This window comes from Corticibacter populi (assembly GCF_004217315.1).
Taxonomy (GTDB): domain Bacteria; phylum Pseudomonadota; class Gammaproteobacteria; order Burkholderiales; family Burkholderiaceae_C; genus Lampropedia; species Lampropedia populi.
This window is the reverse complement of the sequence record NZ_SGWR01000003.1, coordinates 115344-342552: the sequence shown is the minus strand read 5'-3', so window position 1 is coordinate 342552 and position 227209 is coordinate 115344. Positions and strand designations below refer to the sequence as shown.

The window sequence follows — 227209 nt, the reverse complement described above, 5'->3', positions numbered from 1 at the left end:
TTACCCATGGCGGATTTCCAACAATGAAATCGAAAGCCCCAAAATTTTCCAAACGCACGGTCTCAAGTACCGAGAGACGCTGTAACTCTTGATCTTCAGTGCAGCCACCGTCAGCAAACCATGCATGAAGTGGGGTGTGCACGTCACTCCATTGATGGCCGTCAAAATGCGCAATCGCTGTGCCCTCCTCAAAAATGCTTGATTTGCTAGCGTGTTCGGTAGCGCATTGGACTCGAAAGAGACCCATTAGGAGAGTTCTTTCGGATAGCGGAAGACCTGCAGAAATCTTCTCCGAGATGAATCCCTCATCTACGAAAACTGAATCAGCCCATACGACATTCTCTTTATCGGAAACTCCACCCCTGAGCAATCCGCAAATTGCAGCATGCAGATATCTCGAGATGACATAAGATCCGAGGTTTTTTTCAATTCCGTAAATCCGATCTGCAAAGGCATTGCCAAGCATTTCTTTCGAACTATCACTGCATTCAATGATCCGAAGCCCCTCTGCTAACAGCGCGGAGAAAAAAGCCCCCAATCCGCAATTTGGCTCGAGCAGTGTTTTCTCCGAAGATGTAAAGACCTCATGAGCTGCGACATTATTAATTACGTACTTACACAAATCTGGCGGCGACAAATAGGCGCCAAGCGTATGGCGAATGGACTTTGGAATTAGCGTATGGTAAATATTTCTTAGAGGGTCATTTGAAAGCAGATTAAGAAGTTCATCTTGATCGACTTTCAGTAATTCTTTTTTCAGTTCGGAAGAGGCCTCTAAAGTAGAGGTCAAGGGCTCAGACTCCCACCACTCAAAGATCCGCGACGCTGCATTTGAAGCAATACCAGACTTAACTGCCGAACAACATAGCTCTTTCGCGATAAAAACTATCGCCGTTTCGACAATAAATATAAATTGGTATGGATCAGCTTCACTCCTGGTGCCAAGTACGCCTTCAAATGCATCCATCGCCACTTCTTTCTTGCGCCCGATCTCACCATTACTGGCAATCCAATATTTTTTCCAAGCCTGGAAACTTCTGAGTCTTGATGTGCTTTTCTCTTTTTGCAACTCCTCGCAGAACGCTTTGATGCCTGCAAGAAGCACCTGTTCTAGGCGCGGGGACGAGTTCGCAATAAGAGTGCATGCACTACGTTTCGATGTGTTTATTTTGTGTTTCATTGATAAATTCTCTGTACTGACGGCGTTGTATGAGGCTACTTCTTCTTGCTGTTAGCAAGGGAATCTTTGCTGCCCATATTAGTGCGCGTGTCAGGGGTGTGGCTTTCCGGGGGGGCCGTCACTTCGGTCAACGATATGCAAGGATCGTCAGCTTTGTTACCCGATAGATAAACCTGTGCGTTTCGCAAAAACCATTCCTTCAAAGTGGACCCATCGCGAACCAGTGCTGCGTACAGTTCACGCTTCACATCTGGGTCAACCTCGATGACGATTCTTCCGCTGCTGCCAATGCTCATGGTGGGGGGTGCCGTGACAATGTAATGTGATGAATGTTACATTACATCAATTGGTGCCGGAGGCCAAGGTCAATCTGGGCTTCTGCCAATGATGGAGGCGGATGACTGGCGGTTGGGAGTCACATCGTCCGGTGCTTTCTGCTAATGAACGTCATTGAGGGTGCTATGGCTCGCTATTCAGAACACGACACAAGCAAGATCTACCAAGGAGCTGACACCTTCCGAGCTAACTGCCTTCTACGCGACAGCACATTGCTCTTAGAAGACGCATCCATCTGGCGCCCGGACATCTTGGATCGCATCCGCACTGCATTCGTCGCTACCCCCGACGAGGGCGCCCGTTCCTTCATCGCCAAGTTGAGCTACCGGCTCAGTCGAGCCAGCAGGGAGGCCTTCACCTTCTGTGCACCAAGGGCTATCTGACGGTGATCGCCAAAGTCCGTCAAGCTCCCGAATGGATCAGCAGCGGCGCGGTCATCACCGGTGGCCTGGACCTGCTCGGCCTGAGACTCCCCGTTCAGACGATCGGTGGCACTCTGCTCGATGGCGTCACCACTGTGACCCCATCGGTTCGCTACTTGGCATTTCGGGCGTGGTTGATTCATCGGTACGGACAAAGTGGCCGGGCTGATAGCTGGCAGACTTTCATCGAGTTCGCTGCGCGGATCGAATCAGCGCTGGTCCTCGGAAACCTCATCGAAGATCCGTCGATCGGCGGCTTGATCGGGTCCGATCAGGCACTCGAACGTATCGCGCTTGGTGAGTCCCACGTCCAGATATCCAGCTTAGTGAAATCGCCAGCCTCCACGATCTACACAGGCCCATCCGACCAGCTCGGCATCAGCAAGAGCAGGGACAACGCCGTACCTGCGCTTGTCATGGAGCGCGGTCTCCCGCTCGCCAAGGCAGTGGATCAACGACTGACCACAGTACCTTTCATCGAGCGCCTGATTCGTGAGGATGACCTCGGTGCGGCGTCGATTGACGACTTGCGCGAGCTCGGTAGCAACGTGAGGATCGATCGGATTCCCGATGACGAGAGGGAGCTTCTACTCGCCGCGATCATGCCGTCCGACCCCCGGCCGACGGAGCGGAACCGAATCAGGACCTACGCAGCACTGCTCGCGCTTGCAACCCAACAGAAGTCGGCACCGAGCGAGGCGAAATTCTTCGACGTAGCGTGCTCTCCAGGGCGTTTCGGCGAGCCGCTCATTGATCAGGTTGCGGATGGCTGGGCGACCTACTGCGTGCGGGACTCCATTGCGGTCACTCAGGAGGGAGTACTCGCAGCAGTGATTGGCGAAGTCCTAGGGCAACCTGATGGAGGGCTCTCTGGTGTGGACCGAGACATGGTGATCGAGGCCCTCATGGAGCGCGTCGAAGAGCATGATTCCGCGCTCCGTGACCTGAACCTCGTCGCGCCTGGGGAGTCCGTGGCGGATCTGACATTCAGGGCGCTGGAAGAACGGCTGCGCTCGCGCCTGTTCGTCGTCGACGCTATGCCCGGGATTGTGAGATGGTCCGACAGTCTCATCGAACCGTTGCTGTACCGGCGTGCGCTGAAGTCTGGCGCTGGTGCCCTGTCACTTGCGGTCGTCGCGTGGGTTATGGCGAGCCTGCGAGTTGGCGATGCCGTGCGGGAGGACAAGCAGGAGTACCGCAGTCTGTCACACCAGGGGCGGCGCCGACTGGGAATGCGCGAGGTCGTGCTCCCGGAGCTGGAGCGATTCCGCCGAGAAGATCGTTCCCTGCGCGATGTTGCGGCGGAAATGGCATTGCGTACAGTTCAACAGCATCTGCAGATCACGTGGTCCCGCCTGCAGGTCGACCTGAGACGCGATGTCGCGTTGCTGACTGCTGAAGGAAACAAGTGGTTCGCTCGCCGCAAAGGTTTCGTTGCCGGACGCACTGCGTCCCGCATCCAGCAAGCGCTCGGGTGGCTCCACCAGCTCAAGCTGATTGACACGAACGGGATCACCGCGGACGGTGAGATCGTTCTGGAGCGCGCACTGACCACCTTGGCTGAAGGGGATGCAACATGAATCCCCGCCTGTTTTGCCGTGAGCGCGCGTATCACAAGGCGCTACTGCTGACCTATTCGTTCGATCCGATCTTCTTCGAGCAGGTCGTTCTTCCCGATCTCTGGGCCGGTCGTTCCAGCGACATCCTCGTTCTTGGCGATAGAGGTGAGATCGACAACTCCGTCCAGTCCGCTGTCGGGCAGCTTTGGTGTCTCGGTAAGCAGTACCTCCTCGCTGGCGCTGATGTTGCCGGGGCATTTCACCCGAAGGTCTTCGTGCGGCTGGGGCCAAAGGACGGGATCGTCATGGTCGGCAGCGGGAACGTCACGAGTTCCGGGTGGGGCGGAAACCAGGAACTGGGTGCGGCGTGGATGGTTGGGCCAAGCCACATCGACAAGGGTGGGTGGCTGCACCCCTTCCTCGACGACGTGCTGACGTGGGGCCAGGGAGATCTGGAGCGCGATGCCGTTCGTCGGTTCAAAGATGTCCCGTGGCTGAGTTTGACCCCGGCCGACGACAGCGGAACCATTCCCATATTGCGCAGCCGGGGAACAAGATCTCTCGCCACAGAACTGGCTCGGCGCTGGTCGGGCCGACGATTCGATGAAGTGAAGATCCTCACCGGTTCGACTGACGAGTCTGGTGCGTTCTTGCGCTGGGCGCATGCGACGTTCGGCGTCACCCGCGCCACCATCGCTCTGACCCCCACATCCGCAAGTTTCGTGACTGAAAGGCTGACCGACCTGCCGCTGGAGCTTCACGTGATCGCGGCACCATCGGACCGTCCGCTGCACGCCAAGTTCTACTGGTTCGAAGGCGCTGACGGCCCTGCGGCGGTGATGGGTTCAGCGAACTGTTCCGCCGCCGCATGGCTCCTCGCGCCAGAGAGTGCCGGCAACGTCGAATCCATCGTTGTTTACGACCAGCCAGACGCTCAAGACTTCGAATCCGTGCTAGGGTTGTTTGCAGTGCCAGGACAGGCGCCGCACGAAATCCTGGTTCCGCGCCCCGTCCGCGACCAGGCGCCTGCGGCCCACCAGCCATCGTTCGGCCTCAGAAGTCTGCAGTGGGACAAGGCATCGCGGTGCATGGTCGCCGAGGTCGTCCCGGCGCCGGACCCTGGCGCGCAGGTTGACCTCCGGCTTGGCGAGCGAGTGCTGCCGATGGGACGTCTGCACGGGCCAAGGGCACTCTGGATGTGCGAGATCACCGAAGGGTTGGATGCAGCGACCCTGTTTGCTTCAGTCATCGTGACCATGGGGTCCGACTCCTGGTCGACCACCTGTCGGTGGGTCGACGACCTCGCCGCCCTTGAACACGCCAGTCACGCGGCAAGGCTCCTGGAGCCGTTCAAGGCGTTGGACCGAAGCACAAGTTCGGCCGAGCAGCGTCAGATGCTCGATGAACTGCAGGAAGTAGCCCAGACCCTCTTCAACGACCCGGCATCTTTCCGGGATCCTGGTTTCGGCGGGGTTGATCGCAAGAAGAACGATGCACCTGCGGAGCCTGTCAATCCGGACGACTTGATCGTTCACCTCGATGAGTCGCGTGAGGGCTTGTCCCACCTCGCGTCTGCGCAGCCAGGATCGTTGTCACTGACGGGGATTCTGCGTCTGCTGTTCGAGGCTGAGACGGAGGAAGGTCGAACGCCCGCTGCCGCTGGGGACGAGGACATCGACGAAGGGCAGATGCCGGATACACCGCCCCCGCCGAAGTCGACTGACCAGAAAGATCAGGCTAGCGCCGTCACGGACGGCGCAGTCATCGAAGCGCGATTCCGTGAGCGGCTGGCGACTCAGATCAACACATTCTTGACGGAAATGGCGGCGACTGCGTTCGCGGGGCGCTGCACTGCGACGCAGATGGTGCAAGCAGTCTCTTTCCCGTTGGCGGTTGCATTGCGTGGTCGTCGCAAGGGTTGGGTCCCCGAGGAACTCGCTGAGAGATGGGCTCTTGAGGTCTTTTCCATCCTGTTCCGGGGCCAGGGGCCGGGGTCCGTCGGTTTGCTGCGTGCTGTTGAAGCACGCTACGTCCAGAACGGACAGAGGGACACCTTTGACGACGTGGTCGGTGACGGAACGCTGTGGCTAGTCTTGGTCGCTACGCTGGGAGGTACAAGCTGGCACGGCGTCGGCACCGACATCGACATCGACATCGACAAGGCTGTAGCCCTTCGGGAAGTGTTCGCCGCGCCACAGTTGCTTGCATCGGCGACGTCTGGCCGCATAACCGGCCTGCTCGGTAAGATCCGCATCGAGGATGCCAAGGCGTATGTGGCCGATGTCGCCCCGGCAGTGAACCGGCTCTTGGGTGAGATCGAGAACACACTGCGGCCGGTGTGGGAGTCGGAGATGCGCGACCAAGGAGCGCGCGCGATCACCCACAAGCAGGGCGACCTACTCTGGCGGGACAAAGTGGGGTGGGCGGTTTGCCTTGAGGAAACGAAGCATCGAGCAGGGCAGTCGATAAAAGTTCGCTTCAAGGGCGTCGAGAAGGCCGTTATGGCGGGCTTCTATGTCAACGTTTCTGAGGTTTGCAGCCGTCACGCCGTGTTGACTCAACTCCTCGTGGAATTGAAACGCACGGTGACGGCGGCGGCGACCGCAGGCAAGTGGCAGCAATGAGATGTCGTGCGCAAGTTGACGTCGACCTTCAAGTCACCAAAACCGTCCGGAAGTGGCGATCTGAGCTTTCAGCCCGCGCTTCCAGCTCTCATGCCTTTTGGCCAAATCGTCGAATCCACGCCCTCAAGGCCCATGCATTACTATCTGGTTCTGAAAGCGAACGCGGGTTCGGTTCCCCCCGGCTCCACCACTTTTACTTCCAAGGCCGTCCGCTGGCTTCCAGCAGACGGCCTTTTTCATTGGAAAGTCAGTGGTTTATCTTCCATGAACGTCCGCTGGCTTCCGCTTGCATCCACGGCAAAGGGGGTACAAATGGGGGTACAAGTCTCCTTTTTAGGTGCCCCCGCCACTTGTATCTCCACCCGTGGAGTTGTACTCCGTGCTGGCCGATGCCCATTGCCGCAATGCCTCCTGCCTATGCCTGCCAGTCAGCCCTGCAGGCTCCAAACATTGGTTCATGAAGTACCACGCCGATGGCAAGGAAAAACAGTTGGCGTTGGGCCGCTATCCGCAAGTCGGCCTGACTGCGGCGTGCAAGGCGCGGGACGCGGCCAAGCTCCTGCTGGCCTAAGGCACCGCCCTTCCAGGCCCGCAAGGTGCAACGCCTCACAGCCAGCAACCCGGCCGGTGACACCTTCAAGGTCGTGGCCTTGGAGTGGTACGGCAAACAGCAGGCCGAGTGGAGCGCCACCCACGCCGAACGCTCCATGCGCCAGTTCGAGCGTGACCTTTTCCCTTGGTTCGGAGAGCGCTGCCCAATAAATAAGGCCAACCGCACCCGGTCGGCTTTTCCGTACTCTGCGATGCATTGCGAGGAACCGGGTGATCCCTTGCATTGAACCGATCGAGGTCCTGCTGATCGAATGCGCTACCATCTGTCCAGGCAAGGTGGCACGGGCACTGGCGACGACATGGCGGAGGGCATCCGCCCAACACAAGAGGACACACGCATGAGCCAACGGATTCGCGCAGGCGAGCAAGAGTTCTATCCAGGTCAACGCGGCCGCACCAGCCGCAATCGCTGGCTGGCCGCACTGGTGCTGCTGATTGTGCTGGCGGGACTGGCAGGATGGTGGCTCTGGCAACATCCCCAGGCGCTGTCGCGCCTGACTGGCGCAGCGCAGCAAGGCCCTGCCGCCGAACTGGTGCCGGCAGCCACTGGCACGGCGCCAGAGGATGCGGCGGCGACAGAGGCGTCTCCCGCCGATTTCCTGGCGGTCGAGCCGCAGGAGCCCCAGAACCCGATCGAGGTCGAGCCCGAACAGGCCGTGCAATTGCCGCCGCTGGAGCAGTCGGACAGTGCGGTGGCGCAAACCTTCTCCGGCTGGCTGGGCCAGGACAAGACCTATGCCTTCATCCAGAACGAGCAATTCATCCGTCGTTTCGTGGCCACGGTCGACAACCTGCCACGCGAGCGCGCACCGGCGCGCCTGTGGCCAGTCAATCCGACGCACCCGCGCTTCATGGTCGAGGGAGGCAGTGGCAGTGATATGCACATTGCCGCTGGAAACAACGCGCGCTATCAACCGGTGGTGCAGTTGGTCCAGAGCGTGGATGCGGCCCAGGCCGCGAGCTACTACAAGCAGTACTACCCCCTGTTCCAACAGGCCTACGAAGACCTGGGCTATCCGGGCCAGTATTTCAATGATCGACTGATTGCGGTGATCGACCATTTGCTGCAGGCCCCGGAGCCCATTGCGCCCAATGTGCGGCAGGTCGAAATCCGTGGCGAGGCGGCCACAACCGCCGAGCAGCCCTGGCAACACTATGAGTTCGAGGACCCGAAGCTGCAGGCTCTGTCGGCGGGTCAAAAGATGCTGGTACGCATGGGCCCAGACAATGCCCATGTGCTCAAGGCACAACTGCGCGCCTTCCGCAGCCAGATCGCCGCAGGCAACGCACCTGCGCAGTAGGCGCACAACAGCAATCAGGCTGTGCCAAGGTGTGGCGTCCTCGCTCAGCCACGCGGATGGTGTTCGGCGTGCAGGTTCTTGAGGCGCTCGCGCGCAACATGGGTGTAGATGGTGGTGGTGGAGATGTCGGCATGCCCAAGCAGCATCTGCACTGCGCGCAGATCGGCACCATGGTTGAGCAAGTGCGTGGCAAACGCGTGGCGCAGCGTATGCGGTGACAGCGGCTGGTGGATGCCGGCCTGCTGGGCATGCTTCTTGACCAGCACCCAGAACATGACGCGGCTCATGCCATGGCCTCGCGCGGTGACGAAGCAGTCGTCAGTGAGCTGGCCCGAGAGGATGGCTGCGCGTGCCTCGGCCAAGTAACGCGCCAGCCACTGCTGGGCCACCGCGCCAAACGGCACCAGCCGCTCCTTGCTGCCCTTGCCAGTGACACGCAGCACCCCGTCGGTGAGCTGGATCTGGTAGCTCTTGAGCGTCACCAGTTCGCTCACGCGCAGGCCGCTGGCATACATCAGCTCCAGCATGGCACGGTCGCGCAGGCCCAGCGGCGTACCGGTGTCGGGCGCTGCCAGCAGCGCCTCGACCTGCGCTTCGCTGAGCACCTTGGGCACGCGCATGGCCTGCCGGGCGGCATCCATGCGCGCGGTCGGGTCCTCCAAGCAAATGCCTTCGCGGTGGGCCCAGCGATAAAAGCGCTTGAAGACCGTCAGGCGGCGGTTGGCCGTGCTGGCGCGAGTAGTGGCGTGGCGCGCGCCAAAATAGGCATGCAGTTCGGTCTCGCCAGCCTGCTCCAGGCCCATGCACGGCTGCTGATCCAGCCAATGGGCCAGCATTTCGAGGTCCTTGCGATAGGCTTGCAGCGTGTTGCGCGCCAGCCCTTCATGCAACCACAGGCTGTCGATGAAACGGTCAAGCAATTCCTGGTTCCGGGCGGCGTGGGACATGGATTCCTGAAAGCGGCAAAAAGGGCCGGACAGCACCACTGCCGTCCGGCCCCGATCATACGGAAATCCCTGCTGCGGGTTTCCGCGCTGCTCACTCGAGTGTCAGACCCTGCTTCTTGACCACGTCGGAATAGACCTCGTACTCGTCCTTGATCTGCTTGGCGAATTCACCGGGGTCATTGGCGATGATGATGGAGCCGGTGTCCTCGATGCGCTTGCGCACGGCCTCGTCCTGCACCGCTTTCTTTACGGCCGCGTTGACCTTTTGCACGATCTCGTCGGGCAGGTCCTTGGGGCCGAGGATGCCGTAATAGGCCATGCGGTTGACCGGCTCCTGGCCCAGTTCCTTGAAAGTGGGCACGTCCGGCAGTGCCGCCACGCGCTCGGGTGCGGCCACGGCCAGCGCCTTGAGGCGGCCGCTGGTGATGAAGGGCAGCGCCGATGGCAGGTTGTCGAAGATGATGGGTACCTGTCCGGCCACCGCGTCATTGAGCGCGGGGCCAGCGCCACGATAGGCAATGTGCTCCATCTTCAGGCCCGCAAGGCTCTTGAGCAGTTCGGTCTGCAGGTGGCCAATGCCGCCGGTGCCCGAAGATGCATAGGAATACTTGTCCGGATGGGCCCCGACTTCCTTGACGAAGGCTTCATAGTCCTGCGCGACAAAACCCGGATGCACGGCCAGCACATTCGGCGTGGCAGCGATGTTGATGATGGGGGTGAAATCCGTCAGCGGGTTGTAGGCGATCTTTGGATTGATGGCCGGGTTGGAGGCCGTGGTCGACACGGTTGCCACGCTGAGGATGTAGCCATCGGGCGCGGCGCGGGCCGCCTCGGTGGCGCCGATGACACCGCCGCCGCCGCCTTTGTTCTCAACCACCACGGACTGGCCCAGTTCGCGTCCCAGTGGCTCGGCGATGGCACGCGCGATGATGTCGGTGGTGCCGCCAGCGGCGAAGGGTACCAGCAGGCGGATCGGCTTGTTCGGGTAGTTCGCCTGGGCGGTGGCGGTGGCGGCGGAGAAGCCCAGGGCCAGGGTGGCGGCCAGAGCTAGACAGGTGCGACGCGTCAGGTGCATGTCGGGTTCCTCACACAAAAAGATGGTTTCGAGAAGCTCCGTTTCTATTCGAACGACAGCCCCAGCAAAAGCGGGATTACCCTTGATGCTGCAGGTGCACAAAGCGCTGGCACGCTGACCACAGTGCCTGCGTACCGACGGCGCGACCGAGGCCGGCAGAATCGGTGACCAGATCAGGTCCGGGACGGGACGCCGACACCGCACACGCACTCCTACAATGGCCCACGACAAACCTGGCGCGCAGGGGGACGGTGTAGCCCCCCCCCCTGCAAGTGCCCGCGCAAGAACCACTGACCAAGGAGACAACATGAGAATTCAAGACAACGCATTCATCGTCACCGGCGGCGCATCCGGCCTGGGTGAAGGCACGGCCCGCATGCTGGCCGGGCAAGGCGGCAAGGTGGTGATTGCCGATTTGCAGGAAGACCGTGGCCAGGCCGTGGCCGGCGAGATCGGCGGCGTGTTCGTGCGCACCGATGTGTGCTCCGAGGCCGATGGTCAGGAGGCGGTGGCTGCGGCGCAGCGGCTGGGCAAGCTCGCCGGGCTGGTCAACTGTGCAGGCGTCGCGCCGGCGCAAAAAACCGTGGGCAAGCAGGGCCCGCATGCGCTGGCGCTTTTCAGCAAGGTCGTCCAGATCAACCTGATCGGCAGCTTCAACATGATCCGCCTGGCCGCAGCAGCCATGGCGGACAACGCGCCAGAGGAAACGGGCGAGCGCGGCGTGCTGATTTCGACGGCAAGCGTGGCCGCCTACGATGGCCAGATCGGCCAGGCTGCCTACGCCGCGTCCAAGGGCGGCGTGGTGGGCATGACGCTGCCGATTGCGCGCGATCTGGCGCGCGATGGCATCCGCAACATGACCATTGCACCGGGCATCTTCGGCACGCCGATGCTGTTCGGCATGCCGCAGGACGTGCAGGATGCGCTGGCAGCCAGCGTCCCCTTCCCCAGCCGGCTTGGCACGCCGGAGGACTATGCCCGGCTGGTGCGCCATGTCCTGGAGAACGACATGCTCAATGGGGAAGTGATCCGGCTTGACGGCGCCATCCGCCTCGCACCGAGGTGAGCGCGCAAAAGAACGAGCCCCAAAGCGCGCCGATGAAACGCGCAGACGAACGTGCAAAGAAACGCGCAATAGGCAGCCGGGTAGGCCCGGTCATCAGTGTGCAGGCGGTTTGCGGTAGGATATGCGCTTTCAACACACGATCTGTTACCTGCCTGGCCGCCCTCGCCTGCGGTCCCGCATGCCTTATGGAACCTCCCAGTTGCTCCTGTTCCGCCCGGTTCGGCACGCCGCGCGCGTCTGAAACCACCTTTTCACGCCATCCCCATGCGGGTCGGGGAGGCTGACCATGGAAATCCTGCTCCTGCTGGGCCTGATCGTACTCAACGGCATTTTTGCGATGTCGGAGATCGCGCTGGTCACCGCCCGCCGGGCCCGCCTGCAAAGCCTCGCGGACGAAGGTGACAAGGCCGCCGCCACGGCCCTGCAGCTGGGCGAGGACCCGACCAAGTTCCTCTCCACCATCCAGATCGGCATCACCTCCATCGGCCTGCTCAACGGCATCGTCGGCGAGGCGGTGCTGGCCGCGCCACTGGCGACCTGGCTGCAGTCGCTGGGCGTGCCCGAGCGCACTGCCAGCATCAGCTCGACGGTGGTGGTCGTCATTGCCGTGACCTATGTCTCGATCGTCATCGGCGAACTGGTGCCCAAGCGCCTGGGCCAGATCACGCCCGAGCCGGTCGCCCGGCTGGTGGCGCGCCCCATCGCGCTGCTGGCCACCATCACGCGCCCCTTCGTCTGGTTGCTGTCGTTCTCGACCAAGGCCATTCTCAATCTGCTGGGCTCGCGCCAGAGTGGCGAGTCGAGCGTGACGGCCGAGGAAATCCACGCCATGCTGAACGAGGGCTCGCAGGCCGGGGTGATCGACCAGAGCGAACACCAGATCATGCGCAATGTGTTCCGGCTCGACGACCGTGAGGTCGGCTCGCTGATGACGCCGCGCACCGACGTGATCTACGTGGATCTGCAGCGCAGCGATGCGGAGAACCTGCGCGAGATGATCGAATCCGGCCACACACGATTTCCGGTCTGCAACGGCGGGCTGGGGCAGATTCTCGGCTACGTGCATGCCAAGCAGGTACTCTCGCGCGTGGCGCGCGGCGAGCCGGCGGACTTTGCCCGCGACCTGCACACCAGCCTGTATGTGCCCGAAACCCTCACCGGCATGGCCTTGCTGGCGCAGTTTCGCGCCAACAGCCTGCAGATGGCCTTTGTCGTCGACGAGTACGGCGAGATGGAGGGCGTGGTCACCCTGCAGGATGTGATGGAGGCCTTGACCGGCGAGTTCGCCAGCCGCAACGCCGACGATGCCTGGGCACGCCCGCAGGGCAACGGCAGCTGGCTGCTCGATGGCGCCATCCCCACGGTGGAGCTCAAGGACCAGCTGAACCTGCACGCCGTGCCCGAGGAGGAGCGCGGCCTCTACCACACGCTCAGCGGCATGTTCATGCTGATGCTCGAGCGCATTCCACAAGTGGGCGACCACGTCGAGTGGGAAGGCTGGCGCTTCGAGGTGGTCGAGATGGATGGCAAGATGGTCGAACGCGTGATGGCCACGCCCCTGCCCCCGGCCAGCCCCGCACCGGCCGAGGATGCCGCTGCCTGAAGCGCGATTCAGACCATTCCCCGATGAACGACAATGCCGACAAGGAAGAGCCGCAGGACATCCTGCGCGTGGCAACCTACAACATCCACAAGGGTGTGCAAGGGCTGGGGCCGCTCAGCCGCCTGGAGATCGGCAACCTGGGCCTGGCCATCGAGCAACTCGATGCCGACATCGTCTGCCTGCAGGAGGTGCGCAAGCTCAACCTGCGCGAGCAGAACCGCTTTGCCAACTGGCCTACGCTGCCACAGGCCGACTACCTGGCACCGGAAGGCTACAACGCCGTCTACTACACCAATGCCATCACCAAGTGGGGCGAACACGGCAATGCGCTGCTGACCCGCTGGCCGGTCGAGCAGTCGCGCCAGCAGGACATCTCCGACCACAAGCTCGAACAGCGCGGCATTCTGTACGCCCAGTTGCGCGTGGCCGGCCACTGCGTGCATGTGCTGGTGGTGCACCTGGGGCTGATCCACATCAGTCGCCTGCGCCAGGTGGCAATGATCCGCGAATTCGTCCAGACCGAGATCCCGCAGAACGAGGCGGTGGTCGTGGCCGGTGACTTCAATGACTGGGGCGACCAGACCGGCCTGCTGCTGCGCGAGAGCGGCTTCGCTGAGTTCGACAAGGAGCGCGCCTTCACCTATCCGTCCATGCTGCCGGTAGTGCAGCTCGACCGCATCTTCGTGCGCGGGCTGGTACCTCGCACGGTCTTCGTGCCGCGCGGGCGCATCTGGTGGCGCATGTCCGACCACCTGCCGCTGGTGGCCGAGTTCAGCTTCTCCGCAACGGCCTGAACCCTTCTCTGTCACAGCAGACGCCCCCGGAGCGGCTGCGGGTTTAGCTGCCATTGCACGGCTGCGGTCGCCCGCGCCAGCAGATCTGCCTCGCCTTCATGGGGACTTCACCACGAATGCCCTGCCGCGTCGCGGCGTCGCCATGCCTATACGCCACCGATGCTCGATGAGCACATCGGCATCCGCCAATACCCGCACTCTTGATACAGCTCAACACACACTGTTGCGACCTTCCCTACAGTGAATACGCACCTTGGTCACATCGGGTGAACTCGAATGAACGGGGTGCTTCGAAGGCCACGCCGGGCCCCGGGTCCGCGACTCCTGAAAGAACCACGATGAAAAATACACGACACCCCTCATCCCCCCTGCTGCAGGTCAGCAAACTCGGCATTGCCAGCCTGCTTTGCCTGGCGGGCGCCGCCATGGCCCAGTCCGACGAACCCCTGCAGCCGATCGAGCCGGCCAAGGTAACGAACCAGGCGCTGGTGGACCTGGGCGCCAAGCTGTTCTTCGATCCGCGGCTGTCCCGCTCGGGCTTCATCTCCTGCAACTCCTGCCACAACCTCAGCATGGGTGGCTCGGACAACCTGAAAAGCTCGATCGGCGACCGCTGGCAACAGGGCCCGATCAACTCGCCCACCGTGCTCAACTCCAGCCTGAACCTGGCGCAGTTCTGGGACGGCCGTGCCGCGGACCTGCGCGCGCAGGCAGGCGGCCCGATCGCCAACCCGATGGAAATGGCTTTCAGCCATGAGCTGGCAGTGGACATGCTGCAGTCGATCCCCGGCTACGTCAACGAGTTCAAGGCCGTCTTCGGCGACGACAAGCTGAGCATCGATGAGGTGACCACCGCCATCGCCGCATTCGAGGAAACCCTGGTGACCCCGAACTCGCGTTTCGACAAGTGGCTCAAGGGCGACAAGAAGGCCATCACCGAAGATGAACTCAAGGGCTACCAGCTCTTCAAGGAAAGTGGCTGCATCGCTTGCCACAACGGCCCGAACGTCGGCGGCAACTCCTTCCAGCGCATGGGCCTGATCGAGCCGTACCAGACCGACAACCCCGCCGAAGGCCGCTTTGCCGTCACCGGCGACGATGCCGACCGCTTCAACTTCAAGGTGCCGACGCTGCGCAACGTGGAACTGACCTACCCGTACTTCCACGACGGCGCGGCCGACACCCTCAGCCAGGCCGTCGACACCATGGGACGCCTGCAGTTGGGCAAGAAGTTCACCGAAGAAGAAAACGGGCTGATCGTCGGCTTCCTCAAGACCCTGACCGGCGACCAACCTTCCTTCGTGCTGCCGCAACTGCCTCCATCGAGCGACAAGACGGTGCGTCCGAACCCGTTCAACTGAGCGGAGCACCGGCATCGGCAGCCCATCTGGCTGCCGGCTCACCGGCAGATCGCTGGAGAGCACGAAAAAACCGGCTGCCATGCCGGTTTTTTCATGGCAGCCGCAAAAGGCCTCCGGGCCTCAGCGCAGTTCGCGCAGCGCGACCTCGTGGGTGAGTTGCAGGAACACGTCGAGAATGAAGAAATGGTCCTCGAAGAAGCGCTCGGGCATGGTGCCAATCTGCTGGATCGGCACCCAGGCGGCGGATTGGGCGTCGTCCCCTCCCTGCACAGGCGGCAGCGCCACATGGCCCAGGTCGAAATGGAACGCGTGGGTGATGGTGCGGCCGCGCTGGCTGCGATCGGGGTGGTCGAACACCCGCACGGTGCGGAATGCGCTTTTCCACTCCGCCTCGCTCAGGCCGATGGCGGTTTCTTCCATTAGCTCGCGCAGGCAGGACTGCCACAGCGTGTCGCGCGGCTCCAGAAAGCCGCCAGGCAGCGCCAGCAGGCCTTTGCCGGGCGCGCGGCCGCGCTCGATCAGCAGCACATGGCCCTGGCACTGCACCAGGGCATCGACGGTAACGAACATCGGCGTGAAAGGCGCCGAGGCCCAGGACTGGCGGTAGTCGCGCAGCATCTGCCACTCCTGGCGCAGGCTGGCGAACTCGGTGCTGTGGCGCCAGGCCAGCAGCCAGTCGCGCACGGCCGGCGGCACATGTTCGTGCAGCACGGCCTGCAGGTGCGGATCGTGGTCATCCGCCGCGGCAAAACAGGCTTCGCGCACCAGCGTGGCGTCGGTATCGCTCTGGCGCGGGAAGTTGAGCAGCTGCCAGTCGGGAAACTGTGCCAGATAGGCACTGCTGTCGTCCTTGAAATGGCCGACCAGCGCCACCTGCGGCGCCGGGCCTGCAGAAGCCGCAGCGCCGCCGCCCCGGACGGAATCCAGCAACAGCCGCACGCCATTGCGCACCGCCTGCACCCAACGCGCTTCGTCGTAGAAGTCGCGCATCGGCAGGTACAGCACGCGCTGGCGATCGGCCGGCGCGAGCGCTGCCTCGATCATGGCGCGACGCTCCTGCCAGGTGAAGGGGTTCTTGGGCATGCGCGACTGGTGGGCCGAGCCCAGCACCACCACCACGCGCGAGGCCGCGTCCAGGGCATGGCGCAGCATGGCCATGTGGCCACGGTGCGGCGGTTGGAAACGGCCGATGAAAACCGCTGCGTCGAAATCAGCCATGGCGGAGGCTCCTGGTTCTCACGGCCGGACGTCGAAAACCTTGCGCAGGTAATCGAGGAAGGTCTGGTCATCGCACAGCAGCTTGCCGGGCGAATCGGACAGCTTGGCCACCGGCTGGCCATTGGCGCTGGTGAGCTTCATCACGATGGACAGCGGCTCCAGCCCCATGTCGTTGGTCAGCTGCGTGCCAATGCCGAAGCCGCATTGCGTGCGGTCGGCAAAGTGGTGGTAGATGCGCAGCGCCTCGCGGATATCGAGGCCGTCGGAGAACACCATGCGCTTGGTGTGCGCATCGATGCGCAGCCGCGCGTAATGCGCCAGCGCCTTCTCGCCCCAGGCGATCGGATCGCCCGAATCATGGCGCAGGCCATCGAACAGCTTGGCAAAGTACAGGTCGAAGTCGCGCAGGAACGCATCCATGCCCACCGTATCGGTCAGCGCGATGCCCAGGTCGCCCCGGTACTCCTGCACCCAGCTCTCCAGCGCCGCCTTCTGGAAGTTGCGCAGCTGCACCACACCCAGCGCCTGGTAGGTCTGGAAGTATTCGTGCGCCATGGTGCCGATGGGCACGATGTCCAGATCCTTGGCCAGCAACACGTTGGAGGTGCCCTTGAACCACTGCGGCGTCTCCTCCACGAAGGTCTTGACGACGTGCTTTTGCCACGGACCCGAGAAGCGCCGCCGCACCCCGAAGTCGAACAGCTCGAACGGGTGGCGCAGCGCCGCCTCCTTGCCCAGGGTCTTGAGCTCCTCGACCTTGCCTTCCAGGCGCCGCTGGCCCTCGGCCAGCGCGGCGCGGCTGTCGAACTGGCGGAAATACAGCTCGTTGACGATGGCCAGCACGAAGATCTCGAACGCCATCACATGCACCTGCGGCCCCACCGCATTGATGTGCAGCTCGTCGCCCTCCACGCTGGTCTGGATGAAGCGACGCTGGAACTGGAAGATGCGCAGGAAGTCGACGAAGTCCGACTTGATGAAGCGCAGCTTGCCAAGGAATTGCAGTTCAGGCTCGCTGAAGCGCAACTGACACAGATGATCGAGTTCGCGGTCGACGGCCTCGACCAGACTGCTGAGCGGCAACTCAGGCTTCTTGCGGCACACGAAGCGGTACTCGGCCTGCACCTGGGGGTGGCGGTGCAGCATCGCCTGCCACATGGTGAACTTGTAGAGATCGGTATCGAGCAGGCTGGTGATGATGGGCTGGGCCATGGATGTCTCTCTGTGCGGGCTGCACCGGTGGCGCAACCCGCGCCCACCGAGGCGCAGCCGCTGCCATTGGTTGCGCCCGTAGTGTAGCCGCGCCAGGCATCATCGCGTTGCCCGTTGGCTGCTGGCCCCACCAAGAATGCGAGTGTTTCTCAATTTATGATCATCCATTCGTTCAGCGCCCCCACTGCCAGCCTCTGCGAGCAGCACCACCAGTGGGTTCCATTCGGAACCGACGATGGGGGCTCCTCGCATCATGTGGTCAATCCATGGGCAGCACCCCGGGGGGACATGGATAGTCGCGATTGAAGATCTCGCGCAGAAACCCGATCACGGTCTTCACCCTGCGCATGTATTGAAGATCACGGTGCACCGATAGCCACAACGTGCGCTTGGTTTGAATTTCCTGCTCCAGCACGCGCACCAGCCCATACAACTGCTCGGCGCGAGCGAATTCAGGCAGCATGACCAGACCCGCCCCGGAGGCCGCCGCAAACATTTGCGACAGCATGCTGGTGGACTGGAAAACCACCTGCGGCTCGGCGATGGTCTCCTGCAGCCACCGCACCGTATCCAGCTGCACCAGGTCGTCAATGTAGGAAACGAAGGCATGGGATGACAGGGCCTCCAGACTCCTGGGCGTGCCCTTTTGCGCCAGGTAGGCCGGGGCCGCGTACAGATGCAGACGGAACTCGCCGACGGGCATGACCTCCAGGCCGCGCGCCTCGAGCGGGAAGAATGTGATGAGCAGATCCGCTTCACGCCGGTTGACATGAACCATGTTCGACGAGGTCACCAGCTCGATCAGCAATTGAGGGTGCCGTCTGCGCAGCTCGGTGAACTGGCCCGAGAGATACAGCGTGGAAATCCCCTCCATGGATGCCAGCCGGACCTTGCCGGTCGGCAAGGCCGGATCCTCCATATCCTCGGCCAAGGCCAGCATGCCACGCTCCATTTCGCGCACATGCTCCAGCAACTGGACACCTCTGGCCGTCGGTCTCGCTCCCTGGTGATCGCGCTCCAGCAAGGCTTCACCAAGGCGGTATTCAAGCTGGGCGATGCGGCGGCTGACGGTGGAGTCGTCCAGCCCCAGTTGCCGCGCCGCAGCAGACAGCGTACGGTTGCGGCCAACTTCCAGAAACACCCGAAGGTCGTCCCAACTGATGCGTTTGAAATCCATGCCATATTCCTACACAGCCCGGCCCAGAACCGGACCTGTTCCGGCTCGCGGCAAGCAAGAATGATGCCCTTTGGGAGAAATGCGCGGCTCCAGAACCTGTTCAAAGTCTCTGTATGGATCCGCATGGCAACGCCATGCCCTGTGGGTTGCGGCTGAAATGCTGCGTCTGCGGCGTTGCAAAGCCTCGCCGGGCCACCAGCCCGGCTGCGTTTTGCGCCTTGCAGCCACAACCTTTCAACCACAACGGCTCTCATGCCAAGACTTTGAACAAGTTCTCACAGATGCTGCAGCAGCCTGCCCGGTGCATCAGCCGGCCGCATCTCGACAAGGTCGGTCATGGCGTCGGGGCCTTCCGCGGAAAACGCGTCGCCGACGAAGGTGGCTGGCACGGTGCGACGCCGGTCGATTTTCAGATCGAACACGTCGAAACGGTTGTAGTAGCCGACGATGTCGTGAAACTGCTTGGGCTCGATGCAGGCATCGAGATCGAACGTGGCATAGGCAATGCCTTCCTCCAACTGAAGGATGTCGCCCACACTTTCGCCTGTCGGAGAAAGGAACTGGGTCGCCGCCTGGGGGGTGTTCTCGATCACTTCGCAGGTATCGGCGTCCGCCCGCTCCAGCAACATGTTCTTCGTGGCGCGGTCCAGGAACCCTGCGCACAGGATGCCAAAGGCTTTGGCTTCAAAGGAATGACCACCCGCACGAATGCGGTTGGCTTCCACGTTGTTGAAGTTGTTGGCCCCGGGCTTGCGCGTCGGCCAGATGGGGGGCCAGGCGGAGACGTGGATCTGCTCGCCCTGGGCCGCCAGCGCATAACGAGCCAGCGGGTTGGTATTCTCGCCGCAAATGAGTGCACCGATCCGGCCAATGCGCGTATCCGCCACGTGCAGGCCATGCCCGTCGCCGGGGGCCCAGACCATCTTTTCATAGAACGTGGGAACGAGCTTGCGATGGTGGTTGAGCAACCTGCCATCATCGCCAATCAGCACATTGGAGTTCCAGATACACCCCAGGCTGGCGGGGGTGGACTCACTGAATCCCAGCGAGACGAATACCCCATGGTGTCTGGCCGCGGCCTTGATTTCCGCCAGTTCAGGGCCATCGATTCGAAGGCTGTTGGCCACCATGCGCTTGAACCATTCGTGGTTGTATATGGGCGCCCACAGCGCTGCCCAGATGGGAAAACCGGGGATGAACGACTCGGGAAACACCACCATTTCCGCACCATGGCGCGCGGCCTCGGCGATGAGGCTGAGGGCTTTCTGCACACTGGCACGCTTGTCCAGGTGGACCGAGGCGGCATGGGCGGCGGCGACTTTGACGGTAGGCAATGACATGATGGGACGGATGAAGAAAGGAAGGGGAACTGCGGCATGCACTGCCGCAAGCGGAGGGAGACGGCGCGATCCGTGCCGGTAGGTACGCAGCTACAGGGCGATGCGATCGAAAAACGGCAGCAAGCCCGTTGCACAGTGGCAGTTGATGTACTCGAAATGCTGTCCTTCCCTGGGCAGCACAAACACCTCATGCCATGTCCGCAATTGGTTCTGCGCGCCATATTTCTGGTAGCGGGCGATGGCTGCATCGAATATGACCTTGTGCGAGGCATGGCCCTCAGCCCATCGCTCCAGGTCGCCAAGGCTGAGAAAGTAGGCCAGCGCATGCGTCTCCGGCTGCAATTGGCCAGTGGCATCTTCGGTGCGCTGAAAGCGCAGCGAACAGCAGCCGCTCTCGGACGGATGGCTGCGCAGATAGTCCATGCCCTGCGCCAGAGGGTCCCGCAGCTTCTGCTCGTAGTCGGCCTGCTGCTCGGCATCGCAGCGCCCCCAGTAGCTGGCCGAGCGGATCATGGCCAGATTGTGTGGAGGCACGACCAGGTAGCGGCGCCGGGCCTCGACCGGGCGTGCCGGAGGAAGGGCCGCCGCACCGTCCAGCGGATCGATGGCCGCCAACGCGATGCGGTCGCGCATGGCACCGAAGTAACCGCTGTAGGTCGCCGGGTCGACAGGCAGCGCCTTGCTCAAGGCCGCAGGGTAGTCGGACCAGTAGAGCGTCTCCAGCCGCTCCAGGGGAACGGTCAGCATCTCGCGCCAGTAACCCGCATCGGCATTCTCCCGTTCGGCCTGGCTCCACCAGCCGCCCAGTTCCGGCGAGTGGCACCAGGCCATGAAGGCGGCCGAGTCCGTCCAGTACGCGGCGGTGACCCGGTTGAGCGCGCCCGCATCATCCTGGTAGCTGGCGTGGTCCACCGAGATGGGGGCATGCGGCCCGCCGAAGGCCTGCTGTCGCCAGGTGTCATAAGCAGCGTCGGCAGCAAACGTCCCGCCGCCGGAGGCTGCGGGAATCTGCACAGCAAAGAATCCGACATGCAGCGCGGTACACCCCGAGGGGAATCGGGCCGACCAGCGTTGCACGGCCGGTGTGAAGCCTTCGGGCTTGCGGCGCGGGAACAGCCGTGGAAGTTCGACATTCATGCTTGCTCCTTGTTCTTTCGAAAACCGCTCACTCTCACTGGTTCTTGTCGCCAAAATACGCCTCACTGACTTCCGGGCTCTGGCGCAAACGCTCACTGGAGCCTTCCATCACCACCCGCCCTTGCGAAATCACATAGCCATATTGCGAAACTGCCAGGGTTTGCTTGACGTTCTGCTCGACGAGCAGGATCGTGCATTCGTCATCCCCCAGTTGCCGGATCAGCTTGAAGTTCTCCTTCACGAAGAGCGGCGACAGCCCCAGCGACGGCTCATCGATGACCAGCAGCCGGGGGCTGCTCATGAGGCCGCGGCCGATCGAGAGCATCGAACGCTCCCCGCCAGAGAGGGTGCCCGCGAACTGGTCGCGGCGCTCGGCCAGCCGGGGAAACAGCGCGAGCACCCGGTCCAGCCGCGCCGCAATCTTGCTGCGCGAGCGCTCCAGATATGCGCCTATCAGCAGGTTGTCGATCACCGACATGCGCGGGAATACGCGATTGCCTTCGGGAATGCTGGCCAGCCCCTGCGCCACCACACGATGCGTCTCCCAGCCCGTGATGTCCTGTCCGAGGAAACGCACACGCCCCCCACGGATGGGAATCAGGCCGAAGATCGCCTTGATCAAGGTACTCTTGCCCACCCCATTGGCGCCCAGCAGGCAGGTGATGGCACCCGCCTCGGCTTGCACGGAGATGCCGTTGAGCACATCGGCGTTGCCATAGCCCGCCACCAGGTCTTCCACCATCAGAAGAGATTCACCCATGCTCATGCATCCTCTCCCAGATACGCCTCTAGCACTTGCGGGTCGGCAATGACCTCGCGGTAGCTGCCTTCACAGATCTTCTTGCCGAAGTTCAACACCACGCAGCGTTGACTGACCCGTTCAATGACCTGCATTTCATGCTCGATCAGGATGATGGACAGGTCGGGGTTCTGCCGCTGGAAACTCGTGACGTCGTCCATCAGGCTGAAGGTCTCCTCGTGCGTCATGCCCGCCGACGGCTCGTCGAGCAACAACAGCCTGGGCTCGCCCAGCAGCGCGCGGCACAGCTCGATGCGGCGGCGGTCGATCATATTGAACGCGCCGGCGGGATCGAACAAGTGATCGGCAATGTAGGGATTGAAGCGCGCGCACAGGTCGCGTGCCGCACCGATGAATGAGGTGATGGAGTGCTGCGCGGCCTTGCGGGCGAACAGGTTGTGCAGCAAACCGTTGTTGAGCCGGTTGTGCGCGCCTATGAGCAAATTGTCAAAGACCGACAGTTCCAGCAGCAGACGGCAGCGCTGAAAGCTGCGCGCAATCCCGGCGCGGTTGATCTCCGCAGGGGGTTTACCGAACAAATCCGTCCCGCCAAACCGGATGGTCCCGGCAGCAGGTTTGTAGAGCCCGGTCACGACGTTGAAGAAGGTTGTCTTGCCTGAACCGTTCGGCCCGAGCAGGCCCACCACATCACCGGGATGCACCTCCAGGCTGAATGAATCAAGTGCCACCAAACCACCAAAACGCATCGTCACGTCTTGGCAGGACAAGGCCGGTTGCGTCTGCCTCATTGCACACCTCCCGTCACTGAAAAATCACGCATGCGGCGCGGCACCAGGCCTTTGGGCCGGAACAGCAGGACGGCCACCACCGAAACCGAGAAAATCAGGATCCGGTACTCCTGCAGCGATTGCAGCTTCTCGGGCACCAGCACCACCAGCGCGGCCGCCAGCAGCGCCCCCCAGGTGTTGCCGATACCACCGAGGATGACGATGGAAATCAACAGCAGTGATTGCTCGAAGGTCGCGCCGGACGGGCTGACGAAACTGGTGAGGCCCGCGTACACCGCGCCGGCGATGCCGATCAGGAAGTTGCCCAACAGGAAGGCCGTGACCTTCCAGCGCTGCAAGTCGATGCCGAAGGAGGAACTGACCAGTTCATCGTTGCGCACGGCATCGAAACTGACCCCGATGGCCGACCATTCCACCGCGTGGGCCAGCAACGACGCCAGCATGAACACCACCAGAGCCAGCAAGGCGTAGGCAAAGTAGAAGGAAACCTCGCGGCCGGCAATCTCGAAGCCGCTCCCCATGTCCCAGCCCAGAATGTGCAGCGGCCCCAGTTGCAGACCCTGCGCCCCTCCCAGGTGCTCATTGACCTGCAGGAACGAGCTGCAGAGGATGCCGAAGGCAATGGTCACCAGCGCGGAGTAGTAGCCACGCGTTCTGAGCACGGGCAGCAGCAGCACGGCGCCGATGCCCGCAGTCACCGCGCCAGCCACCAGAATGGCCAGCACGTGCGGCACGCCCGTATGCTGGGTCAGCACCGCCATCGTGTAGCCGCCGCAGGCGAAAAAGGCGGCGCCCGCAAAATTGGCGATGCCGGCAAAACCCGTCTGGATGTTGATGCCCGCGCACGCTGCGGCAAACAACAGCACGGTGGCCACCATCAGCAACGCATAGTGCTCCGAATGAAAGAGCAGCAGCAGCACGGCGGCAGCACCCGCAAAGATGGCGCGCGCAATCCGCGGCCGGTGATCGGCAAATGCGCCGGCCTTGCCCAGCACACCCTGGCGCTGTCCGCCCCACCACAGCACCGCAGCCAATGCCAGTGTGGCTGCCAGAGCCAGTTCGGACTCGAACAGCAGAACGAGCGCAATGACGACCGTCCCCGTGGCAACAATCAAGGCGAAGGGCCAAGGCGACGACGAATGCACTGACTGTTCCGCTGGAGGAAGCCCCTCGGCGGCGGCACTCCCGGCCGTCTTCCCGGCATCTGGAGAGATACGGACTTTCTGGCTCATACACGCTCCTGGAAACGCTCGCGCAACAGGCCGGTAGGCCGGATGGCGATGATGAAGATCATCATGGTGAAGGCGAAGACATCCTTGTAGGCGCTGGGAATGGGCAGCGCGACGGTGGCAAAGGTCTGCAGACCGGCAAACAGGAACCCTCCGATCACCGCTCCCAGCAGGCTGCCCAGCCCGCCCACCACTGCGCAGCAAAAGCCGATCACGCCGAGCATCACGCCCATGTTGTAGATCACCTGCCGGTAGTACAGCCCCGACATGATCCCGGCCAGCGCCCCCAGGCTGGAGCCGAGCACGAAAGTCAGGATCACCACGCGCTTGAAGTTGATGCCCATGAAACGGGCGGTCTCCTCATCCTGCGCCACACCGCGCACGGCCAGGCCCAGACGCGTGTGGTTGAGCAGGAAGTAGGTGCCCGCGATCGCCGCGGCTCCGACAACCAGCATGATGATGCTGCTCATGCGAATGCTCGCACCGGCCAAGCCGATGAGCCTGTCCGGCAGCACCATGGGGAAAGGATTGGGGTTGGAGCCGCCCGGCACGAACAGGCGCAGCGCCTCGCGAATGGCGGTGCCGGTCATCAACGTGATGAGCAGCACATTGATATGCGGAGCCTGCCGCAGCGGCAAGACCAGGTAGCGCCCGATCAGCGCCCCTGCCGCGCCAGTCGCAATGACCGCCAGCCCGACCATGGCAAGGACCAGACCCAGGCCCGACGCTCCCGCTGCCGTGGCCAGCAGAATGCCGGCCAGGCCGGCATAACCGCCGAGTGTCAGCACATCCCCATGTGCAAACTGCACGACGTCCACGACGCCGAAATACAGCGAGAAGCCCACGGCAACGATCGAATAGATCAGGCCCAACATCAGGAAGTTGACCAGGTACTGGAAGGCGAATGAGAGTTCCATGTCGTATTTGCTCCGGGTATTGGGCCTCGGGATCGCCCAAGCGCATCGTTATTGCGGACCCTTGCCATACTTGCTGTCGACCCAGTAGACCCACTTGCCGTCCTGCACCACGTACTGGTGGGCACTGGTGATGTTCTGGCGATGCTCATCGAAATTGATGGTGCCCACCAGGCTCTCGTAGTCGCGCGTGGCATTGAGCGCATCGCGCACCTTCGCGCGGTTGGGGCCAACCTTCTCGATGGCATCGATCAGCAGCTTGGTCGCGCTATAGGCAAAGGGGCCGTAGGCATCGGGCTCTTCCTTGAAGCCCGCGGCACCGTAAGCGGCCAGAAACTCCTTGCCATGGGCATATTTCTCGATCGGTGCGCCGTTGTGGAAGGAGACCACGCCTTCCGCCACGGCCGGCCCCAACCCAGCGATGAAGCCTTCATTGAGGATGCCCGAGACACCAATGAAGGGCGTGGAGATGCCGATGCGCTCGAGCTGGGCCTTGATGGCCACGCCTTGCGGCGTCAGGCCGCCAAACCAGATCACGTCAGGATTGCCCCGCTGGGCGGCCGTGAGTTCGGCGGAGAAATCCTGCTGGCTCACATCGACCCCATAGGAGCCGGTGACGGTGATGTCCGGATACTGCTGGAGCGCATCGGTGAAATGCACTCCCTGTCCCTTGCCATAGTCCGTGGTGTCATAAATCATGGCCACCCGCTTGAAACCCGCCTTGTGAACATATTCGGCAGCCATCTTGCCTTCATTGATCATCGTGCCATTGACGCGATGGACTTCCTTGTAATTGTTGCCGTAGGTGATTTCGGGCAACACGGCCCCCCAGATCACCAATGGCAGGCCGAAGCGGTGGAAGGTATCCACGGTCACAATCGCCACCGCCGAGCAGTAATGACCGACTGCGCCGACGATCGAGCGGTCCGTGGCAGCCCTCGTGACAACTTGAACACCAACAGCAGGCTTGCATTCATCATCAAGCTTGACCAGCTCCACCTGGTACTTCCCGGCGGGATCGGCGTTGTATTGATCGACCGCAAGCTGTGCCGAATTGCGCCCTCCCAGCCCAGTGGAGGAGACACCACCGGTGAGCGGGCCGATGAAGGCGATTTTGACGGCGTCCTTCGCCTGGCCTGTCAATGGCGTCACCAAAACAGTGGCCACCGAGATAATGGAAACCATCTTTTTCCAGGCATTTAATTGGCGCATCAAAATTCTCCAGAAATATGAATGTGGCACTGAATCAACCAGCCGGGATACTACATATACCCAAATGGATTTCAGCAATCCAACCCTGCAGCCAAAATATATAAAGCAGGGGCGTGATCGGATTATCTGTGAAGAGACCAATCCAACAAACAACTTTCAAAGGGAAATTCCGCAATGGGCCTTGCAGTCACGCATGACCCAGGATGGGGATTTTCTTGATTGATTCACCATATCGGTGCAGCCATATTCCATTTCATGGATTCCACGCAATGAATCGGTGCATGCCATAGAAACACCATAAAAAATGCGCGCCCCCGCTCGGCTGGAGCAGCCGGGCAGCGCCAGGGATACCCGACCGTGCTTCGTCATCGGCGCGGTGAACGTGAGTGCCTTCAGGTGTCCCCTGAACCGCTGGGCGCGATCTGTGGCTCATCTTTCACACGGCCGAGGGACGGGACATCAGAACCGGGCTCGACCACCAGCGCATGGGCAGGTCAAAGCGCACAACAGAGCCCGTTTGCACTCGTCGAGATCAGGTGTCACTCGGGACCGGCCTCATCCGGACTGGCGTATGCCGTTGTAGTCCACGCCGCAAGGCAATGCGATGGCCGGATTGGTGACCAGGGTGACGACGCAGGTCAGGCCCGGCCAGCGGTAGTAGTTGCGCGTCTTGCGGCCATTGATCTGTTCCAGATACAGCTGCGTCCACGGGAATGGCGAGACCGGAGTGGTCGGCGCAACGATGATGTCGACCTCGCCGAACAGGCGCCGGAAGCGCCGGAGGAGCCGTCCGCGCTCAGCGCCGGGTTGAACGCATTGCCGATGGCGCCGCAGACCGGATTGTGGCTGATGGCGCCAGCGCCCATCTCCGGCACGTCGGTCTTGCCCGGCACGATGGCGCCAGCACTGCGCAAACGTGCCACCAGCGTGGTTTCGCTGCTCAATGGCATGCAGCCGTCGTCCGCCTGGCTCTTGCATGAATTGACCGCGATGACGCCATTCGCCCCGGGTCGGTAATCAGGGCATCGTCTCCATTTTTTATGGTGCCGTGCGGGGAAAATGGCACGGCCAGCAGGTGTTACACCGGTTGCTGCAACCAGCGCAGCAAAGCCGCCCGGGTCTTGAATTCATCGGCGCTGCGCGCCGGTATGTCGGGGTAGCGGCGGTTCCACATCGTCGCCAGGCTCTGGCCGGGGCCGATCTCCAGCACCGCCGTGGGCTGGCGCTCGCGCACCTGCTCCATGCAGTCCTGCCATTGCACGGTCTGCACGACCTGCCGCGCCAGCGCGCGGCGCGCGGCCTCGGCGCTCCAGACCACTTCGCCGGTATTGCAAGGCCAGGGCAGTTGCGGCGCCTGTAGCGGGCGGCGCGCCAGTTCGGCTTCGAACTGCTGCGCCGCCGCCTCCATCCAGGGGGTGTGCGAGGCGGTGCGCACGGCCAGCGGCGTGCAATGCGCGCCCTGCCCTTCGGCCTGGGTGTGCAATTGGCCCAATTGCGGTCGCGGGCCGGCGCAGACGGCGTTGTCCGGCCCGTTGCGGATGGCCAGCGCGGTGCCGGTGACTTGGCACAGCCGCTCCAGCCGCGCCAGCGCCAGGCCGCTGACGGCCAGCATGGCGAAATCCTGCCCGGCTGCGGCCGCATCCATCGCTTCGGCACGCCGCTGTGCCAGCGCCAACGCAGTAGCCGCATCGAACATGCCGGCGACGCTGCAGGCCGCCAGTTCGCCCACGCTGTAGCCAGCCACCACCACGGGCCGTGGCAGTGCCGCGCCGGCCGAGAGTTGCGCCCACGCCGCCAGCGCGGTGGCCGTCAGCACCAATTGAGCATGCGCATTGGCGCTGGCCCATGCGGGCGACTGTAGCGCGAGGCGCCAATCGGCCACGCCGAGTTGCTGCTGCATCTGGCGCAGCAACGGGTCCTCGGCACGCAGCCACGGCAGCATCTGCGGATGCTGCATGCCTTGGCCGGAGAACAACAACGCCAGCGCCATCGCCGCTACCTTGTCGCGGGTGCGCCTTGCAGGCGCGCCAGCCAGCAGGTGGCCGACAAGGCATCGGCGGTGCCGCCCGGCGACAGCCGCCGCGCCACAAAGCTGCGGTGGATGGCGCCGGCGCGCCGCCAGCCCGCGGCGGTGGCGGCGCCATCCTGTTGCAGAAAGTCGCGCGCTGCGGCACGGGCGAAGGCCAAGCCTGCCAGGCCGCCACGGTGCACCAGATTGCTGTCGTCCAGCACCGCCAGCAGGCTGAAGAAGCTGTGCAGTTGCGTCTGGCGCGGGCTCAGCCCCCGCAGGCGCGCATGCTGCCAGGCGGGCCAGCCGGCTTCAAACACGGCCGGAAAGGCCAGCGCTGCTTCTTGCATGGCGCCGCGCAGGCCGTAGCGCTGCACCGCAATGCCACCCGGCAGCGTGGAAGGCTGGCGCGCGCGCTGCGCCAACGCCGCGCCCCAATGCGTTTGCAGCGCAGCGCGGATGGCCGGCGGCGTGGGCGACGCGCCGGTGGCAACCACGCTGCCGGCCGCCGCACACAACAGGCCCAGCATGAAGATCGCGCCGCGATGCGTGTTGATGCCGCCGGTGGCACGCAGCATGCGCTGCTCGGCCGCGATGCCGCAGGCCTGCAACTGTGCGAATGGCACTTGCTGCGCGCCGAGTTCGGTGATCTCGACGAAGTAATGGCGCAGCGCGAACAGGCTGCGCATGAAGGTGTGGGCGTCCATGTCGTCATGGCTGCCGCTGTCCTCGAACGACACCAGCCCCGGCTTGGGCGCCAGCGCCAGCTCGTCGTGCAGGGCCAGCGTGGCGGCGCGGCCAATCTCAGCGCAGCGCCAGGGCCGCACGGAGGGCGCCACTGGCCATGCAACCTCGTTGTAGCGGCTTTTGCTGCTGTTGCTGTTGCTGCGCATGTCAAGCCCCCTGCGGGTTGATCAGGGGCGTGGCGGTCGGCCACCACGGTTGGCTGTGCAATTGCACGCCATCGATGCGTTTGACCAGCATGGCCTGCGCCTGGCCGTTGCGCCAACGCTGCCATTCACGCCATGGCACCGCGCCATGGTCTGGCCCTGCCAGTTCCCCATCCAGACGCGGCATGCCCTGGGCTTCGCCAGGCCACGCGCTCAGGCAGGCCACGACACGGTCGGCCTGCTCGGCATCGCGCACCGGCAGCAGCACGTCCACATCGGACGTCGGCCGCACGTATGCCAGCTTGCTCAACCACTGCCAGCCAAAGCTGCCGTACACGCGCGCCTCACAGCCTTCGCGCCGCAACGCCGCAGTCAGCGCCTGCCAGGCCTGGCGGCAGGCTGGGGGCATCAAGTCGGCCACTGCCGCCATGGTCGGGAAGTCGCCACATGCGCGGATGCCCGCTGGCTCAACGGCGATGCTCAAACGCCCACGGCCCCACTGCTGCGGCATTGCCAGGCCCAGATGGATGCGCTGGGGCCCCGCAGCAGCCGCCCGGCCGACTTCTGGTTGACGCGCCACCACCAGCGGCAACCGCTGGCGGTGCCAGTGCGACAGGCAGGCCTGGGCTGGCTCATCCCACGGCGTTGCCGCCAGCGTGTTGGCCCAGGCCGCCTGCGTCAACCAGGCCAGGCGATGGCGCTGCAAGGGCGAAGCGGCCTGCATCACGGCGCCTGCAACACCTGCGCGATCACGTCGGCAGCCAACCGCCTCCCACCGCGGGCAGCGCCATCGGCGGCGCGGACATCGCGCACCGGCGTGTCGGCCAGTGCGGCGCGCAAGGTTGGCGCCAGGGCGCCTGCGGCGTCGGCGCGCCAAAGGCTGCGCACACCGCCCATGGCAACGTAGTTGTCCACACCGGGCGCGAACACCGGGTTGGCTTGCGCCAACTGCTCCAACATGGCTTCGGGCAGCTTGGTCACGCGCGCCATCGCAGGGATGCGCATGACGCGGATTTCCGCCTCCGGCAGTGCGTAGCAGGCATCGGCGATCAACCCCGAAGTGATGAAACCGCCCGACAGCGCCTGGTCATACACCAGCCCCAGCACGCGGTGGCCCTGGCGGCGCGCCAGATCGATGGCCATGCCAAGATGCGCCATCGCGCGGTTGATGCCCAGCAGTTCATCGCGGCGGCGCAACTGCTGGCCTTGCGTGTCGATCAGCAGCAGGATCGGCCGGCCCGGCTGCTGCGCAATGGTGTCGAGCACCACGCGCGCCTGCTGCAGCGCCAACTGCACGCCAATCGGCGCATGCCCGGTGGTGCCCAGCACGGTGATGGGCTGACCATCGAGCTGGCCGGTGCCGTGCAAAAACAGGCCGTTCTGCCGGATCGCATGGTCGGCGCCAAACAGCGCCTGGGCAACGTCTTGCCAATTCATGCCTGCCCCCCTTGTGGCCGCAGCTGCTTGGCCTGCGCCACCTCCAACGCCCCAATGTCCGCCGCACGCGCCACGCCCAGGCGTCGCCACAAGGTGGTGGCTTCGTCGGCCTCTTGCTGCGCCCATTCTTCCGGCGTGATCAATGCCAGACGCTGCTGCAGCAAGGCGTGCTCCGCCTCCAGCCCGGCCAGCGCCACCGGCCCGCGCGCGGGCTGGCGCATGCCGGCAATCGCCGCGGTGCGAAACGCCTCGATGCGGTCGTCCACCAGATCGTCGCAATCGCCGGTGAGCCAGCGGTGCTTGCCGCCACTGGTGCGCCAGACCAGCGCCCGATCACGAGAGTCAAACTCGTCCACGCCATGCGAGGCCTCGATCACCTCCGGCCCCGACATCGCCAGCCGCCCCACGTCGCTCATCACGATGTGGTTGGCACAGCGCGCGACGATGCCCATGCCGCCAAAACAGCCGTTCTTGCCGCCAATCAGCACCACCACCGGAATGCCGGCGTTGCGCACGTCCAGCAGCGCCCGCATCACCTCCGAAACCGCGATCAGCCCGGCATTGGCCTCGTGCAGCCGCACGCCGCCCGATTCGGCCAGCAGCACCACCGCCGCCGGCTTATCGCGCAGCGCACGCTGCAGCAGACCGACCAGCTTGGCACCGTGCACCTCGCCGACGCCGCCGCCCATGAACTCGCCCTCTTGCGCGGCGACGAACACCGCCGCGCCATCGAGCCGCGCCTGGCCGATCACCACGCCATCGTCGAACGACGAAGGCACACCCAATTGCGCCAGGTGTGGGCTGGACAGGCGCGCCGCCGGCGGCAGCCATTCCTGGAAGCTGCCGGCATCGAACAGCGCCTGCACACGCTGACGCGCGGTGGATTCGAGGTAGCTGCTCATCGGGCTGGCTCCTGGCTGGCGCGCAGCTCGGCCACGGCCTGGTCCAGCCGCAGGCTGACCACCGCTGGCGTGGCGCCCATGTCGTTGATGGCGAAGCGCACGCCGGCCAGCGGGTGGCGCTGGTGAAAATCACGCGCCACGGCCTGCCAGATCGGCCCGAAGCCACGCGCCGAGGTGCTGACCTCGATGGCGCAGACGCTGCCGCTGGCGGGCTCGGCCAGCACTTCCAGGTTGCCGGAGCCGACCACGCCGACCAGCACCGGCGCGAAATCACCGGCGGGCACGGTGCCGTCGAAGGTATAGGCCAGGGTTTCCAGGCCGGGAGGGATATCGCTCATGTCTTGCCAACTCCTTCAGGACTTATGCAAACAAGGATGTGCAGCGGTGGCTTGCAACGGCAAAACACGTTCGCTGCGCCGGATTTGCGTAAGTCGTTTTCTTCATTGCCGGGCCGCTCACCAATTGCGAAAACGCGCCGGCGGCTGGTACAGCCCGCCCGAGGCGCGCACCAGCTCGCGCATGCTGCGTGCGGCCAGCAGATTGCGCGTGGCCGCGCGCGGGTCGATGCCCAGATCCTGCGGGCGGCGGATCACGCCGCGGTCGCGCAGGTTCTCGACCATGCGGCGGTCGCGCCCCAGGCCCACCTGCGTGTAGCCGGCCACGCCGCGAATCGCCTGCTCGCGCTCCTCGTCGCTGCGGCACAGCAGCAGGTTGGCGATGCCTTCTTCCGTGAGGATGTGGGTCACGTCGTCGCCATAGACCATGATCGGCGGCAATTGCATGCCGGTCTGCTCCTGCAGCGTCCAGGCATCCAGCCGCTCGACGAAGGCCGGCTCCATGTGCTCACGAAAGGTCTCGACCATCTGCACCACGAGCTTCTGCCCGCGCGGCGTGCCGGCCGCACCGCCGCGCCCTTGCCGCGCCTCGCGCCCGGCCTTGAGCCAGGCCGCGCTGGCGTGGCGCCGCCCGCGCGCGTCGGCGCCCATGTTGGGCGCGCCGCCAAAACCGGCAATGCGCCCCAGCGTGGCGGTGGAACTGTTGCCATCCAGGTCGATCTGCAGCGTCGAGCCGATGAACAAATCGCAGGCGTAATGCCCGGCCGCCTGGCAGAACGCACGGTTGCTGCGCAGGCTGCCGTCCGGCCCGGTGAAAAACACGTCGGAGCGCGCGCGAATGTAATCCTCCATGCCCAGCTCGGAGCCGAACGAGTGCACGGACTGCACCCACCCGGCCTCGATCGCCGGAATCAGCGCCGGGTGCGGATTGAGCGCCCAATGCTGGCAAATCTTGCCTTTCAGCCCCAGCGCCTCGCCATACGTGGGCAGCAGCAGTTCGATCGCCGCCGTGTCAAAACCGATGCCGTGGTTGAGGCGCTGCACGCCGTACTCGGCATAAATGCCCTTGATCGCCATCATGGCCATCAGCACCTGGATCTCGCTGATCTGCGCCGGATCGCGCGTGAACAGCGGCTCGATGAAGTGCGGGCGCGTCGCCGGCACCACGAAGCTGACCCAATCGGCCGGAATGTCCACGCGCGGCAGCGTGGTGGTGGCGCCATCGACCAGCTCGTTGACCTGCGCGATCACGATGCCGCCGGAGAACGCCGTGGCCTCGACGATGGCCGGCGTGTCTTCGGTGTTCGGGCCGGTGTAGAGGTTGCCCTCGGCATCCGCCGCCTGCGCGGCAATCAGCGCGACGTTCGGCGTCAGGTCCACGAAGTAGCGCGCGAACAGCTCCAGATAGGTGTGGATGGCGCCGATGTTGAGCCGCCCGGCCGACGCCAGCCGCGCCAGCCGCGCGCCCTGCGGGCCGGAGAAGCTGAAGTCCAGCCGGTTGGCGATGCCCTTCTCGAACACATCGAGATGCTGCGGCAGCGCCAGCACCGACTGCACCATGTGCAAATCGTGCACCCTGGCCGGATCGACCGCCACCAGCGCATCGGCCAGAAAGTCGGCCTGCTTCTGGTTGTTGCCTTCCAAGCAAACCCGATCGCCCGGCTGCAACACCGCCTCCAGCAACGCCTTGGCCGCCTCCGCGGCGACGCACTTGCCGCGCAGTTGCGGGCCCAGCGCCGCAGCCGCACGGCTCAGGCGTTGCTGGCGCGCCTGTGCGCGGGTATTCCAATCTCGGTCTTGCATAGGCTTGGCCACCATTCTTTTTACGCAACCCTTTGTCTGCATCTGCGCCGCACGATAGCGGCGGCATGGCATCGGAATCAATGAAGCGCCTGGCGTATCTTTTACGGTCGCCGTAACAATCGCGGGTTAATACCGAGATGCCTGAGATGCGCCGCGCTGGCCGCGGCTGCTGCGTGCAACGCTTGCACCATGGCGACAAATCCTTTGACGCGCCTGGAAGCGGGCACGATGATGGCATCCCCTTGCCGGTGCCCAGTCACCGCGCCCGGCTTCATCGCTTGAAAAAGATTGCACGCCATGTACACCCTGTTTTTCGCCCCCGGCACCTGCTCGCTGGCCAGCCATATCGCGCTGGAAGAATCGGGCCTGCCATTCACCGCGCAGCGCGTGGATTTCGCCAAGAACGAGCAACGCTCGCCGGCGTTCTTGCAGCTCAACCCGAAAGGCCGCGTGCCGGCGCTGCGCACGCCCGACGGCATCCTGACGGAGACGCTCGCCATCCTCGCCTTCATCGCCCAGACGGCCCCCGAGCGCCAGCTTGCGCCGCTGGATCCGCCGTTCGCCTTTGCGCAGATGCAGGCGTTCAATACCTTCCTCGCAGCCACCGTGCACGTGGCGCACGCGCATGGCCGGCGCGGCAGCCGCTGGGCCGACGCGCCGGCCTCGCTGGCAGACATGAAAGCCAAAGTGCCGCACACCATGGGCGAGAACTTCGCGCTGATCGAGCACGGCATGCTGCAAGGCCCGTGGGTGCTGGGCGAGCGCTACTCGGTGGCCGATCCGTACCTGTTCACCATGGCTGGCTGGCTGGAGAGCGATGGCGTGGAGATCGCCCGCTTTCCCAAGGTGCACGACCATTTCCGCCGCATGCATGAGCGGCCCGCCGTGCAGCGCGCATTGGCCACCGAGCAAGCTTCAGCCACAGCCGCGCTCATGCCGAAGACTATGAACACGGTCTGAGCGACGGGCCCAGGCTACGGCACACGGCCAACAGGCTGAGGACGTTGGGATCGCGCTCGCGGGCCTTGAGAAACACCAGGCCGACCTGGTGCGGCACGCGATAGCGCGGCGCCAGCGGCAGCCACTGGATCGGCTCGGACGAAGCATCCCGCGCGCGCGTCGGCAGCAACGCACAGCCGATGCCGCCTTTGACAAGGTTCATCAGCGAGAAGATGTCGCTGGTGCGCATGGCGATCTGCGGCGCGAAGCCGGCACGGCGAAACGCCTCCTGCACGTTCTTGCCGGTGGCGAAGTCCTCCCCCAGCGTGATGAACTTCTCAGCGGCGTACTGCTGCAACTCCAGCGGACCGTCCCCCCGAACACGCCACTGCGGCGGCGCGGCAAACACCAGTTCATCCTCGAACATCGGCAGCGTTTCGAGATTCTGCAACTGCTCCGGCAGCACGATCAGCACGGCATCGAGGCTGTTGCGGTGCAGCCGGTCGAGCAGCCGGTCGTTGGCGTCGAGCACCAGCTCCGTCTGCAGGTCGGGCTTGCGCGCGCGCAGCTCCGCCACCAGACGCGGCACCAGCCTGAGCGTGAGGGAATACAACGAGCCGATGCGCAACTGGTCGGATGAGTAACCGCCCGCCTCGCGCACGGCCCGAACGCCCTGCGCCATGCCGTCCAACACCTCGCGCGCCACGTCTGCCAGCACCTGGGCCGACTCCAGCGGCACCAAGTTGCGCCCCTCATGGCGAAACAGCGCGCAGCGCGTGCCCTCCTCCAGACTCTTGAGCGCACGGTGCACGCTGACTGCGCTGGTGCCCAGTTGCTCGCCGGCACGCGCCAGATTGCCCGTCTCCAGGAAGGCGAGCAAGGCTTCGAGCTTGCGAAAGGTGATCTGTTCGTCGATGCGGTGGCTCATGGCGGCATCGTAACGGGCGAAAGACCCTGGCGGCGGCTGCGCCGCAACCGCCGCGCCGCGCCGCTTATTCGACCTCAATCTGCGCGCGTTGGGCGACGTCGCGGAACCTGGTGATCTCTGCTTCAGTGCGCTGGCGAAAGGCCGCCTCGTCGAGAAACACCGGCAACAACGCGCCTTGATCCAGCGTGCTGCGGACTTTCTCCGATGCCAGCGCGGTACGCAGCGCATCGCTGAGCCTGGCGCGCACCGGGGCCGGCGTGCCGGCGGGCAGCGCCACGGCGTACCAGCCACTGAAGGTGGCGTCGGCCAGACCGCTTTCGGCCACGGTCGGCACGTCCGGCAACTGCGGCACGCGCTCGGCGCTGAACACAGCCAACGCCCGCAGTTTGCCCGCCTGGATGTGCGGCAACGACGAGGACAGGGTATCGAAGGCCATGCCGATCTCGCCGCCCATCACGCCCATCACTGCTTGTGCACTGCCCCGGTAGGGCACGGCCGAGAGCTTGATGTTGGCGGTGAGCGCAAACATCTCCCCCAGCAGGTGTGGCGCCGAGCCGGGGCCGAAGGTGGCGTACTGCAGCCCCGCCTTGTCAGCGGCTGCGGCGGTGAGCAGATCCTGCAAGGTCGCGTAGGGAGAGTCGGGCCGCACCACCAGCACCATGGGCGCGTCAGCCACCACCGCCAGCAGGTCGAAATCCTTCAGCGGATCGTAGGGCACGTCGTTGCGCAGCGCCGGCACCACGGTGTAGGTGGAAGAGCCCGAGACCAGCAGCGTGTAGCCATCGGCTGGCGCACGCGCCACGGCGTTGGCGCCGATCATGGTGCTGGCACCGGGTCGGTTGTCCACCACCACCGACTGGCCGAGTTGCGCGTGCAGGCGCTCGGCCAGCACCCGCGCCACCAGGTCGGTGGCGCCACCAGGGCCGAACGGCACCACGATTTTCAACGCCTTGTCAGGATAGCCATCGGCCAGGACCGGGCCGGTGCCCAGGCCCAGCCCCAGCGGCGCGGCCGCAAGAAGTTGCAAAAGAGCACGACGCTGCATGAAAGATCCTTGAGAGGTTGAGAGCGCCGCCATTCTAGGAAGCGTGCGGCACCAGCCACAATTGCCGATTCGTGAGCTGCTTGTTGCCACTCCGGCAATGCTGACATGGCAACAGGCAGCGCACGGCCTCACTCCAGCACGATGTTGGCCTGCGCGGCCACTTTCTTGAAAGTGCCGATTTCCTGCTCGACCCGCGTCTTGAACGGTGCTTCGGGCAGAAACACCGGCAGCATGGCAGCCTTGTCCAGCGCCTGGCGCACCGGGTCGGAAGCCATGGCCTTTTCCAGCGCCCTGCTCAGCCGCTGGCGCACCTCGGGAGGCGTACCTTTTGGCAGGGCAATCGCGATCCAGCCGCTGAACGTGGCATCGGGCAAGCCCAACTCGGCCATGGTGGGCACATCCGGCAGTTGTGCCACGCGCCGCGGACCGAACGACGCCAGCGCGCGCAAGTGGCCGGACTGGATGCGCGGCAGCGTCGCCGCCAGCGTGTCCGGGGCGATGTCCACCTCACTGCCCATCACGCCCAGCACCGCCTGCGCACTGCCGCGGTACGGTACCGGCGAGAGTTCGACGTCGGCCACCATCGAGAAGATTTCACCCATGAGGTGGGTCACCGAGCCCGTGCCGTAAGTGGCATAAGTCAACTTGCCCGGTTCGCTGCGCGCGCGCTCCAGCACTTGCGGAGCCGACTGGATGGGACCGGCAGCGTTCGTCACCAGCACCATCGGCAGATCGGCGACCACCCCCAATAGATCGAAATCCCGCAGCGTGTCGTAAGGCAAACTGCGGCTCAGCGCCGGCAGCACCGTGTAGGTCGATGAGCCCGACAGCAGCAGCGTGTAGCCATCCGGCTCGGCCCGCGCCACCACGTTGGCGCCGATGATGGTGCTGGCGCCGGGCCGGTTCTCGACGATCACCGCCTGCCCCAGATCGGCCGACAGCGGCTCGGAAAGCACGCGGGCCACCATGTCGTTGGCGCCACCGGGGCCGAACGGCACGATGATGCGCACCGGCTTGACGGGGTAATCGCCGGCCAGCGCCGGCGCCTGCAGCAGCGCGATGCCGCACAGCGCGCCCAGCAACAGTTTTTTGCCTGTGTTCATGGCGTTGTCTCCTTGCATGTTGTGATTCTTCAAGCACCGGCGAACTGCCGGTACGCGGAAAATTCTGGGAGCCCCCGTGAGTGGCCACAAGCACAGATTCGAGAAGCGCCACTTGCCGTATCGGCAAAGCGGGCAGCCATTGCCGATACGGCAAGCAACCGCTGCCATTTCGATGCTTGTCAGCAACGCTGTCCGGAGCTTAGATTGAGCGCGCGCAGCCTGCCAGATCGTCCATGCAGGCGGCAAAATGCCAACCCCTTTCTCCTTCCCGTCCACCATGACCAGAACCCACGCCATCGCTCAGGCAGCCGCGCATTTCGATCGCGGCGATTTCTTTCGCACGCTGCAGACTTTGGTGGCCTGCCCGACCGAATGCCAGGAGCCCAGCCGCAGCGCATCCCTGCACGACTACCTGACCGAGCAGTTGGCGCCGCGGCTGCAGGCGCTGGGCTTCGAGTGCCAGATACTGCCCAACCCCATCGCCGAGGCGCCGCCATTCATGGTGGCGCGCCGCATCGAGGCCGATGCCGCGTTCACGGTGCTGGGCTACGGCCACGGCGACGTGGTGCTCGGCCACGCCGGCCAGTGGCGCGAGAACCGCTCGCCCTGGGAGCTGCAGGCCGATGGCGACCGCTGGTACGGCCGCGGCGCCGCCGACAACAAGGGCCAGCACGTCATCAACCTGACGGCGTTGGCCGAAGTCATCGCCGCCCGCCAAGGGCGCCTCGGCTACAACGTCACATGGATCTTCGAGATGGGCGAAGAGATCGGCTCACCCGGCCTCAACGCCTTCTGCGCCCGGCATGCCGAATTGCTGCGTGCCGACCTGTTCCTCGCCTCGGACGGGCCGCGCCTGGGAGCCACCAAACCCACCGTGTTCCTGGGCTCGCGCGGGGGCTTCACCTTCGAGCTGCGCCTGGACCTGCGCGAGGGCGCTCACCATTCTGGCAACTGGGGCGGACTGCTGCGCAACCCGGCCTGGCGGCTGGCGCATGCGCTGGCCAGCCTGGTCGACGCACACGGCCGCATTCTGGTGCCGGGCCTGCTGCCGCGTGAGTTGCCAGCCAACGTGCGCGCCGCGCTGCGCGACGTGCAGGTCGCCAGCGACCCGGGCGATCCGGCCATTGACCCCGACTGGGGCGAGCCGGGCCTGACGCCAGCCGAGCAGGTGTTCGGCTGGAACACGCTGGAAATCCTGGCCTTCACCGCCGGCAATCCCGAGGCGCCGGTCAACGCCATCCCGGGCAGTGCCCGCGCCATGTGCCAGATCCGCTTCGTCGTCGGCAGCGACGACGACCACTTCCTGCAGCACATCCGCGCGCATCTGGATGCGCACGGCTTCGACGACGTGCAGGTGGCGCAAAGCGGCGAGCTGTTCCGCGCCACCCGGCTCGATCCGGACAGCCCCTGGGTGCGGCTGGCACTGCAATCGCTGGCCCAGACCACCGGCAAATCGCCCACGCTGCTGCCCAACCTGGGCGGCAGCCTGCCCAACGACGTGTTCTCCGAGACGCTGGGCCTGCCCACCGTCTGGGTGCCGCATTCCTACCCCGCCTGCTCGCAACACGCGCCCAACGAACACCTGCTGGGCAGCGTGGCGCGCGAAGGCCTGCAGATCATGGCCGGGCTGTACTGGGACCTGGCCGAGCAAGGCGGCGCCATTGCGCAGGCGGTGCGCCAGCAACACGACGCCGAAGTGCTGGCGAAGTAGGGCCAAAGGCACGGCAGTCGCGCTGCAGCCCGGCGGGCAGCAGTACATTACCGCCCGTCTCAAACCTTCAGGATCAAAAACACCATGTGTGGAGCCGAACTCAAGCCCCTGCCCAAAGGGGCGCAACGCGTGGCCGACTGGCTGCAGCAGCGCGGCCATGCGCACCTGCCGGTGCTGCTGCAGGATTCAACCCGCACCGCGCAGGAGGCTGCCGATACGCTGGGCGTGCAGGTCGGGCAAGTGGCCAAGAGCATCATCTTCCGCCGCCTGCCCGATGAGGTGGCGGTGCTGGTGGTGGCCGCCGGCGACCACCGCGTCGATGCGGCCAAGGTGCAGGCGCTGGTGTGTGGCCAGGGGCAGGAACTGGCGCGTGCCGATGCCGCGTTCGTGAAGGCGCAGACCGGCTTTTCGATCGGTGGCGTGGCGCCGGTGGCGCACGCCCGGGCGGTGGTGGCGTTGATCGACCAGGACCTTGCCCGCTTCGACACCATCTGGGCCGCCGCCGGCCATCCGCATGCGATGTTCCAGCTCACGCCGGCGCAATTGCAGGCGTTGATGCAGGCGCCACAGGCCGACATCGCCGCCGATTGAGGCGGGCGGGCACACCCCGCCGCGCCGAAGGCGGCTTAGAACCTGTTCATGGTCTCTGCGTGAGGCGTGTGAAGAGTGGATCGGGATGGGCTGCAAGGCGCAAACCGCAGCGATACCGGGTGGTATCGCGAGGATTTGCAACGCGGCAGAGCGCCCGAGACCACCTTCACACGACCACGACAGAGATCATGAACAGGTTCTTATACCGCCGCAGCCAGCACGGCGTCGCGCCGGATGTCCGGGATGCCCAGCCCCGGCTCGGGCGTGAGGGCCGAATCGAGCAGCATGCGGGTGTACGGATGGGCCGGCCGGTCGAAGATCTGCGCGCGCTCGCCCTGCTCGACGATGCGGCCTTGCACCATCACGGCAACGCGGTCGACCAGGTGTTCGACCACGCCAAGGTCGTGGCTGATGAACAGGTAGCTCAGGCCCAGCTCGGCCTTCAGGTCCATCAGCAGGTTGAGGATTTGCGCCTGCACCGAGACGTCCAGCGCCGAGGTCGGCTCGTCGCAGATCAGGATGTCGGGCTGCAGGATCAGCGCGCGCGCAATCGCCACGCGTTGGCGCTGGCCGCCCGAGAGCTGGCCGGGATACTGGCTGAGCGTGCGCTGCGGCATGCCGACGCGATCGAGCATCTCGCGCACCACGCTGCGCTGCGAGGCGGCATCGCCCACGCCGTGCAGGCGCAGCGGCAGGCCGACGATGCGCTCGATGGTGTGGCGCGGGTTCAGCGATGAGTACGGATCCTGGAAGATCGGCTGGATGTGGCGCGCGTTGGCGTGGCGCTGGCGCGGATCGACCTCCTTGCCGTGGATCAGCACGTTGCCGGAGCTGGGTTCGAGCAGGCCCAGCAGCATCTTGGCCAACGTGCTCTTGCCGCAGCCAGATTCGCCCACCAGCCCCAGCGTCTCGCCACGGCGCAAGCGCAGCGAGACGTGGTTGACGGCCAGGATTTCTCCGGGTGTCTTGAACAGGCCGCGCTTGAGTTTGAAGCTGCGGGTGAGGTCGCACAGTTCCAGCACGATGGGTGCGTCGGTGTCGCTATCGAGGTCGCGGGAAGGGGTAATAGAAGTCGTCATGCAGGCTCTCCACAAGGTTCAGGCGACGGCCTTGAGGCCAGCTTGTTCGATGGCACGGCTGCAGCGCACGCTGTGCGCCACGGCACCGGGCAGCGGCAGCAACTCGGGCGCGGTCGCGGCGCAGCCGCTGCTGTTGGCGTGGGCGCAGCGGTTGGCAAAGGCACAGCCCTGCACACCGCCGATCAGGCTGGGCACCACGCCGGGGATGGCCTGCAGCCGGCTGCCCGGCGCAGTGCGCCCGCGCACCGGAATGCAGCCGAGCAGGCCGCGCGTGTAGGGATGGCTGGGCTGCTCGTAGAGCGCACGCACCGGCGCGGTCTCGACCACCTGGCCGGCGTACATCACGGCCACCCGATCGGCGATGCGCGCGACCACGCCCAGATCGTGGGTGATGAAGACCACGGCGGTGCCGAACTCCTGCTGCAGCTCGCGCAGCAGCCGCAGGATCTGCGCCTGGATGGTCACGTCCAGCGCGGTGGTGGGCTCATCGGCGATGATCAGCGCGGGCTCGCACATCAGCGCCATGGCAATCATCACGCGCTGGCGCAGCCCGCCCGAGAGCTGGTGCGGATACTGCCGCAGCCGGTCGGCGGCCATCGGCACGCCGGCGCGTTCGAGCAGGTAGACGGCACGCTCGCGCGCCTGGGCACGGCTGACCTTGCGGTGCGCCAGCATGGCCTCGCAGAGCTGGTCGCCCAGCGTGAACGAGGGGTTGAGCGAGGTCATCGGCTCCTGGAAGATCATCGACATGCGCGCGCCGCGCACCCGCGTGAGCTGGCGCTCGGACAGCACCAGCAGGTTCTCGCCGCAGAATTCCATGCGCTCGGCGGTGCGCTTGGCTTTGGCGGGCAGCAGGCCCATCAGCGCCAGCGAGGTCATGGACTTGCCGCAGCCCGATTCGCCCACCAGGCACAGCATTTCGCCGCGCTGCACCTGCAGGTCGATGCCGCGCACCGCCTGCAGTTCGCCGCGCGGCGTGGGCAGCGCCACGCGCAGGTTTTTCACGTCGAGGATGGTTTGGCTCGTGGTTTGGCTCATGCTTGTACTCCTGTCGATTGCGGCCATCAGCTGCGGCCGTCGGGGGTTGCGAGATCGCGGATGCCATCGCCCACCAGGTTGATGGCCAGCACCAGCACCGCCAGTACCACGCCGGGGATCAGGATCACCCACGGCTGGAAGAACATGTAGGCCTTGCCTTCGGCGACCATCAGGCCCCACGACGGCGTGGGCGGCTGCACGCCCAGGCCGAGGAAGGACAGCGTGGCTTCGAGCAGGATGGCGTGCGCCATCTCCAGCGTCGCCACCACGGTGAGCGCGCCCATGATGTTGGGCAGCAGCTCGCGCAGCAGGATGTAGGGCGTGGAGGCGCCCAGCGTCTTGGCCGAGGCGATGAACTCGGCATCGCGCAACTGCTGCGTGACCGAGCGCGTGACGATGGCGAAGCGGTCCCACAGCAGCAGGCCCAGCAGCACGATCACCACCGTCACCGAGCCGCCCACCAGCGAGGCCATGGCCAGCGCCACCAGCACCACCGGCATCGCCAGGCGCGTGGTGATGAGGTAGCTCACCACCGCATCGACCCGGCCACCGTAGTAGCCGGCCAGCACGCCCATGGTGGTGCCGATCAGGCCCGAGATGCAGGCCACCGACAAGCCGATCAGCAGCGATACGCGGGCGCCGAACAGCAGGCGGCTGAGGTAGTCGCGCCCGAGGTTGTCGGTGCCCAGCACGTGCTCCCAGCTGCCTTTGGCGTTCCACACCGGCGGGATCAACCGCCGCGTGACGTCTTGCGCGTAGGGATCGTGCGGAGCCAGCCAGGGCGCCAGCAGCGCCGCGATGGCGATCACCGCCAGCACCAGCGCGCCCAGGATGAAGCCGCGGTGGCCCAGCATGCGCCGCAGGATGCGGCGCCATGGACCTGGCTCGGCCGCGGTCGTCAAGGCGCTGGCGACGGCGGGAGCAAGTGGGGTGGTCGTTGTCATGGAGGATTCCTCAGCGGGTACGGATGCGCGGATCGAGCAAGGCGTTGAGCACGTCGGCCAGGAAGGTCAGGGCGATGTAGAAGACGGCGATGATCAGCACCACCGCCTGCACCACGGGGTAGTCGTTGCGGGCAATCGAATCCCAGGCGAGCTGGCCCAGGCCCTGCAGCGAGTAGACCGACTCGATCACCACCGAGCCGCCGAGCATGAAGCCCAGCTCCACCGCCGCCAGCGCCACCACCGGGATGATGGCGTTGCGCAGCGCGTGCTTGAAGACCACGCGCGGGCGGCTCAGGCCCTTGGCGCGGGCGGTGCGGATGTAATCCGAGCCCAGCACGTCGAGCATGCCCGCGCGCGTCAGCCGCATGATCGATGGCATGGCGTAGTAGCCCAGCGCCACCGCCGGCAGCACGAAGTGCAGCCAGGTGGCGTTGCCGGCCACCGGCAGCCACTTGAGCGTGACCGAGAAGATCACGATCAGCGTCAGCGCGAACCAGAAGTTGGGCATGGCCTGGCCGATCACCGCCACGCCCAGCGCGCTGCGGTCGATCCAGGTATCGCGCCAGACGGCGGCGGCCACGCCCAGCGGAATCGCCACCAGCAGCGCCAGCGCGAGCGCCACCGTACCGAGCTTGAGGGTAATCGGCAGGCGCTCGGCGATCAGCTCCATCACCGGGTTGGGGAAGTAGTACGACTGGCCGAAATCCAGCCGCAACGCCGACCAGAACCAACTGCCGAACTGCTCGATGACGGGCCGGTCCAGCCCGTGCTGCACGCGGATCGCCTCGATGTCGGCGGCGCTGGACTCCGGCCCCGCAATCGCCGCGGCCAGGTCGCCCGAGAGATGCAACAGCATGAAGCTGACCACCGCCACCGTCAGCACCACACTCAGCGCCACCAGCAGGCGGCGAAACACATAGATCAGCATGGCATGGCCCTCCTGCAGACCATCATTTCCAGCTGGAGAGGAAGAAGCGCGGCAGCTCGTCGGGGAAAGCCTCGAACTGCAGATCGGACGTGAAGGCGTAGTTCACCGAGTAGCTGAACAGCGGCGCCCACATCGCCTCGGCGCTGATGCGGTCCAGCGCCTGGGCATACTTCTGCTTGCGCACCTCGGGCTCGATGGCGGTGTTGCCGGCCTGCACCAGCTCGATCACCTGCGGATCCTTGGCGGTGTCGTCCGGGCCGCCGGTGAAGTAGTTGCCGACGAAAGCCGAGGCATCGTTGACCGAGTACGAGCCCCAGGCCTGGAAGGTCATCGCCGCGCGGCCGGAGGCCGCCTCGGCCCGCATCGCCGGGTACTGCACGAAGTGCAAGCGGGCGCGGATGCCGGCCTTGCGCAAATCGCCAATCATGGCCTCGGCGTACTCGCGCTCACGGTAGGCCCACAAGTCGGTCTCGAAGCCGTCGGGGTAGCCGGCCTCGGCCAGCAGCGCCTTGGCCTTGGCCGGGTCGTACGCATATTGCGTCACGCCTGCCGTCTCGCACCCGAACTGGGTGCGAAAGCACGGCGCATGCACCACCTGGCTGCCGCCGCGCACCAGATTGGCGGCAATCGCCTCGCGGTTGATGGCATGGTTGACGGCCTGGCGCACACGCACGTCCTTGAACGGCGCGCTGGCCGGCGACTCACCATGGTTGTTGAGCGTCAGAAAACCCACGCGCATGGTCTCGTCGCTCAGCACCGCAAGCTGCGGCATCGCCCCCATCGCATCGGCCTGGTCGGCCGGCACGCGCCAGATCCAGTCGACCTCGCCGGTCATCAGTTGCGCCGCACGCGCCTCCGGATCGCGGATCACCTTGAACACCACCTTGCCGATGGCCGGCTGGCCCTTGGCACTGGCGGCAAAGTAGCCGTCGAACTTCTCCATCGTCACGCCCTGCCCTGGCTGCACCGCGGTGATGCGGTATGGCCCGGTGCCCACCGGCGCCTTGCTGAAGCCCTCCAGACCGACCTTCTCGACGTAGGCGGCGGGGAAGATCGGCGTCGGACCGGCCAGGTACTCCAGCGCGGCCGGGAACGGGGCCTTCAGCACGATGCGCACCTGCGTGTTGCCGAGCTTCTCGACGTGGTCGATCCAGCCGGTGTTCTGGCGCGTGGTGATCTTTGCATCCGGGCCGGTGACGACGTTGAAGGTGTAGACCACGTCGTCGGCACCGAAGGCATCGCCGTTGTGGAAGGTCACACCGTCGCGCAGGTCCAGCACCAACGCGGTGGGCGACTCCCACTCCCACTTCGTGGCCAGTTGCGGCTTGTACTCGCCGCTGTGCGGATCGCGGTAGATCAGCGTGTCCCAGGCCATGTGCGAGAGGATCACGCCCTCGCGCATGTTGTTGTGGTAGGGGCTGATGTTCTCGACCTCGCTGTCGGAGGCATAGACCAATGTGTCATTGGCCTTGCCAGCCCACACCGAGGCAGTCGTGCACAAGCCCAGTGCCAGTGCTGCACCCAAACGGCGCACCCAAAGAGGAGTTGCTTGCTTCATATCGGACCTTTCATCACGTGACGCATGGAGATGCCGTCACCGACGCAAGACAAATGCCACAAACCATTGCCAAAACATATTGTTTTAATACCAATTCATTCTCATAATGGCAATGCAAACAACCCCTCCAGCCCCTCGCCATGCCAGACCACCGCCCCCCCGCCCTGCTCTCGCGCTACCTGCAGGACACCTCGATGCGCTACTTCCTGGAGGTGGTGCGCACCGGCTCCATCGCCGAGGCCTCGCAGCGCCTGAACGTGGCCGGCTCGGCCATCAGCCGCCACATCACGCAGCTCGAAGAGCGCCTGAATGTGAGCCTGTTCGAGCGCCGTCCGCGCGGCATGGTGCTCAGCGCCGCCGGCGAGCTGCTGGCCAACTACGCCATCAAGCTCGCGCACGACAGCGAGCGCGTGGCGCACGACATCCAGGCCCTGCAGGGGCTGCAGCGCGGCCGGGTGCGCGTGGCCACCTCCGAAGGCTTCGGCATGGAGTTCCTGCCGCAGTTGATCGCCACCTTCCAGCAAGGCAACCCAGGCGTGCAGTTCAACCTGGACGTGCTGGCGCCGGCGGAGGTGTCCCGGCGCGTGCTCCAGAGCGATGCCGACATCGGCCTGACGTTCACGCTCTCGGTGGAGAAGGACATCTGTGTCGAGCTGGTACGTCCGGCGCCGATCTACGCGGTGATGCGCAAGGGCCATCCGCTCGCGGCACAAAAGCGCATCAGCGTCTCGCAGATGGCGGCCTGGCCGCTGGCCCTGCCCGCGCCTGACACCACGGTGCGCCAGTTGTTCGACATCGTCTGCAGCCGCAAGCGCGTGGCCATCAGCCCGGCACTGACCAGCAACTACATCACCGGCCTGTTCGGGTTCCTGCGCGACCACGATGGCGTCACCATCGCCAGCCAGATCTCGATCCGCAACCAGGTGGCGCGTGGCGAACTCGCTGCCGTGGCGCTGCGTGACCAGGGTTTTGCCATGCGCAACCTGGAAGTGCAGACCCTGGCCGGCCGCGAGCTGCCGCGCGCGGCACAGGCGTTTCTCAAGGATCTGATCGGCGAGCTATCGAACGAAACGCTCAGCCTACCTTGAGGCGCTGCGGGCTCTTGATATGCAGGGCATCGGCCCAGCGGCGGCGATAGCCAGATCCATCAACGCAACATGGCAGCCTGAGGTGCGATGAGCCGCTGCCGGGCATCTTCGTACTGCTGCACAAGGCGCTGAATCAATACGGCTGCAGGCACCACGCCTTTGATCACACCAATGCCCTGGCCACACCCCCAGATATCGCGCCAGGCCTTGCTGCCATCGCGCGTACTGAAATCCATTTTGCTGGGGTCGCTGGCCGGCAGGGCATCGGGATCCATGCCGGCGTTGCGGATGCTGCCCTTGAGATAGTTGCCGTGCACGCCAGTGTAGAAATTGCTGTAGACGATGTCGTCAGAGGTGCTCGCCAGGAGCATGGCCTTATAGGCGTCGACCGCCCTTGCCTCATGCGTGGCGATGAAGGCCGAACCGATGTAGGCAAAATCGGCGCCCATGGCCTGCGCTGCCAGTATCGCGCTGCCGGTGGCAATGGCGCCCGACAACGCCAGTGGTCCGTCGAACCATTCCCGGATTTCCTGCAGCAACGCAAACGGGCTTTTCACACTGGCGTGTCCGCCCGCACCCGCAGCCACGGCGATCAAGCCGTCGGCGCCCTTCTCCATCGCCTTGTGGGCAAAGGCGTTGTTGACCACGTCGTGCATGACCACCCCACCCCAGGCGTGCACGGCGTGGTTGACGTCTTCGCGCGCACCCAGGCTGGTGATGACGATGGGCACCCGGTACTTGGCGCACAGCGCCATGTCCTGTTCCAAGCGGCTATTGCTTTTGTGCACGATCTGGTTGATGGCGAAAGGGGCCGTAGGACGGGTGGGATGGGCGCGGTCGTGCGCAGCCAAAGCCTCGGTAATCTCGGCCAGCCACTCGTCCAACTGCGCCGTTGGTCTGGCGTTGAGTGCAGGCATGGCGCCGACGACGCCGGCCGTGCACTGGGCAACGACCAACTTGGGCGTGCTGACGATGAACATTGGCGAGCCTATGATCGGCAATGGCATCCGCGCCAATGCGCCGGGAAATCTGTGCATGGTTAATCTCCTTGATACTCGAGTTGTTCCGTGTGGATCGGCCAGCACGGGTGAGCCATGAAAGCGTCAATCGGTGGCACTTACCCCACCGCAAAACACTTCAGCGCGGCCTCCTGGAAGCCCGGCACCGCTGGATTGGCCATTTCGGGCACGAGCAGCGCCAAGCCGATGTCGGCCGCCGGCGCGATGTCGTGGATCGCCCGGTACGCCACGCCCGGATTCGGGCTGTTCTGCATGATCGATGGCACCAGGGCCACGCCCAAGCCACTCTCGACCAGGGAGAGTACGGTCTGCACCTGGGTGGCCTCCTGGGCAATGCGGGGCAGGAAACCCGCCTGCTGGCACGCCAGCATGGCCATGGCCTGCAAGCCGGCGGCATCGCCGCGGGTGTAGAACACGAATGGCTCGCCAGCCAGCATGTCCATGCGGAGCTCGGCATGGGCCGTCAGCGCGTTTCCCAGCGGCACTGCAGCCACGAAGCGCTCCGTGAGCAGCGGCTTCAACCGGACCTGGGCAGAGGCCATCAGGGGTGTGCGCACCAAGCCTACGTCGAGCTCTCCACGCTCGACTCGGTCGGCGATCTGCACCGAGGTCGCCTCCTTCAACACCAGTTGGACCGCCGGGAAATCGGCACGGAACTGCCGAACGATCCGCTGCAGCACGCCATGGGTGGTCGAGCCGACAAAACCGATGCGCAGGCACCCGCCCGTACCTGCCGCAGTCGCTTGCACCGTCGCAATCAACTGGCTGTTGTGGAACAACAAACGGCGCGCTTCCACCAAGGCCGCCTGGCCCGCAACGGTGAGCGTGACACCCCCTGCGCCACCGCGCTCGAACAATCTGACGCCCAGATCGGACTCCAGCTTCTGGATCGACACCGTCAGAGGCGGCTGCGCCATATGCAAACGCTCCGCCGCACGCCGGAAATTCAGCGTTTGCGCCAGCACCATGAACTGGCGTATGCGCTTCATGTCCAGTATCGGCCCGCTGTATGGAGACTCTCCCAGATCGGTCTGCTTCATACGAGGGCTTCAGCGGTCGAAGTTGGGCGCGCGCTTTTCGAGGAACGCGGCGACGGCTTCGGCGTGCTCTGGCGTCTTGTGGGCCAGGGCCTGGAATGCCGCCGACATTTCCAGCAAGGTGTCCAGGCGCGTATGCATGGCTTCGCGCATCAGGCGTTTGGTCATCCGCATCGCTTGCGGTGGATGCGCGGTGATGCGCGCCGCCAACTCCTGCGCCGCCGCCATGAGCTGATCGTGCGGCACGACACGCGAGACCAGTCCCCATTCCAGCGCGCGCTGCGCATCGATGATCTCGGCGGTGAAGGTCAGTTCGGCAGCACGCGCCATGCCGATCACGCGCGGCAGCAGCCAGGCTCCACCATCGCCGGGGATGATGCCCAGCTTCACGAAACTCTCGGCAAAGCGAGCCTGCTCCGACGCGATGCGCAGATCGCACATGCACGCCAAGTCAAGACCCGCGCCGATGGCCGGCCCATTGACCGCCGCAATCACCGGAACCTCCAGGTTGAACAGAGCCAGCGGCAAACGCTGGATGCCATCGCGGTAGTCCTGCCGAATGCGCAGCGGCTCGACACGCGGATCGGCCTGTGCCTGCATGGCCCGGATGTCGCCGCCGGCAGAAAACACCGTCCCGGCCCCCGTCAGGATGACTGCCCGCACACTCGCGTCATGCTGGATGCGCTCGATCGCTGCGACGAACTCTTGCACCGCACTGTTGCCGGTCAATGGATTGCGCCGCTCGGGCTGATCCATCGTCAGAGTAACTACATGGCCCGTCTGCTGATAGCGCAGGAAGTCGTTCATACTGCTCTCCTATGGTTAATACCGATACACAATCAGTATTATTTAATTATTCATTGATATCTTCTTTTATGTTCGACTTTAAGTTTATTCTTTATTTTCAACCATGTCGATACTAAAAATATATCAAAAATAATAAAAATAATATTGGATGTATTCTGAAAGCGGGCATAGCATCTAGGGAAGGTCTGCAAAACCCTATCGGTAAGCGCGGGCCGCGCTGGTGGATGCAGCGCGCGGCGGTTTTTGTGGTCAATAGCGATGCGCCGCCAGAGCGGATTCGCGCGGCGATATGGGTTTTGCAGACCTTCCCTAGACATCAAAAAACAAGGAGACAAGCATGAGCGCCACCACGCTCGGGCATTTGAAGGTGCTCGACCTCACCCGCATCCTGGCCGGCCCGTGGGCGACCCAGAATCTCGCCGATCTGGGCGCGGAGGTCATCAAGGTCGAGCGTCCTGGCGCGGGAGACGACACGCGCGCCTGGGGCCCGCCCTTCCTGGTCGATCGCGATGGCAGGGAAACGCCCGATTCCTCCTACTTCCTCTCGGCCAACCGCGGCAAGAAGTCGATCACCGTCGACCTCGCGCACCCCGAAGGCCAGGCACTCATCCGCGAGCTGGCCAGGCAAGCGGACGTGGTGGTCGAGAACTACAAGGTCGGCACCCTGGCGCGCTACGGGCTGGATTACGCCAGCCTGAGCGCCATCAACCCCCGCCTGGTGTACTGCTCGATCACCGGCTTCGGCCAGGATGGCCCCTACGCGATGCTGCCCGGCTACGACTTCGTGTTCCAGGGCATGGGGGGCCTCATGAGCATCACCGGCCAGCCCGAAGGCGCGGCCGGCGACGAGCCCATGAAAGTCGGCATCGCCATCAGCGACCTGCTGACGGGCATGTACGCCACCTCGGCGATTCTGGCGGCGCTGGAGCACCGCCATGTCAGCGGCGAGGGCCAGCACATCGACCTCTCGCTGCTCGACTGCATGGTCAGCATCAGCTCGTACCAGGCCATCAACTACTTTCTCTCCGGCAAAGTGCCGCGCCGCATGGGCAATGCGCACTCCAACATGGTCCCCTACCAGGTCTTTCGCTGCAAGGAAGGCGATGTGATCGTGGCGGTCGGCAACGACGGCCAGTTCCGCGCCCTTTGCAAGCTGATTGGCCGGGAAGATCTTGCGACCGACGCGCGCTACCACACGCCCGGCCAGCGCAATCGCAACCGCGACACCCTGATCCCGGCCATCGCCGAGGCGCTGCTGCTGCGTCCGATGCAGGAATGGGTGGATCTGATGGAAGCGGCCAACGTGCCCTGCGGCCCCATCTACAACATGCAGCAGGTGTTCGAGGACCCGCAGGTGGCCCATCGCGGCATGCGCTTGTCGCTGCCGCACGGCGCCGGCACGCACGCCCCCGCAGTGGCCAGCCCGATCCGGCTGTCCAAAACGCCGATCCAGTACGGCCACTCCGCCCCCGTGCTGGGAGAGCACACGGACCAGGTGCTGAGCGATGCCATCGGGATATCACCTGAGCGAATCGCACTATTGCGCGAACAAGGCGTCATCTGAACGCAGGTTTCATCCACAAGAACTCGACAAGGAGACATACACATATGCAACGCAAAACCTTCATTCGCGGTGCCCTGGCATTGGCCGCAGTGCCGCTAGTGGGCACGCGCGCCATGGCGCAGGCAAAAGGCGGCACCATCCGCTTCATCGTGCCCTACCCGCCCGGTGGTGCGGGCGACCAGGTCACCCGCCTGGTGGCCCATGAAGCCAGCTCGGTGCTGGGCCAGCCCATCGTCATCGAGAACCGGGGCGGCGCCGCCGGCATGATCGCGGCGCAGGCCGTGCTGCAAGCCGAACCGGATGGCGCCACCTTCTATGTCGGGGCCAACGCCCCGCTGGTGATCAACCAGGCCATCTACAGCAAGATGGCCTACGACCCCGCCAAAGACTTCGTGCCGGTCGCCGGCATGGGCCGCGCCTCGCTGCTGCTGGTCGCTCGCAACAGCCTGGGAGTGCACAATCTGGAGGAACTGGTCGAAGCCGCCAAAAAGGCCCCCAATCCGCTGAGCATGGGATCGGCCAGCAGCGGCAACATCACCCACCTGGCAGGGGAATACGCCGCCAGCCAGTTGGGGTTCAAGGTTTCGCACATTCCCTTTCCGGGCAGCGCCCCGGCCATCACGGCGATGCTGGGCGACCACATCGACATCATGTTCGATGCCTTACCGTCGTGCATCCAACATGCCCGCGCGGGCCGCATCACACCCATCGCCATCCTGGACAAGCAGCGCTTTCCCCTGCTGCCCGACGTGCCCAGCATGCAGGAACTGGGCCATCCCGAGCTGGATGCCGCCGCGTGGTTTGGCGTAGCGGCGCGCACCGGCACGCCCCAGCCGGCGATTGACGGTTTGAACCAGGCCATCAACGCAGCATTGAAAAAGCCCGAGCTGGTCGAGAAGCTGAGAAACATCGGCGCGCTGCCGATGCCTGGCTCGCCGGAACAGTTTGCGCAATTCATCGCGGCCGAACGCCGCCAATGGATGCCGCTGGCCCAATCGCTGGGTGTGAAGGCGGACTGAGCCATGACAGACCAGCACCCCCAACACAGCTTCGACTCGATCGCCGCACTGAAAGCGTTCGTCGGCCAGCCCCCTGTAGTCGGCGCCGCCATCCTGGTCGATCAGGCCACCATCGATACATTTGCGTCGGTCACCCACGACCAGCAATGGATCCACGTCGACCCCGCACGCGCCGCGGTGGAGTCGCCCTTCAAGACCACCATCGCGCATGGCTTGCTCACGCTGTCGCTGATCACTGGCTGGTACCACCGGCTGTTCGCGTTCCCGGGTCGCAAGCTGGCACTCAACTACGGCTTCGACAAGGTGCGCTTCACCTCGCCGGTGCCCAGCGGCAGCGCACTGGTCGGCAGCTTTCAACTGGTGCGGGTCGAGGACATCCGCGACAACGAGGCCCGCTGCACCTGGCACGTCGAAGTGCGCGCCGAGGGCGCCGAGCGTCCGGCCATGGTGGCCGAGTGGCTGATGCAACTGCGCTACTGAACCGACGGCCCGAAAGGAATTCCCATGCCCGTACTGGAACTCACCCGCAGCGGCCCGACCGCCGTATTGACCATGAACCGGCCGCATGCGCGCAACGCGCTCGACCTGGAGTTGCGCCAGGCTTTCGCCGAGTGCCTGCCGCAGGTGCGCGACGACCCGGCCATCCGTGCCGTGGTGCTCACCGGCGCCGGCGGCCATTTCTGCGCCGGCGGCGACATCCGCGCCATGGGCGGTGGCCAGGGCAACACCGACGTGTTCGAGGGCCGCAGCCGCATCCGCGCCATGCACCGCTGGTTCGATGAACTGGTCGATCTGGAAAAGCCCGTCATCGCCGCGGTCGACGGCGTCGCCTATGGCGCCGGCCTGTCGCTGGCGCTGGCGGCCGACATCGTGCTGGCCACGCCGCGCACCAGTTTCTGCGCGGTGTTTGCCCGCATCGGCTACGTGCCGGACCTGGGCGGCATGTACCTGCTGCCCCGCGCGGTCGGGCTGGCGCGCGCCAAGGAGCTGGCGTTCTCGGCCCGCGTCGTCGATGCGCACGAGGCCCAGGCGCTGGGCATCGTGCAGCAGGTGGTCAGCGAGGGCACGGTGCTGGATGCGGCCGTGGCCCTGGCCGCACGCTTCGAGCATGCCCCGGCAGGCGCGCTGGGCATCGTCAAATCGGTGATGAACCACGCGTTCGAATCGGACCGGCGCAGCGTCTACCAGCAGGAGGCACTGGCGCAATCGCTGTGCCGCGAGAGCGCCTTCCACCAGGAGGCCGCGCGGCGTTTTCTCGGCAAGCAGCCGCCCTTGTACCAATGGCCCCAGGAGCAAGCATGACGACCGCCACCAAGCCCCCTGCCGAGCTGCAGCCGCAGCAGGAATACTTTGCCCATCTGGCCCAGGGCCGGTTCATGCTCCAGCGTTCGCGCAGCACTGGCGAGTATGTGTTCTACCCGCGCGTGGCGGCGCCGCGCAGCGGCGCGCGCGACCTCGAATGGGTGGCCGCCAGCGGCCGTGGCACGGTGTATGCCACGACCGTGATGCGCGTGCGCCCGCCCGCCTCGCCCTACAACGTCTGCCTGGTGCAGCTGGAGGAAGGCCCGCGCATGATGAGCCGGGTCGAAGGCCTGGCGCCCGAAGCGGTGGCCGTGGGCCTGCCGGTGCGCGCCCGCGTCGCCCTGGATGAAGACCAGCAGCCCGTGGTGGTGTTCGACCCTGCCACACAGGAGGGCCAATGACCCAGGAACGCTTTCCCCGCGGCCGCACAGCCATCGTATCGTCGGCCACCTACGGCATCGGCGAGGCGCCGGGCCGCTCATCCCTCGACTTGGCCGCCTCGGCCAGCCTGCGCGCACTCGACGCCATCGACCTGTCGCCAGCGGACGTCGATGGCCTTTTCATCAGCCTGCCGGACGACTACCTCTCCGGTCTGAGCTTCACCGAATACCTGGGCATCGCGCCCCGGCTGACGGACAACAACCGCACCGGCGGCTCCTCGTTCCAGACCTACGCCATCCATGCCGCGCTGGCGCTGGACGCGGGCCTGTGCGACGTGGCGCTGATCGCCTACGGCAGCAACCAGCGCAGCGCCGCCGGCAAGCTGGTCAGCGCGCTCAAGCCCTCGCCCTATGAGGCGCCGTACAAGCTCGCGCGCCCGGTGGGCGGCTATGCGCTGGCGGCATCGCGCTACATAGCGCAGTACGGCTTGAAGAAAGAACAGCTCGGCGCCGTTGCGCTGGCCGCGCGCGCCTGGGCCCGCAAGAATCCGGAAGCCTTCATGCGCGATCCGCTCACCATGGAGGACTATCTGACGGCGCGCATGGTCGCCGACCCCTTCTCGGTGCGGGACTGCTGCCTGGTCACCGATGGCGCGGCGGCCGTGGTGATGGTGCGGGCCGAGCGTGCCAAAGACTTGTGCGCGCAGCCAGCCTACCTGCTCGGCGGCGCGGCGGCCACCTGGCACAAGGACATCACCAACATGCCGGACCTCACCGTCACCGCCGCCTCGCTCAGCGGACCACGCGCGATGGCGCAGGCTGGCGTGACGCCGGCCGACATCGACATCGTCGAGCTGTACGACGCCTTCACGCTCAACACCATTTTGTTCCTCGAAGACCTGGGCTTTTGCGCCAAGGGCGAAGGTGGCGCCTTCGTCGAGCACGGCCGCATCGGGCCGGGCGGCGCGCTGGCGGTCAACACCAACGGCGGTGGGCTCTCCTGCGTGCATCCCGGCATGTACGGGCTGTTCACGATGGTGGAAGCGGCGCAGCAACTGGCCGGCACGGCCGGCGCGCGGCAGGTGCCGGGCGCCCGCCTGGCCTTGGCCCATGGCAATGGCGGGGAACTCTCCAGCCAGGCCACGCTGGTGCTGGGCAGCGCGGAAACCCTTTAAACCTGGCTGGATCCATTCAGAAGCATACGGAGCAGACACCATGCAAGATGCCGCTTTTTCATTGGCAAACAAACAAGTCATCGTCACGGGCGCGGGCCAGGGCATCGGCCGCGCCATCGCCACCAGCGTCGTCGCGCTGGGCGGCAAGGTCGTCGCCGTCGACCTCAACGACGCGGCACTGGCCGCGCTGCAGGGCGAACTGGGGCCGGCGCAATGTGCCATCGTTGCCGGCAGTGTCGCCGACGCCGCAGTCGCCGAACAGGCCGTGGCGGCCGGCGTGCAGGCCTTTGGCGGCGTCAACGGCCTGGTCAACAACGCCGGTGTCACGCGCACCGCGATGATCGACAAGATGACGCAGCAGGACTGGCAACTGGTCATCGACGTGCACCTCTCGGGCTCGTTCTACTTCCTTCAGGCGCTGGGCCGCCACCTGCTGGCGCGCGCCAAGGGCGGGGAAGCCATTGCCGGGGCCATCGTCAACATCTCATCCGACGCGGGCCGGCGCGGCACCATCGGGCAGATCAACTATGGCGCCGCCAAGGCCGGCGTGCTGGGACTGACGATGTGTGCCGCGCGGGAATGGGCCAGGTACAACATCCGCGTCAACACCATCGGCTTCGGCGTCGTCGAGACGCCGATGACCGAAACCATCCGGGGCGAGAAATTCCGCGACACCTACCTGCAGCAAATCCCGCTGGGGCGCTGGGGGGACGCGGCAGAAGTCGCACGCCCGGTTTGCTTCCTGCTCTCCGATGCGGCGTCCTACGTCACCGGCCAGCACCTCTCGGCCAACGGCGGCTACACCATCGGCGTATGAGCATGGCCACCTTGCTCGACCACTTCGAGCCGGCAGCGCTGCCGGCACACGCCAGGGCCTTCCGGGCCGAGGTGCGCGCGTTCCTCGCGCAGCGCATGCCGGCCTTGCCGGCCGAGCGCCGCGCACGCTCCTGGCTGGGCTTCGACGCCGACTTCAGCCGCCAGCTTGCCGCGCGCGGTTGGGTCGGTGTGACCTTGCCGCGCCAGTATGGCGGCGCCGAACTGGATGCCTTCTCCCGCTTCGTCCTGGTTGAGGAACTGTTGTGTGCTGGCGCCCCCGTCTCCGCGCACTGGATTGCCGACCGGCAAAGCGGGCCGCTGATCCACAAGTTCGGCAACGAGGCACAGCGCAGCTTTTACCTGCCGCGCATCTGCCGGAGTGAGGCGTTCTTCTGCATCGGCATGAGCGAGCCCAACGCCGGTTCCGACCTTGCCAGCGTGGGCACGCGCGCAACACGCGGCGAGAGCGGCGGCTGGCGCTTGAACGGGCGCAAGATCTGGACCACCAATGCGCAGCACTGCCACTACATGATCGCGCTGGTGCGCAGCTGCGGCACGCCGGCAGACCGGCAGCAAGGACTGTCGCAGTTCATCGTCGACCTCTCTGCCCCGGGCGTCACGGTGCGCCCAATCACCGACCTGGCCGGCGACGCGCACTTTTCCGAAGTGTTCTTCGACGACGTGCACCTGGAGGATGCCGCGCTGATCGGGCAGGAAGGCAGCGGCTGGGCCCAGGTCACGGCCGAACTGGCGTTCGAGCGCAGCGGGCCCGAACGCATCTACTCCAGCATCGTGCTGCTCGACCGCTGGCTCGCCTGGCTGCGCGCGCAAGGCGATCGCCGGCATGCCGAACTGGTGGGCCGGCTCGCCACCCACCTGGCGGCACTGCGTGGCCTGTCGATCTCGGTGACAGCGCGTCTGGCGGCAGGCGAGAGCCCGGTCGTCGAAGCCGCCCTGGTCAAGGAGCTTGGCACCACGTTCGAGCAAGACATCGCCACCTCGATCGAAGCCGCGCTTGGCACAGATCCGGGCGCAGCAATCGACGGCGAGCTGCTGCGCACTTGCGCCTACGTCAACCAGATCTGCCCGACCTACTCGCTGCGCGGCGGCACGCGCGAAATCCTGCGCGGTGTGATCGCGCGGGGGCTCGGCCTGCGCTAAACAAGGATTTGCTCATGTTCACCGATGCATTCGAGACCTTCTTGCGTGGCCACTGCACGCCCGCAGACGTACGCGCCATCGAGGCAGGGGCGTCGCACCAACCACTATGGGAGGCGCTGTCGGGCTCCGGCTTCCTGGAGCTCATGGCCGCGGAGGAAGCGGGCGGCGCCTGGCTGGATCTGGCCGGCGTGCTGCCGATGCTGTCTGCGCTGGGCTACCACAGCGTGCCGTTGCCGGCCGGCCAGGCCATCGCCCTGCGCAGCCTGCTGCCATCGGAATGGGAGGTTCCTGATGGCCTGCCCACATTTGCGCCAGCGGCCTTGGTCCAAACCGATGGCAGCCTCCTCGCACCGCGCGTACCTTTTGGCCTGCTCGCCGAGCAGGTGCTGGCGCAGTGGGACGGCGTGCTGTGGTTGCTCGATGCGCAGGCGGCCCAGCGCCGCTCCTGCGGCATTGCGCATGATGCGAGCGCCGACCTGCAGTGGGACGCCGCGCACCTGCCACGCCATGCCCGGCGCGTGGCGGACTGCTGCGGCGCATCCACGCTGGTGGCGTGGGGCGCGGCGTTGCACGCAGCGTTGCTGGCAGGCGCCCTGACGCGGAGTTTCGAACTCACGCTGCAATATGGCAACGAGCGATCCCAGTTCGGGCGCTCCATTGGCAAATTCCAGGCCATCCAGCATCAACTGGCCGTCATGGCGGAACACGTTGCCGCCGCGCGCATGGCCGTGGCCTGTGCCTTCCCCGCGCATCAGCGGGTGCCCGCACTGCTGCCCGCCGCGATGGCCAAGGCGCGCTGCAGTGAAGCGGCCGGGCTGGTGGCCTCGATCGCGCACGCGGTGCACGGGGCCATCGGCATCACCGAGGAATACGATCTGCAACTGAGCACCCGGCGCCTGCATGCGTGGCGGCTCGCCCACGGCGCGGAAACCCACTGGCACGGCGTCGTGGGAGCCGCCTTGCTGGAGCAGGCAGACACTACAGTCGCCGACTTCGTACGGGAACTGCAGGAAGCGTAGCGCGCTGCCACAACCCTTCGCGCTCAGATTGGCAACCGTGTGGTCGAGAGCACCTGGCGCAGGCCGATGAAGGTGCGGATCTGGCGCACGCCGGGCAGGTAGAGCAGTTGCTCGGCGTGCAAGCGGTTGAAGCTTTCGTTGTCCTTGGTGCGCAGCAGCATGACGTAGTCGAATTCGCCGGTGACGACGTGGCATTCCATGCAGCCGGAGACCTTCTGCACGGCGCTTTCGAAGTCCTCGAAGGTTTCGGGGGTGGAGCGGTCCAGCACCACGCCGATCATCACCAGCATGCCCATGTCCAGCGCCTGCGGCTCCAGCAGCGCCACCACCTGGCGGATCAGCCCGGCCTTCTTCAAGCGTTCGACCCGGCGCAGGCAGGCCGGCGGGCTCAGATGCACCTTCTCGGCCAGGGCCTGGTTGGAGACCGAGGCGTCGGCCTGCAGCAGCCGCAGGATATGGCGATCGGTGCGGTCCAGATCGGACAGAGTGAGTGAAGCGGCTCGTTCATTCTTCATGTGAAATATTATTAGTCATTTCTTCAATTAAGAGAAATATATATCGATAAATTACGCATGAAATTATCATTTTCACAATAAAAATCAATTATTTTAGAAATTACATTTCTCTGCATTTTCTCTACCATTGGCAGGACTTTCCTCCCCTTCACCCCACTTGGAGTCCGACCATGAACCTGCAGAAATTCCCCCGCTATCCCCTGACCTTCGGCCCCACCCCGATCCAGCCGCTCAAGCGCCTCTCGGCCCATCTGGGCGGCAAGGTCGAGCTGTACGCCAAGCGCGAGGATTGCAACTCCGGCCTGGCCTTTGGCGGCAACAAGACCCGCAAGATGGAGTACCTGATCCCCGAAGCCATCGAAGGCGGCTACGACACGCTGGTGTCGATCGGCGGCATCCAGTCCAACCAGACCCGCCAGGTCGCCGCAGTGGCGGCGCACCTGGGCATGAAGTGCGTGCTGGTGCAGGAGAACTGGGTGAACTACTCGGATGCGGTGTACGACCGCGTCGGCAACATCGAGATGAGCCGCATCATGGGCGCCGACGTGCGACTGGATGCCGCGGGCTTCGACATCGGCATCCGCCCCAGCTGGGAACAGGCGATGGAAGACGTGCGCAAGGCCGGCGGCAAGCCGTTCCCGATTCCGGCCGGTTGCTCGGAGCATCCGAAGGGCGGCCTGGGCTTCGTCGGCTTCGCCGAGGAAGTGCGCCAGCAAGAGGCCGAGCTGGGCTTCCAGTTCGACTACATCGTGGTCTGCTCGGTCACGGGCAGCACGCACGCCGGCATGGTGGTGGGTTTTGCCGCCGATGGCCGCGCCAACAAGGTGATCGGCATCGATGCCTCGGCCAAGCCGGAGGCGACCCGCGCCCAGGTGCTGCGCATCGCGCAGAACACCGCCAAGCTGGTGGAGCTGGGCCGTGACATCACCGAGGACGACATCGTGCTCGACACCCGCTTTGGCGGCCCCGAGTATGGCCTGCCCAACGAAGGCACGCTCGAAGCCATCCGCCTGTGCGCGCGCCAGGAGGCGATGCTGACCGACCCGGTGTACGAGGGCAAATCCATGCACGGCATGATCGAGAAGGTGCGCCTGGGCGAGTTTCCCGAAGGCTCCAAGGTGCTCTACGCCCACCTGGGCGGCGTGCCGGCGCTCAACGCCTACAGCTTCCTGTTCCGCAACGGCTGACGCCCCCCGCAGGCCGTGGCGCGGCCCGGCCTGCCTTCTCCCCGCCCCTACGGAGACACGCCATGGATACCCCACAACGTTTCGGTGCCTATCTCGATGAACGCCAGCACCGCGCGCCCGATCCTGCCGAGCTGCAGGAGTGGCGCGACGCCCTGGACGGCCTGCTGGAGGCCTGGGGTGCCGGCGCCGGCGCGCAGCAGGCCTGCGCCGTGCTCGATACGTTGCTGGCGCACGCGCGCCGGCGCGGCATCGACTGGCATGCCGATGCCGTCACGCCCTATCTGAACACCGTGCCGCTGGCGCAGCAGCGCGAGTACCCGGGCGACACGGACATCGAAAAGCGCCTCTCGGCCATCCTGCGCTGGAACGCACTGGCGATGGTGGTGCGCGCCAACGCACAATACGGCGAGCTGGGCGGGCACATCGCCAGCTACGCCTCGGCGGCCGACCTGTTCGAGACCGGCTTCCAGCATTTCTTCAAAGGGCCGGAGGCCGAGCCCGGCGCCGACCTGGTGTACTTCCAGCCGCACTCCGCGCCCGGTGTCTACGCCCGTGCCTTCCTGGAGGGGCGGCTGTCGGAGGATTCCATCGCCCATTACCGCCAGGAGCTGTCGGCCCAGCAACGCGGCGTGCAAGGCCTCAGCTCCTACCCGCATCCGTGGCTGATGCCCGATTTCTGGCAGTTCCCGACCGGCTCCATGGGCATCGGCCCGATCAACGCGATCTACCAGGCCCGCTTCATGCGCTACCTAGAGCACCGCGGCCTGCTGCAGACGGCCGGGCGGCGCGTCTGGGGCTTCTTCGGCGATGGCGAGATGGATGAGCCCGAATCCATCGCCGCGCTGACGCTGGCCGCGCGCGAGGGGCTGGACAACTGCACCTTCGTCATCAACTGCAACCTGCAGCGCCTCGATGGCCCTGTGCGCGGCAACGGCCGCATCGTCGACGAGCTGGAATCGCTGTTCGCCGGCGCGGGCTGGAACGTCATCAAATGCCTGTGGGGCTCGGAATGGGATGCGCTACTGGCGCGCGACCACACGCACACCATCGCCCGCACCTTTGCGCAGACCGTCGATGGCGAGTTCCAGACCCTCTCGGCCAACGACGGCGCCTTCAACCGCAGCCACTTCTTCAGCAAGACGCCCGAGCTGCAAGCGCTGGTGGCGCACCTCTCCGACGCCGAGATCGACCAGTTGCGCCGCGGCGGACACGATCCGGTGAAGATCCATGCCGCCTTCCTGCGCGCCACGCAAACGCAGGGCCGCCCCAGCGTGGTGCTGGCCAAGACCATGAAGGGCTACGGCATGGGCAGCATCGGCCAGGGCCGCATGACCACGCACCAGCAGAAGAAACTCGGCCGCGAGGACCTGCTGGCCTTCCGCGACCGCTTCCGGCTGCCCATCAGCGATGCACAGGTCGAGCGCGCCGAGTTCTACAAGCCCGCCGCCGACAGCCCCGAGATGCAATACCTGCACGCGCGCCGCCGGCAGCTTGGCGGCTGCCTGCCGCAGCGCCGCGCCAGCGCGCCGCCGGTCGCGGTACCCACGCTGGCGCAAAGCGGCGGCTTCGCCATCGATGCCGACGGCAAGGCCATGAGCACCACCATGGCCTTCGTGCGCCAGCTCGGCAACCTGCTCAAGGATGCGCAACTGGGCCCGCGCATCGTGCCCATCGTCGCCGACGAGGCGCGCACCTTCGGCATGGCCAACCTGTTCCGCCAGGTCGGCATCTACGCGCCGTTCGGCCAGCTCTACCTGCCCGAGGACGCCGGCTCCATCCTCGCCTACCGCGAGATCAAGGACGGCCAGATCCTGGAGGAAGGCATCTCCGAGGCCGGCGCCATCTCGTCATGGACGGCCGCGGCCACCAGCTACTCCACGCATGGCCTGGCGATGCTGCCGTTCTACATCTACTACAGCATGTTCGGCTTCCAGCGCATCGGCGACCTGATCTGGGCCGCGGCCGACCAGCGCGCGCGGGGCTTTCTGATCGGCGCCACTTCCGGGCGCACCACGCTGGGCGGCGAAGGCCTGCAGCACCAGGACGGCACCAGCCACCTCGCGGCATCGACCATCGAGAACTGCCGCGCCTACGATCCGGCCTTTGCCGGCGAGCTGGCCGTCATCATCGACCACGGCGCGCGGCGCATGATGGAGGCGCAGGAAGACGCCTTCTACTACATCACCGTGACCAACGAGAACGTCGAGAACCCCAGCCTGCCGGACGACGTGCACGAGGACGTGCTGCGCGGCATGTACCGCTTCCGTACCGGGCGGCAAGACGCGGCGCAACAGGTGCAGTTGCTCGGCAGCGGCGCCATCATGGGCGAAGTGCTCAAGGCCGCCGCCATCCTCGAAGCCGAGCACGGCATCGGCGCCACGGTGTGGAGCGTGACCAGCTACACCGAACTGGCGCGCGAAGGCCAGCGCTGCGAGCGCGCCTGGCGCCACGGCGAGCGCGATGCGGTCGGCAGCTGGTTCGAGCAGCGCCTGGCCGATACCAACGGCCCCATCATCGCCGCCACCGACTACGTGCGCGCCCTGCCCGACATGGTGCGGGCCTACATCCCCAGCGGGCGGCCATACCTCACGCTGGGCACCGACGGCTTTGGCCGCAGCGACTCGCGCGCGGCATTGCGCCGCCACTTCGAGGTGGACGCCGCCGCCATCGTCCAGGCTGCCTTGCGCACGCTGGCGCAGGCCCGGTCACGGCAGCGCGAGCAGGAGGGCGATGCCTTGTCGGCATGGGCATCGCTGGCCACTGACTGATAACCTGTGCACGATCTTTTTCATGGGTCACGTTGTCCCGAAGGGCGGGAGGTCAAAAACGCACCGGGCGGCGTTGTCAGCCATGCGCAGGCGGCCAGTCTGCGCCTGCTACGGGCATCTTGCCCCCTGCATTCTTGACCTCCCGCCGTGAACCACGAAAAGATGGCGGACAGGTTCCGAGGAGCCGCAGGACGGCGTCACTCCGGCAGAATCCCGGCGGACCGAACGGTTTGGCCCCAGGCTTCGTAATCGGCCCTGACGCGCTCGCCAAAGGCCTGCGGGCCCTGGAAGTCGGCAGCAGCCCCCTGCTCCGTCGCGCTTTGCACGAAGGCGGGCTCGGCCGTCACTTCTTCGATGGCACCCACCAACCGGTCGATCACCGGCTGGGGCGTACCCTTGGGCGCGAACACGCCGAACCAGGAAGTGGCATTGACGCCAGGGTAACCAGCCTCGGCGGTGGTGGGCACCTCGGGGAAGCTGCTCAGCCGCGTGGCACCAGTCACCGCCAGCACGCGCAGGCGGCCGGACTGCACGTGCGGCACGAAAGGCGGCGCAGTGCCGAAGGTCAGATCGACCTGGCTACCCAGCAGGTCCTGCAGTGCCGGGCCGGTGCCCCGATAGGGCACGTGCACCATCTGGATGCCGGCCTGCTGTTCGAGCTGCACGCCGGTGACGTGCTGCAGCGAGCCGTTGCCGGACGACGCGTAGTTGAGCTGGCCCGGGTGCGCCTTGGCGTAGGCGATCAGTTCATCAAGCGTGTTCACCGGCAAGTCGCCGCGCACCACCACGATCTGGGGTGCCGACAGCACATTGGCCACCGGGATGAAATCCGCCTGCTGCCATTGCGGCTCCTTGGTGACGTGCGGGGAAATGACATGGAAGCCCGAATACTGCATCAGCAGCGTATAGCCATCGGCACTGGCACGGCGCACGATGTTGGCGGCGATGGCGCCATTGCCGCCGGCCTTGTTGTCCACCACGATGGACTGGCCAAGCCGCTGGCCCAGCGGTTGCGAGAGCATGCGGCCGGCCAGGTCGGTGGTGCCGCCGGCAGATGCCGGCACCACCAGGGTGACGGCGCGGTTCGGCCAGGTCTGCGGGGCCTGGGCCTGGGCCAGGCTGGCAGCGCCCAGGGCTGCGGCCAGCGCGACAGCGGCAAGGAATTGCTTGCGGGTGATGGATTTCATGGTTTGTCTCCTCGTTGGGTTGAAATTATTGCGGTCACTTCTCCAGGGCGCGCTGGCGGATCTCGGCCAGGTCCGCCGGCGGCGGGTGGGTTTTCCAGCGCGGTCCGGCCTTGACGAGCTGGCCTGGCATGTCGTGGCCGATCAGCGCCGGCAGGCGCGCAGCGGCATCGAGCAACGCCTGCAGGTCGATGCCCGTGTCGTAGCCCATCAGCTGCAGCGCGTGCACGACTTCCTCTGTGCAGACGTTGCCGCTGGCGCCCGGCGCATAGGGGCAGCCGCCCAGGCCGCCGAGCGCGGCGTCGAAATGGCGCACGCCGGCATCGAGGCCGGCCAGGATGTTGGCCAGCCCCATGCCGCGGGTGTTGTGGAAGTGCAGCGTGAAATCGATCTCCGGCCAACGCCGGCGCGCCTCGCTCGCCATGCCGTGAACCTGCGATGGGTAGGCCATGCCGGTGGTGTCGCACAGGCTGATGCCGACGACGCCGAGGTCGGCGAAGCGCTGCACCCAGTCGAACACCTGCCCGGGCGACACATCGCCCTCCATCGGGCAGCCGAAGCAGCACGAGAGCGAGACGCTGACGCTGACGGCCCCGCCCACCGTATCGATCACCTGCCGCAAGCCGGCGAAGGATTGCTCCCGCAGCATGCGCAGGTTGGCCAGGTTGTGGGTTTCGGTGACCGACATCACCAGGTTCAGTTCGTCGGCACCCGCCGCGATGGCACGCTCGGCCCCCCGGACATTGGGCACCAGCGCGCTGTAGGTGCAGCCCGGCGCCTTGGTGATGCCGCGAAACACTTCTTCGGCATCCCGCAGCGACGGAATGGCCTTGGGCGAGACGAAGGCCGTGACCTCGATCTTCCGGAGCCCCGCGGCCGAAAGCGCGTCGACCAGCGCGATCTTCTCGGCGGTGGGCACGAAGGCTTGCTCGATCTGCAGGCCGTCGCGCATGCCGACTTCCTGCACCCGCACCCGCCGGCTCTGGCCGTGCCAGACATCCGCGGCACGCGAGGCGGCGCCGGAATCGGCCTTGTTGCTGATGGTGGCGTGGAGCGGGCTCATTGCACCACCCCCTTCTGCCGCAGCGCGGCCAGTTGCTCGGCGCTCACGCCGATCTCGCGCAGCACGGCCTCGGTGTCGTCGCCCAGGCCGGGTGCGCTGGAGCGGATGCCGCCGGGCGTGCCCGAGAGCTTGGGCACGATGCCTGGCACGGTGATTTCATAGCCATCGCGCGTGGTCTGCGTCAGCAGCATGTCGCGGGCCTGGTAGTGCGGGTCCTCGGCGATGTCTCGGGCGGTGTAGACCTTGCCGGCCGGCACGCGCGCGGCGGCCAGCGCCTGCAGCACTTCGGCCACCGGGCGCTGCTGCGTCCATGCGGCAACGGCCGCGTCGATCTCGGCCACGCGCGCCACGCGCCCGGCGTTGTTGGCCAGCGCCGCATCGTTGCCCAGATCGCCGCGCCCGATGGCCTCCATCAGGCGCTTGAAAATGCTGTCGCCATTGCCAGCCACCAGCACCCAGCCGTCGGTGCAGGGATAGGCGTTTGACGGAGCAATGCCCGGCAGCGCGCTGCCAGCGGCGTCGCGCACGGCGCCGAACACGCTGTACTCCGGAATCAGGCTTTCCATGCAGTTGAACACCGCCTCGTGCAGCGCCACGTCGATCACCTGGCCCGGCCCGCCACTGACCTTGCGGTGGTAGAGCGCCAGCAGCACGCCAATGGTGCCGTGCAGCGCCGCCAGCGTATCGCCGATCGAGATGCCGCAGCGCACCGGCACGCGGCCTGGCTCGCCCGTCAGATGGCGCAGCCCGCCCATGGATTCGCCGATCACGCCAAAGCCCGGCAGGTCGCGGTACGGCCCGGTCTGCCCATAGCCGGAGATGCGCAGCATCACCAGGCCAGGGTTGATGGCATGCAACTGTTCGGGCGACATGCCCCAGCCCTCAAGCGTGCCGGGGCGGAAGTTCTCGATCAGCACGTCGGCCTCAGCGATCAGGCTGCGGGCGATGTCCTGCCCCTCGGGGCTGCGCAGGTCCAGCGCAATCGAGCGCTTGTTGCGCGACTGCACCTGCCACCACACAGAAGTGCCATCCTTGACCATGCGCCAGTTGCGCAGCGGATCGCCCGCGCCAGGCGGCTCGATCTTGACGACATCGGCGCCGAAATCCCCCAGCGTCTTGCCGCAGAACGGCCCGGCAATCAATTGCCCCATCTCCACCACCCGCACACCGGCGAGCACGCCCGAATCGACGATCTGGTCCAGCATCGTTGCGTCTCCTTTGGCGCTGATCATCGAACCATCGGCAGGCGTTGCAAAGCGCTATTGCGTCAGCTTGCCATCGCAATCCGGCATGGCAACTCTACAATGCAGGGTTAACCCATATATAAGCATCAGCCGATTTTTCTTCAATCAACGCATTTCGCGATGAAGATAGACCCGATTTCCCTGCGCCTGTTCGTCGCCGCCATGGAAGAAAAGACCATTGCCGCAGCCGCCGCGCGGCAATGCATTGCCGCCTCCGCGGCCAGCCGCCGGCTCGCCGAACTGGAGCAGCAGCTCGACGTAACCTTGTTCACCCGCAGCAACAAGGGCATGGCACCAGCGCCCGCAGCCTACGCACTGCTGAACCTGGCGCGCACCGTGCTCAATGATCTGGACAGCATCGGCGCGCAGATGCTCTCCTGGGGCAGCGGCATGCTGGGTCAGGTGCGCGTGGCCGCCAACATATCGGCCATCACCCAGTTCCTGCCGGCCGACCTGAAGAGCTTTCTGACGCACTACCCCGGCGTGCAGATCCAGCTCGACGAGCAGATCAGCTCCCAGGTGGCGCAGTCGGTGCTCTCCAACACGGCCGACCTGGGCATCCTCAACGAAGGCCAGTATGGCGACGGGCTGCAGTTCATCTCCTACCGCGAGGACGAGCTGGTGCTGGTGACACCGCAAGGCCATCCCCTCACCGAACAGGCCTCGGTGCGGATGACCGACGCGCTGCCCTACGACTTCGTCGGCGCGCACCTGGGCAGCGCCATCAACAACCAGCTCATCGTCGCGGCGGCGCTGGCCAAGGCGCCGCTGCGCATGCGCATCCACGTCACCAGCTTCGATGCCATGTGCCTGATGGTCTCGGCCGGGCTGGGCATCGGCGTGCTGCCGGCCGGCTCGGCGCGGCTCTACACCCGGGCGCTCGGACTCACCACCCGCCCGCTGGCCGAGCCATGGGCGCGGCGGCGTTTGGTGATCGCGGTGCGGGGCGATGCCTCGCGCTCCAGCGCAACCCAGTTGCTGATCCGGCACCTGACAGGCGCCGCATGACCGGCACCTGCCGGCTCAGCCGCTGCCCACCGCCTGCCGCAGGGCCGACAGCATCGCGGCCACGGCGATGCGGTTGGTGCTGCCTTGCCGCCAGTACATCGAGACGGTGCCAAAGCCCGACATCTTCAGCGGCACGATGCGCATGCCGCCGAGTTGGGAGAAGCGCACGGCGGCGCGGTGCGAGGCCAGGCCGATCATGTCGCTGCTGTTGATCAGCGTGAGGTTCAGCGTCACCGAGTTCGATTCGATGTGGCCGCGCGGCAGCACCTGCCCGGCAGCGGCCAGCGCGTTCTCCAGCGTGTTGCGGATCGGCGTGCCCTTGGGCCAGACCAGCCAGCGGTACTGCATGAGGTCCGGCCAGTCGAGGGCATCGCGTGCGAACAGCGGATGCTGCGGGCGGGCCACGAGATGGATGGGCTCCATGTAGAGCGTTTCCGAGACGGTCACCGCCTCCTGCAGCTCCGGCGCGGTGCGGCCGACCACGACGTCCAGCTCGCCCGTGGCGAGTTGCTGCATCAGCACGTTCATGGTGCTTTCCATCAGCCGGATGCGGGTCTGCGGCAGGCGTTCGAGCAGATGCAGCACCGCCCCCGGCACCAGATCGGAGGCTGAAGCCCCGGAGGTGCCCAGCACCACCAGGCCGTGGCCGCCTTCACGCAGGGCCTGCATGTCGTCGCGGGCGCTGTCCAGGTGGGCGTTGATGCGGCGCGCATGCGCGATCAGCGCCTCGCCGTGCGGCGTTGGCCGCAGGCCCCGCGCATGGCGCTCGAACAGTTGCAGGCCCATGTCTTCTTCCAGCTCCTTGAGCCACTTGGACAGGGCCGGCTGGGTGGTGTTCAACGCCAGCGCGGATTGGCTCATGTTGCCGGTATGGGCCAGGCTGAGCAGCATTTGCAGGTTGCGCAGCCGCAGGCGGTCGGTCCAGTCCATCGGTCGTACTCGTGAAGAGGTGAAAGGTATATGGATAAAGATATGCCTAATAACAAAAGACCATTTTACGTGGGCAGACCGCGTGCAAATAATCCAGACAAACCAGCAGATTTGCCGGCCATGACGTGAGAGAAGTCCGGCGGGCCATAAACCAAATGGTATAGGAGACACGCATGAGCACCACCGTTGCAGCCACCACGCAGGCCGAGCGCCAGGCCTATTACGAGCGCATCGCGGCGCAGCGGCTGACGCCGCTGTGGGAGTCGCTGCACAGCCTGGTGCCAGCCCAGCCCCGGCCCAAGGCCGTCGCCGCGCTGTGGCGCTACGACGAGGTGCGGCCGCTGGTCATGCAGGCCGGCGCCATCATCAGCGCCGAGGAAGCCGTGCGGCGGGTGCTGATTCTGGAAAACCCCGGCCTGCCGGGCCGCTCCAGCATCACCTCCACGCTGTATGCCGGCCTGCAGCTGATCCTGCCCGGCGAGGTCGCGCCCAGCCACCGCCACACCCAGTCGGCGCTGCGCTTCATCGTCGAGGGCAGCGGCGCCTACACCGCCGTCAACGGCGAGCGCACCACCATGCACCCGGGCGATTTCATCATCACGCCGTCGTGGACCTGGCACGACCACGGCAACCCCATCGAGGCCGAAGGCGGCGAGCCGGTGGTCTGGCTCGATGGGCTGGACATTCCGCTGCTGGTACACCTGGATGGCGGCTTTGCCGAGAACTATCCCGAGGCCGAGCAACCCGTCACCCGCCCCGAAGGCAGCAGCTTCGCGCGCTTCGGCCACAACATGGTGCCGGTGCGGCACCAGGTCACCGATCCGACCTCGCCGATCTTCAGCTATCCGTACAGCCGCAGCCGCGAGGCGCTGGAGAAGCTCTCCCGCCACGGCGACATCGACGCCTGGGATGGCGTCAAGCTGCGCTACGTCAACCCGGCCACCGGCGGCTGGCCGATGCCGACGATGGCCACCTTCATGCAGTTGCTGCCCGCCGGGTTCGAGGGGCGCAGCTACCGGCAGACCGATGCCACCGTCTTCAGCGTGGTCGAAGGCCGTGGCACCGCCCACATCGGCGAGACCGCCTTCGCCTTCGGCCCGCGCGACACCTTCGTCGTGCCATCGTGGCAGCCGTTGCGCCTCTCGGCCGATGCGGACGCCGTGCTGTTCAGCTACTCCGACCGGCCGGTGCAGGCCGCGTTGAACCTGTTGCGCGAAGAGCGCCTTTGAACGTGTCGTTGAACGCGCTGTTGAACGCGCCTTGAAGCACTGCGGGCGTTTGGCGCTGCTGCGAACGATGGCCGGCCCGATGCACCTTGCCCTGCCCACGCTTGCGTCCCTCCATTTCACATCCATCACAGGAGCCACCATGTCCTTCGTCTTTCCGCCTCCCGCCCCAGTGGCCATTCCCGTTGCCGGCAGCGATGCCCAGTTTGCCGTGCGGCGCGTCTACTGCGTGGGCCGCAACTACGCCGCCCACGCCCGCGAGATGGGGTTCGACCCCGACCGCGAGCCGCCGTTCTTCTTCTGCAAGCCCGCCGACGCGGTAATCCCCGTCGCAGATGGCCAAACGCTGGAGCTGGCCTACCCGGCCAACACCAGCAACTACCACTATGAGGCCGAGTTGGTGGTGGCCATTGGCCAGGGCGGCAGCGACATTGCGGTGGAGCAGGCGCTGCAACATGTCTGGGGCTATGCCGTCGGCCTGGACATGACCCGCCGCGACCTGCAGATGAAGATGCGCGAGATGGGCCGCCCGTGGGAGATCGGCAAGGCGTTCGACGCCTCCGCCCCGATTGCACCGCTGCACTTGGCCAGCGCGGTGGGCCACTTCAGCGATGCCGCCATCTGGCTGAGCGTCAACGGCCAGGACCGCCAGCGCAGCAACGTCTCGCACCTGATCTGGTCGGTGGCCGAGACCATCGCCGACCTCTCGCGCTACTTCCGCCTGGAGCCGGGCGACCTGATCTTCACCGGCACGCCCGAGGGCGTGGGCGCGGTGCAGGCCGGCGACCTGATGGTGGCCGGCGTGGAGCGCCTGGGCGAGCTGCGCGTGCGCGTGGTGTGATGCGGGAGCGCGGCGTGCAGCTTTACAGCTTCTTCAACAGCTCGACCTCCTACCGCGTGCGCATCGCGCTGGCCCTCAAGGGGCTGGCGGTGGATTACCACGGCGTCAACATCCGCATCGGCGAACATCGCGCCGACGATTATGTGCAGGGCATCAATCCCTCGGCATCGGTGCCGGCGCTGGTCGATGGCGATTTCCGCCTGGGGCAGTCGCTGGCCATCATCGATTACCTGGACCAGCTCCAGCCCGCGCCGCGCCTGATTCCGCAGGAGCCGCAGGCGCGCGCCCGCGTACTGGAGCTGAGCCATGCGATTGCCTGCGACATGCACCCGGTCAACAACCTGCGCGTGCTGAAGTACCTGCAGGACGTACTTGGCGCCAGCGCCGCGCAGAAGAGCGCCTGGTATGCGCACTGGATCGCCGAAGGCTTCGCCGCGGTCGAGCGCCTGCTCGAACAGCACGGGCATGGCCCCTGGTGCTTTGGCGAGGCGCCCACGCTAGCCGACGTCTGCCTGGTGCCGCAGGTGGCCAATGCCTTGCGCATGGGCTGCGAGCTGAGCGCCTACCGCCGCGTCATGGCCGTGTATGTGCACGCTGATGCCCATCCAGCCTTCATTGCGGCGCAGCCGACGCGCCAGACCGACTTTCAAGCTTGAGCCAGTGATCCGAGAACGATAGACGCATGACTGCGCAAAAGGAGACTCCCATGAACAACCCATCCCCATCTGCACCTACTGCCATCGTCGTCGGTGGTGGCATCGGCGGCCTGGCAACAGCCCTGGCGTTGTCACGCCAACGCATCCAGGTTGATTTGCTGGAGCAGGCCGCCACCATTGGCGAGATCGGTGCGGGCATCCAACTCGGCGCGAACGCCTTTGCCGCCCTGGATGCGCTGGGCGTGGGCGATGCGGCACGCAGCCGCGCCGTCTTCACCGAGCACCTGACCATGATGGATGCGGTGGACGCCAGGCCCGTGGCGCGGGTGGAAACCGGCGAGACCTACCGCCGCCGCTTTGGTAACCCGTATGGCGTGATCCACCGCGCCGACATCCACCTTTCCATCCTGGAGGCGGTGCAGGCCAATCCGCTGATTCGCTTCCACACCTCGAAGACGGTGGTGGATGTGGTGCAGGACGGCAGGACCGCCACTGTGATCGACCAGCAGGGCGAGCGCTTCACGGCAGATGCCGTGATCGGCTGCGATGGTGTCAAGTCGGCCGTGCGTGCCAAGTTGTTGGGCGATGAAGCCCGCGTCACCGGGCATGTGGTTTATCGCGCTGTAGTGGATGTGGAGAACATGCCGGCCGACCTGCAAATGAATGCGCCGGTGGTCTGGGCCGGCCCGCATTGCCACCTGGTGCACTACCCGCTGCGCGGCGGCCGGCAATACAACCTCGTGGTGACTTTCCACAGCCGGGCGCAGGAGGAATGGGGTGTCAAGGACGGCAGCAAGGAAGAAGTGCTGAGCTATTTTGAAGGCATCCACCCGCTGCCGCACCAGATGCTGGACCGCCCGACCTCATGGAAGCGCTGGGCCACCGCCGACCGCGACCCGGTCGAGCAGTGGAGCTTCGGCCGCGTCACCCTGCTGGGCGATGCGGCGCACCCGATGACGCAATACCTGGCACAAGGCGCTTGCCAGGCGCTTGAAGACGCTGTCACCCTGGGAGAGGCGATTGGTCGCACCGACGGCGATTTCGAAGCGGCCTTTGGCCTTTACGAACAGGCGCGCATTCCCCGCACCGCACGCGTGCTGTGGTCGGCCCGCGAGATGGGGCGCCTCTACCACGCCAAAGGCGTGGAGCGGCAGGTGCGCAACGCCTTGTGGGTCGGACGCACGCAAGAGCAGTTCTACGACGCCTTGCAATGGCTGCACGGCTGGCATGCCGGCGACTGCCTGGCTGCGCCAGGCCGCTGAGCCACGCGTTGGTGGATCCGTACCGGGCACGCATCCTGGTCAAGCACAGACAACTACGGCAACAAGGAGACAAACCATGCCTTTTCCTTCCCATCGTTTGACGAAATGGACGGGCCGCTTGCTGCATGCGGTGGCTTTCACCGCCGCATGCACCACCGCGGGCCTGAGCCATGCGCAGACCCTGCGCATGGGCCACGTCACCGCCCCGACCCACGTCTGGAGCCAGGTGGCCGATCGCATCGGCAGCAACCTTGCCGAAGCCACCGGCGGCAAGACCAAGGTCGCCAACAACCCGCTGGCCAAGCTCGGGAACGAGGCGCAGATGATCAACCTGCTGCAGTCCGGCGCCATGCCGCTGGGCATCCTCACGGCCGGCGCGCTGTCTAACCGCGAGGAGTCGTTTCTCGCCTGGTCGCTGCCCTACACCTTCACCGACGTGGCCCACGCCACCAGGGCCACGCAGACGCCCGCGGCGCAAACCATGCTCGAGCGGCTCGAACCGCACGGCATGGTCGGCCTAGGCTATGCCATGGCGGGCATGCGCCACGTCCTCTCCGCCACCGAGATCCGCACCGCGACTGACCTGGCCAACCAGAAGATCCGCTCCTTCCCCAGTCCCATCTACAACGACTGGTGGACCGCCAACCATGCCGCGCCCACCGCCATGCCGCTCTCGGAGGTGGCGCCCTCGCTGACCACCAAGCTGCTCGATGCGGTGGACGTCGATCTGGACGCGCTGGTGAGCATGAAGTACCACCAGCAGGCACCTTATCTGAGCCTGACCAACCATATGGCCTTTCCGTCGGTGATCGTGGTCTCCAAGCGGCACTGGGACAGGCTGAGCGAGGCCGAGCGCGCCACGCTGCGGGCTGCGGTGGAGGAGGCCCAGGCGTGGGGGTTTGAGCAGGCCATTGCCGCCGAGGCGCGCAACCTGGCCACCGCCAAGGCCGATGGCGCGCAAATCAGCACGCCCGATCTGGCCAGCTTCGAGCAGGTGGCCGCGCCGGTGCGCAGCAAGTACATCACACGCAATGCCCTCATCGGTGCGTTCCACCAGCAGGCCACGGCGCTGAAGTAACGCACGCCGACCAACGGCTGCCATCCGCCGTCCGCCAACCCACGGAGATTGCCATGTCCGCACTGTCTGCCATCCACGCCATCGACCGGGCGCTGGCATTTGTCGAGCGCTGCTTGCTGGTGGCCATTGCCGCCGGCATGACCGGCCTGATGATGCTGCAGGTCATCCTGCGGTATTTTTTCAACGCGCCGCTGTTCTGGGCGGAGGAAGTGTCCGTGCAGTTGCTGGTGTTCATGACGCTGTTCGGCATCTCGCTGCTGATCCACCACGGCCAACTGGTCAACATCAACTTCCTGCCGCAAATGCTGGGCCGGCGCGGCCAACTGGCGCTGAACCTGCTCAGCGCCCTCGCCATGCTGGCCATCCTGCTGCTGTTGGCCTGGCTGGGCTGGCAGTGGGTGGCGCGCGCCGACGTTCGGCTGGAAATGGGCGCGACCACGCAGTTGCCGCGCTGGTACAACTACAGCGCGCTGCCGCTGGCGGCCGCGGCCATGTGCTGGCACCAGTTCGCGGCAATGCTACGGCTGCTGCCAAGCCGCCCGCAGGAGGCACGCGCATGCTGACGCTCGCACTCTTTTTCGCGGCGCTGCTGGCGGGCATGCCGATCTTCGGCGCGCTGCTGCTGGCCAGCGTGGTCTTCATGGCCACGCACGATCTGGCCATGCTCTACGACTCCATCCCCATCCAGCTCTACGGCTCGCTGGAGATCAACAGCCTGCTGGCGATCCCGCTGTTTTTGCTGGTCGGCGAAGTCATGAACCGCGGCGGCCTGACGCAGCGCCTGATCGCCGTGGCCGAACTGCTGGTCGGGCGCATCAAGGGCGGCATGGCCTACGCCAATCTGCTGACCAATGCGATGGCCGCCTCCATCCTCGGTTCGGCCGTCGCGCAGATCGGCGTGATGAGCAAGGTGATGATTCCGGCGATGGAAAAAAGCGGCTACGACCGCGCCTTCTCGGGCGCCGTGACGGTCAGCGCCGGCCTGCTCGGGCCGATCTTTCCGCCGTCCATGCTGATGATCATCTACGGCGTGGTGGCGGTGCAGCCGATTGCGCCGCTGTTCATCGCCGGCATCCTGCCGGGCCTGCTGATCGTCGCCGCGCTGGGCCTGGTGATCCTGCTCTACGGCTTGCTGGGCACGCGCCTGCCCGCCGGCACGCGCGCGCCGCGTGCGGCGGGCGAGTCCGCGAAAGTGCTGCTGGCGGGCATCCTGCCGGGCGTCATCCCGGTGGTGGTGATCGTCGGCATCATGGCCGGAGTCATGACGCCCACCGAATCTGGCGCGGTGGCGGCGCTGCTGGCATTGGCGCTGGGCGTGGGCTACCGGGAAATCCGGCTGCGCGACCTGCCGTCGATCCTCGCCGCCGTGGCCTTGTCCACCGCGACCATCACCAGCCTGATCGCCTCGGCGGCGGTGCTGAGCTGGGTGCTGGCGTTCGAGGGCATTCCTGACTTGATGGTGGCCTTCATCGCCGGGCTGACCGACTCTCCATTCCTGTTCATGCTGCTGGCCGTGCTGCTGATGCTGCTGCTGGGCATGTTCCTCGAAAGCATCGCGGTGCTGATCGTGCTGGTGCCCATCCTGATGCCGGTGGTGCAGACGCTGGGCATCGATCCCATCCAGTTCGGTGTGGTCTGCACCATCGCCACCGTGATGGGGCTGGTCACACCGCCGGTCGGGCCGGGCCTGTTCATCGCGATGAACCAGGCGCATATCGGCATGTGGCCGCTGTTTCGCGCCACCACGCCCTTTTTGCTGGCCGTGCTCGCGGTGCTGGTGCTGATCTGCGCCGTGCCGGCGATCTCCACCTGGCTACCGGGCCTGAATGGCTGAGACCGGGGCAGGCGCTACAGCGCTTCCAGCAAGGCCAGCGCCGCGCGGTATTCCTGCATGCGGGCGTGGTCCTCGGGTTGCGCAGCGGGGATGCGCGAGAGATCCATGTTGTCGAGGATGTCGGCGCGCTTGACGGCGCGGGCAATCGGGTTTTGCGCCGCGCGGCGGGTGGCGCTCAGGCGCGATTCCGTCTCTGGGCGGGTGAGGATCTCCACCGCCTCGACGACTTCCGCGGGGATGCCGGCGGCCAGCAGGTCGGCGCGCGTCAGCGCGGTCTGCTCCAGCGTGTCGTGCAGCACGGCGGCCATGCGCTGCTCGGGCGTGGCCGGCTTTTGCAGGCCGGCCATCACCCGCAGCGGGTGCAGGATGTAGGGCGAGCCATCGTCGTCGCGCTGGCCGGCGTGTGCCTGCACGGCCATCACGATGGCGCGCTCCAGCGGGTCCGGATTTCCGCCGTTCATGGCTGCTCCTGTGCATCCTGCGGGCGTGTCACACCCATGCCACGCTCACGTTCATGTTCATGTTCATGTTCACGCATGCGCCAGCGTGGCCATGTCGATCACGAAGCGGTACTTCACATCGCTGCGCAGCATGCGCTCGTAGGCGGTGTTGATGGCATCCATGGCGATGACTTCCACATCGGCAGTGATGCCGTGCGCGGCGCAGAAGTCGAGCATGTCCTGCGTTTCGGCGATACTGCCGATCAGCGAGCCGGCCAGACGCTTGCGCCGTGCCGTCAGGTGGATGGCGCGGATGGGCGGCTGGTTTTCGGGGGGAATGCCCAGCAGCACCAGTGTGCCATCGCGCCGCAGCAGCGACAGCAGCGGATTGAGGTCGTGTTCGGCCGAGACGGTGTCGAGGATGAAGTCGAAACCCTCAGCCTGCGCCTTCATCTGCGCCTTGTCGGTGGAGACCACCACCGCACTGGCGCCCAGGCGCCGGGCGTCGGCCGCCTTGCCCGGCGAGGTGGTGATGAGCGCGACCTCCGCGCCCAGCGCGCTGGCGAGCTTGACGGCCATGTGCCCCAACCCGCCCAGCCCGACCACGCCCACCCGCATGCCGGGGCCGACCTGCCACTCGCGCAGCGGCGACCAGGTGGTAACGCCGGCGCACAGCAGCGGCGCCGCGCCAGCCAGGTCGAGCCCCGGCGGGATGCGCAGCACATAGGCCTCGTCCACCACCATGGCACTCGCATAGCCGCCGCGCGTGATCTGCCCGGTCTTGGGGTTGAGGCTGTCGTACGTCCACACCAGCGATCGGCAGTACTGCTGCAGCCCGGCCTGGCAGTCGCGGCAGACGCGGCATGAATCGGCCATGCAGCCCACCCCGACCACATCGCCAATGCGGTGGCGTGTGACATTGGCCCCCGCCTCGACCACCCGGCCGATCACCTCATGGCCCGGCACGATGGGATAGGTGGTGGCGCCCCAGTCATTGCGCGCCGCATGCAGGTCCGAGTGGCAGACGCCGCAGTAAAGCACCTCCAGCCGCACGTCGTGATCACCCAGCGCAGGAGCCTCGAACGCAAAGGGAGCCAGCGCGGCATCGGCTGCCTCGGCGGCATAGGCATGGGTGCGGCTCATGGGATCGAACTCCTGTGGGGGAAAGAAGGTGTCATTCTGAAAGAACGCGCCGCGGCGGTGGTCGTTGTTCGTATCAGTCAGTATCGCCGCGGTGCTGCAACTGGTCTTCCTGCTGCTCGGCACGGGCACGCAGGCCGCGCTGCACCCACTGGAACAGCTCGCGATAGGCCTTGCCCTTGCGCGGCGCAAGCCCTTGCGAGACTTCGGCGCTACTGGGGCCGGGCGCATCCCTGCGGGCCTGCCGGATCAGTGTGCGCAGCTGCTGCACATCGTCGCCTGGCTGCTCGACCAGCCACGCGGTCAGCGCCTCGTCATCGGCCAGCAGGCGCTCGCGCCACTGCTCGGCCATATGCAGGGCCTGCTTTTCCTCGGCACTGCCATTGCGCTGGATCTCCAGTGCAGCGCGGATATCGGCAATCGCGGCCTCGTCGAGGCGGCGCATCAGCTTGCCCACATACTGCATCTGGCGGCGGCGGCCCTCGAAATTGCTGATGCGGCGCGCTTCCGCCAGCGCCCCCACCAGCGTCTCGGGCAGTTCGAGCTTGGTGAAGAGATCCCGGCGCAGCGTCAGCAACTCTTCACCCAGCGCCTGCAGTTCCTCGCTCTCGCGCTTCTTGTCGGTCTTGCTGATGTCGGTGCCCTTGAGCTCGACCTTGAGCTGCTGGTCGAGCTCGCTGCCTGCGGCCACGAAGTGGCCCTTGACGTAATAACCTTTGGTGGATTTTCTTGGCATGGTGTGGTGATGGAAACAGGCGCTGCGGCAGCGGCGGCGCGGGGGCCGCCTACGCGGGGCCGACCATCCAAGTATCATAGCGGCCATCATGAAACAAGCGACACAATCCCCCTCCGCACCCCGCACCGCCAAGGCCCGCAAAACCGCCGCAGCCCAGCCTGCCCCGAGCGGTTTTGCCTACACCCGCGAGCAGTTCGAGGCGCTAGCCGATCTGGCCCTGGCGCGCGCGCACCAGATCGGCGCCAGCGACGCGGCGGTGGAAGTCTCCGAAGGCAGCGGCCTCTCGGTGAGCGTGCGCAAGGGCTCGCTCGAGACCGTCGAGCGCAACCGGGACAAATCGCTGGGTATCACGGTCTATGTCGGACAGCGCCGCGGCAATGCCAGCACCTCCGACTTCTCGGAAGCGGCCATCACCCAGACCGTGCAGGCGGCCTACGACATCGCCCGCTATACCGCCGAAGACCCGCAGGCCGGCCTGGCCGACAGCGCCGACATCGCGCCGCCCGAGACGCATTACGACCTCGACCTCTTCCATCCCTGGTCCATCGACAGCGAAGCCGCCGCGGCGCTCGCGCTGCGCTGCGAGGGCGCCGCCTTTGCCACCAGCCGCCGCATCACCAACAGCGAAGGCGCCGGCGTCTCGGCCCAGCAAAGCCAGTTCTTCGCCGCGCACACCAACGGCTTTCGCGGCGGCTATGCCAGCTCGCGCCACAGCATCTCCGTCGCGCCCATTGCCGGCACCGGCGCCAGCATGCAGCGCGACTCGTGGTACAGCTCGATGCGCGACGCCGAGCGCCTGGCCACGCCGGAGACCGTGGGCCGCTATGCCGCCGAACGCGCGCTCAGCCGCCTGGGTGGACGCCGCATCAGCACCCGCCAGTGCCCGGTGCTGTTCGAATCGACCCTGGCCGCCGGCCTGCTCGGCGCCTACGTGCAGGCCACCAGCGGCGGCGCACTCTACCGCAACAGCAGCTTCCTGCAGGATTCACTCGACCAGAAACTCTTCCCCGTACACATCGAAATCGAGGAAAACCCCTTCATCCTCGGTGGCAAGGGCAGTTCCCCGTTCGACGCCGAAGGCGTGCGCGTGGCCCCGCGCATGGTGGTGCGCGATGGCCGCGTGCAGGGCTACTTCCTCAGCAGCTACACCGCCCGCAAGCTCGGCATGAAGACCACCGGCAACGCCGGCGGCTCGCACAACCTGACGCTGCAATCGAAACACACCCAGGCCGGCGACGACCTGCCGGCCATGCTGCGCAAGCTCGGTACCGGCCTATTCGTCATCGAGCTGATGGGACAAGGCGTCAACTATGTCACCGGCGACTACTCGCGCGGCGCCAGCGGCTTCTGGGTTGAAAACGGTGAGATCGCCTATCCGGTCGAGGAAATCACCATCGCCGGCAACCTCAAGGACATGTTCCTGGGCATCGAGGCCATTGGCGCTGACGTCTACAACTACGGCGCCAAGTCCACCGGCTCGGTGCTGGTCAATCGCATGACAGTGGCGGGTGGGTGAGCCAGCCTCTCCCTTGCAAAGGAATTCACGCTCTCGAGCGCGCCTGCACGCATGACCGGCTGCACACAGGATCGGTTTTATTCATCTCTTGGTTCTGGCTTGAGCTGCCTGTGCGGCAGGTCACGCCGCACACAAGCTCAAACTCGGGCAGCGGCTTTTCTGAGCTGCCTATGCGGCAGGTCACATCCACAGCGCTTCCGGCCTGAATCTCGAACTTTTCTGAGCTGCCTGTGCGGCAGGTCACTCCGGACATCAGCGGCGGTACTTGTCCTTCATTTTCTGAGCTGCCTGTGCGGCAGGTCACCCGAACGCTTTAAGACGCCCTGGGAGCTTGAATTTCTGAGCTGCCTGTGCGGCAGGTCACGCCGGCACCATGCTCTACCAGCGCTGGGACGATTTCTGAGCTGCCTGTGCGGCAGGTCACCGTTATCCGGGAACTTGGTCACCGCGCCACCGTTTCTGAGCTGCCTGTGCGGCAGGTCACTTTCGGGCCCAGGGCCGCTGGTATGTGTTGCATTTCTGAGCTGCCTGTGCGGCAGGTCACACATAATTAATCATTTGTGTCAGTGGAAAAAATTTCTGAGCTGCCTGTGCGGCAGGTCACCCAGCGGCAGTCATGACGGGAATGGCGACGATTTTCTGAGCTGCCTGTGCGGCAGGTCACTGGAGCATCTGCTCACAGTCGAATGGCCTGATTTTCTGAGCTGCCTGTGCGGCAGGTCACCTCACTTGGGTGCGCAGGCCACGCCGATTGCGTTTCTGAGCTGCCTGTGCGGCAGGTCACGAAGTTAAGTTCCGGCTGATCGCCGAGCGCCATTTCTGAGCTGCCTGTGCGGCAGGTCACCCTGCGCCTGCTGGCGTGGGCTTTCACTGCTGTTTCTGAGCTGCCTGTGCGGCAGGTCACGTTGCTGCATGTGAGTCCGACTGCACGGCGTATTTCTGAGCTGCCTGTGCGGCAGGTCACAGACGGATATTGGCGGCTCTGTGGATTTGGTTTTTCTGAGCTGCCTGTGCGGCAGGTCACGTTGTAGTCGCCAGAGAATGCGACCTCGGCTATTTCTGAGCTGCCTGTGCGGCAGGTCACAAGATTCTAAATCTCCCAATGCATTGATTTTTAAAGAACAAGTTCAAAAAACAGAGCGAACACCCAAAATTTTGGATGTTCGCTAAGCAATTGATTTTTCTAGGCGCTTAGATGGCACCAGAAAAAAGGGTCAAAACCACGCAATGGTGGCGGTGGCGCTCAATCCGTAGGCATTGAATGTGCCGTGTACCGGAGCGGATACCGGTTCACTCAACGCCAGAAACAGCTGAAACGGCTGACCGGTACTGCTGCTGCGCAGGTGCACGAACGGCAAATCGGGCTGGCGTTCCACGCTATCGGGAATCGCTGTGGCCGCTTGCTCGGCGGTTTCGCCTTTGCGTTTGATGCGGCGGCGGCGCAGGCGCTCTGCACTGGTCTTGAACTGGCGGCGTGTAAGGTGCCGCTGCTCAGCTTCCGCAGGCACTGCGGCAATGCCGGTCAGTTGCGTGTGGTCGCGCATGCCGCGCAGCCAGTCGCTGGCGATCAGCGTTTGCAGAGAGGTCTCCGGCCCGAGCAGGCGCAGCACTTGCCCCAAACTGCGCGGCTGCAATTGGTATTGCGGAAAGGCGATGGCAATGTCGTTGGTGCCTTGCGCCGCCAATGCGCGGTGCAGTTTGGCCACCAAAGCGCTGAGCAAGTGTGTGGGGCTGAACTCCGGGTCTGGCAGCAGTTGGATATCGATGTAATGCGTGGTCATGGCAATGGCCCTGCTTTCCAGCATCAATTGCCGGCATCGCCAAACACGCCGCCACGGATGAGCACGGCCACCACAAAGTGCTGCTGTTCCAGCGCGGGCACTTTGTCTTTCAGAATCCAGTCATCCAGCAGGTTGTAGAAGTCCTGCTTTTGCTTCGGCTGCCGGTACGCCTTGCCTTGCGTGGTGACGGAGCCGTAGGGTTCCACCGCAATGGGGCCCAGCTCGCCTGCGCCTTCGTACCAGTCGTCCACGGTGCGAATGGCGTTGCCGAGTTTTTGCGAGTGGATCGCGGCAACATCGTTGACGTGATAAAGCGTTTTGCTTTTGTCGCCACGGCCACGCTCCAGAATCAACTCTTGCGAGGGGAATACCTCTTGCCCTGCCCCGGCGCGCACATAAGCGGTAATTTGCAACAGCACATGCTCATCACCTGCCAAGCCTTTGGCAATGAGTGCAGCCAATGCGTCACGGTCCGCGGCGGCGCTGCCTGCTTCAAAGTTGCGCAAGCCCAGCGCTAGTGCGTCAAAACGCCAGCTTTGCGCGGCCTTGCCCTGTTCGATTTTGGCGATGTCGATGCGCACTTGCTCCGCGCCTTGGCGGTTGCGCCACAGAAAGCGCCCATTGGCCAGGTTGTGTGCGTAGCGCTTGGCCAGCTCGCCAAAACCATTGGCCTGCACATAGCCGTCGACGGTGGCCTTGAGCTTGGCCTGGTAGTCGGCGTTGTTGCAGGCCGACGGCGTGCCGGTGCCCGGCAACACGCGCAGGGTGAAGCTGACTTTGAGCGTGTCGGCATCGGCAGGAAGGGTGGCAACGTCCACCGTTTGCAGGTTGGGATTTTCAATCGCCGCATCCAGTTTGGCTGGATCCTGGTCTTTGGTTTTGAGTCGATTGGAGATGGTGCCGCGCACAGACTTGGGGCGCAGTGCAACCGGCAGCCATGGTGCGGATTGCCCGATGGCGTCCCAGTTGCCGGAGTGCAAGAGCGCGTCAGAAGGATCGAGCTTGCGTTCGAATGCGAGGACGGAAGCGGTTTTCAAAGACATGGTGGTTCCTTTCGGTTCGAGATTCAAAATTCAATGCGATGCAGCGGTCGCCGCGTTGGTCAGAGAAGATTCAGATTCGCCGTTGTCATCAGGCGCATGCGCCGTTTCTGGTGCGTCTGGCTCAGGCTCTGGCGGCACATAACTGCTGCGGGCGCGATACAGGCCGCGTTCAGGCTGGCTGTCTGCCCACCACAGCAGATCGCTGATGTTGTCCATGCGGTGCGGGCTGACCCACTGGCCAACGGAGTACAGGCTCTCCACAAAGCGCAGCGGCGTTTCGCCATCGCGTGCGTTGGCCACCTGGCCGGGTTCGTACAGCTCGGACAGCGCGCCGTACCCCACCGGAATGGGCACCAACCAGCCAGCGTCCTTGGGGCGATCATGTGACCAGACGATTTTGGTTTTGCCATCCGCCAGCGGTTTCTCGTGGCTGCGCCAGTTGAAGCGCGCCAAATCCAGCCAGGCATCCAAGGTTGTGGCGTTTGCATCCTGCGCTTGCAATTGCGTCAAGCGCTGCGCCAGCAAATCATCGCGGCCCACCAGCGCAAATCCCGGCAACAGGCGGCGGCGCAGCAGCCGGAACTGCTCGGCGCGTTTCTGCGCATCGGCATCCATCAAGATCAACGATGGCGTGATGAACTGCCCTGGCTGCGGCTTGTGGTGGATGACCGAACCGCCTGCAATGCGCATGGTGCTGAGCAGGTCGCGAATCTTCCACGCCAATGCCTGGCGCACAGCAAGATCAGCGCCGAGCGGATTCTCTGCGGCGTCTTCCGCCACGCCGACCTGAAACACCAGCGAGATGTCCAGGTGAATGCGGCCTTCTTCGACGATGGCGGCGGTGCTGCCGTCCTTGTCGACCGGGTTGCGCGTCAGGCGGAAGGTTTTGACAAAGCCATCGCTCACCTGCTCCTCATGCCAGTGGCAAACCACCCCGACTTTTTCGAAAAACAGGGAATCGATGCCGGCATCCACCAGCTTGCGCTCCAGCGCCCATTGCAAACCCAAAAACGCCGTGATGGAAGGAAAGCCATGCGTGAGTGGGCTGGAAATCGCATTGGCGTTTTGAACGCGCACATGCGGGAGCACCAGCAACCCCTTGTTCGTCAATGCATGCAAAGCCTGTGTCATGGTGCAGTTCCTTTGCGGCTGGGGATGGTGTGCGGCGCGGCATTGGCGGTGCGCGCATCGTGCAGGGCTTGGGCCCAGCCGTCTTCGCTCTCATCGAGCAACAGCTCTTTCTTCCACTGGCGATGCTCGGCTTCGCCCACCGGCAACTTGCCTGCCAGTTGGCCGTTGAGCCAGTTGCCGAAACGATGGCCAATTTGGGCGGGCCAGTCCATGGCTTGCCACAGCGTGTTGAAGTCCGCATCCTTTTCAGCCCGTTGCGGGTTAAGCCAGAGTTGCTCCGCAGATACCAGCTTGCAACGCGTGTCGGCCGACCACGTTGCGCCATAGGCTTGCGCCCAATCGCTCTGAAGTTCAGCGCCCATCAGCACCAGCTCATCAATCAGCGCGGCCACGTAGCCATCGACCCGATTGCGGGTGTCGGCATTCGCGGGCGGGTCCGTCAACAAGAAATCCAGAAAGGCCTTGATGCCGGGCTTGACGCCATCACGGTGCAGCAGCACTTCGTCAATCACGGAGCAAATGCCCCAGGGCTCACGCACACGGCTGCGCCAGCTTGGCGGCAAGGATGCCAACAGGTAGTTGTTGCCGCCGCGCTCGCTATTGAGCTGCGAAATATTCTGTGGCTTGGTGCCACCCAGCTTTTGCACCGCCAGCTGTGGGTAGTCACGGAACACCCCCTCGTGCCCCTTGCTTTCGCGCCTGGCAGAGCGCGCCTCTTTGTTCGCTTCGCCAAAACGCACGTCTTGCACATCCTGGTACACGGCATGAGCCAGCGAGGTGGCGTACAGCGGTGCCAGCAAGTGGTAGTCCTCGTTGGCGCTGGCATCGCTGCCAACCATCCAGTAAAGTTGTTTAGCGCGCGGGTGACTGCTGACGTTAGCGCTTCGCTCTTGAGTCAGGCTGATGAATGCATCACGCCACGATCTTGCTTTCGTCAGATCATCGCTGAGAGCATGGAGCGTCGCATCATCACCATTCAACAACAACTCGAGCAAGCTTTCGCCATCGACGTCGATTTTTAGAAACTTGTAGACATCGAGCGCTGCAGCGTTGCCAACTACATCACTTGCAAACTTCTCGCCAAGAGAATGACTGCCTACCAATGCATGCTCTGGCAACTGAGCAGGTGGTTTGTAGAGATTGGTGCCGCGCGCATCCGGATGAATAGGCTTGAGCGAATGGGTCACAGCCTGAATCTGCTTGACGCGTCGGGCAGCGTCTTCCAGCCAAACCGCTGGCTGAAACTGTTCCTTCAGATCAAAGCATTTGGGATCATCGTCAGCAAGCTTGTCAATTTTGTCTTGCAGACGATCATGTAGAAACGTATGGATTGCGCTACGAACGCTGCGAGTTTGTCCCGTAGACATGGGGATTCCTTCCTTTCCGAGAATTGGAAAACTGTAGAATCCCAGAGCGGCGCTGTTGCGGCTCTGGGATGGGGAGTCAATTACCTCCGACGTTTACGTTTTCGACGCATGACGTACCTCCTTTCTGATTTAGCGGTTAGTTGGAGTCCTCTCTTGCAGCTTTGCCGAAGAGCCCATACAGGATTGCCGTCCTGTATGGGCTCGAATTTTATGCAGCACCACCGAAGAAGTCAACATCCAGTAATTATTGAATCTGTTTCGCAAATGAAAATCCTCTAGAAGTCTAGTATAGCGCAGGCTCAACCGAGTATTCATTCCTTTCGTAAAATGCGGTCTTGCCGCACAGGCAGCTCAGAAAAGTAAGTACTGGATCTGATTCGCAATGTGACCTGCCGTACAGGCAGTTTGAGAGACTAGATTGGGGCGCGAACTGTCTACTTAGTGGTAGCAAACCCCAGCGCCGGATGCCATCGCCAGCCTTGCGTACTCACGCGCAAACTGGCGGTTGCATAGCGTTTGGCAAAGTCGTGGACAGGCATCTCCATCGCTTCGGCCTGTGCCTGCATGGCTTGCCAGAAGTCGGCATGTCCATCACCATGCCCCCACGGTGCAATGCCGGGACCGTTGACGGCGCTGTCGGCAATGCGCTGTAGCAATGCGCCATCGACCAGCACATAGAGCTGTTCCCACTTTTTCTCGCCCTCTGCCACGCGGTAGAGCAGGTAGCCGTCCTCGTCCTCATTGGGGCGCAGCACCAGGTCGACGTACTCGGCGTTGTCTTGCCTGAAAACCTGGCTTTGCTGCATCGCGGCGGTGAGCTGAACCGTTGGCCAATGCCAGAAGGTGCTGGCGTTGAACTCGGCAGGTGGCGCGGGCAGGCTCGTGCTGGATGTGGCTATTGGCGCGGGGGCTGCGGCGGATCGGCTTTTGCGCCGGTGGCCTGTCGCAGTGTGGGGCGCTGGCGGCAGCATCTGCTTTTCCATGCGGGTGTGTTCCAGATCCACCAGGCTACCGCTGGTGCTGCGCTGCTCGGCTGGGCGCGGCAAGATGCGGGGTGTGGCGTCCACCACCAAGCGTCGGCGGGCATCGAGCAGGTGCGAGAGCAGCGCCTGCAGTTGGTGCGGCTTGAGGGGGAAGTCCAGACTCTCGAAGCCCGGGCGACAGAATGCCGGTTTGCCCGGCTGCTCGAAATGGCGCAGATTGCTGTCGCAAATCAGGATGTTGGGTGCCGCTACGGGCTTGCCGGTGCGGTGGCGCAGCACGCGGCCTGCCAGTTGGATGAGCGAACGCATGGACGATGGCTCCACCACGGCCCAGTCGTAATCGTGGTCGCGGCCCACCTCTGTCACAGGGCTGCCCAGGACGATGAAGAGTTGATCGGCTTCATCATGTGCATCGATGGCCTGGCGGATTTCGGCGATCTCGAACACGGCATTTTCCTGGCGGCGGTTCAGCGCTGCATCCAGGCGTTGTTCAATTGCCGAGCGTGCGAACAGCGGGAACTGTGAGTGGTACACGCACAGATGCACACACACACCTTGCGGCGCGCCCAGCGCAAACAGCGCCAAAGCCACTTCAACCAACGGCGCGATATTGGCCATGCGAATCAGCCCGAAGCTGATGCGCTTGGTGGTGGCTGGGTCGATGCTGTGGTGGTCGCGGTGCAGTGCCAGGGCAGCACCCTGCAGCAGTTGGGCAAAGCTGTGGTGGCGCTGCTGTTGCGTGAGCCGCTGGAAATCCGTTGGCATGGCCAGGAGTTGTGCCCATTTGCGCGGGTTGGCTTGTGCATCGGCGGCCAGCTTGGCGCTGCGCTTGGCCACGAAAGGCGCATGCGCCGCTGCAAAGCTGCTGGCATCGGCACACTCGGCGTGGTGCTGGTGGAACTCGTCCACCCACAGGCAGGCAATGCGTGGCGCTTCGAGTGGGCGGGCGCTCCGGTTGTGCTGGTAGCTTTTCCGCCCGGCGCAGTAAGCCTGGAACAAGCCTTCGACCAGCGCAGGCGGCAAAGTGGCCGATGACAGCAACACGCGCGCACCCAACAAGCCGGCCCAATGCACCAGCCGGGTCAGGGCGGGCAAATCGGCGATGTCGAAGTCATCAGGCTCATCGAGCACCAGATCGCCACTCATCAGGCGCAGCATCGGCGCAATCTGCTTGCCGCCGCGCAGGCTTTCAGTGGCAGGCGTCAGGTGATCGACGGTGCAGACCAGCAGGGGCGCGGCCAGCAGCTTGCGCGCCGCGCCGTCATGCCCCAGGTGGTGCAACAGCGGGTGCTGGTCGTTGCCTTCGAACACCACGTGGCTGCTTTCATCCAGCAGGCCTTGGCTGGAGGCGGAGCCAGTCTTTTCAGCCTGCGCTTCGTAATATGCAAACAGCTCACGACTGGCCGCACCGCCAACTTGAATGGCCAGTTCATCATCGCCCAGGCCCAGGTCTTGTTGAAAGCTGCGGCCGGTTTGCAGGGTCAGCGTGCGCAGGCCCATGGCGAACGCACAGCGCAAGCCGTGCTGCGGGTTTGCCAGCGCGTTCATGATGCGCGCGTTGCCCAAGGTTTTGCCGCAGCCCGTCGATGCCATGTTGACGATGAATGCGCCATGTTCTGCGGCATGGTCGCGCACGCTGACGGCCAGATCAGCCGCCTTGTCTTGCCAGCGAAAGCGGGCGTTTTCACTGCGTTTCTTGAGGCCACGGTGGCTGCGCAAATGCGCCAGTTGGCGGCTGAAGCTTGGCAAGGCGTGCACCAGTTGGCTGGCGTGGTGCTCCACGCCCAGCAGGTGTTCATCCAGCCGTTGCAGGCGTTGGCCGGTCTTGCGGTCGGTGTTGGCGAACAACGGGTAGTTTTTCTCTCCTGCTACACGCAGTGCGGTGTCAGCCAGGCCGGAGTAGTAATGGTCGGCCAGCATCAACGCCAGGCGCGAGAGTTGCATCACATAAGGGTTGTTCAAACACTGCAATTGCGGTGCATGTTGTTCCTTGGCATTCACAGTGTCTGATGGGCTGGCGGTATCGCGAGTCGCTTGGCGCAATAAGGCTTGCGCAGCGCGCGCAGCACGCCCGCGCCAGGCTTCGGTGCTGACCGGCAGTCCTTTGGAGAAGCGCCAGTAGGCGGCCACAGCGGCGGCATCGCGCGCATGAAACGGCTCGTTCCAGTCCGCATTCACACGCTGTAGCAACCGGAGCAGGTCGGCGGGGTTCACGCTGAGTTTTCGGCCGTGGTAGAGCGGCTTGCTCGTGTCCACCATTTCGGTTGCGCTATACGGCACGGCGGGTAAGCGGTGGTGCGTCAGGATCAGCCAAGCCACGGCTTGCGCCAGCGGCGGCAGCACGGCAAACGGGTTCTTTTCGGCGGTGATGTGGCCGTCCTGCCCATCGCGCAGCAAGTACGCATCGCCCATCCATTGCTGCAGCCAGGCTTCGGTATGCTCGACTGCTTTTGCATTGGCCAAAGCCTGGAGCCACGCGTCGTCACCGTCCAAGCCACAAGACGTGACAAAAGCCTGAAAAATACGCACGGACGCCCACTCGTGGCGGTACAGATTTTTCTCTTTCAACGCACCATTCAAACGGCTTTGAAAGGCATCGCTGGCTTTGCCCAAATCGTGCATCAAGGCGGCCAACGCGGTGAGCTGCTGGATCAGCCGCAGGCTGTGCCAGGTATTTTCATCATCGGCACGCAACACGTCGCTGGCGGTGGTGTTGGTCGGCACCGTGCCCTCGTCGTTGAATTGCCGTGCATCGCCAACGAACCACAGCAACTCGCTGTGGTTCTTGCCACCGATGCGGTGGCAGGCTACGGCGGTGTTCTTGCGGGCGGTCTGGCGCAGCAGTTTGCGCAAGGTATCCAGCCCGGCCTGGGTGATGGCGGTCTGCCAGGTGCGCTCGCCCTTGCGTTCGGCAAACTGGTCAAGGATGCGGCGGGTTTCGGTCAGCGCGCGCTTGCTGCATTGGGAAATCAGCAACACATTCATGGCGCATCTCCGGCAGAAGGGTGGGCAACGAGGCGTGCCGTTTGCAGTGCGATGTCCTTGGTCGTGTCGATCATGAAGTCCAGCGACTCGCTGCGCGTGAGAGCGTCGATGCAGTTGCGGCGAAACTGCTGCTCGTCATCGCCGCGCATGGCAGAGAGAAAAGCTTGCGGCAGGATGGCGGCGTCTTTCACCAGATCGGCCACATCAAAGACCAGGCCGCCGCGCCGCGTTTTGCCATGCAGCACCGCCAGCCCGTGGGGCAGGCCGAGCACCCAGGTGGCGGTGGCGCCCAGACCGTAGGCGAGGTAGTTGCCATGGTCGAGGAAGCGGTTGGCCGGGTCGGTGCCGCTGCCGCGCTTGGCGCGGGTGAAGTCGCCATAGCCCACGGCATCCACTGCCAGCTTGAACAGGGCCTTGGTCAGCCGCGCTTCTTCAGTCAACAAGGCGATGGTGTCTTGCGCGCGTTCGATTTCACACTGAGTGCGCGCCACCAGTTCAGCCAGCCTGCTGGTGTCTGCGTTGAAGCCGGCATCTTTGAGGGCGCGGTGGTTCCATTCGTTGGTAAGCCTTTGCATGCGTGCGGTTTGCAGCGCCTTGGCGGCGATCAGCCGCAACTCATCGTCAAACCAGAACTGCACCCAGGCCTGCAGGTATTCGGTGGGGCGGTACTCGCTTTGCGGCGTCAGCCAGGCCACTTCCACATCCACTTCGTTGGCGCTGAACAATGGCGTGCCACCGCCGCCGCAAAAACCCACCAGTACCCCGGCCTTGGCCAGTTCCCGCATGGCCGCCTGGGTGATTGATGTGCCGGTGCCCAGCAGGATGCTGGTGGTGTTGGCGATCGGGATGTTCCAGTACAGCTGGCGCTTGCCCGCGTCGGTCACGTACTCGACCCGGCCGCCGTTGACCAGCACGCGGCAATGCTCCAGATAGTAGATGTTCGCCCGCTTGGAGTGCAGGATGGTCTTGAGGTCGGAGGCTGCGATGTCGTGCATGTGTGCATTTGTAACACGAGCCTCCTGCTCCGTAAATGCACACAAACGATTCATTCACGAGACTTGCTCTTGTCGTCTCCCCATGTTTTGGCAGCACAGGCGGGGCGGCCGGAAACCCACGGAGTGGGTCTGCCGCTTCAATCCTCCACAAAAACCGGCTTGCGCCTGGACAATGCGGCGGCCACGGCCTCGCGCTGGTGGTCCGAACCCAGCAGCAGCAATTGCTCCAGCGACTCGGCCTGCAGTAATTCGGCAGTGCCGGCATCGGCACTCATGTTCAGCAAACGCTTGCCGGCGCGAATGGCGTCCGGGTTGCAGCCAGCAATGGCACACGCCTGCTCCATCGCTGCGGTCAACGGGTCAGGCACCAAGCGAGTGCCCAGCCCGATGGCGCAGGCTTCCTCGGCTGCCACGATGCGGCCGGTGAACACCAGTTCGCGCGCGAGGTCGGCGCGCACCAGTTCGCGCAGCAGGGGCATCCCGGCCATGTCGGGCACCAGGCCCCAGTGGATTTCGCGCACGCTCAGGCGGGCATCGGCGGCGAGGTAGCGCATGTCGGCGCCCAACGCCAGCTGCAGCCCTCCGCCAAAGGCCACGCCCTGCACGGCAGCGATCACCGGCACCGCCAGCGCGCGCCACTGCCAGCCGACTTGCTGGAACAGATTGGCCACACCGTGGGTGCGTTCGCGCACTGCGGCAGCCGCCACATCCATGCCCTTGCCCTCGGCAATGCGGCTGAAGTTGGCCATATCCAGCCCGGCGCAGAAGGCCTGGCCCTCGCCTGCGAGCACAACGGCACGCAGCCCCTTGGCACTGCGCAGCCAGTCACCCGCGGCCACCAGGCCGGCCAACATGGCATCATCGAGCGCGTTCATCTTGTCCGGACGCTGCAGCCACACCTGGGCGATGCCATCATCGTCCTGGCGCACAGCCACACGGTCATGAAAGCGCTGCTGCATCTCGTTCATGGGAGTTCCTCCGTTTGATTGAAAGTCGGCGACAAGACCAAGCCCCACAAATCCCACAAGCCTCAAAAACCTCACCAAGCCGGCTGGATGGGGTATTTGAAGGATGTCTGCATGCATGGCCTGCCGGCAAGCATCGCATGCAGGGTCATGACGCAGCGTCGCCTTGGCAACAAACCAGGTGCCGACCGGGAGCCTACCAAGTGCCGTTCACCAGCGCCGGGCTGCACAGGGCTTCCGGTATGCTTGGCCGAACATGAATCACTAAGAACCTGTTCATGATCTTTTCGTGGGTCACTCAGGAGGTCAAAAATACAGTGGGCAAGACGCCTGTCGCCGCCCAGACTGGGCGTCTGGGCAAGGCGGGCAGCGCCGCCCGGTGCGCGATGCCTGCACCCTGCTCGATGAGAATGGGGCGCTGTTGCTCGCGCCCGAGCCGCTCTGGCAAGCCTTGTGCGAGCGTCAATGGCATGTGCTGTTCGGCCCGCTGCGACCGCTGCGACCGCTGTGGCAGGCGGCTCAGCTGGTGCTGTTCGGCCATGCCCTGCTGGAGCAGCTGTGTCAGCCCCGCAAGTCCATCACCGCCCATGTGCTGTGCCTGCCTGAAGCTGCACCGGCAGCACCCGCGAGCTTGCCGCAACTGGGCGCATGGCTGACAGCGGCGCTGGACGAGGCCAGCCTGACCGGCAAACCCTTCACGCCGTTGCCGGTGCTGGGCGTACCCGGCTGGTGGCCCGCCAACGCGGATGCCTCGTTCTATCAGGACGAGCAAGTGTTCCGGCCACTGCGGCGCTGAGGCAGCCAGCCTTGAAAAACACGCCGCCGGCCCGACCTGAGGCAGCAAACCCGTGACGGGACGCCCAGGCCATATGCGCTGGCTTGCGTCAGGTTGTGCAGACGCCCATTCCTCGACGGAATGCCATGGAATTGGCGTTTTTGTTCTAATGACGCCATCCGATCCCACGGATTCCCTGACGGACCCGCCAAACCCCGACAAACCTGACAAGCAAGAGGAAACCCGATGAAACGTATTGCCCTTTTCCTGGCCACCAACTTCGCGGTGCTGCTGGTTCTGGGCTTGGTCACCAGCATCCTGGGCATCGACCCGAGAAGCCAAAGCGGCCTGCTGATCATGGCGCTGATCCTGGGCTTCGGCGGTTCGACCATCTCGCTGCTGCTGAGCAAGACCATGGCCAAGCGCAGCATGGGCGTGCGCATCATCAACCAGCCCAGCAACCGTGATGAGGCCTGGCTGGTCGATACCGTGCGACAGTTCGCCGAGAAATCGGGCATCGGCATGCCCGAGGTCGGCATCTACGATGGACCGGCCAATGCCTTTGCCACCGGCGCGTTCAAGAACTCGGCACTGGTAGCCGTCTCCACCGGCCTGCTGCAAAGCATGACGCATGAGGAAGTCGAGGCCGTGATCGGCCACGAGGTGGCGCACGTGGCCAATGGCGACATGGTGACGATGACGCTGATCCAGGGCGTGATGAACACCTTCGTGATCTACATTTCGCGCGTCATCGGCGCCGTCGTCGACAGCTTTCTCAACCGCAACTCCAACAGCCAGGGTGGCTACGGTATCGGCTATTACGCCACCGTCTTCATCATGGATGCGCTGCTGGGCTTTCTGGCGGCGATCATCGTGGCCTGGTTCAGCCGCCACCGCGAGTTCCGTGCCGATGCCGGTGCCGCCGAACTGATGGGCCAGTCGCAATCGATGCAGAAGGCGCTGGCGCGCCTGGGTGGCCTCAACACGGAGGACCTGCCCAAGAACCTCGCCAGCATGGGCATTGCCGGGGGTATTGGCAAACTCTTCAGCACCCATCCGCCGATCGAGCAACGCATCGCTGCGCTGCAGCAGTTGCAGGTGCGATAAAACGGCCACGCCGGTCAGAGCCCACAGGCCTTTCGGAGCGCCGCACCCCTGCAGGGCTGCGGCGCTCGGTCATTTGCGGATACCCCTTGTGCAGGCCATGCGACGGTCCCGAACCGGCGATCGTTGGCGGGCAGCCAAGCCCATGGGAGCGACTCGGGTGCTTGTCCCACACTGGCTGTCGCCTGCGCATGGTCTGATGGCCTTCGATGCCGGCCACCACACGGCGGCATCCATCCGACCACCATTGAAAGGAGATCCGCCATGTCCGCAAAAACCGCATCCGTGCATTGGGAAGGCGCCGGCAAGGAAGGCCAGGGCCAGATCAGCACCGAAACCGGCGCACTCGACCATGTCCCTTACGGCTTTGGCAGCCGCTTTGGCGATGATCGCACCGGTACCAATCCCGAGGAGATTCTGGGCGCCGCGCATGCCGCCTGCTTCACGATGGCTTTCTCGTTCGCCTGTGCCAAGGCCGGCATTGCCACCGAGACGCTGGATACCACCGCCCGGGTGTTCCTGGTCAAGGATGGGGATGGCTTTCTGATCAACCGGATCGCGCTGACGCTGACGGCCCGCGTGCCGGGGCTGGACGAAGCACGGTTCCAGCAGCTCGCCAACGATGCCAAGGAAAACTGCCCACTCTCGAAGGCATTGGCGTCGGTGCCCGAGATCACGCTGGAAGCCCGGCTGCAGGATTGATTGACCCCGCCGCATGCCGACGGGGGCAAGGTCACCGCTGGACAGCTCGTGAACAGAGGCGTTTTTAGTCAACCACCGTCAGCTTGGCTACCGTCAGCAGCAGCAGCTTGGTGCCATGGCGGCCAAAGTTGACCTTGGCCTTGGCATCATCGCCTGCACCTTCGAGTGCCAGCACCTGGCCCTCGCCAAACTTGGGATGGAACACCTTCTGGCCGGCGCGAATGCCATGCGCATCACCCGCCCCTTGCCTGCGGGCTGGCACAGGCGCACTGGCGGCCTCGCGCCAGGCGCGCTCATCGGCCGATTGGCGCGGCTGGTGGCCTTGCCAGGACGAGCTCCCCCCTGCTCCACTGCGGCGACCGGGCGAGGAGCTTCCATCGGCCGATGACCAGAAGGAGGACGGCCCTGCGCCCAGGCCTGCGTCACCATCTGCACCCTTGGCGCCACGCCGCGGCGTGAGCCAGCGCACGGACTCCTCGGGGAGCTCTTCGAGAAAGCGGCTGGGCGGGTTGTACTGCGACTGGCCATTGAGCATGCGCTCTTGCGCGTGGCTGAGGTAGAGGCGCTTGCGCGCCCGCGTGATGGCCACGTACATCAGGCGGCGCTCTTCCTCCAGGCCGTCGCGGTCGCTCATGCTGTTGTAGTGCGGGAACAGCCCTTCCTCCAGCCCGGCGATGAAGACGGCATCGAATTCCAAGCCCTTAGAGGCATGCACCGTCATCAGCTGGATGGCCTCCTGGCCAGCTTGCGCCTGATTGTCGCCAGCCTCCAGCGAGGCGTGCGTGAGAAAGGCCCCCAGCGGACTCAGGGTCTCCCCCGTCTCGGCATCGACGAGGAAAGCGGGTTCGCCGGGACGTTCTCCCAGCACCGCCCCCAGCGCCGCGGCATCACCCGCGGATTCCTCGATGAATGGCGCATCCAGATCCACGCCCTGGCTGGCCGGGCTTTGCACCAGCGGCACGCCGTGCTCGTCGAGCGGCAGCGCAGTGGCATCGGCGCCATAGCCTTCCTGGGCGATGAAGGCCTCGGCGGCATTGACCAGTTCCTCCAGGTTCTCGACGCGATCGACACCATCCTTCTCACCGCGGTAATGGTCGAGCAATCCGCTTTCCTCCAGCACCAGACTGACGATCTCGCGCAACGGTTTGCCTTGCGCCTCGCGCCGCATGGCATCGAGCAGATCCACGAAGCCGCGCAGCTTGTCGCCGGCGCGGCCCGCCAGGCTGGCCGAGGCTGCGTGCAGCGACTGCCCGCCCCGCCCGGCCTCATCCTGCAGGGTCTCGATGCTGCGTTGACCGATGCCGCGCGCCGGGAAGTTCACCACGCGCAGAAAGCTGGTGTCGTCCTGCGGGTTCTCCAGCAGGCGCAGGTAGGCCAGCGCATGCTTGATTTCGGCCCGCTCGAAAAAGCGCAGCCCGCCATAGATGCGGTACGGCACCTTGGCGCTGATCAGCGCCGACTCGAGTACCCGGCTTTGCGCATTGCTGCGGTAGAGGATGGCGATTTCCTGCCGCGCAAAACCATCGACCTGCATGAGCTGGCGCACTTCGTCGACGATCCAGCCCGCCTCGGCGAAATCGCTGGGGGCCTCGTAGATGCGCAGCGGCTCGCCCGCGCCCTGCTCGGTGCGCAAGGTCTTGCCCAGGCGCTGGCTGTTGTGGGCAATCAGCGCGTTGGCGGCATCGAGGATATGGCTGTAGGAGCGGTAGTTCTGCTCCAGCTTGATGGGTTGGGCCACGCCGAATTCGCGCACGAAGTCGGCCATGTTGCCCACGCGCGCGCCGCGGAAGGCATAGATGCTCTGGTCGTCATCGCCCACGGCCATCACGCTGGATGTGCCCTGCAGGCGGCCGTTGCCCGCCTCGCCCGCGATCAGCCGCAGCCACAGGTATTGCAGCCGGTTGGTATCCTGGAACTCATCGACCAGGACGTGGCGAAAGCGCTGCTGGTAGTGCTGGCGCACCGCCGCGTTGTCGCGCAGCAGCTCGTAGCTGCGCAGCATCAGCTCGCCGAAATCGACCACGCCCTCGCGCATGCACTGCTGCTCGTAGAGCTGGTAGAGTTCGACGCGCTGGCGCGACTCGGCATCGCGCACCGGCACATCCCCGGCGCGCAGGCCTTCTTCCTTGCAGCTGTTGATGAAGGATTGCAGCTTCTTGGGCGGCACCAGTTCGGTGTCGACGTTGTGGGCCTTGAGCAGGCGTTTGAGGGCCGAGAGCTGATCCTGCATGTCGAGGATCTGGAACTGGCGCGGCAGGCCCACGGAGGCCGCATGCGCGCGCAGCATGCGGTTGCAAAGGCCGTGGAAGGTGCCGATCCACATGCCGCGCACCGACACCGGCACCATGGCGGCCAGGCGCGTGACCATCTCGCGCGCGGCCTTGTTGGTGAAGGTCACTGCCAGGATGCCGCCGGACGAGACCTGGCCGGTCTGCAGCAGCCAGGCGATGCGGGTGGTGAGTACACGCGTCTTGCCCGAGCCGGCGCCGGCGAGCACCAGCACATTGCCGCCGGTGAAGGTCACGGCAGCGCGCTGTTCGGGGTTGAGGCCTTGCAGGAGGGGGGAGTCGGCGTTGGTGCGCGCGGCGGGAAAACCAGTCATCGGGCGATTGTATGCCGCGCGGCTGGCCGGGTCGCCGGGTCGCCGGGCTGCCGGTCAAGGCGTCATGCAGGCCACGGCCATGACATGCACATGCACATGCACATGCACATGCTGGTGACGTTAGTCCGTCAGCGCCGCAGCCAGCGCCACATACTCCTGCGACGGGATTTCCTCGGCGCGGCGCTGCACGTCGAACTCACCGGAAAAGCCCTTGGCGTCGAGCCATCGGCCCAGCGTGTGGCGCACCAGCTTGCGCTTCTGGCTGAAGGCGACCTTGACCAGTTCTTCGAGCAGCGCCTGCGGCACGGCCTGCCACTGCGCCAGCGGCACCATGCGCACCACCGCGCTGTCAACCTTCGGGGGCGGATCAAAGGCTTCGGGCGGCACATCGAGCACGCGCTCCATCACATAGCGCCACTGCAGCATGACCGAGAGCCGGCCGTACTCGGATGTCCCGGGCCGCGCAACCATGCGGTCGATCACTTCCTTTTGCAGCATGAAATGCTGGTCTTCGATCGCATCGACGAAATCCAACAGATGGAACAGGATCGGGCTGGAGATGTTGTAGGGCAGGTTGCCCACCACACGCAGGAGAGGTGTCTCCAAGCTCGCGGCCAGCGCCCGGAAGTCGACCTTGAGCACATCGCTGGCCACCACGTTGAGCTGCGGGTGCAGGCGCAGCCGGGTGACGAGATCGCGGTCGAGCTCGATCACGGTAAGGCGCCCGAGCCGCTCGACCAGCGGTTGCGTGAGCGCCGCCATACCCGGGCCGATTTCGACGACCGGCTGACCAGGCTGCGGGTGGATGGCACGCACGATCTGATCGATGATGCCCTCATCGACCAGGAAATGCTGGCCGAAACGCTTGCGGGGAATGTGCTTCACGGCTGCGCCTGTCTTCTCACCGGCAGGCTCAATCGTTCTCGGGATCGCGGATCTCGATGTAGGCGCGCGCGCGCAACTGCTCGATCCATTTGGCGAACTCCGTCTCTACCTTGGCCTCGCGCGCCTGCTCGCGCACGCTGGCACGCTGGTCCTGCTGGGTCAAACGTGACTGGCGACGTTCGAGCAGCTGGATGAGATGCAGACCAAAGCGCGAAACCACCGGCTGGCTGACCTCGCCGGGCTGCAGCTCATCGAGGACGGCCTGAAACTCCGGCACGAACATGCCCGGCCCCACCCAACCCAGGTCGCCGCCCTTGGTGGCGCTGCCGGGGTCTTCCGAATACTCGCGCGCGAGCAGCGCAAAATCCTCACCGCCCTGCACGACACGCTGGCGGATCTCGGCGAGCATCTGGGCGATCTCCCGCTCGGAGCGGCCGGAGCCCGGCGTGATGAGGATGTGGCGCGCATGGTTTTGCACCACCATGCCGCTGCCGCCCTCCTGGCGCTCGAGCACTTTCAGCAGGTGGAAGCCGGCGCCCGAACGGATCGGGCCGACCACGGTGCCCACCGATTGGCCAGCCGTCGCCTCGAGGAACAGCTCCGGATATTGCGTGACCGGGCGCAACCCGAGCTCGCCGCCAGTGGCGCCCTCGGCAGCATCGGAGAATTCCCGTGCCACCGCGGCAAAGTCGCGCCCATCCGCCAGTTGCTGCGCCGCCGTGTCGATCTTCTGCCGCAGCGCGGCCTCTTGCTGGCCGCTGGCACTCTCGGGCACGATCACCAGCACATGGCCGAGGTTGACGGCTTCGGGCACCTGCTGGCCCAGATCGACCGGGTGTTCGCGCAGGTACTGGTCGAGCTCCTGATCGCTGATCTGCACGCGCGATTCGACGGCGCGCTCACGAATGCGCATCAACGTCAGCTGGTTGCGCAACTGGCGGCGGAACTGATCGCGGCTGATGCCGTGCGATGCCAGTTCCTGGTGCATGGCGCTCACCGACACGCCGTTTTGCGCGGCGACGTTCTGCTCGGCCTGGTCGAGGGTGTAGTCATCCACCGTGGTGCGGGTTTCCTTGGCCTCCTGCAGTTGCAGACGCTCGGCGATCAGCAGGTTGAGCACCTCCTGACGCAGCACGGCTTCGCCCGGGTGTTGCCCCTGCTGCGCGAAGAAGTTGCGGGCCTGTTCGAGGCGGTTCTCCACCTCGTTGTTGGTGATCGGCTCGGAGTTGACCAGCGCGACGATGAAGTCGGCCTGGCGCGTGCCGGGCGCGGCCGACGCCGCCGCGTTCGAGGCAGCGTCGCGCAGATCCTGCCCATAGCCCGAGCCGGCGCCCAGCGAGGAGCCGCCGCCCTGCGAGCCGGGCAGGCGCAGACCCTGCGCCTGCAGCGGCGCCTGCCATGCCAGCAAAAGCGCCAGCGCGGCAGCCGCACCGGCTTGTCGCTGACGGAGGAAGGAGGATCGAAAGCTCATGTTGGACGGTTCTGTGAAAAAAGGGTCAAGCGGACGTTGGGCAGCCGCCCGCGCAAAGGCTCAATCATACTGACTGAATCGGCTCGATGGCTGCGCGCTTTCCTCACGCAGAACCTGGTAATGGGGCACGTTGTCGCGCAGCGAACTCAGCGGGTTGGAGCCGATGTTGATGCGCGAGAGACCCACCAGCTCGAGCTGGAACATCACGCGCGTGCTGGAGCTGTTGAAGCTGTTCTGCAGACGCTCGAGCACCACGCGTCCGACCCAGCAGCAGCCATCGTATTCCAGCCCGACCGTGGTATCGACCAGCTTCTTGTCGCGCATGCTGTAGTTGAGCCGTCCGACCGTGTACCAGCGGCCATCGCGACGCTGGGCGCCCGGCGAAGCCGCGCCATCGTCAGCGCCCCACAGGCGCCCGAAGTCGGCCAGCGGCCACTGCCAGCCCAGCTCGGCCTGCTTGCTCGAATCGCGCTTCATGCGATAGCCGGCGCTGAGCACCCGGAACTCACCGGGCCGGTAAAAGCCGGTGAGGGTGTAGCGGATCGACTCACGCTCCTTGAAGTTGTACTGCAACACCCCTTCCGTACCCCACCGGGAAGTCCAGTTGACCGCGCCGCCGAGCAGGATGTCGGACCAGCGCTCCTGGACCGGCGACACGCCAGGACTGGTCACGCGCTGGTTGCTGAAGCGGTAACGCTGGGCAATGCTGGCGCGCGCCAGTTCGGTCCCGCTGTCCTGCGCCAGCAGGCGCGAGGTCAGGCCCAACGTCAGCAGATTGTTGTCGGCAATGCGGTCCTGGCCCACGTAGGAGTTGGGCGAGAAGATGCTGGCGAAGTTGAAGTCCATTTCCGCCGTGTCGTACATCGGCAGCATGCTCTGGTCGCGGTACGGCGTATAGGTATAAAGCAGCCGCGGCTCCAGCGTCTGCAGCAGGCCGCGCCCACGGTACTGGGCCTCGCGCTCGAACACCAACCCGCTGTCGAGGCTGTAAGTGGGCACCACGCGCGAGTGCGAGCGCTCACCGCCCGAGAGCGCACTGCGCTCGAACCGGTAGTGGCTGGCGTGCAACTGCAGCGACGGTGTCAGAAAGCCCTGCGGCCCGGCGAATGGCCGGCTCGCACGCGCCAGCATGTAAAAACGGTCGCCATCGTTGAGGCTGGAGCGAAAGCGCCGGTCGGCCTGGAAGCGCGTGGCATCGAATTCGAGGTCGACATCAACGCCGCCGGCAAGCAGTCCGGGCTGGTAGCGCAGCTTCATCTGCGGCAGCACGTCATAGGGCGGCACGATGACCGAATCGGTATCCTGCAGGGTCTGCCACTTGAGGCTGCGCATCTGCCAGCGCCAGTCGCCCTGGCCACCCGTGAGCAGCAGGTCACTGGGCAGCAGGCGCGGCGTGAGCGCGCCGAAATCATAGGAAAAGTCGCGCCAGTAATTGGAGTCGCTGACACGGTTGAGATTGGCCTCAAGCTTCATCGGCCCCAGCGCCGTCGAATCAATGGCTTGGCGGTGCCGCGCCGCCAAGCTCCAGCGGGCGTCATCGCGCAGACTGTCGTCGGGCATCCAGCGTCCGGCCAGTTCGCCGCTGAAATCGGGCTGCAGGTAACGCAACTCGCCCGCGAAATTGACGCCGCGCCGCAGCATCAGCCCGGTCGTCAGCGTCGCATCCATGTTGGGAGCGATGTTCCAGTAGTACGGCTGCTCGTATTCAAAGCCCGAGACGCTGTCGATGCCCACCGTGGGTGGCAGAAAGCCGCTCTTGCGCCGGTCGGAGAGCGGAAAACTCAGGTAAGGCGCCGCCAGCAGCGGTACGCCCATGAACTCCAGCACCGCGCCCTTGGCCAGGCCCACGTCCTCGAGGCGGTCGAGGTGCAACTCGCGCGCACGGATCTGCCAGGCCGGCTGCCAGTCCGGGTCATGCTCGGCGCGCTGGCAGGTGGTGTAATCGGCGGCGTGCACCAGGTATTCATCGCGGCTGAGGAAATCGATGCGCGACGCCTCGCCATGCGCCTGGTTGGCATGGAAGCGGTAGCGCACGTCATCGAAGTGGCCCTGGTAGCTGTCCACGTTGATCTGCAGTTCGCGGCCCTGGTAGACGTCCCCGGCCTTGTTGATGTGGACGTTGCCCTCGGCCCGGGCTTCGCGCTCGGCGGGACGGTACTCCATGTGATCGGCGCGGATGACGGTATCGCCACGGCGCAACTCGGCATCGCCATCGATGCGCACATGCGAATCCTGCTGGCCCTCCAGCGCATCCCCCGAGAGATACACGGGCCGCTGCGCCTGCTCCCCCTCGGGAAGCTCCTCCCGCAGCATCGGTGCGGTCTGCAACTGCAAAGGACCATTCCAATCACCACCGGCGGCAGAGTCCGGCTGGCCAGGCTGCGCCAAGCCATTGGCACTGCAGGCGGCCAGCACCAGTGCGGCCACTGGCCGACATCCCACAGATCCTCGCAGCACCGTCACATGCACCCTTTTGTCATCGTCACTTCGCAATTGCCGCACCGGCCATCATCGGCGGCGGGCCGCGCAGGCGGGTATATTAACAGTCCTCCTTATGGAACCATGCCGCCATTTGTAGAATCCCGCCATCTCCGCAGTGACGGCTCCCGCACGCACCGGCGGCTTTCGCAACCCTCCCAGGCGCCCGCCCTTGACCATGACTCCACCGCTCATCTGGACCGATGCCAGCCGGCAATCCCAGTTCCAGACCTGGCTGCAAGCCCAGTGCGTCCCTTTCCAGCTCGATCCTGACAGCCTGGAGTTGGCCTCGGCCGATGCCAGCTTCCGTCGCTACCTGCGCATCGCCACGCAGGCCGGAGACAGCCGCATCATCATGGATGCGCCGCCAGACAAGGAGGCGCTGGGCCCCTTTCTGCAGGTCCAACAGCTCATGGCTCAGGCCGGGTTGCCGGTGCCCGAGATTCTGGCGCAGGATCTGGAACAGGGTTTTCTGCTGATGAGCGATCTGGGCTCGCAAACCCTGCTGCAGCATCTGGCCCCCGATTACTCGGCGGATGCCGCACAGCCCCTGCTGCTGCACAGCCTGGACTGGCTGGTGCAATGGCAACAGGCCTCGCGACCCGACGTGCTGCCCGCCTATTCGGCCGAAGTCCTGCACCGCGAGCTGCAACTGTTTCCCGAGTGGTACATCGGCCGATACCGCCAGCACCAGCTCAGCCACGCGCAGCAAACCACGCTGCAGAGCGTCTTCGATCAATTGGTCAAGGCCAACCTGGCCGCGCCGCTGGTCTATGTGCACCGCGACTACATGCCGCGCAACCTGATGGTGGCCAATGCGCCAGAAGGCGCGCCGGCGTGCCTGAGCGGTATCCTCGACTTCCAGGATGCACTGCATGGCCCCATTACCTACGACATCGCCAGCCTGATGCGCGATGCCTTCCACAGCTGGGACGAGGACTTCGTCCTCGACATCACCGTGCGCTACTGGGAGCGTGCGCGCAAGGCCGGGCTGCTGGCCGCCAGCCCGCCGCTCGAGGCCGATTTCGGCGAGTTCTACCGCGCCGTCGAATGGATGGGCCTGCAGCGCCACCTCAAGGTCGCTGGCATCTTCAGCCGCCTGACGCTGCGCGATGGCAAGCCGCGCTACCTGGCCGACACGCCCCGCTTCATCCACTACATCCGCACCACCGCCAGCCGCTACCGCGAGTTGATACCGCTGCTGCGCCTGATCGATGCCATCGAGGACACGCCGCAGGCCGAGACCTTCTCATTCGGGCGCTTGTGATCGGCTTCCTTATCCCGCATCCGCGCCACGCCCCATCTCCGACACATCGCCATGTCCGCTCCACGCATCCATCATCCGCACGTCCTGCAGATCGGCGGCACCATCGAACTGTCGGAACAGGCCTCGCGCCATGTCCAGGTCCTGCGCATGCAGCCCGGCGAGACCGTGCGGCTGTTCCCGGGCCACGCCGATGCCGGCAACCAGGAGTTCACCGCCCGCATCCTGCACATGGGCCGGCGCAGTGTCAGCTTACAGGTGGAGGCCATGGAAATCGTCAACCGCGAACTGCCGCGCGCCATCCATCTGGCCGTCGGCATGCCCAGCAACGACCGCATGGACTGGCTGGTGGAAAAAGCCACCGAACTCGGTGCCGCCAGCATCACGCCGCTGATCACCGAGCGCACCGTGCTGCGCCTGCAAGGCGAACGCGCCGAGAAGAAGCGCCAGCACTGGCAGGCCATTGCGATTGCGGCTTGTGAGCAATGTGGGCGTAATACGGTGCCAGAAATCCATCCTCTCACCGGTTTGAGCGATTACCTCCGAACTCCGCCTGGACGACAGGACAGTCCGGCCCTCCACCAAGTACCACTCCCCGGAAGCAACGCCCGAGACAAACTCTTGCTGGGTTTTTCCCCCGGCTCTATAGATGTCCGCCAGTGGTTCAGCGAAGCAGCAGCGGTCCCGGACACCGTGCATGTTCTCTCCGGCCCTGAAGGGGGCCTTTCTGTTCAGGAAGAGCATGTGGCCGCAGCATATGGATTCAGCTCCATCACGCTTGGTCCACGCGTGCTTCGTGCCGAAACGGCTCCGCTGCACGCGCTCGCAGCAATCACCCTGCGTATCTGAGAATCTGTTCACGATCTTTCCGCTGCTCAAGCCGGAGGTCAAAACGCAGTGGGCAAAGCCGCCCGGTGCGTTTTGACCTCCGGTCCTTCAGGCTGTTGTCCGGGCAGGCGCGCACTGCGACTTCTGCATTTCCTCGCCGGGCCTCCGGCCCCCCCAGCGGTTTGCGCCTCGCATCGCCTGCCGGAGCCACGTGGCACGCGGAAAGATCGTGAACAGGTTCCAAGTGTTTGGTCCCGGCATTTAATGGTGCGATATTCTCACCCGACTGAAAAGAAGCACTATGGGACAAGTTCTACACGCAAGCGCCACAACGACAGAGCCAGAGTGACCTTGCCTACAGGGCCAAAGAATCCAACCTCAAGCGTTTCGTCGATGAACGATGAGGCGGCGATCATTGCTTTTCGCAAACACACCCTGCGGCCCCTTGATGACTGCCTCTACGCGCTGCAGCACGCACTGCCACGGCTGACGCGTTCCTCGCTGCATCATTGCTTGCAGCGCCATGGGTTCTCACGCCCATCCGAGGTCAATGATGGCGACAAGTCCGCCAAGATACGCTTCAAGAGCTACCCAGTTGACTACTTTCACATCGACATCGCCGAGGTACAGACCGCCCAGGGCAAGCTCTGCCTCTTTGTCTCCATTGACACAACTTCCAAGTTTGCTTTCACCGAATTGCATGCCAAGGCTGGCAATCTGGTGGCCACGCCATCCTGCGCAACCTGATGGATGCCGTGTGCCCTACACCATCCACACGGTGCTCAACAACAGCGGTATCCAGTTCACCAACCGCAACCGAGATCGCAATGCCTTTGCGCACATCTTTGGTAGGGGCTGTGCTGAGCATGCAATCGAGCATCACCTCACCAAGATCAAGCACCCCAGGGTAAACAGACAGGTCGAGCCAATGAATCGGACCATCAAAGAAGCCACGGCCAGACGCTTCCATTACGACGATCACGCTCAACTTCGTCAACACTTGGCAGACTTCATCAGCGCCTGCAACTTTGGGGGAAGGCTCAAGACTCTCAAGGGCCTGGGTCCCTACGAATTCATCTGTAAACAGTGGGTCTGTGAGCCCGAACGGTTCACGATTGACCCGATACATCCAATGCCGGGACTAAACATCTAATGGCATACCTCTGACAGCAGGCTCAATCATCTCGATGTCCAGCAAAAAAGGCGCTTTCGCGCCTTTTTTACGGTTCACTGCGAGTCAATCTCGCAGGGCACCTCCTCTTTGCCAGAACCTCTTCATTCACAACCCGGGATTCCGGACACCGTGAGACGCACTGGCGAGACGGTCTTGCCATTGAGGGTCGCGCTCAAGGTGATGGTCCCCCCTGTGACAGCTGCGACCTGCTCGGTCTTCTTACGGCCCGTGACCTTGATGTCAACCAGTTGGCGATAGAACGCATCCGAGGCGACGGGAAGACCTGAACTGAAGCTGGCGGAAAGACCCGTGGTGTGCGAGACGAATGCCGCCGTGCTCCCTGCAGGAAGTGAGGAACCTCCAGGCGTACCAATATATGCCTGCGTGGTGAACGCACACTCGTCAGCATCGCCCGGAGTGAGTGTGGTGATACGAGACCCAAGATTTGCCACCCCAGCGGTGCTCCAGAGTCCGACATTCTCGATACGCGATTGCCGCAACGGCAGCACCTTGCTGATCTCCGTGCCATCCCCGAGGCGGGCGGAAAACAGCACATTCACATCTTCCCCGTCAGCAGGCCTGGGTTCCTGCACCAGGTAATCAACGGTGCACGCACCATCAGTCGTCACACATCCGCCACGATCAGCGGTGCCGACACGTCCCTTGTCCGAAGTGGCAACAATCGCGACCCCATCGGCCACCGGATTGCCGTTGGCATCAACGGCACGAACCGTGATCGTGGAAGTATCGCCGCTCAAGCTGTCATCAAGGGTATGTTTGCTGGCCGCGAGATCGAAACCCGCCTGGGTTGCCAGTCCGGTCGTCACGGTCACGACATCAGACTGCGTGGAGACCGTATTGATGCCATTGTTAATTTCCGCACGCACGATCACCGAAGTCGCTGCAGTACCAGAGAGCACCGACGCAGTGGCGATGCCTTCCGAGTTAGTCACTGCCGAAGTCGTCAGCAGGCGCGGTGCCTGCCCCGTTGGCAGGCTGGTATTCAACTGGAACTGAACCGTGGCACCGGCCACCGCTGCGCCATTCTGGTCGGCGGCCTTGAACTGCAGTTGTGCGGACTCAGAGCGTCCGGAACCACCGCTTCCGGCAATGACGATCGACCGATCGCTAGGGTTTGACCCCGAGTACAGCAGCGACTGGACCAGAGTCTGCGGATCAACGGCAGGATTTGAGCTGATGGCCAGATTGGTGCTGCCTGTCGCCGACTGCCCATTCACTGTGGCATTAACCGCAATGGAAGTCGCCCCTGCGGACGACGACGAGGCCGCAGCGACCTCAATCGATGCGGTGCCATCGGCATCCGTCAAGGCAGTCATCGATGTCGGAGAAAATTTCAGCAAGCCCGCACCGGATTCACTGAATGTGACAACCTGATTGGAAACGTCACCCCCATCGCTGCGAGTCAGCGTGGCCAGCACGCGAGCCGTCTCCGCAGTGGTAATGCGTGTCACCGTCGCGCCCGTATTCAAGTCGCGAATGCTCACACTGAACTTCGCCTCGAATTCGCTGGAGCTTCCCCCATCACTGCCACCACTTCCGCTGCCTCCGCTGGGAGTCCCCGGATCACCGCCACCACCGCCGCAGGCCGTCAGCGCGCCGGCAGCCACCGCAATCACCATCCAAGCGCCATGTTTGCGCAATTTCATCCAGTCCACTTTTCTCGCTCCTTTTTGGGAAATTCGAAATCCATCATTGCTCCAGCCATGTCGCCATAGCGGGGAGTCCAGGGTTTTGCTGCCTCAACGGCGCAGCGAGGTTTGCTCGCTGATGATCTTCGGCGTGATGAACACCAGCAGTTCGCTCTTCGCCGTCTCGCGCGTGCGCGATTTGAACAGGTGCCCGGCAATGGGCAGATCCCCCAGGAAGGGTACCTTGGTTTCGCTGGTGCTCTCCGACAGCTCGAAAATGCCGCCGATCACCACCGTGCCGCCATTCTCGACCAGCACCTGGGTCGTGACCCTCTTGGTATCGATCGGTATGCCGTCCGTGGTACTCTGGCTGAGGTTGGGGCTGTCCTTGTTGACGACCAGATCCAGAATCACATTGCCTTCCGGCGTGATCTGCGGCGTCACCTCAAGCTTCATCACGGCTTTCTTGAATTCGACCGTGGTGGCGCCATTGGGCGCGGTCACGGAGTAGGGGTACTCGGTCCCCTGCTCGATCACGGCTTCGACCTGGTCAGCAGTGACGATGCGCGGACTGGAGACGATGCGCCCTTCCCCCACACTCTCGAGCGCCTGCAGTTCCAGATTCAGGAAACGGTTGGCCGCCGAATTGAAGATCGACACCGCAAAACTGGCAGCGGAAGCTCCGCCCGACAGCGACGCAGGGAAATTGAAGAAGGATCCTGTCGCATCGGTGGTTCCGCTGGCACCGGAACTGCTGACCGCGTTGCTGTAACTGCTGCCAAACACCACCCGGTTGTCTCCACCGATGCTGTAACCGCCGTCGCCGCCATTGTTGGCGCGTAAGTCCGATCCCCCCAGACGCGCTCCGAGCGATCGCCCGAAGCTGTCGGTCGCCTCGACGATACGGGCCTCGATCAGCACCTGGCGCACCGGAATGTCCCAACTGGCGATCAATCGGGTCACTTCCTCCAGACGGGAAGGCGTGTCGGTCACGAACAGCTGGTTGGTGCGCTTTTCGGCAATGGCTGAACCGCGCGTGGTCAGGAACCGGTTGCTGTTCTCGCCTGTGCCGCTGCTGCTGCCGCTGGTATTGCGGCCGGTGAGTTGGTCGGCGATGTATTCGGAGCGCGCGTAGTTGAGCTGGAAGATCTGAGTGCGCAGAGGCTCCAACTCCTGCAGCTTCGCAGCGGCCTCGTAGTCCTTGCGCTTGCGATCATCGAGCTCATCCTTGGGCGCGACCCACAGCACATTGCCGTTCTTCTCGTAACCCAGCCCCTTCGAATCGAGAATGATCTGCAGGGCCTGGTCCCAGGGCACGTCCTGCAGGCGAAGGGTCAGCGAGCCCTGCACCGAATCGGAAGTCACGATGTTGAAATTGGTGAAATCGGCGATCACCTGCAGCAGCGAGCGGATCTCGATGTTCTGGAAGTTCAGCGACAGCTTGTCGCCGTTGAAGCCCACACCACGGGTGAGCTTGGTCGGATCCGGCGCGATCGCGCGCAACTCCAACACATACTGGCCTGCGGCCTGATAGGCGCTGTGCACCCAGTCGCCCGCGGCCTCGACCTCGACCCGCGTGGCATTGCCGCTCTGGCGGGCCTGCACGAAGGTCACCGGCGTGCCGAAATCCGTCACATCCAGGCGCTTGCGCAGGTTTTCCGGCAAGGCCACATTCGGCAGCTCCAGCACCAGCTTGCGCCCTTCCTGACGCAGATCCACATTCACGGCATCACTGGGCAAGCTGAGGATGACACGGCCAGCGCCATCGACACCACGACGGAAATCCAAGTCCTGCAGACCGGTGCCGGCCGCGACAGCCTGGGATGGTTGCCCGACCAGATCACGCCTGACTGGCGCAACGGCGGCCGGCGCAGCTCCATCGAGCAGGATCCAGACCGTCTTGCCATCGCGCTGCACCTGGTAGCTGGTGGCTTCGCGCAGGTTCAGGACGATGCGGGTGCGATCCTGCGCTTCGACCACGTTGATGGTGCGCAGATTGCCCTGATTGACCTCGACCGTTTTGCGGCCGGCCACGGCACCGACTCCCGGAAAATCCAGCGAGAGGCGCGCCGGCGACTGCACGACAAAGGCTACCGGGTCGAAGCCGATGGCCTCGTCCAGTTCGATTTGTACGACTTCGCGGCCATCGCGCTGCAATCCCGCCACGGACAGGATGTCCGCAGCATGGCTCGCGATGCTGGCAAAGCCGCATGCGAAGGCCAGCAAAATTCTGGCGCCTGTCCTCTTTTGGTGTGCTTGTTTGTTTTGCATGGTTATTCCTTAACCCTTCACTCCTGCAGTTCCACCACGGTGGACCGTTCCACCCATTCGCCAGCGGCGTCCTGCACAATCTCCTTGAGCTGCATGCGCGCTTCACTCACGGACTGGATCAATCCATAGTTCTGCCCCAGGTACTGCCCGGCGGTAACTTGATACAAATGGTTATCCACCGATACCAGCGCGGTCGGCTTGCCATGCTGCTGCATGAAACCGACCATCCGGATGGTATCGAGCGGATAGGCCTCGAGCGGCTCCTTGCGGCGCGCCCGGTGCATGTCGATCAGCGAGGTATCGCCACGGCGCATCGTGCCGCTCTCGAACACCTGCGCGAGCTTCTGGAAGTCGAAGGGGTCGAGCGCACTGTCGCGGTCATACGCCACCGGCTGAAACACGCTGGGCTCGGGCAGCGGCTTGATGCTGGGGGCGGCCTGGCTTTTCTCGCGCGTCATCCACGCCGAGACCTCGGACTGGCGGGAATCGGCGCACGCGCTCAGCAGGCAGGCCATCATGACCGCCACGGCTGTTCTTGTTGGATACATCTGCTTCATGTCACTTCTTCCGCGCAGCCGCCTTGGCCCTGCTTTGCGCCGCAACCTCTTCGGGATCCAGATAGCGGTAGGTCTTGGCAATGGCCTTCATGACCAGCCGGCCGTCGGCCATGTTCTTCTGGCCTTTCTCGATTTGCAGATTACCCAGCGTCACGATGCGGGGCAGGTGCGCCAGATCGGAGACGAACTGGCCGACCTCGTCATAACTGCCCGAGACCTGGATCTCGATGGGCTGCTCGGCGTAATAGTCCTTCAACTGCACGGATCCGGGCTTGAAGAGCTCGAACTGCAGGCCCCGGCCAATGCCGGCCTGGTTGATGTCCGAGAGCAAGGCAGACATTTCGGCCTTGCTCGGCAGTTGCTTTTCCAGCAACGTGACGTACTGGATCGCCTGTTCACGCTGAGCCTTGAGGGCATCGAGGTTGACGGCCTTGCGGTAATCGCGGCTGAACTCGGTGCGCAGCGTTGCCTCCTGGGCGCGGGCACTCTCGAGCTCATCCCGATAGCCGGTCAGCCACAGAAACCATAGCAGCACGGCGACCGCCACGGCCACGAAGGCGAAAAAAGCCAGCCGCGGAGCCAATGGCCACAGCCACGGATCGCGCCCGCTGGTTTCCTGGAATTGCTTGAGTATCTTGTTCACAGGCATTCCCCTCATTGACGCCTGGTGGCCGTGCCGGCCTGGGCATGCCCCTGGCTCTCATCGGTGGCGGGCTTGTCCAGCTTGAAGTTCAGCGAATAGCCATAGACCCGGCGCTGCTGCTTGTTGCCCAGGTCCACATTGGTGGCCTTGGATTCGATCAGCTGCGGATTGGTGTTCCAGGGCATCTCGTCGGTCAGGTTGCTCAGCAGATCGGAGACCGTCTGGTTGGACTGGGCCATGCCCTGCAGGGCCACCGACTTGTCCGACTGCTTGAGGCTCACGACGAAGGAGCCATTGGGGACGTCCGATGAGACATGATTGAGCAGTTGCACCGGCAGATTGCGCTCGGCCTGGAGGTTCTCGACGGCGTCCTGGCGCGCCTTGAGCGCTGCGATCTCGCTTTCGATGTCGGCCACCTCGCGGATCTGGTTCTTCAGGCGCGCATTCTCCTGGCGGATCATGTCATTGGCGCTGTTCTGGTCGGCGATCAGCGCCTGGAAGAACAGGTAGATACCGCCAGCCACCAGCAGACCAACCAGGCCCGCCAGCACCGAAGACGCGATGAAGGATTCCTTGCGGGCCTTCTTGGCCGCCTCGCGGTGCGGCAAAAGATTGATGCGAATCATTTGTCAAACCTCCGCAGCGCCAGTCCGCAGGCCGTCAGGTAGGTCGATGCTTCGCGCATCAGCGACTTCATGCGCACGCCACCGCCCATCTCCATGCCTTCGAACGGATTGACGACCTGGCATGCCGTCTCGGTGGACTGGGTCACGGCCGGGGCCAGCCCTTCGACCGCAGCCGTGCCGCCGGCCAGCAGAATGCGATCGACGGCGCTGTAGGGCGAGCTGCTGTAGAAGAACTGCAGCGAACGCGCGATTTCCTGCGTCAGGTTGTTCACGAAGGGGCGCAGCACCGCCACCCGATAGTCATCGGGCGTGTCGCCATTGCGCTTCTTGTTCTCGGCCTCTTCCGATGAAATGCCGTAATGCCGGGCGATCGACTGGGTCAGTTGCGCACCGCCAAAGGATTGCTCCCGCTCGAACAGAACCTCCTCGCCTTGCATCACCTGCAGCGTGCTGGTGGAGGCGCCCAGCTCGAAAACGGCCACGATCGGCGCCTCCGCCGTCTTGGGCCAGGTCTGCGCCAGCCGCGCCACCGCCAGGCGCGACGCATAGGATTCGACATCGAGGATGACAGCCTTCAGGCCGGCCGCCTCGGCCAGGCCTTGGCGGTCCTGCACCTTGTCTTTGCGCGAAGCTGCAATGAGCACATCCACATCGTCACTGGAGTGCTTGGAAGGCCCGACCACGCAGAAATCCAGGCTCACCTCGTCAAGGGCGAACGGAATGTAATGACCGGCCTCGGACTCGACCTGGATTTCCAGCTCTTCCTCCGACAGGCCTGCGGGCAGCACGATGCGGCGGGTGATCACCGCCGACGAAGGCAAGGCCAGCGCGGCCTGGCGGGTCCGGGCTCCGCTTTTCTTGACCAGACGGCGCAGGGCCTCGGCCACTTCGTCGAAGTTCTCGATATTGCCTTCGCTGACCCACCCCTTCTCGAGCCGCTCCACAGCCGCCCGCTCCAGCACCAGCTTGCCAGCCCGGTTGCCGCTGAGCTCCACCAGCTTGACGCTGGAGGCGCTGATATCGATTCCAAGCAGCGGCTGCTGCCTGGAGCCGAACAAAGATCCCGCAGAGACCACAGGGACTCCCTCCGCTCCGTTAAATAGAGCAACAAAATGTATTACTTGGCACGGGATACTAGCAGCATGGCAACTGAATGGAAAGAATAACTGAGTGCCTGTGTTTGCGTCCTGTTGTCAAAGGGACACGTCAATACCCTCCCGCCGTCGGATACCAATTGTGCGGTATCCTTACCGTTTGGTTTGCCGCAACGGCTGACAAATATTGACACTTGCAGGCTTCCGATTCAGCGAAGTTGTTGAAACATGCCTATTGATTCCCATAAGAGCGGCAGCGGCAGGCAGCGGCCCGGCAAACCCGACCACAGTTCTGACGCCAGTGCAGCCCCTAAAAAACCAAAACCATGGGCGCTGCGCCTGCTCGGCTGGCTCCTGGCGCTGCTCGCCACCGCCGTCGTGGCCGGCATCGCCGTGGTGGTCGTGGTGGTTGCCACTATCTACCCCAAGCTGCCAGACGTCTCCGACCTGGCCGACTACCGCCCCAAGTTGCCGCTGCGGGTCTTCTCCGCCGAAGGCGCGCTGATTGGCGAATTCGGCGAGGAGCGCCGCAAGCTCATGCCGATCGAGGATATCCCGCCAGTCATGAAGCAGGCCATCCTGGCCGCCGAGGATGCGCGCTTCTTCGAGCACAACGGCATCGACTACCGCGGCATTGCCCGCGCCGCGCTGGCCAACGTGCGCGACCTGCGCAGCCAAGGCGCTTCTACCATCTCGATGCAGGTGGCGCGCAACATGTACCTCTCGCCCGAACGCACCTTCACGCGCAAGGTCTATGAGATACTGCTGACGCTCAAGCTCGAGCACATGCTCTCCAAGGACGAGATCCTGGAGATCTACATGAACCAGATTTTCCTGGGCAACCGCGCCTACGGCTTCTCGGCCGCAGCCGAAACCTACTTCGGCAAGCCGCTGGAATCCATCACCACCGCCGAGGCGGCCATGCTGGCCGGCCTGCCCGTAGCGCCTTCCCAATACAACCCGATCCGCCGCCCCGAACGCGCCCGCATCCGCCAGTTGCACATCATCAACCGGATGCAGGAGAACGGCTTCATCACAGCCGAACAGGCCCAGCAGGCGCGCGACGAGAAGCTGACCATCCGCCGCAGCATCGACAACTTCCCGGTGCGCGCCGAGTACGTGGCCGAGATGGTGCGCCAGGCCATGGTCGAGCGCTATGGTCAGGAGGCCTACACCCGCGGGCTGAACGTCTACACCACCATCGAAATGTCCGACCAGGAGGCGGCCTACCAGGCACTGCGCGCCGGCATCATGGACTACGAGAAGCGGCAGTTCTACCGGGGCCCGGAGAACTTCGTCAACTGGCCCGCCGATCCCGAGGCGCAGGAAGAAGTCCTCGACAAGGCGCTGGCGGCCCACCCTGACAATGGCGAACTGCTCTCGGCGGTGGTCGTCGAGGCAAGCCGCCAGAAGGTGATCGTCACCCGTACCGATGGCGAGCGCCTGGAAATCACCGGCGATGGCCTCAAGCCCGTGCAGTCGGGCTTGGCCGACAAGGCCGCCGCCAACATCAAGATCCGGCCGGGCGCCATTGTCCGCATCATGAAGGCCGAAGGCGGCCAATGGGTGCTGACACAACTGCCCGAGGTCGAAGGGGCCTTCGTCGCCATGGACCCGCGCAGCGGCGCCATCCAGGCCCTGGTGGGCGGCTTCGACTTCAACAAGAACAAGTTCAACCACGTCACCCAGGCCTGGCGCCAGGCGGGCTCGAGCTTCAAGCCATTCATCTATTCGGCGGCGCTCGAGCGGGGCTTCACACCGGCCACCGTGATTGCCGACTCGCCCATGTATTTCAGTGCGGCGGTCACCGGCAGCCGCCCCTGGGAGCCGCGCAACTATGACGGCCGATTCGACGGCGCCATGAGCATGCGCACCGCACTGGCCAAATCCAAGAACATCATCTCGGTACGGCTGCTGCAGGCCGTCGGCCCCAAGCAGGGCCGCGAATGGGCGCTGCGCTTTGGCTTCTCGCCCAACAAGCTTGTGCCCGTGCTACCCATGGCGCTGGGCTCGGGTGAAGTCACGCCGCTGCAGATGGCGGCCGCCTATTCGGTGTTCGCCAATGGCGGCCATCGCATCGAGCCATGGCTGATCGAGCGCGTCACTGACTACCGCGGCAAGGTGCTCTCGCAAATCGAGATACCCAAACTTGAAGAATTGCCCCAAGTGATCGACCCCCGCAACGCCTTCGTCATGAGCAGCATGATGCAGGACGTGATGCGCATAGGTACCGGCGCGCGCGCGCGCAACACCCTCAAGCGCCCGGACATCTACGGCAAGACCGGCACCACCAATGATGCGCTGGATGCCTGGTTCGCGGGCTACCAGCCGACGCTGACCGCGGTAGCCTGGGTCGGCTACGACAATCCCCGCAACCTGGGCAGCCGCGAGACCGGCGGAGGCCTGAGCCTGCCGATCTGGACGCGCTTCATGCAGCATGCGCTCAAGGACGTGCCAGTGACCGAGATCGAGGCTCCAACAGGGGTGGTGCGCTCAGGCAACGACTGGGCCTACCGCGAATATGCCGATGGCCGCGGCATTGCGAGCCTGGGACTGGAGACGCTTTATGGTGACGCCTCGACGGGCGGCTTCACCGCCCCCAGTGCCGAGGAACGCGCCCAGATCATGGACTTGTTCCGCAATTGAGCGGGGCGATGGTGGCTGGCGCGTCCCCACCACCATGAAACCACGGCCTGCTTCGCGCAGGCCGTTTTCTCAGGCGTCAAGCCTGAGGCGCGAAACGCAATGAAGCCCCACCGGCCTGCTCGCTTGCCAGTTTTGCCAGCATGGCGTAGAACTCGCCCTCCCCCTTGGTGTCCAGCCACTGACCATCCTGGAACTTGAAGTGAAACCCGCCAGCGCGGGCGGCCAGCCAGATCTCGTGCAGGGGTTTTTGCTGGTTGACGACAATCTGTGAACGGTCTGGAAACACAATCGTCACCATGCCGCCGACACGCTGGGCATCCAGGTCCAGCGCCGTCGACTCCGTGATGCGGTCACACGCCTGCTCGATCTGCAGCAGCAAGGCATCGGCACGGTCCAAGAATTCCGAGTCTGTCATTACAATCCCATCATGTTGCAAAACCCCAAAATTGTAGTCCGCATGGGCCTGACCCTGCTGGCGGCAGCGTGGCTTGCCGGCTGTGGCCAGCGCGGGCCCCTCTACCTGCCGCCAAGCGCCAGCGCCCATGGTTCCGGCTCCGCCAGCACCGCGGCACCGGCCGAGGCCCCTTCCTCGGCAGCCACAACCTCCGTCCGTCCCTGACTGTTACCCAATCGCCCGCACCACTGCCCAGGCCCCACGCAGCCAAACCCCCGGCAGCTGCCCTCCTCTATCTCTGCTCCATGCCCACCGATCACGCCGCAGCCCTGCCCGGCCACCCCTTCTTCCACTATCAGGACGGCACGCTTTTTGCCGAAGCCGTTGCGCTGACGGAATTGGCGCAGCAGCACGGCACGCCGCTCTTCGTCTACTCGCAGGCAGCGCTCGCGCATGCGCTGGATGCCTACCAGCAAGGTTTTGCCGGACGCAATGTAGGCATCCACTATGCCGTCAAGGCCAACTCCAACCTGTCCATCCTGCAGTTCTTCGCCGAGCAGGGCTGCGGCTTCGACATCGTCTCGGCCGGTGAACTGCTGCGGGTGCTGCAGGCCGGTGCCACACCCGCCAGCGTGGTTTTCTCGGGTGTGGGCAAGACCCGCGCCGAAATGCAGCTGGCGCTGCGCACCGGCATTGGCTGCTTCAACGTCGAGAGCGAGGCCGAACTGGCGGTCCTCAACGAAGAAGCCGGGAAACTGCAGATCCGCGCGCCCATCAGCCTGCGCGTCAACCCCGACGTCGACCCGCAGACCCACCCCTACATCTCGACCGGCCTCAAGAACAACAAGTTCGGCATCCCGCATGAGCGGGCACTGCAGGTTTTCCAGCAAGCCGCCGCCCTGCCCTGGCTGGAGGTACGCGGCATCGACTGCCACATCGGCTCGCAAATCCTCAGTGAGCGTCCGTTTCTGGATGCGCTGGACAAACTGCTGGATCTGGTCGCCGCCGTCGAACGCTGCGGCATCGCGCTGCACCACATTGATTGTGGTGGCGGTCTGGGCATCCAGTACCAGACCGAGGTGCCGCCACAGGCCGGCGCGCTGTGGCAGAAAATGTTCGCGCATGCCGATGCCCGCGGCTATGGCGACCGCCGCTTTCTGATCGAGCCCGGCCGCTCGCTCGTCGGCAACGCCGGCGTGTGCCTCACCGAGGTGCTCTACCTCAAGCCGGGCGAGGACAAGCATTTCTGCATCGTCGACGCCGCCATGAACGACCTGCCGCGTCCGGCCATGTATGAAGCCTTCCATGCCATATCGCCGGTGGTGCCGCGCGCCGGCACGCCGGTGACCACCTACGACGTGGTCGGCCCGGTCTGCGAAAGCGGCGACTGGCTCGGCCGCGACCGTGCGCTGGCCGTCCAGGCGGGTGATTGGCTGGCCGTCGGCTCGGCTGGCGCCTATTGCATGAGCATGGCCAGCAACTACAACAGTCGCCCGCGCGCAGCAGAAATCCTGGTACACGGCAGCGAACACCGTGTCATCCGCCAGCGTGAGTCGTTTGCGCAGATGATCGAAACCGAGCGCTGAAAATCCGCAGACGACCAGGGACAGAAACCGCAGGTAGCGCTGTCACGCTACCTGCGGTTTTTCTTGGGCTTTGAAGATCCCTCTTGCTCTTGTCGCCCATTTCCAGTCTGCCCGCGGCTGAGAACCTGCTCAAAGGCCCTTGGTCACCCAAGCCAAGGCGCCATTGAGCCACTTCTGCAGGAATTCGCGGCTGGCCTCGCCAATCTCGCCATCCTCGGTCACCATGCCTTCGCGGTACTGTAGATAGGCATCGGGCTGCGGCAATACCCGCACACCCAGCGCCGCGAGCACACCGCGCAGATGCTGCTGCGCCAGCGCCGTGCCGATACCGCCAGGCGAGGTACCCAGCACGCCAGCGGCCTTGCCGGCCCAGACATTCTTGCCATACGGCCGCGAGCCATGGTCGAGCACATTCTTGAGCGCAGCCGGAATCGTCCGATTGTGCTCGGGCGTGACGATCAGCAGCCCATCGGCATGGGCGATCTGTGCCTTGACACGCTGCACGGATGCCGCCTGCGCTTCGTCATCATCCTGGTTGTAGAGTGGCAGGTCGCCAATTTCCACCCAGTCGAACACCACATCGGCGGGCGCCAGCCGCACCAGCGCCTTGGCCAGCTTCCGGTTGATCGAAGCCTTCCTCAGGCTCCCCACGATTACCGCAATTGTCGTCATCGAAACCATCCTCCAATTCTGGAACCATCGAACGCCCCAAGGCACGGCCTGCGGAGCGGCGCTTGTGCTGTAATGACAGCACAATCCATGCGATTCTCTCCCGAAACAACGCACATGACAGACTCGACCCCGATCAACATGCCTGTGGCATGGAATACCGCCACCCGCCTGATCCACCATCCCTACCAACCTCCCGAGGGTTTCGAATCCCCGGCCACCGCGGTCCACAAAGGCTCCACCATCTTCTTTCCCAGCATGGCCGCCGTGCGCAACCGAGACTGGGCCTTCAAGACCACCTACACCTACGGCCTGCACGGCACGCCCACCAGCTTCATCCTGGAAGAGCGCCTGGCCAGCCTCGAAGGTGCGCAGCACTGCCTGCTGGTGCCCAGCGGCCTGGCCGCCATCAGCACCGTCAACCTGGCCCTGCTCCGACAAGGCGACGAGGTGCTGCTGCCCGACAACGTTTACGGCCCGAACAAGTCGCTGGTCGAGCAAGGACTGCGCCACTATGGCATCACGCATGCCTGCTACGACCCGCTCGACGTGGAGGATCTGCGTCGCAAGATAGGCCCCCGCACCCGGCTCGTCTGGCTGGAGGCGGCGGGCTCCGTCAGCATGGAGTTTCCGGATCTGCCGGCGCTGGCCGCCGTCTGCCGCGAACACGGCATCGCCGCTGCGCTGGACAACACCTGGGGTGCCGGCTTGGCCTTCCAGCCCTTCGCGCTCGGACGGCAGGCGGATGGCCAGCCGCTGGGGGTGGACATCTCCATCCACGCGCTCACCAAATATCCCAGTGGCGGCGGCGACGTGCTGATGGGCAGCATCGCCACATGCGACGAGCGCCTCCACAAGGCCATCAAGCTCTGCCATATGCGCCTCGGCCTGGGGGTGGGTATGAATGATGTCGAGGCCATTCTGCGCAATCTCCCGAGCCTGGCCCTGCGCTACCACGCCCAGGATCGCGCCGCCCGCCAGTTGGCCGGCTTCCTGCAGCAGCACCGGGCCGTCGCGCAAGTGTTGCACCCTGCCCTGCCCGGCAGCCCTGGCCATGCGCACTGGCAACGCCTGTGCGCCCCCAAAGGACCTGAAGACCAGGGCGCCTGCGCCGGCATCTTCTCGTTCGTGCCCGACGCAAGTTGGAGCCAGGATCGCATCGACGCCTTCTGCGAGGCGTTGCAGCTCTTTCGCATCGGCTACAGCTGGGGTGGCCCGACCAGCCTGGTGATGGCCTATGACCTGCAAACCGAACGCCAGGTGCCCGCCAGCCTCGCTCGCCTGCAGGGGACGCGGCTTGTGCGCCTGTGCATCGGACTTGAACATCCGGACGACCTGCAGGCCGATCTGGCCCAGGCCTTCCAGACAGTAGGGGCCTGAACGACCCGACCAAGAGAACACCGCCGCACCAACGAAAAAAGCAGCACCAAGGTGCTGCTTTTTCGAAGATCTTTGGTGGGCGATACTGGTTTCGAACCAGTGACCCCTGCCGTGTGAAGGCAGTGCTCTACCACTGAGCTAACCGCCCAAAGTCCTGTCATCTCTCGCCAACTTCTGCTTTTCCATCTGCCAAGGCATCCGGCTCGTTTGCGAGAGGGCTGAAATATACCATTGTTTCGTCCCTACCGGGCCGGTTCCGCCAGATTTTTTCAGCAGAATCGCATTTCGAACCACCCATTGCCTTCAACGCCATCCATGCCGTCTCGTACTTCGACCGAACTTCAGCATCTTTTCCACCCATCGACAGCAGACTTGCCCGACATCCTGGGCATCCAGGCCCAGTGCTACCACAGCATCCAGCCTGAGTCATCCGCCTCGATGGAAGCCAAGCTGAAGGCATCGCCACGCACCTGCTTCATGGCGCGCGGGCCATCCGGCGAGGCGCTGGGCTATCTGCTGGCCCTGCCATGGATGGCCAATCAGCTCCCCGAACTCGACGCCTCGCATTGCCACCTGCCGGAGACCCCCGATTGCCTTTACCTGCATGACCTGGCCATCGCGCCACGGGCTCGAGGCAGCGGCACGGCCAGCCTGCTGATCCGCCACTTCCTCCAGAGCCTGGCCGAAAGCACCCTCCCGGTCGCGCGCCTGATCGCCATCCAGCAGTCTGCGCCGTTCTGGCAGCGCCATGCCTTCCGCCCGGTCGAACCGACCGGAGCGCTGCGCGAGAAAATCCGCAGTTATGGCGACGATGCCCAATTGATGGAAAGGCGCAGGAAGCCTGCATAACAGGCCACGGCCCCATGGCACAAGCAGGCCAGACGGCCATGGAATGCCTCGGGATGAAGCGAGGGCAAGGCAATGGGGATGGCCCCCGCTGACCCGTAGTCGTGAACAGGTTCTAAAAGACTCTCAGGAGAACTGACGAGCCATCTCCGCGGCACGGTCGCGGCAGGCCTGCATCGCCTCGATGAAGCGGGCCTTGACGTCGAGCTCATCCAGCCGCGTCGTTGCAGCGTAGGTGGTGCCGCCCTTGGAAGTGACGCGTTGCCGCAGCACCTCGGGAGGCTCCGTGGAGTCGGCCGCCAGCGCTGCCGCACCCTCGAACGTTGCCACGGCCAGTTGATAGGCCTGGTCGGCACTCAAGCCCATCTGCTGGCCGGCCTCGCGCATGGCTTCGAGGAAATAGAACACATAGGCCGGACCGGAGCCCGAAATGGCCGTGACCGCATCGAGCTGTGCTTCCTGCTCGACCCACAGGCTTTGCCCCATCGCCTGGGCCACCGCCTGTGCTTCGTCGCGATCGGCCGCGCTTGCCCCGGCACGGGCAAACAGCCCGGTCATGCCCTTGCCGACCAGAGCCGGGGTATTGGGCATGGCCCGCACAATGCGCTCGCTACCCAGCCAAACCGCCAGCGTGTCGGTGGTGATGCCGGCGGCGATGCTCAGGTGCAGGCAGGGCGCCAGCCGATGCCGCAACGACTCGATGGCACCGTGCAGCATCTGTGGCTTGACGGCCCATACCAGCAGACTCGCCTGCTCAACCACCGCATCGGCCTGTGCATGTGCGGCAATGCCGAAATCATGCTGCAAGGCCACGCGGGTCGCCTCATGCGGCTCGACCACATGAATGGATGACGCAGGACGCCCATGGCGCAGCAGCCCGCCAATGATGGCGCGCGCCATATTGCCGCCGCCGACGAAGACCGTGATGCTCATGGCCGCGCCGCCAATCAATCAACCGCCCTGGTGGGCGCGCTTGCCAGGGTTCTTCTTGCTGCGCGTGGCTACGCCACGTTCCTTGCTGACGCGCTGACCGGCACCTTGCTTGGGGAGCACATAGCCCTTGGGAGCCGACAGCGGCGGGGTGAACTTGCGATCAGCTTCGGTAACGATTTTGTTGCCCATGACAATTCCTGCTTTGGAGATGAAACTGCGTATTCTATTGCATAGCCCCCACGCAGCGCCAGACCGTGAAACCTGCGGCGACCCGGCAGCATCATTGGTGCATGCAGGAGCATCGGCGCATGTCACGCACTCTCATGGCTGGGGGGTGTCCTTGCCCTCGCCGTCCGGCAACAGACAGGCCTCGAGGGTTTGCAAGTCATTGTCCCTGGCGAAGTTCATCACGAAACTCCAGGCCATCGGTTCCTGCTCGCGCAGGGCGGTATTGACGACCACGCACTTGACGCCATCAATGACCGTTGGCACGCACCAGGGGGAATACACCAGATGGCTGCTGGGCCGGCTGCCCGCCGGCCGGAAGCTGCTCATGACGCCGGCCAACCGTTCCGACCAGTCGCTGGGCCGAAAAGTCTTGCCTTGATGGGTTTTGCCCAGAATGAATACTTCTTGGTGCGACGGGGAGGTGGCCATTGAGGTGCGTCCGCGGCAGCCTGCAGTGGGGAGGTGCGGGCAACTTCTGCTCACGGGAGTGAAAAGCGAAGCGCCGATTTTAGCCCTCCCTGCCCCATCGCGTCAGCGAATCCCCCGGCCGCGCGCATTGCCATCGGGGCCTCAACGCCCGCCCGGGCGGCGAGGCACTCAGCGCGAGAGGCTGGCCAGGCGCGCCGCCAACGCCACGAAGACGGCGCTGGCAAGCCGGTTGAGGACGCGTTGCGCGCCCGCAGATGTCTGAAGAACCCGGCCGAACCAGCCCGAGCAGCAAGCGATGCTGCCAAAGACCAGTAAGGCCGCCAGCATGAAGACGGCGCCGAACACCATGATCTGCAGTGACACCGGCCCGCGCGCCGGATTGGCGAACTGCGGCAGAAATGCCATGAAGAACAACAGCACCTTGGGATTGCTCAGGTTCATCACCACGCCACGGCCTACCATGGCCAGAGCGCCCGTATCCGGCTGCGCGACGGCGCCTGCCGCCGGGTTCTGCTGCAGCGCGGGCGCATGCCATGCGCCCCAGGCCAGCCAGAGCAGATAGGCCGCACCACACAGCTTGATCAGCGTGAATGCCAGTGCGGAAGCGGCCACCACGGCGGCCAGCCCGAGCGCCACCGCTCCGGTGTGCACGACCAGCCCGAGACACAGCCCCAGCACGACCGCCATGCCGGCACGCCAACCATGCTGGGCCGACTGCATGAGCACAAAGATGTTGTCCGGCCCCGGACTCAGCGCCAGCAGCACGGCCACGCCGAAAAAAGCCAGCACACTATCGAACGTCGGCATGCCCGCTCCCTGGATCGTCGGTCGCGATGATCGCCACCATTGCCGTCATTGCCGCCACCGCCTCACTCGATGGCCGGGTCACGCGCGAGCAGACCATGCACCAGCGCCTGTGCATCGGCCTGGCCATCGAGCATCTGCACCACCGCCTGGCTGATGGGCATTTCCACGCCCGCCTGGCGGGCGCGCTGCACCACCGCACGCGCACAATAAACCCCCTCGGCAACATGGCCGAGCTGGGCAAGGATCTGCGCCAGCGACTGCCGTTGCGCCAGCAGCAGGCCAACCTTGCGGTTGCGCGAGAGCCCGCCAGTGGCCGTCAGCACCAGATCGCCCACGCCGGCGAGCCCCATGAAGGTCTCGTGGCGCCCGCCCAGCGCCACGCCCAGCCGCGCCATCTCGGCCAGGCCGCGCGTCACAAGGGCGGCCCGGGCATTGAGGCCCAGTTCGAGACCGTCACATACCCCAGTGGCGATCGCCAGCACATTCTTGACGGCGCCGCCCACCTCGACCCCGGTCACATCGTCATTCGAATAGATGCGCATGGCATGGCCATGGAAGGCCGCGACCAGCAACTGCCGCACCTGGGAATGCGACGATGCTGCCACCAGGGCCGTCGGCTGCGCACGCGCCACCTCCAGCGCAAAACTGGGGCCGCTCAGCAAACCGCACAGGAGGCCCGGCGCCACGGTAGCCTGCACTTCATGCGGCAACAGCCCGGCCACCGACGCATCCGCCTGCGGCGGCTCCAGCCCTTTGCACAGCCAGACCACCGGCGCGCTCAGCGGCCCCAGCGCTTGTAATTCCACCAACATGGCGCGCAAGGCTGCCACTGGCGTACCCAGCACGACCAGATCGGCCGCCACCGCCTGCGCATGCCAGTCGCCTGCCACCACATCCAACGCGGCCGGCAACTCAACTTGCGGCAGATAGCGGGCATTGCGGCGTGTCGCCGCCATCTCCGCAGCCTGAGCGGCATCGCGCAACCACAGCGTCACGCGATGGCCCGCAGGATGTGCCGCCGCCGCCATGGCCACGGCCGTTCCCCAGGCGCCGCCGCCCAGGATCAGGACATTCAATGTGCGCATGGATCAAAGCCTCCCAGAGCATGTGCCTGTGTGAAAAAGGACTCGCTGGCGAGTCCTTGCTGCGTCGGGGTACGCACGCGTGCGTGCGGCCCACATGGCGGGCTTGCGGCGCGCTTACTGCGTGGTGGCCGGAGCCTGCTGCGCGTTGGCCTGGGCCTGTTGCTGGTCATACATGGCCTGGAAGTTGATCTCGGCCATGTGCACGGGCGGGAAGCCTGCGCGGTTGATCACGTCGGCGATGTTGCCGCGCAGATAGGGGTAGACGATTTGGGGGCAGGCCACGCCGACGACCGCACCGAGTTGCTCTTCCGGGATGTTGCGCACCTCGAAGATTCCGGCCTGCTTGGCCTCGACCAGGAACAGGGTCTTGTCCTCGACCTTGGTGTGCACGGTGCCGGTGATGGTGACTTCGTACAGGCCTTCGGCGACCGTGGTCGCAGCCACTGCGAGCTGGATGTCGACGTTGGGTTGCTTCTGCTCCAGCAGGATGCCGGGGGAATTGGGCTGCTCAAGGGACAGGTCCTTGAGGTAGACACGTTGAATCTGGAAAACCGGAGCGGTTTGGTCGGCCATGCGGAACTACTTTCTGGTCAAAACGGTTGATTGGCGGCGCCCTCTCCAAGCGCACAGCGGCCTATTATGCAGGCATTCATGCAGGCACTCGGTCGCCGTCCTTCTCCTGGTGGGTCAGGCGGGCGCAACGGCTTTCATTGCGGCGCGCCCGGCGTCTGCAGCAAAGGCTCTAGGCCGCCGCGCACATCCAGCGCCACCAGGTCGTCGTGCCCGCCCACGTGCGTCGTGCCGATGTAGATCTGCGGCACGGTGCGGCGCCCCGTCTCGGCCATCATGCGCTGGCGGGCCGCAGGATCGACATCGATACGGATTTCCTCGATCTGCTCGACGCCCCTGGCCTTGAGCAATTGCTTGGCACGGATGCAGTAAGGGCACACGGCGGTGGTGTACATGGTCACGGCTTGCATACTCGATCCTCGTTGGCGGTCCTGCGGGTCCTGACGGTCAGTGGCACGTCAGGCAGCGCCCTTGCCGGCCACCACCGGCAGGCCGGCTTCCTTCCAGGCTTTCATGCCACCGACGACGGTCTGGGCATTCTCGTAGCCGAGCTTCTTGGCCACGGCCACGGCCCGTTTGGCACGGGTGCCGCTGGCGCAGACCAGCAGCAACGCGGTGGCCTTGTTCTTGACCGCACTGGGCAGTTGCTGCTCGACCTGATCGACCGGCACGCTCTTGGCCCCTTTGATATGGCCGGCGGCAAACTCATCGGTCCCACGCACATCGACGACCACGGCCTTGTCACGGTTGATCTTCTGCACGGCCTGGGCCGGCGTCACGCCGGCAAAACCACCTTTGTTGAGGGCCGGCACGAACAGCATGGCTCCCGAGCCGATGGCGATGAGGAACAAATACCAGTTATCCAGAAAAAAATTCACGTTGGGTCTCTCTGAGAACTCTGACAAAACAATGGCGTGATTCTAGAATGATGCGCTTTTGTTTGCCCGAACTTTGAGACAAATATGCACAAGCTCGTTCTGATTCGCCACGGCGAGTCTACCTGGAACCTGGAAAACCGCTTCACCGGCTGGACCGATGTGGACCTCACCGCCACCGGCATCAGCCAGGCGCAGGCTGCCGGCCAGCGCCTCAAGGAGCAAGGTTTCGTCTTCGACAAGGCATACACCAGCGTGCTCAAGCGCGCCATCCACACGCTCTGGCACTGCCTCGATGCGATGGATGCCACATGGCTGCCCGTCGAGAAGGCTTGGCAGCTCAACGAGCGCCACTATGGCGCGCTGCAGGGCCTCAACAAAGCCGACACCGCCGCCAAGTACGGCGACGAGCAGGTGCTCGTATGGCGCCGCAGCTATGAAACCCCTCCGCCCGCGCTGGACGCGAACGATCCGCGCAGCGAGCGCGGCGACCGCCGCTACCAGACGCTCGGCGCAGAAGGGGTGCCGCTGACCGAGTGCCTCAAGGACACCGTGGCGCGCGTGCTGCCTTTCTGGGAATCGAACATCGCGCCGGACATCCGTGCCGGCAAGCGCATTGTCATCGCCGCGCACGGCAACTCGCTGCGCGCACTGGTCAAGTACCTCGACGGCATTTCCGACCAGGACATCGTCTCGCTCAACATCCCCAACGGCACGCCGCTGGTCTATGAGCTCGACGACACCCTCAAGCCGATCCGCAGCTACTACCTCGAAGCCTGATCGCCCCGCCCGCGGGCCGTGTCGGAGAATTTATGTTACGGTTGCACGCAGCGCTCCTGCCCCCAATGCTCCTGCCTTTATAAATGGTCATCATGAGCCAAAAATTGCAAACCCTCGGATGGGTCAGCGCCGGCATCCTGGCCGGTGCGCTGGCGACCTTCTCGCTGCAGACCACTGCCCGCAACAGCATTGCGCCACTGCCACTGGAGGAGATCCAGCAGCTGGCGGCGGTGTACGGCCTGATCAAATCCGACTACGTCGAGCCGGTCGATGACAAGAAGCTCATCACCGACGCCATCTCGGGCATGGTCTCCAACCTCGACCCCCATTCGCAATATTTCGACAAGGCCAGCTTCAAGGAATTCCGCGAAGGCACCAGTGGCCGCTTCGTCGGCGTCGGCATCGAGATCACGCAGGAAGACGGGCTGATCCGCATCGTCTCGCCCATAGAAGGCTCGCCAGCGGACCGCGCCGGCCTGATGACCAACGACCTGATCACCAGGATCGACGACACCGCAGTCAAAGGCCTGAGCCTGACCGATGCCGTCAAACGCATGCGCGGCGAGCCCAACACCAAGGTGGTGCTGACCATCTTCCGCAAGGACGAAAGCCGCACCTTCACGGTCACCATCACACGCGAGGAAATCAAGACCCGCTCCGTCAAGGGCGAAGTGATCGAGCCGGGCTATGCCTGGGTGCGTCTGTCTCAGTTCCAGGATCGCACGGTGGACGATTTCGTCACCAAGGTCGCCGAAATCTATGCCAAGGAGCCCGACCTCAAGGGCCTGGTGCTGGACCTGCGCAATGATCCGGGCGGCCTGCTCGATGCCGCGGTGGCCATCTCCGCCGCCTTCCTGCCGCAGAACGTGGTGGTCGTGACAACCGATGGTCAACTGCCCGAGAGCAAGGCGACCTTCTCCACCACCGCCGCCGACTACCTGCCCCGGCGCATCGGCCTGGGCATCGGAAGCGATCCGCTGCGCAAGCTGCCGGCTGCGCTCAAGAGCGTGCCGCTGGTGGTGCTGGTCAACGAAGGCTCGGCCTCGGCCAGCGAGATCGTCGCCGGTGCGCTGCAGGACCACCAGCGCGCCACCATCATGGGCAGCCAGACCTTCGGCAAGGGCTCGGTGCAGACCGTGCGCCCGCTGGGTCCGGACACCGGTATCAAGCTGACCACGGCGCTCTACTACACACCTTCGGGCCGCTCCATCCAGGCCAAAGGGATAGAGCCTGACATCGCCGTGGACGAAACCGCCGAGGGCACCCCTTACGCATCGCTGCGCATCCGCGAAGCCGACCTGCTCAAACACCTGGGCACCGACGACGACCCGGAAGAAGCCGCCCGCAAGGAAAAGGAGCGCGAGCAGGCCATGCAGCGCCTGGAGGAGGAAACCAAAGCCAACAATGGTCAACCGACGCGCCGGCAGCCCCAGTTCGGCTCGGCCGAGGACTTCCAGCTCCAGCAGGCCCTCAACCACCTCAAGGGACTGCCGGTGCAAGTCAGCAAGTCGGATGAAGAGCGGCTGGCCGCTGCCACTGCGGAGGCCACAGCGGCCGCGCCATCGGCCAGCCCAGCTGCGGGCGCAACGGACGCCTCCTCCAAGTAAGTCCGGAGCTCAGGCACTTTTGACGCCGTTCAAAGTGCCTGCTGCCCGCCATGGGCAGAGCACAGCAGGCCTCGCGCCCAACCTCCCCCGCGGGTCCGCGCGAAGCCACGTCGGGAAAATCGGCGTTTTCCTACAGCCAGGGGGCGCCCTGAAACCGACAATGGTGGCAACGCGCCGCATTCCACGGCGCCATTCCACTCATGGCACAGCTCCTGCCCCGCTCGCCCCTGCTCTTCTGGTGGCGTATGCCAGTCCCCATCCCGATGAGAGAGCCCGTGCCGTGGCCCTTATGCCGACCCCACCCGATTCCGAGACTGCTGTCACGCCATGACGGACAAACTCCAGACTTTCATTGTCGAAGACAACCACACCATCCGCGAAAACCTCACGGCCATGCTCGAGGAGTTGACACCGGTCGAGGCACAGGGCTTCGCCGTCAGCCAGCATGAGGCATTGGACTGGCTGCACAGCAACCAGGATGGCTGGCGCCTGCTCATCGTCGACCTGTTCCTGCAATCTGGCACGGGATTGGGAGTGATCGAGGCGGTGGGGCCCATCCAGCCGGACCAGCACATCGTGATCCTCAGCAACTATGTCGAGGACGACATCCGCCAGCGCAGCGCGCAGTTGGGTGTGAGCGCTGTATTCGACAAATCACGCGACATCGAGAAGCTGATCGATTTCTGCAACGAGCTTGCCAGCACCTGAGCCCATCGGCTCGGCGACGGCAGACAGGTTGGCAAGGCCGCCGGGCCCGTGCCGGCGGCGCAGCCATCATTCCGGCGCCGTGCTGCCCGCAGCGGCTTTGCGGGCAAATTCCTCGCGCAGCGCACGCAGCTTGGCGCGCGGGTCCTCGCGGGCCGTGTCGGCGGCCAGGTTCATCTCGCCGATGAAGCGGCTGGGCTTGGTCGCCACCCAGTCACGGCCTTTCTTGCGACGGCGCGTCCAGCTTACCGCCAGCGTGCGCTGCGCACGCGTGATGCCCACATACATCAGGCGACGCTCCTCCTCCAGGCGCTGCTGGTCGATCACGCCTTCCTCACCCTGCTGGAACGGCAGCACGCCCTCGTTGACGCCGGCCAGGATGACGTGCGGCCATTCGAGGCCCTTGGAGGCATGCAGCGTCGAGAGGGTGACGACGTTCTGGTCCTTCTCCTGCTCGCTGATGGTCGAGAGCAAGGCGATGGTCTGGGCCACCTCCAGCAGGCTCTTGGCCTCGGTGACGATGCCGCCGATGGCCTCGTCGGGCACACCGCCGGCGCGCTGCGCCATCCAGTCGCAGAACTCCTGCACATTGCCCCAGCGCGCCGTGGCCTGGGCGGCGGTGTCGGAATGCTCGAGCAGGAAGTTCTCGTAGCCGATCTCCTCGAGCCATTCCTTGAGGAACTGGCGCGCCGCCTCGGCACCCAGCGCATGCCGGGCACGGTATTGCAGATCGTTGAGCAGGCGACCGAACTCGGCCAACCCACCCAGCGCCCGGGCACTCAGGCGCGCTGGCAGCATCTGGTTGAACATGGCCGCGTACATGCTGCATTTGTATTGCGAGGCGAAGTCGCCCAGCTGCGCCAGCGTCTGGTGACCGATACCGCGGCGCGGCGCGGAGATCGCCCGCAAAAAGGCCGGGTCGTCGTCCTCATTGCTCCAGAGGCGAAACCAGGCACACAAGTCGCGGATTTCCGAGCGATCGAAAAAGCTGGTGCCGCCGGAGACCTTGTACGGAATGCTGGCACGGCGCAAGGCCTTTTCCAGCGCCTTGGCCTGGTGGTTGGCACGGTAGAGGATGGCGAAGTCGCGCCATTCCGGGGTTGGATTGACGGAAGCGCACAGCCCCTGGATGCGGGCGACGGCGCGCTCGGCCTCGTGTTCCTCGGAGTCGCAATCGACCACACGCACCGGCTCGCCCTCGCCCAGCTCGGAATACAGCGTCTTCGGGAACAGCTTGGGGTTGGGACCGATGACATTGTTGGCCGCACGCAGAATGGCGCTGGTGGAGCGGTAGTTCTGCTCGAGCTTGATGACGCGCAGGGCCGGGAAGTCCTGCGGCAGCTTCTTGAGGTTTTCCAGCGTGGCGCCACGCCAGCCATAGATGGACTGGTCGTCATCGCCAACGGCAGTGAAGTGCCCGCGCTCGCCCACCAGCAGCTTGAGCAGCTCGTACTGGGTGGCATTGGTATCCTGGTATTCGTCGACCAGCACATGGCCAAGGCGCGCCTGCCATTTCTCGCGCACCGGGGCGTGCTGGCTCAGCAGCGTCAGCGGCAGGCCGACAAGGTCGTCGAAATCCACGCTCTGGAAGGCGCTGAGGCGCTCCTCGTAGCGCGCCATCACTTCCAGTGCCACCTTGTCCACCTCGCCCTCGACTTGCGCGGCGGCGGTCTGCGAATTGAGCCCCATGTTCTTCCAGCCGCTGATGGTCCACTGCCACTGGCGCGCCAACTGGGTATCGGTGGTGCCGCCGCAGTCCTTGAGGATGGAGAGCACATCGTCGCTGTCGAGGATGCTGAAGTTGGGCTTGAGGCCCAGCACCTGGCCGTCCTCGCGCACCATGCGCACGCCCAGCGCGTGGAAGGTGCAGATCAGCACATCCTTGGCGGCCTTGCCGATCAGGCCCTTGGCACGCTCGCGCATTTCCGCGGCGGCCTTGTTGGTGAAGGTGATGGCGGCGATGCGCCCGGGCGCCATTCCCTGCCCGATCAGGTGGGCGATCTTGTGGGTGATCACGCGCGTCTTGCCCGAACCGGCCCCCGCCAGCACCAGCGAAGGCCCGCTGATATGGTGAACGGCCTGGGTTTGGGCGAGATTGAGTCCGGCTGACATGGCGAGAGGTGTGCTCCCTGATGAATAGAAGGAGGGTGAAAGGGGCTGCCATGATAGCGGCTGGCAGCCCCCTCGCGGCCAGGCGGACAGGCGCGGGCAGGCGCGCCAGAACAGGCCCTCAGTGCGCGTGCGCGGCCGCCGGCGCGGGCGTGGCCGCGCCGGTCTGCGGCGCGTTGGTCGCCAGCCACTGGCGCAACAGGCCGATCTCGGCCTCCTGCGCGGTGATGACGTCCTGGGCCAGCTGGCGCAGCACCGGATCCTTGCCATGCGCCAGCTCGATGCGCGCCATCTCCACCGCCCCTTCGTGATGGGCCAGCATGCCGGCGGCAAACGCCACGTCGGGGTCGTCATGGGCGATGCCCTGCATCATGTCCGTGTGCATGCGCTGCATGGAATCATCGTAAGCCTGGCGTGCGCTGGTGCTCGCCTCGGTCTGGGCCCGGGCCGGCGCAATCATCAGACCCGTCAGACTCGCGCTGAGGCAGGCCACCATGGCAAGGGAAGTCAGGGCTTTGATCGGGTGCATGGAACAACTCCTGTGTAGATAGAAAAATGGCAGGGGCGATACCTCAAGGCCGGAACCTTGTGATACCAGCATCGGCCCATGCCTCGCCATGCCCGTAGCCATGGCGCTCGGTGTACAGTTGCGCACTGTAGCGTCCAAACACCACGGCGCCCGCCACATCCCCCGGCTGCACTGCGGCTTTCTCGCCGCCCTGTCCATCCCGCCTTCATCGCCGGCGCCCTTCCTCTCTCCCTGCGCATGACCACACCTGCATCCATCGCTCCAGGCATCCTGGCCCTGCATGGCAATCGCACCGAGATGCTGGCCGACACGCTGGCTGAATGGATGGCCGCACGCCCCCTGGAGCCGCTGGAGCAGGAAGTGGTCCTGGTGCAGAGCAATGGCATGGCCGAATGGCTCAAGATGCGCCTGGCACGCCACCTGGGGGTCAGCGCCGCCATCGAGGTCGACCTGCCCAGCCGCTTTGCCTGGCGCATGTACCGGCACATTCTGGGCAACCAGCAAGTGCCCTACCAGACGCCCCTCGACAAGCCGGCCATGCTGTGGCACTTGATGAAGATCCTGCCTGCACTGCTGGCCGCCGGGGCCGGCAAAGGCTGCGGCGAGGGAGCCAGCGCCAGCCCCATCTGGCAACCGCTGCAGCGCATGCTGGAGATGGCCCGGCGAGAGGGCAGCGCGGCGCGACCGGCGAGCAATGACACCAGCGCGCTCTACCACCTTGCCCAGCGCATTGCCGACCTGTTCGACCAGTACCAGGTTTACCGGCCCGACTGGTTGCAGGACTGGAAGCAGGAACGCGACCAGCTCGCGGCCGTCAACACCCCGCCCACCCCGATTGACGATGACGCCGCTTGGCAACCGGCGCTGTGGCGCCAGCTGCTGCAGACCCAGGACGCGGCCCTGGCGCAGGCCATTCGCCCGCGCCTGCACCAGCGTGCCGTACGGGCCCTGCGCGACGCCAGCCGTCCTTTGCCAGCCCCGCTGCCGCGCCGCGTCATGCTGTTCGGTATGACGCATGTGCCGCTGCCCGTCATCGAACTGCTCTCGGCCATGGGAGCCCACAGCCAGGTGCTGCTGGCCATCCCCAACCCCTGCCGATTCTATTGGAGCGATGCATTGAGCGAGCGCGAGCTGTTTCAGCACAGCCAGCGCCAGCTCGACCTGCAGGCGCGGCGCCATCCGCTGCGCGGCGCCATCGATCTGTCGGCCATCGCGCTCGACGCCATGCACGCCCATGCCCACCCGCTGCTGATGATGTGGGGCCGACAGGTGCGCGACTTCATCCGCCAGCTCGAAGCCTATGACGAGGCTCAGACCGCCCAGGCCCGCATGGGCCTGCCGCGCATCGATGTTTTCGACGATGAGCCCGATGCCGCTGCAAACGGCGCAGCTCCGCTGCTGCAACAGGTGCAGCATCACGTCCGAGACCTGCTGCCGCTGGCCGAGCACCCTCACGAGGCCATCGCCGTGGACGACCGCAGCATCTGCTTTCAAGTCGCCCACAGCCCGGTGCGCGAGGTCGAAGCGCTGCACGACCACCTGCTCGACCTGCTGCGCCCCGAAGCGCGGCAAACGGGCCTGGCGCGGCTGCAGCCGCGTGACATCATCGTCATGGTGCCCGACATCGCCCAGTATGCGCCGCTGATCCGCGCCGTCTTTGGCCAGTATGCCAGCGAAGACCCGCGCCACCTGCCCTTCGACATTGCCGACCTGGCACCACAAACCCTCAGCCCGCTGCTGCAGGCGCTGGAATGGCTGGTGCGGTTGCCCGAGCAGCGCGCCGGCCTCTCCGAACTGAGCGACCTGCTGGCCGTACCGGCCATCGCGCAGCGCTTCGGGCTCGATGCCGACGCCATCGCGCAACTGCAACACTGGATGCAGGGCAGCGGCATCCGCTGGGGGCTGGACGCCAGCCACCGCCAGCAACTGGGCGTAGCCGGCACAGGCGCGCAGAACACCGCCTGGTTCGGCCTGCAGCGTATGCTGCTGGCCTATGCCAGCGGGCAAGGCTTTGCCGGCACCGAACCCTACACCGAGGTCGGCGGACTGGCCGCCGCACATGTCGGCGCGCTGGCACAACTGCTCGGGCTCCTGCAGCACTGGGAGCGGCTGCTCGCCAGCGCGGCCACGCCAGCACAATGGGGAGCGCGCTGGCGTGCGCTGCTGGCCGACTTCTTCCTGCCCGCGGACGAAACCGACCGCAGTGCCCTGGCGCTTGCAGACCAGGCCCTGCAGGACTGGCTGAGCGCCGTGGATGCCACCGGCTTTGCCGACCCGCTGCCGCTCACGGTGGCCCGCCACGCCTGGCTGGGCGCCATGCGACAGCCCGACGACCGCCAGCGCTTCCATGCCGGCGGCATCACCTTCTGCACGCTGCTGCCGATGCGCGCCATCCCTTTCGAGGTGGTTTGCCTGCTGGGCATGAACGACGGTGCCTATCCGCGCCGCAGCACCCCTAGTGAAATGGACCTGATGCGCCAGCCCGGCCAACGCCGCCCAGGCGACCGCAGCCGCGCCCAAGACGACCGCCAGCTGATGCTCGAAGCGCTGCTCTCGGCGCGCCGGCAGTTGCTCATCAGCTGGGTCGGCCGCAGTGTGCGCGACAACACCGTGCGCCCCCCCTCGGTGCTGGTCGCGCAACTGCAGGACTACCTGCGCGCCGGCTGGGCTGGCGACGTGGTCAGTGCCCGCACCACCGAGCATCCGCTGCAGCCCTTCAGTCCACGCTATTTCGAGTCCGTCGACGGCGGCCAGGGCCAGAGCCTGGCCACATGGGCGCATGAATGGCTCCCCGTCCCCATCACTGCCGCCGCACCGGGGCTGACCGACACCATGCCCCTGCCAGCGCCAGCAGCCTCGGGCGAAGCGCCACCGGCCTGGACGCTCGCGGAACTGGCCCGCTTCTGGCGCAATCCGGCGCAGGCGTGGTTCGAGACCCGGCTGCAAACCCGCTATCCGGAACTGCCCGAAGTGGCCAATGACTGTGAGCCCATCGGTATTGACGGCCTGGCACGCTGGCAGATCTTCCAGCAAGTGCTGCAGACGGTGCAACCGCTCATTGCACAACACCAGTCCTGGGAGAGCGTGTCCGCCGAGGCCCGCCAGCAGCTGCAACGCCATGCCATGGCCGGCCAGTTGCCCATTGGCACACTGGGCGAGCGGCTGCAGCAGCAATGGCTGGAACAGCTGCAGTTTCTGCTGCGTGAATGGCTGCACAGCGAGGCACAGTGGCCGCATGTCCAGCAGCGCCTGCATCTGCAGTTGCAGCACCCGCGAGAGGACATTCCCGGCATCGACGACTGGATTGGCGGACTGCGGGGCACTGGCGCCAACGTCGATCACATGGCGACCGATCCGGCCGGTGCGTCCTGGCTGCACCTGTCGGTCAAGCCCACTCGCCTGATCAGAACACCCGGCAACAGCCGGCGCCCACCGGTGCTGCGCCTCGACAAGCTCATTGACGCGTGGCTGTGCGCCCTGGCGCTGGCCAGCCGGCAGCCAGCCCCGTCAACGACTGCCGGCACATTCATCGGCCCCGCCGTGAGCAGCCGCATCATCGGTCTCGATGCCGTGCTGGACATCACCCCCGTGCCGGCCACGCAAGCCAGGCAATGGCTGGAGCAGGTGCTCGAGACCGCGCACCTCCATCGCCAGCAGCCGTTGCCGTTTGGCATCGACACGGCGCTGGCCTGGTACCAGGCGCTCACGCCCTCCACCGGAGCCCCCACCGCACCTGCGGATGCTGCGAAAGCCCTGCAAGCCGCCAATACAGCCTACCAGGGCGGACGGCTGGGCGGAGAGCGCGACCGCAACCCGTATCTCGCACGCCTGTGGTCCGACTTCGCCAGCCTGCATGCGAGCGGCGCCTTCGAGGCCACTGCCCGCATGATGCTCGAGCCGCTGGGCGCCTGGCTACAGGCCCATGTGCGGCTACGCCTGCCCGATGGAGAACCGCAAACAGCGGAACCTCCGGGCTGAGGCCTACTCATAAGACCATGTCTTTACCGGCACTTGACGCCGTCGCAACCAGTGCCACACGCTTTCGCGAAACCCATCCCCTACAATCGGTCCAGGGCACATGCCCTGATCACCCACCGCTGGAGGCCACGCTCCATGAGCACATCGACTTTGAAGAAATTCCAGATTGCCGCCGCCACTTCGCTGGCCCTGTTGGCCGGTGCGGCCATGGCTGAATCGATGAAAGGCCGCGTCGATGCCGTTGATGCCGGCGCCAAGGCGGTGGTGTTGGCGGGCATCACCTTCCAGACCGACCCCAACACCCGCTACGACGCAGGCTTGGGCAGCTTTGCCGACCTGCGGCAGGGCCAGAAAGTCCAGATCGAGTTCGTGCGCGAGAATGGCAAATACATCGTCAAGCTGATCCAGTTGCAGAACTGAGGCACCAGCCCTGCACAATCCTTCTTTTCAGACCGACCACCAAGACAAACGGCGCCCAAGGCGCCGTTTGTCTTTGGCAAAGCCAGCAGCCCAATACCAGGCGCCTCAGACGCGCTCGGCCACCCATGCCTGCACCGACTGCAAGGCTGTCGGCAGGGCCGTGGCATCGCTGCCGCCGGCCATGGCCATATCGGGCTTGCCGCCCCCCTTGCCGCCGACCTGGCTGGCCACGAAGTTGACCAGTTCGCCCGCCTTCACCTTCGCCGTCTGGTCCTTGGTCACACCGGCGGCCAGTTGCACCTTGTCGCCATCGACCGCGGCCAGCACGATGGCGGCGCTGCCGAGCTTGTCCTTGAGCTTGTCGAGCGTCTCGCGCAGCGTCTTCGCATCGGCACCATCGAGCTTGGCGGCCAGCACCTTGATGCTGCCGACCTGCACCGCTTGCGCGGCAAGGTCGTCGCTCTGGCTGGAGGCCAGCTTGCCCTTGAGCTGGGCGATTTCCTTCTCCAGGGCCCGCACGTGATCGAGCTGCTGCTCGAGCTTGCCCACCAATTCGTGCACCGGCGCCTTGAGCGCGCGTGCCGCCTGGCTGACGGTGGCTTCGAGCTGCTGCACATAGTCCAGCGCCTTCTGGCCGGTGATGGCCTCGACGCGGCGGATGCCCGCTGCCACGCCGCCTTCGGAGACCAGTTTGAAGAAGCCGATCTCGCCGGCCCGCCGCACGTGCGTGCCGCCACACAGCTCACGGCTGCTGCCAATATCGACCACGCGCACGGTCTCGCCGTACTTTTCCCCGAACAGCATCATCGCGCCGGTTTCCTTGGCGGCCTCGATGTCCATCACGCGAATCTGCGTAGGCGCATCGGTCACGATTTCGGCATTGACGAGTTGCTCGATGCGGCGGATCTCATCGTCCGTCACCGGCGCGTTCTGCACGAAGTCGAAACGGGTCTTCTCGTCATCAACCAGCGAGCCCTTCTGCTGCACGTGCTCGCCCAGCGTCTCGCGCAGCGCCTTGTGCATCAGATGGGTGACGCTGTGGTTGCGGGTGATGGCGGCACGCCGCTGAACATCCACATCGGCCTGCACGCTGTCGCCCACGCGCAGCACACCGGCCTGCAGCACGCCGTGCTGGCCGAACACATCAGCGCGGATCTTGTGCGTATCGAGCACCTCGAACAGCACGCCGCTGGCGCTGCTGATGCGCCCCTTGTCACCCACCTGGCCGCCGGACTCGGCGTAGAACGGCGTCACATCCAGCACCACCACACCGCCCTGGCCGGCGTGCAATGCCTCGACCGGCTCGCCATCGGCGTAGAGCGCCAGCACCCGCGCGGATTCCGAGGTACTCTCGTAACCGGTGAAGGTGGTGGATGGGCCGGTGTATTCCAGCGCGCGTTCCATCTTGAACTTGCCGGCCGCGCGGGCCTGCTCCTTCTGGCGGCTCATGGCGGCATCGAAACCGACCACATCGACGCGAATGCCGCGCTCGCGCGCCACGTCCTGCGTCAGGTCCAGCGGGAAGCCATAGGTGTCATGCAGCTTGAAGGCCACGTCGCCCGGCAGCTCCGTGCGGCCGGCGGCGATGGCTTCGTCCAGGATGTCCATGCCATGCGCGAGCGTCTCGAAGAAGCGCTCCTCCTCCTGGCGCAGCACCCTGGCGATGTGCGCCTCTTGCTCGCGCAGCTTCGGATAGGCCTCGCCCATCTGCGTCACCAGATCAGGCACCAGCTTGTAGAAGAATGGCGTCTTCTGGCCCAGCTTGTAGCCGTGGCGGATGGCGCGGCGGATGATGCGCCGCTGCACGTAACCCCGGCCCTCGTTGGACGGCAGCACACCATCGGCCACCAGGAAGGCGGTGGCGCGGATGTGGTCGGCAATCACCTTCAGCGACGGGTTCTCCAGGTCGCTGATGTGCGTTTCTCGCGCGGCGGCCCGGATGAGCGCGACAAACAGGTCGATCTCATAGTTGCTGTGCACGCCTTGCAGGATCGCGGCGAGCCGCTCCAGGCCCATGCCGGTATCGACGCAAGGCGCGGGCAAAGGCGTGACGCTGCCGTCCTCCTTCATGTCGAATTGCATGAACACGTGGTTCCAGATCTCGATGAAGCGATCGCCATCCTCGTCCGGGCTGCCCGGCGGGCCGCCGGGGATGTCGGCGCCGTGGTCGTAGAAAATTTCCGAGCACGGACCGCAGGGGCCGGTATCGGCCATCATCCAGAAGTTGTCGCTCTTGTATTTACCGCCCTTGTTGTCGCCGATGCGGATGACGCGCTCGGGTGGCAAGCCGATCACCTTGGTCCAGATGTCATAGGCCTCTTCGTCTTCGTGATAGACCGTCGCCAGCAGCTTATCGGGCGGGAGTTGGTAGACCTTGGTCAGCAGTTCCCAGCCCCATTGGATGGATTCCTTCTTGAAATAATCGCCGAAGGACCAGTTACCCAGCATTTCGAAGAAAGTATGGTGGCGCGCCGTGTAGCCCACGTTCTCCAGGTCGTTGTGCTTGCCGCCGGCACGCAGACACGCCTGCACCGAGGTGGCACGCTTGTATGGTCGCTTGTCGGTGCCGAGAAACACATCCTTGAACTGCACCATGCCCGAGTTGGTGAACATCAGCGTGGGGTCGTTGGCCGGCACCAGCGAACTCGACGGCACGATGGTGTGGCCGCGCTCGGCAAAAAAGTCCAGAAAGCTCTGGCGAATCTCGGCAACGGTAAAGCGAGGTGTGGTCATGTGAGGATTAAATGCTGATCGGCGCGACTGCGGATGCCCCCGGGCAGAACGCGCAACGTCGCCCGGGATGGCCTGACGATGGCCCAACAACGCATTATAGGTTTTTGCAACTGCCGGGGCCCATCGCCCCACCCGCCAGATGCCATGCAACGCATATAATGACGCCCGTCGCACATGCAAGGTGTGCACCGATGCGGGTGTAGTTCAATGGTAGGCTTCCTCCCCATTTGAAAAACTAAAAATTATAAAAAAAACTACACCAAAACCTACACAAGAAAAGCATTGATTGCAGCACCGACGGTGCTATAATATCTTCATGGGTAGCGGATGGTCCGCAGCCCGGCACCCCGAAAGGATGAACAATGGAAGCTAAGACCTTGGACACCATCAAAACAGAGGCTGAAATCGCTAAGCTGATGGCCGAGACTGTCAAGCTCAACGCAGAAGCCGCAAAAATGACCCGCGAGCGGGCTTGGTTCCCGGCCATCGCGATCGCAACGGCCGCAGGCGCCGCTCTCGCCATTCTCAAACTGCTCGCATAACAAAAGGCCCGAGAGGGCCTTTTGCACATCCAATGATCAGCTACACACCACCCACTGCTCACGACCTGCAAACCCTCAAAAACCAACTGGGCTATACAGGCGAGCAGATGGCCGAGCTGGTCAACGTAGCCGGTAGCCAGCAATGGCGTAAGTACACCGGCGGCGAGCAACCCCGATCTTTGAGCCTGCATCAACTGTTTTTCATGGCCGCACGCATGACGCTCAGCACCGAAGAACTGGAACGCGTGCGCGCCCAAATGCGCGCCCTCGGCGCCGAGGTAAGCGAGATAAAAAAACAGGAAAAAAAGGTTTGACGATAGCACCAACGGTGCTAAAATAACACACATGCAGTCGAGATTCCTCGACAGCCCGACCCGGCGGCTCCGGTCTCCTCATGAAGGATCACATCATGACTATCGAGTCCATCGATTTCGCGCAACTGAGCGTCGAGCAAATCAAGCACTTCATCGCCCAGGCCCAGCTGGCTCTGACGGATCGCAAAGACAACACAGCCCCCCGCCGAGTAGCCATTGCGTTTGACAGCTACAACGGCCGGCGCTACAGCCGCCCATGGATTGCACGCGTCACTGCCTGGCCTGTTGGCGGCAAACCAACACTTGACTGGGGCAACTACGTTGGCAGCGACAGCGGCGGCGAGGCCGAGGTCAACGCCAAACCCGGCGACATCATCCGGTGGGGCCAGAAAGACGGCCGGGGTAACGGCACACGGGCCTACTGGGGAGTTGTCGCCGAAGACGGCAGCGTCGATCGCGTGACCGAGGTGCAGGCCCGCAACGCCTTCTCGGCTTAATTCGCAGCGGATCAGCATGTCCATCATCCAACGACTGCGGGCCTGGATCAGGCCCAACGATCGAGCACAGCAGCGCTCGATCGAGGCACTGTCAACCCTCTATATGTCAAGTCTGGAGGGTGTCGGCCTGGCCAGCCGCACGCTGTACAACAAGCGCGCGGCGCAACAGCGCATCTGCGCCGCTTTTCAAGGCAGGCAGGTAGCAACTATCCGGCCATGGGAGGTGGCCAGGCTGATCAAATCGATTCATGACCAGGGCCTGGCCGTGACGTCTGGCAGCGTGCTGCATGAAATGCGTGCGATGCTCAACGTGGCTATGGTTGAGGGCTGGATTGATACCAACCCGGCCGCGCCCGTGAAAAAATTGCCCGCTCCTGTGCAGCGCACACGACTGACACTCGACGCGTTCTGGGCCATCCACGACTACGGACAGACGCACCTTCCGCCATGGTTTCCCGTCGCGCTGCGCCTGGCGCTGGTGACTGGGCAGCGCCGTGGCGATCTGGTGCTGATGTCGCTGGATCACATCCGCGACGGCCACCTGTTTATCGAGCAGCAGAAAACCGGCATGCGCATCGCGCTGCCATTGGATCTGCGGTTGGATGTTGCAGACCTCCGACTGGCCAACGTGATTGAGGACTGCCGCAGATACCTCCCAAACGATGCCAAATGGCTACTCAGGAGCGCGGCAAGACCAAAGCGACAGATAGCTGCCGCCACGATATCAAACAGATTTTGGACAGCGCGAAAGGCCGCCGCTCCACACACCGGCGAGGGCACACCACCCACGCTCCACGAAATCCGGTCGCTGGCGGCACGACTGTATCGCGCACAAGGAGTGGATACCCAAACACTATTGGGGCACGCCAAAGCGAGCATGACCGAGCTCTACGAAAACGATCGCGGCCTGGCCCGGCACAAGTGGAAGTACCTGCAGCTGCCAGAGTAAACTGCAGGGATGACTGATACCCCTCGAACGCAAACCGCCAAACGGCCCGCAGATGGCATGACTGTGATCAACGTCCGCGTGCCTGTGGATCTTAAAAACCGATGCGTCAAGCGCAGCCAGAGCGAGGGAATGAAATTGACGGATTGGATCACCCGCGAGCTGGAATCAGCACTATCGCGCAAAGAGCGCGTGGACTGAAAACTGGGGACGGGGGCACATCTCGGATCATTGCAGCGGCTGCCGGCAGTTGTCCAGCGCTGTCCGCAGCAGCAGCTCATAGCCCTCGCGGCGCTCGATCTCGGCGCCGGCGGCTTGCACGTACTGATCCACGTCGGCATCGGCCGGCAGGGCCTCGGTGGGCATCTGCGGCCGCTGGGGCACAGGCTCCTGACACTGCACAGGTACTGCGACGTTGACGCGCTGGATCTCGACCCGCGTCGGCGCGGTGCTGCAGCCCGCCAGCAGGGCGGCCAGGACGGCCGCTGTCATCGTTGCTCGCATCATTGCTCCCCTCCCCTCGCCCGGCCGGCGAGGATGTCTCGCACGCGGGCCTGCGCGCTCGCGCATACGTCGCCGGGCACTGCGGCGGGTGCGCTCAGGATCTGGTCGGCGCGGGCGTAGCGCTGCGATGCTGCCGCCTGGGCCTGTTTGCGGGCCTGCTCCAGTTGATCCTCCAGCGCGGCCGCGGCGGTGGCCATCTCATCGATGGACGCGCTGCACATGTCCACGGCCGCACGGGCCTGGGCAATGCCGGCCGAGGCCTCGGCCAGGTCGCGCCGCAGCTCCGCGAGCGTGTCGCGCTGGCCGAGGTACTGCCAGGCCTGCACGACATTGGCCAGCGCGCTGACGGCCAGCAGCACCAGGGCTGCGCGCATTGTGCTGATCGTCATACGCGCTGGATCCCCAGTTGAGCCCCGGCGCCGGTGATCGTGATCACGCGATTGACCGGTTTTGAGGGCACGCGGGTGCTGACGTGTACCCACGTTTTGCCGCCCACGCTCTCGTAGATGAGCTGACCGATACCCAGCACACTGACCTGCGGCGCAAGGCTTTTTGCTACGTCATACGGGCTGCCGTAGCCGGGCACCACGATGTCGGCCGCCTGGCCGCGGGCGTGGTCGCTCGATGTCACGCCGCCCACGGCGCGATTGACGGCCGGCGAGCGGTATCCGCTCGTCACAGTGACGGGATGGCCGCCCAGGTGGGTGCGCACGCGCTCCAGCAGTTCGGCGGTTTGCCGCAGCGCGTCCAGATCGGCAGCGCCCGGCGTGTTGTCGAGCCGCAGGCGCTCGGCGGTGCTGCTGCGCGTCAACTCACGCAGCGAGAAATGGGGTGTCAGTTGCATGTGATCCTCCTCGATCGGGGCGAAAAAATCCCGCCTGGGCGGGATGGATGGGCGGTAGATGCGGGCCGGACGTCAGCCGCAATCGCATGAGTCCGGCCGCGTCCAGCGCGGCAGATTGATCAGCAGGCTGCCCAGCACTGCGCTGGCCAGCAGCGTCTCGGCCAGGCCGGGCGAGGTGCCGAACAGCATGGGCTGCAGGCCACTGGCAAACGAGCCAGCCAACAGCAGCGTGTAGCGCGCCCTCGGGCGCCGGTAGACCTGGCAGGTGCGGCTGTTGAGCCGGCACAAACAGGCCCACCCAATGGCCGAGCAAATGGCCCAGTGCAGGACCGTCAGCGGTGCATACGTGTGCATCATGATTTGCTCCCACTGTCTGTGCGCCGCTCGAAGATGCGGCCGATGCGCGTGAGCAGCCAGCGGCCCACACGCGGCCAATCGTCGCCGATGCCGCCGATCAGCATGGCCACCGGGGCCAGCAGCCAGTTGCTCTGCAGGCCGGTGTAGTGCGAGAGGATCGCAGCCAGGCCCCAGGCGATCAGGATCGCGGTGCCGATCAGCCGGGCGAAATAGATCACCGCGCTGATCTTGGTGTCCGGATCGCGCCGCCCCAGCGCCCAGGCCGCGCCCAGCGTGCTGCCGAGGATGATGACCGCATACGGCCCGGCAAACTCGGCAGCGATCTGACCCAGCAGCGGGCTCAGCGCGTAGATTGCGACCGTGACGGGATCGAGGTGTTGCTGCATCACACAGCAAACCCAAATTGACCGGCATAGTTGCGCGCCCACACTGCAATTGCAGCTCGCTCATCATCCGTGATCACGCGATCGAGAACAGCGGCTGTGACAATATCCGCTGCGCCGCTGAACGTCGCTGCGTACACTGCCCCGATTCGCAGCAGACCAGCTCCCGTTACCGCGCGAGGGTTAGTATTTGTACTTCCATTTTGCAGGCCGGCTGTCATCGCATACAACCACGTCGGGCCGCCACTCGCCGGCGCGGTCATCACGTACAAGCCCATCGCGCTGACATCCGTAACCACACTCGCTGTTGTACTGCCAGCCGGGCTCCTGTCGGCATTAGCAGTCATGGCAGAGCCGGAACTCGATGTATACATCGTTGCACCGATGGATCCCGGTGCGTAATTGCCGATGAATGTCGCCTCGGCTCCAGTTGATTCCGTTGGTCGACGGCCGACAACGATGTACGTCAGGGCTGCCGTTTCGGCGATCTGCGTCTGCAAATAATTGCCCGCGTCAAACCTGCAAAACCCCTCATGCTCAGCAGGCGCTCCGATGATTTCCGCATCCCCGAGCCCGGCGAAATTTCGACGCGCAATCGAGAGACCGTCTCCGCACAAAAACAGCCCACGCAGGCCGTCGCTGACGGGGAAATTAAACCCCTCGATTGGCATGTAGCCGCTGCCCGGCAGAACGGCATCGCCGTGATTGAAAACATTGACTTGCATTGTTAAGCTCCCGCTTTGAAAAATTGATCGTTGAGGGTTTTGCAGACGATGGCAGCCCCCGGCTCGTTGACGTGCAGGTTGTCGCGCCACAGACCAAGGGCATTGCCAGCAGTCCAGCTCGGCCACATGTCGTACAAATCCAAAAACTCGGTGCTCTTGTCGCGGGCGACTTGGTATGCCGCATCGCGGTATGCGGACAGCGGATGGACGGCGACACCGTTTGTGTCCATCGGCGCACAAAGGATGATCCCAATGTCCGGAGATGCTGCGCGGTACGCATCGATCAACGCAGCCAGCGCCTCCGCATAGACCTCGGGGGTCGAACTCGATGCGCGGTAATCGTTGGTGCCGAGGAACACGACCAGCGCGTCCAGATCGAGCAGCGCTGCGGGTTGCTCAATGTACTGAGCAAACCCCAGCAGGTTGGGACCACGCAGGCCACCGTTGCCCATGCGATGCACCTCGACGCCACTGGCCTCCGCCCGCGTCACGTTAAAACCCACAATGGAAACGACACCGGAATTAGATGCCGTGTTGATGTTGATCGTGTGCGCAACATCGGCCAGGCCGGATATATCAACGTGCCCGAAACTGCCGTCATCAGTGCATACGACATCGACCCATGCACCGCCGTCAACGCGATAGCTGAAAGTGCCACCGAAATTGAAATACATGATCTGGACATCGGTTGCACGGCAATTAGTGATATTAATCGTCGCTGTCGTGTCAGCTGTGTAACGACAGTGCCCGTCCTGAGCCGCTCCATACGGGAAATTAGTCGTCGTGCTCCCATCGACAAGCGTCCAGCCTGCCGACCAGCTCACCACAGAATCGGCAATCGAATTACCCGCATTGACGTTGAGAAATCCGTCACCGGCGATACCGTAGACCTCGCCCAATAGCATGCGCATGGCTCCAGGGATGTGATATAGCTCAGTCCATGAGTCTCCAGTAAAACCGACCCGGAGCCTCGTCGATGGCACACCAGCGCGCAGCAGACCCTGCTTTGCGCGCAACCGCCAGAGCGAGCGGCCATCGCTGGCGATGGGTATGACGGTTGGCTCAGGCTGCGGCAACTGCGCGGCGATTTGAGCGACGAGACCGGCAGAGACGCCCGAGAAATTAACGCCACCCGGCTCCAGCCACGCCCACACATCACGCCCGAATCGGCCCAGCGGCACCATCGCTGGCGAGACATCCAAGCGTCCAGCGACATCCTGCACTGCGATGCGGCGCAACGCAGGTGCCATACCGCGCGCCGCGAGATCCCCATTCTCGAACCAGACTGGCACCTGGCGACCGACATGCCCGAACGGAAAAAATTCGACCTTTGATTGGACCTTTGTTGCGATCCCAGCGAGCTGCGATGCCGTGGCCGGCTGCAGATCCGACCAGACCCAGGCCCCGCCCTGCTCGTTGTAATACCCCATATCCGACCCCGCAATGAGCACCGCCCACTGCTCGGCCTCGGGCGCCACAGCATCCATTTCTTCTCGCGTGTAAAACACCCGCGCACTGGCAGCAGCCTGCAGCGTCAGCAGCCCATCATTAACGGCCTGCTGCAGCTGCGCGATCAGCTTATTGACGGCCTCGACGGTCGCCTGGTTCGTGATGTCGGTCATGCTGCGGCCCTCCGTGCAACGATCCGGGCGAGCTCAACCTGGGTCTGGAGCAGTGGGAAAAATGTCGTGTTGTCCATATGTGTGCACGCATAAAAAAACCGCCCGGAGGCGGTTGGTTGAAGAAGTGGCAGGGCGTCAGGCGACGGCCGTGCCTGTGATCTGGCTGATCCATTCGGCACCATCGCTGATGCACAGCGCCGGGCCGGCCGCGCTGTTGATGACTAGGATGGCTTTGTGCTCCGGCTCGATGGCATCGGGCAGCTCGGCCAGCTCGTACTCCGGCAGGCCAACCACGCCCGAAAAAACAGGGTTGTGCGCATCGGCCTTGCCGACGATGGCCTCGTTGATGGCCTGCTCCACGTCACCGCTGCCGGCATAAGCACCCTGGGTGACCTCGACCACCTCCGCGAGCCATTGACCAGACTGCTGGCCGGTGTTGGCCTGCCAATCGACCTGCACGATGTAGAGTCCGCGCGGCAGGCCGGTGATGGTCTGCCCCGTGCCACTGCCCGCAGCGGGCACAGCGCTGATCCAGGTGTCACTATCGGTGGTCCGGATCTGGATCAACAACTGGCCACCATCTGTGACTCGCACGTCAGGCGAGGGATCGACCTGGATCCGAATCTGCCCGGCCGCAGGGCTGGTCAGCACCAGGCCGCTGGGAGGCGTGACGCGGTAGGTCACATCGGATGGCACACCGGGATTGGGCTGCACTACGTTGCTCACGCTGGCATAGTCGCTGGGGCGGCCCTCGCGCAGCACCAGCTTGACCTGCTGCTTGACCGGATCAAACGTGCGCCGCGAGACGCGGAATGTGCTGCCATCGAGCCCCAGCAACCTGTTGTTGACCACAACCCAGTTGCCCGCCTGGGCGCGCAGGCATGCAGCCGTGCCCGTCCACTCAAGGGTGCGCGCGCGGCTTTGCTCCAGCGAGATTGCGGCCAGCGTGCGGGCACGCCAGCCGGAATCGGTGAACGGCAGGTTGAGCGTGCCCCAGACCTCACCGCCATCATCCTCGACGTACTGATCAACCTGGTGCGGCTCAAAGTCGACGGCCTGGTTGTACTGAGCCGGGTCGATGTACTGACCCTTGACACCGTTCCACGCATCCGCACGGCTGGGCGCCGGCACCATAGCGATGCTGCCGGCGGCAAGGTCATCATCGAGCACGAGGACCGGCGATCCGAACACGCCCGCCTCGACACGCCACACGCCGCCCGGCACGGCAAACCCGGCCATCGAGCCGCACAAGTCCTCCAGCACGTTATCCGGATCCTCCGTGCTGTCCCACGAGCCATTGCAGGTGTAGCGCGGCACGGCAACGGACGTGCCGTCGATCTCGACTGTGATCAGCTCATCGCTCGCATTGGCGGCCGCAATCACGCCCTCGACCTGCTCGGGCAGCACGCCTTTGCCGTATTCCGCGGCACGCAAAAAGTCGTAGACGCACAGGGCCGAGTTGTCCGACCAGCCGACAGTGCCAGACCGCGGATCCAACACCTTTTTGCCCCGTAGCCGCGCGGTGAATTGTGGCAGGCCGGACTGCAGCTCGGTGTTGTTGAGATCAAGGGTAAAGATGGAGCCGCACAGCCCATCCAACCGATCGGATGCGCTCCAGGCGCCGCTGAGGCCCGCCGTGTCGGCAATGAGCTGGGCATCGGCCTGCTGGCCGGCCGCACCCAGGAAGTGCCGCACGCGCACTTGCGAGGAGACGAGGCCATGGCTGTAGTTGACCCACGCCGTTTTGCCGGCCCAGCGCGCCACCTCGACAGGATCCGTGATGGTGATCAGGCCATCGGCATACGTGTATGCCGCAGCCGGCAGCAGAATCGTGGTCTCCCCCTCTCCGGCGCCCTCGCTACGCGAGACCGCCTTGATCGACGTAGCCTCGGCCGTCACCAAGATCGTGCCGGTAGGCGACACCACGCGGCTCGTGCTGCGGTTGACCGTCTCACGCTGGACCCACTTATCTGCCTGGGCGTAGCCGTTGGCATCGAGCTGCAGCGACTCGCCGGCCAGCAGCACGTCCTCGATCGCATCGCACTCGTGGCCAGCCCAGATGATCACAACGTCTTTGTACTGGTCGCGGTCGCCGCGCGTGAAAAGCGCCACGACAGCACCACCCACGGTGGCGCGGCCATAGATGTGCCGCACCGCCGGAGCAGCCTCGGCCACGGTGACGTTGCGATCGGTCAGACTCGCGTTGTAAGCATCGCGCAACCGGCGCGCCTCGCGCTTGGCTTTTTGCCGCTGATGCGCGGCATAGCCAAGCAAAAGAGCCCCTTTAACCAGCGCCCCATAGGTAATACCCGCAAAAGCGACTGTACCCAGCGCAGCCGCAGCGCTGGTCCAAGCCGCCGCCACGGCCGCCACGGCCGGCGCGGCCGCGGCCGAGGTGCACACACCGGCCAGCGCCAGGGCTGCGCACAGCCGCCGCATCTTGACTCTCACACCCGCCATGCCACCACCCCATGATCCAATCCAAAAAACAGCAGCCCACCCTCGGACGGCGCCGCCAGGGCCGGACCAGTGCAGACCGCCAGCGCATCGGCGCCGTCTCGACGGTGCAGCACCAGGTCGCCGCGCTGCGCAAAGAGCGGCGGCACCTCGGGCCAACCCATTGCGGCCGCATGCGCCTGCACGGCCGCCTGCAGGCCACCCTGGCGGGCCAGGGCACGAATGGCCGTTGATTCGTCATGCCACTGCCCGCGCCACGCGCCGGCAGGGTCGCCGCCGTGCAGGGCGGCAACACAATCAGCGGCAAACAGCACGCAGTCGTTATCGCCCCAGGAAAAGGGCACTGGCAAGCGCTGGGCAATCAACCCTGCCAGCCGCAGCTCCCAATCGGGCAGACGCGCCGGCATCGCGCTCAACGCTGCTGGAATCGTCGTGTCAGCCATGTTTGTGGCCCTCCTGCAATTTCGGCCAAGCGAGCCAGGCCCGTATCGCCTGGGTGTTTGCGGACGTGCTGCTGGGCCGTCAGACGCTGGCTCATCGCGTTGCGGCTGTCCTTTCCCGGCTGCTCACAGCGCATGCTCAGGGAGCCCTGGTCATCGGCGCCGTTGCCGGTGTTGACCTGCAACTGGTCCATCACAGCCACATGCAACAGTTGCGGCTCGTCCACGACGCGCAGCGCGTCATCCATCACGACGAGGTAAAGCCGCATCAGCCGGCCACGGTAGGTTTTCTCGGAGCCGCGCAGCAGTTCCAGCATGTCCGGATCCGGGATGGCCAGGCCGATGTCCATGGCCGGGTATTCCAGCGCCTCGGCCTCCTGCACGGTCGAAATGCTGATCACCTTTGGCGGCACCGCTACCCAGTCCTGCCCGCCGATGCGCAGATCATGGCCCCAGCTCGTGTAGCGCTGGATGCCGTCAGCAAAATGCAGCTCACACAGCACGGCAGCGCCATAGACGGGCTGCCGCAACTGGTTTTGCTGCGCGGTTGTCAGCGTCATTGCAGCTCCTCGATAAAGGTCAACGTCTGGCCCTTGACCAGCATCTTTTCCTGCCGCATGCGTGGCCCTGCCTGCAGCCGGAACAGCCCCGTGACGCCCCGCACGGTGATGGCCGTGCCATCGGCCGGGCTACGCCGAATGGGCGGCTCAATCCACAGCTCGGCGCGGCCATCGGCATCGGGCGTCACGTCATCGAGGAGTTGGTGCATGCCGTCGCCGTAGGCAACCCAGTGGCCAGCGCGCAGCGGTGTACCGGCAGGCCAGCCGCGCGTAGCCAGCACGTCGCCGCTCTGGTCCGCGCCATCAACCACCGGCGTGAGGTCGCCCCATGCAGCTGCGTCCTCGGTCTCGACATACGCCGGCGGCAGGTCGCCCAGCGCCAGGCCCAACAGCGGCCTCCGCATGCGCGCCTGCACCGTGCCTGCCGCCGGCAACAGTGCATACACCTGCACCAGGGCCGGCGCGACCGCCGTGGGCTGGAGCTTGAGCCAGCAGCGCCACCGCCCGGCCTGCTGCACACTGCCGCTGGCCAGCACCGCGCCGTATTGGCTGACCACGGCGCCGGTGGCTGCGTCAAACACCACACCCAGGCCATCGGCCAGCGGCCCGCTGCCCAAGGCCAGCGCAACATGGGCCGAGGCGGCCGCCTCCAGCTCCACCGCGAGCACGTAGACCAGACCGGGGCGCAGTGGCTCGGCCGTCTGCATGTACCAGTTGCTGGCATAGTCGGCCGTCAGCTCGTCGACGCTGATCTGCACCGGCGCAGGCCCCACCCGGCCCCAGCTCAGCCACCGGCCGGACCAGGGCAGCAGGTTGAGCAGGTTGCGCCCGCCCAGGGTGGGCAGCAAGGTGCCCCGGCCCATGCGCCGCAGGTCGCCAATGCGCAGCAGGTTGAGGCCGTTGCGCAGCTTTCGCAGTGTGGATTCGATGTGCGGCAGCCGGTGCGCCGGCGCATCGGCCAGATCCATCGAAAATGCCCACCGAGGCGGGCCGATCAGCGCTTGCACCGTGGCACCGGAAAACTGGCTGGTGGATGCCACCGAGGGCTGCTCCAACCACCACTCCTGCGCGCTGGGCCGCAGGTGCAGGTCGGCAGGCCAGTCGATCGTTTTTTGCGTCATGCCATCCCTCGGCTCATCTTGTACTGCATCTGCGCCTGGGCCTCCTCGACGGCCAGTGTCATGCCGCGATAGATGCTCTGCTCCACGTCGGCGCGGTCGGTGCGCGAGTCGATGTGATTGCGCGCATTGACCACGAGCGTCATACCCCCCGCCGATGCCAGGCCACGCCCCGCGCGGCCGTCCAGTGGCGTCACATGGCCACCGGTTTGCCCCATCATCAGATACTGCTTGCCGCCATAGGTCAGCAGCTCGGGGGTGCCTCGCTCGTTGACGGGCCGCATGTCACCGGCGGCGACTGGCCCACCGTTGGCGCGGCCGAGCTTGAGCCCCAGCCCGCTGCTGCCACTGGCCAAGCTGTAGGTGCCACCACCGGCGGCCTGGCTGACCTGCCCGGATCCAGACGTCCCAAGCATCCCAAGGATGCTGCCAAACAATCCAGAGAGCGCCGCACGGGCCTGGATGCGCACCAGGTCGGCAATGACACTCTCGGCAAACGAGCGAAAATCCAGCTTGCCCGTGGTCACAAAGCTGACCAGCGCATCCTCCATGCCGCTGGCCGCGTTGGCAAACGCATCCTCCATCTGCCCGGCGACATTGGCCGCCTGGTCGACATAATCCTGCAAACCCTTTTTGGCTCCCAGCATCCATTGCGACTGCAGATGGTCCAGCTCGCGGTAGGTCTGCTGGTACAGCTCGATCTCGCGCTGCTGCTCGATGCGCAGTTGCTCCAGCCGCAGGTCAAACTGCTGCTGATCTTCCGGCGTCCAGGCGCTGCCCTTGGTCAGCCGCTGATCCTGCAGGCTGCGCTCCTGCTGCAGATAGCGGTCCTCAATAGCCCACTGGCCCTCCAGACGCGCCCGATCGCGGCTGCCCATCCAGGCCGTGCTCACGGTGCGGCCGGCCGTGCGCTCCAGCTGCTCGATGTAGCGCTCATGCGTGTTCGTCAGGCTGCGCAGGGCCGCCTCGCGCCGGGCGGCAGCGGCAGCGGCCTCCTGGTCGGCTGCGGCCAGCTTGTTCTCGGCGTCAAGCTGTTTGAGGGCCAGCGAGGCTCGCAGCTCGCCCAGTTGCTTTTGCACCTGGATGGCTTCCTTGCCCTTGGCCTTCTCGGACTCCAGCCGGGTGATCTGCTGCTGCAGCGCGCCCTGCTCGATCCCGGTGGCCTGCTCGATCATTGCGCGCTTTTGTGCGTAGTAGTCGGCCTCCTCGATCAGCCCTGCTCGCCGGCGCAGTTCCAGCGCCTGCTGGTGCTGCGCGAGCATGGCCAGCTCCTCGCGCATGGCGTTCTGGATGCCAGAGAGATCGAGCCCGCGCGCCGCGCCTGCCGTGCCACCGCCGCTCTTTTCTTTCTCTTTGTAGCGATCGCGGATGGCTTTTTCCGCAGCGTCGATCTTCTTCGGGTCCAGCAACGCGCTGGCCGGGTCGGCGGCGCGCAGTTTCTCGATGTTGTCTCGATACTCCTTGATCGCCTTATTCATCTGCTCATGTTTGCTCAGGGCACTGTCGTTGGCCTTCTGCAGCGCCTGGGCCGCAGCAAGGCCTGCGTCCTGCGTCGCCCGGTGATCGGCCTCGGCCTTTGCCACAGCAGCATCCACCGACGAGATGGTTTGCGCAAACGCCTTGGCGGTGGCCAATTGCTGCTCCAGCTCCTGCGTGGCCTTGCCATCGCGGATGCCGATTGACGCATTGCGCGCGCGGCGCTCATCCAGCGCCTGCTGGGCACGATCGACCGCCTCTTGCGCGTTTTCCAGCGGCGTGCGCTGGCGCCCCACGTCCAGCATGGCATCCCAGGCCTCCTTGGCCAGAGATGTGATGCTGCGCCAACCGCGCTGGATGATGCCCAGATGCTGATCAAGCTGCTCGGTACGCCCCTGCATGGCATCGGCATACGTGCGCTGCGCCAGGGCGGCAGCCTCATCCTCGCGGCCCTGGTCCTGCAGGGCCTTGATCTGCTGGTAGACCTCGGCCGTCAGGTAGCGGTATTGCTCGGTCAGCTTGAGCGACGCCTCCACAGGTGACTTGCCCAGCTCGTCAAACTGCCTGACGGTCTGCTCGACCGGGGTGCCGGCGTCGCGCTCCAGCCGCAGCGCCACCTCGGCCACTTGCTGGATGCTGTCGCGCGCGATGTTGCCGCTGGCCGCAACCTTGGCAAGCGCCGCCGCGGCAGCACCTTGCGTAAAGCCACGTGCATCGAGCGCGCGCGCCATCTCGCCGAGCTGGCCGGCCGACACGCCGGCAGCATTGCCGCTCATCACGATGGCCTCGTTATACCGGTCGGCCTCCTGCGAGCCTTGGTAATAAGCCAAGCCCAACACGCCAGCGGCCGCAGCCGCAAGCGTGAATGGGTTGACCAAGCCCATGACGTAGCCGCCCAGCGCCCGCGCGGCCTGGCCCACGCCGCCAAACATGTCCTTGAGCTGGCCACCCTGCTGCAGCAGCACTGTCATGGGGTTCTGGCCGCCGGCCAGGCTCACGGCAATGTCGGTAAACTGCGCCGGCACGCCGCGCATGGCGGCCGTCAGCTGTTTGTCAGTGAGGCCGCCGCTGGTGCGTTGGACTGCATCTGTGCCTGCCGTGGTCTGCTGCAGGCGCTTCTGGGCAATCTCGGCCTGCCGCAGCTGCTCGATGTAGGGCTTGAGGATGTCGCCGCTGATGCCACGCTGACGCGCCAACATCTCGTAGTAGTCGGCCCCGGCCTTGCCACCGGACTGCAGCGCCGCAGTGGCCCGCTGGATGGAGTTGACCATGGCGCGCTCGGCGCGGCTCATGTCCTTAGCCGTCTGGTCCGAGGACTTGCGGATCGGGTCAAGCCCAGCCCCGCCGCGCTTGCCCGCATCCACTACATCATCGGCTGCCGTGCGGGCGCCCTTGCCCACGGCGCCCAGGCCCTCGGCGGCACGGCGGCCGGACTGGGCCACATCATCGGCCATCTCACGGCCAGCCTGCTTGACCTCGCCAAAGCCTTCGCGCGCACCGCGCGCGTCAACCTCAGCCTCGATCTGTACCTTGCGGCGGTCTTCGGTGGCCATGCTGGTCTGCCTCAATCAATCATTGTCGTCATACAGGGAGTCGAGTGCGGCGGCCTCCATCACGCGGATGTCGGACCGCAACTGGGCATGCTGATCAGCCGGGATCTCGCGCAGCCGCAGCTCCTCGGCCAGCACCCCGTAATCGAGGCCAATAACGCCGCCAGGGCCTGCCCGCCATTGCGTTGACAGCGCATCAAACAAGCACCATGCATCCCAGTTTTCGGGCCACACCTCGGCACGGCACATGTCGGCATAAGCATCCGCCGGCATGCCCCATTCGCGCAGATAGGCGGTATCAGGCAGGCGGACATAGCGCGCCTGGGCCGCCGCAATCAGTTTCCCAGTCGGCCCTCGGTGATGAGCTGCCGGTAACGGTCCATCAGCGCCTGGGCAGCGGCCGGCAGCTCATCGGCGAGCTGGATGCACGCCGCTATCGTCAGCGGCACATCCAGCCCCCAGTCCGCCAGGATGGCAAACAGGTATTGCCCGTTGAGCTGCACGCGCTGCCGCTGCTGGATCTTGCTGGACATGCGGCCCTGCTCATCGACAGGGGTCTCCAGCACCGCCCCGAATACCTCATCGAGCAGGCCGCCGAACTCGGTCAGCGTGCGATAGCGAAACGTGGCAGGCAGCAGTAGCTCGGCCCCATCGACGTCGACGAACCTGACGACATCATTGATATTGGCCGGGCGCTGACCCAGGCGGACGGTGCGGGCGATCTGCTTGCCGTCGCTCATGGCAGTGCCCTGCCGATGAAGCTCGGCGCATGCCGCAGCAACACGGTGGAGGTTGTGACCATCTCCTCGTCGCGGGTGGTGCTGGGCGCATCGTCATAGGCCAAGTGGCCCACGTAATAAGTGGCCGTGCCATCCTTGTAGACCAGTCGGTGCACCGCCACATCATCGCCATTGGCGTCGATCAGCGCCTGACGGCCGGCGCTACCCTCTTTCCAGCTCACCGTGTATTCGAGTCGGCGGGCACTGCGGCCGTTGGCATACTCAACAGCATCATCCAGGTCGAGATAGCTGCTGGAGCCGGTCTGCAGCTCGCCGCCGCTGGTGGCAAAACTGGGGATGTAGGGCAGGCGCTGCCAGCTCGGGTCGGCCAGCAGCGGAATCAGGCTGATCTGGCCGCCGGCCGGGAACTTGTCCAGGTTGCTGGTATTGACGCCGGCGAGCGTGATGCTGTTCTCGGCAGCGGTCTTGACACGGGCCACGCGGCCGGTCAGCTCGGGCCAGTAATCGTCACTGTCGATGATGACGAGATCATTGGCCTGCAGGGCGCTGGCGATGGTGATGACCACCTCGGCTGCATTGGATGCCGGACCATAGGCCAGGGCCTCGCCCAGCGCGGTGGCCAGGTACAGCTTGGCGCCATTGGGCAGGGGGACTTTGCGCATGGGATTTTCCTCGGTTGCAAAAACAAAAAGCCGCCAGGGTTGCCCATGGCGGCGTGCGGATATGCCCTAGCGGGCGTTGATCACCACCGGACGTTGTAATCCTGGGCGGCGGAAAAAAGCTCCATGTCGGAGTCGTAGTCATCGCGGAACCCACCATCGGGGCTCACGATCAGGTAGTCATGCTCGCGCAGAGCGGCCGTCAGCTGATGCACCAACAGTTTGATGCTGGCCGTGTCGAGCCCGAACACCGTCACCTGCACCAGGGCATGCTCGACCTGGGGCGGCTCGTTGTCCAGGTACTCGCCGGGATCGCCGCCAATGCGCTGCCAGATGGCATATGGCAGCGGCGAGTTGGGCGGCGCCACGGTGGCAAAGGTCGCCGGAATTACCGCAGCAATCGCGTCATGCAGTATCTGGTCCATCACGTAACCTCCGCAATCCGCTGCAGCAGCACCGCAGCGGCCGCCTGGCGCGCTTTCTCGGCCTCCTGCAGGGCACCACGCGCAAAGGCCTTGCCGGGCACGTAGACGGGGCCGCCTGGGCGTGGCATGTAGTAGGCATCCTTTTCTGCCTGAGATGCACGGCGCTTGGGCTTGGGCTTGCCGCGCATCTCGGGGCGCACCAGCGTCCTCCAGCCCTTCTCGGTCTGCACAACCTGATAGCGTTGCCAGTGGCCATACTCAACAAGTCCTGCATGAGGTGCTTTCTGAGCCCTCCAGCTGATGTGATAAACCGCGAGTCCATCTTCACTATTGCTCTCGGAATAAGCCTGATAGATGGCCTTTGCCAACTTACCTTTCACATGTCCAAGGCGTCCCACATTAGATTTCATCCGGTCATAAAAGACCTGGGCAGCGGCCTGCGCGGCAGGTCTAGCGGCAGATTCAGCTTCTTCGGCTAGATCATCCAACAGGCTATCCAAGCCTGACATATCCACCGATAGATCGACCGAACTAGCCCCTGTCAATGTTTTCGGGTCACTCCAACGCCTACGCCTTGCCATCGCCCATCACCTCACAAACCAGATCAACATGCCGGCGGCGCTCCATGTCAGGCAACACGACCAGAATCTTGTAGGCCACGCCTTGATGCGTCACACGCATGGCCGCCGTGATACCGGTGCGCCACCGCACGCGGATGCTGGCCTTGGCCTGGCTGACCACCTGGCCGGCCCGGATCGCCTCGCTGCCGGTGCCATAGCGGATGTTGGCGTAGATGGGCAGACCCACATCCTCCCAGGTGGTGGACGGGTGCCCCATCGAGCCACCGGGCGGACGACGCTGCAACTGCACGCGATGCGGAAATTGCTGCGAGTGCATACGTCTAGATTCCCATGTAGCGCAGGGGTTTGAGCATGGCGTAGGCGGCGGTGCGCTTGGATTCCTGCGCCTGGATGTCATTGGAGCCGACCAGCACATCCACAAACAGCAATTGCGCAGCAATCACGTCCGGCGTGCAAAGAGTGGCATTGCGGCTACCGGCGGCAATCGCCGCAGCCACTGCCTCGGCGTCCGCACACAACGGCCCTTTGAGATAACTCTCCACCTGGGCACGGGCCTGCGGAATGGCATTGGCGACATCGTCGACAAGATCCGCATCCAGCCGCAGGCGCAACAACGCCTCCTCCACGGTCGGCTGCGTCGGATTACTCATTGCAGGGGAGTCTCCGGAGCGCCGCCAGCAGCGGGATCAGTAGCACCGGTGGCGGCAGGATCGCCATCCACGCCCAGCAAAGGTTGAGCGCCGGGTTGCTGCCTGGCCTTGGTCTTGACCGCGCCGGTATCAATGGCAGCAGTCTCCAGTTCGGCAGGGCAATCCTCGCCGGCCTTGTACCACTTCGGATAGATCTCGCCCTTGGGCACGCCGCGAAAAGGCTTAATGAATTTCATATTGGATCCTCTCGACCAGAAACATGGCTGATGATGCCTGCCGCTCTGCCAGCCCTTGCGGGCGCATCGGTCTGCCGCTCAAAGCGAACAGGGCAGGAACTCCGTCAGGCTCTCGCCTTCACCATCAAAACAAGATCACGGCGCCACAGCCACCTGCAGGGCAAGCATGGCCTCGGGGTTCTGCACACCGCCGCCCACGCGCTTGGTGGTGTAGAACAGCACATTGGGCTTGGCCGTGTACGGATCGCGCAGCACACGCACACCCATGCGGTCGATGATCAGGTAGGTGCGGCGGAAATCGCCGAACAGCACCGGGATGGCATTGGGCGCCACGTCGGGCATGTTTTCGTCCTCGCTGATGCCATAGCCGTGGAAGGTGGCGGGCTGCCCGGCCTGCGCACTGGGCTGCCAGAGGTAGTTGCCCTGGCCGTCCTTGAGCTTGCGCAACAGCGCAATGGTCAGGTTGTTGGTCAGGAACCGGGCGCTCTGGCGGTACTTCTTCTTGAGGCGGTAGATCAGGTCCAGCATCGAGTCAGACGAGATGGTTGCCGCCGCACCGCTGGGAATCGCCGGGATGGCGCCAAACGGATGCTTGGCCGCATTCGCGCCACCGGTGACGTAAGTCAGGATGCCGAACGGCTTGTTGGTGCCATTGCCGGAGATGAATGCTGCGGATTCCTGCTCGGCAAATTCGGCTTGCACCTCATCGGCCAGCCACGCCTCGATGTCGATCTCGGCATCATCGAGGATCTGCTGCGATGCGCCGGGGTTGGCATAGATCTCGCCATGCCCAAAGGACAGAGACGCCAGTGTCGGCGTGCCAGTCTGCGGACGCGCTTCCGTCTCGCCCACCCAGCCGCTGCCGGTGCCGCCGAGGTTGAACAGCTTGGTGAAACCGGCCTTGCTGACGGTGATCACTTGGGCCAGCTCGCGCATGGGCGATTCGTCGCGCAGGCGGTCGGTGATGGTACGGTCCCACTCCACAGGAGTGAGATAGCCGCCATTTTCGTCCGAGCCCTTGTTGAGAGCTGCCTGCACGTCGCCCTTGCGCATGTGCGCGCCGAATGCGGCGGTGTATTCCTTGTCGCGCAGGCCGGCGCCGGGCTGGCCGTGCTGGCTGGCCGCGAGCTTGGTGTGTGCGTCCTCGACCTCCTTCTGCAGGCGGTCGATGTCCTTGTTCGCGGCCTCGATCTTGGCATTCAGATCGGTGGTGCTGCCGCCCTTTTCGATTGCGGCGAGGCGCTGTTCATTGGCGGTCTTGAAGGCCTCGAATGCGCGGTTGAGTTCCGCGATGGTTTCATTGATTCCGGGCATGGTCAAACTTTCATGGCTTGGATGAGGGACTGCAGTGCGGACACCGCTTCGGTTTGCGCAGCCGAATCGCTCAGGCCGCCCAGGTTGCCGGCCGAATCACTCAGGCCGGACTTGAAATCAGACAAAAGGCGCTGGGCCTCGCTGCGCGGCATGCCGCTGGCACGCAAGGCGGCCTCGATGCGCCGGATGGCAGCAGCCTTGGCACCGTCACCATCGCTGGCAATGGCGTCATCGCCCAGCAGCGCATCGGCCCAGCCATCGGCCACCGCGGCCGAGCCGCCGATCCAGCTCTCTTTGTCCATCAAGGTCTGGATGCGCTGGAGGTCGATGGAGGTGCGGGCCTGGTACACGTCGGCCATCGCGGCGTCGAACGGCTCCATCTGCTCGCTCAGCTCGGCAAAATCGTGGCGATTGCCGGCCGCCAGGCACCAGCAGTTATGGATCATCAGGAACGAGGGCCGGCCGATGCGGATCTCGTCGCCCGCCATGGCGATGATGGATGCCGCGCTTGCAGCAAGCCCAAGGATGTTGACGGTAACGCGCCCGGCATGCTCGCGCAGCATGTTGTAGATGGCCACGCCCTCGAACATATCGCCGCCTGGGCTGTTGATGTTGACGATCACATCGCGCTCGCCAATGGCCCGTAGCGCACCGGCAATCCGCTTGGATGTGACGCCCTCGCCCGTCCACCAGTCCTCGCCGATCACGTCGAGGATGCTGATGGTGTTGTCGGCCGAATCGCCGGCAGCGGCATGGATGCCGGGCGCCCACCGGGCCAGCGCACTCGGCGAGACGAACGACTGGATCTGGCCGCGCGTGGCAGCCTGCAGCTCAGGTAGTTTTTTCAGACTCATTGCTTGCTTTCTTTCCGGTGGGTTCGCCCAAGGTGTCGAACTTGGCATTCGGGTCGGCCGGGTAGTCGGCCAGGTCGCGCACCTCGTTGGCCGTGTGCCATGGCTGATGGCCACCAGCACCCAAGGCCTTGGCGAAATAGTCGGCCTGGTCCTTGAGCGTGCCGCGCATCAGCGCCCGCTCGTTGAACTTGTAGTAGTAGTGCCCCAGCTCCCGATCGGTCAACAGCGACCGCGCGGCCGCCTGCTCCCAAGCCACGAAGCGCGGCGCCAGGGTGTACTGCACGAAGAAGATGGCCAGCTGCTCGATGCCGCTGCCCCAGCTCGTGTCATCCATCATCAGCAGCGGCCGGGGCACGCCGTAGAGCCGGGCCACCTCCTCGATCTGATGGTTGCGGGTCTCAACCTGCTGCGCCTCAGCAGGCGTCGAGGTGAATTTATTGGCCTTGGCCCCTTCCTCGGCGATCATCCATTTGTTGGCGTTATCAGCGCCGCTGTATTCGTAGGCCAACGACTCCTTCAGGCGGGAATATGCCTGGTCCGAAAGGGCCTGCGGGACTTCCAACGCACCGCCGGCCATCACGCCCGTGCGGAACACGTTTCGGGCCGCGCGGCCGGCCTGGTCTGCCAGCTCGAACACTTCTTTCGAGAGGCGCCGGCGCGAGATGCCCTCCACTCCATCGAGAGACATATCACGGACGTGGAACATATCCTCCTGATCCAACGTCAACTGGCCGCCGTGCTCAGTGGTGCATTGGTACTGCATGCGCCAGTTGCTGCCGAGCTTGGCCTGCACGCGGCCACGCTCGAACGGGATCAAATGGATCGGCCGGCCAGCCGCGCGAATGATGCGGGCATAGGCATTGCCCTCGCTCTCCAGAAGCAGTTGCATCTGGCTTTTGAACTCCATCGGTGTCTGCCATGGGTTCGGCTTGAGCCGCAGCAGCCTGTGGGCCGGATGATCCGTGGCCACCCGTTTTTCCTCGCCCGCGTGATACAGGTTGGTGGGCAGCATGCCCAGACCATTGCTGATCAGCGACAGGCACCGCAGAGCCGCCATGTTGCGCAGCATTCGAATGGAGCTGCTGCTGGATTGGCCGCGCCGGATGAACTCCAACAGCTCCGGGTCGTCCAGGCCATTGAAGACCTGCCCGGTCGAACCTGGACCGGTTGCCGCCTGCGGGCGCGCCAGGGCCTCCGGGGCATCACGGCCTCGGAACAGTTTGTCGAAGAATCCCATTTCTTGCCCTACAGGAAGCGCATGCCGCGTGTTTCGTAGACTGATTCGGTTTTGGCCTGCGGCGACAATGCGCGCCCCAGGGCCATGAACATGGCGAGGACTCCATCGATCTTGTTCTCCTCGCGCTCTTTCGTCGGGTGCCGCAGCTCATTGAATTTGCTGACCTTGACGACGGTGTTGCTGACCATCCAGGCCATGGCCGGGTTGGCGTCGTGCCGGAGCTTCTTTTCCAGGACCAGGTTCTCGACCTGCAGCACAGGTTGCGTGAAGAACATGGCGCGCTGCTGGATCTCGACCAACGGCAAACCTTCCTCCACGAGCTTGCCCGCGAAGTAGGCCGACAGCGCCGGGTCATAGGCGATCTCTTGCACGTCGTGTTGGCGGCACAGCGTGCGCATATCCGCTGCAATCACATCGAAGTCGGTGACGTTGCCATCCGTGACGGTGACGTGGCCCTCTCGCGCCCAACCGCTCAGATAGGCATTCGGACTTTCCTTGACCGCAAATTCGTTGAGGTACAGACGTATGCACACATGCCACATGCCAGCGCGCTGCCAGACAATGGCGAGCGCTGCAAAATCCTTCTTTTGCGCGAGGTCCAAGCCCATCCACACGGGCGTTCCTGCCGGAATCTGATCGGTCGTCAGGCCAGGCTGGGCAACACCATCCCAGGACCGCATATCAAGCCAGGCGCTCTCGCCGTTGACCCACACGTTGAGGCGCTTGGTCAGAAAGTTGTTGAGCGCGCTGGGCATGGTCGCCGCCTTGCGCGCTGCGGCAATCATGTCGTCCTCCAACACCGACTTGCCATAGTTCGGATTGGCCTTGGCCCAACAAGTCGGGTCCTGCGGGTCATCCCCGGAATCGATGGTGTAGACGACGCCGAACGTGGCCGGGTCAAGCACCACGCCCTGCAGCACCTTGGTGACGTGCGTGCGCCGCTCATAGCAGATCCCGCTGATGTCTGTCCCCGCCGTGGTGATGTTCCACAACAGGGCCTGCTCACGGGCGCCACGGGCTGTGTCGATCACGTCGTACACGGCCCGCGTCTTGTGCGCGTGCAGCTCATCGATCACCGCAAAATGCACGTTCAGGCCGTCCAGCGTCGAGCCCTCGGCAGCCAGCGGGCGGTAGCTGCTGGCCGTGTGCGCCACGGTGATGCTGTGCTGCATCACGGCCACGCCCAAATGATCGCGCAGACCCGGCAGACGCAACGCCATCGCCTTGCTGTCATCAAACACAATGCGCGCCTGGTCGCGCGTGGTAGCCGCGCTGTAGACCTCGGCGCCATGCTCGCCATCGGCAGACAGCATGTAGAGCGCCAGGCCGCTCGACAGCGTGGATTTCGCGTTCTTGCGAGGCACCTCCACGTAGCCTTCGCGAAACCGGCGCAGCCGCGTTTCGGCGTGCACCCACCCGAATACGGTGGTGACAATCCAGCACTGCCAGTCTTCCAGCTCGATCAGACGGCCCTCGCGCGCCCACTTGCCCTTGATGTGTGGCAACAGCTCCAGGAACTCACAGGGGCGAGCAGCACGCTCATGGTCAAACACATACGGCCAATCAGGACCGCACTCGCGCAGCAGATCTGCCTGTTGCCGCTCGACCGCCAGTCGCGTCCACTTGCACGCGGGCACAGCTGCGCTCAGCACGTCGCGCGCATAGCGCTCGGCGGCGTCGATGTAGCGGTTTGTCATGAGGGGGAGGCGGTCAGGGCCGCACTGGATTTTGCATAGCAGCCGCACAGCCCTATCGGGCACGGCCTAGTACCTTCCGGCGCCGGTTCAGCTACAAAGTGCCACGCGCCGAACGCGCATTCGCCTCAACCTCAGACAACCTTAAAACGAGCAAACCCGCCACGGGCCGATGGCGCCTCCTCGACGCCAGGCAGCGTCGGCTGGACATAATTGGATGGCTGCACCCGGCCTCGGGCGGCAGGGCTCAACCCGAAATGCTGCAGGTATCGGTTGACCTGCTCACGGTGCGACTTGATCAGCTGCACCAGCACACTCTGCTGCGCATAGCCGCTGGGCGTCACCGCATGGCTGGCCTGGTAGACCGCCTCGACGTAATCAAGCCCCTGGTCCTGCACGATCCGGTTGACGTGGCCATTGAATGCTTCCTCCAGCTCGGCAAGCCGGCCGGCCGCCTGGCAGTAGAGCGCCAGGGCCGTGCGGTCCAGGCCGCTGATCAGCCCCAGTTCTTCCAGCAACGGCGTGATGCGCTTCCATTCTTTGCGGGCCTCGCGGCTCAGGTGCTTGGGCGGCGCCGGAATCTCGATGCGCGGATTGATCCCATCACTCAGATTCAGCGACCGCTTTCCGGCATTGCCTTCCAGCAGCTTGAGCGCCGCTGGCTTTGGCATCGGACCTCTCGTGCCCATACTCATCTCCTCTCAGGGATACCCCCCCTCCGAAACCTGCGCACGCAAAAATTTGGGGAACCGGTCGGTTTCCGCCTGGGCCGGCCGAGACTTTTACCCACCCCCTACCCTGGCAACCCTGGCCGACAGGGTGTGAAGCCACCCAGGCGGCCCTGAGCGACGCCACAGCGCGCGATCTCGGGGCAGACAATACAAAGCGTCATCCCTCGCGGTAGGCGTCCCAATGGCGCCGCACACCCCTTGCGCGCTCGGCCTTGCTCTTGGCATCATGGCAAGCGCTGCACAGAGGCTGGATGTTGTCATCGGTGTCGGCTCCCCCCTCCTCCAGCGGGATGATGTGATCCCGCTGGGTCGCCAGCGTCACCAAGGCCTTGGCATTGCATGCGCGGCATAACGGCTCGCGTGCAAACAGCTCAGCCCGCAGACGCTGCAGGGCGCGGCCGGTAATGCGCTTTGGCGCGGCGGGCCGTTTTGCCCATGTCTTCCGCGGGTGCTTTGGGCAACGGCCAGAGCCGTCATACACCAAGACACCGCAACCAGGATGCGAGCACGGGCGCGGCGCAGCAGATGCCATCGATCAAGCCTCCCCGGCCCCAGGGGCCAATGCCCTGGGCGCCGGGTCTACTTCGCTCCACGGGGTTGTAAAGACGAAACCCCGCCGGATCACTCCGTGCGGGGTCTCTCAAAGAGCGCCTCAGCACTCCAAAAATGTTAGCTCCGGTTATCAGCCGGATCCTCACAAGGAGGCGATATCCAGAGTTCGGCTTACTTATGCGCTCAGCGGACAGCAACCCCGCTTAGTACCCGGTGCGCCAACGTGCGCTAACTGCCCAGTAACTCGCCTCTCGCAGTGGATGTGATGTGCAAGTCGCACAAATCACTAGCTTGCCTGAAATGTACCCAAACTCTCTATGACGTAAAACCCCTCAACGCCTGCTCATCCACTCGCGCCCGCGGCGCAGTGCCTCGGCCTCCTCGCGCTTGCGGGCCTGCTCGCGCAACCATTGCTCGACAAACCGATCCGCGGCGGCCAGGTTGGCATGCACGGTGCTGACAGCGCGGCCCGTGCGCAGGGCGATCTCGGCCACACCCAGGTTCTGGAGGTGGTAGCAGTTGACCACCTCATACAGATGCTGCTGGCCGCCATCCTTCATGGCCTGCACGGCGCGATCAGTCTCCTCGGCCTCGATGCTGATGTGCGGGATGCTCATGCCGTTGTAAGTGTTGCGATCCCAGACATCGACGGCCAGGATGTTGCGCGTGTGATAGCCGAGGCCGTTGCTGTTGAGCCGCGAGCGCCAGAGTGCCCAGTTTTCGAGCCGTTGGCGGATGCGTGCGATGCGTGCCATGTCAACCTCCCACCGCATCGGCATAGGTCCGCCAGAGAGGCTGGCCCACACCGCACCGCCCGCCCCGCCCTTGACCGGCCGAAATGCACTGCGCGCACCCGAAATGATGGCCGTGGTAAGCATCCGCCGGGGCACGCCACTCCGCATCATGGGCTGGGCGGACCAGCGGCACGGGCGTTGACACCGGCGCTGGAACATCCACCCGGCCCACAATGCACACGCATGCACTGCCATCGCCACTGTCCGCGCCATCCGCCAGCGTGCCCACGGTGTAGCCACCCTCACGCGCCCAGAAACAATGCGGCTCTCCGGCCAGGCCGCGTCGCACCAACGCCCAGATGGTGCGGCCATGGTGCCGCGCCTGGTCGAGGATCGCGGCATAGGTATGCGGCATGTGCGCCTTGATGATGCGCTGACCGTCGGCAACCATCGCCGCCTGCTCTGCCGCCATCCTGCTGCCCTGATCTGTTCCGTGTTCCATCTGTTCCACCCTTTTCCATGGAGATAAAAAAAACGCGGGAGGGCGGAGGTTCCGCGCCCGCGCGGCCGCATGCGCCTGCACGCCCGCCTGCCCACGCCCACACATTGGCTGCACCCAGGTATCGACAGGCAATGCAGCAGCCGCAACCCCTCAAAAACAGGAGTTGTCATTGCCCGGTGGGCTCCATGCAAAACGCTGGAACACCTGGAACGCTGGAACGCTACGTCATGGGCGAAGGGCAGCCCATCCCCGCTACCGCACCGCTCGCCTGGCGCACCCGCGCCCCGGCTACTGCACAACCGCGATCAACGCCTCTCGCTGCACAGCCGATGCGGCGCGTTTCAGGCGCCGCCAGTTGATGAATCAGGGGCTCAGAATGGCTCATCCCATCCCTCGCCGAAATAGTCGGCCACAGGCGGCCCAGAATCGCCGCTGGGCGCGGCATCCGCTGCGCCTGGGCCATCCTGACCAGCCTGCTCTGCCGGCACGTCAGCGGGCTCCTCATCGAGCCCGGCGACCGCATCCTTGGGCGGCCACACCTCGGGCCGCTTGTAGCCATTGGCCGGCGTGCCGTTGATGCGCTGCTTGCCGTGCGTCCAGCCGGCTTGCTTGAGCCAGCCGCGTATCTGCCCCTCCAGGCCCGGCGTGCTCTTTGCGGCATCAATGCCCAGCGCCGTGACGATTTGCGCGATCGTCACGAACTTGGCATCGATGTTGATGATCTCCAGGATCCCCGTGCCGCCAGGGCGGCGCGTCAGCACGCGCAACAGCTCGCTCTCCACCGCGGTCTCAACCAGGCGCGAGTCCTGCATCGGCCTGAACAGCCGCTGCTCCTGATCGGGCGATGGCGTGTAGGCCTCCCCCTGCAGGTACAGTGCAAACGCCTCGGCAAACAGCTGCTCACGCCAGCGCTGCACCCACTCGGTATTGATCTGATGGCGCACCGGCACGGGCCACCATCGGCGATTGCCGGTGCGGTCACGCAGGTAGGTGTCCTCATTGGTCGTGCCCACCAGCACACACTGCCGGGGGAATGACTCGACCGTGGCGCCGTAGGCCACCCGATAGCGGTCCACCTTCGAGCTGATGAACGCCTTGATGGCATTGACATCCGCCTTACTCATTGCCGCCAGCTCGGCGATCTCATAAGCCCATACGCCCTGCACCTGCTCCTGGGCCTCTTTGCCGTGCGACATGTCAAACGGCGTGTCCGAAAAAAACGCCGAGCTGGCCAGCACCTCAACCAATGTCGATTTACGCAGGCCGCCCGCGCCCTCCAGCACCGGACAGTAGTCAAACTTGCAACCCGGCTCCATCACGCGCCAGACCATGCCCTGCAGCCAGTAGCGGCCGACCAGGCCCAGGTACTCGAACAACCGCGCATTGATCGATTGCGGCGTCTCGCCCAGAACGTACAACAGCCATTTGCCCAGGCGCGGCGTGCCGTCCCATTGCAGGCCAATCAACCACTCCCGGATAGGGTGATAGCGCTCGGCCTCGGCCACGGTCTGGATGGCTTCATCGAGCGAGGCCCGGCTGATCGCCGGCAGGCCGTATGTGTCCGTCAAGTACTTGCCCAGCAGCAGCGCATCCGCGTTGCGCACGTCGCCCGGTTTTGCATGCGGCCACGGCCACGCGCGCCGGCATTGGATGCTGTTTGTCAACTCGTTATAGGCCACCACACCGGCCAGGTCCGGGTCGTTTTCGAGCGCATCGATGACCACACGCCGCGAGACCAGCCACCGGGCCTTCTCCCAGTCCCAATATGGCTCCAGCCACGCCGGCGTGCCCTTGCGCGGCGGCACCAGCTCCGGCCCGGCCTTGCCCCCGGTTTTGCCATCCCCACCCGCACCTGTGCCAACGGGGCCACCGCGTTTTTTGCCCTGCGCCGCTTTCCCTGCCGCTGGCGGGTCGGCATCCGCACCCGCAGGCGCATCGGCAGCAGCCAGCAAGGGCCGCGACCGGTCAAAAAACGCGAGCACGTCCGCGCCCGTCCAGCCGTCCGTCTCGATCGCATCGCGTGCATCCCAGCCGTCCGGGCGCTCGCCTGGCGCGGGGATGGGCAACAGCCCCACCGTGCCGCCGTGCGTGTCACGCAGCAGCGCACCAATGCCCAGCATCGCGGCCATGCCCGGCTGCTTGGCCTCGGGCAGCAGCGGCTGCACAGCTTCCAGGGCCGCGCGGGCCTCGGCATCGCCCTCGGTCTGCTGCTGCTGCTCTTTGCTCAACCGCTCGCGCTTGGCATCACAATCGGGCCACAGCAGCACATCGCAGCCGGCCAGCCACGACCAATCCGCCTTGTGCCACGATTTGCTGCCATTGGGCCAGCTGGCAACGCACCAGCGACCCGGATCCGTCGCGTCGAGCAGCGACTGCAGCACCTCGCCCTTGATCTCGCCCTCGACCAACACCACGCGCCGCCCGCCCGGCGGCTGGCCGCCTGGGTAGTACAGCGGCCGGGGCTCGTCCCACCCGCGCCACACCCATTTGCAGCTGCCATCGCGGTCGCTGCGGGCAAACACGTAGGGCATCGTGATCTTGCGCCCATCACTGCCGATAAACCGCACCACGTACCCGTATACTGCGCCCGCCACCACGTAGCAGGCCGTGTGCGCCGGGTCCTTGCGCTCGTGATGCCAAAACGTGGGCGCGGGGGCGTGGCCTGGCACCGGCACGATGGGCGTCCAGGTCTCGCGCTCTTTTTTCGGCGGCGCGGCCTTGGGCGGGAGCGCTGGCCGTGGATTGGCGGCTGGCGCCACCGGCGTATTACCGCCCTTGACGATGCCGGCAATCGACTCCAGCCCCAGCTCCTCGGCCACCTGCCGGGCGGCCTTGCCTTGCGACGGCAGGCCATGGATGGCCGCATACAGGCTGAGCAGGTCGCTACCCTTGTCATCACCCGAGAAATCCGCCCAGGCCCCGGTGGTCAGATTGACCGAGCAACTGCGCCCGGCACCACCGCCGAGGCCCGCGCAAACATACTCATGGCCAACGATGTTGCCGCCCTGCAGCCACAGCGGCACCAGCGTCTCGGCACGAGCCAGCAACGCCTCGGCCAGCGCCGAGAAATTGATCGGCGGCAGGTCATCACGTCTTTGCACCCGTTACCCCCAGCAGCGCTGCAGAAACAGCCCCGCATTGCTGGCCGGCGCCTGCCGAGGGTCAGGCAACGCATACTCGGCCACCGGCCGGTTGCGGTACGAAACGCGCCGCTGCCCGGCAATGCGCACGCGCCCATGCCGGCGCAAATTGTCCAGCGTGCGACGGGCAGCATCACTGCCCACCTGCGCCGCCTCGGCCAGCTCGCGCATCGTCAGACCCTGCCCCGCGCGCCGCTCCAGCGCCTGCAGCAGCGCCGCGCTGATCTCTCCTGCCGGCCTCATCGCGTGCCCTCCCCGCCGTGCTTGAGCTGCGGCAGCAGGCTGGAGAGATCGCACAGCAAGCGCTCCACCTGACCGACCACGCGCGCCTGCCGCGTCGTGTCGTCATCGAGGTACTTGGCGGCCAGGTACTCGACCACCGCCGACGCATCGCCCGTGGCCCGCAGCCAGCCCTCGAAATCATCGACATTGAGCCGCTGCGTGTCGCCATCGCCCGGATTGAGCTTGCGCGTCAGCATCGAGGGCGAGAGATCCATATCGGCCGCGACCACCTTCATCGGCTTGCCGCCCACCTGGGTGCGGTAAGCCAGAAACTCGCGCAGGGACGGAAAACGCTCGGGCAGCGACGGCTCGAAATTGAGCGTGAGCTGGCTGCTGGCCGAGGCGGACGATCGGGTGATGGAAACAGGCGACATCTCGAATTCCCGTTAATTCCCGTCTCGGCGACGGGCAAAAAAAAACACAATGCAGGCACAGAAAAGAGGGCGCCCGCCCCATCCGGCATACGATCGGAGCTACCACACAACCAACCACGCCAGAAAGGGCAGACATGAAAGAAATACTCGGATGGGCCAACGGCGGGTATACACAGGGCATTGCAGTGCTACTAACAGCCGTGGCTGCCAACATCCTGCGCCGGCGATTGGGTGCCCTCAGCAGACGCACCCTCGATGCAGCACGCCGCCGACTACTACATGGTTTGGCAATTGCTGCACAAGCCGTCGAGGTGGCCGCCGTGCCGCTTTTTGCTGCGGTGCACCTGATAGCGCTACTCGCGCCAGACACCGCCCCCTCACGACGGGAAGTAATGGCCATTGCGTTCTGGACGTGCCTGGGCTTCAGTGGATTTGTATTGGCGCTCATGGCCGCTTTCGAGGAAAAGCCAAACCAGGAAAAATGACACATACGGAGAGTGCACCTGCAAAGGCACTTGACCAGCGGTACAACACATCCCACCGGGTCAAGCTGCAGATCTGCGGGCAATCCCAAGCCCAAAGCAGTAGCGTCAGCACAGCAGAAAACCGCAAACACCACCAGAGTTGCTCAAGCATCGGCAGCCTCCCTGGATGCGGTGGGCAAGGCATTGGCTGACTCCGGAGGCGACACGACGGGCTGGGCCTCGACCAGTTCGGGCCAGATCAGATGCCAGTCATCAGGCCGCAGGTCGCGGCGAGTGACGGGCGTGACCGAGTCCGCTGTCATTTTTTCGATAGCCGGGCAGTGCTGGATAGGGACCTTGCGGCCATCCTCCATCCACTGCCAAACAGCAGCAGGCGTGACGCCTAGACGTTTTGCGAGGGCTCTTTGAGACCCGACGATCTCAGATGCGATAGCGATTGGATGTGGCATATGCGTAAGGCTAGCATTTCTATCCAATCATATCAAGTATTTCTATCCCCAAGACATATAGATAATCTTTACTATTGCCCCATGGAAATAAAAGACTGGATCAAAGCCGCTCGGCAGCACAAAAACTGGACGCAGCAGCAACTTGGCGATGCAATCGGCCGCACAAAGGCCAACGTCGGCCACTGGGAGAATGGTCTACACCAGCCAAAGCTCGACATGCTGCTAAAAATCGCTGCGGAAACAGGCTTCCCAGCCCCGATCTACAAGAGCCTGATCGAGTCTCAAAACGCAGCCGATACAGCAAGGGCAGCCAGATATCTCGTTGAGCAATACAACTCAACAGAGCATGATTCACCCAACATCAGCGCCGCACGCTCCACACACGGCCCTTATCCATTGATCTCAGACGTGCAAGCAGGCGACTGGACCGAAATCTGTGACAACTTCGCATCGGGCGACGCCGAGCGATGGCTGATGTCAGCGCACAACCTCGGGCCGCACGGCTACCTGCTGCGCGTGGAGGGCAAAAGCATGTACGCACCGGGCGAGGAATACAGCTTTGCACCCGGCATGCTCCTGCATGTGCGACCGGACATCGATCCACTGCCAGGCCAATTCGTCATCGTACGAAGAGAAGAGTCGAAAGCGGCCACATTCAAACGCTACTTGCTCATCGAGGGCCACCCCTATCTGGTCGCTATCAACCCCGACTGGCCCAAGGAGATGAAATACCTCGAACTCATGCCCGGCGACGTCTGGTGCGGCGTCGTTGTGGACGCCTCTCTCGGCCGGCTGCCCTAGACAACGCCATGCGCAGACGTTACCCGCTGCCAAAACCCAGAGGCATGCGATATGTAGGATCTCGGCTGCTACTCGCCCTAATCATCTTCCTATCACTCTCTGCAGTTAGATGGTGCACCACCTAAATCACCTACAGAAACATATCCACAACCATCGCCGAGGAGGGCGAAAATGAGCGATAACACCATCCACTTGCTGCAAGGACAAATTGAGGCTCTAAACCACGTCTTAGTCCAGATCGTCTCGACACTTGATCCCAACAAAGCAGCAGCAGCAGCAGCCGGACTCGCCATCGAGCGAGAATTGATCTGGACCGACCGCCTACCAGACACACCAAACGAGACGATCGAAATCCAAGAAAGACTGCTCGACAACTATCTGCAACTACTTACAGCAGCGGCGGCACGAGGTTAAGAACCACGCCAGCCACCATACCAAGCCCATACGCCCGCACCATGCGGGCTTTTTTACACCCAGACATCGAGCGCTGATAGAAATTCTATCGCGAAGGATAGTTTTTCTTGACCACGAATGGAAAGTTTTTCTATACTTGCAGCCACCAACACCAGATGGAGCTGCAATGGACACCAACATCACCCCCCTGCACCGCTACCGCGTGCACCTGATCCCCACCGGCGCCGAGCCGGCCAACGTCGAGGAGCTGGCCCGCGCCGGCATGCTCGACACCCTGCACCTCAAAGCCTCCAGCAGCGATGACGCCGCCAGGCAGGCCAGGCAGGTCACAGACAAGCGCGTGCACAGCGTCGAGCGCATCGAGGCATGGCCCGCGCATCAACCTTCGCCGCAAGCCGACAAGCCGATCAACCACCCCACCGACACAGCGGCCTGGCTGCAATCCCTTCAGTGGGACGGTGTGCCGCGCCTGGATAACTGGCTGATCGGCGCGCTCGATAGTCCATGCGACGCCGAGACCTGCGGCCTGGGCAAGCAATGGATCATGGACATGGTGCACCGCGCCCTGCTGCCCGGCTGCAAGATCGATCACCTGCTGGTCATTACCGGGCAACCTGGCGCCGGCAAATCCCGACTGATCGAGACCATTGCAGGCGCCGATCTCTACGACAACACCCCGCTCTACCCACTCAATCCACGGGAATATGCACGCCAGACACACAAGCACTGGATGCATGAGATCGCTGATCTGGAGGCCTTCAGCACCCGAGAAATCGTCGCGCTCAAGAGCTTCATTAGAGCCGGGATCTTCGGGTTCAGGGCGGCCTACAGCACCAACGATCAGACCATCCACCCCGCCAGTGTCCTGATCGCAACGGCCCATGATTTCAGTGCTGGCGAACACCGATTTTTCCGCGAAATCCACGCGCCCAACCACATCGACCTGCAGTTTGTGCAATCGATCCGCGAGCAGCTGTTTGCCGAGGCCTATGCCGCGTTTGTGGCCGAGGCCCCTCACACCGATGAGGTGGCAGCATGAGCACCCCGCAAATCTGGTACACGCCGCACATCGGCATATCAGGCAACGCCACTAATCCCCGCCACCGCTCCGTATTACACGGCGGCGTAGAGGCCACCACGAACGTCATGCGGTTTGCAGACAACTCCGAGGCCAGCCTCTGCATCAATTTGTTCGGGGCGGCCGGCTGCGGCATGGAAATCTGGATGACGCCGGACAAACTCCGGACGCTTTCCGCCGCCCTCAATGCCGCCGCCGATGACATCGACCGAGGAGGTGCAGCATGAGCACCCAGCACAGCGTCACCCTCACACCCCGCCCGCCGCGGCGGCGCATCCACGCGCTCGCGCAGTGGCTGTACGGCAGCAGGATCCTCGGCGGCAGCTCCGCTACTCCCAGCACGCCGGCAGCGGTTGCCATCGAGCGCGTGGTGCATTACGAGCCTGCGGCCCGTGTGTCGGTCAGCAGCGCATCCGGCATCAACTGGGCATATCTCACGCCCGCCCAGCTCCGCGAACTGGCCCAGGCCGCCATTGATGCGGCCCACGACATCGAGCACGGCCACCGCGAGGCCGTGGACGGCCCCGAGGGCGCCGCGCTGGTCGAGCGCCGCTCGGGCAAAACCACCGAGGAGGCACCGACATGGCCATGACCCGCCCCGCATCGCCCTGGGACGTGCTCACTGCTCGCCCAAAAACCGGGCCTGACGACGCCCCGGCCGAGGCCCCTGCAGCAGCACCGGTAGCACCAGCCAAAAAGGCCAGCACCAAGGCCGCGCCGCCGGCACCTGCGCCGAGAGCGGCCACGGCAGACATCCGCAGCCGCACGCTCGCGCTGCTGGCCATCGATGGACCGCTGACGCCGTTGGCCGTGGCCGAGCAGCTCGGCATCACGACAAAGCAGGCCGGCAACAACCTCTACCAGCTGATGCTCTCGGGCAAAGTCACGCGCCGCAAATTGAGCACGGGCGCCACGGCATGGGAGCTGCCGGCGTCACCTGACGAGCTGCCTGTCAAAGCCCCTGCCAAGGCCGCGGCTCCACCGCCCGCAGCGCCCACTCCGGCCCGCAAATCGGCCGTTACCCGCATCGTCAGGCAACAGGCCACGCCGCCGGCTGACGACGTGCTGGCCGCCGCATGCGCCGCGTTTGCCGGGCTGACCGACATCACCGTCGCCCCCCCCCAGGCCCGTGCGCTGCTGCAGCTGATCGAGGCCTGCCAGGCCGCCGCGCAGGAGGCCCGGCCATGAAAGCCCTCGCACTCGAAACCCTGGCCGCGCTGCTCATCTCCCTGCCCTGCGCTGCCGTGCTGGCCGCCTGGGCGGCAGACGATCAACCCGCGCCCCTGCTGGCCCCGCAGCCGGCCGAGGCAGATGCCGGAGGCCCGCAGTGATGACCATCCAGATCTGGCCCGGCATCCCGCAAACCATCGCCGGCACCGTGCTGGCCCTGGCCATGGGAGCCAGCCACTACCTCGACGCCGAGCCCACCCCACCCCAGCAGGAGGCCACCCCTATGCATGAGGCAACCCCCACGCAACCCGCACCGCACATCGCGCTGACCGGCACGCTCTCCGCCGATGCCGTGGTGCGCATCCAGCCCATTGGCGAGCTGGGCAAACCCATGCATGTGCTGCAGCTGCAAATCCACGGCATCGGCCCCGCGGGCGCCACGGCCACCCTGCAGCAGGTATTCCCGCCCCACAACCCGGCCGCGCCCCATGCCCGCGCCGCGCAGTTGCGCAAGGGCACGCGCGTGCGGTTTGTTGCCAGCGCCGAGCACCTGCATCTCAATATCCCGCTCGTCGAGAGCATCAGCATCGTCAAAGAGGAGGCCGTGTGATGGCTACCGATCCCCACGACACCGTAACCCACGCACTGCCCACGCCCGGCGCAGGCCCGCAGATGCGCCTGGTGGCACGCAATCTCATCGTCACCAGCCCGAGCAACCCGCGCAAATGGTTTGACCAGGCCAAGCTGCAGGAGCTGGCAGACAGCATCAAAGCCACCGGCGTGCACCAGCCCATCCTGCTGCGGCCGCTGCCAGGCGACCGGGTGCAAGAGACCTACGAAACCCGCGAGCCAGGCCAGCCGCTGCCCGAATTCGAACTGGTGTGCGGCGAGCGACGCTGGCGTGCCTGCGGCCTCGCCGACGTGCCTGAAATCCCTGCGATGATCCGCCAGATGACCGATGCCCAGGCGCTGGAGGCCATGGTCATCGAGAACCTGCAGCGCGAGGACGTGACGGAGCTGGAGGAGGCAGAGGGCTACCGCATCCTGATGGATCAGCAGGGCATGAACGCCGACGCGGTAGGCGCAAAAATCGGCAAGAGCCGCGCCTACGTCTACGCCCGCCTGAAGGTCTTGGATCTGTGCGAGCACGGCAAGCAGCTGCTACGCGAGGGCGAGATCGACTTTTCGCAGGCACTGCCGATTGCGCGCATCCCCAGCGAGCAGCTGCAGATGGAGGTGCTGGAGCAAGTCACAGATGGCTATTACCACGACGAGCCCATGGGCGCCCGCCAGGTGCAGCAATTGGTGCGCGACCAGTACATGCTGCAGCTCAAGCGCGCACCGTTTGCCATTGCCGATGCGGATCTGTGCCCCAGCGCCGGCGCATGCACGACGTGCCCCAATCGCACCGGAGCCAACCCGGATCTGTTTGCCGACGTGGACAGTCCAGACGTGTGCACAAACCCGCCGTGCTACCACGCCAAAGAGGCCGCACATGCCGCGCAGGTGCGCAAGCAAGCCGCCGAGCGCGGCTGCGAGATCATCGACGGCGCTGCAGCCAAAAAACTGCTGCAAAAAACCGGCGGCTACCTGAGCGACTACAGCGGCATCCCCGGCTACAAGCGCCTGGACAACGCCAACGACAGCCCCGTCAAGGGCAAAACGCTGCGCAAACTCATCGGCACAAAGGTGCTGGATCAATCCGACATCAAGCCCACGATGCTGGTTGACCCACACGACAGCAACCGCATGATTGCGTGCGTGACCGACGAGCAGGCCCGGCAGCTGCTGCAGATCGCCGGCCGCACAGAGGCCCAGGAACAACTGGCCGCCGAGCGCGACCGCCAGGCCGAACACGACGCCGAGGCGGCCGAGGCCAAGGCCTTGATCGAGTACGAGACCGCCTGGCGCATGGATGTGCTGACGCGAATCGTCAAACATGCTAACGACCTCAACCTTGGCACATCACATCGCGTCAACACCGACAAAGTCAAGGCCGCTGCCAACCGCCTGGCCGCGCAGCGCCTGGCAGGCCAGCTCAACGGCGACGACGCCAAACTGCTGTGCAAGCTGCTCGACCTGGGCAAGGTCTCGCCCAAGGACGCGATCAAGCAAGCGGCCGCCGAGTGGACCAGCCCCGAGCTGCTGACCGGCTGCATCATCGCGCTGCACAACTGCCACTACCTCAACGGCTACAGATGGGACGATGACAAGCGCGAGCACGTCCGGCACATCTACCCCAATACCGAGCTGCTGGCCATGGCCGATGCCTGCAGCATCGACGTCGAGGCGTGCAAAGCCCGCGCCCAGGCCAACGCCCGCGCCGCCGCGGCCGAGGCCAAGGGAAAATCCACCGAATCCGCGCCCACCCCCTCATCTGAGGCCTCGGCCGATGCGCCGCAACCGCCTCTACCCCACCGCCCCGCTGCGCGCGCTGGCGAGGGTGGCAAAAAGGCCAAGGCCGCGAGGGGCAAGGCCCGTGCGACCGATGCGCCCAAAACCACGCCGGCCGAGGCCGCTGCCGGCATTGCCGCCGCGCTGCAAGCCGCCGAGGCCGCTGCCGCGACCGCCCCGCTGGCGCGCGCGGGCGGTGATGGCGATCCGGACGCGGCCGAGGATGGGACAAATCCACGCGCTGACGCGCAAAGCGACGATGCACCGTCAATCCGCACGCGGTTGACGGTGGGCGGCTGGGCACGTGTGCTGTCAACGCATCCCTTTGCGCAGGAACACGGTCAGCTGATGCAAATCGTCCGCATCGCCGAGATCGACCCGCACAGCGGCCACGAAATTATCAATGGCACGCCGAAGACCAAGGGCGATGACGTCTGCATCTGCAAGCTCGCTGGAGACGCATCCATGCCCGATGTCGAGATTGCACCGGAACACCTGGAGCCCTGCAACCCGCCGCCTGCGGATGACGAGGAACCCACACCAGGCGCTGACGCGCCGAGCGACGGCGCCACCAACGGCACGCCGCTGGTGGCGGGCGGCTGGGCACGGATCAAGCGCGGGCACCCGACGACGAGCAAGCGCGGCCTGCTGGTGCAACTGCAGAGCCAGATCGGCGATGTGTGGCAAGTGGTCGACCAAGCCGGCAAGAGCCGCGGCCAGGTAGTGGCCAGTTTCCTCGACCCGGCCGAGGCCCCACAAGACCGGGCGGCAGATAAGGCGGCGGCCGGCGATCGGCCCAACATCGGCGCCATCGTCATCGTCAATGACACCGCCCGCACCCCCGCGCAAAAGCCCTGGGTCGGCTACACCGGCGAGGTCGTGGCCCACATGGGCGATCGAGCCGTCACCGTCAAGTTCACGCTGAGCAAGCGCAAGACCGCCCAAATCACGTTTGATCACACCGAGCTGGAGCTGCTGCCGACCCCGGCTGACACGACAACCGAGGAGCAAAAATCATGAGCGACCAAAAACCGACATACGACGCCTGGCGCATCACGTATCAAAGCGCCGAGCAAGCCGCGCGGGCGCTGTGGGACGAGCTGCAGCGGCTCAAAAACAGCGAGCCCAGCGACTGGTCTGCCGGCGTGATAGCCGGCATCGAGATCGGGCAGCACAATGCGGCAGTCGCAGCAGCACCGCTGCAGCAAACCGCCAATTGGCTGGCTGACAAAATTTGCAACGGCGGAGACTATGCAAAAGAGGCCGCAGAGATGTTGCGCCGGTGGCCAGCGGCCGCACCAATCCAATCCGATAGTGCGCTGGATCATGCTCCCTGGCGGCACATGCGCACCGTGCCAAAAGACGGCACAGCCGTGCTCGTACTGACACCCGGTTCCGACATTCCGAAATCAGTGCGTTGGCGCAATGACTGCTGGGAGATGACTTGGGATGGCCACCAGCTTTCCGAGTTCGACCAGCCCCGATACTGGATGCCATGCCCTACAGACCCTGACCAGCAGCCAGCGGTGCCGCAGCCTGTGGGAGAGTATCTGCCGCTGCCCAATCCCTACGCATATGAGTTTTGCGCGCCGGGAGACCCATACGCAGCGCCGGCGCTCGATTACGCTACTGAGCATGAGGCTTGGATTGTGCACACCGGGTGGGACGTTAAAAACGATCTCTACACCGGGGATCAGGTGCGCGCCTACGTCGATGCAGACCGCAAGGCGCGAGCACAGTCTGCCCACAACGCAGAGTTGCAAGACACGCTGACGAGGCTTGATTCGAAGGCGCTTGCTGAGTGGGTAGATCGCGGCATGGCGCTGGCGGAAAACGTCGCAATGCACGTTCAGTTTGATGACCCTCTGCGCGCCAGCAAAGCGCGTGATGCACTTCGGGCGCACATGTTCGGCCGGCGGCCCCAACCAGCCGGGAATGCCGGAGAGTTGTTGAGCGATGCGGCCATTGAAACGCTGGCAAAGCAGTACGACTGCCACAGCGCGCCAGGGTTTAAGGGGTTTGCCAAGGAAGTAGCTCGTCGTACCGCTCCCTCCGCCCAGGCCCAGGGCCAGGAGGCGGCAAGCATCCACTTGGCAGACCTCAAGAATGCGCTGGCCACCGCGACGGAACTGCGCCAGCAGCTCCGGTTGATGGATGAGCACTCCAAGGGCGAGGTTTGGCGCTGGCAGGGAGATGGCGGCGACTATCTGGCATCAATGGGCAACCGTATGGGTGTATTGATCTATGCCAGCGACCTGCGCGCTTTGTTGGCCGCCCAGGGGCAGGAGTCCGACGCGACATTGCTGCTGGAAAACGCACTGTCCGAGCTGATCGACAAAATCTGCGATGGACTGGATAGCGGTGATCTGCTCGCCGACGCGCGCGCTGCGAGCAAAGCGCTGGATGCCGAGCCGGTGCTGTATGTCAGCAAAGAGCAGCTTGAGGCACACAGCGACCCTGATGAGACTGACGGCCAGGGCGGACGGTATTTGCCCGCCCGCAAAACACCGGCAGGCAAGTTCACCCAGTCGCTCTACGCCGGCCAACCGCCCCGCACCCAGGCTGATGCTGAGCCGGTGGCTACTGTCAAAGAGAACCCGTACTGCCCCGAAGGGGAAAGTGACGAGCTTTCGACTTACCTTCCGGTCGGCACCAAGCTCTACACCCGGCCGCCGCGCGCGCAGACTGATCCGACACCAAGCCCAACGGCAGGAATGAACCTCGGCGAGCGCATCTTGCATGTCGGCGGCCGCAACAACGCCCAAGGCTACATCGAATTCGGCTCTCCCATGGCTGTCTATGCGCTCATTCATGGCGTGCTGCGCGACATGAGCACGCCGGGCCAAGATGGCGCATTCCAGGCCCGCTATCGCCTCCAGCCTGATGGAGTCTGGTCGAGCTGGGGCGCTGTGCTGGATCAGAAGCCCGAAGGCCACGACATCGAGCTGCGATTCCTGCCAGACGGCCACCCACCCCGCGCCCAGGCTGATGCGCTGACGGACGCGGAAATCGACGCGCTCTATATGCAGCATGCCGCGCCGGAGTGGGCCGATGAAACCCCTGGATGGCACATGGGGTTCGACTATCGAGGATTCGCCCGCGCGCTGAAGTCACGCAAGGAAGGCGGTGCAGCATGAGCACACGCCGCAAGCGCCGGCAAAAGCCGGGCCGAGACTATCCCTACCCCTGGGAGGGCGAAGACAAATGACACAGCCGACGTACATCCACATCAACAGCGACGCAAACCCGATCGAGTCCAACCGCCGCTACCAGGTCCTGGCACCGACCGACAACATGGGCATTGCCAACCTGATCAGCCGGCTCAACAGCAGCATGAGCGCGCTGCGCACCGGCACGGCCCCAATCGATCGAGCATTGGTCGTTGGCATCCACATCAAGGCCGCACAGCTCATCGAGCAGGGCGGCCACGCAAAGGGCATCAGCGGCCATCTGGACGCCGCCGACGCGGCCATGGGAGCCTACCTGCAACGCTGCCTGGCCACCGGCGCATACAAGCCCGGCCCGCTCAATTTTGACGAGCTCGACGCCATCAGTGACGCGGTGGACCTCATTACCTGGCAGCTCGCCGAGCTGCCGGCAGAGATCACATGCGCGTACCTGGGCCAGCTTGTCAAATACCTGCGCGGCATGCCGCAGGAAGCGAGGCAAGGATGATTGGAGAGCAACCACGATACCCATTTATCCTGCTACCCAAAGAGGCCGCCGCGTCGGCGCTGGGCATATCCGTGTCTACCCTCGAAAAACAGGTGCGCGAAAAACGCCTGCCGCAGCCGCGCGAGATCTCGCCGGGCCGCGTTGGCTGGCTGGTCGAGGAGCTGCAGGAGGCCGCGCGAAAACTACCCGTCTCCAACGGCCTCCCCCCCAAGGGCAGCGGCTACGGCCGGACCGGCAAGCCGCGGCCGGAGGGTGCGAGCGAGTCCAGCTTGTGATCGAGCCTGGCCAGCCAGTGCAATCGCTCGGCATCGTAGCTATGCGCGTTGTAGGTAGCCTCGATGTCACGGGGCATATGCCCCACAATCGCCTCGCCAACCTCATTGGGACATCCCAGCGCAGCCAGCATCGTGCGCGCCGTGCGGCGCAGGTTGTGAGCCGTCCAGTCGATCACCGGCAGCACCTCGCGCTGGCGCCCCAGGCGCTTGGATTTTGGGCTGTAGGGCTGCAGGTCGTAGATGTACGTTGAGTAATCGTGCTGGCTGTACGGCCGGCCAGATTCCGCCACAAACAGCAGCCCATCATCGCCAGCGGCATCCAGGCGCCGCTGCACAACTCCCCTGGCACGGCCAAACAGTGGCACGCGCAGGTCCACGGCATCGTCAAATCGCGCGTTTTTTGTCAAGGCCTTGGGCACTGTCCACCACAGCACGTCACCGTCCAGCACCACATGCTCTGCGCGCATGCTCAGGATCTCAGCGCCGCGTGTGCCCGTCCATAAATACATCACTGTGACGTCTGCGCCCAACTGGTGCATATTGGGCAGCCAGGCCAGCAGCGTGGCCACCTCGGCATCCGTCAGATAGCGTCGCCGGCGGCCAACGCGCTGGCCATCCACTATCTTGCCCTTGGACCTCAGCCGGCCGCGCATCACCACCCGCCACCAGTTTGGCGTAGCGCCATCGATGCGACCAGCGTCCAAGGCGTAATCCCACGCGGCACCCATCAACGACCGTAGTTTCTGCGCCTGCGTGGGCGTGGCCTTGCGCCAGTCGATCAGGTCAAATGCGTGCTGCCTGGTCACATCCGCCGGCGCCATGGCCGCCAGGGCAGGATGCGCCTGCAGCGCAGACTGCAAGATATTGCGCGCCGCGGTCGCACCGGCCGCCTTGCGCTCCACCTCGATGTGCCCCGTGATGTAATCATCCACCAAGCGGGCCACGTCATACACCGCCGGCTGCGGCCGCGTGGCCGCTTGTGCCTCCTGCCGCGCCTTCCGGCGCTGCGCCACCAGGTCCACGCCTGTTGAGCGGGCATCACGCGCGGCAGACCATGCCGCAACAGCCGCCTGCGCAGACATCGACGGCCACGCTCCGAGACGCACCTGCTTGAGCGCACCGGCTGGGTCGCGGTGGCGATAGATCCACGTCTTGACTGATTTACCCGCTACAATCCGCAACCCTGGGCAGCCCTCAATCGCCATGGATTGCCCAGGCTGCAGCAACTTGGCTGCCCGCGCATCAAAGTACATCGCAAAACCTACACAAAAGCTACACCGATGGCGCAAGTGTATATGCAGGTGGAAACGTGCGATGACGCTACAATGCAGGAAGGTGGAAGCTGAAAAGTTCCGCCAAATCAACGCTTTTCATGATTATCTCGTTTGAAAACAACGAGATAGAGAATGCGGGTGTAGTTCAATGGTAGAACGGCAGCTTCCCAAGCTGCATACGAGGGTTCGATTCCCTTCACCCGCTCCATTCAAACAATCCAGGGACTTCCAAGGAAATCCACGGAGCGTTGTAAGTCATTGATCTGGTTTGAGATTCACCCCTCGATCCAGTCCACTGACATCCAGCGAGATCCACTGACAGCCACCCTCAAGTGGTCCTAAAAGTGGTCACAAATCAATGCGGCGAGCCTCGTGCCGCATTGTTGCTGGAGGAGCCGGTCCCCCGGAATGACGATGCATCCAACTCGCTTCACGAGGAGTTGGACACATGCTCACAGACGTCATGGTTCGGCAGGCCAAGGTCACCGGCTCGCCGTACACCATCGCAGACTTCGATGGTCTCTACCTGCACATTTCAGCGATCGGGACCAAGGCTTGGTACTTCCGATACACCTGGCTCGATCAGCGCGCCCGCCTGTCGCTGGGTAGCTACCCCGAGCTGTCACTGCGCGAGGCGCGCGAATTGCGCGACCAGGCGCGCGCGCTCATCGCCAAGGGCATTAACCCCCGGCTCGATCGCAAGCAAAAGCGCCAGGCGACCAAGCTCGCCGGCGAGAACACCTTCATGGCCGTCTACGAGAAGTGGATGGAACACCGCCAGCTCACCCTTGAGGAGGGCCGCCAGAGTTCGCTCTCCCAGATCCGGCGTGTCTTCAAGAAGGACGTCTTCCCGCACCTGAAGCGGCTGACCATCTACGAAATCACCCGCCCGATCCTGTTGGAGATCATCGGCCGCATCGAAAAGCGGGAGTCTCTGTCGGTGGCCGAGAAGGTGCGCACCTGGTTCAAGCAGCTGTTCGACTATGCCATGGTGGTCATCCCTGCCATGGAGACCAATCCCGCCAACGATCTGCATGTCGTGGCCGTACCGCTGCCGCCCGTGGAGCACAACCCGTTCCTTCGGATGCAGGAGCTCCCGGAGTTCCTGCAGACGATGCGAAAGTATCCCGGCATGCTGAAGACGCAACTGGCCATCCGCTTGTTGCTGCTCACCGGGGTGCGCACGGGCGAACTGCGGCTGGCCACGCCGGATCAGTTCGACCTGGACCGTGGGCTGTGGATCATTCCGGTGATGTCGCTCAAGCAGCGCAAGATGCTGACCCGGAAGAAGCGCCGAAGCGTCGCGGACATCCCGCCCTACATCGTGCCCCTGTCGGTGCAGGCCATCGAACTAGTGCAGCACATGCTCGATGCATTTAAGCCAGCGCAGAAGTATCTGTTCCCCGGCGTCAAGCGCATCAGCGAAAAGATGAGCGAGAACACGGTCAACAAGGCCATCAAGATCCTGGGCTACGACGGCCGTCTCACAGGCCACGGCATCCGCGCCACGATCTCCACCGCGCTCAATGAACTGGGCTATCCCAAGGTCTGGGTGGACTCGCAGTTGTCGCACGCCGATCCAAACCGCATCAGCGCCACCTACAACCATGCCGAGTACGTCGAGCAGCGCCGGGTCATGATGCAGGACTGGGCCGATCGCCTGGACCTGTTCGAGCAAAACCAGGTCCAGCTCGCTAGCATGCACCTGACCATCCACCTGCAGGGACTGCCGACCATTGCGGGCCAGGAGGTGACGCCGCTGCCCACGCCGGGCCAGCATGCGCCGATCATGCTGGTGGCGCCTTCCAACCAGTCCATGCCGACCATCACGCCCTCGACGCAGCGGCTCTCGTCCGTGGAAATGCCGGAGTACGCCAAGCCCAAGCTCTCCGAGTTGCAGCGCGAGCGCTTGAAAGTACTCGAAGTCTTCGAAGGGCCGGACAACCTGGTGGTCGCTGACTACGCGAGACTGGCCGGCAAGTCCCGTCGCTGGATCACCTATGAAATTCAGGCCGGCAACCTGCTGTCGATCCAACTGGGCAACAGGGGGCAGCGTGTCCCCGTCTGGCAGCTCGAACCGCTCAAGCGAGAACTGGTCCAGACCGTCCTCAAGCAACTCCCGCGTGGGGTAGATACTTGGGACATCTATCATGCGTTGCAGCGGCCTCTTGAAGCACTTGGAGGGTGCTGGCCGCTCGATGCCGTCACGCCGGACAAGGTGAAGGAGATTGCGCGCTTGGTCGTGGAGCAGTGCTCGCCGCAGGATGAACCGGCACTGCCGAGCGCCTATCCGTTGCTGGCGCGGCACCGGTTGCACGAAATGGAGACCGTGAGCCGATCAAGGAGCAGCGAAGTCGCGCATGCCAAAGCGCTGACAAACGAATGAAAGGCGCAACATGATCGAGCGTGCCTTGGCTGGAGCCTCTGCAGGATCTGGCCCCTGCGTCCAAGTCCGACAACGGCGAGCAGCCATCTTCGACGGGATCTGTCCGCCTATCGCTGCACGACCTGGAGCGTACGCTAGAACTTGGGCGAGTCGAGGTGTCGCGGTTGGTATGGTTGACGCAATGTGGGAAGAGCGGAAAAGGCCCTCTGAATGAAGCGCCCAAGCGAACCTGATTGAAGTTCCTTTTGCCAGCAAAGGCATGTCCGAAGACTGCTTTTGCCCTCTTGCAAAGGGCGCATAAGAATGCCCCATTCACGGGGGCGTTCGATACTTGTTCGCGGTGCAACTCCAATTCCGTAGCCGGCACCTACCAGACAGGCCATCAAGGCGGATGACTTCACCGTGCGCGTGACGCTGCCATGCTCCCCCAGCAAGGCGCTGACATGCTGATACAGGAACTCGTGTGTGTCTGGGCACCATTGAATCAGCGGATAGTCCCGGATTACCGACGTTGGGATGGATGCGTACGCCAGCAATGGCGATCGACGCGGCAGCGCCACAACCAAGTCCTCCTGCAGTAGCGGCAGCGAACTCAAACCAGCCGGAAGCATCGTTGCGTCTGTAAGCCCTACGTGAAACGCTCCGCGAATCAGCCCTTGAAAAAGGATCCTTTGCGGCGCCTCTTGGACAAGTACGGGCGTATCCGGCTCTTCAGCACGCTGCCGCGCCAGGAGGCGGGCCAAGCCTCTGATCGGAGTACCTGGTGATACGCCGAGCAATATCACCGACGGGTGGCCGGGGTTGGTCATGTGCGGACTGCCAGAAGGTGAATGTGACGCTCATCTGTCAAGCAAGAAATCATAGCAAGAGTTAAAGATAACGTGGTTTAAAGTTGCCCGATATTCGACGCTTCTGTTGATGCAGAAGCCGAAGATCCAACGAGGTCGTCCACGAGGCGCGACGACTTTTGAAGCCGAACCCGCGCTGGCTTTCGGTCAGGCTGTCCGTGATGCGCGCATGGAGCGAAGCATGGCGCAGGAGCAATTGGCGTCGCAGGCGGCCATTGAACGCTCCCATATGGGGAAGATCGAGCGCGGCGAGCATATGCCGACGCTGGCGCTGATTCTCAGGATCGCAGCAGCCCTCGAGATGAGCGCCGCCAACCTGATTGAAGCGACCGAGAAAAAATTGCGCGCCAAGACCTGAGCCCCTGTAGTTCAACCCTGTCAGGAATCATCCAAAGGGTCGCGCAAACGATCGGTGAAGCGACTCAGTGCAAAGGGGCTTGCAGGGTTTTCCATCCGAAGCAGGTAGGTTGTGAGGACCGCATCCTCCGATGCAAGAGGTCGAACAACGACATCCGGGTGACGGCAGATGGCAGTTTTGGTCGAGGATGTGAAGCCCACTCCATAGCCAGCTGCAACCAGCGCCAGCATCATGTCCATGGATGCAACGTGATCGGCAACCGTAGGTTGGCGCTCCAGCGATCTCAGGATGCGCGAGAGCTCCCGGTTGTACCCTTCGCAGGCCTGCGGATCGCACAAGACCAAAGGAAACCGCAGCAGTTCTTCGAGCGGGATCTCCTTGTGCGATAGAAGTGGGTGGCGTGCGGGTATGAGGGTCATGATCTGATCGCGCCACAGGGCTTCAGCAATCACGCCTTCACTGACCTCGTTGGTGTGAGCGATGCCGATATCAAAGTCACCCGATCGCAGTCCACGAAGTTGCTCTGCCAAGGGGACTTCTGACAGGCGCACCTCGATCTCAGGCTCCTCTTCCCGGCAACGTGCTAGAAAAATGGAGATCCGAGGGTCGATGGCGCCATCAGAGACGGCGATGCGCAGGCTGCCCCGATAGCCCTCGTAGACGGCCCTTACGTTCTCGCGTGCTTGCTCCATGGTGGCGAACACGCGGCGCACGTCCTGAAGAAAGACCACCCCCGCTTGGGTCAGGCGAGTGCCTCGGCGATCACGATCGAAGAGCTGAACGCCGAGGTCATCTTCCAACTCCTTGATGGTGCGAGACAGGGGGGATTGTTCAATGTGCAAACGCTCGGCAGCACGCCCGAAATGAAGCTCTTCAGCAAGCGCGATGAAACAGCGAAGATGTCGAAAATCCATGTAGGGGAGATCCTGCGTCCTGGACAAGTCGCCATACAGAGCTACGTAGTGAGGTTGGTGAGCCTCCGGCGCATCCGCTCCATCGGGACGGTGCTTGCCGTCCCGAGAGCCTGTCTTCTGGGCCGTCATCTCAGTCAGCATCGTCGCGTCGCTTGCATGGTGAAAGTTCAAATTTGGAATGAGCACTCGCGTGGGGAACGCCTGCCAAAGTCTGTGTGCCGTTCGGCACCATGAGCACCCAGCTTGAGTGCCAATGGCGATGCTCTTGAGTCATCGTCATTGGCACTCGAATTTGTGTCGCTCGCCTTTGCTACCGACTGGCGATCTGGCGCCTGTGCACTCGACGCCATGGTGGGCTGAGCGTCCCGCAGGTCATCCGGGTCGCCATATGCGGTTCTTCGATCCTGGCTGTCATGGTTCTTCTCATTGGAATTGACTTGCGTAAGCGCGAGAGGTTAGGGGGCGAGCTAGACAGCTTGTCTGCACCTGCTCGTGGAGATGCTGCAAGGGCATGGACAGAGGTTCCCGTTCAAAATCGCTTTCCTATCGTGACCGTGCCGTAGGTGGGAACTTCGCGCTGCCCGTTGAATTCACGGGTGCGGTGGTAGCGGGCAAAGGCAAAGCGCCAGGTCCCGCGGGTGACTGCGATGCCATAGCCGATGTCTGCCACGAGGGGACGTTTGTCGACGCTGTGGCTCGCCTTGAAAGTGTTGCCGTCGAGCGTGATGTCGCGAAGCACCCAGCGTGCATCGAGGGCTACGAACAAGTGGGTGTTCCACAACTGGGCAGGATGGACGCGCACGGGGGACATGTTCTCGCCGCCGGGTCGCAGAGGGGCCGTGCCCAGGTCATCCGGCAAGCGATACCCGAAACGCCACTCGCCGCCAGCGTTGGCGTAGGTGGCAAAGTTGCCAAAGCTGCCACCCCAGTGCCCGATGGCATCCCAGCCCCACCCACTGGGGCTTTCGTGTCGAGCAATCCGGTTGCGGCGCTCGTGCAGGATCTGGAACACGGGTTCATCGCGCAGTTGGTTCTCCCATCCCTGGAAGCGATCCGTGCCGATGATCCCGTGCCACCAGTCCTGGACCTGCCGGCCTTTCGCCGAGGGGCCGACCATGCCGATACGCACCTGTGAGGTCCGCAGATGGTCGCCACGCCGGGCGTTGTAACCCCAGCCATACAGCAATGCGGCGGCATAAGGGCGGTCATCGCGGATAAGGTCGGTGCGTGTCCGATCGGTGGGCGTGAACAGGAGCTGTCCAATGCCCATCGTCATGTTCTGTTCGTCGAAACCAGCAGGATTGAGCCACTCCAGGTAGCGGTTGAGCCGTCGCATGCTGGCGGGAAGACAGGGGTCATCCACGTAGTCGCCGAGGTTGGGCGAGACCCAAGTCACCAGAAACCCATTGGAATACCCCTGGTCCTGGCCCAGCCCGCCGAACAGGTCGTTATCGATGCGGAAATTCAGCGTCGACTGGTCAGCCAGCCGCGTTGGATTGGATGCGCATTGGCTTGTCTCTCCGGCCGCCGCACCCGCGGCGATCGCGAGCAGCACGCCTGTGGCCCTGGCGGCGCGCAGTCGCTGTGTGCGCCAACATTTCACCAGCCTACGCATCAGCACGTCGACTCGATGCGTTACGCGCCGCCTCCTGGCTCCTCTTGGCGCCTACCTCAGGCAGTACATGCCGCGAGTCACTGCTGTGGTCGATCGGGTGATGCAGTCTGCCGTACATCTCAAGAGTCCTTGTTGTATTGGCAAGCCAAGTACTGACGGCCCGCGTGGTTGGAATGAGTGGCGATGCGTCGGCCGTCGACCACGGCGCGCATCGCGGCGCCGCTGCGTGGGATGGATCCGCCTGATGCGGTCGAGTCGTCATCACGCCATCTGCCCAATGGTTTTGCGAAACCGCAGCAGGGACAGCGTGAACAGGGTGGTGCCGATCAACGCGAGTGACAGCAACTGCACCCATACGACTTCCAGCCCGGCGCCGCGGAACAGCACCGACTGCCCCAGTTCGACGAAGTGCGTGGTGGGCGCGACCAGCATGATGTTCTGCAGCAGCTCGGGCATGCTCTCGCGCGGCGAGCTGCCGCCCGACAACATCTGCAGCGGCAGCAGCGTAAGCACCACGAGCATGCCGAACTGGGGCATGTTGCGCGCCACCGTCGCCATGAAGATGCCCATCGAGGTGGTGGCGAAAAGATGCAGCGCGACGCCGATGAAGAACAGCGTCAGCGAGCCTTGTACCGGCACGCCCAGCAGGCCGCGCACGACCAGGTTCAGTGACAGGATCGAGGCCACCAACACCACCAGTCCCGACGACCAGATCTTGGCCAGCATGATCTCGGTGGGCGTGACGGGCATCACCAGCAGGTGCTCGATGGTGCCGTGCTCGCGCTCGCGGATCAGCGCTGCGCCGGTCAGGATGATGGAGATCATCGTGATCTGATTGACGATCTGCGACAGGCTGTCGAACCAGGATTTGTCCAGCGAGGGGTTGAACTGGGCCCGCTGCTCCAGGTCGATTTGCGGGGTGGTCTGGCTGCGGTGCCGATTGACGAACTCGTCGATCTCACCCATTACCATCTGCTGGATGTAGCCGCTGCCCAGGAAGGCCTGGCTCATGCGCGTGGCGTCGGTGTTGAGCTGGACTTCGCCCCCACGCCCGGCCAAGACATCGCGCTGGAAATTGACCGGGATGTTCAGCACGAAGGTATAGGTGCCTTTGTCCAGGCCCTCGTCCACCTCGGCGTGGGAGATCAGCACCGGCGACTTGAACTCTGGTGGATAGAAGGCCGAGATGATTCGCTGCGACAGCTGTGAATGGTCCTCGTCCACGATGGCGATAGGCGCGTTGTTCAGCGTCGGCGGCGTGGAGGATGCCGAGGAGTACACCGACAAGGTGAAGGTGAAGGCGATCAACACCAGCATCGCCGTGTCGCGGCGCAGGCTCCACAACTCCTTGACGCCCAGGCGGTAGACATTTGCCAGCATCCTCATCTCAGCGCTCCTGCTTCTTCAGCAGCGCGATCGAGGCGCCAAGGATGATCGGGACCGCGAGCAGCATCGGCCACATGGAAGACACCAGATCCCCAAAGTCCAGCGCCTTGTTGAAGGCGCCGCGGCTGATGGTGAACATGTAGTTGGCCGGGTGGATCTCGCCGATCAGGCGGCCGACCCCTTCCAGGGAGGACACCGGATCGGACATGCCGCCGAACTTGGTGGCCGGGATGATGGTGCCGACCATCGCGATCAGCATCGCCGCAATCTGGCTCTTGGTCACGGCCGAGGCCAGCAGCCCCATGCCCGTGGCGCAGACGCAATAGATCAGCATCGCCAGCGTCAGCGCCAGCACGCTGCCGGTGACCGGCACGCCGAAGACGGTGACAGTCAGCAGAAGCATCAGCGCGAAGTTGATCATCGCGAGGCCCACGTAGGGAAGCTGCTTGCCCAGCAGGAACTCGGTGCGGGTCACCGGCGTCACGTAGAGGTTGATGATCGAGCCGATCTCCTTCTCCCGCACCACCGCCAGTGCCGTCAGCATCGCGGGCAGCATGAGCAGCAGCATCGGGATCACCGCGGGAACCATGGCGGGCAGGCTCTTGACGTCGGGGTTGTAGCGGTAGCGCCCCTGCACTGTGATTTCGCCTGTGCGCGTCGTCGTACTGGCCTGCATGCGGGCCTGGTCGGCCAGCCAGTGCTGGTGCATGCCGCGGATGTAGCCTTGCACCGTCTCGGCGCGCTGCGGCATGGAGCCGTCGAACCATGCGCCGATGGCGACTTGCTTGCCACGCTGCACATCGCGCGCGAACCCGTGCGGGATCTCGATCGCCAGTGCAAGCTCGCCGCTGCGCATGCGCCGGTCGATCTCCGCGTAGTCGGTGATCGCCGGCCGCTCGGTGAAGTAGCGCGAGCCCGACAACTCCAGGGCGTAGTTGCGGCTGAGCGTGGTCTGGTCGCGGTCGAGCACCGCGTAGCGCAGGTTGTTGACGTCGTTGCTGACGCCGAAGCCGATCACGATCAGCAGGATCAGCGAGCCGCCCAGCGCCAGCGTGGCGCGCACCCGGTCGCGTTGCAGTTCCAGCGTCTCGCGCCACAGGTAGCTGAGCATGCGCTGCAGGCTGAAGCCGGAGCGTCTGGGGATGGCGACATGAGTGAGGGATGCATCGGGTGTCTGCGACGCTGGTGCCTTCGCGTCCTCGTCGGGCTCGGGCGTGCCTCCGCCAGCCTCGACCAGGTAGCCGATGAAGGCCTCCTCCAGTGTCTGGGCACCACGCTTTTCGACCAGTCGCGCCGGCACGTCGCTGTCGAGCACCTTGCCTGCATGCATCATCGACATGCGGTCGCAGCGCTCGGCCTCGTTCATGAAGTGAGTGGAGATGAAGATCGTCACCCGGTCGCGCCGCGACAGTTCGATCAGCAGCCGCCAGAAGCTGTCGCGCGCGATCGGGTCCACGCCCGAGGTGGGCTCGTCCAGGATCAGCAGTTCCGGTTTGTGCACCATCGCCACGGCCAGCGACAGGCGCTGGCGCATGCCCAGCGGCATGCCGTCCGGCAACGCGTCTTGCGAGGCGTGCAGATCGAAGCGCGCGATCATCTCGTCCACCCGGGCCGGGATGTCGGCTTCGGGCACGTGGAACAGCCGCGCATGCAGCTCCAGGTTCTGGCGCACGGTCAGTTCACCGTACAGCGAGAACGCCTGCGACATGTAGCCCACCCGCCGGCGGGTATCCAGGTCCTTGGGATCGACTTCATGGCCGAACAGCCAGGCCCGGCCTTCGCTGGCCGGCAGCAGGCCCGTCAGCATCTTCATGGTGGTCGACTTGCCGCAACCGTTGGAGCCGAGGAAGCCGAAGATCTCGCCGCGGCGGATCCGGAAGGAGACGTTGTCGACCGCAACGAAGTCGCCGAAGCGCATCGTCAGGTCCTGCGCCTCGATGGCGATGTCGTCCTCGGGGGCGTCGAGCGGCGGAATCTCGACCGGCGCGTAGCCGCGCTTCTTTTCGTCCGGCAACAACTGGATGAAGGCCGCCTCCAGTGAATCGGTGCCGGTGCGGCCGAGCAGCTCGGCCGGGGTGCCCTTGTCGAGCACCTTGCCGTCGTCCATCGCCACCAGCCAGTCGAAGCGCTGAGCCTCGTCCATGTAGGCGGTGGCGACGATCACGCTCATGCCGGGGCGCTCGCGGCGAATGCGTGAGATGAGGTCCCAGAACTGCGAGCGGGCCAGCGGATCGACGCCGGTGGTCGGCTCATCGAGGATCAGCAGGTCAGGGTCGTGGATCAGGGAGCAGCACAGCCCTAGCTTCTGCTTCATCCCACCCGAGAGCTTGCCGGCCGGTCGGTCGAGGAAGGAATGCAGCCCGGTGGAGCGCGTCAGCGCGTCGATGCGCCGTCGCCGCTCGGCCGCATCGTGGCCGAACAGGCGGGCAAAGAACTGCAGGTTCTCCTCCACCGACAGGGTGGGATACAGATTCTTGCCCAAGCCTTGCGGCATGTAGGCGATGCGCGTGCACACCTGCTCACGGTGGCGCCGACTGCGCATGTCACCGCCCAGGGTTTCGATCGTGCCGCCCTGGACGGCGCGAGCGCCGGAGACCAGCGACAACAGGCTGGACTTGCCCACGCCGTCCGGGCCGATCAGGCCGACCATGCAGCCGGCCGGCACGTCCAGGTCGATGCCGGCCAGCGCCTCGAGCTTGCCGTAGTGCAGATGGACGCCCTGCAGGCGCACGACCGGCGACGCGGTGCCGTTGGCCATGCCTTACTCGGCCGCCGAGGTGGACAGCGCCTTCGGCCAGGCGGCGTCCGGGTCGAGCTTGATCCAGGCCACCCCCGGCACCCCGGTCTTGACCTGCTCCAGGTCGCGGCGCAGCAACTCGGGAGCGATCAGCGCGCGCACACGGAACATCAGCTTGGTGCGCTCGCTGGCCGTTTCGACCGTCTTGGGCGTGAACTGCGCCTGGCTGGCGATGAAGGAGACGGTGGCGGGGATGTAGGTGTCCGGGACGGCATCGAGCACGATGCGCACCTCGCTGCCCAGCGCGATGCGTCCGGCCGCGGTCTCGGGCACGAAGAAGGTCATGTAGACATCCGACAGGTCGAGCAGGTTGAGCACACGCCCACCGGCTCCGAGCACTTCGCCGGGTTGGGCGACGCGGAACTGGATGCGTCCGTCGCGGGGAGCGGTCAGGGCGCTGTCGTCGATGTCCGCTTGCACGCGTGCCAGGGTCGCCGTGGCGGCTTTGACTGAGGAGCGTGAGCCAACGAGTTGGGCGCGGGCCGCAGTGATGGCCGCTTGCGCCGCTGTGGACTGTGCCCTTGCGGCAGCAGCGGCGGCCTCCAGGCTATGCATGCTGGCGCGGTCGTCGTCGAGTTGCTGCGCTGACGCGGCACCGTCCTGGGCCAGTGTTCGGGTGCGGTCGAGTCGGCGCTTGGCCCCGTCCAGTTCAGCGACGCGCTGGACGACCAGCGCTTGCGCTGCGGCATGATCGCTTTCTCGCAGCGCGACTTGCGCCTCCATGGCGGAGACGGTTTGCTCGGACTGCTCTTGAAGCGCCAAGGCCTCGTCGCGCTGCGCGCGCAAGGTGTCCAGCTGCATGCGGGCCAACGGTTGACCAGCGGTGACGAAGTCGCCTTCACGCACGAGCAGTTCTTCAAGGCGGCCGGCCAGCTTGGTCGCCACATCGATTTCGGTGGCTTCGATACGACCATTGCCGCTGACGAAGCCCTCTCCGGGGGCGCTCGGCCTGAGCAGGACCCACGCAAAGTAGACAACGCTGACCAAGGCCGCCGAGAAAATAAGAAGCGCCAATTGCTTCTTGCGTACTGGATTCATATCAAAGGTTCATCCTTGGTCTGTCGCAACACATGCCGGATCGCGCGCAGTCGGAATGCCGCAGAACGTGCCTGCAGACATGCACGAGCGCAGACCTGCGCCACAACTGCGCGCTTGCCGATCTGAAGCAAGCGCGTCAATCGACGCGGTTGCCTCGCAGGTCCTGTTCGATCTGGCGATTGCGCCGCTGTGCCCAAGCGTCTCGTACGAAGGTGTAGTCGTCGATCGCGTCCCTGCGCATCTGGTCTGTCGGGAGCAATTGCGCGCGAACATCCACCATTTGCATGATCTGCAACTTGTCCGCCACGCTTGAGCTATCGATCTGGTTGATGACCGAAAGCTGCTGGTCGCCTAAGCCGCCCAGTGCGTCACGTACCGTGCGAGGGCCCATGATCGGCATCACCAGGTAGCGGGAGTCCCGCCAACCCCACGTCGCCAGTGTCTGACCCAGATCCTCGCCATCAGGCTTGGGCATGCCGATGTGCTTTGCCGGATCGAATACTCCGCCGATGCCGGCCGTGGAATTGACGACGAAACGACCGAGCGACTGGCCGGCGTCCCCTGGACGGCCCTGAAGCGCTTGGTTGATGGCGGTGGCGGGCAGGCGCAGATTGCTGAAAAAGCGCGACACGCCAGATTGCACGGGATCGGGTGTGATCTTGTCGTAGCCCACGGCCACCGGCCGGAGGACGAAGCGGTCCAGCACGTTGTTGAAGCTGTGCATCTTGCGGTTGAAACCTTCCCAGGGGTCGCGCACCGCTGGGGTGGCATACAGTGCCTCGGCTTCCTGCTCGGCCTGCGTCATCGCTTCGGGCGCGTTAGCGCTGGTCTGCGTCGTCTGGGTGGACGCGGCGACTGGGGACGCGATGGCATCCGCAGCCGTGCCGGTTGACGCGTTGGTGTCTGCGGAGAGCGGTGTGATGGCGACGGCGGCTGGTGGCGCCTCGACCGCGGATGCGGCCAGTGTCGCGGAGGTCGAGGGGGCGTCGCTCAGCCCGGCTGCCGGTGCTTGCTTCACAGCATTGCTGGCGCACGCGCTGGTGCCCAGCACGATCGCGGCCAGCACAAGGGATTGGATAGTCTTCATTCCGAGTTCTCCTGAGCCATAGGCAGCTAGTGCCCATGGCGGTGGGGTTGATGAGAGCGTCAGAAGCGGTAGGCGTAGCCGACTGCCAGCGTGGCTCCGGTGGCCTTGTCCACCAGCGGGCTGTCCTTGATGGAACTGCCGAAGCGCGTGGCGCCGACGTCCACGAACATCGAATGGTGGCGCGACGGCGAGTAGTCCATGCGCAGGCCGAACTGCACGTTCGTGGTGGCCTTGCCCTCATAGAAGGCCCGGTTGGCCAGGACCTCGGATTGCTGCACGCCGTAGTAGTAGTTGACGTACTTGTCGTCGACCCACTCTGCGGCCAGGCGCGGGGTGAAGCCGAACCTGCCGGCCGCGAATCGACGGTCGATCTGCACCTTGGCGCGCGTGCCCTTGCTGTTGCCCATGGCATCGGCCAGCACTTCACCGCTGAGGTTCGCGAAGCTGGTTTTCCAGGTCACAGCGCCGCCGGCCCAGAGGCTGGAATCGCGCTCTTCCATGCCGGTGAGGACGGGAGAATCCTTGGCCTCGTAGCCATCGCCGGCCCAGCGGGCGCGCAGGCGCAAGGAGAAGTTCTCCGTCGAGTAGGCCTTGAAGTCGAACGTGGGCACGGTGGCGCTGATCCACTTGCTTTCGTAGGAGATCAAGGGGAGCGGAAGCACTTCGCGGTCGAAGTCGCGGTAGGGCTTGTCGAGCACGACGGCGCCGATGCCCAGGGCTTGCCAGCCATGGCGGTCCTTGGCTTGGCTTTCCTGCGCGAAGGCAGCCGGTACCCCTGCGGTGGCGAGCGCCAGGGTGGCGAGGAGGCTCAGCTTGGACGAGGCCAGCGGATGACGAGAGTTCTTGTGTTGAGACATGGGGTGGTCCTTTCTGTGATGCGTTAGGGGGAAAGTCTCATTGCTCTTTACTGTTGGCCGCAGGCATGAATGGGCGTGGGCTCATTCCATGTCAGGCGGCCTGCTGGTCACCGCGGCGGGTCCCTGTTCGCAGTCATGCGCGCACGAGGCGAGTTCATGGATGCCCTCCTTGGGGGAAGGAAGTGCCGGAGGGCGTCGATCCGTTTGCTGCTCCATCCGCCAGATCGCTGGGCGAGCGGGCGTTCGTGAATCGCCGTGCGAACCATGTCTCGAAGTCGTGGACATAGCTGAACACCGCCGGCACGATGACCAGGCTCAACAGCGTCGACGTGATCAGGCCGCCGATCACGGCGATCGCCATGGGCTGGCGGAAGCTGGCGTCCGCACCGAAGCCGAGCGCGATCGGCAACATGCCGGCGATCATCGCGACGGTGGTCATGACGATGGGACGGGCGCGCTTGTGGCAGGCGTCGAGCAGGGCATCGATCACCGAGAGTCCGTGCTCGGTACGCGCCAGCACCGCGTACTCGACCAGCAGGATCGAGTTCTTGGTGACGATGCCCATCAGCATCACCAGGCCGATCATTGAAGGCACGTCGAGCTCGCTGCCCACCAGCAGCAGCGCAATGAAGGCACCGCCCAGGGACAGTGGGATCGCCGACAGGATCGTGATCGGCTGGAAGAAGTCCTTGAACAGCAGGATCAGCACGCAGAACATGCACAGGATGCCGGTCACGATCGCCAGCGCCAGGCCGGATGACAGCTCTGCGGCCACTTCGGCGTCGCCCGCCTGCATCAGCGAGACGCCCGGGGCCATGTTCTGTACCGAAGGCAGCGCACTGGCGATGGCCAGGGTTTCGCCCAGCGAGCGGGTGCCCAGGTCGGCGGTCACGGTGACGTAGCGCTGGCGGTCGTAGCGGTCGATCTGTGCCGGGCCGCTCTCCACGGCGAAGGTCGCCACGCTGGAGAGCGGGACCAGGCCATCGCGCGACGCCACGCGCAGGCCGGACAACGCGGCGATGTCCTGGCGCACGCTGTCGGGCACGCGCACCCGGATGCCGATCTGGCGGTTGTCCAGATTGAGCTTGGACAGCTGGGAGTCGAAATCGCCGCTGGTGGCCGTACGCATCAGCTCGCCGATGGCGGCACTGCTCACGCCGTGTTCGGCTGCCCGGTTGAGATCCGGCCGTACCACGATCTCGGGGCGCTCCAGGCTGGCCGTGCTGCGCACACCGGACAGGCCGGCCGCCCGGAGTTCCCGGGTGAAAGCATCCACGGCGGTCCTGAGCGCGCCGGCGTTGTCGCTGGCGAGGATCATTTGCAGCTGCTCGCCAGAGCCGCCGCCGACGGTGAAGCGCGCACCGGGGATCTTCTCCAGCGCATCACGCACGGTCTGTTCGATCTCGGACTGGACGGCGCGCTCCTTGCGATCGGTCAGCACCAGCGTGAGCTCGCCCTTGCGCACGTCGCTCACCTGCGCATCGCTGCCGCTCTCGGCGGCCCCGACCGTGGTGAAGACGCTCCGCACGCCGGGCAACTGGCTCACCACCGCGCGTACCCGCTCGGCCGTGGCCACGGTGTCATTGAGGGCGCTGCCCGGTGCCAGCTCCAGCGTCACCGTGGTGAAGCCCCGATCCGACGGGGGTACCAGCCCCGTGGGGATGAAGGGCAGCAGCGCCATCGAGCCGACGAAGAAGGCCGCAGCCGCGGCCATGGTCTTGCCGCGATGGTGCAGACTCCAGTCCACCACCCGCAGGTAACGGCGCATCAAGGGGCCGTCCTGCTCGTTGGCCGCGTGCGTGCCGGGCTTGAGCAGCTTGGCGGCCATGATGGGGGTGATCAGGCGCGCCACCATCAGCGAGGCGAGCACGGCGATGACCGCGGTCCAGCCGAACTGCTTGAAGAACAGGCCCGGTACGCCGCCCATGAGCGTGGTGGGCACGAACACCACCACCAGGGTCGCCGTGGTGGCGATCACCGCCAGCGCGATCTCGTTGACCGCATCGGCCGTGGCCTGCATGATCGGCTTGCCCATGCGCCGGTGTCGCTCGATGTTCTCGACTTCGACGATGGCGTCGTCCACCAGGATGCCGACGACCACCGCCAGCGCCAGCAGCGTGAGGGTGTTGAGCGAGTAGCCCAGCCACCACATCGCAGCGAAGGCGGGCAGGATCGACAGCGGCAGCGCCGAGGCGGCGACCAGCGTGGCGCGCCAGTCGCGCAGGAACAGCCAGACCACCAGTACGGCCAGGAGCGCGCCCTCGTAGAGCATCGCCATCGAACCCTGGAACTGTTCGAGCGTGTAGGCCACGCTGCCCGAGATCGGGGTGATCCGCAGGGACGTGTGCTCGGCCTGGAGCTGTTGGAGTGCCTCGGCCACCCCTTCGGCGATGCGGGTTTCGTCGAAGCCCTTGGTGCGCTGGATGCTGAAGCCGATGACGGGCTTGCCGTCCAGAAGCGCCGCCTGGTTGCGTTCGGCGGCGGTGTCATGCACCGAGGCGACCTGATCCAGGCGCACCTTGCTCCCGGTGGCGAGAATGACCGGCATGGCGCGCAGTTCGTCGGCCCGTCGCACCGTGGCCACGGTGCGCAGCGACTGCTCTTCGCCACCCAGTTGGCCGCGTCCGCCCGAGGAATCCTGCTGGGTGCGGCGCAACGCGCGCGAGACGTCGGCTGCGGTGACGCCCAACGCATTCATCTGCACCGGGTCGACGTCGACCCGGATCTCGCGCTGCACGCCGCCCAGCCGCTTCACCCCACCCACGCCCGGCACGTTGAACAAGGTCTTGCTCAACGTGTCGTCCACGAACCAGGACAGCGCGACTTCGTCCATGGTTTCGGAACTGACCGAATAGGTCAGGATGGGGCTGCTGCTGACCGTCTGGGCACTGACGGCTGGCTGTAGCAGATCCGTCGGCAGATCCGAACGCACCCGGTCGACGGCATCCTTGGTCTCGATCAGCGCATCGGACAGCGGCTTCTCCAGCTCGAACTCGGCCTGGATATGGACTTGGCCATCGGTGATCGTGGTTCGCGTGTGGCGCAGTCCGCTGAGCGTGGCGATGGAATCCTCCACCTTGCGTGCCACCTCGGTTTCAAGCTGGGCCGGCGCAGCGCCGGGCTGGGACAGCGTCACGTTGACCGAGGGCAGGTCCATGTCCGGCAGGGCCTGGATCGGCAACTGCCGGAAGCCGTACAAGCCTGCCAGCGTCAGCAGCATGAACAGCAGGACGGCCGGGATGGGGTTGCGCAGGGACCAGGTGGCGAAGTTCATCGCTCCCCTCCCGCCGGCGCGGAGGCCGATGCCTCGCTCGGATCCGGCTCGACCCGCACGGTGTCGCCATCGGCCAGCAGGCCGGCCCCCTGGGCAACGATGCGTTCACCGCCGGTAAGTGCGTCCAGGATCTCGACCTCGGTGCCTTGGCGACGGCCCACCGTCACCGACTGGGCCTGGACCTTGGATTCCTTTCCCGTGCTTTCCAGGCGAAAGACGATGCTGCGCCCGTCGCGCACCACCACGCTCGATGCCGGAACCACCCGGGCCGCGCTGGACGCGAGCGCGATGCGGCCATCGACGTACATGCCGCCGCGCGCCAGGCTTCCGGGCTCGATGTCCGCATACACCAGCCCCAGCCGCGAGCGCGTGTCCAGAAGCGGCGCGATCTGACGTACGCGGGCCTTGGCGAACTGACCCTCGGGCAGTTGCAGGGTGACGTCCTGGCCGACGGCGATGCCGGCGATCTGCGTAGCGGTGAATTCGCCGCGCCATTCCAGCCGCCCCTGGCGCACCAGGCGGAACAGCTCCTGGCCGTTGTTGGCGACCGCACCCAGCGTGGCGGTGCGGTCGCTGATCACGCCATCATCCGGCGCGACCACGTCGGCCTGGCGCAGTTGCAGCCGCTTGGCCTCCAGTTGGGCCTGCGCGGCCGCCACCTGGGCCTTGGCGGTGATGGCTTCGGTAACGTAGCGCTGCACCTCCTGCTCGCTGATGCCGCCGCTGCCCTGGAGCTGGAGCGCGCGCGCACGGTTGGCATCCGCCTGTGCCGCCACGCCTTGCGCTTGTGTGAGCGCAGCCAATAGCTGCGCCTCTTCGGCGCGCAGCGTGGACGTGTCGAAGCGAGCCAGGAGTTGGCCGCGCCGCACCACGTCACCGACCGCGACCTCGAGCCGGGCGATGCTCAGCCCGGAGGTCTGTGCGCCGATGATGGCTTCCTGCCAGGGAGCGACCACGCCGCTGGCCTCGATGGTTCTGGCCCACTGTGCTTCGCGCGGGACCGTGGCCGTCACCGACAGTGAAGCCAGGCTGTGCGCCGGGGCCGGCGGGGCGGCGCGCGACATGAAGCCCCAGGCGGCGGCACCGAGCACCAACAGGGCGGCGCCCGCCAGGACGAAGGTGATCCGGCGGCGCCGCAATGCCGCTGCGGACGCGGCGAGCTTCGGAGATGGCATGGACGTTGTCATGACAGCGCCCCACCAGGCGTGGCCGCGCTGGCGTGGCCGGAGGCGCGCACCAGGGCGATCCAGGCACGATTGCTGTCGTGTGCAGCGGCGATGGCGCTGTCTTGAGCGTCGGCCAGCTGGCGACGCGCATCTTCGACCTCGAACAAACTCACGGCACCGACGTTCCAGCGCGCCTGCGTCGCGTCCAGCACGCGCTGCGCGGCGGTGACGGCGTCCAGCGTGCTGCGCCGGCGCGCAGTGGCCGATTCGATGGCGGCCATGGCGTTCTCGACGTCCTGTGCAGCGGCGCGAACCGCCAGGCGCAGGTTGGCCTCGGCGGCGCGATGGCGGGCTTGGGCGGCCGAGACATTGGCGGCACCGCGGCCGCCGTCGAAGACAGGAGCGCCAAGCGTCGGGCCGAGAGACCAGACGGTCTCGCTCAGGGACTGGCCGGCGGCCCGTAACCACTGCCCGCTGAGCGCAGCCGCCAGATTGAGCCGGGGCAGGCGCTCGGCGCGCGCGACCGCGATCTCCGACCACGCCGCGGCCGCTTCGCGTTCGGCGGCGACGACGGCCGGGTGGGCTGCGAGGACCGTAGCCGGCAACGCCAGTTGCACGACTGGCGCAGACGGGATGGCCGTGACCCGCTGCGCCACGCTGACCGCCTGCGTGTCCACGGCCACCACCGCTTGTACAGTGCCGCGTGGCTGACCGGTGATGGCAACCAATGCGTTGATGTGGCGTGCGCAGGCTTCCTGGCGCGTGGCCAGCGTTGTGCGCGCGGTGGCCAGGCCGCTTTGCGCCCGAGCCTCTTCAATGGGGGCGACGAAGCCGGTTTCCAGCCGCCGGCGGGTCAGCGCCAGTGTGTTTTCGCGCGAGTCGATTTCCTCGTGCAACACGGCGATGGACAACTCGCAGGCGCGCAAGGCCAGCACCAAGTCGCCGATCTGTGAGGTCAGCGCCAGCCGGGCTGCCTTGGCGTCCGCATCGCGTGCCTGGATCCGCAGCGCGCCGGCCTCGACCGAGTTGCGCACCCGGCCGAAAAGATCGATCTCCCAGGACAGCTCGGGCCCGATGCCGTTCTGCGTACTCAGGATCGTGCCCGTGGGGCTGTCGGTCTCCAGGCTGCGGGCCCGCGTGGCATAGCCGTTGACAGCCACCGAGGGCATGCGCTGCGCCGAGGTGGCACCGAGCAAGGCACGCGCCTCGTCGACCTTGGCGATGGCTTGCGCGATGCTGGGGCTGTCGGCCAGTGCAGCGTCCACCAGAACATCGATCGCGGGGTCGTTGAGCTGGCGCCACCAGGACTCATCGCTGGGCGTGGCCAGCGCCGCCTCCGCAGCAGGCATGGTCCAGGCCTCGGGCGCCTCCAGAGGCGTCGCCTGGTATGGCCCTTGGGTCGCGCACCCCGTCAGCATCGCCAGCAACAGCATGGCCAGACCACGCGACCCACCGTCCAGCAGCGCGTCGGCACCGAACAGGCCTGTCCGGCGGCCCAGATATTGCGACGCGGCGACCCCCAGGTCTCGGCGATACGAGTGGGGTGCGGACCCGGACTGCCAGCGCGGGGTACGCTGCAGGCAGGTCAGGGACGGTCGCGTACCCGGGCTTGGCTTGCAATCCAGCATGAATCGTTCCGATCTCGTGGCGCGTCGAGACGACGCGCCTGCAAGAGCGGATACTGCCCAAGCGGATTTAGGGGATTTTTAGAGTTATTAGGAATTTTTTAAGAAAAGGGCCGTTCAGCGAAAAAAAGTGAACGACATGGACGTCGCGTGCCCGATATCACGCCACACCACGCAATTCCGCGGAAGGACGAAGCTCCGCCGGACGCCATAGCATCGGCTGGATCAGCCTGGGCTGCGTGGCTCGACGATGCCGGGGAAAATGACACGCACCATGAGCCCGCGGTCTTCCAGGCCGGTGCCGGTGTGGATGGTGGCGTTGTGGGACTCGGCAATGCCTGCGACCAGCGACAGGCCGATGCCGCTACCGCGCACGGGGGTGCCCGCGACCCGGTGGAAGCGCTCGAAGATGGCCTCGCGCTGTTCGGCCGGAACGCCCGGGCCATCATCCGCCACTTCCAGGTAGACCATGGGCTGCGTCGGTTCGCTCCCCTGTGGCGTCAGGTAGCCACAGCGCACGAGCACGTTGCCGCCCTCGCTGGTGTAGCGCATGGCGTTGTGCATGAGGTTGCGCAGCAGGATGCCGATCTCATCGATGTCGCAGGAGATTTTGCAGGCATGCACATCCAGGAAGAGCGAACGCTGGTTGAGGCTGGCATAGACCTCGAACTCCTGGGCAACGTGCTGCACCAGCTTGCTCAGATCGGCTGGTACGTGCTTGGGGGCCTTGGCGCCTGCATTGATGCTGGCCAGATCGAGCAACTGCTCGGACAGCCGCGTGCTGCGCTTGGCGACGACCAGCAGCTTCCTCAGGGCGGCATCTTTGTCTTGAGGATCGGTGGCTCGCAGTGCGATTTCGGCCTGGGCCTGCAAGGCCGACAACGGTGTGCGCAGCTCATGGGCGGCATCGCCAATGAAGCGGCGCTCGCCTTCGATGGCCTCGTCGAGTTGCTTGAGGACGTGGTTGAAAGAGTCGACCAATGGATGCAACTCCCGCGGCAGCCGATCCAGTGGCAAGGCGGTGAAATCGAAGCGGCGGCGGTGGCGCATCGCCGCGCCGAGCGCGCGCACGGGTTTGAGGGCAGCCTGGCTGACGAACCACATGACAAGACCCGCGATGACGAGCAGGACCGTTGCCAGGGCCAGTGCATGGGCCGCCTCGTGGCGCATGTCCGCATCGACGATGCTCTGCAGATTGCCCACTTGGACGGTCACTCGCCCCGTGCTGTCGGTTGCGGAATAGACGCGCCATTTCTGATTCTCGACCTCGGTGGAGGCCGCACCATCGGAGAAGTCAGGCTGGAGCGGCGACGCAGGTGCCCCTGGCGTGCTGGCAACCATGCGGCTGCGGTCGATCCAGATCTGAAACACAAGAGGCTCATGTTTGGTGCCCGCGGCTGCGCCCAGCTTGAGTCCCGGGCCGGCTCCTCCGTCGAAATCGCTGTCGGCGGGGATCGTCACCAGGAGCTGGGTGGCCATCGCGCCGAGCTTTTCGTCCCAAGTGCTGGTGCGGTTGAGCGAGAGTTGCGTGAGCACGATCCCGAGCACCACCGTCCAGCACAGGGCGATGACTGCGACAATCACCAGGATGAGTTGCGCGTTGAAGGAGCGCGACTTCATGCGGTCGGCTGCCCGATGACATAGCCCAGCCCATGGACGGTCCGGATCAGATCGTCTCCGAGCTTGCGTCGCAACTGGTGGATGAACACCGCGATGGTATTGCTCTCGACATTGCTCGATGTGCCGTAGACGACATCGTGCAGATGGTCGCGTGTGACGACATGACCAGGCCGCTCGACCAGGGCAAGCAGCGTACGGTACTCGTGGGCACTGAGGACGACTTCGGTGCCGGCCTTGGTGACGACGCGCTTGCTGCGATCGATGCGGATGTCCCCATACGTGAACACCGGGACGACACGTCCCTGGCTGCGGCGGATGACCGAACGCACGCGCGCCCAAAGTTCATCGAACTGGAACGGTTTGATCAGATAGTCGTCAGCGCCGGCATCCAGGCCGACGATGCGCTCGCTCAGCTGGCCGCGCGCGGTGAGGATCAGCACCGGCGTGGCGTCGTAACGCCCACGCATGGATCGCAGCACGGACAGCCCGGATTCCCCCGGAAGACCGATGTCCAGCAGGACGGCGGCGTAGGCGTGATCCACCAACGCGCTACGCGCTGCATTTGCGTCGCCGACGTAGTCGATGTTCCATCCACTTTGGCGCGCACCATCGCAAATGGACTCGCCCAGCATTTGGTCATCTTCAACAAGGAGGAGATTCATGTCATATCGATCCATGCCTGAGTAGCGTTTAACGAATCATGCAGCAAGCTCGTTAATAAATTTTTAATATGGTTCAGGAGTCGATGCCAATGCTTGGCGAAGCGACGGTCCGATCCGCCCCGAGGTACCGCAGAGGCCCTTTGGCTCAGGCCGGCCCACCATCCCGGTGTTCTGCCTGGCGAATCGCCGGTAGCAGTTTGCCTCGACCTCTGCCGGTGGAACGCCAGAGGTGACCTTGGTACAGGCGATGTCAGCCTTCCTCGGGCGTCTCTTGACCATACAGCTTCCCTGCACCCGCCCAATTCGAAGGCGCCACGTCCTCGAAGATCACATAGATGTAGTCTGGATCCGTTCCGGTGTTCTTGACGATGCTCTCAGTGATCTCGGCGGCGACGGCTTGCTTTGCCTTGACATCTTTTCCCTCGAACCAGCTGACTCGTACGACAGGCATGTTCAATTCCTCTTTCTTGGTGATGAGCGCTCAGACCCCTATGGTCTGGCTCGGTGCTTGATCGCTTTGACTGAGCGACCCCAACAGATGGTGCGCGGTCTCGGTGAGCGGCTACCGGAAGCCCCGTTGAATGGCGCCAGGTAGGTCGCGCCGGTTCGTGGCACACCAATGACATCACCGCGAGCATATTTGTTTCCATTAAATCGATAAATAATGGCCTGATCTACAATTGGTGGATATTAAGTCCACAATTGGTGATCTCCCATGGCTGGGCAGCACACGATTCCGGAGTCACTTTCAGGCATCAGCGCCTTCGTTGCCGTGGTCCAGGCAGGCAGCTTTACCCTGGCAGCCGAACGCCTCGGAGTGACCAAGTCGGCAGTTGGAAAAAGTATCAACCGCCTTGAAGAACGCTTGGGGGTGAAGCTCCTCCGACGCACGACGAGGCGTCTTCAACTGACATTCGACGGCGAGGCGTACTTTCAGGCTTGCGCCTCGGCCTTGGACAAGATCGCGGAGGCGGAGGCGCAGATAACCCCCTACGATCAGGTGCTGCGGGGCCGGGTGCACATCGATATGCCCATGGCATTCGGCAAGCGCGTGTTGCTGCCCCTGCTGCTGGAATTGGCGGCGCCGCACCCCGAACTGGCCCTGACGATGAGCTTCAACGATGCCACCGTCGATCTCATGCGCGACGAGGCGGATCTCGCGATTCGCTTCGGCCAGCTTCCGGACAGCAGTCATCTGGTCGCCCGCAAGCTGGCCAGCCAGGAGCGCCTGATCTGCGGCTCTCCCGGCTACCTGCAGGCGCACGGCGTGCCGATGAGCCTCTCCGATCTCAACGGCCATCGGTGCATCGTCGGAACGACCCACGGGCCGCCACAGCAATGGACTGTGCAGGAAGGCGGGCACGTGATGCGCATCACGCCGCCCGCCACGCACCAGTTGAGTGATGGCGAGTCAATCGTGGAAACGGCCCTGGCCGGGTTCGGGCTATGCCAGATGCCCGTCTCATTGCTCAGGTCCCACATCGAGCAAGGACGGCTGGTGCCCGTCCTCCAGGCCCATTCGGGCGTCTTGGTCGACGTCCACATGCTGTGGGTGCGCCAGGCCACTCTTGCGCCGAGGATACGCTACGTGATCGATCAACTCATGGCGTACGCGGAACGGGGCGCACTGGGCTGAGTGATTTCACGGCGGCCCCTGACTTTGCCATTTCGGTTCCGGAGCAGTGCGGCTACACCTAGCGAGTGCAAGCGCTCTGCGGATCTCATCCATTGGTGAGATTTCGCCTGGGAGCCGGAATCTTCCCCAATCCATTGTCAATGCGGCGCCGTTCAAGCATTACGTACAAGAACAGGCCCCACATTGCGGCACGCGCCGGGCTCCGACCTCGGTGCCGCTTGCGGGGAGCCGGATTGCGGGTAGACATCAGCCAGGAGCGAGCCTTGAAGCGTAGTCTTGTTGTAGCCCCACTGGTATTGGGTTGGGTGGCCCTGCCGGCCTCGGCAGCGGTCGGGCCGGGACTGGCCCATGACCTGACGGTCGGGGCCATGTTCCAGCAGGCGGACTGGGTGGTGAAGACAGTGATGGGGGTGCTCGTGCTGGCTTCGATCGCCACGCTGAGCATCTGGATCTTCAAGACCTGGGAGATCGTCAGCTATCGCCGCGGCATCGGCCAAGCATTGAAGTCCCTGGCCGGAGATGGCGAATTGGCCAGCTTCACGCAGCTTCCGGACCCGGCGGCCGCCGCGATGATCCAGGCCGCGATCAGTGAGTTGCAACGGTATCCGGTCGGTAGGCGGTATGGGTTCGCAGAAGGCATCAAGGAGCGCACGGCCGCCCGGATCCAGCGCGTGGAGGCCGGTCAGCAGCGCAGGCTGTCACGCGGCGCCAGCGTACTGGGCAGCATCGGCGCCGCGGCGCCGTTCATCGGGCTGTTCGGCACCGTGTGGGGCATCATGAACAGCTTCATCGGCATCGCTCACTCGCAGACCACCAACCTCGCGGTGGTCGCGCCCGGCATCGCCGAGGCGCTACTGGCGACGGCCTTCGGCCTGGTGGCGGCGATCCCCGCGGTGCTGGTCTATAACGCGGTGACCCGCGCGATTGCGGGCTACCGCGTACGCATGAACGATGCCGCGACCCAGGTGATGTGCTTGCTGAGTCGCGAACTGGATGCCGAGTTGGAAGTGCGACGCAAGGCGGGGCCGCCCCATGTCGTTTAAGCTCGAATCTGGAGATGAGCACGAGGCCGGCCTGCACGAGATCAACGTCACGCCCTTCATCGACGTGATGCTGGTGTTGCTGATCATCTTCATGGTGGCCGCGCCGCTGGCCACGGTGAACGTGCCGCTAGACCTGCCGGTGTCCAGCGCCCAGGCGCAGCCGGAACCTCAGGAGCCGGTGGTGGTGAGCCTACAGGCGGACCTGCGGGTGTTCGTGGGCGAGACCGAGGTCGAGCGGGCTGCACTGGGCGGGGTACTGCATACCTTGCTCGGAGGTGATCGCGATGCGCGGGTGTTCCTGCGCGCCGACAAGACCGTCCCATATGGCGACTTGATGCGCTTGATGGATGCGCTGCGCGATCAGGGCTACCACAAAGTGGCCTTGGTCACGCTGGACCAGGTGGAGGGCTAGCCACGATGCGCCGGCGCGGGGTTTCCGATTCGACCCGCTGGGCGGGCAGCATCGTCAGTGCATTGCTGCTGCACGTCGGCGTGGCGGCCTTGGTGTTGATCGATTTCAGCACGCAGTCCGCTACGCCGGTCGCGCCGCCCTTGGCGGCCATGACTGTTGAGCTCGCGCCACTGCCCGCGGCACTGGAGCACCAGCTCACGCAAAAGCCGCCGGGGCCGGAGCAGATCGAGTCTCAGCAGCAGCCCAAGCCGCAGCCGAGGCCACGTGCGTTCGATCCGCCCCCGGAGGTCAAGGCAAATCCGCCTCCCGATGCCTTGGCGGCCAAGCCCGAAGAAAAGCCGGATGCCGAGCAGGTGGCAGCGGCCGACCGCACCACGGCGGTGCCTTCGAGTCTGGCGGCGACCGATGCCGCGCTCCAGGCCCCGGTTCAGGGCGTCCCCAGCGAGAACGCCACGGCCATCATCCAGACCTGGGAGAACCGGCTGCTGACCCATCTGGAGCAGCACAAGCGCTATCCCAGTGCCGCGCAGCGACGCCGGCAGGAGGATGTGGTCTACCTGCGCTTCACGATGGACCGCACGGGCAATGTGCTGCAATGGACCATCTGGCGCAGCCGCGGCTATGCTTTGTTGGATGCGGAAGTGGATGCGCTGATCCAGCGCGCCGCCCCGCTGCCGCCTCCGCCACCGGAGATGGGGGGAGACACCGTCGAGATGATCGTGCCGGTGGAGTTCTTCCTGCGCCGCCAGCTCGCCCAGGGGCGACGTCCATGAAGTGGAGGCGGATCGAACCCTCGGCATCCGCGCCGAGCGTCGCGGATGAGGCAGTGCTGACCACCGCGCTGACGACCGAAGAGCTGACGCGCATCTTCATCGAGATCCGGCCGAACCTCGAGCGCGTCATCGAGCGCCGCATCCTCGATCGCCATACCGCGCAGGATCTGGCGCAGGACATCTACTTTCGCCTCGGCCGGGTCTCCAGCCTCCTGTCCAGCGAAGAAGGCGCGCGACGCTACCTGATGCGCATGGCTGTGCACGCGGCGCTCTATCACATGCGCAGCGAAGCCAATCGGGTGCAGCTGCTCGCGGGCGCATTGACCTTGTTCGAGGGGCATGTCGCCGAGCCGGAAGAACACGCGCACGCGCGGGACCAGATGAGCCTGATCGAGGCCACGCTTGCCGAACTTCCCGCCAAGTGCCGCGACGTGCTGTACCTGACGCGCGTCGAAGGCCTGCCGCGCGAAGAGGTCGCCGCCCGGCTGGGGGTTTCGTTGAGCCTGGTGAACAAGTACGTGCTGCTTGCATTGAAAGCCTGCGCGCAGAAGCTGGGCGAGAGATGAACGGACGCATGCCCTCGATTGTCATTTTCGGGCTCGCTGGGCGTTAGAGGGACAGGCAGATGAGCGACGACGACACCATGCAGAAGAAGATGGAACTGGATCCCAACGATCCGATGGATCAGGCACTCGTGTGGGTCTCCCGGATCGCCACCGGAGAGGCCGATGCAAATGCGCTGGCCGAGTTCGAGCGGTGGCGCGACTCGGATGCGCGCCACGAGAAAGCGCTCAACGAGGCCCGACGACTGTGGGTGATGCTCGGGGAGCCGCTGGAGGCGCAGTACGCCCCGGTGATGGCCAGTCTTCCTGCTTCCGCGGCGCAACGGCGCCAGGCCCAGCCAAGACGCCGATGGCGCCGCCCCGCGCTGGCGACCGCGGCGGCGTTGCTTCTGGCTGTGACGCTGGGTGGCCAGTGGCAGCGGGACTGGCGATTCGATCAGACCACCGGTACCGGCGAGCAGCGCACCATTGCCTTGGCCGATGGCAGCACGATGTGGTTGAACACCGGCAGCGCCGCCGACGTGCAGGTCGATGGGAACCGGCGCCATATCCGTCTGGCGCGCGGCGAAGCGTACTTCGATGTGGCCCATGATCCGCAGCATCCGTTCACCGTCGATGCCGGTAGCAGCCAGATCATGGTGTTGGGAACGGCCTTCGGCGTGCGCCGCGAAGGCGAGGACGTCGTGGTGACCGTGCAACGGGGCAAGGTGCAAGTCGCCAGTGCGGACGCGCCCGCCGTGTTCGTCACCGCGGACGAGCAGGTCCGCGTCCATCCGGGCGATGCGCCGCACATCGAAGCGGTCAGCGCGGAACAGATGCTGTCCTGGCGCACCGGACGCCTGCAATTCGAGAACCGCCGCATCGGCGAGGTACTGGACGAGCTCAAACGCTACGACCGGCGCCTGGTGCTGGTCAGCTACCCACAAGCCGGGCAGCAGCGTGTGAGTTCGATCGTGGATCTGGCGCGCCTGGACGAGTGGTATGACACGCTGGAGCAGTCCTTGCCCGTCAAAGTGACCCGCATCGGACCGATCGTCTGGATCCACGCGTCCTGACGCTCCTGCGGCACCTATTTGGGCGCGTCGTGTCGCCTTCCGTGGGAGCCGCGCGGCCGCACTGAGCGACGCGTCCGTTCGCTGGGACTCCTGCTTGGCGCCGCCCATACGGCGGTGACCCAGCGTCAATCACGATCTCCGGTGCCCATCTGAAATCCGTTTGTCAACTTCGGCCTCCTCAAGCATTACCTCTTCAAGAGATCCCGTTCGCGTGGGAGGCGCGGATCGGTCTCGGGTTCGCCCTGCTGGCAACACTGGGGCGTGGTCGACGACAACCATGGGGAAAAGGGAATGAGGCGCACGGCTCTCAACGTTTCACTGGCTTCGGTTCTTGAACAGATGGTGCAGGGCTGCGCGAAAGGCGCGCTGGTGGCGGTGGCTGCGGGGGCCTTCGCCTTGAGCGTGGCACCGGTGGCCAGCGCTCAGGAAGCCCGCGCGCAGCAGGGGCAGACACGCGATTTCGATGTGCCCGCCGGCCCCCTGAGCGCCGCGCTGCTGCGTTTCGGCGCGCAGTCCGGACTGCAGTTCAATGTCGACAGCCGGCTGACCGACGGCAAGCGCACCGAGGGCCTGCGTGGCACCTACTCCATCGAGGGCGGCCTGACCCAGTTGCTGGCGGGTAGCGGCCTGACCTTCCGGTTCGCCGGCCCGCGCACGGTGGTCATCGAAGTGCTTCCTGACGCCGGCAGCACGCGCATGCTCGGCCCGCTGCGCATCGAGGGCGATGGCAGCAGCCGGGCCGTGGCCGGCAACAACGGAAGCACGGACGTGACCGCCACCGAGGGCAGCGGCAGCTACACCAGCGACGCGCTGAGCATCGCCAGCAAGATGCCGCTCTCGATCAAGGAGACCCCGCAGTCGGTCAGCGTGGTCACGCACGAGCGCATCGTCGAGCAGAACCTTACGGATTTCTCCGCGCTGATGGCCCAGAGCACGGGCGTAAGCACCATCACCGGCAGCAACGGCCCGCTGGAGGCGGAGTTCTACTCGCGCGGCTTTCGCATCCAGCGCCTACAGAGCGACGGCGGCGCGCCGTTGGACATCGCTTCGACCACCAAGTGGGGCATGGTGCCGCAACTGGACATGGCGCTGTACGACCATGCCGAGATCCTGCGCGGCGCCGATGGCCTGTTCAACGGCTACGGCGACCCGGGCGGCGTGATCAGCCTGACGCGCAAGCGCCCGCTGGACCATCGCCAGGTGGTCGCCGAAGTCCAGGCGGGGAGCTGGAGCAACTATCGCGCGACGCTGGACGCCACCGGACCGCTGGGCCTGGACGGCAGGCTGCGCGGGCGCGGCATCCTGGTCTGGCAGGACCAGGACTACTTCTACGACGTCGCCCACAACGAGAAGAAAGTGGCCAACGGCGTGCTGGAGTACGACCTGACGTCTTCGACCGTGGTCAGTCTCGGCGTCAGCCGCACCTGGCAGGACGCGCTGCCGTTCGCCGGCGGCCTGCCGCGCTACATCGATGGCAGCGACCTGCGCCTGTCGCGAGACACCTGCCTGTGCTTTCCGTGGAACAGCTACGACTTCGATACCACCGAGTTCTACGGCATGGTCGAGCAGGAACTGGGGCCGAACTGGAACCTGAAGCTGAACGTCACCCGGACCAAGCAGGAGCGTACCTGGCATTATGGAATGGTCCAGGGCGCGGTCGATCTGGTGACCGGGGAGGGGCCGCTCCAGCAGCAGCTCAAGGAAGACGGCGCCAGCACCCAGACCGCCGCCGACTTCACCCTCAGTGGCAGCTTCGAGTTGTTCGGGCACGAGCAGCTACTGGTGGTGGGTGCCAACTACATGGAAGCCGACGGCGCAGGCCTGACCCGCTACATTCCGGTCGACTACGAAAGCTCGGACACTCCGGTGAACGTGTTCGGTTTCGATCCCAGCGATCCGGCCTACGCGGCGGCCGGCAACCTGACGCCGTACCAGCGCTATCCCACCTACCGCAGCCGCCAGAGCGGCGCCTACGCCAATCTGCGGCTCACGTTCTGGGAGCCGCTGCATCTGAACATCGGCCTGCGCTACAGCACGATGAAACAGCAGGAGGTGCTGCAGAGCCTGTGCGAGTTTTCGACGGGCTGCCTCGACTGGACGACCTTCGAGCCGCGTGAGCTTGGACAGGTGTACGACACCTATCCCTTCGGCTATTCCACCAACAATTTCAGCTGGCCGCCCACCTTCTCGCTGGTCTACGACGTCGCCGACGACGTTTCGGTCTATGCCAGCTACAGCGATATCTACGTCGAGCAGTCGCTGATGCTCGGCCATGATGGCAAGGCGGTGGACCCCGTCACCGGCAGCAACATCGAGGCCGGCATCAAGTGGGCGGCCCGCGATGGCCGGCTCAATGCCACGCTGTCGGCCTACCGCATCGAGCAGGAGGGCTTCGCCTACCTCGACGGCGATCTCACCTCGCCCGATGGCGGCACCCACTTCTGCTGCTACGTCACCGACACCGACCTGCAGCGGGTGAGCCGCGGCGTGGACGTGGAGGTCACCGGCGAGATCCTGCCGGGCTGGCAGGTGGCTGCCAGCTACACCCGCAACTCCAACGAGGAAACCGGCGAGCTGTCCTTCTCCAATGGCCTGCCGCTGCAGAGCCGCCTGCCCAAGCACCTGTTCAAGCTCTGGACCAGCTACCAGTTCCAGGGCGACGGCTGGCAGAGCCGGCTCAACATCGGCGGCGGCATCAACGGGCAGAGCCGCAGCTACTACGCCGGGCTGGCCTGTCCGGTGGACGCGGTCACCGGTGAATGCACCAGCGCGGCCACGGCGTTCGAGTTCGAGCAGGGCTCGTACGCGGTGGTGTCCGCGCGCGCGGGCTGGAAACTCGACGATCGCTGGACGCTGGCCCTGAACATCAACAACCTGCTGGACCGCACCTACTACCAGACGGTCACCAATTCCTCCTCCGGGAACTGGTACGGCGAGCCACGCAGCTACACCCTGTCTCTGCGCGGACAGTTCTGATCCCAAGCCCCAGGCTCCGGCCCACGCTCGCAAGAGAGCGTGGGCGGGCCGTTCGTCCACCTTTTGCAGATATCCCCGGAGTAGATGCCGATGTTCTGCCGTTCCCTGTTTCTTGCCTGCTCGCTGTTGCTGTCCGTCCACGCTGGCGCAGTGACGCCTGCATCGGCGAATACCGTTCTGCCGCCAGGGGTGACGGCAGGCGCCACCGTGGAGGGCATCACCGAGTACCGGCTGGCCAACGGCCTGACGGTGCTGATGTTCCCCGACGCCAGCACGCCCTCGACCCTGGTCAACGTGACCTATGGCGTGGGCGCGGCGCAGGAAAACTACGGCGAAAGCGGCATGGCCCACCTGCTGGAGCACCTGGTGTTCAAGGGCACGCCGACCATCGGCAACATCGCCGCCGAGTTCAAGCGGCGCGGCATCACCTACAACGGCACCACCGGCCAGGACCGCACCAACTACTACGGCTGGTTCTCCGCCAACGACGAAACCCTGGACTGGCTGCTGGCGGCCGAGGCCGACCGCATGGTCAACGCCGACGTCGCCAAGGACAAGCTGGACAGCGAGATGACCGTGGTCCGCAACGAACTGGAGATCGGCGAGAACAAGCCCACCGGCATCCTGATCCAGCGCATGACCTCGCAGGCGTTCCTCTGGCATGCCTACGGCAAGAGCGTCATCGGCAACCGTGCCGACGTCGAGAACGTGCCGATCGAGCGGCTGCAGGCGTTCTACCGCACCTGGTACCAGCCCGACAACGCCACCGTGATCATCGCCGGCCGCTTCGATCCGCAGCGCGCCCTGGCCACGGTGCAGCGCACCTTCGGCGCGCTGCCGCGCCCGGCGCGCACCCTGCCGACCCGGTACACGGTCGAGCCGGCCCAGGACGGCGAGCGCGAGATCAACATCCGCCGCGTCGGCGAACTGCACCTGATCGGGCTGGGCTACCACGCGCCGGCGATGGCGCATCCGGATTCGGCCGCGCTCAGGGTGCTGGTCAACGTCATGGGCGCGGTCCCGAGTGGACGGCTGCAGAAGGCCCTGATCGTTCCCAAGCTCGCGGTGAACAGCGAAAGCGCGGTGGACGGCTTCCTGGAGCCGGGCGTGGCCGGGTTCTTCGCCACGGTCACGCTCGGTGGCGACCCGGCGCAGGTGGAGCGGGTGTTGCTGGAGCAGGTCGAGGGGACCGCCCGGCAGCCGTTCACCGAGGAGGAGGTGGCCGCGGCCAAGCAACGCCTGGCCAACATGTACGACCGCGCCAGCAAGAGCAACGTGCTGGGCGTTGCCAACGCGCTTTCCGAATCCATCGCCGCGGGCGACTGGCGGCTGGGCTTCCTGTATCGCGATGCCATCGCCAAGGTCAGCGCGGCCGACGTCAATCGCGTGGCCCGGACCTACCTGGTCCCGGCCAACCGCACCCTGGCGCGCTTCATCCCCACCGAAGTGGCCCAGCGTGTCGAGATCCCGGCCGCTCCCGACATCGCCAAGCTGGTGGCGGGCTACAAGGGCAATCCGGCGGTGTCGGCCGGCGAGGTGTTCGACAACTCGCCCGGCAACATCCAGGCCCGTACCCGCACCATGACCCTGGGTGACGGACTGAAGGTGGCGATGCTGCCCAAGCAGTCCCGCGGCAACCGCGTCTCGGCCGAGCTGATGTTCCATTTCGGCGACGACGCGGCCATCGCCGGGCGCCTGGAGGCTGCCAGCTTCGCCGGCAGCCTGCTGGCGCGCGGGACCAAAACCATGACCCGCGAGCAGATATCGCAGCGCTTCGACGACCTCAATGCGCGGGTGTCGGTGGTCGGCAGCAGCCAGATGGCGTACATCGGCATCGACGCCGAGCGCGAGAACCTGATCCCGGCGCTGCGGCTGGCGGCCGAGATCCTGCGCAACCCGTCCTTCCCCGAAGCCGAGTTCGAGCAGCTCCGCTCGCAGTCGATCACCGGGCTGAAGGACCGCAAGCGCGAACCGGGCTACATCGCCGATTACGCGATGCGCAAGCATTTCGACCCGTGGCCGCAGGGGCATGCGCGCGCGGTGCGCTCGCCGGACGAGGAACTGGCCGGGATCCAGTCGGTGAAGCTGGAGGACGTGCGTGCCTTCCACCGCGATTTCTACGGCACCGCCGACGGCGAGGCCGTGGTGGTGGGCGACTTCGATCCGGTGCAGCTGCAAAAGGAGCTGGAGACGCTGTTCATCGGCTGGAAGTCGCCCCGGCCGTTCGTCCGCCGCAATGAACCCTACTTCCAGCCCGGCAAGGTCGTGCGCGAGGTTTTCGAAACGCCGGACAAAGCCAATGCCGTGATCGTCTCGCGCAGCAACTTCGCGATCGACGTGGAGGACCCCGACCATCCGGCGCTGCTCGTCGCCGGCCGCATCTTCGGCGGCGGCGCCAAGGCCTCGCGGCTGGGCGACCGTGTCCGTGAGCAGGACGGCCTGAGCTACTACGTCGGCAGCGGCGTGATCGTCAGCCCGGAGGCCGACAACGGCGTGTTCTACATGCAGGCCACGTCCGCCCCGGAGAACATGGGGCGGGTGGAGGCAGCGATGGGCGAGGAGCTGGCCCGCTTCGTCAAGGACGGGGTGACCGAGCAGGAGCTGGAGGATGCGAAGGCCGGCCTGCTGGCCTCGTACCAGGAGTCGCGTTCCACCAACGGCACCATCGCCTCCGGACTGCGCCTGAACCTCTACCTGGACCGCACCATGCAATGGGATGCCGATTTCGAGCGCACCATCGCCGAGCTGACGGTGGAGCAGGTCAACGAGGCGGTCAGGCGCCGCGTCAAACCAGAGGCAGTGAGCACGTTCGTTGCCGGCGACTTTGCAGGTTCGGCGCGGCGCGCGGCCGATTCCAGGTAGGCCGCCTTTATCCGCTCACTCTGGCCAAGACATCCCCTGGCACGCCAGGGGATGTCGGCTGGAAGCCTGAGGAGCTTCTAGTCTTCGTGCAACGCGAACAGCTTGGGTGAGGAGCGCTCCTGGGCCTGCAACTGGCAGGTCATGGCCGCAGGTGAAACGGCAAGGTAGGTGGACAGTCTATGCTTCATGGGCTGACTGCTGCTTGTCGGGGACGGGTCGAGAGACCCGAGCAGGTTTGGTGCGTCGATGCCTGTTCTTCGAGCGACCTGCACGTCTGACTTGTTGAAACGGAGCCTACCGGTGCGCTGGCGTGATCTGCAGGTTGCGGAAATGCGCGATCGTGCCCGATTCCAGCCAGACGCCGACACCGCCGTGCTGTGCCGGTCCCAGCTTCAAGTCATCAATGGCCAGGGCAGGCTCGGGTTTGCGATCCAGATACAGCCGGGCCTGGCTTCCCGCCACGATCAGCTTCATGTGGATCCACCTGCCGAGGGAGAGGTCGGCCCCCGTCTCATACTTGCCGGGCGCCTCTGCGCGCAGGCGATTGAAGCGGTGGTCGGGATAGGCGACGTATTGCACCGCACGTTTGCGCCGCGCAGGATCTTCGGCGGTACTGTTCGTCGGGCGCAGGTAGACGCTCTCGAATCGCCCCTGTCCATCGATGCGAAAGCTGAGACCGATGAAGCCGCGGGCGTAGTCTGGGGCGTCGGGAGCCAGGTCGCTTGCGACCTCCACTTCGATCGTGCCATCGCGGAAATCCACCGGCAGCCATGCCATGAAGTCGCGATCGCTGAGTTCTTCCTTGGTCGGATCCTGATAGGCCGACGATGGCATGCGAAGTTCCAGCGCCGGGCTTCCCAGGTAGGTGGAAGAACGCAGTTGCACGCCCGAAAGCCGATAGGAGTCGATGACATCCTCACGCCGGGCATTCGTGGGCCGGGGCGACGCTTCGGCGAGGAAGGCGTGCAGGTCGGCGGCGAACTTGCGCGGATTCTTGAACATCAGGAAGTGATCGCCCTGTTCCGCTTCGGTGTAGACGAACAGCTTCGAGCCCGCGATGGTCTGGTGCATCCAGCGTTGGCTGGGCAGATTGTTGCTCTTCTCGCCGGAGAAGATCGCCGCCGGCACATCGATCCTGTGGCGGATGACGTCGCGCCAGTCGTTGGTGATGTGGTCGAACAGCACCCGGCCCAGCGCCTGGGGATCATTCTTGACGAACGCGTTGGCGAACGCCTCGGAATTGGCGAAGTATGGGGAGTCCTTGAGCGCGGCTCGCTGCATCGGCAGCAGGTCGGTGATCAGGCTGTTGAGCGGCGCCCCCTGGGTGAAGCCTGCGACCATGCGCTCGGGCGAGGTCGTTGTGCCGCCCGCCTCCAGGCGCTCCCGCTCGCTCCAGTCCTGATGCGCATAGATCGAAATCGGTTCGTCCACGAACACAACCTTGTTGATGCCACCGGTGCCGAACAGGTCGATGTAGCTCCACAGTACCGCCGCGCCCATAGACCAGCCTGCGTAGTCGGCCTTCTCCAGGCCGAGATGGGCGCCGAACTCTTTCAGGTCCATGGCAAAGCGTGAAATGCGCCCGCCATGCTCAACTCGCTGCGACAGCCCCTGATTGCGCGGGTCGAGCACGTAGACGTGATGGTTCTGGCTCAGCAGATACAGCAGGTTGACGTACTGCGCACCGTTGCCCGACCAGCCTGGGATGAACACCAGCGGCTTGCCCTGGCCAGCTTCCCAATAGGTCAGCTCCACGCCGTCGGAAGTAGTGAAACGGCTGATCTGCAAGCCGGGGAAGTCGGAGAGCTTGTGCGGCAGCCCTTCGATCCGGTTCGGGAAGGTGTAGTCCTTGCCAAGCACCTGCGGCGCTGGGGCCGCGAAGGTCGTGGAGGTGGCCAGGGCAAGGCCCAGGCCGAGCATCAATTGTCGCAACATGGGCGTGTCTCCGGGAGAGAGGACGCGCCCTGCGGCGCGTCCATGTGCGGGCCTCAGGAAACGTGAGCCCACGACGGCGCGGTCGTCGGGCCGGCACCGAGGAAGAAGCCGAACTGGATGTTCATCATCCCAACCGGCTCCAGGAAGCGGCTGTTGCGCAGCGGCCCGGCATCGACCGCGATGAAGCCCAGCGCCTGTGCCAACTTGCGCACCTGGGCCGTGGCGTCGTCGTCGTCGCCGGCCACGAACACCTGCAGCGCACCGCCCTGGCGGGCCTGGAGCGGGACCAGGGCGGCAAAGACCGTGTTGAACGCCTTGACCACGCGCGCGGCCGGTGCGGCGGCCTGGGTCTGCTCGGCCGCCGATGTGGTCAGGCCCACCGTCAGATCCTTGAAGTCTTCGCTCACCGGGTTGCTCACATCCACCAGCACCTTGCCGGTGAGTTCACCGGCTTCGGCCAGCGCGCCAGCGACGGCCCCGTACGGCAGCGCCAGGATCGCCGTGTCGGCGAGCTTGAACGCGGCGGCGATACCACCGCCTTCAGCCTGCGCCCCGATCTCCTGCGCAAGCGCGGCCGCCTTGGCCGGGTCGCGTGCGCCGATGACCACTTCGAGCTTCGCTTCCGCCAGGGCGCGTGCATAGGCGGCGCCGATGCTGCCAGTACCAATCACTGCAATCTTCATGGGAGTCCTCGCATTGAATTTTTCACGACCTCCAGCTTAGATTTGATCGGAATGATGATAAATATCTAAAATTGTTGGTAATTAAAAACCAGAATTTTCTAATGGATCGACTGACCAGCATGGCGGTGTTCATCAAAGCCGTGGACCTCGGCTCCTTCAGCGCCGCAGCGCAGGCGCTTGAGATGTCGCCGCAGCTGGTGGGCAAGCATGTGCAGGGCATCGAGCAGCGCCTGGGCGTTCGCCTGCTGAACCGGACCACCCGGCGCCAAAGCCTGACCGACTTCGGCCGGACGTTCTATGAACGTGCCAGGGGTATCCTGGCGGAGGTCGAAGCTGCCGAGATGATGGCCGCCGAGACGCTCGCCATGCCAACAGGGCGGCTGCGCGTCAACGCGCCGGTCAGCTTCGGCATGCACACGCTGGCTCCGCGCCTGCCCGAGTTCATGCAGCGCTATCCTCACGTGGCGGTGGAACTAAGCTTGAGTAACCGCTCAGTGGACCTGATCGACGAAGGGTATGACGTCGTCTTCCGGGTCGGGGCGCTCTCGGACAGCGGGTTGATCGCGCGGTCCTTGGCACCCTATCGCCTGGTCCTGTGCGCGGCGCCTGGCTACCTCGAGGGCCGGCCTGCCTTGCGCAGTCCTCTGGATCTGCGGCAGCACGAATGCCTGGGTTTCTCGCACACGGAGTTGCGGACCCATTGGACCTTCGATGGGCCGGAGGGGCGCATCGTCGTGCCCGTGACTTCTCGCCTGATGGTGGATCACGGCGAGCCACTGATGTGTGCCGCGCTGGCCGGGCTGGGCATCATGCTGCAGCCGCTGGAACTCGTGCGCGAGGCCTTGGCCGATGGCCGCCTGATCCGTCTTTTGCCGGCGTATGAAGCGCCCACGCGTCCGATGCATGTGCTCTACGCGCCGGATCGGCGCATCACACCGAAACTCCGCAGCTTCCTGGACTTCACCGTGTCCACGTTCGGCCCCCAAAGTGCGTCGAGCGGTAGAACATGTAGCGGTCCGCGCAACTTCTGATCAGCGGGTGCAATCTATGTGGGCGGCTCGACTCAATCTTAGGGCTTCACGTTCTGCTCGTCCTGTGCGCTGAGTGACAGATAGGGATTGTCTGGCGGCACCTCGGAGAAGACGCGACCGGGATCATCGAGCAGATAACCATGCACGCGCTTGGTCTTGCGGGGACCAGACACGTCGCAGGTCCAGATGTTGAGCCCGCTCGGCTGCTTGCGGTGCACCTGCAGCCTCTCGAAGCGCTTTTGCATCCATCGCCAGTCGGGCAACTGCTCCTGCTTCGCGAGTGTCGCCACCTGTGGGTGCTCTTGTGCATAACGCTGGAATACGCCAGGGCTCACCAAGTAGGCCGTACCTGCGACGGTATGCACCAGTGCCCGCGCGTCGTTGATGATCAATTTGCGCATCTGGATACGGTTCTGCAACCAAGCGAGGAAGTGCTCGGCCGATGGGCCCGGTGGGATGTGGGTGGGTTCATTGGTCGAAGGACGCGCTGCCTCGCATCCCCTCTCCGATTCGGGAGGCATTCGTTCCGAATCGATGAGCGGCTGCACCGGTTGGACCGACTCGCGGGGTTCGGTGTCGGGCGGTATGGTGCTGCCGAACATCGAGAGCAGATCGTCCATCATGTCAGCGGCGTGCGCTTCAACCTTCGCCATCGGGGGAGCTCCGGCAGGCACCACGCGCGCGTCAGCCGATGCCGGGCCATCGGCCTCCGATGACGGTGCGGAATCGAGTGATGGCGTGGTTTGAGCATCCAGCTCAGCATCCACGGTGACAGTTCCCATGAACGGCTCAGGACGCTCCGCCGCGTCCCAGACCAGCGCCGGAGCCAGTCGCAGGAGTGTCAATGTATGGGACCAACCCTTGTCGCTGGCAATCGTCGCGCGCCAGATCGCCTTGCCGTCCGGTGTCGGCTGTAGCATGCCGTGCTCCTGCAGCACATTGAAGATTGCGGTGTTGTTGGCCGGAATGCCCTCGACGCCGAGCGACAGCAAATGCGCCCGGAGCTTGTCCGAGACAGTCTTGCTGACCAGCCACAGCGCGTCACGGGTGAGCCAGCCATCAGAGGCTTCCGGCTGATTCAACTTCAACTCCTGCTTGAGCAGATAGCGCAAGCCGTCCAGCAGCTTGCGCTGCAAGGCAGTCTTGGGCGCGGCCAGCGCGCGCGTGGGGTCGCCACCAAGTTCCTGCGCGACGGACGCCCGGTCGGCCTGGACTACGAGTTCCCCCAGCACGCCGGCGTGCTCGTATTGACCGGCCAGCACATAGAGCAGGGACGCCCACGGCCCGGGATAGCCGCTGAGCCAGTCGAGGATCTCCCGGTCGAGCAGCCGGTGATACAGCAGCCCGGTGGCGGCGCCGTGCAGCCGGTACTCCCGATCCTCCCGGTAGCGGAAGCGGTACGGCCGCTGCAACGGCCCGTGCCAGGGGTGCCAGGTGGTGCCGTCCACCAGCTCGACGTGCAGGTCGACGGCGATCTTGCCGATGTCGTGCAGCAGCGCGGCGTAGGCCCCGGCGGCGGTCCAGACCTCGGCCTGGGCCGCCTGGTCCTCCGGTGGCGTGCCCACGGGCAGCAGGTGCGCCTGACGCAGCTTGAGCGCGTAGGCCACGATTTCCAGGCCATGGTCGAGCATGCCGCCGGGGTAGGCGTGGTGGTGGCTTTCCGAAGCGGGGAACTGCTGCACCAGCTCGGCGTAGCGCTCCAGCGGCGCGAGGTACAGCTTGGCGAACTGGCCGCGCGACAGCGAGGTGCGCTGCCAGATGTGTTCCAGCAGGCGCTGCCTGCGCGGGGTGGCCAGCAGCGACGCCGACGACTGCGGCCGCGTCAGCCCTTTCGGAGCTTCGGCGGCGGGTGTCGGCGTCGCGCCGGCAGCGGGGGGTGTCCGTTTGCGCTGGAACAGCGAGAGCATGGCGTATCCCGGATGACGGGCTGGCAGGAGCGCCTTTTGGCCTTTTCGGGTAGGGCCTTTCCCCTTGCCTCCGTTCCCTTGCCCCTTGCCGGCCCTTTGGCCTTTGTCGTTAGCCTTTGGGTATAGGGGGATGCGAAGGCCCGCTCCACCGTCAATGCGCGCTGGCTCGGTGCCGATTGAAGCGGGAAGGCCCCGTTCGGGCACCTGGCTTGCTCCAGTTGATCGTAATGAAGATTTCAATTACAATATCAGCGACGTGAGCTTTTTCAGGAGATCGCCATGCCATCGCTGACAGTCACTACCAAGGGCCAGGTCACGCTGAAGCGGGAGCTGCTGCAGCATCTCGGCATCAAGCCCGGAGAGCGGCTTGAACTCGAAAAACTGCCTGGAGGAGAGCTTCGGGTGCGTGCGGCGAAGCCGACCGGTTCGATCGACGGGTTTCTCGGGCTGCTCGCCGGCAAGACCGACAAGGTCGCGACCATCGAGGAAATGAACGAAGCAGCCGCCGCGGGTTGGGCGGGCGAGCGGTGAAGGTCGCAGTCGACACGAACGTCCTCGTCCGGGCGCTCGTGCGGGACGATCCCAAGCAGGCGGCCGCTGCCGACCGGGTGCTCAAGCATGCCACGCTGATCGCGGTCTCGTTGCCGTGCCTGTGCGAGTTGTTCTGGGTGCTGCGTCGTCTCTATGGATTCGAGCCCGCAACGATCGCCACGGCCATCCGCGCCTTGCTCGGGACCGAGAACGTGGTCATGAACCGTCCGGCCGTCGAGGCTGGACTGGCGCTCGTGGACGCCGGCGGCGACTTCGCCGACGGCGTCATCGCCTATGAAGGCACATGGCTGGGCGCCGAGACCTTCGTGTCCTTCGACAAGAAGGCGACCTCGCTGCTGAAGAAACAGGGAGAAGCCGTGCAACTGCTGTCCTGATCGAGAGTCCCATGTCATAGGAGAAAGCACCATGCCAACCAGCAACCGCGTCACCGTCAGCACCGCGGAACGCTTCGGCCGCTGGCTCGGCCGCGGCTGGCGGGGCTATGTCCGCCGCGAGCGGCGTGTGGTGGGATGGCTCGCAACCCAAGGGCTGTCGGCGTCGGTCGCCACCGCGCTGGTCTGGCTGGTCAAGCTCGCCGTGCTGGGCGTGTTGCTGTACGCAGCGTTCTGGCTGGCGCTGCTGGTGGTGTTCGCGGTGGCCGCGGCTTGGGTGGCTGGGCAAGGTCATGCCCCAGAGGAAGACGAGTGGCCGTTCATGGACGGGGAAGAGATCAGAAAGTCTCCGGGCTACGACCCCAATCTCTACAACGACGCCTCGCACGAAATGTTCGAGGACGACTGAGCGGATACAGACTCGGCGCTGCACTCACTTCAGTTTGCTGGAGACCGCGCCCGCTCCTTTGCCGCCCGCATTGCCTGCTCCCCGCGTACCTTCCGACAGGTTCTGAGCGATGTTGCCCGCGCGAAAGCCTGCCCAGGTCAGCGCGGTGATCCAGAACCCGGGCAACACCAAGAACATCGCCGCCATGACGTAATTGAGCAGCATGTCCCCGAACGCATTGTTCAACCCGATCAGCGGGTCGAAGTTGGTGTGCGGGCGGTTGTAGCCCCAGCCCCAGCCATAGAGCGCATCCAGGATCGTCGAATCCACCCACCTCGCCAGTTGGAACCAGAAATCCACGAAAAAAAGCGAAAACTGCACCACGCTCACCGTCACCAGGGTCTTCAGGTCGTAGGTGCCGATCAGCAGCACCATCGGGATGCAGATCACCAGGGCCATCTTGAGCAGCGCCATCACCATCGGCAGGGCCTGCCGCACCACGTCCATTGCCGGGAAGTAGGCCAGCGAGCCCACCGCCAGGCCCACGTCGCCGGCGGCGCGGGTGACGATGTTGGGCAACGTCATCTCGATCTGCCCGCCGTAGTCCGTGTAGACCGCGCCCCGGTTCACGTTCTGCTGCCGCGGCGAGGCGATCGCGCGGATCACCGAGTCGTTCACCTGGTCCTGGCTCAGGAAGCCCGCCCAGCCGCCGATGCGCGTCAGCAGGCCGGGATCCACCTGATCCAGCAGCCGTGCGCGCAGGCCGTTGCCGTCGGCCCACCACTGCCGGCACGTCGGATAGCCGGCCCCGCTGGGGACTTCGGCCAGGCCGGCATCGCGGGTGCTGTCGTAGGGCCAGCCTTCGCGCGGCGTCCGCGAGCGGTACGTGTCGTAGAAACCCGGGGTGTCCACGAAGTAGCGCGAGCCGATCCACGTCACGTCGTGCATCTGCGCCTCGTCCAGGTCCGGGCGCGACATGAACAGCCGCGCGCGGGCGGGGCCGTAGCAGTGCTGGCTGAAATCCGCGACCTCCTGCGACAGCACGGGGTCGTCGATGCGCGTGGCATCCACGTCCATCCGCATCTGCCGAAGGTCGGTGCCGCACGGGATCGCCGCCACCGAGGCGCCGGTGACCGCCCGCGAGATCGCGTGCATGAAGAACCACCAGACCGGCACCTTCGCCGACTGGTTGTTGATCGTGCTGAAGGACTGCGACCACCCTGTTTCCGAAGGCGTGGGCACGCTCACCTGGCACTGCTCGGACCGGGAGCGGTCGAACTGCAGCGTGCTGAAATCGACGTCGATGAACGGAATGCCCGCGAACATGATGACGACGATCGCCACGAACACCCGGTTCTCGATGCGGGCCGCCGACAGCAGGCCCTTGTTGCCCTCATCTGCGCCTTCCGAGCGGGCCTTCAGCCACTCCTGGATCACGATGGCCAGGAACGGGATGGCGAACACCCCGCTCGCGACCAGCACCGCCCACACGCCGTTGTGGACGACCCACGAGACCAGCGTCAGGTAATACTCCAAGTAATCGGTCGTATAGAGCGTCATCGCGGACTCCGCATCACCCGGCCTGCACCAGCAGGCTGACTTCCAGTACCAGCAGCGCGGCCACCGCGGCGACTTCCAGGCGCACCAGCCGCTGCATCGAGGCGCCCTCGGGCTCTCGCGCACGCACGCGGCGGCGCATCCAGATCCAGCCCCACGCGGTGCCGCCGTACAGCAGCAGCCGCCAGACCAGGAAGGCGTTGGCGTGTGCGGCCATCCAGCGCTCCCAGCCGTCGATGCTGCCGGCGATGCGGATGCCGACCACGTTGACCGCGACGGCCAGCACCAGCACCGCCACCAACAGCAGCAGCGCCATGAGCAGGCGCGCGCTGTAGCGGCGGATCGAGGCCCAGTTCATCAGGGCCTTTCCCTCTCCAGTTCCCGCAAGCGATCGCGCGTGGTGTCGCCTTCGTAGATGCCGCGCGAGCCGCTGGCGCGCGTGCTGTGCCGCTGGATGATGGCGGTGGGCGAGTTGTTGGCCAGCTCGCGGCGAAGCTCGAGCTCGGTCTTGAGGTTGTGGATCTCGCGGTCGAGGATGTCGCTCTCGTGCGAGACGGCGCGCTGTGCCAGCTCGTTGGCCGAGACGTTGGGTTCCTTGCGTCCGGTCAGCAGCGTGCGCTGCAGCAGGAGGGCCTTCTCCAGCACGCTCGCCAGCGCCACTTCCGACGCCAGGCGCCGGGCCAGGATGTCCTGGTCGGGTTCGTCCCGCAGCGCTTCGATCACACCGCGGGTGATCGGCAGCGATGCGGCGCTGGCGGCCTGCAGGTTGTCGAAGCTGGTCGGCCGGCTGCCGGCGACGAGTTCCTGCAGGGCCTGCAGCTTGTCGTCGTACTCCTCCTGGATCAGTGGCGTCAGGCCCACGCCGGGCGTGGTCACCGTCTTCGTGCACGATTCGCAGGTGCGCTGCTCCTGCTCGCCGAGCACGCGCACCGCCCAGGCCGCCGCGTCGTCGGGCGAGCGCCAGGTCTGGCAGGCCAGGTTGCCGCTGCAGCTGTTGGGGTCGATGCTGCCGGTGTCGGCAACGTCGCGCCCGTTGAGCAGGTTGTAGCCGGCGCGGGTCACGTCGCCCACCACCCGCACTGGGCGCTGGCCCTGTCCGCCGGCATTGCCGCCACCCACCCAGGGCACGCCGTTGTTGCCGCGGTTGGACTCGGCCTCGTCGATGGCGGACACGGCATCGGTGCTGGCCACCGCCTGCCGCAGCGCCATGCCCTCGGCGATCTGGTCCCAGCTCATCTGGCCGCCGGCGGCGTCGGCCATGCGGTTGGCGATGGCGCGGCAGGTCATCTTCGAGCGGTCGAAGTCCAGCCTGGCCTGCAGTACGCCGTTCGTCAGCAGGTTGTAGAGGCCGGGATCGGCACGCTGGATGATCAGCGCCGGCAGCGAGGCCACGGCGCTGGTGGCGTTCTGGATCACCGACGACATGATGGTCTGGAAGCCGTTGGTGAGGCCGTTGAGCTGGTTCTGGATCGTGGTGGAGATCGACATGTCCCCGCAGATCAGGTTGCTGTTCCAGCCCACCCCGACGCCGATGGAGCGCATGTTCGCCGCACCGCTCATGGACACGGCGCGGCCGCCGCCGATCGAGTACAGCACGTCGTCGCCGATCACGCTGCCCTGGTGCTGCACGCCGTACTGGTTGACGTTGGTCTGCGCGAGGGTCCCCGCGCAGGCCGCCATCAGAGCCAGGCCGAGCAGCGAGGCGCGAAGCCGGTGAGGATACAGGCGGCAGGAGATGGATGCGGTACGCATGGAACGCTCCTCAGTTGAAATCCACGCTGCCCAGGAACACCTGGCCGCGTCGCTGGCAGCAGCTGTACGGGCGCCACAGGGCCCAGGCGTAGTCGCCCTGCTGCGCCTGGACGCGGGTGTTGGAATGGGGGAACACGGCGCACGAGTTCGAGAGGGTCGGCGTGAGCTCCTGCCACTTGCCGGTGCTGGCATCGCCCTCGACCAACGCGCCGGCCGGCCAGTAGCCGTCGCGGGCGTTGGCCAGCAAGGGCTGGTAGACGTGGACCTGGCCGCGGCGGGTGACGACATCGCCGGCGCGCTGGGCGACGACGGCGCCGGACTTGTAGTCGTCGGTCTGGTGCAGGAACCCGCCGCGCGGGTACACGTTGCCCCACAGGTTGAGCGTGGTGCGTCCGCCGATCTCGCGCATGCCGGGGACCAGCGATTCCGGGTACACCATCTCCGGCACGTTGTAGCGCCAGGCTAGCGTGTCCAGGGTGCTGAGCAGGTACGGCATGAAGGCGGTGCCGGCGCCCTCGCAGGCGTAGCCCGATGCGCTGGCGAACTGCGAGAACACCTGGCCGCCGGGGTGGCCGATGACGTCCGCGTTCTTGAACTTGCTGAGGTTGTTCTCGTGGTCCTTGTTGGTCGTGCCGTCGCCGCCGGCCTTCGCCGTGGGGTTGGGCATGCTCATCGCGCGCACTTCCACCCACGGGTTCTGGCCGGTGTTCGAGTAGGACGACACAACGGCATCCGGGATGTAGTGGGTGACCTTGACCGACGTACGTACCGTGCAGCCGGTCCAGGTGCAGAAAAGCCAGTAGCAAATGCCGGTGACGCGGTATTCGAGGCAGTCGGGCGACAGCGTGGAGGCCACGATGGTCGCGGTGTTGACCGCGAAGGCGGATGTGGCGCCGCCCAGCAGCACCGAGGCGACGGCCAGCCGCAGGCGGCGCGAGGTCATGGATAGCAGGCGGCTCATGGCGTCTCCTTGCGGTAGGCCTCGATGCGCGCGACGGCGCGGGCGACATCGGGCTCGCCGTAGATCACGTAGCGCCGGTCGACGACCACCGCAGGAAGGGTGGTGATGCCCAAGCTCCAGGCGTCGGCGACGCCCTGGTAGGCGGCTGCGATGCGCCGCTGCAGCGCGACGCCGCCGTCGCGCAGGCGCTTCTGCACGAGCGCGGCGCCGCGGTTGGGGTCATTGGGGAGATTGGCGGCCAGCTCAGCCTCGATGCGCGTGGCCTCGTCCAGGGTGATGACCCGCGCGTGGGCCGGCGCCTGCACCGGGTGCCTACTGTCGGTGACAACGATAATGTCGTTCGCCCAGGCCACGGGGCAGAACAGCGCGCCGCAGAGGGCGGCGAGCAGCGCGCCTTGCAAGCGCGGGAGAAAGGCGAACGAAGAAGCCGACGGCATGGTCCAGCACCGGTGGGTAGTCACCGCGCCAGTCGACCGCAATCCAGCCAGAGGGACGACAAACAAACGGGAACCCGGCGCCACCGGTTTCCGCTGCCTGCACCGGCCATCGCGGGGGTGACGACGCCGCTCGTGGAACGAGCGGCGGTGGGACTACAGCAGGCCGTGGTAGGCGAACGAGTACGGCTCCCCCTTGCCGATGACCAGGTGATCCAGCAGGCGGACATCGATCAGGTCGAGTGCCATGCGCAGCCGGCTGGTGAGGGCACGATCGGCGGCTGAGGGCGTGGTGTTGCCCGAGGGATGTTGATGGCTGACGATCAGCGCGGCCGCGTTGTGGAGAAGCGCACGCTGGACGATGACACGAGGATGGATCTCCGTGGTATCGACCGATCCTCTGAACAGGGTTTCACAGGCGATGACCTGGTGCTGGGTGGTGAGGAAAACGACGGCGAAGACTTCGCTGGGCTCCTGCATGAGTTGCAGGCGCAGGTAGTCGCGCGCCGCCTGGGGGGTTGTCACGATGGGGCCGGTGGCGTAGAGCCGCTGTTCCAGCAGTGCGATGGCCTTGGCGATGATGCGGTCGTCGGATCTGCTGGATGTTGCGGCGGATGGTTCCGCGGTGTTGTCGCGGATAGGGATGGGCGTGAGCATGATGGGCCTCCATTGGGATGGCCGGAGGCGTGCCCACGGGAGGGCATGCCCTCCGGGGACGGTTGGTGATGAACAGTGGGGAACAGCAGGCATCCACCATCGCGGGCGCGATGGCTGTCCGCCTCGAAGGATGCGATGCGGACGGGGTGGTCAACGCGGCCGCGCCGCGCCGTAGCCTTGAAGACCCGGGCTACCTGGGCATGTCGCCGTCAGGGACGGCGGACAAACCTTCGGATTCGGTGGATGGCGACTCGCCGGCGGTGAGCAGGTCCAGTGCCGACAGCAGTGCGTCGCCCTCCACCGGGCCGTGCAGCAGCAGCGTCTGGCCCGTGGTGTCGTCGCGCAGGCGCAGGGTCGGCGTGGCGGTGATGCCGTCGCGCGCGCCCTCGCGGGCCTGCGCCTGGATCAGCGGCAGGGTGCGGCCGCTTTCCACGCAGGCGTCCACGGTTTCGGTCTGGCCCGGAAGGCGCGCGTTCTCCGGCAGGCCTGCTCCGTCGCCGCGGGTGTGCTGGTAGATCCAGGTCACCGCCTGCCAGTACGCGGCGTGCCCGCCGGCTTCGCCCGCACACTCGGCCAGGCTGGCCAACTGCGACGCCGCCGGTTCGTGCACGGACAGGGGCAGGTGATGCCACTGCAGCCTTGCGTCCGGATGGCGTTCGATCCAGGCCACCAGCTCGGGGTAGTAGGCCTTGCAGAACGGGCATTCCAGGTCGGCGTAGAGGATCACGGTAAAACGCGTGTCGGCGCCGCCGTGGTGCCAGGGCGGGCCGGCCGGCGGGGATGGTGCTGCCGTCTCCCCTTCTTCCTGCCCGGGACGTGGCGTGGTGTCGTCCGCTGGCGGCGCGGAGGGCCGCACGGCCAGCAGCAACAGCAGCAGCGCCAGGGCCGCGACGGCGGCCGGCCAGGCCAGGCGGCGCAGTGCGCCGCGCGGGGAGCGGGTAGTCGTTGGCATTGGGGGTCCCGGTGATGGGCGAGCAGGCGTCGATGGGCGAGTCGACCATGCCGGGGCGCTGGTGTCGGGCAACAATCCGGTACCGGGGGGCTTCCTGTTCTTTGGGCAGGCTTGCGCCCAGCCCGGGACGGCCAGCGGCGATCCAGAGCGCTTCCGGTTGCGCTGAGAGCGTTTTGGGTGCAAAATTAGTGCATCGACATCCGGCGAGGTGATGCCCCATGAGCACCGTGTTCCAGGAGCCGCTGGTCGAGCGGTTCAGAGAGTCCGATACCCCGTTCCTCTCCCCGGCGAAGGTGGGGGAGTTCTTCGGCCTGCGCATCCAGGAGCTGGCCGAGCGTGCCCACGTGCACCGCAACACGCCGACCGCGCGCCCGCAGACGCCGCAGTTGCAGAAGTACCTGCAGGACATGGTGCGCGTGCTGGCCGTGGCGACCGAGATGACCGGCGACGAGAAGCGTGCGGTCTTCCTGCTGCGCAATGAGCCGCTGCGTGCCTTCGGCTACAAGACCGCCGAGGCCCTGATCCAGGAAGGCCGGGCCGATGCCGTCATTGCCTATCTGGAATCGCTGGCCGGCGGTGCGGCTGGATGATCGTCGCGCCCTTCGGCGAGGGCAAGGACGCCGCTTGCTACCGCGTCATCACACCTGAGTACGCGGGCACGCCGCGATCGGGCAAGGGCGCCGCGCGCCGCGGCGGCCGCTTCAATCGGCCCGGGCAGGAAGCGCTGTACCTCTCGCTGGACGACGCGACTGCGCTGGCCGAGTACAAGCAGGACAATCCATGGCTGCCGCCTGGCACGATCTGCACGTTCTTCGTGAACCACCTGCGGATCGCCGATCTCAGTGCCGGCTTCGATCCGGAGCGCTGGCCGTCGCTGTGGGCGGACTACGCGGTGGACTGGCGCGCGGAATGGTTCGACAAGTCCATCGAGCCGCCGACCTGGTACATGGCCGATGACGTGGTGGACGCCGGGCTCGACGGCATCCTCTTCCCCTCTCAAGCACGGCCGGGCGGTACGAACCTGGTGATCTACCGCAGTTCCGAACGGCCCGAGGAGCAACTGCGCGTCTATGACCCGAACGGCGTGCTCAAGAAGATCGCGCCACCGACCGGCGCCTGACGCACGCAGCGCCGATCCGGAACCGAGCCCCGTTGTCGCGGGCAGTCAGGCACGCGCGAGCAAGGCGTCCTCGCCGGTGTGCATGGGCAATGACTCGATGCCGCGGGCGCGGTCGATCGCCTCGGCGATCTTGATGGCCGCATCCAGCTCGCCGATGCCGAACTGCTGCATCAGCTTGTAGCGCTCGGCCTTCTCCTCGGGTTCGGTTTGCGCGAGCGCCAGGTACAGGCTTGGAGGCACCGCGCGGAACAGCAGCTCCATGCTCCGCGACAGGATGACCCCCTCCGAGAACTTGCCGGATTCCTTCCGCGCAGAGAGCATCAGCGCCTTCTGCGCGGGCGTGAGTTCGCGGAAGCGCGCGATCTTCTCCACTTCGTCGGGCGGCATGCTGAGGCAGATCCACCATTCGATCATGTTCAGCATGGGCTCGGCCGCCTTCGGAAGGTCGTCGAGGTTCTGCGTCGCCAGCCAGAACCAGGCACCCAGCTTGCGCCACATCTTCGTGATCTTGACCACGTAGGGCGCGAGCAGCGGGTTCTTGGTGATGATGTGGCCTTCGTCGGTGACGTTGACGATGGGCCTGCCGAGGAACTGGTCGCGCTCGGCCAGGTTGTTCACGGTGTTGATGAGGCTGATGTAGGCGATCGAGAGCTGCGCGTTGTAGCCCTCGCGGGCGTACGTGGCGAGATCGACGATGGTGATGTCCGCCTCCGGCCACGGCGTGCCCGGACGGTCGAACATCTCGCCATCGGCCCCTTGGCAGAACATGTCGATCGCATCGCCCATCTCCAGCAGGCGCGTGCGCCGGATCTCGGGCAGGCTGGTGTCCCGTCCGCGCTCGCGCAGCGCGTCGCGCACGTCGCGCGTGAGCACGGTGCGCTTCTCCGCCACGCAGCGCTGGGCCGCTTCGAGAATGCACTGCCGGATCAGACTGCGGTCTGCGCGCGTCATGCGCGCTTCTTCCTTCTCCTCGCCGCCGGTGATCATCAGCCGTGCAGTGATCTCCAGTTCACCCAGTACGTCGCGCTGCTCGTCGCCATCGGCGTCGGCCTCCTCCTCGTCGAGGGCGTCGGCGTCGAGCGTCTGCACCTGGCCGGGCGTGTCGACCAGCCGCCAGGCGTCGGCGAACGGCGCGAGGCTGACGCCGGCGCCGGGCGCCAGCTTCACGCGATTGACGCTCAGGCCCAGGCGTGCGGCGAAGTCGCCGAACAGTCCGAACGAGTTGCCCGCTTCGACGATGAACAGGCGCGGCCGATAGATGGCGGTGACCTGGCAGAGGATGTTGTTGAGCGTGGCGGACTTGCCGGCGCCGGTCGGCCCGAACAGCACCATGTGTCCGTTCATCTGGCGGTCGAGCCGGTTCAACGGATCGAACGCGATGACGCCGCCGCCGCGATTGAAGAAGGTGAAGCCGGGATGGTCGGTGCCGTGGCTGCGGCCCCACAGCGGGCCGATGTTCACCGCGTGCTGCGCGAACATCAGCTGCGTGTACCAGTCCCGCTTGTCCAGCGACGGGTCGTAGACGCAAGGCAGCCAGCGCAAGTACGTGTTGAGCGGCGCGACTTCATCTTCCTCGCGCACGGGCTGCAGGCCGGCGTTGAGCAGCACGTTGGCGAGTTGCAGGCCGCGGGCGTCGAGCTGGGCCTTGTCGCGCCCGCGCAGATAGAAGGTCAGCGCGCCGCGGTAAAGCTTGTGGGCGCTGCCGATCAGCCCGCGCGCCTGCTGTACGTCGTGCCGCGTCTGCTCGGATGCCAGGGTCTCGCCGACGGCCTTGCGGGCGAGGTGGTTGAGGTGCGCTTCGAGGACGTCCTGCGGCGTCGCAACGACGGTGAGGCAGAGGATGGTGTCCTCGGGCATCTGGTCGAACAGCGCGTTGATCGCGTCGCCGCCCTTGCGGGTCTCGCCGGTGATGTGGCCCGTGGCCGGCGGCGTGCGCAGCCGGTCGACGGCGATCGCGCGGTGCGGCAGGTTGTCGAAGTACCAGAGGCCTTCGGCCGCGTCGGATCGGGGCTGGCCGAAGAACAGGCGCTGGGAGAAATCGGTGCCGCTGGCCAGCTCGACCTCGCCGGGCTCGGCTTCTTCCGGATAGCGGGTCAGGCGATGGAAGCGCTCGCGATCCTCGGCGGTCGGTCCGAGCAGCGTGGGGTGCGGATTGAACCAGCGCGACAACCACTCGTGGATGTCCGCCGCACCCAGGCGCCGCGCCTTGACGCCGGCGTTGGTGAGCCCGCCGACCAGGCGGTCGCAGACCACGGTCAAGGCCTGTTCGGGCGACTGGCCGCGCCGGATCGGGGACTGGCCGGCGCGCCGGTACACCACCAGCCGGGTACGCCGCGTCTGGCCCCGCCACGGCAGGCGGGTGACGGAGTTGTCCTCGAACAGGCCGCCAGGCTTGGAGATCGCCTGCAGGTGGTGGGCGAAGAAGCGCAGGTAGAACTCGCTGAAGGCGCTGCCCTGGGCGCGCGGCTGGATGTAGCTGCGCAGTTGTTCCAGGTAGCGATCCCAACTGGTCTCGTCCTGCGCATAGAGCTGGAGCACCCAGGGGTGTTCGTCCAGTTCGTCGCACGCATCCTGGAGCGCGTTCTCCAGCGTGTCGCGGATCTGGTTGAGCCAGGCCGGCTCGCGGCCTTCGGTGCCGACCGGAATGAGCTCGAAGAACGCCGCGACGGAGTGTCCGTCCTGCAGCAGCATGCACTGCGAGTCCGGCAGGTACTCGACCCACGGCAACATGTCGACAAACGAGGGCGCGACGTCGTAGAGGGCCTGTTCGTCGGCCTGTGTCGCCCGGCGGGTGCGTCGATCGGTATGTTCGCCCGGTTCGGGGATGCCGTGTTCGCGCAGCGTGGCGACGTGCCGCTCCCAGGCGTCCGTGGGCGCGGGTTCCGCGTCTGCCTGCGCGCGGCGCGGCTTGAGCAGCGGCCAGCCCATCAGTAGTCCTCGATGCGCTCGCCGGGCAGCGCGTACTGCACGCGCTGGTACAGCGGAAAGACGGTGCTGTAGCCGGGCACCGGCACCGGGTCGGTGCCGGCCATGTGCGGGTAGACGTACATGACGAGATCGGGGTTCGGCAGCCGATGGAACTGGCGGTGGATCTCGTTGGCCGCGGTGCGGGTGTAGCGGGCCTGCGCGCCGGGCGCGGCCTGGATGTCGTCGTCGGTCAGCGCCCGCCGCAGCGTCTGGCGTGCGTCCAGCAGCTGGCGTGCGGCGGGACCGCCCCCGGCGCCGCCGCCGGTCTCCGCGTTCCAGATGTCGAGCATGGTGCGGTTGTCGTGCGAGAGCATCTGCTCCTTGGTCGTGGAGCAGCCGGCCAGCACGGCAGCGATGCCGAGCACTGCGAGGCGCTCAGTCCAGGTCCTGCGCATGGGCGTTTCCTCCGAGGCGGTGATCGACACGGCGGCCGGCCGGATCGTAGTCGATGGTCAGGGGCTCTTCGAGATGCACGGCGACCTGCGCGCCGGGCTTGACGTACACCGCGGCGAAGGCTTGCCCGTAGAGCCGGTTCACCCATTGCGACATGTCCTGCACGCCGCCGGCGAGGATGCGGCCCATCGCTTCGTTGCCAGTGATGCCGACGGTGCCGATGGAGCCGTCGCTGGACACGTAGGACGCGCGGCCGCTGTCGGAGTCGATCAGTGCGGCGACACCGGCGCCGGCGGCGGTGATCAGGGCCTGCGTGCCGAGGTACTGCTGGGCGTTGCTGCGGCGCTCGCCGGTGACGCAGGGGATGCCATGGGGATCGCTGATCCACCCCATGCCGTTCTGGGTGGTATTGCCGTCGTTGCTTTGCTGGCGATTGCCGCCGCGCTCGCTGTCCTCCGGGATGGTGCGGATCGTCCCGTCCTCGAAGACGAAGGTCACCGAGCGGATCTGCCCGCGCACGCAGGACAGCGTCCAATCGCCCGACGCGGTGCCGCTGACGACGGCGCCGGCGACATCGGGAATATCGATGCCGTTGGCGGTGAGGTTGTCGGCGCCGATCAGCACCTTGAACGGGTACGGGTCGTTCACCGTCCCGTCCACCGGCACACGACCGATCAGCGCGGTCATCGCGATCGATCCCATCAAGGTGGAGTTGGTCGGCACCGTGTAGACCGCGCG

The 227209-nt window shown here is 65.0% G+C and carries 213 protein-coding genes, 2 tRNA genes, 3 pseudogenes and 1 CRISPR repeat array (2 of these 219 only partly in view); of the genes and pseudogenes, 84 read left to right on the top strand and 134 right to left on the bottom strand.

Annotated features, from left to right (window positions below):
- Positions 1-1180 carry the 5' portion of an Eco57I restriction-modification methylase domain-containing protein gene (locus EV687_RS12465; RefSeq protein ID WP_130466507.1) on the bottom strand. 1424 nt of this gene lie to the left of the window's left edge, so the window shows 1180 of its 2604 coding nt (coding positions 1-1180); the start codon lies at positions 1178-1180; its stop codon lies off the left edge, out of view.
- 35 nt (positions 1181-1215) lie between these two features.
- Positions 1216-1476, bottom strand: a complete 261-nt coding sequence (locus EV687_RS12460) for a hypothetical protein (RefSeq protein ID WP_122228180.1) — start codon at positions 1474-1476, stop codon at positions 1216-1218.
- 425 nt (positions 1477-1901) lie between these two features.
- Between EV687_RS12460 and EV687_RS12455 the strand changes: the two genes are divergently transcribed.
- From EV687_RS12455 to EV687_RS12440, 5 genes are all read left to right on the top strand, one after another.
- Positions 1902-3518 (top strand): hypothetical protein, encoded by a 1617-nt coding sequence (locus EV687_RS12455; protein ID WP_122228186.1) that lies wholly within the window; start codon positions 1902-1904, stop codon positions 3516-3518.
- The gene (locus EV687_RS12450) at positions 3515-6121 is read left to right on the top strand and encodes a phospholipase D-like domain-containing protein (RefSeq protein WP_122228189.1); all 2607 of its coding nucleotides are present in this window, start codon (positions 3515-3517) and stop codon (positions 6119-6121) included. The genes EV687_RS12455 and EV687_RS12450 overlap by 4 nt, the downstream gene beginning before the upstream one ends.
- A 379-nt stretch (positions 6122-6500) precedes the next feature.
- Positions 6501-6692, top strand: coding sequence for an Arm DNA-binding domain-containing protein (locus EV687_RS19205; protein ID WP_242612620.1), 192 nt, complete (start codon positions 6501-6503; stop codon positions 6690-6692).
- A gap of 25 nt (positions 6693-6717) precedes the next feature.
- The gene (locus EV687_RS19200; protein ID WP_242612619.1) at positions 6718-6960 is read left to right on the top strand and encodes a phage integrase central domain-containing protein; all 243 of its coding nucleotides are present in this window, start codon (positions 6718-6720) and stop codon (positions 6958-6960) included.
- A gap of 111 nt (positions 6961-7071) precedes the next feature.
- Entirely contained in the window at positions 7072-8034 is a 963-nt protein-coding gene (locus EV687_RS12440; RefSeq protein WP_122228967.1) for a DUF3014 domain-containing protein, read from the top strand.
- Between the two features lie 44 nt (positions 8035-8078).
- Here EV687_RS12440 and xerD read toward each other — a convergent pair whose 3' ends face one another.
- Together xerD and EV687_RS12430 are read right to left on the bottom strand one after the other, a co-directional pair.
- Complete coding sequence (xerD, locus tag EV687_RS12435) at positions 8079-8981, bottom strand: site-specific tyrosine recombinase XerD (RefSeq protein WP_122228191.1); 903 nt, start codon at positions 8979-8981, stop codon at positions 8079-8081.
- A gap of 91 nt (positions 8982-9072) precedes the next feature.
- Entirely contained in the window at positions 9073-10050 is a 978-nt protein-coding gene (locus tag EV687_RS12430) for a tripartite tricarboxylate transporter substrate binding protein BugE (RefSeq protein ID WP_423201093.1), read from the bottom strand.
- 313 nt (positions 10051-10363) lie between these two features.
- Between EV687_RS12430 and EV687_RS12425 the strand changes: the two genes are divergently transcribed.
- From EV687_RS12425 to EV687_RS12410, 4 genes are all read left to right on the top strand, one after another.
- Positions 10364-11122, top strand: a complete 759-nt coding sequence (locus EV687_RS12425; RefSeq protein WP_122228195.1) for a 3-hydroxyacyl-CoA dehydrogenase — start codon at positions 10364-10366, stop codon at positions 11120-11122.
- Between the two features lie 286 nt (positions 11123-11408).
- Positions 11409-12725, top strand: a complete 1317-nt coding sequence (locus EV687_RS12420) for a hemolysin family protein (protein ID WP_122228197.1) — start codon at positions 11409-11411, stop codon at positions 12723-12725.
- A gap of 23 nt (positions 12726-12748) precedes the next feature.
- Positions 12749-13519 carry an endonuclease/exonuclease/phosphatase family protein gene (locus tag EV687_RS12415; RefSeq protein WP_122228200.1) on the top strand — a complete coding sequence of 257 codons (771 nt, stop codon included), beginning with the start codon at positions 12749-12751 and terminating at the stop codon, positions 13517-13519.
- A 425-nt stretch (positions 13520-13944) separates the two neighbouring features.
- Positions 13945-14880 carry a cytochrome-c peroxidase gene (locus tag EV687_RS12410; protein ID WP_423201092.1) on the top strand — a complete coding sequence of 312 codons (936 nt, stop codon included), beginning with the start codon at positions 13945-13947 and terminating at the stop codon, positions 14878-14880.
- Positions 14881-15000: 120 nt separating this feature from the next.
- Here the strand turns inward: EV687_RS12410 and EV687_RS12405 are convergent, their stop codons facing one another.
- The 19 genes and pseudogenes from EV687_RS12405 to mdcA all read right to left on the bottom strand — a co-directional run bounded on the left by EV687_RS12405 (position 15001) and on the right by mdcA (position 33242).
- Positions 15001-16098 carry a bifunctional nicotinamide-nucleotide adenylyltransferase/Nudix hydroxylase gene (locus EV687_RS12405; RefSeq protein ID WP_122228202.1) on the bottom strand — a complete coding sequence of 366 codons (1098 nt, stop codon included), beginning with the start codon at positions 16096-16098 and terminating at the stop codon, positions 15001-15003.
- Positions 16099-16116: 18 nt separating this feature from the next.
- Positions 16117-17310, bottom strand: a complete 1194-nt coding sequence (gene pncB, locus EV687_RS12400) for a nicotinate phosphoribosyltransferase (protein ID WP_122228204.1) — start codon at positions 17308-17310, stop codon at positions 16117-16119.
- A 259-nt stretch (positions 17311-17569) separates the two neighbouring features.
- Positions 17570-18487 (bottom strand): LysR family transcriptional regulator, encoded by a 918-nt coding sequence (locus EV687_RS12395; protein WP_122228207.1) that lies wholly within the window; start codon positions 18485-18487, stop codon positions 17570-17572.
- 275 nt (positions 18488-18762) lie between these two features.
- Positions 18763-19827 (bottom strand): carbon-nitrogen hydrolase family protein, encoded by a 1065-nt coding sequence (locus EV687_RS12390; RefSeq protein WP_122228210.1) that lies wholly within the window; start codon positions 19825-19827, stop codon positions 18763-18765.
- Positions 19828-19917: 90 nt separating this feature from the next.
- The gene (locus EV687_RS12385) at positions 19918-20964 is read right to left on the bottom strand and encodes a phenylacetaldoxime dehydratase family protein (protein ID WP_122228213.1); all 1047 of its coding nucleotides are present in this window, start codon (positions 20962-20964) and stop codon (positions 19918-19920) included.
- Positions 20965-20998: 34 nt separating this feature from the next.
- Positions 20999-21724: an ABC transporter ATP-binding protein gene (locus EV687_RS12380; protein ID WP_122228216.1), complete on the bottom strand. Its 726-nt coding sequence runs from the start codon at positions 21722-21724 to the stop codon at positions 20999-21001.
- 2 nt (positions 21725-21726) lie between these two features.
- Entirely contained in the window at positions 21727-22512 is a 786-nt protein-coding gene (locus EV687_RS12375) for an ABC transporter ATP-binding protein (RefSeq protein ID WP_122228219.1), read from the bottom strand.
- Positions 22509-23627 (bottom strand): branched-chain amino acid ABC transporter permease, encoded by a 1119-nt coding sequence (locus EV687_RS12370; protein ID WP_242612618.1) that lies wholly within the window; start codon positions 23625-23627, stop codon positions 22509-22511. Before EV687_RS12370 ends, EV687_RS12375 begins: the two co-directional genes overlap by 4 nt.
- A gap of 113 nt (positions 23628-23740) precedes the next feature.
- Positions 23741-24658 carry a branched-chain amino acid ABC transporter permease gene (locus EV687_RS12365; protein WP_122228226.1) on the bottom strand — a complete coding sequence of 306 codons (918 nt, stop codon included), beginning with the start codon at positions 24656-24658 and terminating at the stop codon, positions 23741-23743.
- A gap of 48 nt (positions 24659-24706) precedes the next feature.
- The gene (locus EV687_RS12360; RefSeq protein ID WP_242612617.1) at positions 24707-25945 is read right to left on the bottom strand and encodes a branched-chain amino acid ABC transporter substrate-binding protein; all 1239 of its coding nucleotides are present in this window, start codon (positions 25943-25945) and stop codon (positions 24707-24709) included.
- A gap of 477 nt (positions 25946-26422) precedes the next feature.
- The gene (locus tag EV687_RS19415) at positions 26423-26701 is read right to left on the bottom strand and encodes an amidase family protein (RefSeq protein ID WP_423201091.1); all 279 of its coding nucleotides are present in this window, start codon (positions 26699-26701) and stop codon (positions 26423-26425) included.
- A 54-nt stretch (positions 26702-26755) separates the two neighbouring features.
- Positions 26756-26817: pseudogene (locus EV687_RS19410) on the bottom strand (hypothetical protein); the annotation flags it as partial.
- Positions 26818-26945: 128 nt separating this feature from the next.
- Positions 26946-27857: an acyltransferase domain-containing protein gene (locus EV687_RS12350; protein WP_122228235.1), complete on the bottom strand. Its 912-nt coding sequence runs from the start codon at positions 27855-27857 to the stop codon at positions 26946-26948.
- Positions 27858-27862: 5 nt separating this feature from the next.
- The gene (gene mdcB / locus EV687_RS12345) at positions 27863-28768 is read right to left on the bottom strand and encodes a triphosphoribosyl-dephospho-CoA synthase MdcB (protein ID WP_122228238.1); all 906 of its coding nucleotides are present in this window, start codon (positions 28766-28768) and stop codon (positions 27863-27865) included.
- A gap of 1 nt (position 28769) precedes the next feature.
- Positions 28770-29489, bottom strand: coding sequence for a malonate decarboxylase holo-[acyl-carrier-protein] synthase (gene mdcG, locus EV687_RS12340; protein WP_122228241.1), 720 nt, complete (start codon positions 29487-29489; stop codon positions 28770-28772).
- Entirely contained in the window at positions 29489-30202 is a 714-nt protein-coding gene (mdcE, locus tag EV687_RS12335; protein WP_122228244.1) for a biotin-independent malonate decarboxylase subunit gamma, read from the bottom strand. Before mdcE ends, mdcG begins: the two co-directional genes overlap by 1 nt.
- Complete coding sequence (locus EV687_RS12330) at positions 30199-31104, bottom strand: biotin-independent malonate decarboxylase subunit beta (protein ID WP_122228247.1); 906 nt, start codon at positions 31102-31104, stop codon at positions 30199-30201. The genes mdcE and EV687_RS12330 overlap by 4 nt, the downstream gene beginning before the upstream one ends.
- Positions 31101-31442, bottom strand: a complete 342-nt coding sequence (gene mdcC, locus EV687_RS12325) for a malonate decarboxylase acyl carrier protein (RefSeq protein ID WP_122228250.1) — start codon at positions 31440-31442, stop codon at positions 31101-31103. The genes EV687_RS12330 and mdcC overlap by 4 nt, the downstream gene beginning before the upstream one ends.
- Positions 31443-31559: 117 nt before the next feature.
- A complete protein-coding gene (gene mdcA, locus EV687_RS12320; RefSeq protein WP_122228971.1) occupies positions 31560-33242 on the bottom strand; it encodes a malonate decarboxylase subunit alpha in 1683 nt (560 codons plus the stop codon).
- A gap of 297 nt (positions 33243-33539) precedes the next feature.
- Here mdcA and EV687_RS12315 point away from each other — a divergent pair, with 297 nt between their 5' ends.
- Positions 33540-34202, top strand: a complete 663-nt coding sequence (locus EV687_RS12315; protein ID WP_122228253.1) for a glutathione S-transferase family protein — start codon at positions 33540-33542, stop codon at positions 34200-34202.
- Here the strand turns inward: EV687_RS12315 and EV687_RS12310 are convergent.
- The 3 genes from EV687_RS12310 to EV687_RS12300 all read right to left on the bottom strand — a co-directional run bounded on the left by EV687_RS12310 (position 34186) and on the right by EV687_RS12300 (position 37257).
- The gene (locus EV687_RS12310; RefSeq protein WP_122228256.1) at positions 34186-35109 is read right to left on the bottom strand and encodes a LysR family transcriptional regulator; all 924 of its coding nucleotides are present in this window, start codon (positions 35107-35109) and stop codon (positions 34186-34188) included. The genes EV687_RS12315 and EV687_RS12310 overlap by 17 nt on opposite strands.
- Positions 35110-35173: 64 nt before the next feature.
- Positions 35174-36154, bottom strand: a complete 981-nt coding sequence (locus EV687_RS12305) for a Bug family tripartite tricarboxylate transporter substrate binding protein (RefSeq protein WP_122228259.1) — start codon at positions 36152-36154, stop codon at positions 35174-35176.
- Positions 36155-36282: 128 nt separating this feature from the next.
- Complete coding sequence (locus EV687_RS12300) at positions 36283-37257, bottom strand: Bug family tripartite tricarboxylate transporter substrate binding protein (RefSeq protein WP_122228973.1); 975 nt, start codon at positions 37255-37257, stop codon at positions 36283-36285.
- Positions 37258-37534: 277 nt separating this feature from the next.
- Here EV687_RS12300 and EV687_RS12295 point away from each other — a divergent pair, with 277 nt between their 5' ends.
- Entirely contained in the window at positions 37535-38968 is a 1434-nt protein-coding gene (locus EV687_RS12295) for a M20 family metallopeptidase (RefSeq protein WP_122228262.1), read from the top strand.
- 84 nt (positions 38969-39052) lie between these two features.
- Positions 39053-39559 carry a YbaK/EbsC family protein gene (locus EV687_RS12290; protein ID WP_122228265.1) on the top strand — a complete coding sequence of 169 codons (507 nt, stop codon included), beginning with the start codon at positions 39053-39055 and terminating at the stop codon, positions 39557-39559.
- 200 nt (positions 39560-39759) lie between these two features.
- On the opposite strand, the gene EV687_RS12285 is transcribed toward EV687_RS12290, so the two are convergent.
- Genes EV687_RS12285 through EV687_RS12265 form a run of 5 tightly spaced genes read right to left on the bottom strand, consistent with a single transcriptional unit; the run spans position 39760 to position 45106 of the window.
- Positions 39760-40638 carry an ATP-binding cassette domain-containing protein gene (locus EV687_RS12285; RefSeq protein ID WP_122228268.1) on the bottom strand — a complete coding sequence of 293 codons (879 nt, stop codon included), beginning with the start codon at positions 40636-40638 and terminating at the stop codon, positions 39760-39762.
- Positions 40639-40656: 18 nt separating this feature from the next.
- Positions 40657-41676, bottom strand: coding sequence for an ABC transporter ATP-binding protein (locus EV687_RS12280; RefSeq protein ID WP_122228271.1), 1020 nt, complete (start codon positions 41674-41676; stop codon positions 40657-40659).
- A 26-nt stretch (positions 41677-41702) separates the two neighbouring features.
- Positions 41703-42620 carry an ABC transporter permease gene (locus tag EV687_RS12275; RefSeq protein ID WP_122228274.1) on the bottom strand — a complete coding sequence of 306 codons (918 nt, stop codon included), beginning with the start codon at positions 42618-42620 and terminating at the stop codon, positions 41703-41705.
- 10 nt (positions 42621-42630) lie between these two features.
- On the bottom strand, positions 42631-43548 hold the full coding sequence (locus tag EV687_RS12270) for an ABC transporter permease (RefSeq protein ID WP_122228277.1): 918 nt from the start codon (positions 43546-43548) through the stop codon (positions 42631-42633).
- Between the two features lie 22 nt (positions 43549-43570).
- The gene (locus EV687_RS12265; RefSeq protein ID WP_122228280.1) at positions 43571-45106 is read right to left on the bottom strand and encodes an ABC transporter substrate-binding protein; all 1536 of its coding nucleotides are present in this window, start codon (positions 45104-45106) and stop codon (positions 43571-43573) included.
- Positions 45107-45270: 164 nt separating this feature from the next.
- Here EV687_RS12265 and EV687_RS12260 point away from each other — a divergent pair, with 164 nt between their 5' ends.
- A complete protein-coding gene (locus EV687_RS12260; RefSeq protein WP_122228975.1) occupies positions 45271-46194 on the top strand; it encodes a LysR family transcriptional regulator in 924 nt (307 codons plus the stop codon).
- Between the two features lie 59 nt (positions 46195-46253).
- Here the strand turns inward: EV687_RS12260 and EV687_RS12255 are convergent, their stop codons facing one another.
- The 3 genes from EV687_RS12255 to EV687_RS12245 form a co-directional block, all read right to left on the bottom strand.
- The gene (locus tag EV687_RS12255) at positions 46254-47231 is read right to left on the bottom strand and encodes an NAD(P)H-dependent flavin oxidoreductase (RefSeq protein ID WP_122228282.1); all 978 of its coding nucleotides are present in this window, start codon (positions 47229-47231) and stop codon (positions 46254-46256) included.
- Between the two features lie 80 nt (positions 47232-47311).
- Positions 47312-48202, bottom strand: a complete 891-nt coding sequence (locus EV687_RS12250; RefSeq protein WP_278044262.1) for a LysR family transcriptional regulator — start codon at positions 48200-48202, stop codon at positions 47312-47314.
- 60 nt (positions 48203-48262) lie between these two features.
- Positions 48263-49057 (bottom strand): crotonase/enoyl-CoA hydratase family protein, encoded by a 795-nt coding sequence (locus EV687_RS12245; protein ID WP_122228288.1) that lies wholly within the window; start codon positions 49055-49057, stop codon positions 48263-48265.
- A gap of 337 nt (positions 49058-49394) precedes the next feature.
- Between EV687_RS12245 and EV687_RS12240 the strand changes: the two genes are divergently transcribed.
- The 9 genes from EV687_RS12240 to EV687_RS12200 are packed head-to-tail and all read left to right on the top strand — an operon-like array spanning position 49395 to position 57493.
- The gene (locus tag EV687_RS12240; RefSeq protein WP_122228291.1) at positions 49395-50621 is read left to right on the top strand and encodes a CaiB/BaiF CoA transferase family protein; all 1227 of its coding nucleotides are present in this window, start codon (positions 49395-49397) and stop codon (positions 50619-50621) included.
- A 44-nt stretch (positions 50622-50665) separates the two neighbouring features.
- On the top strand, positions 50666-51640 hold the full coding sequence (locus EV687_RS12235; protein WP_122228294.1) for a Bug family tripartite tricarboxylate transporter substrate binding protein: 975 nt from the start codon (positions 50666-50668) through the stop codon (positions 51638-51640).
- A gap of 3 nt (positions 51641-51643) precedes the next feature.
- A complete protein-coding gene (locus EV687_RS12230; protein WP_122228297.1) occupies positions 51644-52120 on the top strand; it encodes a MaoC family dehydratase in 477 nt (158 codons plus the stop codon).
- Between the two features lie 24 nt (positions 52121-52144).
- Positions 52145-52942 carry an enoyl-CoA hydratase/isomerase family protein gene (locus tag EV687_RS12225; protein ID WP_162846581.1) on the top strand — a complete coding sequence of 266 codons (798 nt, stop codon included), beginning with the start codon at positions 52145-52147 and terminating at the stop codon, positions 52940-52942.
- Positions 52939-53343 (top strand): Zn-ribbon domain-containing OB-fold protein, encoded by a 405-nt coding sequence (locus EV687_RS12220; RefSeq protein ID WP_122228302.1) that lies wholly within the window; start codon positions 52939-52941, stop codon positions 53341-53343. Before EV687_RS12225 ends, EV687_RS12220 begins: the two co-directional genes overlap by 4 nt.
- Entirely contained in the window at positions 53340-54497 is a 1158-nt protein-coding gene (locus EV687_RS12215) for a thiolase (RefSeq protein WP_122228305.1), read from the top strand. The genes EV687_RS12220 and EV687_RS12215 overlap by 4 nt, the downstream gene beginning before the upstream one ends.
- A 40-nt stretch (positions 54498-54537) precedes the next feature.
- Positions 54538-55314, top strand: coding sequence for an SDR family NAD(P)-dependent oxidoreductase (locus EV687_RS12210; protein WP_122228308.1), 777 nt, complete (start codon positions 54538-54540; stop codon positions 55312-55314).
- 2 nt (positions 55315-55316) lie between these two features.
- Positions 55317-56474 (top strand): acyl-CoA dehydrogenase family protein, encoded by a 1158-nt coding sequence (locus EV687_RS12205; protein ID WP_162846599.1) that lies wholly within the window; start codon positions 55317-55319, stop codon positions 56472-56474.
- A 14-nt stretch (positions 56475-56488) separates the two neighbouring features.
- Positions 56489-57493 (top strand): acyl-CoA dehydrogenase family protein, encoded by a 1005-nt coding sequence (locus EV687_RS12200; RefSeq protein WP_122228314.1) that lies wholly within the window; start codon positions 56489-56491, stop codon positions 57491-57493.
- 23 nt (positions 57494-57516) lie between these two features.
- Here the strand turns inward: EV687_RS12200 and EV687_RS12195 are convergent, their stop codons facing one another.
- Positions 57517-58008, bottom strand: a complete 492-nt coding sequence (locus EV687_RS12195; RefSeq protein WP_122228317.1) for an Lrp/AsnC family transcriptional regulator — start codon at positions 58006-58008, stop codon at positions 57517-57519.
- 170 nt (positions 58009-58178) lie between these two features.
- Here EV687_RS12195 and EV687_RS12190 point away from each other — a divergent pair, with 170 nt between their 5' ends.
- Together EV687_RS12190 and mdeB are read left to right on the top strand one after the other, a co-directional pair.
- On the top strand, positions 58179-59195 hold the full coding sequence (locus EV687_RS12190) for a 1-aminocyclopropane-1-carboxylate deaminase (protein ID WP_122228320.1): 1017 nt from the start codon (positions 58179-58181) through the stop codon (positions 59193-59195).
- A gap of 62 nt (positions 59196-59257) precedes the next feature.
- Entirely contained in the window at positions 59258-61963 is a 2706-nt protein-coding gene (mdeB, locus tag EV687_RS12185) for an alpha-ketoglutarate dehydrogenase (protein ID WP_122228323.1), read from the top strand.
- Between the two features lie 197 nt (positions 61964-62160).
- Here mdeB and EV687_RS12180 read toward each other — a convergent pair whose 3' ends face one another.
- From EV687_RS12180 to EV687_RS12170, 3 genes are read right to left on the bottom strand one after another with little or no spacing between them, the layout of a single operon-like run.
- Positions 62161-63150: a Bug family tripartite tricarboxylate transporter substrate binding protein gene (locus EV687_RS12180; protein WP_122228326.1), complete on the bottom strand. Its 990-nt coding sequence runs from the start codon at positions 63148-63150 to the stop codon at positions 62161-62163.
- Between the two features lie 34 nt (positions 63151-63184).
- A complete protein-coding gene (locus EV687_RS12175; RefSeq protein ID WP_122228329.1) occupies positions 63185-64210 on the bottom strand; it encodes a hydroxymethylglutaryl-CoA lyase in 1026 nt (341 codons plus the stop codon).
- Entirely contained in the window at positions 64207-65415 is a 1209-nt protein-coding gene (locus EV687_RS12170; protein ID WP_122228977.1) for a CaiB/BaiF CoA transferase family protein, read from the bottom strand. Before EV687_RS12170 ends, EV687_RS12175 begins: the two co-directional genes overlap by 4 nt.
- A gap of 159 nt (positions 65416-65574) precedes the next feature.
- On the opposite strand from EV687_RS12170, the gene EV687_RS12165 reads away from it, so the two are divergent.
- Complete coding sequence (locus EV687_RS12165; protein ID WP_122228332.1) at positions 65575-66462, top strand: LysR substrate-binding domain-containing protein; 888 nt, start codon at positions 65575-65577, stop codon at positions 66460-66462.
- 15 nt (positions 66463-66477) lie between these two features.
- On the opposite strand, the gene EV687_RS12160 is transcribed toward EV687_RS12165, so the two are convergent.
- Positions 66478-67392 (bottom strand): LysR family transcriptional regulator, encoded by a 915-nt coding sequence (locus tag EV687_RS12160; RefSeq protein WP_122228335.1) that lies wholly within the window; start codon positions 67390-67392, stop codon positions 66478-66480.
- 173 nt (positions 67393-67565) lie between these two features.
- Here EV687_RS12160 and gtdA point away from each other — a divergent pair, with 173 nt between their 5' ends.
- The 7 genes from gtdA (at position 67566) to EV687_RS12125 (ending at position 74289) form a co-directional block, all read left to right on the top strand.
- Positions 67566-68621: a gentisate 1,2-dioxygenase gene (gene gtdA / locus EV687_RS12155; RefSeq protein ID WP_122228338.1), complete on the top strand. Its 1056-nt coding sequence runs from the start codon at positions 67566-67568 to the stop codon at positions 68619-68621.
- 139 nt (positions 68622-68760) lie between these two features.
- On the top strand, positions 68761-69459 hold the full coding sequence (locus EV687_RS12150) for a fumarylacetoacetate hydrolase family protein (RefSeq protein ID WP_122228979.1): 699 nt from the start codon (positions 68761-68763) through the stop codon (positions 69457-69459).
- A 14-nt stretch (positions 69460-69473) separates the two neighbouring features.
- Positions 69474-70115 carry a maleylacetoacetate isomerase gene (maiA, locus tag EV687_RS12145; RefSeq protein ID WP_122228981.1) on the top strand — a complete coding sequence of 214 codons (642 nt, stop codon included), beginning with the start codon at positions 69474-69476 and terminating at the stop codon, positions 70113-70115.
- Between the two features lie 50 nt (positions 70116-70165).
- Positions 70166-71377 carry a 3-hydroxybenzoate 6-monooxygenase gene (locus tag EV687_RS12140; protein WP_122228983.1) on the top strand — a complete coding sequence of 404 codons (1212 nt, stop codon included), beginning with the start codon at positions 70166-70168 and terminating at the stop codon, positions 71375-71377.
- 76 nt (positions 71378-71453) lie between these two features.
- Positions 71454-72455 (top strand): TRAP transporter substrate-binding protein, encoded by a 1002-nt coding sequence (locus tag EV687_RS12135; protein WP_122228341.1) that lies wholly within the window; start codon positions 71454-71456, stop codon positions 72453-72455.
- A gap of 53 nt (positions 72456-72508) precedes the next feature.
- A complete protein-coding gene (locus tag EV687_RS12130; RefSeq protein ID WP_122228344.1) occupies positions 72509-73018 on the top strand; it encodes a TRAP transporter small permease in 510 nt (169 codons plus the stop codon).
- On the top strand, positions 73012-74289 hold the full coding sequence (locus tag EV687_RS12125) for a TRAP transporter large permease (protein ID WP_122228347.1): 1278 nt from the start codon (positions 73012-73014) through the stop codon (positions 74287-74289). The genes EV687_RS12130 and EV687_RS12125 overlap by 7 nt, the downstream gene beginning before the upstream one ends.
- A 14-nt stretch (positions 74290-74303) precedes the next feature.
- Here EV687_RS12125 and EV687_RS12120 read toward each other — a convergent pair whose 3' ends face one another.
- The 3 genes from EV687_RS12120 to yjgA form a co-directional block, all read right to left on the bottom strand.
- Positions 74304-74750 carry an HD domain-containing protein gene (locus EV687_RS12120; RefSeq protein ID WP_122228352.1) on the bottom strand — a complete coding sequence of 149 codons (447 nt, stop codon included), beginning with the start codon at positions 74748-74750 and terminating at the stop codon, positions 74304-74306.
- Positions 74751-74819: 69 nt separating this feature from the next.
- Positions 74820-75872, bottom strand: coding sequence for an NAD(P)-dependent alcohol dehydrogenase (locus tag EV687_RS12115; protein WP_122228355.1), 1053 nt, complete (start codon positions 75870-75872; stop codon positions 74820-74822).
- A gap of 73 nt (positions 75873-75945) precedes the next feature.
- The gene (gene yjgA / locus EV687_RS12110; RefSeq protein ID WP_122228358.1) at positions 75946-76605 is read right to left on the bottom strand and encodes a ribosome biogenesis factor YjgA; all 660 of its coding nucleotides are present in this window, start codon (positions 76603-76605) and stop codon (positions 75946-75948) included.
- A gap of 88 nt (positions 76606-76693) precedes the next feature.
- Here yjgA and pmbA point away from each other — a divergent pair, with 88 nt between their 5' ends.
- On the top strand, positions 76694-78121 hold the full coding sequence (gene pmbA, locus EV687_RS12105) for a metalloprotease PmbA (protein WP_122228362.1): 1428 nt from the start codon (positions 76694-76696) through the stop codon (positions 78119-78121).
- Positions 78122-78217: 96 nt separating this feature from the next.
- A CRISPR array of direct repeats spans positions 78218-79205; the repeat unit is 28 nt; unit sequence TTTCTGAGCTGCCTGTGCGGCAGGTCAC.
- Positions 79206-79335: 130 nt separating this feature from the next.
- On the opposite strand, the gene cas6f is transcribed toward pmbA, so the two are convergent.
- The 7 genes from cas6f to EV687_RS12070 all read right to left on the bottom strand — a co-directional run bounded on the left by cas6f (position 79336) and on the right by EV687_RS12070 (position 89374).
- Positions 79336-79902: a type I-F CRISPR-associated endoribonuclease Cas6/Csy4 gene (gene cas6f, locus EV687_RS12100; protein WP_122228985.1), complete on the bottom strand. Its 567-nt coding sequence runs from the start codon at positions 79900-79902 to the stop codon at positions 79336-79338.
- Positions 79903-79925: 23 nt separating this feature from the next.
- Positions 79926-80945, bottom strand: coding sequence for a type I-F CRISPR-associated protein Csy3 (gene csy3 / locus EV687_RS12095; RefSeq protein ID WP_122228365.1), 1020 nt, complete (start codon positions 80943-80945; stop codon positions 79926-79928).
- Between the two features lie 30 nt (positions 80946-80975).
- A complete protein-coding gene (gene csy2, locus EV687_RS12090; RefSeq protein ID WP_242612650.1) occupies positions 80976-82034 on the bottom strand; it encodes a type I-F CRISPR-associated protein Csy2 in 1059 nt (352 codons plus the stop codon).
- 38 nt (positions 82035-82072) lie between these two features.
- Entirely contained in the window at positions 82073-83443 is a 1371-nt protein-coding gene (gene csy1, locus EV687_RS12085) for a type I-F CRISPR-associated protein Csy1 (RefSeq protein ID WP_122228371.1), read from the bottom strand.
- A gap of 434 nt (positions 83444-83877) precedes the next feature.
- The gene (cas3f, locus tag EV687_RS12080; RefSeq protein ID WP_122228373.1) at positions 83878-87411 is read right to left on the bottom strand and encodes a type I-F CRISPR-associated helicase Cas3f; all 3534 of its coding nucleotides are present in this window, start codon (positions 87409-87411) and stop codon (positions 83878-83880) included.
- Positions 87408-88406: a type I-F CRISPR-associated endonuclease Cas1f gene (gene cas1f / locus EV687_RS12075; protein WP_122228376.1), complete on the bottom strand. Its 999-nt coding sequence runs from the start codon at positions 88404-88406 to the stop codon at positions 87408-87410. Before cas1f ends, cas3f begins: the two co-directional genes overlap by 4 nt.
- Positions 88407-88543: 137 nt before the next feature.
- Positions 88544-89374, bottom strand: a complete 831-nt coding sequence (locus tag EV687_RS12070; RefSeq protein ID WP_242612615.1) for a crotonase/enoyl-CoA hydratase family protein — start codon at positions 89372-89374, stop codon at positions 88544-88546.
- Positions 89375-89660: 286 nt separating this feature from the next.
- On the opposite strand from EV687_RS12070, the gene EV687_RS12065 reads away from it, so the two are divergent.
- The 3 genes from EV687_RS12065 (at position 89661) to EV687_RS12055 (ending at position 91952) form a co-directional block, all read left to right on the top strand.
- Positions 89661-90167, top strand: coding sequence for a DUF3025 domain-containing protein (locus tag EV687_RS12065; RefSeq protein ID WP_122228379.1), 507 nt, complete (start codon positions 89661-89663; stop codon positions 90165-90167).
- 225 nt (positions 90168-90392) lie between these two features.
- On the top strand, positions 90393-91253 hold the full coding sequence (gene htpX / locus EV687_RS12060) for a protease HtpX (RefSeq protein WP_122228382.1): 861 nt from the start codon (positions 90393-90395) through the stop codon (positions 91251-91253).
- A 261-nt stretch (positions 91254-91514) separates the two neighbouring features.
- Entirely contained in the window at positions 91515-91952 is a 438-nt protein-coding gene (locus EV687_RS12055) for an OsmC family protein (RefSeq protein WP_122228385.1), read from the top strand.
- Between the two features lie 64 nt (positions 91953-92016).
- Here EV687_RS12055 and EV687_RS12050 read toward each other — a convergent pair whose 3' ends face one another.
- The 4 genes from EV687_RS12050 to EV687_RS12035 form a co-directional block, all read right to left on the bottom strand.
- Positions 92017-94554, bottom strand: a complete 2538-nt coding sequence (locus EV687_RS12050; protein WP_122228388.1) for a UvrD-helicase domain-containing protein — start codon at positions 94552-94554, stop codon at positions 92017-92019.
- A gap of 120 nt (positions 94555-94674) precedes the next feature.
- Positions 94675-95439, bottom strand: coding sequence for a 16S rRNA (adenine(1518)-N(6)/adenine(1519)-N(6))-dimethyltransferase RsmA (gene rsmA / locus EV687_RS12045; RefSeq protein WP_122228391.1), 765 nt, complete (start codon positions 95437-95439; stop codon positions 94675-94677).
- A 28-nt stretch (positions 95440-95467) separates the two neighbouring features.
- On the bottom strand, positions 95468-96910 hold the full coding sequence (locus tag EV687_RS12040) for a peptidylprolyl isomerase (RefSeq protein WP_122228394.1): 1443 nt from the start codon (positions 96908-96910) through the stop codon (positions 95468-95470).
- Positions 96911-96970: 60 nt separating this feature from the next.
- A complete protein-coding gene (locus EV687_RS12035) occupies positions 96971-99244 on the bottom strand; it encodes an LPS-assembly protein LptD (RefSeq protein ID WP_242612613.1) in 2274 nt (757 codons plus the stop codon).
- 322 nt (positions 99245-99566) lie between these two features.
- On the opposite strand from EV687_RS12035, the gene EV687_RS12030 reads away from it, so the two are divergent.
- Complete coding sequence (locus EV687_RS12030) at positions 99567-100655, top strand: aminoglycoside phosphotransferase family protein (protein WP_122228397.1); 1089 nt, start codon at positions 99567-99569, stop codon at positions 100653-100655.
- Between the two features lie 9 nt (positions 100656-100664).
- Here the strand turns inward: EV687_RS12030 and EV687_RS19290 are convergent, their stop codons facing one another.
- Positions 100665-100787, bottom strand: a complete 123-nt coding sequence (locus EV687_RS19290) for a hypothetical protein (protein ID WP_278044265.1) — start codon at positions 100785-100787, stop codon at positions 100665-100667.
- Between EV687_RS19290 and EV687_RS12025 the strand changes: the two genes are divergently transcribed.
- Both EV687_RS12025 and EV687_RS12020 read left to right on the top strand, forming a co-directional pair.
- On the top strand, positions 100740-101501 hold the full coding sequence (locus tag EV687_RS12025; protein WP_242612649.1) for a 16S rRNA (uracil(1498)-N(3))-methyltransferase: 762 nt from the start codon (positions 100740-100742) through the stop codon (positions 101499-101501). The genes EV687_RS19290 and EV687_RS12025 overlap by 48 nt on opposite strands.
- Before the next feature lie 264 nt (positions 101502-101765).
- A pseudogene (locus EV687_RS12020) lies at positions 101766-102633 on the top strand (transposase family protein); the annotation flags it as partial.
- A 122-nt stretch (positions 102634-102755) separates the two neighbouring features.
- On the opposite strand, the gene EV687_RS12015 reads toward EV687_RS12020, so the two are convergent.
- The 6 genes from EV687_RS12015 to EV687_RS11990 form a co-directional block, all read right to left on the bottom strand.
- A complete protein-coding gene (locus EV687_RS12015) occupies positions 102756-104321 on the bottom strand; it encodes an Ig-like domain-containing protein (protein ID WP_130466505.1) in 1566 nt (521 codons plus the stop codon).
- A 93-nt stretch (positions 104322-104414) separates the two neighbouring features.
- Positions 104415-106574 carry a type IV pilus secretin PilQ gene (locus EV687_RS12010; RefSeq protein WP_122228405.1) on the bottom strand — a complete coding sequence of 720 codons (2160 nt, stop codon included), beginning with the start codon at positions 106572-106574 and terminating at the stop codon, positions 104415-104417.
- A 17-nt stretch (positions 106575-106591) separates the two neighbouring features.
- Positions 106592-107131, bottom strand: a complete 540-nt coding sequence (locus tag EV687_RS12005) for a pilus assembly protein PilP (protein ID WP_242612610.1) — start codon at positions 107129-107131, stop codon at positions 106592-106594.
- A gap of 1 nt (position 107132) precedes the next feature.
- Positions 107133-107774 carry a type IV pilus inner membrane component PilO gene (locus tag EV687_RS12000; protein ID WP_242612609.1) on the bottom strand — a complete coding sequence of 214 codons (642 nt, stop codon included), beginning with the start codon at positions 107772-107774 and terminating at the stop codon, positions 107133-107135.
- A gap of 11 nt (positions 107775-107785) precedes the next feature.
- Positions 107786-108400 (bottom strand): PilN domain-containing protein, encoded by a 615-nt coding sequence (locus tag EV687_RS11995; RefSeq protein WP_122228411.1) that lies wholly within the window; start codon positions 108398-108400, stop codon positions 107786-107788.
- Entirely contained in the window at positions 108397-109476 is a 1080-nt protein-coding gene (locus EV687_RS11990; protein ID WP_122228414.1) for a pilus assembly protein PilM, read from the bottom strand. Before EV687_RS11990 ends, EV687_RS11995 begins: the two co-directional genes overlap by 4 nt.
- Before the next feature lie 246 nt (positions 109477-109722).
- Between EV687_RS11990 and EV687_RS11985 the strand changes: the two genes are divergently transcribed.
- Entirely contained in the window at positions 109723-112140 is a 2418-nt protein-coding gene (locus EV687_RS11985; protein WP_122228417.1) for a penicillin-binding protein 1A, read from the top strand.
- A 76-nt stretch (positions 112141-112216) separates the two neighbouring features.
- Here the strand turns inward: EV687_RS11985 and cyaY are convergent, their stop codons facing one another.
- Entirely contained in the window at positions 112217-112555 is a 339-nt protein-coding gene (cyaY, locus tag EV687_RS11980; RefSeq protein ID WP_122228420.1) for an iron donor protein CyaY, read from the bottom strand.
- A 12-nt stretch (positions 112556-112567) separates the two neighbouring features.
- Here cyaY and lptM point away from each other — a divergent pair, with 12 nt between their 5' ends.
- Entirely contained in the window at positions 112568-112759 is a 192-nt protein-coding gene (lptM, locus tag EV687_RS19405; protein WP_122228423.1) for an LPS translocon maturation chaperone LptM, read from the top strand.
- Positions 112760-112839: 80 nt separating this feature from the next.
- The gene (lysA, locus tag EV687_RS11970) at positions 112840-114120 is read left to right on the top strand and encodes a diaminopimelate decarboxylase (RefSeq protein ID WP_122228426.1); all 1281 of its coding nucleotides are present in this window, start codon (positions 112840-112842) and stop codon (positions 114118-114120) included.
- 129 nt (positions 114121-114249) lie between these two features.
- On the opposite strand, the gene EV687_RS11965 is transcribed toward lysA, so the two are convergent.
- On the bottom strand, positions 114250-114792 hold the full coding sequence (locus tag EV687_RS11965) for an NADPH-dependent FMN reductase (RefSeq protein WP_423201087.1): 543 nt from the start codon (positions 114790-114792) through the stop codon (positions 114250-114252).
- 114 nt (positions 114793-114906) lie between these two features.
- Between EV687_RS11965 and EV687_RS11960 the strand changes: the two genes are divergently transcribed.
- Positions 114907-116169, top strand: a complete 1263-nt coding sequence (locus EV687_RS11960) for a PLP-dependent transferase (RefSeq protein ID WP_122228432.1) — start codon at positions 114907-114909, stop codon at positions 116167-116169.
- 73 nt (positions 116170-116242) lie between these two features.
- On the opposite strand, the gene EV687_RS11955 is transcribed toward EV687_RS11960, so the two are convergent.
- Positions 116243-116317, bottom strand: a tRNA-Val gene (locus EV687_RS11955).
- A gap of 224 nt (positions 116318-116541) precedes the next feature.
- On the opposite strand from EV687_RS11955, the gene EV687_RS11950 reads away from it, so the two are divergent.
- Positions 116542-117018: a GNAT family N-acetyltransferase gene (locus EV687_RS11950; protein WP_162846582.1), complete on the top strand. Its 477-nt coding sequence runs from the start codon at positions 116542-116544 to the stop codon at positions 117016-117018.
- 123 nt (positions 117019-117141) lie between these two features.
- On the opposite strand, the gene proC is transcribed toward EV687_RS11950, so the two are convergent.
- From proC to EV687_RS11915, 8 genes are all read right to left on the bottom strand, one after another.
- Positions 117142-117948: a pyrroline-5-carboxylate reductase gene (proC, locus tag EV687_RS11945; RefSeq protein ID WP_122228993.1), complete on the bottom strand. Its 807-nt coding sequence runs from the start codon at positions 117946-117948 to the stop codon at positions 117142-117144.
- A gap of 18 nt (positions 117949-117966) precedes the next feature.
- Positions 117967-118137 carry a hypothetical protein gene (locus EV687_RS18965; protein ID WP_162846583.1) on the bottom strand — a complete coding sequence of 57 codons (171 nt, stop codon included), beginning with the start codon at positions 118135-118137 and terminating at the stop codon, positions 117967-117969.
- 132 nt (positions 118138-118269) lie between these two features.
- The gene (locus EV687_RS11940) at positions 118270-118605 is read right to left on the bottom strand and encodes a DUF3579 domain-containing protein (protein WP_122228438.1); all 336 of its coding nucleotides are present in this window, start codon (positions 118603-118605) and stop codon (positions 118270-118272) included.
- A 168-nt stretch (positions 118606-118773) separates the two neighbouring features.
- The gene (locus tag EV687_RS11935) at positions 118774-119412 is read right to left on the bottom strand and encodes a LysE family translocator (protein WP_122228441.1); all 639 of its coding nucleotides are present in this window, start codon (positions 119410-119412) and stop codon (positions 118774-118776) included.
- Positions 119413-119474: 62 nt separating this feature from the next.
- A complete protein-coding gene (locus EV687_RS11930) occupies positions 119475-120488 on the bottom strand; it encodes an NAD(P)H-dependent glycerol-3-phosphate dehydrogenase (RefSeq protein WP_122228995.1) in 1014 nt (337 codons plus the stop codon).
- Positions 120489-120611: 123 nt separating this feature from the next.
- Positions 120612-121070, bottom strand: coding sequence for a protein-export chaperone SecB (secB, locus tag EV687_RS11925; protein ID WP_122228443.1), 459 nt, complete (start codon positions 121068-121070; stop codon positions 120612-120614).
- A 134-nt stretch (positions 121071-121204) separates the two neighbouring features.
- Positions 121205-121477 (bottom strand): glutaredoxin 3, encoded by a 273-nt coding sequence (grxC, locus tag EV687_RS11920; protein WP_122228446.1) that lies wholly within the window; start codon positions 121475-121477, stop codon positions 121205-121207.
- Positions 121478-121525: 48 nt separating this feature from the next.
- The gene (locus EV687_RS11915) at positions 121526-121945 is read right to left on the bottom strand and encodes a rhodanese-like domain-containing protein (protein WP_122228448.1); all 420 of its coding nucleotides are present in this window, start codon (positions 121943-121945) and stop codon (positions 121526-121528) included.
- A gap of 84 nt (positions 121946-122029) precedes the next feature.
- Between EV687_RS11915 and gpmA the strand changes: the two genes are divergently transcribed.
- From gpmA to EV687_RS11900, 3 genes are all read left to right on the top strand, one after another.
- Complete coding sequence (gene gpmA / locus EV687_RS11910) at positions 122030-122722, top strand: 2,3-diphosphoglycerate-dependent phosphoglycerate mutase (RefSeq protein ID WP_122228451.1); 693 nt, start codon at positions 122030-122032, stop codon at positions 122720-122722.
- Positions 122723-122814: 92 nt separating this feature from the next.
- Complete coding sequence (locus tag EV687_RS11905; RefSeq protein ID WP_122228997.1) at positions 122815-124329, top strand: S41 family peptidase; 1515 nt, start codon at positions 122815-122817, stop codon at positions 124327-124329.
- A gap of 327 nt (positions 124330-124656) precedes the next feature.
- Positions 124657-125037 (top strand): response regulator transcription factor, encoded by a 381-nt coding sequence (locus EV687_RS11900; protein WP_122228455.1) that lies wholly within the window; start codon positions 124657-124659, stop codon positions 125035-125037.
- Between the two features lie 66 nt (positions 125038-125103).
- Here the strand turns inward: EV687_RS11900 and EV687_RS11895 are convergent, their stop codons facing one another.
- Positions 125104-127146 carry an ATP-dependent helicase gene (locus EV687_RS11895; protein ID WP_122228459.1) on the bottom strand — a complete coding sequence of 681 codons (2043 nt, stop codon included), beginning with the start codon at positions 127144-127146 and terminating at the stop codon, positions 125104-125106.
- A gap of 118 nt (positions 127147-127264) precedes the next feature.
- Complete coding sequence (copM, locus tag EV687_RS11890; RefSeq protein ID WP_242612608.1) at positions 127265-127672, bottom strand: CopM family metallochaperone; 408 nt, start codon at positions 127670-127672, stop codon at positions 127265-127267.
- Between the two features lie 237 nt (positions 127673-127909).
- Here copM and recC point away from each other — a divergent pair, with 237 nt between their 5' ends.
- Both recC and EV687_RS11880 read left to right on the top strand, forming a co-directional pair.
- Positions 127910-131650 (top strand): exodeoxyribonuclease V subunit gamma, encoded by a 3741-nt coding sequence (recC, locus tag EV687_RS11885; protein WP_122228462.1) that lies wholly within the window; start codon positions 127910-127912, stop codon positions 131648-131650.
- A 135-nt stretch (positions 131651-131785) separates the two neighbouring features.
- Positions 131786-132070, top strand: a complete 285-nt coding sequence (locus EV687_RS11880; protein ID WP_130466504.1) for a DUF5666 domain-containing protein — start codon at positions 131786-131788, stop codon at positions 132068-132070.
- A 105-nt stretch (positions 132071-132175) separates the two neighbouring features.
- Here EV687_RS11880 and alaS read toward each other — a convergent pair whose 3' ends face one another.
- The gene (gene alaS, locus EV687_RS11875) at positions 132176-134803 is read right to left on the bottom strand and encodes an alanine--tRNA ligase (protein WP_122228468.1); all 2628 of its coding nucleotides are present in this window, start codon (positions 134801-134803) and stop codon (positions 132176-132178) included.
- Positions 134804-135165: 362 nt separating this feature from the next.
- Here alaS and EV687_RS11870 point away from each other — a divergent pair, with 362 nt between their 5' ends.
- The 5 genes from EV687_RS11870 to EV687_RS18960 all read left to right on the top strand — a co-directional run bounded on the left by EV687_RS11870 (position 135166) and on the right by EV687_RS18960 (position 137303).
- Positions 135166-135345, top strand: coding sequence for a hypothetical protein (locus EV687_RS11870; protein ID WP_122228471.1), 180 nt, complete (start codon positions 135166-135168; stop codon positions 135343-135345).
- A 32-nt stretch (positions 135346-135377) separates the two neighbouring features.
- Positions 135378-135659, top strand: a complete 282-nt coding sequence (locus EV687_RS11865; RefSeq protein WP_122228474.1) for an XRE family transcriptional regulator — start codon at positions 135378-135380, stop codon at positions 135657-135659.
- Between the two features lie 95 nt (positions 135660-135754).
- Positions 135755-136156: a hypothetical protein gene (locus tag EV687_RS11860; RefSeq protein WP_130466503.1), complete on the top strand. Its 402-nt coding sequence runs from the start codon at positions 135755-135757 to the stop codon at positions 136154-136156.
- 16 nt (positions 136157-136172) lie between these two features.
- The gene (locus EV687_RS11855; RefSeq protein ID WP_122228479.1) at positions 136173-137105 is read left to right on the top strand and encodes a tyrosine-type recombinase/integrase; all 933 of its coding nucleotides are present in this window, start codon (positions 136173-136175) and stop codon (positions 137103-137105) included.
- Positions 137106-137162: 57 nt separating this feature from the next.
- Positions 137163-137303, top strand: a complete 141-nt coding sequence (locus EV687_RS18960) for a hypothetical protein (RefSeq protein ID WP_162846584.1) — start codon at positions 137163-137165, stop codon at positions 137301-137303.
- Positions 137304-137330: 27 nt separating this feature from the next.
- Here the strand turns inward: EV687_RS18960 and EV687_RS11850 are convergent, their stop codons facing one another.
- From EV687_RS11850 to EV687_RS11700, 31 genes are all read right to left on the bottom strand, one after another.
- Positions 137331-137594 carry a hypothetical protein gene (locus EV687_RS11850; protein ID WP_242612607.1) on the bottom strand — a complete coding sequence of 88 codons (264 nt, stop codon included), beginning with the start codon at positions 137592-137594 and terminating at the stop codon, positions 137331-137333.
- Positions 137595-137605: 11 nt separating this feature from the next.
- Positions 137606-137995: a hypothetical protein gene (locus tag EV687_RS11845; RefSeq protein WP_122228485.1), complete on the bottom strand. Its 390-nt coding sequence runs from the start codon at positions 137993-137995 to the stop codon at positions 137606-137608.
- Positions 137992-138450, bottom strand: a complete 459-nt coding sequence (locus EV687_RS11840) for a D-Ala-D-Ala carboxypeptidase family metallohydrolase (protein ID WP_122228488.1) — start codon at positions 138448-138450, stop codon at positions 137992-137994. The genes EV687_RS11845 and EV687_RS11840 overlap by 4 nt, the downstream gene beginning before the upstream one ends.
- Before the next feature lie 72 nt (positions 138451-138522).
- Positions 138523-138807, bottom strand: coding sequence for a hypothetical protein (locus EV687_RS11835; RefSeq protein ID WP_122228491.1), 285 nt, complete (start codon positions 138805-138807; stop codon positions 138523-138525).
- Entirely contained in the window at positions 138804-139193 is a 390-nt protein-coding gene (locus tag EV687_RS11830) for a hypothetical protein (RefSeq protein ID WP_122228494.1), read from the bottom strand. The genes EV687_RS11835 and EV687_RS11830 overlap by 4 nt, the downstream gene beginning before the upstream one ends.
- Positions 139193-139915, bottom strand: coding sequence for a hypothetical protein (locus EV687_RS11825; protein WP_122228497.1), 723 nt, complete (start codon positions 139913-139915; stop codon positions 139193-139195). The genes EV687_RS11830 and EV687_RS11825 overlap by 1 nt, the downstream gene beginning before the upstream one ends.
- 2 nt (positions 139916-139917) lie before the next feature.
- Entirely contained in the window at positions 139918-141537 is a 1620-nt protein-coding gene (locus EV687_RS11820; RefSeq protein ID WP_122228500.1) for an SGNH/GDSL hydrolase family protein, read from the bottom strand.
- A gap of 135 nt (positions 141538-141672) precedes the next feature.
- Complete coding sequence (locus tag EV687_RS11815) at positions 141673-143988, bottom strand: fibronectin type III domain-containing protein (protein WP_130466502.1); 2316 nt, start codon at positions 143986-143988, stop codon at positions 141673-141675.
- Positions 143985-144437, bottom strand: a complete 453-nt coding sequence (locus tag EV687_RS11810) for a DUF6950 family protein (RefSeq protein WP_130466501.1) — start codon at positions 144435-144437, stop codon at positions 143985-143987. Before EV687_RS11810 ends, EV687_RS11815 begins: the two co-directional genes overlap by 4 nt.
- Positions 144407-144994 carry a hypothetical protein gene (locus tag EV687_RS11805; protein ID WP_122228509.1) on the bottom strand — a complete coding sequence of 196 codons (588 nt, stop codon included), beginning with the start codon at positions 144992-144994 and terminating at the stop codon, positions 144407-144409. Before EV687_RS11805 ends, EV687_RS11810 begins: the two co-directional genes overlap by 31 nt.
- The gene (locus EV687_RS11800; RefSeq protein ID WP_122228512.1) at positions 144991-146115 is read right to left on the bottom strand and encodes a hypothetical protein; all 1125 of its coding nucleotides are present in this window, start codon (positions 146113-146115) and stop codon (positions 144991-144993) included. The genes EV687_RS11805 and EV687_RS11800 overlap by 4 nt, the downstream gene beginning before the upstream one ends.
- Positions 146112-149141, bottom strand: a complete 3030-nt coding sequence (locus tag EV687_RS11795) for a phage tail tape measure protein (protein ID WP_122228515.1) — start codon at positions 149139-149141, stop codon at positions 146112-146114. The genes EV687_RS11800 and EV687_RS11795 overlap by 4 nt, the downstream gene beginning before the upstream one ends.
- A 15-nt stretch (positions 149142-149156) precedes the next feature.
- Positions 149157-149411, bottom strand: coding sequence for a DUF1799 domain-containing protein (locus EV687_RS11790; protein ID WP_122228518.1), 255 nt, complete (start codon positions 149409-149411; stop codon positions 149157-149159).
- A gap of 62 nt (positions 149412-149473) precedes the next feature.
- Positions 149474-149878, bottom strand: coding sequence for a phage tail assembly chaperone (locus EV687_RS11785; protein ID WP_122228521.1), 405 nt, complete (start codon positions 149876-149878; stop codon positions 149474-149476).
- Positions 149875-150540 (bottom strand): phage tail tube protein, encoded by a 666-nt coding sequence (locus EV687_RS11780; protein ID WP_122228524.1) that lies wholly within the window; start codon positions 150538-150540, stop codon positions 149875-149877. The genes EV687_RS11785 and EV687_RS11780 overlap by 4 nt, the downstream gene beginning before the upstream one ends.
- Positions 150541-150620: 80 nt before the next feature.
- A complete protein-coding gene (gp17, locus tag EV687_RS11775) occupies positions 150621-150962 on the bottom strand; it encodes a tail completion protein gp17 (protein ID WP_122228527.1) in 342 nt (113 codons plus the stop codon).
- Entirely contained in the window at positions 150962-151471 is a 510-nt protein-coding gene (locus EV687_RS11770; protein WP_242612606.1) for an HK97 gp10 family phage protein, read from the bottom strand. Before EV687_RS11770 ends, gp17 begins: the two co-directional genes overlap by 1 nt.
- A gap of 58 nt (positions 151472-151529) precedes the next feature.
- On the bottom strand, positions 151530-151859 hold the full coding sequence (locus EV687_RS11765; RefSeq protein ID WP_122228533.1) for a phage head closure protein: 330 nt from the start codon (positions 151857-151859) through the stop codon (positions 151530-151532).
- A gap of 4 nt (positions 151860-151863) precedes the next feature.
- A complete protein-coding gene (locus EV687_RS11760; RefSeq protein WP_122228536.1) occupies positions 151864-152193 on the bottom strand; it encodes a hypothetical protein in 330 nt (109 codons plus the stop codon).
- Positions 152190-152429 (bottom strand): hypothetical protein, encoded by a 240-nt coding sequence (locus tag EV687_RS11755; RefSeq protein WP_122228539.1) that lies wholly within the window; start codon positions 152427-152429, stop codon positions 152190-152192. Before EV687_RS11755 ends, EV687_RS11760 begins: the two co-directional genes overlap by 4 nt.
- A 135-nt stretch (positions 152430-152564) precedes the next feature.
- On the bottom strand, positions 152565-153743 hold the full coding sequence (locus EV687_RS11750; protein ID WP_122228542.1) for a phage major capsid protein: 1179 nt from the start codon (positions 153741-153743) through the stop codon (positions 152565-152567).
- A 2-nt stretch (positions 153744-153745) separates the two neighbouring features.
- Positions 153746-154597 carry a head maturation protease, ClpP-related gene (locus EV687_RS11745; protein WP_122228544.1) on the bottom strand — a complete coding sequence of 284 codons (852 nt, stop codon included), beginning with the start codon at positions 154595-154597 and terminating at the stop codon, positions 153746-153748.
- Positions 154575-155834: a phage portal protein gene (locus EV687_RS11740; protein WP_122228546.1), complete on the bottom strand. Its 1260-nt coding sequence runs from the start codon at positions 155832-155834 to the stop codon at positions 154575-154577. Before EV687_RS11740 ends, EV687_RS11745 begins: the two co-directional genes overlap by 23 nt.
- A gap of 8 nt (positions 155835-155842) precedes the next feature.
- Positions 155843-157531, bottom strand: coding sequence for a terminase large subunit (locus tag EV687_RS11735; RefSeq protein ID WP_122228549.1), 1689 nt, complete (start codon positions 157529-157531; stop codon positions 155843-155845).
- 131 nt (positions 157532-157662) lie between these two features.
- Positions 157663-158217 (bottom strand): phage terminase small subunit P27 family, encoded by a 555-nt coding sequence (locus EV687_RS11730; RefSeq protein ID WP_165392825.1) that lies wholly within the window; start codon positions 158215-158217, stop codon positions 157663-157665.
- A 199-nt stretch (positions 158218-158416) separates the two neighbouring features.
- On the bottom strand, positions 158417-158791 hold the full coding sequence (locus EV687_RS11725; protein ID WP_122228555.1) for an HNH endonuclease: 375 nt from the start codon (positions 158789-158791) through the stop codon (positions 158417-158419).
- Positions 158792-159143: 352 nt separating this feature from the next.
- A complete protein-coding gene (locus tag EV687_RS11720) occupies positions 159144-159566 on the bottom strand; it encodes a hypothetical protein (protein WP_122228558.1) in 423 nt (140 codons plus the stop codon).
- A gap of 1 nt (position 159567) precedes the next feature.
- On the bottom strand, positions 159568-160056 hold the full coding sequence (locus EV687_RS11715) for a hypothetical protein (protein WP_130466500.1): 489 nt from the start codon (positions 160054-160056) through the stop codon (positions 159568-159570).
- Positions 160057-160418: 362 nt separating this feature from the next.
- Complete coding sequence (locus EV687_RS11710; RefSeq protein WP_122228564.1) at positions 160419-163148, bottom strand: VapE domain-containing protein; 2730 nt, start codon at positions 163146-163148, stop codon at positions 160419-160421.
- Positions 163149-163151: 3 nt separating this feature from the next.
- Positions 163152-163430: a hypothetical protein gene (locus EV687_RS11705; RefSeq protein ID WP_122228567.1), complete on the bottom strand. Its 279-nt coding sequence runs from the start codon at positions 163428-163430 to the stop codon at positions 163152-163154.
- Positions 163427-163843, bottom strand: coding sequence for a phage regulatory CII family protein (locus tag EV687_RS11700; protein ID WP_122228570.1), 417 nt, complete (start codon positions 163841-163843; stop codon positions 163427-163429). The genes EV687_RS11705 and EV687_RS11700 overlap by 4 nt, the downstream gene beginning before the upstream one ends.
- A 134-nt stretch (positions 163844-163977) precedes the next feature.
- Between EV687_RS11700 and EV687_RS11695 the strand changes: the two genes are divergently transcribed.
- Positions 163978-164328, top strand: a complete 351-nt coding sequence (locus EV687_RS11695) for a hypothetical protein (RefSeq protein WP_130466499.1) — start codon at positions 163978-163980, stop codon at positions 164326-164328.
- Positions 164329-164471: 143 nt separating this feature from the next.
- Here the strand turns inward: EV687_RS11695 and EV687_RS11690 are convergent, their stop codons facing one another.
- Positions 164472-164777: a transcriptional regulator gene (locus EV687_RS11690; RefSeq protein WP_122228575.1), complete on the bottom strand. Its 306-nt coding sequence runs from the start codon at positions 164775-164777 to the stop codon at positions 164472-164474.
- An 81-nt stretch (positions 164778-164858) separates the two neighbouring features.
- On the opposite strand from EV687_RS11690, the gene EV687_RS11685 reads away from it, so the two are divergent.
- The 12 genes from EV687_RS11685 (at position 164859) to EV687_RS11635 (ending at position 174584) form a co-directional block, all read left to right on the top strand.
- On the top strand, positions 164859-165578 hold the full coding sequence (locus EV687_RS11685) for a LexA family protein (RefSeq protein ID WP_162846586.1): 720 nt from the start codon (positions 164859-164861) through the stop codon (positions 165576-165578).
- 171 nt (positions 165579-165749) lie between these two features.
- On the top strand, positions 165750-165992 hold the full coding sequence (locus tag EV687_RS11680) for a hypothetical protein (RefSeq protein ID WP_130466498.1): 243 nt from the start codon (positions 165750-165752) through the stop codon (positions 165990-165992).
- Positions 165993-166158: 166 nt separating this feature from the next.
- Positions 166159-167031, top strand: a complete 873-nt coding sequence (locus EV687_RS11675; RefSeq protein ID WP_122228582.1) for a VapE domain-containing protein — start codon at positions 166159-166161, stop codon at positions 167029-167031.
- Positions 167028-167297, top strand: coding sequence for a hypothetical protein (locus EV687_RS11670; protein ID WP_122228585.1), 270 nt, complete (start codon positions 167028-167030; stop codon positions 167295-167297). The genes EV687_RS11675 and EV687_RS11670 overlap by 4 nt, the downstream gene beginning before the upstream one ends.
- The gene (locus EV687_RS11665; RefSeq protein WP_122228587.1) at positions 167294-167662 is read left to right on the top strand and encodes a hypothetical protein; all 369 of its coding nucleotides are present in this window, start codon (positions 167294-167296) and stop codon (positions 167660-167662) included. Before EV687_RS11670 ends, EV687_RS11665 begins: the two co-directional genes overlap by 4 nt.
- Positions 167653-168258: a hypothetical protein gene (locus EV687_RS11660; RefSeq protein ID WP_122228590.1), complete on the top strand. Its 606-nt coding sequence runs from the start codon at positions 167653-167655 to the stop codon at positions 168256-168258. Before EV687_RS11665 ends, EV687_RS11660 begins: the two co-directional genes overlap by 10 nt.
- Positions 168255-168401 (top strand): hypothetical protein, encoded by a 147-nt coding sequence (locus tag EV687_RS18955; RefSeq protein WP_162846587.1) that lies wholly within the window; start codon positions 168255-168257, stop codon positions 168399-168401. Before EV687_RS11660 ends, EV687_RS18955 begins: the two co-directional genes overlap by 4 nt.
- Positions 168401-168850: a response regulator transcription factor gene (locus EV687_RS11655; RefSeq protein ID WP_122228593.1), complete on the top strand. Its 450-nt coding sequence runs from the start codon at positions 168401-168403 to the stop codon at positions 168848-168850. Before EV687_RS18955 ends, EV687_RS11655 begins: the two co-directional genes overlap by 1 nt.
- Complete coding sequence (locus EV687_RS11650; RefSeq protein ID WP_122228596.1) at positions 168850-171654, top strand: ParB/RepB/Spo0J family partition protein; 2805 nt, start codon at positions 168850-168852, stop codon at positions 171652-171654. The genes EV687_RS11655 and EV687_RS11650 overlap by 1 nt, the downstream gene beginning before the upstream one ends.
- Positions 171651-173771: a hypothetical protein gene (locus EV687_RS11645; RefSeq protein ID WP_122228599.1), complete on the top strand. Its 2121-nt coding sequence runs from the start codon at positions 171651-171653 to the stop codon at positions 173769-173771. The genes EV687_RS11650 and EV687_RS11645 overlap by 4 nt, the downstream gene beginning before the upstream one ends.
- A 67-nt stretch (positions 173772-173838) precedes the next feature.
- Positions 173839-174309 carry a hypothetical protein gene (locus EV687_RS11640; RefSeq protein ID WP_122228602.1) on the top strand — a complete coding sequence of 157 codons (471 nt, stop codon included), beginning with the start codon at positions 173839-173841 and terminating at the stop codon, positions 174307-174309.
- On the top strand, positions 174306-174584 hold the full coding sequence (locus tag EV687_RS11635) for a helix-turn-helix transcriptional regulator (RefSeq protein WP_122228605.1): 279 nt from the start codon (positions 174306-174308) through the stop codon (positions 174582-174584). The genes EV687_RS11640 and EV687_RS11635 overlap by 4 nt, the downstream gene beginning before the upstream one ends.
- Here EV687_RS11635 and EV687_RS11630 read toward each other — a convergent pair.
- Positions 174530-175837, bottom strand: a complete 1308-nt coding sequence (locus EV687_RS11630) for a tyrosine-type recombinase/integrase (protein ID WP_122228608.1) — start codon at positions 175835-175837, stop codon at positions 174530-174532. The genes EV687_RS11635 and EV687_RS11630 overlap by 55 nt on opposite strands.
- A gap of 155 nt (positions 175838-175992) precedes the next feature.
- Here EV687_RS11630 and EV687_RS11625 point away from each other — a divergent pair.
- Positions 175993-176066 (top strand) — tRNA-Gly (locus EV687_RS11625).
- A gap of 240 nt (positions 176067-176306) precedes the next feature.
- Complete coding sequence (locus EV687_RS11620; protein WP_122228611.1) at positions 176307-178244, top strand: tyrosine-type recombinase/integrase; 1938 nt, start codon at positions 176307-176309, stop codon at positions 178242-178244.
- Positions 178245-178378: 134 nt separating this feature from the next.
- Here the strand turns inward: EV687_RS11620 and EV687_RS19400 are convergent, their stop codons facing one another.
- On the bottom strand, positions 178379-179053 hold the full coding sequence (locus EV687_RS19400; RefSeq protein WP_122228614.1) for a LysR family substrate-binding domain-containing protein: 675 nt from the start codon (positions 179051-179053) through the stop codon (positions 178379-178381).
- A 109-nt stretch (positions 179054-179162) separates the two neighbouring features.
- On the opposite strand from EV687_RS19400, the gene EV687_RS11610 reads away from it, so the two are divergent.
- Entirely contained in the window at positions 179163-179450 is a 288-nt protein-coding gene (locus EV687_RS11610; protein WP_122228617.1) for a helix-turn-helix domain-containing protein, read from the top strand.
- A gap of 20 nt (positions 179451-179470) precedes the next feature.
- Here the strand turns inward: EV687_RS11610 and EV687_RS11605 are convergent, their stop codons facing one another.
- The 13 genes from EV687_RS11605 to EV687_RS11545 form a co-directional block, all read right to left on the bottom strand.
- Entirely contained in the window at positions 179471-180364 is an 894-nt protein-coding gene (locus tag EV687_RS11605) for a LysR family transcriptional regulator (RefSeq protein WP_122229001.1), read from the bottom strand.
- 529 nt (positions 180365-180893) lie between these two features.
- Positions 180894-181919 carry a lipid A deacylase LpxR family protein gene (locus EV687_RS11600; protein WP_242612605.1) on the bottom strand — a complete coding sequence of 342 codons (1026 nt, stop codon included), beginning with the start codon at positions 181917-181919 and terminating at the stop codon, positions 180894-180896.
- Between the two features lie 321 nt (positions 181920-182240).
- Complete coding sequence (locus EV687_RS11595; RefSeq protein WP_122228623.1) at positions 182241-183365, bottom strand: ABC transporter permease; 1125 nt, start codon at positions 183363-183365, stop codon at positions 182241-182243.
- Between the two features lies 1 nt (position 183366).
- On the bottom strand, positions 183367-186123 hold the full coding sequence (rbbA, locus tag EV687_RS11590) for a ribosome-associated ATPase/putative transporter RbbA (protein WP_122228625.1): 2757 nt from the start codon (positions 186121-186123) through the stop codon (positions 183367-183369).
- A gap of 3 nt (positions 186124-186126) precedes the next feature.
- Positions 186127-187200, bottom strand: a complete 1074-nt coding sequence (locus EV687_RS11585) for an HlyD family secretion protein (RefSeq protein WP_122228628.1) — start codon at positions 187198-187200, stop codon at positions 186127-186129.
- 136 nt (positions 187201-187336) lie between these two features.
- A complete protein-coding gene (locus EV687_RS11580; RefSeq protein ID WP_122228631.1) occupies positions 187337-188287 on the bottom strand; it encodes an MlaA family lipoprotein in 951 nt (316 codons plus the stop codon).
- 59 nt (positions 188288-188346) lie between these two features.
- Positions 188347-189144 carry a MipA/OmpV family protein gene (locus tag EV687_RS11575; RefSeq protein WP_122228634.1) on the bottom strand — a complete coding sequence of 266 codons (798 nt, stop codon included), beginning with the start codon at positions 189142-189144 and terminating at the stop codon, positions 188347-188349.
- Between the two features lie 154 nt (positions 189145-189298).
- Positions 189299-192418, bottom strand: a complete 3120-nt coding sequence (locus EV687_RS11570; protein ID WP_122228638.1) for an efflux RND transporter permease subunit — start codon at positions 192416-192418, stop codon at positions 189299-189301.
- The gene (locus tag EV687_RS11565) at positions 192415-193593 is read right to left on the bottom strand and encodes an efflux RND transporter periplasmic adaptor subunit (RefSeq protein WP_122228641.1); all 1179 of its coding nucleotides are present in this window, start codon (positions 193591-193593) and stop codon (positions 192415-192417) included. The genes EV687_RS11570 and EV687_RS11565 overlap by 4 nt, the downstream gene beginning before the upstream one ends.
- Before the next feature lie 8 nt (positions 193594-193601).
- A complete protein-coding gene (locus tag EV687_RS11560; RefSeq protein WP_242612603.1) occupies positions 193602-195212 on the bottom strand; it encodes an efflux transporter outer membrane subunit in 1611 nt (536 codons plus the stop codon).
- 222 nt (positions 195213-195434) lie between these two features.
- Positions 195435-196829, bottom strand: coding sequence for a sensor histidine kinase (locus EV687_RS11555; RefSeq protein ID WP_122228644.1), 1395 nt, complete (start codon positions 196827-196829; stop codon positions 195435-195437).
- Entirely contained in the window at positions 196826-197491 is a 666-nt protein-coding gene (locus EV687_RS11550) for a response regulator transcription factor (protein WP_122228646.1), read from the bottom strand. Before EV687_RS11550 ends, EV687_RS11555 begins: the two co-directional genes overlap by 4 nt.
- Before the next feature lie 250 nt (positions 197492-197741).
- Positions 197742-197942: a tautomerase family protein gene (locus EV687_RS11545; RefSeq protein ID WP_122228649.1), complete on the bottom strand. Its 201-nt coding sequence runs from the start codon at positions 197940-197942 to the stop codon at positions 197742-197744.
- Between the two features lie 264 nt (positions 197943-198206).
- Between EV687_RS11545 and EV687_RS11540 the strand changes: the two genes are divergently transcribed.
- The 8 genes from EV687_RS11540 to EV687_RS11505 all read left to right on the top strand — a co-directional run bounded on the left by EV687_RS11540 (position 198207) and on the right by EV687_RS11505 (position 208811).
- The gene (locus EV687_RS11540) at positions 198207-199127 is read left to right on the top strand and encodes a LysR family transcriptional regulator (RefSeq protein WP_122228651.1); all 921 of its coding nucleotides are present in this window, start codon (positions 198207-198209) and stop codon (positions 199125-199127) included.
- A gap of 263 nt (positions 199128-199390) precedes the next feature.
- Complete coding sequence (gene exbB / locus EV687_RS11535; protein ID WP_162846588.1) at positions 199391-200170, top strand: tonB-system energizer ExbB; 780 nt, start codon at positions 199391-199393, stop codon at positions 200168-200170.
- Positions 200160-200582 carry a TonB system transport protein ExbD gene (gene exbD / locus EV687_RS11530; protein ID WP_122228657.1) on the top strand — a complete coding sequence of 141 codons (423 nt, stop codon included), beginning with the start codon at positions 200160-200162 and terminating at the stop codon, positions 200580-200582. The genes exbB and exbD overlap by 11 nt, the downstream gene beginning before the upstream one ends.
- 5 nt (positions 200583-200587) lie before the next feature.
- The gene (locus tag EV687_RS11525) at positions 200588-201355 is read left to right on the top strand and encodes an energy transducer TonB (protein WP_122228660.1); all 768 of its coding nucleotides are present in this window, start codon (positions 200588-200590) and stop codon (positions 201353-201355) included.
- A gap of 53 nt (positions 201356-201408) precedes the next feature.
- Positions 201409-201921 (top strand): RNA polymerase sigma factor, encoded by a 513-nt coding sequence (locus EV687_RS11520; protein WP_162846589.1) that lies wholly within the window; start codon positions 201409-201411, stop codon positions 201919-201921.
- Between the two features lie 59 nt (positions 201922-201980).
- Positions 201981-202973, top strand: coding sequence for a FecR family protein (locus tag EV687_RS11515; RefSeq protein WP_122228664.1), 993 nt, complete (start codon positions 201981-201983; stop codon positions 202971-202973).
- 291 nt (positions 202974-203264) lie between these two features.
- Positions 203265-205949, top strand: a complete 2685-nt coding sequence (locus EV687_RS11510; RefSeq protein WP_130466497.1) for a TonB-dependent siderophore receptor — start codon at positions 203265-203267, stop codon at positions 205947-205949.
- Between the two features lie 90 nt (positions 205950-206039).
- Positions 206040-208811, top strand: a complete 2772-nt coding sequence (locus EV687_RS11505; RefSeq protein WP_207226449.1) for a M16 family metallopeptidase — start codon at positions 206040-206042, stop codon at positions 208809-208811.
- Positions 208812-209105: 294 nt separating this feature from the next.
- Here EV687_RS11505 and EV687_RS11500 read toward each other — a convergent pair whose 3' ends face one another.
- Positions 209106-210746, bottom strand: a complete 1641-nt coding sequence (locus EV687_RS11500) for an alpha/beta fold hydrolase (protein ID WP_122228670.1) — start codon at positions 210744-210746, stop codon at positions 209106-209108.
- A gap of 53 nt (positions 210747-210799) precedes the next feature.
- Positions 210800-211438 (bottom strand): annotated as a pseudogene (locus EV687_RS11495) (NADPH-dependent F420 reductase); the annotation flags it as partial.
- 92 nt (positions 211439-211530) lie between these two features.
- Here EV687_RS11495 and EV687_RS11490 point away from each other — a divergent pair.
- Positions 211531-212460 carry a LysR family transcriptional regulator gene (locus EV687_RS11490; protein WP_122228674.1) on the top strand — a complete coding sequence of 310 codons (930 nt, stop codon included), beginning with the start codon at positions 211531-211533 and terminating at the stop codon, positions 212458-212460.
- 38 nt (positions 212461-212498) lie between these two features.
- On the opposite strand, the gene mobH is transcribed toward EV687_RS11490, so the two are convergent.
- Positions 212499-214367 (bottom strand): MobH family relaxase, encoded by a 1869-nt coding sequence (mobH, locus tag EV687_RS11485; RefSeq protein ID WP_122228676.1) that lies wholly within the window; start codon positions 214365-214367, stop codon positions 212499-212501.
- 279 nt (positions 214368-214646) lie between these two features.
- On the opposite strand from mobH, the gene EV687_RS11480 reads away from it, so the two are divergent.
- From EV687_RS11480 to EV687_RS11470, 3 genes are read left to right on the top strand one after another with little or no spacing between them, the layout of a single operon-like run.
- Entirely contained in the window at positions 214647-214898 is a 252-nt protein-coding gene (locus tag EV687_RS11480; protein WP_122228678.1) for an AbrB/MazE/SpoVT family DNA-binding domain-containing protein, read from the top strand.
- Positions 214895-215293 (top strand): type II toxin-antitoxin system VapC family toxin, encoded by a 399-nt coding sequence (locus EV687_RS11475; protein WP_122228680.1) that lies wholly within the window; start codon positions 214895-214897, stop codon positions 215291-215293. The genes EV687_RS11480 and EV687_RS11475 overlap by 4 nt, the downstream gene beginning before the upstream one ends.
- A 31-nt stretch (positions 215294-215324) precedes the next feature.
- Positions 215325-215699 (top strand): DUF3742 family protein, encoded by a 375-nt coding sequence (locus EV687_RS11470; RefSeq protein WP_122228682.1) that lies wholly within the window; start codon positions 215325-215327, stop codon positions 215697-215699.
- 24 nt (positions 215700-215723) lie between these two features.
- On the opposite strand, the gene EV687_RS11465 is transcribed toward EV687_RS11470, so the two are convergent.
- The 7 genes from EV687_RS11465 to EV687_RS11435 form a co-directional block, all read right to left on the bottom strand.
- Positions 215724-217238 carry a conjugal transfer protein TraG N-terminal domain-containing protein gene (locus EV687_RS11465; RefSeq protein WP_122228684.1) on the bottom strand — a complete coding sequence of 505 codons (1515 nt, stop codon included), beginning with the start codon at positions 217236-217238 and terminating at the stop codon, positions 215724-215726.
- 13 nt (positions 217239-217251) lie between these two features.
- The gene (locus tag EV687_RS11460; protein ID WP_122228686.1) at positions 217252-217593 is read right to left on the bottom strand and encodes a hypothetical protein; all 342 of its coding nucleotides are present in this window, start codon (positions 217591-217593) and stop codon (positions 217252-217254) included.
- A complete protein-coding gene (locus tag EV687_RS11455) occupies positions 217593-218987 on the bottom strand; it encodes an integrating conjugative element protein (RefSeq protein WP_207226448.1) in 1395 nt (464 codons plus the stop codon). Before EV687_RS11455 ends, EV687_RS11460 begins: the two co-directional genes overlap by 1 nt.
- 10 nt (positions 218988-218997) lie before the next feature.
- The gene (locus EV687_RS11450) at positions 218998-219948 is read right to left on the bottom strand and encodes a TIGR03756 family integrating conjugative element protein (RefSeq protein ID WP_122228688.1); all 951 of its coding nucleotides are present in this window, start codon (positions 219946-219948) and stop codon (positions 218998-219000) included.
- The gene (locus EV687_RS11445) at positions 219945-220385 is read right to left on the bottom strand and encodes a TIGR03757 family integrating conjugative element protein (protein ID WP_122228690.1); all 441 of its coding nucleotides are present in this window, start codon (positions 220383-220385) and stop codon (positions 219945-219947) included. The genes EV687_RS11450 and EV687_RS11445 overlap by 4 nt, the downstream gene beginning before the upstream one ends.
- Positions 220386-220538: 153 nt before the next feature.
- The gene (radC, locus tag EV687_RS11440) at positions 220539-221039 is read right to left on the bottom strand and encodes a RadC family protein (RefSeq protein ID WP_122228692.1); all 501 of its coding nucleotides are present in this window, start codon (positions 221037-221039) and stop codon (positions 220539-220541) included.
- 190 nt (positions 221040-221229) lie between these two features.
- On the bottom strand, positions 221230-221991 hold the full coding sequence (locus tag EV687_RS11435; RefSeq protein ID WP_122228694.1) for a DsbA family protein: 762 nt from the start codon (positions 221989-221991) through the stop codon (positions 221230-221232).
- A gap of 218 nt (positions 221992-222209) precedes the next feature.
- Between EV687_RS11435 and EV687_RS11430 the strand changes: the two genes are divergently transcribed.
- Both EV687_RS11430 and EV687_RS11425 read left to right on the top strand, forming a co-directional pair.
- A complete protein-coding gene (locus tag EV687_RS11430; protein ID WP_122228696.1) occupies positions 222210-222581 on the top strand; it encodes an MbcA/ParS/Xre antitoxin family protein in 372 nt (123 codons plus the stop codon).
- Positions 222578-223111 (top strand): RES family NAD+ phosphorylase, encoded by a 534-nt coding sequence (locus EV687_RS11425; RefSeq protein WP_122228697.1) that lies wholly within the window; start codon positions 222578-222580, stop codon positions 223109-223111. The genes EV687_RS11430 and EV687_RS11425 overlap by 4 nt, the downstream gene beginning before the upstream one ends.
- A 45-nt stretch (positions 223112-223156) precedes the next feature.
- Here EV687_RS11425 and EV687_RS11420 read toward each other — a convergent pair whose 3' ends face one another.
- The 3 genes in view from EV687_RS11420 to EV687_RS11410 are tightly spaced (each overlapping or abutting the next) and all read right to left on the bottom strand, a layout consistent with a single transcriptional unit that may run on beyond the window.
- The gene (locus EV687_RS11420) at positions 223157-226039 is read right to left on the bottom strand and encodes a conjugative transfer ATPase (protein WP_122228699.1); all 2883 of its coding nucleotides are present in this window, start codon (positions 226037-226039) and stop codon (positions 223157-223159) included.
- Complete coding sequence (locus tag EV687_RS11415; protein WP_122228701.1) at positions 226039-226473, bottom strand: TIGR03751 family conjugal transfer lipoprotein; 435 nt, start codon at positions 226471-226473, stop codon at positions 226039-226041. The genes EV687_RS11420 and EV687_RS11415 overlap by 1 nt, the downstream gene beginning before the upstream one ends.
- A protein-coding gene (locus EV687_RS11410; protein ID WP_122228703.1) for a TIGR03752 family integrating conjugative element protein crosses the window boundary here: on the bottom strand, positions 226454-227209 show its 3' portion. 678 nt of this gene lie beyond the right edge of the window; 756 of the gene's 1434 nt are visible here — the last part of the coding sequence; its start codon lies off the right edge, out of view; it ends in the stop codon at positions 226454-226456. Before EV687_RS11410 ends, EV687_RS11415 begins: the two co-directional genes overlap by 20 nt.

What these genes read in the sequence shown, in the direction of transcription:
- EV687_RS12460 (WP_122228180.1), bottom strand. Translation starts at nt 1,476, where the DNA reads ATGAGCATTGGCAGCAGCGGAAGAATCGTCATCGAGGTTGACCCAGAT.
- EV687_RS12450 (WP_122228189.1), top strand. Translation starts at nt 3,515, where the DNA reads ATGAATCCCCGCCTGTTTTGCCGTGAGCGCGCGTATCACAAGGCGCTA.
- EV687_RS12440 (WP_122228967.1), top strand. Translation starts at nt 7,072, where the DNA reads ATGAGCCAACGGATTCGCGCAGGCGAGCAAGAGTTCTATCCAGGTCAA.
- xerD (WP_122228191.1), bottom strand. Translation starts at nt 8,981, where the DNA reads ATGTCCCACGCCGCCCGGAACCAGGAATTGCTTGACCGTTTCATCGAC.
- EV687_RS12425 (WP_122228195.1), top strand. Translation starts at nt 10,364, where the DNA reads ATGAGAATTCAAGACAACGCATTCATCGTCACCGGCGGCGCATCCGGC.
- EV687_RS12420 (WP_122228197.1), top strand. Translation starts at nt 11,409, where the DNA reads ATGGAAATCCTGCTCCTGCTGGGCCTGATCGTACTCAACGGCATTTTT.
- EV687_RS12415 (WP_122228200.1), top strand. Translation starts at nt 12,749, where the DNA reads ATGAACGACAATGCCGACAAGGAAGAGCCGCAGGACATCCTGCGCGTG.
- EV687_RS12410 (WP_423201092.1), top strand. Translation starts at nt 13,945, where the DNA reads ATGGCCCAGTCCGACGAACCCCTGCAGCCGATCGAGCCGGCCAAGGTA.
- EV687_RS12405 (WP_122228202.1), bottom strand. Translation starts at nt 16,098, where the DNA reads ATGGCTGATTTCGACGCAGCGGTTTTCATCGGCCGTTTCCAACCGCCG.
- pncB (WP_122228204.1), bottom strand. Translation starts at nt 17,310, where the DNA reads ATGGCCCAGCCCATCATCACCAGCCTGCTCGATACCGATCTCTACAAG.
- EV687_RS12395 (WP_122228207.1), bottom strand. Translation starts at nt 18,487, where the DNA reads ATGGATTTCAAACGCATCAGTTGGGACGACCTTCGGGTGTTTCTGGAA.
- EV687_RS12390 (WP_122228210.1), bottom strand. Translation starts at nt 19,827, where the DNA reads ATGTCATTGCCTACCGTCAAAGTCGCCGCCGCCCATGCCGCCTCGGTC.
- EV687_RS12385 (WP_122228213.1), bottom strand. Translation starts at nt 20,964, where the DNA reads ATGAATGTCGAACTTCCACGGCTGTTCCCGCGCCGCAAGCCCGAAGGC.
- EV687_RS12380 (WP_122228216.1), bottom strand. Translation starts at nt 21,724, where the DNA reads ATGGGTGAATCTCTTCTGATGGTGGAAGACCTGGTGGCGGGCTATGGC.
- EV687_RS12375 (WP_122228219.1), bottom strand. Translation starts at nt 22,512, where the DNA reads ATGAGGCAGACGCAACCGGCCTTGTCCTGCCAAGACGTGACGATGCGT.
- EV687_RS12365 (WP_122228226.1), bottom strand. Translation starts at nt 24,658, where the DNA reads ATGGAACTCTCATTCGCCTTCCAGTACCTGGTCAACTTCCTGATGTTG.
- EV687_RS12350 (WP_122228235.1), bottom strand. Translation starts at nt 27,857, where the DNA reads ATGGCGCTGGCGTTGTTGTTCTCCGGCCAAGGCATGCAGCATCCGCAG.
- mdcB (WP_122228238.1), bottom strand. Translation starts at nt 28,768, where the DNA reads ATGCGCAGCAACAGCAACAGCAGCAAAAGCCGCTACAACGAGGTTGCA.
- mdcG (WP_122228241.1), bottom strand. Translation starts at nt 29,489, where the DNA reads ATGCAGGCCGCTTCGCCCTTGCAGCGCCATCGCCTGGCCTGGTTGACG.
- mdcE (WP_122228244.1), bottom strand. Translation starts at nt 30,202, where the DNA reads ATGAATTGGCAAGACGTTGCCCAGGCGCTGTTTGGCGCCGACCATGCG.
- EV687_RS12330 (WP_122228247.1), bottom strand. Translation starts at nt 31,104, where the DNA reads ATGAGCAGCTACCTCGAATCCACCGCGCGTCAGCGTGTGCAGGCGCTG.
- mdcC (WP_122228250.1), bottom strand. Translation starts at nt 31,442, where the DNA reads ATGAGCGATATCCCTCCCGGCCTGGAAACCCTGGCCTATACCTTCGAC.
- mdcA (WP_122228971.1), bottom strand. Translation starts at nt 33,242, where the DNA reads ATGCAAGACCGAGATTGGAATACCCGCGCACAGGCGCGCCAGCAACGC.
- EV687_RS12315 (WP_122228253.1), top strand. Translation starts at nt 33,540, where the DNA reads ATGTACACCCTGTTTTTCGCCCCCGGCACCTGCTCGCTGGCCAGCCAT.
- EV687_RS12310 (WP_122228256.1), bottom strand. Translation starts at nt 35,109, where the DNA reads ATGAGCCACCGCATCGACGAACAGATCACCTTTCGCAAGCTCGAAGCC.
- EV687_RS12305 (WP_122228259.1), bottom strand. Translation starts at nt 36,154, where the DNA reads ATGCAGCGTCGTGCTCTTTTGCAACTTCTTGCGGCCGCGCCGCTGGGG.
- EV687_RS12300 (WP_122228973.1), bottom strand. Translation starts at nt 37,257, where the DNA reads ATGAACACAGGCAAAAAACTGTTGCTGGGCGCGCTGTGCGGCATCGCG.
- EV687_RS12295 (WP_122228262.1), top strand. Translation starts at nt 37,535, where the DNA reads ATGACCAGAACCCACGCCATCGCTCAGGCAGCCGCGCATTTCGATCGC.
- EV687_RS12290 (WP_122228265.1), top strand. Translation starts at nt 39,053, where the DNA reads ATGTGTGGAGCCGAACTCAAGCCCCTGCCCAAAGGGGCGCAACGCGTG.
- EV687_RS12285 (WP_122228268.1), bottom strand. Translation starts at nt 40,638, where the DNA reads ATGACGACTTCTATTACCCCTTCCCGCGACCTCGATAGCGACACCGAC.
- EV687_RS12280 (WP_122228271.1), bottom strand. Translation starts at nt 41,676, where the DNA reads ATGAGCCAAACCACGAGCCAAACCATCCTCGACGTGAAAAACCTGCGC.
- EV687_RS12275 (WP_122228274.1), bottom strand. Translation starts at nt 42,620, where the DNA reads ATGACAACGACCACCCCACTTGCTCCCGCCGTCGCCAGCGCCTTGACG.
- EV687_RS12270 (WP_122228277.1), bottom strand. Translation starts at nt 43,548, where the DNA reads ATGCTGATCTATGTGTTTCGCCGCCTGCTGGTGGCGCTGAGTGTGGTG.
- EV687_RS12265 (WP_122228280.1), bottom strand. Translation starts at nt 45,106, where the DNA reads ATGAAGCAAGCAACTCCTCTTTGGGTGCGCCGTTTGGGTGCAGCACTG.
- EV687_RS12255 (WP_122228282.1), bottom strand. Translation starts at nt 47,231, where the DNA reads ATGCACAGATTTCCCGGCGCATTGGCGCGGATGCCATTGCCGATCATA.
- EV687_RS12250 (WP_278044262.1), bottom strand. Translation starts at nt 48,202, where the DNA reads ATGAAGCGCATACGCCAGTTCATGGTGCTGGCGCAAACGCTGAATTTC.
- EV687_RS12245 (WP_122228288.1), bottom strand. Translation starts at nt 49,057, where the DNA reads ATGAACGACTTCCTGCGCTATCAGCAGACGGGCCATGTAGTTACTCTG.
- EV687_RS12240 (WP_122228291.1), top strand. Translation starts at nt 49,395, where the DNA reads ATGAGCGCCACCACGCTCGGGCATTTGAAGGTGCTCGACCTCACCCGC.
- EV687_RS12235 (WP_122228294.1), top strand. Translation starts at nt 50,666, where the DNA reads ATGCAACGCAAAACCTTCATTCGCGGTGCCCTGGCATTGGCCGCAGTG.
- EV687_RS12230 (WP_122228297.1), top strand. Translation starts at nt 51,644, where the DNA reads ATGACAGACCAGCACCCCCAACACAGCTTCGACTCGATCGCCGCACTG.
- EV687_RS12225 (WP_162846581.1), top strand. Translation starts at nt 52,145, where the DNA reads ATGCCCGTACTGGAACTCACCCGCAGCGGCCCGACCGCCGTATTGACC.
- EV687_RS12220 (WP_122228302.1), top strand. Translation starts at nt 52,939, where the DNA reads ATGACGACCGCCACCAAGCCCCCTGCCGAGCTGCAGCCGCAGCAGGAA.
- EV687_RS12215 (WP_122228305.1), top strand. Translation starts at nt 53,340, where the DNA reads ATGACCCAGGAACGCTTTCCCCGCGGCCGCACAGCCATCGTATCGTCG.
- EV687_RS12210 (WP_122228308.1), top strand. Translation starts at nt 54,538, where the DNA reads ATGCAAGATGCCGCTTTTTCATTGGCAAACAAACAAGTCATCGTCACG.
- EV687_RS12205 (WP_162846599.1), top strand. Translation starts at nt 55,317, where the DNA reads ATGGCCACCTTGCTCGACCACTTCGAGCCGGCAGCGCTGCCGGCACAC.
- EV687_RS12200 (WP_122228314.1), top strand. Translation starts at nt 56,489, where the DNA reads ATGTTCACCGATGCATTCGAGACCTTCTTGCGTGGCCACTGCACGCCC.
- EV687_RS12195 (WP_122228317.1), bottom strand. Translation starts at nt 58,008, where the DNA reads ATGAAGAATGAACGAGCCGCTTCACTCACTCTGTCCGATCTGGACCGC.
- EV687_RS12190 (WP_122228320.1), top strand. Translation starts at nt 58,179, where the DNA reads ATGAACCTGCAGAAATTCCCCCGCTATCCCCTGACCTTCGGCCCCACC.
- mdeB (WP_122228323.1), top strand. Translation starts at nt 59,258, where the DNA reads ATGGATACCCCACAACGTTTCGGTGCCTATCTCGATGAACGCCAGCAC.
- EV687_RS12180 (WP_122228326.1), bottom strand. Translation starts at nt 63,150, where the DNA reads ATGAAATCCATCACCCGCAAGCAATTCCTTGCCGCTGTCGCGCTGGCC.
- EV687_RS12175 (WP_122228329.1), bottom strand. Translation starts at nt 64,210, where the DNA reads ATGAGCCCGCTCCACGCCACCATCAGCAACAAGGCCGATTCCGGCGCC.
- EV687_RS12170 (WP_122228977.1), bottom strand. Translation starts at nt 65,415, where the DNA reads ATGCTGGACCAGATCGTCGATTCGGGCGTGCTCGCCGGTGTGCGGGTG.
- EV687_RS12165 (WP_122228332.1), top strand. Translation starts at nt 65,575, where the DNA reads ATGAAGATAGACCCGATTTCCCTGCGCCTGTTCGTCGCCGCCATGGAA.
- EV687_RS12160 (WP_122228335.1), bottom strand. Translation starts at nt 67,392, where the DNA reads ATGGACTGGACCGACCGCCTGCGGCTGCGCAACCTGCAAATGCTGCTC.
- gtdA (WP_122228338.1), top strand. Translation starts at nt 67,566, where the DNA reads ATGAGCACCACCGTTGCAGCCACCACGCAGGCCGAGCGCCAGGCCTAT.
- EV687_RS12150 (WP_122228979.1), top strand. Translation starts at nt 68,761, where the DNA reads ATGTCCTTCGTCTTTCCGCCTCCCGCCCCAGTGGCCATTCCCGTTGCC.
- EV687_RS12140 (WP_122228983.1), top strand. Translation starts at nt 70,166, where the DNA reads ATGAACAACCCATCCCCATCTGCACCTACTGCCATCGTCGTCGGTGGT.
- EV687_RS12135 (WP_122228341.1), top strand. Translation starts at nt 71,454, where the DNA reads ATGCCTTTTCCTTCCCATCGTTTGACGAAATGGACGGGCCGCTTGCTG.
- EV687_RS12130 (WP_122228344.1), top strand. Translation starts at nt 72,509, where the DNA reads ATGTCCGCACTGTCTGCCATCCACGCCATCGACCGGGCGCTGGCATTT.
- EV687_RS12125 (WP_122228347.1), top strand. Translation starts at nt 73,012, where the DNA reads ATGCTGACGCTCGCACTCTTTTTCGCGGCGCTGCTGGCGGGCATGCCG.
- EV687_RS12120 (WP_122228352.1), bottom strand. Translation starts at nt 74,750, where the DNA reads ATGAACGGCGGAAATCCGGACCCGCTGGAGCGCGCCATCGTGATGGCC.
- EV687_RS12115 (WP_122228355.1), bottom strand. Translation starts at nt 75,872, where the DNA reads ATGAGCCGCACCCATGCCTATGCCGCCGAGGCAGCCGATGCCGCGCTG.
- yjgA (WP_122228358.1), bottom strand. Translation starts at nt 76,605, where the DNA reads ATGCCAAGAAAATCCACCAAAGGTTATTACGTCAAGGGCCACTTCGTG.
- pmbA (WP_122228362.1), top strand. Translation starts at nt 76,694, where the DNA reads ATGAAACAAGCGACACAATCCCCCTCCGCACCCCGCACCGCCAAGGCC.
- cas6f (WP_122228985.1), bottom strand. Translation starts at nt 79,902, where the DNA reads ATGACCACGCATTACATCGATATCCAACTGCTGCCAGACCCGGAGTTC.
- csy3 (WP_122228365.1), bottom strand. Translation starts at nt 80,945, where the DNA reads ATGTCTTTGAAAACCGCTTCCGTCCTCGCATTCGAACGCAAGCTCGAT.
- csy1 (WP_122228371.1), bottom strand. Translation starts at nt 83,443, where the DNA reads ATGTCTACGGGACAAACTCGCAGCGTTCGTAGCGCAATCCATACGTTT.
- cas3f (WP_122228373.1), bottom strand. Translation starts at nt 87,411, where the DNA reads ATGAATGTGTTGCTGATTTCCCAATGCAGCAAGCGCGCGCTGACCGAA.
- cas1f (WP_122228376.1), bottom strand. Translation starts at nt 88,406, where the DNA reads ATGCACGACATCGCAGCCTCCGACCTCAAGACCATCCTGCACTCCAAG.
- EV687_RS12070 (WP_242612615.1), bottom strand. Translation starts at nt 89,374, where the DNA reads ATGAACGAGATGCAGCAGCGCTTTCATGACCGTGTGGCTGTGCGCCAG.
- htpX (WP_122228382.1), top strand. Translation starts at nt 90,393, where the DNA reads ATGAAACGTATTGCCCTTTTCCTGGCCACCAACTTCGCGGTGCTGCTG.
- EV687_RS12055 (WP_122228385.1), top strand. Translation starts at nt 91,515, where the DNA reads ATGTCCGCAAAAACCGCATCCGTGCATTGGGAAGGCGCCGGCAAGGAA.
- EV687_RS12050 (WP_122228388.1), bottom strand. Translation starts at nt 94,554, where the DNA reads ATGACTGGTTTTCCCGCCGCGCGCACCAACGCCGACTCCCCCCTCCTG.
- EV687_RS12040 (WP_122228394.1), bottom strand. Translation starts at nt 96,910, where the DNA reads ATGAGCTTTCGATCCTCCTTCCTCCGTCAGCGACAAGCCGGTGCGGCT.
- EV687_RS12030 (WP_122228397.1), top strand. Translation starts at nt 99,567, where the DNA reads ATGACTCCACCGCTCATCTGGACCGATGCCAGCCGGCAATCCCAGTTC.
- EV687_RS19290 (WP_278044265.1), bottom strand. Translation starts at nt 100,787, where the DNA reads ATGGCGCGAGGCCTGTTCCGACAGTTCGATGGTGCCGCCGATCTGCAG.
- EV687_RS12015 (WP_130466505.1), bottom strand. Translation starts at nt 104,321, where the DNA reads ATGAAATTGCGCAAACATGGCGCTTGGATGGTGATTGCGGTGGCTGCC.
- EV687_RS12010 (WP_122228405.1), bottom strand. Translation starts at nt 106,574, where the DNA reads ATGCAAAACAAACAAGCACACCAAAAGAGGACAGGCGCCAGAATTTTG.
- EV687_RS12005 (WP_242612610.1), bottom strand. Translation starts at nt 107,131, where the DNA reads ATGAAGCAGATGTATCCAACAAGAACAGCCGTGGCGGTCATGATGGCC.
- EV687_RS11995 (WP_122228411.1), bottom strand. Translation starts at nt 108,400, where the DNA reads ATGATTCGCATCAATCTTTTGCCGCACCGCGAGGCGGCCAAGAAGGCC.
- EV687_RS11985 (WP_122228417.1), top strand. Translation starts at nt 109,723, where the DNA reads ATGCCTATTGATTCCCATAAGAGCGGCAGCGGCAGGCAGCGGCCCGGC.
- cyaY (WP_122228420.1), bottom strand. Translation starts at nt 112,555, where the DNA reads ATGACAGACTCGGAATTCTTGGACCGTGCCGATGCCTTGCTGCTGCAG.
- lptM (WP_122228423.1), top strand. Translation starts at nt 112,568, where the DNA reads ATGTTGCAAAACCCCAAAATTGTAGTCCGCATGGGCCTGACCCTGCTG.
- lysA (WP_122228426.1), top strand. Translation starts at nt 112,840, where the DNA reads ATGCCCACCGATCACGCCGCAGCCCTGCCCGGCCACCCCTTCTTCCAC.
- EV687_RS11965 (WP_423201087.1), bottom strand. Translation starts at nt 114,792, where the DNA reads ATGACGACAATTGCGGTAATCGTGGGGAGCCTGAGGAAGGCTTCGATC.
- EV687_RS11960 (WP_122228432.1), top strand. Translation starts at nt 114,907, where the DNA reads ATGACAGACTCGACCCCGATCAACATGCCTGTGGCATGGAATACCGCC.
- proC (WP_122228993.1), bottom strand. Translation starts at nt 117,948, where the DNA reads ATGAGCATCACGGTCTTCGTCGGCGGCGGCAATATGGCGCGCGCCATC.
- EV687_RS18965 (WP_162846583.1), bottom strand. Translation starts at nt 118,137, where the DNA reads ATGGGCAACAAAATCGTTACCGAAGCTGATCGCAAGTTCACCCCGCCG.
- EV687_RS11940 (WP_122228438.1), bottom strand. Translation starts at nt 118,605, where the DNA reads ATGGCCACCTCCCCGTCGCACCAAGAAGTATTCATTCTGGGCAAAACC.
- EV687_RS11935 (WP_122228441.1), bottom strand. Translation starts at nt 119,412, where the DNA reads ATGCCGACGTTCGATAGTGTGCTGGCTTTTTTCGGCGTGGCCGTGCTG.
- secB (WP_122228443.1), bottom strand. Translation starts at nt 121,070, where the DNA reads ATGGCCGACCAAACCGCTCCGGTTTTCCAGATTCAACGTGTCTACCTC.
- grxC (WP_122228446.1), bottom strand. Translation starts at nt 121,477, where the DNA reads ATGCAAGCCGTGACCATGTACACCACCGCCGTGTGCCCTTACTGCATC.
- gpmA (WP_122228451.1), top strand. Translation starts at nt 122,030, where the DNA reads ATGCACAAGCTCGTTCTGATTCGCCACGGCGAGTCTACCTGGAACCTG.
- EV687_RS11905 (WP_122228997.1), top strand. Translation starts at nt 122,815, where the DNA reads ATGAGCCAAAAATTGCAAACCCTCGGATGGGTCAGCGCCGGCATCCTG.
- EV687_RS11900 (WP_122228455.1), top strand. Translation starts at nt 124,657, where the DNA reads ATGACGGACAAACTCCAGACTTTCATTGTCGAAGACAACCACACCATC.
- EV687_RS11895 (WP_122228459.1), bottom strand. Translation starts at nt 127,146, where the DNA reads ATGTCAGCCGGACTCAATCTCGCCCAAACCCAGGCCGTTCACCATATC.
- copM (WP_242612608.1), bottom strand. Translation starts at nt 127,672, where the DNA reads ATGCACCCGATCAAAGCCCTGACTTCCCTTGCCATGGTGGCCTGCCTC.
- recC (WP_122228462.1), top strand. Translation starts at nt 127,910, where the DNA reads ATGACCACACCTGCATCCATCGCTCCAGGCATCCTGGCCCTGCATGGC.
- EV687_RS11880 (WP_130466504.1), top strand. Translation starts at nt 131,786, where the DNA reads ATGAGCACATCGACTTTGAAGAAATTCCAGATTGCCGCCGCCACTTCG.
- alaS (WP_122228468.1), bottom strand. Translation starts at nt 134,803, where the DNA reads ATGACCACACCTCGCTTTACCGTTGCCGAGATTCGCCAGAGCTTTCTG.
- EV687_RS11870 (WP_122228471.1), top strand. Translation starts at nt 135,166, where the DNA reads ATGGAAGCTAAGACCTTGGACACCATCAAAACAGAGGCTGAAATCGCT.
- EV687_RS11865 (WP_122228474.1), top strand. Translation starts at nt 135,378, where the DNA reads ATGATCAGCTACACACCACCCACTGCTCACGACCTGCAAACCCTCAAA.
- EV687_RS11860 (WP_130466503.1), top strand. Translation starts at nt 135,755, where the DNA reads ATGACTATCGAGTCCATCGATTTCGCGCAACTGAGCGTCGAGCAAATC.
- EV687_RS11855 (WP_122228479.1), top strand. Translation starts at nt 136,173, where the DNA reads ATGTCCATCATCCAACGACTGCGGGCCTGGATCAGGCCCAACGATCGA.
- EV687_RS18960 (WP_162846584.1), top strand. Translation starts at nt 137,163, where the DNA reads ATGACTGTGATCAACGTCCGCGTGCCTGTGGATCTTAAAAACCGATGC.
- EV687_RS11850 (WP_242612607.1), bottom strand. Translation starts at nt 137,594, where the DNA reads ATGACAGCGGCCGTCCTGGCCGCCCTGCTGGCGGGCTGCAGCACCGCG.
- EV687_RS11845 (WP_122228485.1), bottom strand. Translation starts at nt 137,995, where the DNA reads ATGACGATCAGCACAATGCGCGCAGCCCTGGTGCTGCTGGCCGTCAGC.
- EV687_RS11840 (WP_122228488.1), bottom strand. Translation starts at nt 138,450, where the DNA reads ATGCAACTGACACCCCATTTCTCGCTGCGTGAGTTGACGCGCAGCAGC.
- EV687_RS11835 (WP_122228491.1), bottom strand. Translation starts at nt 138,807, where the DNA reads ATGATGCACACGTATGCACCGCTGACGGTCCTGCACTGGGCCATTTGC.
- EV687_RS11830 (WP_122228494.1), bottom strand. Translation starts at nt 139,193, where the DNA reads ATGCAGCAACACCTCGATCCCGTCACGGTCGCAATCTACGCGCTGAGC.
- EV687_RS11825 (WP_122228497.1), bottom strand. Translation starts at nt 139,915, where the DNA reads ATGCAAGTCAATGTTTTCAATCACGGCGATGCCGTTCTGCCGGGCAGC.
- EV687_RS11820 (WP_122228500.1), bottom strand. Translation starts at nt 141,537, where the DNA reads ATGACCGACATCACGAACCAGGCGACCGTCGAGGCCGTCAATAAGCTG.
- EV687_RS11810 (WP_130466501.1), bottom strand. Translation starts at nt 144,437, where the DNA reads ATGGCTGACACGACGATTCCAGCAGCGTTGAGCGCGATGCCGGCGCGT.
- EV687_RS11805 (WP_122228509.1), bottom strand. Translation starts at nt 144,994, where the DNA reads ATGACGCTGACAACCGCGCAGCAAAACCAGTTGCGGCAGCCCGTCTAT.
- EV687_RS11800 (WP_122228512.1), bottom strand. Translation starts at nt 146,115, where the DNA reads ATGACGCAAAAAACGATCGACTGGCCTGCCGACCTGCACCTGCGGCCC.
- EV687_RS11795 (WP_122228515.1), bottom strand. Translation starts at nt 149,141, where the DNA reads ATGGCCACCGAAGACCGCCGCAAGGTACAGATCGAGGCTGAGGTTGAC.
- EV687_RS11790 (WP_122228518.1), bottom strand. Translation starts at nt 149,411, where the DNA reads ATGCCGGCGGATGCTTATGCCGACATGTGCCGTGCCGAGGTGTGGCCC.
- EV687_RS11785 (WP_122228521.1), bottom strand. Translation starts at nt 149,878, where the DNA reads ATGAGCGACGGCAAGCAGATCGCCCGCACCGTCCGCCTGGGTCAGCGC.
- EV687_RS11780 (WP_122228524.1), bottom strand. Translation starts at nt 150,540, where the DNA reads ATGCGCAAAGTCCCCCTGCCCAATGGCGCCAAGCTGTACCTGGCCACC.
- gp17 (WP_122228527.1), bottom strand. Translation starts at nt 150,962, where the DNA reads ATGGACCAGATACTGCATGACGCGATTGCTGCGGTAATTCCGGCGACC.
- EV687_RS11770 (WP_242612606.1), bottom strand. Translation starts at nt 151,471, where the DNA reads ATGTCAGGCTTGGATAGCCTGTTGGATGATCTAGCCGAAGAAGCTGAA.
- EV687_RS11765 (WP_122228533.1), bottom strand. Translation starts at nt 151,859, where the DNA reads ATGCACTCGCAGCAATTTCCGCATCGCGTGCAGTTGCAGCGTCGTCCG.
- EV687_RS11760 (WP_122228536.1), bottom strand. Translation starts at nt 152,193, where the DNA reads ATGAGTAATCCGACGCAGCCGACCGTGGAGGAGGCGTTGTTGCGCCTG.
- EV687_RS11755 (WP_122228539.1), bottom strand. Translation starts at nt 152,429, where the DNA reads ATGAAATTCATTAAGCCTTTTCGCGGCGTGCCCAAGGGCGAGATCTAT.
- EV687_RS11750 (WP_122228542.1), bottom strand. Translation starts at nt 153,743, where the DNA reads ATGCCCGGAATCAATGAAACCATCGCGGAACTCAACCGCGCATTCGAG.
- EV687_RS11745 (WP_122228544.1), bottom strand. Translation starts at nt 154,597, where the DNA reads ATGAGTCTGAAAAAACTACCTGAGCTGCAGGCTGCCACGCGCGGCCAG.
- EV687_RS11740 (WP_122228546.1), bottom strand. Translation starts at nt 155,834, where the DNA reads ATGGGATTCTTCGACAAACTGTTCCGAGGCCGTGATGCCCCGGAGGCC.
- EV687_RS11735 (WP_122228549.1), bottom strand. Translation starts at nt 157,531, where the DNA reads ATGACAAACCGCTACATCGACGCCGCCGAGCGCTATGCGCGCGACGTG.
- EV687_RS11730 (WP_165392825.1), bottom strand. Translation starts at nt 158,217, where the DNA reads ATGGGCACGAGAGGTCCGATGCCAAAGCCAGCGGCGCTCAAGCTGCTG.
- EV687_RS11725 (WP_122228555.1), bottom strand. Translation starts at nt 158,791, where the DNA reads ATGGCATCTGCTGCGCCGCGCCCGTGCTCGCATCCTGGTTGCGGTGTC.
- EV687_RS11720 (WP_122228558.1), bottom strand. Translation starts at nt 159,566, where the DNA reads ATGGCACGCATCGCACGCATCCGCCAACGGCTCGAAAACTGGGCACTC.
- EV687_RS11705 (WP_122228567.1), bottom strand. Translation starts at nt 163,430, where the DNA reads ATGAGGCCGGCAGGAGAGATCAGCGCGGCGCTGCTGCAGGCGCTGGAG.
- EV687_RS11700 (WP_122228570.1), bottom strand. Translation starts at nt 163,843, where the DNA reads ATGTCGCCTGTTTCCATCACCCGATCGTCCGCCTCGGCCAGCAGCCAG.
- EV687_RS11695 (WP_130466499.1), top strand. Translation starts at nt 163,978, where the DNA reads ATGAAAGAAATACTCGGATGGGCCAACGGCGGGTATACACAGGGCATT.
- EV687_RS11690 (WP_122228575.1), bottom strand. Translation starts at nt 164,777, where the DNA reads ATGCCACATCCAATCGCTATCGCATCTGAGATCGTCGGGTCTCAAAGA.
- EV687_RS11685 (WP_162846586.1), top strand. Translation starts at nt 164,859, where the DNA reads ATGGAAATAAAAGACTGGATCAAAGCCGCTCGGCAGCACAAAAACTGG.
- EV687_RS11680 (WP_130466498.1), top strand. Translation starts at nt 165,750, where the DNA reads ATGAGCGATAACACCATCCACTTGCTGCAAGGACAAATTGAGGCTCTA.
- EV687_RS11675 (WP_122228582.1), top strand. Translation starts at nt 166,159, where the DNA reads ATGGACACCAACATCACCCCCCTGCACCGCTACCGCGTGCACCTGATC.
- EV687_RS11670 (WP_122228585.1), top strand. Translation starts at nt 167,028, where the DNA reads ATGAGCACCCCGCAAATCTGGTACACGCCGCACATCGGCATATCAGGC.
- EV687_RS11665 (WP_122228587.1), top strand. Translation starts at nt 167,294, where the DNA reads ATGAGCACCCAGCACAGCGTCACCCTCACACCCCGCCCGCCGCGGCGG.
- EV687_RS11660 (WP_122228590.1), top strand. Translation starts at nt 167,653, where the DNA reads ATGGCCATGACCCGCCCCGCATCGCCCTGGGACGTGCTCACTGCTCGC.
- EV687_RS18955 (WP_162846587.1), top strand. Translation starts at nt 168,255, where the DNA reads ATGAAAGCCCTCGCACTCGAAACCCTGGCCGCGCTGCTCATCTCCCTG.
- EV687_RS11655 (WP_122228593.1), top strand. Translation starts at nt 168,401, where the DNA reads ATGACCATCCAGATCTGGCCCGGCATCCCGCAAACCATCGCCGGCACC.
- EV687_RS11650 (WP_122228596.1), top strand. Translation starts at nt 168,850, where the DNA reads ATGGCTACCGATCCCCACGACACCGTAACCCACGCACTGCCCACGCCC.
- EV687_RS11645 (WP_122228599.1), top strand. Translation starts at nt 171,651, where the DNA reads ATGAGCGACCAAAAACCGACATACGACGCCTGGCGCATCACGTATCAA.
- EV687_RS11640 (WP_122228602.1), top strand. Translation starts at nt 173,839, where the DNA reads ATGACACAGCCGACGTACATCCACATCAACAGCGACGCAAACCCGATC.
- EV687_RS11635 (WP_122228605.1), top strand. Translation starts at nt 174,306, where the DNA reads ATGATTGGAGAGCAACCACGATACCCATTTATCCTGCTACCCAAAGAG.
- EV687_RS11630 (WP_122228608.1), bottom strand. Translation starts at nt 175,837, where the DNA reads ATGTACTTTGATGCGCGGGCAGCCAAGTTGCTGCAGCCTGGGCAATCC.
- EV687_RS11620 (WP_122228611.1), top strand. Translation starts at nt 176,307, where the DNA reads ATGCTCACAGACGTCATGGTTCGGCAGGCCAAGGTCACCGGCTCGCCG.
- EV687_RS19400 (WP_122228614.1), bottom strand. Translation starts at nt 179,053, where the DNA reads ATGACCAACCCCGGCCACCCGTCGGTGATATTGCTCGGCGTATCACCA.
- EV687_RS11610 (WP_122228617.1), top strand. Translation starts at nt 179,163, where the DNA reads ATGCAGAAGCCGAAGATCCAACGAGGTCGTCCACGAGGCGCGACGACT.
- EV687_RS11605 (WP_122229001.1), bottom strand. Translation starts at nt 180,364, where the DNA reads ATGGATTTTCGACATCTTCGCTGTTTCATCGCGCTTGCTGAAGAGCTT.
- EV687_RS11595 (WP_122228623.1), bottom strand. Translation starts at nt 183,365, where the DNA reads ATGAGGATGCTGGCAAATGTCTACCGCCTGGGCGTCAAGGAGTTGTGG.
- rbbA (WP_122228625.1), bottom strand. Translation starts at nt 186,123, where the DNA reads ATGGCCAACGGCACCGCGTCGCCGGTCGTGCGCCTGCAGGGCGTCCAT.
- EV687_RS11585 (WP_122228628.1), bottom strand. Translation starts at nt 187,200, where the DNA reads ATGAATCCAGTACGCAAGAAGCAATTGGCGCTTCTTATTTTCTCGGCG.
- EV687_RS11580 (WP_122228631.1), bottom strand. Translation starts at nt 188,287, where the DNA reads ATGAAGACTATCCAATCCCTTGTGCTGGCCGCGATCGTGCTGGGCACC.
- EV687_RS11575 (WP_122228634.1), bottom strand. Translation starts at nt 189,144, where the DNA reads ATGTCTCAACACAAGAACTCTCGTCATCCGCTGGCCTCGTCCAAGCTG.
- EV687_RS11570 (WP_122228638.1), bottom strand. Translation starts at nt 192,418, where the DNA reads ATGAACTTCGCCACCTGGTCCCTGCGCAACCCCATCCCGGCCGTCCTG.
- EV687_RS11565 (WP_122228641.1), bottom strand. Translation starts at nt 193,593, where the DNA reads ATGCCATCTCCGAAGCTCGCCGCGTCCGCAGCGGCATTGCGGCGCCGC.
- EV687_RS11560 (WP_242612603.1), bottom strand. Translation starts at nt 195,212, where the DNA reads ATGCTGGATTGCAAGCCAAGCCCGGGTACGCGACCGTCCCTGACCTGC.
- EV687_RS11555 (WP_122228644.1), bottom strand. Translation starts at nt 196,829, where the DNA reads ATGAAGTCGCGCTCCTTCAACGCGCAACTCATCCTGGTGATTGTCGCA.
- EV687_RS11550 (WP_122228646.1), bottom strand. Translation starts at nt 197,491, where the DNA reads ATGAATCTCCTCCTTGTTGAAGATGACCAAATGCTGGGCGAGTCCATT.
- EV687_RS11545 (WP_122228649.1), bottom strand. Translation starts at nt 197,942, where the DNA reads ATGCCTGTCGTACGAGTCAGCTGGTTCGAGGGAAAAGATGTCAAGGCA.
- EV687_RS11540 (WP_122228651.1), top strand. Translation starts at nt 198,207, where the DNA reads ATGGCTGGGCAGCACACGATTCCGGAGTCACTTTCAGGCATCAGCGCC.
- exbD (WP_122228657.1), top strand. Translation starts at nt 200,160, where the DNA reads ATGTCGTTTAAGCTCGAATCTGGAGATGAGCACGAGGCCGGCCTGCAC.
- EV687_RS11525 (WP_122228660.1), top strand. Translation starts at nt 200,588, where the DNA reads ATGCGCCGGCGCGGGGTTTCCGATTCGACCCGCTGGGCGGGCAGCATC.
- EV687_RS11515 (WP_122228664.1), top strand. Translation starts at nt 201,981, where the DNA reads ATGAGCGACGACGACACCATGCAGAAGAAGATGGAACTGGATCCCAAC.
- EV687_RS11510 (WP_130466497.1), top strand. Translation starts at nt 203,265, where the DNA reads ATGAGGCGCACGGCTCTCAACGTTTCACTGGCTTCGGTTCTTGAACAG.
- EV687_RS11505 (WP_207226449.1), top strand. Translation starts at nt 206,040, where the DNA reads ATGTTCTGCCGTTCCCTGTTTCTTGCCTGCTCGCTGTTGCTGTCCGTC.
- EV687_RS11500 (WP_122228670.1), bottom strand. Translation starts at nt 210,746, where the DNA reads ATGTTGCGACAATTGATGCTCGGCCTGGGCCTTGCCCTGGCCACCTCC.
- EV687_RS11490 (WP_122228674.1), top strand. Translation starts at nt 211,531, where the DNA reads ATGGATCGACTGACCAGCATGGCGGTGTTCATCAAAGCCGTGGACCTC.
- mobH (WP_122228676.1), bottom strand. Translation starts at nt 214,367, where the DNA reads ATGCTCTCGCTGTTCCAGCGCAAACGGACACCCCCCGCTGCCGGCGCG.
- EV687_RS11480 (WP_122228678.1), top strand. Translation starts at nt 214,647, where the DNA reads ATGCCATCGCTGACAGTCACTACCAAGGGCCAGGTCACGCTGAAGCGG.
- EV687_RS11470 (WP_122228682.1), top strand. Translation starts at nt 215,325, where the DNA reads ATGCCAACCAGCAACCGCGTCACCGTCAGCACCGCGGAACGCTTCGGC.
- EV687_RS11465 (WP_122228684.1), bottom strand. Translation starts at nt 217,238, where the DNA reads ATGACGCTCTATACGACCGATTACTTGGAGTATTACCTGACGCTGGTC.
- EV687_RS11460 (WP_122228686.1), bottom strand. Translation starts at nt 217,593, where the DNA reads ATGAACTGGGCCTCGATCCGCCGCTACAGCGCGCGCCTGCTCATGGCG.
- EV687_RS11455 (WP_207226448.1), bottom strand. Translation starts at nt 218,987, where the DNA reads ATGCGTACCGCATCCATCTCCTGCCGCCTGTATCCTCACCGGCTTCGC.
- EV687_RS11450 (WP_122228688.1), bottom strand. Translation starts at nt 219,948, where the DNA reads ATGAGCCGCCTGCTATCCATGACCTCGCGCCGCCTGCGGCTGGCCGTC.
- EV687_RS11445 (WP_122228690.1), bottom strand. Translation starts at nt 220,385, where the DNA reads ATGCCGTCGGCTTCTTCGTTCGCCTTTCTCCCGCGCTTGCAAGGCGCG.
- radC (WP_122228692.1), bottom strand. Translation starts at nt 221,039, where the DNA reads ATGCTCACGCCCATCCCTATCCGCGACAACACCGCGGAACCATCCGCC.
- EV687_RS11435 (WP_122228694.1), bottom strand. Translation starts at nt 221,991, where the DNA reads ATGCCAACGACTACCCGCTCCCCGCGCGGCGCACTGCGCCGCCTGGCC.
- EV687_RS11430 (WP_122228696.1), top strand. Translation starts at nt 222,210, where the DNA reads ATGAGCACCGTGTTCCAGGAGCCGCTGGTCGAGCGGTTCAGAGAGTCC.
- EV687_RS11425 (WP_122228697.1), top strand. Translation starts at nt 222,578, where the DNA reads ATGATCGTCGCGCCCTTCGGCGAGGGCAAGGACGCCGCTTGCTACCGC.
- EV687_RS11420 (WP_122228699.1), bottom strand. Translation starts at nt 226,039, where the DNA reads ATGGGCTGGCCGCTGCTCAAGCCGCGCCGCGCGCAGGCAGACGCGGAA.
- EV687_RS11415 (WP_122228701.1), bottom strand. Translation starts at nt 226,473, where the DNA reads ATGCGCAGGACCTGGACTGAGCGCCTCGCAGTGCTCGGCATCGCTGCC.